Below are 226,726 nucleotides of genomic sequence, written 5' to 3'. Positions count from 1 at the left end.
CCGACCACACGTTCGGCGGCACGATCGGCGGCACCGGCGGCGTGGTCAAGCAGGGCAGCGGCACCGAAACGCTGACGGGTGCCAACACCTACACCGGCGGGACCACCATCAACGAGGGCACGCTCGCGATCGGCGGCAACGGCTCGCTGTCGGGCACCGGCACCGTCAACCTCGCGAACGCGGGCACCAGCCTGGACTTGAGCGGCGCGAATGCGCCGCAGACCATCGGCGGGCTGGCCGGCGCGGCCGGCTCGAGCGTCTCGCTCGGCTCGACCGGCCTCGCGTTCGGCGATGCCGGCAGCCACACGTTCGGCGGCACGATCGGTGGCACCGGCGGCGTGGTCAAGCAGGGCAGCGGCACCGAAACGCTGACGGGCACCAACACCTACACCGGTGGCACCACCATCGTCGGCGGCACGCTGGCGCTCGGCGCTGGCGGCTCGCTGGCCGCCGACGGCGCGCTGAACCTCGGCGCGCCGGGCTCGCGTTTCGACATCAGTGGCTCGGGCGCGAACCAGACGATCGGCGCGCTGTCGGGCGTGGCCGGCACCACGGTCGCGCTCGGCGGCAACGGCCTCACGTTCGGCGACGCGAGCGACCAGAGCTTCGGCGGCGTGATCTCCGGCACCGGCGGCATCACGAAGCAGGGCAACGGCACCGAAACGCTGACGGGCGTGAACACGTTCACGGGCGGCGCGACCGTCGACGCCGGCACGCTCGCGATCAGCGGCAACGGCTCGCTCGCGGCCGGTAACCACGTCGATCTCGCGAACGCGGGCGCGGGCTTCGACATCAGCGCCGCGAACGCGAACCAGACGATCGGCGCGCTGGCGGGCGCGGCCGGCACCACCGTCACGCTCGGCTCGAAGACGCTGACGCTCGGCGACTCGACCAGCCAGAGCTTCGGCGGCGCGATCGGCGGCACCGGCGCGATCGTCAAGCAGGGCAGCGGCACCGAGACGCTGACGGGCGCCAACACCTACACGGGCGGCACCACGATCGCCGCGGGCACGCTGGCGCTCGGCGCGGGCGGCTCGCTCGCGGCCACCGGCGACGTCGCGCTGACCAGCGCCGGCGCCGCGTTCGACATCAGCGGCGCGGGCGCGAACCAGACCATCGGCACGCTGTCGGGCGTGGCCGGCACGAGCGTCAACCTCGGCGGCAACGGCCTGACGTTCGGCGGCACCGGCTTCGAGACGTTCAGCGGCACGATCGCGGGCACCGGCGGCATCACGAAGCAGGGCAGCGGCACCGAGACGCTGACGGGCGCGAACACGTTCACGGGCGGCGCGACCATCAACGCCGGCACGCTGGCACTCGGCCCGGGCGGCTCGCTCGCGGCCGGCTCGAGCGTGAACCTCGCGAACGCGGGCACCGTGTTGGACATCACCAACGCGGGCGCGAACCAGACCATCGGCGGCCTGTCCGGCGCGGCCGATTCGACGGTGGCGCTCGGCGGCAACCACCTGACGTTCGGCGACGCCGGCGACGAGACGTTCGGCGGCACGCTCATCGGCACGGGCGGCATCACGAAACAGGGCGCCGGCACCGAAACGCTGACGGGCGCCAATACCTTCACGGGCGGCGTGAGCGTCGACGCGGGCACGCTCGCGCTGGCCGGGAGCGGTTCGCTGGCGGCCGGCACCGGCGTGGATCTCGCGAACGCGGGCGCCGGCTTCGACATCAGCGGCGCGAGCGCGCCGGTGGCGATCGGCGCGCTCGCCGGCGCGGCCGGTACCAGCGTCAACCTCGGCGGCAACGGTCTGACGTTCGGCGATGCGGGCAACGAGACGTTCGGCGGCGCGATCACGGGCACCGGCGGCATCACGAAAGAGGGAACGGGCACGGCGACGCTGACGGGCGCGAACACGTTCACGGGCGGCACCATGATCGACGCGGGCACGCTCGCGATCGGCGCGGGTGGCTCGCTCGCGGCCGGCTCGGTGCTGAACCTCGCGAACGCGGGCACGGCCTTCGACATCAGCGCCGCGACCACGCCGCAGGCGATCGGCGGCTTGACCGGCGTGGCCGGCACCACCGTGAATCTCGGCGGCAACGGCCTGGCGCTCGGCGATGCCGGCAACGAAACGTTCGGCGGCACGATCGCGGGCACCGGCGGCATCACGAAGACGGGCACCGGCACCGAAACGCTGACGGGCACCAATACGTTCACGGGCGGCGTGAGCGTCGACGCCGGCACGCTCGCGCTGGCCGGCAGCGGTTCGCTGGCGGCCGGCACCGGCGTGAACCTCGCGAACGCGGGCGCGGCCTTCGACATCAGCGGCGCGACCGCGCCGGTGACGCTCGGCGCGCTGAGCGGCGCGAGCGGCACGACGGTCAACCTCGGCGCCAACGGCCTGAGCTTCGGCGACGCCGGCAGCGAGACGTTCGGCGGCGCGATCACGGGCACGGCCGGCATCACGAAGACGGGCGCGGGCACCGAGACGCTGACGGGCGCCAACACGTTCACGGGCGGCACGACCGTCAACGCCGGCACGCTCGCGCTGGCCGGCAACGGCTCGCTCGCGGCCGGCTCGGCGCTGAATCTCGCGAACGCGGGCGCGGCCTTCGACATCAGTGGCGCAGGCTCACCGCAGACGCTCGGCGCGCTGAGCGGCACGGCCGGTTCCACGGTCAATCTGGGCGCCAACGGCCTGACGTTCGGCGATGCCGGCAACGAGACGTTCGGCGGCACGATCGCGGGCACGGCCGGCATCACGAAGCAAGGCACGGGCACGACCACGCTGACGGGCGCGAACACGTTCACCGGCGGCGCGACGATCGACGCCGGCACGCTCGCGATCGGCGCGGGCGGCTCGCTGGCGGCCGGCTCGGCGCTGAATCTCGCGAACGCGGGCACGGCCTTCGACATCAGCGGCGCAGGCGCGCCGCAGACGCTCGGCGCGCTGAGCGGCGCGGCCGGCACCAGCGTCAACCTCGGTGCCAACGGCCTGACGTTCGGCGATGCCGGCGACGAAACGTTCGGCGGCACGATCGCGGGCACGGCCGGCATCACGAAGCAGGGCACGGGCACGGCCACGCTGACGGGGGCGAACATGTTCACGGGCGGCGCGACCGTCAACGCCGGCACGCTGGCGCTCGGCGCGGGCGGCTCGCTGGCAAGCGGCTCGGCGCTGGACCTCGCGAACGCGGGCGCAGCCTTCGACATCAGCGACGCAGGCGCACCGCAGGCGCTCGGCGCGCTGAGCGGCGCGGCCGGCACCAGCGTCAACCTCGGTGCCAACGGCCTGATGTTCGGCGACGCCGGCAGCGAGACGTTCGGCGGCGCGATCGCGGGCACGGCCGGCATCACGAAGCAGGGCACCGGCACGGCCACGCTGACGGGCGCGAACACGTTCACCGGCGGCACGACGATCGACGCCGGCACGCTCGCGCTCGGCGCGGGCGGCTCGCTCGCCGCGACCGGCGACGTCACGCTCGCGGGCCTGGGCGCGGCCTTCGACATCAGCGGCGCGACCACGCCGCAGACGATCGGCGGCCTCGCGGGCGGGACCGGCTCGACCGTCAACCTCGGCGGCAACACGCTCACGCTCGGCGGCGCCGGCAACACGCGTTTCGACGGCACGCTGACGGGCGGCGGCGCGCTGGTGAAGGCGGGCACGGGCATCGAGACGCTCGGCGCCGACAACACCTACAGCGGCGGCACCACGCTGACGGGCGGCACGCTGGTGGTCGGCTCGAACGGCGCGCTCGGCAGCGGCGCGCTGAACGTGAACGGCCCGGCGACGCTCGACGCCGCGACCGCGGTCACGCTCGCCAACGGCGTGAACCTGAACACCACGGCCACCATCGGCGGCAGCCAGGATCTGACGCTGGCCGGCACCGTGTCCGGCACCGGCGGCCTCGTCAAGAACGGCGACGCGGCGCTGACGCTGAATGGCGGCAACACCTACAGCGGCGGCACCACGCTGAACGCCGGCTCGATCGCGCTCGGCAACGCGCAGGCGCTCGGCGACGGCGCGCTGACCGTCAACGGCGGCCGGCTGCTGCTCGGCGCCACGCGCATCACGCTGCGCGCGCTGAACGGCGCCGCGGCCGGCGTCATCGACACCGGCACCGGCAGCCTGGAGGTGGCGGGCGGCGGCAGCTACGCCGGCGTGATGACGGGCGCCGGCTCGCTGGCCAAGAGCGGCACCGGCACGCTGACGCTGACGGGCGAGAACACCTACAGCGGCGGCACCACGATCTCGGGCGGCACGCTGCAGGTCGGCGACGGCGGCAGCGCGGGCAGCCTGACCGGCGACGTCGCGAACAACGGCGCGCTGGTGTTCGCGCGCGCGGACAGCCTGCGCTTCGCCGGCCTGATCTCCGGCACCGGCTCGCTCACGCAGTCCGGCACCGGCGAACTGACACTGGCCGGCAACAACACGCTGAGCGGCCCGACCACGGTGGCCGCCGGCGCGCTGAACGTGACCGGCTCGCTCGCGCAGTCCATCGTCACGGTAAACAGCGGCGCGACCCTGACCGGCACCGGCACGATCGGCGGCCTGGTGGTGGGCAGCGGCGCGACGGCGGCCGCGAGCCAGCCCGGCGCGGCGCTGAACGTGGCCGGCAGCGTCACGTTCCAGCCGGGCTCGACGCTGCAGGTGGCGGCCACGCCGCAGCAGAGCGGCGCGCTCGCCGCGACCGGCAGCGCCCAGCTGCTGGGCGGCACGGTGCAGGTGCTGGCGAACGCGGGCATCTATTCGCCCGCCACCCGCTACACGATCGTCGACGCGGGCGGCGGCCTGAACGGCGTGTTCAGCGGCGTGACCAGCAACCTCGCGTTCCTCCGGCCGCTGCTCAGCTACGACGCGAACCGCGTGCTGCTGCAGTTGATCCCGAACGGCAGCTCGTTCACGGACGCGGCCGCCACCAGCAACCAGCGCAACGTGGCCGCCGCGATCGGCACGCTCGGCAACGGCAACCCGCTGTTCGACACGGTGCTGTCGAGCGACGCGGCCACCGCGCGGCGCGCCTACGATGCGCTCGACGGCGAGCTCTACGCCAGCATCAAAAGCATGCTGCTGACCGACAGCCGCTACGTGCGCGATGCGGTGACCAACCGCCTGCGCCAGGGCCTCGGGGCCGGCAGCGGGCCGCTCGCGGCGCTGGCCTCGGGCGGCGCCTCGCAGTGCGGCGACGCCACCACGGTGCTGTCCGGGCCGGCCGGCGCCGCGGCCGCGCAGCAGCGCTGCCAGGGCTCGCGCTACCAGCCGGTGGTGTGGGGCCAGGCATTTGGCGGCCGCAGCCGGCTGGCCGGCGACGGCAACGCCTCCGACATCTCGCGCAGCATGACGGGCTTCATCGCGGGCGCCGACGTCGGCCTCAACGAACACTGGCGCGCCGGCGTGGCGGGCGGCGTCACGCACAGCAGCTTCGACAACGACCTGCAGTCGTCGGCCAGCGCCGACAGCTATTCGGTGTCGGTGTACGGCGGCGGCCAGTACGGCCCGCTGGGCGTGCGCGGCGGCGCGGCCTACACGTGGCACCGCATCGACGGCGACCGCTATCCGGCCTTCGCCGGCTTCTCGGACCACACGCAAAGCGGCGTCAACGCGCAGACCGCGCAGGTGTTCGGCGAGGTCGGCTACGCGCTGCCGGCCGGCGCGCTCGCGTTCGAGCCGTTCGCCGGGCTGGCCTACGTGAACCTGCACACCGACGCGATGAGCGAGACGGGCGGCGCCGCGGCGCTGCAGAGTGCCGGCGAGTCGAACAGCATCGGCTTCTCGACCGCGGGCGTGCGCGCGGCCACCCAGCTCAACCTGCTGGCGAAGGGCAGCCTCACGGCGCGCGCGATGGCCGGCTGGCGCCACGCGTTCGGCGCCACCACGCCGGGCTCGACGTTCGCGTTCACGGGCGGCGGCGCGTCGTTCCAGGTGGCCGGCGTGCCGATCGCGCGCGACGCGGCGGTGATGGAGCTGGGCCTCGACGCGAGCCTGACGCAGCGGCTTTCGCTGGGCCTGACCTACAGCGGCCAGTACGGCGGCGGCGTGCGCGACAACGCGGTGCTCGGCAACCTGCTCTGGAAGTTCTGAGTGTCATCGCCCTCCGTCTTCACGCACCGCGCGTGGGGACGGAGGGCGCCTTGTCTGCAGCGCATCCCGGCAGCGCATCCCGGCAGCGCATTGCGCCTGCCTCCCATCCTGCGCCGGCCCCCTCCATCGTCTTCCCGAAAGCCTTCCGTTGCGCGCGTGTCGCGCGGGCCGCTGAACCGGTCATCCCGGACGCGCTCGCCGGCGTCATTAGCAGGTGAAATGGATTGCATAGAATGCAATTCAATTCGATATTCTTTATAGAATTTTTGGATAATTTACCGATTGTGAATATCAATCGGAAAATCGTGCCTTGCGTCCGGATTTAGCACCAGCTGCAACAAAACGTAAGCAAATGTGACGTAAGGGGAAGTCTTTTCCAGCAAGGGTTTTCGGAGATTCTGACAGATATTTCAAGGGCAGTTGGATTGATTGAAAGGGGCCGTGAGGATCTCTTGTTTCAGTGGGTAACAATGCGAGATTGTCATATTGAGATAAACCCTGATGGTGGTATGCTTCATGCACATTAAATTCCGCATCCCCTCTAAAAAGCGGTTTCGTGCATCGGCGTCGTGAATCGCGGCACTGCTTCAGTGCGCAATGCATCGACGCGGCACACCGGTAATCGTCCAATGTGCAACCCGGCCATGATCGTGCATCCCGCATGCCCCGATCATGTCGCCTCGATCGCAGCCCCGGCCTGGCTGCGTTGTGGAGATATCTATGTTCTTCGATGAGCTGAGCGATGAAGAATGGACACGCGTGTCGACACTGATCGCGGACGAGCCGATCCGGCTGAACCGTCGTGGCCGTCCGCGCGCGGAAACGCGCGTGGTGGCGAACGCGATCCTGTGGATCCTGACCACCGGCGAGCCGTGGTCGAAGCTGCCCGGCCGCTATCCGTCGGGTCCGACCTGCCGCCGCCGCTTCGAGGAGTGGCTCGCCTGCGGCACGCTCGGCGAGATGGTGGCGATGCTCGGCGAGATGAGCGGCCGCAGCTTCGCCTACGTGCCGCCGCCGCCCGAACTCGTCGCGCCGACCCCGCGCGCCGAGCCGGTGGCCAACCACGACCGCCTGCGCGGCGTGTTCTGGCAGAACCCCGAGTCATGGCGCCTGCCGGTGGCCGATGCCGCCGACTGGCACGACGAGGACGATGAAGAGGGCGGCGCCGTGCATCGCGTGGTCCACGACGCGCCGCCGGTGGCCGGGGTCATGCAGACCATGCAGACCGTCGCGCGCCAGGTCCACGCCGCCCACGCGCTGTCGTCCGCGCTGACGGCGCCGGCTGCCGCCGAAGCGACCCGGCCGGCCACCCGGGCCGCCGGCCTCGAGCCGGCTGCGAGCGAGGCCGGCACCGAAGCGCAGGCCGGTCAAGCCGACCCGACCGACCCGGCCGAGCATGGCGAGCACGCGCGGCCGATGTCGGTGCGCTTCGCCACCGTCGCGCCGCAATCGGAGTCGTATCGCGGCTATACGCTGTACGGTACCGCGCAGCCGGTGCAGAACATGATGTACCGCGCCTGGGCCGAGATCGCCTGCGACGGCCGCCGCATCGAGCGCTCGGGGCTGATCGGCCCGCGCTTCTCCGACCCCGAGGCGGCCGAGCGTCATGCGATCGCCTGGGGGCGCGAGTGGGTGGACCAGCACCTGGCCGCCGAGGCCACCACCGCTCCCGACGAGGCGCCGGCCCCCGCCGCGCAGGCGCTGCCGCCGCAGATGCGCGTGGTGCGCCCGGCCAGCGCCGTGCTCGCGACACTGCCGTCACTGGCGGCCGACCGCCAGGTGGCCCGGCACCTGATCGGCGAGCGCCGCCTCGAGCTGGCCGACGCCGCGGCGCGCGCGCACGAGCTTGCGTATCGCGAATTCGCTTACCAGGTCGGCTAGGGAGCCTGACGGGGGCCGTTCATGACGAACGGCCGGGTACTCGGTCACGGCGCCGGCGCCTTCGGGCGGCCGGCGCTTTTTTTTCGATTTTTTTTCGAGCGGAAAACGGGTAAGGGGAGCCGCCGCGCCGGGATCGTCCGGACGCCCGCGAAAACGGATTGTCCGGCCGCGCCATGACACACCGCCGCCCGCGTCGATGAGGGCGCGGGCGGCGGTGCGGGTGAAACGGAAGGAAAGGGAGACGTTCGGCGAGCGGGGCGCGATCAGCCGCGGCCGTAGGTATCGTCGAAGCGGACGATGTCGTCCTCGCCGAGATACGACCCCGACTGCACCTCGATCAGTTCGAGCGGCATCTTGCCGGGGTTCTCGAGCCGGTGCGTGACGCCGAGCGGGATGTAGGTCGATTCGTTCTCGGACAGCAGGAAGGTGTCCTCGCCGCGCGTGATGCGCGCTGTGCCGCACACCACGATCCAGTGCTCGGCACGGTGGTGGTGCATCTGCAGCGAGAGCTGCGCGCCCGGCTTCACGACGATCCGCTTGACCTGGAAGCGCTCGCCCATGTCGACCGAATCGTAGTGGCCCCACGGGCGATGCACCTTGCGGTGGTTCGACGCCTCCACGCGCGCATCGCCCTTCAGGCGGCCGACGATCTTCTTGACGTCCTGCACGTGCGCCTTGTCGGCCACCAGCACCGCGTCGGGCGTTTCCACCACGATCAGGTCGCGGGTGCCGACGCAGGCGATCAGCCGGCCCTCGGAGTGCGCGAAGGTGGACGCCGCGCCTTCGAGCATCACCGGCCCGCGCGCCACGTTGCCGCCTTCGTCCTTCTCGGAGATCTGCCAGAGCGCGTCCCACGAGCCGACGTCGGACCAGCCCGCGTCGAGCGGCACGACCACGCTGTCGCAGACGTCCGGCGCGTTGACGAGCGGCTCCATCACCGAATAGTCGATCGAGTTCGCCGGCGAGGCCGCGAAGCTCTCGCGGTGCAGGCGGAAGAACGTGCCGTCGTCGTCGCCGAGCGCGACCGCCTGCGTGCAGGCTTCGTGGATGGCGGGCTGGAAGTGGCGGATCGCCTTGAGCCAGACCGAGGCGCGCACGATGAAGATGCCGCTGTTCCACCAGTAGTCGCCGGCGCTCACGTATTGCTGCGCGAGCTCCAGATGCGGCTTCTCGACGAAGCGCGCGAGCTTGCGCACTTCCACCGCGCCTTCGCCGCCGGCGTCGATCACGCCGCCCACGCGGATGTAGCCGTAGCCGGTTTCGGCGTGCGTCGGCAGGATGCCCATGGTGGCGATCCGGCCTTGCATCGCGTGGCGGATGCCGGCGTCGAGCGAGGCCTGGAAGCGCGCGAGATCGGCCACCGCGTGGTCGGCCGGCATCACCGTCATCACCGCGTCGCCCTGCTCGGCGACCACGCGCAGCGCCGCGATGGTCAGCGCCGGCGCGGTGTCGCGGCCGAACGGCTCGAGCACGATCGACGCGTCCTTACCCACCAGGCGCAGTTGCTCGGCCGTGGTGAAGCGGTGATCGTCGCCGCACACCACCATCAGTCGTTCGGAGACCGGATGATCACCGTCATAGCCTTCGAGGCGGCGCGTGGTCGACTGCAGCAGCGATTCGTCGCCGAGCAGGCCGATCAGCTGTTTCGGGAACTGTTCACGCGACATCGGCCAGAGCCGCGTGCCGGAACCGCCCGCCAGCACCACCGGCTGCACGGCCACGCGGGCGGCCGTCGCGGCGCCCTGGGCCGCGACGCTCGCGGGCGCGGCGGTGGGGGCGGAGGCGGGAGCCGCGGACGACACGGCGGCGGCGTTCGGCGCGAGGCCGACGACGGAGGGAGGATTCATCGTGTACTCCTCGAAAACGTGGATCGGTCGTCCAGTTTTTAACACGTCATTAATGGCGATAAAAACCGGAATTCCGCACCGCAACATCAAACAATTTCTACGAAAAATAAAAAGTGACGCGGACCGAAACATCAAAATTCGATCGGTAAGAAAATGTAAAAAATAGGATCCGATGAATCGCCGGGCATTGATTAAAAAAGAATTTCAGTCAGGAGGCCGGCTTTGGCCGATACGCAACATGTTCAAATCCGGAAAATTGTGCCGAGAAAAATTCACGCCAAAAGCGTAATAAATTCCGAATATTTTTAGAAATACTTGCGCACTTGCAGCAACAATATTCTTGCCGCTTCAATAGGACCTGCAGCAGACGAGCCGGCTCCCGCCCGGCCTCGTCCCGCGCTGCGATCCGACCATCTGTCAGGCGAAGGAGCAACCCATGTTGAGCGTGTTGGCGAGAGTGATCGATATCGCGATGGCGGTGGCCGGCGCGCTCGTCGCGGCCGGGCTGCACCGCGGCGGCATCGTGGCGCTCGACGATCTGCAGCGGTCGATGGTGTTGTTCAACGGCATGCTGATCGTCGCGTTCTTCCCGGCCTTCGGCATCTACCAGTCGTGGCGCGGCAAGCCGGTGCGCTCGCTGCTGTGGCGCGTGGCGACGGCCTGGCTGGTGGTGGAGATGGCCGGGATCCTGATGAGCTTCAGCTTCCACCACTCCGGCGAGCTGTCGCGGCTCTGGCTCGGCTACTGGGCGGTGGTGACGGCCGCGCTGCTGGTGGCCTCGAAGGCGTCGGTCCACTGGGTGCTGCGGCGCCTGCGCCGCGAGGGCTACAACCACAAGGTGGTGGGGCTGGTCGGCGACACCGGCGACACGCGGCGCCTGATCGCGCAGATGCGCGCGCGCCCCGAGGCCGGCTTCACGCCGTCTTGCATCTTCGACGTGACGGGCAGGGTGGACACGCGCGAGTTCGACGGCGTGCCGGTGGAGCGGCGCTTCTCCGAGCTGGTGCGGCTGGTGCGCGGCCGCTACCTGCGCGAGCTGTGGCTGACGCTGCCGATCACCGAGGAGCAGCAGATCCACCGGATCGTGAAGGAGTTTCAGCATGACTTCGTCAATATCCGCCTGATTCCCGACGTGCGCAGCCTGTCGTTCTTCAACCAGGAGGTGGTCGAACTGCTCGGCGTGCCGGCCATCAACCTGGCCGCCTCGCCGATCACCGACGTGCGGATCCTGCCGAAATTCGTGTTCGACCGGATGTTCGCGCTGGCCGCGCTGGCCATGCTCTCGCCGCTGATGCTGCTGATCGCCGCGCTCGTCAAGCTGACTTCGCCGGGGCCGGTGTTCTTCCGCCAGACCCGCAAGGGCATCGACGGCCACGAGTTCCGGATCTACAAGTTCCGCTCGATGAAAGTCCACGCCGAGGCGAAGGGGCAGGTCACGCAGGCGCGCAAGAACGATTCCCGGATCACGCCGATCGGCCGCTTCCTGCGGCGCACCAGCCTCGACGAACTGCCGCAGTTCATCAACGTGCTGAAGGGCGAGATGTCGGTGGTCGGCCCGCGCCCGCACGCGCTCGAACACGACGACATCTACAAGGATCTGGTGCGCGGCTACATGTTCCGCTACCGGATCAAGCCCGGTATCACGGGCTGGGCGCAGATCAACGGCTTTCGCGGCGAGACCGACCGCGTCGAGAAGATGTCCGGCCGCGTCAAGCTCGATCTGTACTACATGCAGAACTGGTCGTTCTGGCTCGACATCAAGATCGTCGTGCTGACGCTCTGGAAGGGCTTCACCGGCAGCAACGCGTACTGAGCGCGGCGCTTCGCTTTCCCGTTTTCCGTTTTTCCCGATTGACCGATCAACGAGTGACGGCCGGCAACGGCCGCAAAGGCTGACAAATGAATCTGACCATCATCGGCAGCGGCTACGTGGGCCTCGTCACGGGCGCGTGCCTTGCCGACATCGGACACGACGTGTTCTGCCTCGACGTGGATCCCGTGAAGATCGGCATCCTCAACGACGGCGGCGTGCCGATCCACGAGCCGGGCCTGGCCGAGCTGATCGCGCGCAACCGCGCGGCGGGCCGGCTGCGCTTCTCGACCGACGTCGAGGCGGCCGTGGCGCATGGGGATGTGCAGTTCATCGCGGTGGGCACGCCGCCCGACGAGGACGGCTCGGCCGACCTGCAGTACGTGCTGGCCGCGGCGCGCAACATCGGCCGCCACATGACCGGCTTCAAGGTGATCGTCGACAAGTCGACGGTGCCGGTCGGCACCGCCGAGCGCGTGCGCGCGACGGTGGCCGCCGAGCTGGCCGCGCGCGGCGCCGACACGATGTTCTCGGTGGTCTCGAACCCGGAGTTCCTCAAGGAAGGCGCGGCGATCGACGATTTCGCGCGGCCCGACCGGATCGTGATCGGCTGCGACGACGACGTGCCGGGCGAGCGCGCGCGCGAGCTGATGAAGAAGCTCTACGCGCCGTTCAACCGCAACCACGAGCGCACGCTCTACATGGACGTGCGCTCGGCCGAATTCACCAAGTACGCGGCCAACGCGATGCTGGCCACGCGCATCTCGTTCATGAACGAGCTGGCCAACTTCGCCGACCGCGTGGGCGCCGACATCGAGGCGGTGCGGCGCGGCATCGGCTCCGACCCGCGCATCGGCTACCACTTCCTGTACGCGGGCGCCGGCTACGGCGGCTCGTGCTTCCCGAAGGACGTCGAGGCGCTGATCCGCACCGCCGACGCGAGCGGCCAGTCGCTGCGGATCCTGCGTGCGGTGTCGGACGTCAACGCCGCGCAGAAGCACGTGCTGGCCGCGAAGATCGTCGCGCGCTTCGGCGCGGACCTGAGCGGGCGCCGCTTCGGCGTGTGGGGCCTGGCGTTCAAGCCGAACACCGACGACATGCGCGAGGCGCCGAGCCGCGCGCTGATCGGCGAGCTGCTCGCGCGCGGCGCGCGGGTGACCGCCTATGACCCGGTGGCCACCGCCGAGGCGCGCCGCGTGTTCGCGCTCGACCTGGCCGGCGCGCCCGCGCAGCTCGCGCGCCTGAGCTTCGCCGAGGATGCCGGCGACGCGGCCGACGGCGCGGACGCGCTCGCGATCGTCACCGAGTGGACCGCGTTCAAGAGCCCCGATTTCGCGGCGCTGGCCGCGCGCTGGAAGACCCCCGTGATCTTCGACGGGCGCAACCTGTACGAGCCGCTCGCGATGCGCGAGCTCGGCATCGAATACCACGCGATCGGCCGCGCCGGCGCGCAGCGCGGCGCGCCGGCCGCGGCGGCCGGCATTGGCGGCAGCGGTCGCCCGGCCGCCGAGGTCCGCCTCTGAGCGGCGCCAACCGAGAGGAGGAGAACCGATGTTCCACAACGTGCTGATCGTCTGCCACGCCAACGTGTGCCGCAGCCCGACCGCCGAAATCCTGTTCCGCACGCACGGCCGCGACGCGCTCGGCGAGGGCTGCGCGTTCCATTCGGCCGGCATCGACGCCAACGACGGCGACGGCATCGATCCGGTGATGCAGGCGCTGCTGGCCGAGCGCGGCGTCGACGCCTCGACGCACCGCTCGCGCCGCTTGAGCAGCGCGCTGGTGCGCGACGCGGATCTGGTGCTCGCCACCGAGCGTCACCAGATCGACGCGATCGAATCGGTGGACCGGTTCGCGCGCGGCAAGGTATTCCTGCTCGGCAAATGGGAAGACGCGGAAATCTCCGATCCGCACGGCGGCAGCGAATCCGCGTACCGCGAAAGCTGCCGGTTGATCGAACGTCTGGTCCAAGGATGGCTGCACAAACTATGCTAAAACGCCCGTTTCCGCGCGATCCCGCGCGCCGCCTCGCTCATGGCACCACCCCCCGCGTCGCCTCCCGCGCCGCTCATTGGGCCACCCGCCGGGCCGCGCCCGCCATGCTGGCGCTGCTGCTGGCCGCCTGCTCGACGGCGCCCGGCAACTACATCAACACCGCGCGCCTCGACGATCACGATCCCACGCCCGACACGCACTACAACGTCAGGCTGATCACGCCGCAGCTGGTGGTGGCGCAGGCGCTCGCGCAGCACAAGGAGCGGCCGCTGCCGCCCGACATGTTCAGCGATCCGAACCAGTACGTGTACCGGATCGAGCCGCAGGACATCCTCGGCGTGACGGTCTGGGACCACCCCGAGCTGACCACGCCGCAGGGCCAGACGTTCTCGGCGGGCGGCAACACCACCCAGACCATCGCCGGCGCGCTGCAGCAGCCGTACACCAACGCGCTGCCGGGCCAGGCCGATCCCTACGGCCAGACGGTGGGCGCCGACGGCACCATCTATTTCCCGTTCGTCGGCCGCGTGCGCGCCGCGGGCCGCACCGCGCAGCAGCTGCGCGACGAGCTGTCCACGCGGCTCGCGAAGTACGTGCGCGATCCGCAGATCGACGTGCGCGTGCTGTCGTACCGCAGCCAGAAGGTGCAGGTCACGGGCGAGGTCAAGACCCCGGGGCCGCTCGCCATCACCGACGTGCCGCTGCGCCTGGTGGACGCCATCACGCGCTCGGGCGGCTCGACCACCGAGGCCGACCTGCAGCGCGTGCGGCTCACGCGCGACGGCAAGTTCTACGTGCTCGACGCGAACGCCATGCTCGATCGCGGCGACGCGGCGCAGAACGTGATGCTGCAGCCGGGCGACGTGGTCAACGTGCCGGACCGCAGCGACAGCCGCATCTTCGTGATGGGCGAGGTGAAGACGCCCGCCACGGTGCCGATGCTCAAGGGGCGCCTGACCATCGCCGACGCGCTGACCGCGGGCGGCGGGATTCTCGATACCGATGCCAACCCGCGCCAGATCCTGGTGCTGCGCGACATGCAGGACAAGCCGGACTCGCCCGACATCTACCGGCTCGACATGACGCAGCCCGACGCGCTGATGCTGTCGAGCCGCTTCCAGCTGAAGCCGCTCGACGTGGTCTACGTGGGCACGGCGGCGTCGGTCGAGTTCAACCGCCTGCTGCAGCAGATCTTCCCGACGATCCAGTCGGTCTACTACATGAAGCAGATCACGCGCTGATCTGGACCGTGCCGGCATCGCACCCGATGCCGGCGACCGAACCTGGAGCGGACAAGCCATCGTGAATACGCAAGTCAAACACCCCTACGCGGATCTCGCCGCGAAGCCCGACGACGAGGATGTCGTCCTCGGCCAGCTGATCCAGGTCGTGCTCGACGACATCTGGCTGCTGCTCGGTATCGCGGCGCTGATCGTCGCGCTCGCGGGCGTCTACTGCTACCTCGCGAAGCCGATCTATTCCGCCGACGCGCACGTGCGGGTCGAGGCCGCGGACAACACGTCCCAGGCGCTCACGCAGACCCAGACGGGCGCCATGATCAACAGCGGGCCGGCCACCCCGGCCACCGACGCCGAGATCGAGATCATCAAGAGCCGCGGTGTGGTCGGCCCGGTGGTCGAGCAGTGCAAGCTGAACTTCTCGGTCACGCCGAACACGTTCCCGCTGCTGGGTTCGATCGCCGCGCGCCTCGCCACGCCGGGCAAGCTCGCCGCGCCGTGGTTCGGCCTGACCTCGTATGCGTGGGGCGGCGAATCGGCGGTGGTCGATTCGATCGACGTGACGCAGGCGCTGGAAGGCAAGAAGCTCACGCTGACGGCCGGCGCGAACGGCACCTACACGCTCGCCAACGAGGACGGCGGCCTGCTGCTGCGCGGGCGCGTGGGCGAGCGCGACGAGGGCAACGGCGTGGCGCTGACGGTCAGCAAGCTGGTGGCGCGGCCCGGCACGCAGTTCATCGTGGTGCGCCAGAACGATCTCGACGCGATCACGGCGTTCCAGTCGGCGATCCAGGTGGCCGAGCAGGGCAAGCAGACCGGCGTGATCCAGATCTCGCTCGAAGGCAAGGATCCGGACCAGACCGCGATGATCGCCAACGCGCTCGCGCAGTCGTACCTGCATCAGCACGTGAACAGCAAGCAGGCCGAGGCGAACCGGATGCTCGACTTCCTGAAGAGCGAGGAGCCGCGCCTGAAGTCCGACCTTGAACGCGCCGAGGCCGCGCTGACCGACTACCAGAGCACCTCGGGCTCGATCAACGCGAGTGACGAGGCGAAGGTCTACCTCGAGGGCAGCATCCAGTACGAGCAGCAGATCGCCGCGCAGCGCCTGCAGCTGGCCTCGCTCGAGCAGCGCTTCACGCCCGAGCACCCGATGGTGGTGGCCGCCAACAAGCAGCTCGCCGAACTGCAGCACGAGCGCGACAAGTATTCGGACAAGTTCCGCAGCCTGCCCGCCACCGAGGTCAAGGCAGTGGCGCTGCAGCGCAACGCCAAGGTGGCCGAGGACATCTACGTGCTGCTGCTGAATCGCGTGCAGGAGCTGTCGGTGCAGCGCGCCGGCACCGGCGGCAACATCCGCCTGGTGGACGCGGCGCTGCGCCCCGGCGTGCCGGTCAAGCCGAAGAAGGTGCTGATCCTGTCGGCCGCGGTGATCCTCGGCCTGATCGTCGGCACCGGCGTGGTGTTCCTGCGTCGCAACATGTTCCATGGCCTCGAGGACGCCGAGCGCGTCGAGCGCATGTTCAACCTGCCGATGTACGGCCTGATCCCGAAGAGCGTCGAACTCGAACGGCTCGATGCCGAGGCGAAGAAGAGCGGCAGCGACATGCGGCCGATCCTGGCCGTCGCGCGGCCGAAGGACCTCAGCGTCGAGAGCCTGCGCAGCCTGCGCACCGCGATGCAGTTCGCGCTGATGGACGCCAGGAATCGCGTGATGGTGCTGACCGGCCCGACCCCGGGCATCGGCAAGAGCTTCCTGACCGTCAACCTCGCCGCGCTGCTCGCGCATTCGGGCAAGCGGGTGCTGCTGATCGACGCCGACATGCGCCGCGGCGGCCTCGACCGCTATTTCGGCGTGCCGCGCCGCAACGGCCTGTCCGAGCTGCTGAGCGGGCAGATCGCGCTGGAGGAGGCGATCCGCGAGACCCAGGTGCCGGGGCTGTCGTTCATCCCCACCGGCCAGCGTCCGCCGAATCCGTCCGAACTGCTGATGTCGCCGCGCCTCGCGCTCTATCTCGACGGGCTCGGCAAGCGCTACGACGCCGTGATCGTCGATTCGCCGCCGATCCTCGCCGTCACCGACGCGACCCTGTTCGGCGTGCTGGCCGGCTCCACCTTCCTGGTGCTGCGCTCGGGCATGCATACCGAGGGCGAGATCAGCGATTCGATCAAGCGCCTGCGCACGGCCGGCGTGCATGTGCAGGGCGGCATCTTCAACGGCGTGCCGGCGCGCGCGCGCGGCTATGGCCGCGGCTATGCGTCGGTCCACGAATACCTGAGCGCCTGATGCAAACCCAATCACGACCACGACGAGGATCCGATCCGATGAAACTCTCCGTACTCGTGCCGACCTACCGGCGTCCCACCGACCTCGCGCGCTGCCTGATCGCGCTGCAACGGCAGCGGCGCGCGCCCGACGAGGTGATCGTCGTGGCGCGCCCCGACGACGTCGCGACTCACGATTGCCTGGCCGACCCCGCGGTGCGCGGCGCGCTGCCGCTCACGGTGGCCCCGATCGAGGTGCCGGGCCAGGTGGCCGCGCTCAATCGCGGCCTGGAACGCTCCGGCGGCGACGTGCTGGCGATCACCGACGACGACGCCGCGCCGCGTCCCGACTGGCTCGAGCGGATCGCCGCCGCGTTCGACGCCGATTCGCGGCTCGGCGCGCTGGGCGGCCGCGACTGGGTTCACGAGCGCGGCCGCATGATCGACGACACGCGGCCGGTGGTCGGCCGCGTCACGCTGTCGGGCAAGCTGGTCGGCAACCATCATCTCGGCGTCGGCGGCGCGCGCGAGGTGGACATGCTGAAGGGCGCGAACATGATCTACCGGCGCGATGCGATCGACGGGCTGCGCTTCGACACGCGGCTGCGCGGCGCCGGCGCGCAGACCCACAACGACATGGCGTTCAGCATGGCCGTGAAGCGGCGTGGCTGGAAGCTCGTCTACGACCCGGCGGTGGCGGTCGACCACTACCCGGCCGAGCGCTTCGACGAGGACCGGCGCGACGCCGCCTCGCGCAACGCGATCGTCAACGCGGCCTACAACCTGCACCTGACGCTGCGCGACCACCTGCCCGAGCCGAAGCGCGAGATCGCCTGGTGGTGGTACCTGTTCGTCGGCACGCGCGTCTATCCGGGTCTCGCGCACGTGGTGCTGTCGCTCGGCTCGCGCAACGGCGCGCGCGTGCGCGAACGCTGGCGGGCGGTGCGGCAGGGCGCGAGCGCCGCGCGCCGCGATACGCCGGCGCGCAGCCAGCCGCTCGCGACTGCCTGAGCCCACGCCCGACCGGAGCCGCGCGTGAGCCGCCCGCCGTTGGTCCGCCCCGTTGCCCGCCTTGGGGTGTGCGATGCGGCGTGCCATGCCGCGTGCCCGTCGCCGCGGCTGCGTCGCGACGCGACGCACCCCGGCACGACGCGCCCCGGCCCGCTGCCGCGCGCCCCCCGACCATCCGAACCCGGAGCCCTCGCATGACCGCCACGAACGTCCACGTTCATCTGTTCTACGGCGCCGATCCGCGCACCTATCGCCCCGGCGACAACATCGGCTGCCTGTACGGCTATCACCATGCCGAATCGGCCGAGTTCGCGATGAGCTATTCGCGCGACGCGCGCGAGTCGCGCTTCGTCAGCCTCGCGCGGCGCGCGCTGAAGGCCGCGCTCGGCTTCGACGCGATCCACGCCTGGCGCAATCGCGAGGCGCTGCTGGCGGCCGACGTGATCTGGACGCATACCGAGCAGGAGCATCTGGCCGCCGCGCTGGTGCTGAAGCTGGCCGGCGCGCGCGGCACGCGTGCGCTGCTGCTCGCGCAGAGCGTCTGGCTGCTCGACCGCTGGCCGCGGTTCGGCGTGCTGCGCCGCTGGGTCTACCGCAAGCTGCTGGCGCGCGCCGACGTGCTGACCACGCTCGCGCGCGACAACGCGCTGCTGTGCCGCGAATACCTGCAGCGCGACGCGGTGCAGGTCTACTACGGGCTCAACACGCAGGATTTCCCGGTGCGCCGGCCCGAGGCCTGGACCCCGCACCGGCCGCTGCGGATCGCCGCGATCGGCAACGACCGCGACCGCGACTGGACCACGCTGATCGAGGCGTTCGGCGGCCTGCCGCGCTACGAGGTGAAGCTCGCCACGCGGCGCCGGATTCCGCGCGAGCTGCATCGCGACAACGTCGAGATCGCCTCGGTGTCGGGCATCGCGCGCCAGCGCGAGTTCTACGACTGGGCCGACGTGATCGTGGTGCCGCTGCGGCCGAACCATCACGCCTCGGGCATCACGGTGATGCTGGAGGCGGCGGCGGTGGGCAAGCCGATGATCGCGAGCGACGTGGGCGGCCTGCGCGACTATTTCCCGGGCGACTGCGCGGCCTACGTGCCGGCCTTCGACGCGAGCGCGATGCGCGGCGCGGCCGATCGCATGGTGGCGCAGCCCGAGCGCGCACTCGGCTTCGCGCGCGCGGCCTCGACGCGGCTGGTCGAACGCGATCTCACCACCGAGCAGTTCGCCGCCCAGCACGCGCGCATCACGCGCGAGCTGCTGCAGCGCCGCCGCGCGCCGGCCGGCGCCGCCGCGCCGCTGCCGCTGGCCGACTCGCGCACGCCGTCCAACTGAGCCCGCCGCCGCCATGAGTACGCCCGCCGTCCCCGCCGCCGCGCCCCTGCGGGCCCGCTCGCGCAAGCGCGCGCGCCGCTTCCTGAGCGAGCCGAAGCACTGGGCCGCGCAGACCGGCCTCTGGACCATCACCGCGCTGCTGATCCTGGCCCACCAGGGCTCGGTGCTCACGCTCGCGTTCCCGGCGCTGTCGATCGCCACCGGCCTGTGGCTGTACTTCCGCAGCCCGGCGCGCTACGTCGGCTTCCTCTGGTGGATGTGGTTCCTCGGCCCCGAGGTGCGCCGCCTCGCCGACTGGTCGCGCGGCGCCTACACGCCCACCAGCCTGATCCAGATCGCGCCGCTCGCCGTCACGATGATCGCGGGGCTCGGCCTGCTGCGCCACTATCGCGTGCTCGCGCAGCGGCGCGGGCTGCCGATGCTGATGATCCTGCTCGGGCTCGGCTACGCCTACCTGGTCGGCCTGGTGTCGGCCGGCGTGCTGGCTGCCACCTACGACCTGGCGAACTGGATCTACCCGGTGCTGATCGGCTTCCACATCGCCGTGAACGCGCGCGACTATCCGGAATACCGCGAGGTGATCATGTCCACCTTCATCTGGGGGATGCTGGTGATGGGCGCCTACGGGATGGTGCAGTTCTTCATCATGCCGAGCTGGGACGTGCTGTGGATGGTCGGCTCGCAGATGGCCTCGCAGGGCGAGCCGGTGGCCTACGGCGTGCGCGTGTTCAGCACCATGAATTCGTCGGGGCCGTTCGCGTTCGCGATGATGGGCGCACTGGTCTTCATGCTGGCCGCCACCCAGCGCGTGCGCTGGCTGGCCGGCGCGGCCGGCTTCATCGCGTTCATGCTGTGCCTGGTGCGCTCGACCTGGGGCGGCTGGGTGATCGCGCTCGCGGTGCAGCTCGCCAAGTCGTCGAATCGCGTGCGGGTGCGCATGGTGGTGGGCGCGATGGTGCTGGCCGGGCTGTCGGTGCCGCTGCTCACCGTCGGCCCGGTGGCCGACCGGCTCGGCCAGCGGCTCGAATCGATCACCAACCTCAAGGACGATCGCAGCTACGACGATCGCAACAAGTTCTACGCCACCTTCGCGCAGACCGCGTTCACCGACGTGGCCGGCGAGGGGCTTGGCGCGACCGGCTCGTCCACCAAGCTGTCGAGCGACAGCGGCGAGCTCGGCAAATACGGCAGCTTCGACAGCGGCGTGATGAACGTGCCGTTCGTGCTCGGCTGGCCCGGCACGCTGCTCTACCTGTCCGGCACGCTGTGGCTGCTCGCGCGCGCGCTGCGCGTGTCGTTCCGGCTCAAGGAGGACAAGTACGTGGCCGCCTGCGTGAGTCTCGCGATCTCGATCTTCGCGATGCTCGTCTTCACCAACTCCCTGATCGGTACGGGAGGGTCGTTGCTGTTCATGAGTTTGTTTTCGATCTTGTCCGCGTCGCACTGGCAGAAGATCCAGCGAGCCGCCGCCGGACGCATACGGGGAGTAGACCAATGAGAATCGCCATCGTCACCCACGTGGTACGCCACAACGACGGGCAGGGGCGTGTCAACTACGAGATCGCGCGCGCGGCGCTGGCCGAGCAGTGCGACGTCACGCTCGTCGCCTCGCACGTCGCGCCGGAGCTGCTCGAGCATCCGCGCTTGCGCTGGATTCCGGTCCAGCCGGGCCGCTTCTGGCCCACCAACCTGCTGCGCCAGCAGGTGTTCGCGCTGAAGAGCGCGCTGTGGCTGTCGCGCCACCGCGCCGAATACGACGTGCTGCACGTGAACGGCTTCATCTCGTGGGTGCGCGCCGACGTGAACACCGCGCACTTCGTGCACGGCGGCTGGTTCGCGAGCCGCTATTACCCGTTCGCGCTGACCAAGGGGCTGTGGTCGGCCTACCAGTACGTCTACACGCGTGCCAACACCGTGCTCGAACGCTGGGCCTACCGGCGCTCGCGCGCGATCGTGGCGGTCTCCGGGAAGGTGGCCGACGAGATTCGCCGGATCGGCATCGACGGCAGCCGCGTCGGCGTGATCTACAACGGCGTCGACACGCGCGCGTTCGCCGGCGCGCGGCCCGACCGCGCCGCCTACGGGCTGCCCGACGACGCGTTCCTGCTGCTGTTCGTGGGCGACCTGCGCACGCCGCGCAAGAACCTCGGCACGGTGCTGAAGGCGCTCACCAAGCTGCCCGAGCACGTCCACCTGGCGGTGGCCGGCTACCTGCCCGGCAGCCCGTATCCGGACGAGGCGCGCGCGCTCGGGCTGGAGCGGCGCGTGCATTTCCTCGGGCTGGTGAAGACCATGCCGACGCTGATGTCGTCGGTGGACGCCTACGTGTTCCCGTCGCGCTACGAGGCGATGAGCCTGTCGCTGCTCGAGGCGATGGCGGCCGGCCTGCCGGTGGTGACCGCGCGCACCGCGGGCGGTGCCGAGATCATCACGTCGGACTGCGGCGTGGTGCTCGACGATCCCGACGATCCGCACGCGCTGGCCGGCGCGATCGGCGAACTGGCGCGCTCGCGCGAGCGCTGCCGTGAAATGGGCGCCGCGGCCCGCGAACTGATGGACCAGTTCGGCTGGGCGCAGATGGGCGCCCAGTATCTCGCGCTGTACCGGCGGCTGATGCCGTCTTCCCAATCATCGGCGCACGGCGCGCCCGGCCCCGCCGCGGTGGCCGGACCCGCCCCCGTCGCCACGCAGGAGCCATTGTGATGAAAGACGTTTCCCCCTCGACGATCAAATCGCTGCAGATCGGCATGCACTGGTTCCCCGAACGCGCGGGCGGCCTCGACCGCATGTACTACTCGCTGGTCGGCGCGCTGCCCGGCGCCGGCGTGGCCGTGCGTGGCGTGGTGGCCGGCTCGGGGCGCGTGGCCGCCGACACCGGCGGCGCGATCCGCGGCTTCGGGCCGGCCTCGCAGTCGCTGCCGCGCCGCATGATGGCCGCGCGCAGCGCGCTGCGCGACGTGATCCGCAACGAGCGGCCCGACGTGGTGTCGTCGCACTTCGCGCTCTACACGTTCCCGGGCCTCGACGTCACGCGTGGCATCCCGCAGGTCTCGCACTTCCAGGGGCCGTGGGCCGACGAGAGCCAGGTGGAGGGCGCCGATTCGCTGGGCCAGCGCGCCAAGCGCTACCTGGAGCAGGCCGTCTACGCGCGGGCCTCGCGGCTGATCGTGCTGTCGAGCGCGTTCGGCGAGATCCTGACCTCGCGCTACGGCATCTCGCAGGAGAAGGTGCGGATCGTGCCCGGCTGCGTGGACACCGCGCAGTTCGACCTGCCAATCACGCAGGCCGAGGCGCGCCGCAAGCTGCAGCTGCCGGTGGGCCGGCCGATCGTGCTGGCGGTGCGGCGGCTCGTGCGGCGCATGGGGCTCGAGGACCTGATCGAGGCCGTGAACACGGTGCGGCGCCGCCATCCGGACGTGCTGCTGCTGATCGCCGGCAAGGGGCGGCTCGCCGAGGAGTTGCAGCAGCGCATCGACGCCGCTGGGCTCGGCGACCACGTCAAGCTGCTCGGCTTCGTGCCCGACGAGCATCTGGCCGCGCTGTACCGCGCGGCCACCGTCAGCGTGGTGCCGACCGTCGCGCTCGAGGGCTTCGGGCTGATCACGGTGGAGTCGCTGGCCTCGGGCACGCCGGTGCTGGTCACGCCGGTGGGCGGGCTGCCGGAGGCCGTCTCGGGGCTCTCGCCCGATCTCGTGCTGCGCGGCACCGGCGCCGAGGCGATCGCCGAGGGGCTCGAAGGCGCGCTGTCGGGCACGTTGAAGCTGCCCGACGCCGACGCGTGCCGGCGCTATGCGCGCGAGCACTTCGACAACGCCGTGATCGCGAAGCGCGTCGCGCAGGTGTACGACGAGGCGATTCGGGCGGGTTGAGGCGGGGCGCGAGGTTCGGCCGGCGGGCGGGTCGTCCGCCGGGCCGTCTTTCCGGGCCGTTTCTCCGGGCCGTTTCTCCGGGCCGTTTCTCCGGGCCGTTTCTCCGAGCCGTTTCTCCGGGCTGGACGAGGTTGCCCGATGCGCGGTGATGCCAAGGAGTGCGTTCTGATCGCGCGAGCCGGGCGGCGGGGCGCGTTGCGCTGCGTTGCGTCAGGAAAATTCCAGGCGTACGGAAGCGGACAGCCTGCCACGGCGGGACGACTTGGGAAGGCGAGGGGACGGCGAAAGGAGGAGGGCGAGGACGCGCCGCGTCGGCGGCCTCAATGCCGCCCGGCGCGCCATTGCCCCGGCGCGATGCCGAAGCGGCGCGTGAACGCGTGCGTGAACGCGCTCTGGTCGGCGAAGCCGACGTCGGCCGCGATCGCGGCCAGCGTGTGGGCCGGATTCGCGAGCCGCAGCACGGCCGCGTCGAGCCGCAGCTTCAGCAGGTAGCGATGCGGCGTCTCGCCGAACGCCTCGACGAACAGCTGATGGAAGCGGCGCGGGCCGAAGCCGCAATGCGCGGCCAGGTCGGCCACGCGCAGCGGCTCGGCGAGCCGCGCGCGCAGCCAGCGGTCGATCCGCGCGAAATCGAGGCCGGCGCCGCCGCGGCGTTCGGGCGGCGTGCCGAGCAGCGCCTCGCAGAGCCGCGTCGCGGCCTGCCAGTGGAGCCGGGGCGACGGCGCCGGCATGGCGGCGGCTCCGGCGCCGTGCGCGGCGCACTTGTCCGCCAGCGCGCCCGCCAGTTCATCCACCAGCGCGCCGAGCGCCGGCGCCAGCACGAACGGCCGCGCGCGTTCGAACAGCCGTTCCGGCACGGCCACCGAGGCCACCGGCAGATCCAGCACCAGTTGACGATTCGGGCCGAGGCCCGCGTAGTCGTGGCGCGCGCCGGCCGGAATCAGCCAGGCGCGCCGGCCGTCGATGCGCTCGGCCACGCCGTCGACGGCCATCACCATCGTGCCGTCCACGCCGAGCACGACCTGATGGAAGTCGTGGAGGTCCGACGCCTCGGCCACGCCATAGCGGCGCAGCGAGACGGACGGGCCGGCGGCGGGGCGCGGATGCATCGTGGGTGGCGTGGCGGCTACAAAGCGCGAGGAACGGACCGGTGCGCCGGCCTCAGACGGCCAGCAGCTCGACTTCGAACACCAGCGTGGCGTTCGGCGGAATCACGCCGCCCGCGCCGCGCACGCCGTAGCCGAGCTCGGCCGGGATCGTCAGGCGGCGCGTGCCGCCCACCTTCATGCCCTGGACGCCTTCGTCCCAGCCCTTGATGACCATGCCGCCGCCCAGCACGAACACGAACGGGTCGTTGCGGTCCTTGCTCGAATCGAACTTCTGGCCGTCGGTCAGCCAGCCCGTGTAGTGGACGGTGACGGACTGGCCGGCCTTGGCCTCGGCGCCCGTGCCTTCGGTCAGTTCTTCATACTTGAGGCCCGAATCGGTGGTGACGACGGTCATCTGCAACTCCTGAGTTGAACGGAAAACCGCCATTGTAGGGGAGCCGGGCGCGGGCGTCGCGGCTTCGGTTGGCGTGCCCGCCGACATGCGCGGGCGGGGCGTTCGAATGCGGCGCGTGCCGCGTCTGCGGTATTCTCTATGCCGCGTTCCAGAAGCGCTTCGTACCGACCACGGCGGCCGGCGTGGCGATGCCCGTGGAGATCCTCGGTCGGGTCGCCGGGACCGCCATGCGCGACGGCATCATGCTCGGCCTCGAAGTGGTCGCCGCTACGCGTCGAACGTGCCGAGCACCGCCTCGCAAGGCGTCGAGCTGCGCGAGCGGAGCGGCCGGCCGAACCGGAAAGTCCACCTGGCCCCCTGTCCCATGAACCTCGAGGAATCCGACGTGATGACGGCGATACGCGAAACCGGTGCGCATCCCGGCTATTTCCATGGCGGCGATTCGCATCGCGGCTACCTGGGCTCGGGCAGCACGGGGCCGATCACGTTCGAGCGCTTCTCGTCGCGCGTGGTCGGGCAGCCGCTCGAGGGGATCCTCGCGATCTGGCGCAATCTCCGGGAAGACGGGCGCGATCCGGCCTCGCACGCGCTGCTCTACACGCGCGCCCAGCTGAAGTCCGCGCAGGAGGCGCTGCGGCAGGCCGAGCGCAGCCGCCTGCCATGAGCGCGACGCGCGAGATCGGGTTCGAGGCGCTGCTCGCGCGGCTGCGCGACGCGGTGCCGGGCGGGCGCCGGCTGGTGGCCGTGGCGGGGCCGCCCGGCGCCGGCAAGAGCACGTTCGCCGCGCGGCTGGTGGCGGCGCTCAACGACGGCGCGCCCGGCCACGCGGCGCTGCTGGCGATGGACGGCTTCCACTACGACGATCGCGTGCTGAACGCGCGCGGCCAGCGCGCGCACAAGGGCGCGCCGCATACGTTCGACGTCGACGGCCTGGCCGCGATGCTCGCGCGGCTCTCCGCCGACGACGGCCACGAGATCGCCGTGCCGGTGTTCGACCGCGAGATCGAGATCGCGCGCGCGGGCGCGGCGATCGTGCCGGCCGCGGCGCGCGTGGTGGTGGTGGAGGGCAACTACCTGCTGCTCGACGATGCCGCCTGGGCGCCGCTGCGCGCCGCGTTCGACACCACCGTGATGCTCGCGGTGCCGCGCGCGGTGCTGGTCGAGCGGCTCGCCGCGCGCTGGCAGGGCTACGGGATGGACGAGGCGGCGATCCTCGCCAAGCTCGACGGCAACGATCTGCCGAACGTCGATCTCGTGCTCGGCGGCTCGGTGCCGGCCGATTTTCGCGTCGTCAACGGTTAGCGATGCGGCGCGGTTCCGGTTGCGGTTCCGCGTGAGGTTTCTCGCGCCGGGACGGCGCCGTCAGCGCCCCGGCGCGCGCCGCGCCGCCTCGTCCGTTTCCCCTTCCAGTTCGAACTGATAGCCGACGCCGTAGATCGAGCGGATGAAGTCGCGCTCGGGTCGCACCGCCTGCAGCTTGCGCCGCAGGTTCTTCACGTGGCTGTCCACGGTGCGGTCGGTCACCACGCGATGGTCGTCGTAGAGCCGCCGCAGCAGGAAGTCGCGCGAATAGATGCGCCCCGGGTTGTCCACCAGCAGCGCGAGCAGGCGCAGCTCCACCGGCGTCAGGTGCAGGTTGCGGCCGTCGAGCCGCGCGACGTGATGGTCCGGATCGATCTCGAACGGCGCCGCCGCCGGCTCGCCGGGCTTCGGCTTCGCCGCGTTGTCGATGCGGCGCAGGATCGCCTTCACGCGCGCCACCACCTCGCGCGGGCTGAACGGCTTGCAGACGTAGTCGTCGGCGCCGAGTTCGAGGCCGAGCAGCCGGTCGATCTCGTCCACGCGCGCGGTCAGGATGATCACCGGCGTGGTCGAGAAGGTGCACAGCTCGCGGCAGATGTCCAGGCCGCCGCGCCCGGGCAGCATCAGGTCGAGCAGCACCAGCGCCGGCGCGTGGGCGCGCACGTGCGGCACCACCTCGCGGCCGTCCGCGACGATCGCGGTGGCATAGCCTTCCGCATGCAGGTAGTCCGCGAGCAGCGCGGAGAGCTTCGGCTCGTCCTCGACGATCAGGATCGACGGGCCGTGATGATCAGTGTTCATGGTCCGGCTTCAGGGTGGGGAACCGCATCAGGATCCAGAGGCCGCCGAGCGGCGAACGGCGCGCGGCGATGCTGCCGCCGTGCGCTTCGACGATGTGCTTGCAGAGCGCGAGGCCCAGGCCCGAGCCGCCGCTCTGCCGGCTGCGCGAGACGTCCACGCGGAACAGCCGGTCGAACACGCGCGGCAGCATCGCGTCGGGCACGCCCGGATGCGAGTCGAGCACGCCGATACGGGTCTGCTCGCCGTCGGCCTCCACCGTGATCCGCACCTGGCCGCCCGGGTCGGTGTAGCGCAGCGCGTTTTCCAGCAGATTCTGCAGCAGCTGCGCGAGCCGGTGCGGGTCGCCCGAGATCGGCACCGGCTCGCGCGGGATCCGCGCGTCGAGCGCGATCCGCTTCGCGCCGAAGCGCTCGGCGAACGATTCGGCCGTGATCTCGGCCACCCGTGCGATGTCGACCGGAATCATCTCGAACGAGAGCGCGCCGATGTCGGCCAGCGACAGCTCGTGCAGGTCGTCGATCAGCTTGCTGAGCAGCGCGATCTCGGCCTGCAGCGAGGCGAAGGTGGCCGCGTCGGGGCGGCGCACGCCGTCCTCGAGCGCTTCCAGCTCGCCGCGCAGCACCGCCAGCGGCGTGCGCAGCTCGTGCGAGATGTCGGCGAAGAAGTCGCGGCGCGCGCGCTCGGCCGCCGCCAGCGCGGCCGCGAGCCGGTTGAAGTCGGCCGCGAGCCGGCTCAGCTCGTCGCCGCCGTGCTCGGGCACGCGCACCGCGTAGTGGCCGTCGGCCAGCTCGTGGGTGGCGTGGACGATGCGCCGGACCGGCGCGAGGATGCGCCGCGCCAGCACGATCGCGACCAGCGCCGAGAGCAGCACGGCCGCGATCGCGATCAGCCAGGTGGCGCGCAGCTGCTGGGTCTGGAAGCGCCGGTCGGCCTCGTAGAAGAAGCCGCCCGGCTTCGCGACGGCGAGCCAGCCGACCACCGCGCCGTTCGCGCGCAGCGCGTGCAGCGGCGTGTCGGGCGGCGGCGGATAGCCGGCGATGCGGTGCCGGGCGGCGTCGTAGAGCGCGATCGGCGGCGGATGCCGGAAGCCGGGCGGGCCGCCGTGCCAGCCGCGCGGGACGGCGCCGCTGGCGAAGGCGGGGGCGCCGGGCGGCCAGGGGGCGTCGTGCGGCTCGCGGGGCTCGCCGTCCATCCAGGCGGGGCGGGCGCCGGGTGGCCAGGGCGTGTTGTCCGTCGAGGCTGGGGCTTGGCGGGCGGCGCCTCGGGCGTTGTCGCCGGTGTCGGCATGGGGCGGCGTGCCGCGCTGGCCGCCGTCATTGCCGCTGCCGTTTTGCTTGCCGTTATTGCCGCCGCTCGGGTCGCCGCTTGCACCGCCGCGCGTGCCGCCGTTTCGATTGCCGTCTGGGTCGCCGAAACGCTCTCCGTTTCGGCTGGCAGCGCGAGGCGCTCCTTCCGGCGCGCCGGGCCAGCCCGCGCCGCCGCCGCTGTCCGGCGCGGCGAACCCGTCGCCGGGCCAGCGCGGGCCGTGGCGGCCGTCGGGCGCGAGGCCGCCCCAGCCCGCCGGATCCCATTCGTCGCCATGCTCGGCGCCGCTCGCCGCGCGCGGGAAGATCGGCGCGACCGAGCGCATGAAGGTCTGCCATGCGTCGGGCCGGTCGGTGACGAACGCCCAGTTGCCGTGTTCCGCGTAATCGTGTTCGAGCGCCTTCGTCACGCGATCCACCAGCTCGTCGTCGCGCCCCACGAGGTAGCGGCCGAAGCCGCTCTCGAAGCTGTAGCGCATCGCGGCGCTCATCGCCAGCGCGACGGCGATGCAGGTGACGAGGATCGCGAGGAACAGTTTCGACGTGAGTCCGACTTTCATGCTGGATGGGCGAGGCGAGCGATGGCGGGCGGTGGCGCGGCGGTGCGGCCGGCCCGGGCCGGCAGGCGAAAGCTGGCCGCGCGCCATCGTGGTCAGCCGCGGATTGTCCGTCTTTTGCGCGCGGCATGCGGCGGCGCGGCGGCCGATTCCATATTTTCTCCTCAATTCCCCCATTTTTGATGCGCATTCCGGATTTAGTCTCGAACCGCTCGCGCCACGTCCCGGACGGCGTCGCGCGGCAGCGGCGCCCCGGACGCCGTCTCGCCTTTGAAATCCGCCTCGACGCCATTGATAAAAACGGATCGTCCATGAGTATCAACGTTCTCGTCATCGAGTCGAACGAAGCCGTGCGCGACGCCATGCGCACGCATTTCAGCAAGCACCGGATGGAGATGTCCGTCTGGTATTCGGCGACCACCCTGGTCGAGCGCGTGCAGCGCGAGTGCCCGTCGGCGATCGTGATGCGCGCCGGGCCGGTGATCCCCGACGCCTACGCCGCGCTGCGCCAGCTGCGCGCGGCCGGCTACACGATGCCGGTGGTGATGATCGGCGACGAACCCGACGTCAGCGACAAGGTGGTCGCGCTCGAATTCGGCGCCGACGACTATCTGGCCGAACCCGTGAACCTGCTCGAACTGTCGACGCGGATCCGCACCATCCTGCACCGGCCGGTCGGCCCTTCGGCGGGCGTGATGGTGGTGCCGCCGCCGCGCACGATCGGGCCGATCGAGATCGATTTCGCCGGCCGGCGGGCCAGGAAGCACGGCCGCGACCTGGGGCTGCGGCCCAGCGAATTCGCGCTGCTGAAGGCGTTCGTGAGCCATCCGCTGCAGGTGCTGTCGCGCTCGACGCTGCTGGGCCTGCTGCAGGTCGGCGACGAATCGCGCTCCGAGCGCGGCCTCGACGTGCTGGTGTTCCGGCTGCGCGCGCTGATCGAGGACGATCGCGACCGGCCGCGCCATATCCAGACGATGCGCGGGCGCGGCTATATCTTCGTGCCGCCCGTCGAGGGCGAGGCCGCGGCGGCCTGAGCGGCGGCGCGCCGGCGCGGTACCGCGGCCGGGGCCGCGTCGGCAGACGCCGGGCGGCGGCCGCGCCGATGGCTGGGGCCGTGCGGACGGGGAGGCGGCCCGCCGCGCCGGTTTCGCGCGAGCGAGGCGAGCCGCGGCGTTCGGCGGCGGCCCTCGCGTGTCCGGCGCGCGTCGCGCGAGTTCGCGGCGGGCAAACCGGCCCGATCGCGCGCACGGCCAGGCTGTCCGGCGTTCGACCGCATAAGCCAGGCGTTGTATTTTTGCCGCCCCCACCGATTTTTTCACGGCACGCCACCCGGCCGACAACGATTCCTCGGACCTTGCCGGTTTCAAGCCGGACCTGCCGCTCAAGCCCGGCGGGCCGCCGCGCGGCACGCGCCGTTTGGAAGCCCGCCACTAAGCCGGGACTTGCACGTCTGCGACGAATCGCCGTATCTTTACATCGTTCAATGTAATCGATTTGGCGCGCGATCCGTCCCGCGACCCGGGCCACCCGCCCGGCCGGCGCGACGCGCCGCGTGCCGCAAGGAGCTTCGACGATGTCCGATTCGTCCGCCGCCGCCGTCGCGGCCGGCATCATGCCCGTGCGTCGCGACCTGCGTTTTCCGCTGCCGGTCGAGCGCGCCAAGGATTGGCACGGCCAGGGGCCGGCCGTCACGCACTTCTTCAATGCGCTGTCGCTGCTGTTTCCGGCCGGCGAGCGCTTCTTCATGGATTCGGTGCGCAATTACCGCGACCGCATCGACGATCCCGTGCTCAAACAGCAGGTGCTGGGCTTCATCGGCCAGGAGGCGATGCATACGCGCGAGCACGTGGAATACAACGAGATGCTGCAGGCCAACCGGCTGCCGGCGCGCAAGCTCGACCAGCGCGTCTGGAAGGTGCTCGGCTGGATGAAGCGGGTGATGCCGCATTCGATGCAGCTCGCCCACACGGTGGCCGCCGAGCATTACACGGCGATGCTGGCCGGGCTGCTGCTCGACGATCCGTCGCGGCTCGACGGCGCCGAGGACGGCTACCGGCAGATGTGGATCTGGCACGCGCTGGAGGAAACCGAGCACAAGGCGGTGTCGTTCGACGTCTGGAACACGGTGATGGCGCCGGGGCCGAAGCGCTACCTGATCCGCATCGGCACCTACCTGCTGACCACGCTGACGTTCTGGCCCACGGTGTTCCTGATCCACACGCGGCTGATCCGCTCGGACCGCACCGCCGACCAGCGCGTGCGCGGCATGGGGCGCGTGATTCGCTTCCTGTACGGCCCGCGCCACGGCGTGTTTCCGCGCATCGCGCGCGAGTGGTTGAGCTTTTTCCGGCCCGATTTCCATCCGTGGGATCACGACAATCGCCATCATCTGGCGAAGGTCGCGCAGCTGGTGGCCGAGAACGAGGCGCGGCAGGCCGCGTGGGCCGAGCCGTCGGTGCCGGCGGTGCGGCGGCGGTTCGGCACGGCTTGAGGCGGCCGAAGCGATCGCGGCGTGGTCTGAGCGGCTGAATCGGTTCGAGCCGGTGGCTTGCTACGGTTCGACGCCCTGGCGTGCCATGCCGCGTGGGCGGCCCGGCCGGTCGAGGTGCGACCGCGCCCGAGCCGGTCGATTACGGTTGAAAAAGCACCGGGCAGGCGAGGGCGACGCCGAACCGAACGGCGGCGACACGGCGAGTGTCGCCGCCGTTTTCGTTTTCCCGACCGCCGGGGCCCGACAAGCGGAATCGCGCCGCCGCGCGATCCGACCATATGCCCCGATTTGATCGGCGCGCGCACCGCCGTGTTTTGGTTGTGTGCACGAAACTGGCCCCATATCGTGCACCGACCGCCCCCACCTACGTGTGGCGCTCTTACACAGCCGCGCGCGTCAATTCACCGGCATCGGTCCCTTGCAATCATCCGAAAATGGACTAATCTTGTTAGTCAATTCACTTTGAGACTAACGGCCATGTCTCGACCCGCACCGACCCCGCTTCCGTCCGCGCCGCAGCCGGACGTCACGCCCGCGCAGATGTCCGCCGCCGGCCTGCGCGCGTTCTTCAACATCGCCCACGACTGGGATCTGTCGACCGAGGAGCAGATCGTGCTGCTCGGCTCGCCGGGCCGCTCGACCTTCTTCAAATGGAAGGCCTCGCCGCAGACGGCGCGGCTCGCGCGCGACACGCTGGAGCGCCTGTCGCTCGTGCTCGGCATCTACAAGGCGCTGCAGATCCTGCTGCCGCCCGAGGCCGCGGACGGCTGGCTCAAGCGGCCGAACCAGGCCGCGCCGTTCAACGGCGGCCGCGCGCTCGACCGCATGCTGGCCGGCAACGTCGGCGACCTGCTCGCGGTGCGGCAGTATCTGGACGCGGTGCGGGGGGGCTGGGCGTGACTTCAGCCGATTGCTCGACCCGCTGGCCCGTCTCGAGGCTCGACTGGGCGCCCGCCTATCGTGTGATTCCCACCCGTTTTCCCGCCATCAACCTGTTCGACCGCGTCGCGTCGGCTGACGATTTCGAGGCGCTCTACGCGCTCGAGGCGATGACCAACGACCGCGTGCGCGCCGAGGTCGGCCATCTCGACCTGGTACCCGCCGGCGAGCGCCGCTTCGGCCCCGGCTACGGCCCGATCATGGCCGCCTTCACGCATCTGAACCCGCAGGGCAGCCGCTTTTCCGACGGCAGCTACGGCGTGTTCTACTGCGCGCGCTCGCGCCAGACCGCGATCGCCGAGACGCGCCACCACACGGGCCTGTTCCTCGCCGCCACGCGCGAGGCGCCGATGCGCCAGCAGATGCGGCTCTACACCGTGCAGGCGCAGGGCGAGGCAGCCGACATCCGCGACTGGCCCGGCCGCGATCCGGCGCTGCTCGACCCGGTCGACTATTCGGCCGGGCAGGCGTTCGGCCGCATGGTGCGCGGCGCCGGCTTCGCCGGGCTCGCCTATCCGTCGGTGCGCGATCCGGGCGGCGACTGCCTCGCCGCGTTCCGCACCTCGATGCTGCGCGATTGTCATCACGCGGCTTATCTCGAATACAGCTGGAACGGCACGGCGATCGATGCCGTGTTCGAACTGAACCAGATCGGCTGACCGGGCCGGCCGCGGTCTTCTTACTTTCGGAGCGCTCGATGAAGAATCTCCCGATGTTGCTGCGCAATCGCCCGCGGATGTGGATCGCGCTCGTGATCGGCGTGGCGGTCGCCTGCGTCGTGCCGGGCCTGCATCATCCGTTCGCGCGCGCGCTGGTGGGCTGGGACATCGCGGTGTGGCTGTATCTGGCGATGATGTGGCTGCAGATGTCGCGCGCGCATTACGACACGGTGCGCGAGATCGCGGTGCGTGAGGACGAGAGCGCGACCACGGTGCTGACGGTCGTCTGCCTCGCGACGGTGGCGAGCGTGGCGGCGATCGCCGTCGAGCTGGCGAGCGCGAAGAGCCTCGCGCTGCGCGCCGGCCTCGAGCATTACGCGGTGACGGGCGCGACGCTGTTCGGCGCGTGGTTCCTGATCCCGACCATCTTCACGCTGCATTACGCGCGGCTCTACTACCAGTCGCCGAAGGAGGCGCGCGCGCTGCAGTTCCCCGATCGCGATCTCACGCCCGATTACTGGGATTTCCTCTATTTCTCGTTCACCATCGCGGTGGCCTCGCAGACCTCGGACGTGATGCTGAACAACCGCTCGATCCGGCGCGCGGGGCTCGCGCAGTCGATCCTGTCGTTCTACTTCAACATGGCCGTGCTCGGCCTGTCGATCAACGTCGCGGCGGGGCTGCTCGGCAGCTAGCGCTTCTTTTCCGCGCCGCCGCCGCGCCGCGCCTCCCGCCTCCCGCCTGCCGTGTTCGCCTCAGTGCCCCATGTCGTAGGGGCCGCCGCGCGCCAGCGCGCGATGGTAGGCCGGCCGCGCATGGATCCGCTCGAGGAACGCGCGGATCGCCGGCAGCTGCGCGACGGTGTCGGCGCGCGAGGCGGCCGCCTCCAGCGGGAAGCTCATCTGCACGTCGGCGGCGCTGAACGCGTCGCCGACGAACCAGCCCGTGGCGCGCAGCGATTCCTCGATATAGCCGAGATGCAGCCTCAGCTGCGGATCGACGAAGCTCGACTGCAGCGTCGCCGCGATCTTGCGCGCGATCGGCTTCGCGAAGAACGGCATCGGCGCCTGGGCGATCCGCATCGCCACCAGCTTGAGCAGCAGCGGCGGCATCGCCGAGCCTTCCGCGTAGTGCAGCCAGTAGCTGAAGCGCCGCCGCTCGGGCGTGCCGGGCGCGGGGGCGAAGCGCGAACCGGTGTCGTAGCGTTCGAGCAGGTATTCGATGATCGCGCCCGATTCGGCGAGGGTCTCGCCGTCGTCGGTCAGCACCGGCGACTTGCCGAGCGGATGCACGTCGCGCAGCGCGGGCGGCGCGAGCATCGTCTTCGGATCGCGTTCGTAGCGCTTCAGTTCGTAGGGCACGCCGAGTTCCTCGAGCAGCCACAGCACGCGCTGCGAGCGGGAATTGTTGAGATGGTGGACGGTCAGCATGGGCCTGTCGGTGAACGGGACGGTGGGGGGCGGGAGCGGCGTTCGCATCGGCGCTCGCCGCGGGCGGCAGTGATCGCGGCGAACGGCAGGCGGCGCGGCGCAGCGGGTATCCTGCCGGTGAACCGTTCACCGCGCGAGCTACCCAAGCCGTTGGCGCACCCACCACAGCGAGACCTGCCGATGCCGCTTCCGATGATCCGGGTGATTCTATACACGCACGACGTGACCCGGTTGAAGGTTTTCTACCAAACGCACTTTGGACTGCCGACGATCGAGGTCATCGACGACGAATGGGTCGTGCTCGATGCCGGCGGGATCGAACTCGCGCTGCATCGGGTCGGCGAGCCGTACCGGCATGCCGCCGGCGGCGCGGCCGGCGCCGGATCGAACGCGAAGTTCGTGTTCCGCGTCGACGACGGCATCGAGGCACGTCATGCCGCGCTGGTGCGGGCCGGCGTCCCGATGCGCGCGATCAGGCGCTACGACGGCTTCCGCTACCGGCTCTGCGACGGCACCGATCCCGAGGGCAACGTGTTCCAGCTGATGCAGGCGGACGACACCCGCGCCTGAGGATGCACGGGCGCCGTCGAACCCGTCGAACCCATCTAGCGCCCGGGCGGCGCGTCAGCGCGCCAGCGCGATGTCGAGGATCGCGTTCGCGAACTGGCGCGGATCCTCGAGCATCATCAGATGGCCGCGGCCCGCCAGCGTGCGATCGCTTTTCGCGCGCGGGCGCAGCCAGTCCGGCACGTGCCAGTCGCGCGCCGAGCGTTCGCCCGCGAGCAGATGCAGCGGCACCTTGTCGAGCCAGCCGGCGACGCGTTGCAGGTAGGCCGGCGCGCCGGTCGTCTCGACCACCGAGATGGCCACGCGCTGCAAGGTGCTGGCGGGCTGGAACGCGAGCTGGTCGGCCGCCGCGGCGATCAGCGCGGGGTCGGTGCGCAGCCCGGCGCGCGCGAGCCACCCGGCCGGATCGGCGAGGTCGCGCTGCAGCTGCGCCTCGATTTCCTTGAGCGGCATCGAGGCGAGGCGCTGCGACCAGAACGCGTCGTCGAGCGTGAAGTTGCCCTCGACGCTGACCACGGCCTCGACGCGGTCGGGATACTTCGCCGCGAACAGATGCGCGATCGCGCCGCCCACCGAATGCCCGACGACGAGCCAGCGATCGGCCGGCCCCGCGGCCTCGTCGATCGCCTCGCGCAGCACGTCGACCTGCGCGGCGAGCGTGATCGAGACGGGATCGACATCGGTGCAGGCGCCGTAGCCGAGCAGATCGGGCGCGACGACGGTGGCGGGCTGCAGCGCCTCGAGCAGCGCGGGCGCGTGCAGATGGCCGGTCAAGCCGTGGACGAGCAGGATGCGGGGGGAGTCGGACATGGACGCGCACCGAAAGGACGGGCAGCCATCGTAGCGAAAACCATGCCTCGCGGATAGCACGATCCGGCGTGATGTGTGATCGCACGCAGCGCCGATCGCGGTGGCGGCGGCGCGATGCAAGGCGCGGGTTTCACGAGCGCCGAAGCGTGGCGCGCCATCGAGCAAAGCCGTTGTTGGCGCCCGTGGTGTGCTTTGCGTGGTGCTCGCAGGCCGGGGTCGAGACGTATTTAAAAGCGGTGTCCGACACTCGCACCGCCAGATGATTCGGCGCATACTGGTTATCCCTAGCGCCCGGCACGACGTTTGCGAGTGCCGGCCATGCCTCCGACCCGAGACCCGACAAGGAGCGCACCGATGTCCGATTGCCCGCTCGATCCTTACTCACATCGCTACACGCACTGCCTCGCGTTCGGCGCGCAGCCGTGCAGCGCCGCCGCGGCCACGCTGCGCACCCATTTCCGTCTGTGGGCACCGGCCAGCGCCGAAGTACGGCTCGAGTTCGGCGTGGACGGCGCGGCCGAGCCGGCCATCGAGATGGCGCATGCCGGCGCCGGCTGGTTCGAGACCTTCGTCGAGTGCGGGCCGGGCACGCGCTACCGCTACCGGCTCGACGCGGCGCTCGTGATTCCCGATCCCGCCTCGCGCTCGCAGCCCGACGGCATCGAGGCGGCGAGCGAGGTGATCGACCCGCGCGCGTTCGTGTGGCGCAACACATCGTGGTGCGGGCGGCCCTGGGAGGAGATCGCGCTCTATGCGATCCGGCCCGACGCGATCGGCGGCTACGAGCAGGTGCGCCGCCGCCTGCCGCAGCTCGCGCGGCTCGGCGTGACCGCGCTGGAACTGCTGGCCTCGACGGACCCCGCGCAGGACAGCCTGCCGTTCGCGCCGATCGCCGCCTACGGCGGCCCGAACGCGCTGAAGGCGCTGATCGACGACGCGCACGGACTCGGCCTCGCGGTGCTGCTCGATCTCGATTACGCGCGCTTCGGCGGCGGCAGCGAGGCGCTGCGCCGCTACGCTGCGCCGTTCTTCCAGATGCGCGACGACCCGCATCACGCGCCGCTCGCGCTCGACCATCCCGAGGTCTGCGACTTCTTCTGCGACAACGCGTTGTACTGGATCGAGGAATATCGCTGCGACGGCCTGCGGCTGCGCGCGGCCGAGCGGATCGGCAACGCGGGCCTGCGCGAGATCGCCGACCGCGTGCGCGCGGCGGTGCCGAGCGAACGGCTCGTGCATCTGGTGCTCGGCAGCGAGCGCAATCCCTCGCATCTCGCCGACACGCACTTCGACGCGCAGTGGAACGAATGCGGCGAGCGCGCGCTGCACCGGCTGACGGGCCGCGCCGCCTATCCGTATCGCGAGGCGATCTCGACGCGCCAGACCATCCATACGCTGGCCCGCGCGCTGACGGCCGACGGCTCGGCCTATCAGCGCCCGGGCGGCGGCGAGGCCGGCGGCGGCTGGGACGGCGGCCTGCCGATGACTTCGCTGGTGCTGTCCGACGGTGCCAGCCGGCCTACCGCGGCGACGCGCGAGGCCGGGCTCGCGGCGCTTGCGCTGTCGCTGCTCACGCCGCAGATTCCGCTCGTGTTCGACGAGGCGGCGCCCGACGCGGCCAGCCGGCGCTTCGTGCAGTCGGCGCTGGCCGTGCGCGCGAAGCTGATCGCGCCGCGCCTGATCGATTCGCGGCCGCAATCGGCGGATCTGCTGCGCGTGGCCGACGGCGGCGAGGCCGATGCGCTGGTGGCCGTCTGGCGGCTCGGCGACGGCGAGGTGCTGAGCCTCGCGCTGAACCTGTCACCGGAGCCGCTGGCGTTCGACCGGCTGCCGGGCGGGACGATCGTGTTCGAGACGCCGCCGCGCGCGCGCGATCGCGTGCTGTTCGGCGAGCTGCCGCCGTTCTCGCTCGTCGCCTGGGTCACGGGCGACGTCAATCGCTATGCGCTGTCGCACGGCGCGCGATACCGGCCGCAAGCCGGCGCCAGCGCCGGTACCGGCGCGGCGGCGTTCGATGCCTGAGCGATAGTCCGCCGTCGCGCTCGACGGGCGCGGCGACGGTGCTTCAGTTCGAAGGCTGGCGGTTTGTGCGCCGGGATGTGATCGGGTCAGCTTCAATCAGCATGACGAATGATCCACTCCGCCCCGCTGCCGCGCCTTATCCCTCCACCATTCCCCGGATGCCCGCGATGCCGTGCGCGCCATGCATGCGCGCGATCGGCAGGTCGTCGCGCGTCATGCCGCCGAGCGCATAGACGGCCAGCCGCGTGCCGGCCACGCACTCGGCGAAGCGCGCCCAGCCCAGCACCGGCGCGCCCGGATGCGACAGCGTCGGTTTCACCGGCGACAGCGTGGCGAGATCGGCGCCGATCCGGTCCGCATGCCGCAGCGATTCGCGATCGTGGCAGGCGGCCGACAGCAGCAGGCCGGCTGCCGCCGGCCGCGCCGCGGCGGCGACGAGCGCCGCGTGGCCGAGATGGATGCCGGCGGCGCCGAGCGCGCGCGCCGCCTCCGGCGCGACCGGACCATTGCAGATCACGCGCGCGCCGGCTGCCCGAGCGCGGCCGATCACGCGCGCCGCGAGCGCCGCATAACGGTCGGCATCGAACGTCTTCACGCGCAGCTGCACGAGCGCGATGCCGGTCGCGAACGCCGCATCGAGCCGCGCGACGAACGCGTCGAGATCGGCGCGCGCGTCCGAGGCCGGCTCGGGCGTGATCAGGTAGAACGGCGGCAGCGCGGGCATGATCGGCAGAGGTTCAGAGCCGCACATGCTGGCTCAGGAAATCGAGGAAACCCTGCACGCGGCCCGTCAGCGCTGCGTGCCGGTAGTAGACGGCGTTGACGGGCTGCCGGTAGTCCGTCATCAGCTCGGCGAGCAGCGGCACGAGCCGCCCCTCGGCGATGTCGGCCGCCGTCATGAAATCGGACAGGCAGACGATGCCGACCCCCGCAAGCCCGAGATGCCGCAGCGTCTCGCCGCTGGAGGCCGTATGCGCGGGATCGATCGTCAGGCCCGCGCCGTCGTCGTCTCGCTTGCCGCCGTCGCCCGCGTGCCGGCGCAGCGGCCAGCGGTTCAGCGCCTCGATATCGCTGAAGCCGAGCAGCCGGTGCGCGGCCAGGTCGGCCACGCTGCGCGGCGTGCCGTGGGCGGCCAGATAGGCGGGGCTCGCCAGCACGTGCAGCGGGCTCGAACCGAGCGGGCGCGCATGCAGCGTCGAATCGGGCAGCGCGCCGATCCGGATCGCGATGTCGATGCGCTGCTCGATCAGGTCGACGAACCGCTCGTTGTTGGTCAGTTCGAGTTCGATGTCGGGGTAGCGCGCCGTGAACACCGGCAGATGCGGGACGATCGCATGCAGCATGAACGGCGTGGCCGCGTCCACGCGCAGCTTGCCGGCCGGCTTGACGCGGCCGAGCGAGACCGCCGTTTCCGCTTCCTCCACCGATTGCAGGATGTCGCGCGCACGGGCCAGCAGCAGTTCGCCCTCGTCGGTCAGCTGCGAGCTGCGCGTCGTGCGGCGCAGCAGCGTCACGCCGAGCTTGCGCTCGAGGCGGTTCAGCGCGCGGCTCACGCCCGACACGGTCTGCCCGAGCTGCTCGGCGGCGGCCGTGATCGAGCCGCTGTCGATGATCGCGACGAAGGTCTGCAACTCTTCGGTCGACGTCTTCATTATTGACCCGGATTCAAGAATGACTTGAGCCTAACACGGTTTTTGCGCGCCCCGTCCGCCCTCACACTGGCCGTCACGCAACGAATCGGACAAGGAGTCCAGCATGAAGATCTTCATCACGGGAGCGGGCGGTTTCATCGGCGGATCGATCGCGGCGGGGCTCGCCGCCGACGGGCATCGCGTGGTCGGGCTGGTGCGGCGCGAGCAGCAGGCCGCGGAACTGCGCGCGATCGGCGTCGAGCCGTGCGTCGGCTCGCTCGACGACCGCGCGCTGCTGGTGCGCGAGGCGCAGGCGGCCGACGCCGTGATCAACGCGGCCGACAGCGACCATCGCGGCGCGGTCGAGGCGCTGATCGAGGGCCTGCGCGATTCCGGCAAGGTGCTGCTGCATACGAGCGGATCGAGCATCGTCGGCGACGCGTCGGGCGGCGAAGCCGGCGAGCAGGTCTACCACGAGGACGCGTTGCCCGAGCCGACCGCCGACAAGGCGCCGCGCGTGGCGATCGACCGGCTCGTGCTGGGCGCCGCGCAGGCGGGGATTCGCCCGGCCGTGCTTTGCAACACGCTGATCTACGGCCATGGTCGCGGGCTGCCGCGCGAGAGCGTGCAGCTGCCGCGGCTGGTGCGGCAGGCGCAAAAGAGCGGCGTGGTGCGCCACGTCGGCCCGGGCCGCAACATCTGGTCGAACGTCCATATCGACGACGTGGTCGAGGTCTACCGGCTCGCGCTCGAACGCACGCCGGCCGAAGGCACGTTCTACTTCATCGAGAACGGCGAGGCCGCGTTTCGCGACATGTCGGCCGCGATCGCGACCGCGATGGGGCTCGGCGCGGCCGAGGACTGGCCGCTCGCCGAGGCCGAGGCGGAATGGGGCTACGAGATGGCGAACTACGGGCTCGGTTCGAACAGCCGCGTGCGCGGCGAGCGCGCCCGGCGCCTGCTCGGCTGGCAGCCGAAGCACGCGTCGGTGATCGACTGGATCACGGGCGAGATGGTGCGCGGCGCCTGAGGGAAACAACGCCCGTACGCGATGGCCTTGCCGCCGCGCGCGGGCATCAGGGGACCAGCAGGCGTGAATGCCGCGCCGCGCCTACTCGTCGGCTTCCTTGAACGCCTTCGGATAGACGCGCACCAGCACGATGCGCGGCCCGTTCATCTTCTTGACTACCACGTCGAAGCGCTCGAACGACACGCGCTGGCCCTCGGCGGGCAGGTCGCTGAGCGCCTGGATCACGAGGCCGCCCACCGATTCGGCGCGGCCTTCGTCGATGTCGATGCCGAGCGCCTGTTCGAGCGACACCACGGGCAGGCTGCCCTTTCCCATCAGCGTGCCGTCGTCGAGGCGCGCCCAGTCGGCGTCGCCCTGGCGGAATTCGTCGTGGATCTGGCCCACCAGCGCGCCGAGCAGGTTGTCGAGCGTGAGGAAGCCGATCGGCTTCTCGTGCTTGTTGCCGACCAGCGCGAAATGCGGCGCGCCCTTGCGAAAGCGCCGGAACAGTTCGAGCGCGGGCATGTCGGGCTTCACGTACTGCACCGGGCGCACGTAGTCGGACAGGTCCTCGAGCGCGGCGCCCGCGTGGCGCGCGAGCAGCAGGTCCTTCAGGTGGATCAGGCCGGACACGTGCTCGCGCGAGGCGTCGGTGAACAGCGGATAGCGGCTGAAGCGGTGGCGCGCGACCACCTCCATGTTGTCGACGAGCGGCAGGTCGCGGCGCAGGCCGACCATCTCGTTGGCCGGGCGCATCAGGTCCGAGACCGTCATCGAGGTGAAATCGAGCGAATGCGCGAGCGTGTTCCACTCGTCGCGGCTGTAGGCGGCGATCGGCGCCTTCGAGGTGCTCGCCGCATTGCGGCGGCTGCGCAGGATCAGCTTCAGCTCGTCGGTGGAGTAGTGCGAATCGCCGCCGTGGTCGGCCGTCAGGCCGACGATGCGCAGCACCGCGTTGGCGCTCGTGTTGAGCACCCAGATCGCCGGATACATCACCCAGTAGAACGCATAGAGCGGCAGCGCGAGCCACAGGCCGACCTGCTCGGGCTGGCGGATCGCCATCGATTTCGGCGCGAGTTCGCCCACCACGATGTGCAGGAACGAGATCACCGAGAACGCGAACACCAGCGAAATGCCGTGGACCAGCTCGGCGGAGCGGATGCCGAGCGCGTCGAGCAGCGGCGAGAGGATCTCGGCGAAGGCCGGCTCGCCGATCCAGCCGAGGCCGAGCGAGGCGAGCGTGATGCCGAGCTGGCAGGCCGACAGGTAGGCGTCGAGCCGTGCATGCACGATGCGCAGGATGCGGCCGCGCACGCCGTGCTGACGGGCCAGCGTCTTCACGCGCGTCGCGCGCAGCTTGACCAGACCGAACTCGGCGGCGACGAAAAATCCGTTCAGGGCTACCAGCAGCAACGCGCCGATCAGCGCGATGATCTGTATCAACGCAACAACTCCGGAAATAAGGGAAGCGTCAGTATAGAGGCGGAAAGGCGAACGTAAAGTTCGCCGTTCGGAAAAATCCTCATGCGGAGGCCGTGCGCGGCAGCGTCAGCACGATGCGCGCGGCGCTGCCGGCTTCGAGCACGGGCGGCGTGAAGCTGCCGCCGTGCGCGAGCGCGACGCGATGGCAGAGCGCGAGCGCCCAGGGCGGGCGGCGCGCGTCGCGTTCGAGCAGCGCCTCGCGCCGCGCGCCGCTGTCGAGCGCGTGCGGCAGCGAGGGCTCGACCAGCGCGGCCGGCTCCGGCGTGAAGCTGGCCTCGAAACTGACCGTGTCGGCCGCGCGCCGCGCATCGCAGGCGAGCGTGACGGCCGCGCCGGGCGCGCCGGCCTCGATCGCGAACACCGTCATCGACCACAGCGTCTGCGCGAGCCGCTCGCGATCGGCGTTCAGCGACGCGTCGGGCGCCGCTTCCAGCGCGGTCACGACGTCGATGCCGCGCGCCTCGCCGAGCGCCACGCGCGCGAGCGCCGCGACCTCGTCGACGAGCGGCGCCAGCGCGCAGCCTTGATGGGCGAGCGCGAGCGTGCGCGTATCGGCGCGCGGTGCGTCGAGCGCCGCGCCGATCAGCTTCGTCTGCTGTTCGATGCCGATCCGGATGCCGTCGAGCGCGCGTTGCAGCGCCGCGTCGCCGGGCGGCAGCTGGCGTTCGAGCACGTAGGCCCAGCTGTGCATCGCGTTGAGCGGGCTGCGCAGATCGTGCGAGGCGACCGACAGCGCCTGCTCGCGCGCGAACAGCGCGTTTTCCGTGACGTAGCGGGCGGCGCGCTCGCGCAGCAGGGCGGCGGCGGGATCGTCGTGGGACAGGGTCACGAGGCGGACGTGAGGAGGGTGGTGGAACCGCCATTATAGGGACCGGATGGCGAGCCGTCGCGCGGTCCGACGCGAGCCGCCGTCAGGCCGGCAGTTGCGGGCCTTCGCGCGCGGCGGCGCGGTCTGCGCGGTTCGGCAGCAACTGGCAGGCGAGCAGGCCGGCCAGCATCAGCGCGCAGCCGGCCAGCGCGCGCGGCGCCAGCGTCTCGCCGAGCGCGGCCCAGCCGGCGATCGCCGCGAACACGCCTTCCATGCTGAAGATCACGGCCGCATGCGCGGGCGCCGCGTTGCGCTGCGCGACCACCTGCAGCGTATAGCCGACGCCCACCGACAGCAGGCCGCCATAGAGCAGCGTGGGCAGCGCGTGCCGCAGCGTGGCCGCGTCGAGCGTCTCGATGCCGAGGCCGAGCGCGCCGCACAGCAGGCCGCAGACCGCGAACTGCTGGAACGCCAGCACGAGCGGGTCGTGGCGCCGCGCGAAATGGCCCACCGCAATCACGTGGACCGCGATCAGCGCCGCGCAGGCGAGCTGGAAGCCGTCGCCGACCATCACCGTGACATGCTCGTCGACGCTGAGGAAATAGAGGCCGACGGCCGCCAGCGTCGCGCCGGACCAGGTGCCGAAGCCGGCCCGGTGCCGCAGCAGCACGCCGATCAGCGGCACCAGCACGACGTAGAGCGAACTGATGAAGCCGGCATTGGCGATCTTCGTGTATTGCAGGCCGATCTGCTGCAGCGAGATCGACACGGCCAGCAGCGTGCCGAGCAGCAGCCCCGGAGCAAGCCCGGCCGGACGCCGCACGAGCGCGACGAGCGCCGCGCGTGCCGGCGCCCTCGCGAGCAGCAGCGGCACCAGCACCAGCGCGCCGAGCAGGAAGCGCAGGCCGGTGTAGAGGAACGGGCCGATCACGGCCAGGCTGAGCCGCTGCGCGACGAAGGCCGAGCCCCAGATCGCGGCGGCGCCGAGCATCAGCAGGTTCGCGCGGAGGTGTTGGCGGGCGGCAGGCGTCATCGGAAAACCCGGAATGGAAAGGGAAAGGACAGCGCGACAGTGTATGCCCGCGCGGCGAGCGCCGCCGTGAACCGGCGCAAGGGTATCGGCCGCAGCGGTTCGGGCGAGCGGGCGCGGCTGGCCGGGCGACGCGATCGCCGTGTCCCGCGGCGGCTTTCCGAGGCGCCCGGCGCCGGGCCGCGCGTCGGCTGACCGGGCCCGCGCCGGCTTCCCCGGGGTCGCGTCCGGCGTCGCGCCACCGGGCCCGCGCTTCGTGCCCGCCGCGGCTTGACGGGCCCACATGGCACGCGGCGCGCGGGCGGGCGCGCCGGCGCATGCCGTGTACCATGGATGGCATCGATGGCCGCCGGCGGTTGCACGGGTGTGACGGGCGGGCTGGCGAATGGAGGTGACATGACGCGTGTCCTCGAAATCGTGCTCGGGCTGCCGCTGCCGGGCGGCGGCGTGCCGGCTTCCCGGAGGCGCGGCGCGGCTCGCGCGGTGCGCGACTTCGGCGCGGAGCTGGTGCGCGCTTGGCGGATCTGTCCGCCGGTGCGGATGAAGCGCGGGCACGAACGCCTGACGATCCGCCCGCTCGCGCTGGCCGACGCGGTGCCGGCCGCGGCCGGCTGGCTCGCGTGGCACGAAGCGGGTGCCTCGGGGGAGGCGACGATGGTCGTGCGCGCGACGGCGTTCGCGCCGGGCGTGGCGGTGCGCGATCGGCTCGACCTGCCGTCGAGCGGCACCGCCGAGGCTCGAGCCGGCGGCGATGGCGCGGACGATCACAAGGAAGATGAACTGGCGAGCCGGATACGTCGTGCGCTGGCGCAAGGTGCGGTCCACGGTTACGAGATCGAGGCACCGGGCGCGCCGGCCGACGAAGCCGGCCGCACGCCCGTAGCGGCGGCTGTGATGGCCGGGCGCGCCGAAGCCGAGGCGGCGCAGGCCGTTCCCGCCGCGATCGAAGCCGGCGACGCGCCGGCCGAATTTTCACCCACGCCATCCGCCGGACCTGCCGCCGCTCCCGCGCGCGCGTCCTTCAGCTTCGAATGCGAACGCCGCCGCGGCCGCTGGCAGCGCGAGGATCGCGCGCCCGTCGAACTGACGCTCGACGACCTGACCTGGCGCACCGCCGCCGGCGCCGGCCGCCACTGCGAGCTGCGTCTCGCGGTGGCCGATCCCGGCGATGCCGCCGGCCGCATCGCCGCGCTGCACGCGCTGTTCGACGCAGCGCGCGAGCTGAGCGGGGCGGGGCCGGCGTTCCTGAAGCCGGCTTCGCTCGTCGATCTGGCCTGCGCCGGCCGCCTGCCCGATCACGACGACGGCCCGAGCTACGCGGCCTCGATCGAACTCGGCAGGCTGCATACGCAGCGCGAGGCGCTGTTCGTGCTCGGCACGAACGTGGCCGCGCAATGGCTCGGCAACGATGCCGGCGTGCGCGACAGCAACGATCCCGAATACGTCCATCAGATGCGCGTCGCGCTGCGCCGCCTGCGCACGCTGATGCGGCTGTTCAAGGATTTCACCGACGAGACCTATCGCGACGCGTTCGCGGCCGACATGAAGTGGCTCGGCACGCAGCTGGGCGTGGTGCGCGACTGGGATGTCTGCGTCAGCGAAACGCTGCCCGGGCTGGCCGAGGCCGATACCGACATCGCCGGGGCGCCGGGCTGGGCCGCGACGCTCGATGCCGCGGCGCGGCAGCGCGACGTCGCGCGCGGCGAGCTGCGGCAGGCGGTGGCGTCGTCGCGCTACGCGCGGCTCGTGCTCGGCTGGATCGAATGGCTCTGCGTGCTGTCGCTGGGCTCCGACGACGACGCCACGCGCAAGCAGCGCCGTTCGCTGAGGCGGCACGCGGCGAAGCGCGTCGACCGCTTGTTCGCGCGGCTCTACGGCGCGCCGAAGCTGACCAGCATCGATCCGGCCGAGCGCCATCACGTGCGCATCGACGCGAAGCGGTTGCGCTACGCACTCGAGTTCTTCGCCTCGATCACCTCGCGCAGCACGCGCGAGAAGCTCGTCAAGCGCGTATCGCGCGTGCAGGGCACGCTTGGCGACGCGAACGACGCGCAGGTCGCGCTGCATCATCTCGAACGCTTGTCCGCGCCGCCCGAGCAGCTCGGTTTCGCGCGCGGCTACGGCGCGGCGGCGCAGCGCTACGCGGCAGTCGCGGCCGAAGCGCAACTGCGCCGTCTGTGGCGGCCGAAGATTCGCGGCGCGAGGGGTGGGCGGCGTTGAAGGAAGGGGCGTTGGACCGTTGGCCGAGGCCGCCGCTCAGATGCGATGCAGCGGCGCGTTCGGGTCGAGCGTGGCGGAGGTCGGCCGCGACATCGGCCGGTAGTTCGGGTTCGCCTTCCAGCGTGCCCGCACGTAGGGGCGCTCGTGGCCCGACACCTTCAGCGCCACCTGGGTGACCCAGCGCTGCGACGGCACCGGAATGCCGTGCAGCGTGATGGTGACGATCGCAAGGCTGGCCACCACGGCCGGCACCGACCAGCGATGCGGCTGCGCGCGCCAGGCGATCAGCACGAACGACAGCGCCGCGAACGCGCCCACCACGCAGCCGGTGATCGCCTCGGACGGCGAATGCGCCGACAGCACCACGCGCGACAGCGAAACGGCCACGCCGAGCGCGAGTCCGAACGCGACGCCGGTGGCACGCAGCGCGGGATGGGCGCGCGTGAGCGCGATCAGCATCGCGACCGGATAGACCGAGGTGGACAACATCGAATGGCCGCTGAAGCCGGTGAAATCCCAGGCGCGGATGCCGATGCCCCAGCCGAGGAACGCGATCTTGGTCAGCGCGACCGCCGAGACCGCCGCGCCGAGCACGCCGAGCCAGGTCAGCGCGAGGCGCGCCGAATAGCCGAGCGCGAGCCAGACGGCCAGCGTCGCGGCGAGCGGCAGCGTAATGCCGGCGCTGCCGAAGTAGGTGATCCAGTTCCAGAGGCGAAGCGGCAGGTCGTACATCGGGAATCGGCGGCCAGGTCGGGCGGGAAACGGAGCCGGCGCGTGTCGCCCGGGGCGGGGCGACGGCGCACGGCAGGCGGCTGTCACCCGCGCAGTATACCGGGCTCGCCGCGCGGGCTGTCATGATCGCGCCCCCGGTAAAGCTTCGAAAATGATGTTATTGTGCAATGCACAAAATCATCCCGGCGGCATATTGTTCATGCCCCGATTCGACTGCGAGCCCCACTGATGACCAAGAGTCTGACCAAACTGTGGCTGGGCGGTATGAAGAAAATGCTGCGCACGCCAGCGCCGCGACTGCCGGCCGGCATCGCCGACGCGATCTTTTCCGCTCCTCCCGCCACCGAGGTCCGTCCGCCCCGCGCGGCCGATGCCGAGACCCGGCCCCAGCCGCCGCGCGAGTCGCGCGTGCGGCCGCGCGCGGCCGCCTGGGCGGGGGGCGAGTGGTCGCGAGGCGATCACCCGCTGCCGTTCGTGGTCGGGCGCTTCGTCAGCCATCTCGGCTACGCGCTCTACGTACCGGACGGGCTGCCCGAGGGCGCGCCGCTCGTCGTGATGCTGCATGGCTGCAAGCAGGATGCCGCGCAGTTCGCGCAGGGCACGCGGATGAACCTGCTGGCCGATCGCCATGGGTTCGCGGTGCTCTATCCCGAGCAGTCGATCCAGGCGCATTCGCATGGCTGCTGGCACTGGTACGACGATACCGAGCGCGGCGGACGCGGCGAGGCGCGTGCTGTGGTCGACCTGGTCGATACGCTGGTGGCGGCGCGCCGTCTCGACGCCTCGCGCGTCTACGTGGCCGGCCTGTCCGCCGGCGCCGGCCTCGCGACGCTGCTGGCGCTGCATTTCCCCGAGCACTTCGCGGCGATCGCGCTGCATTCCGGGCCGGCCTTCGGCGACGCGCATTCGGGCATCACCGCGATGGACGTGATGCGCCGCGGCCTGCATCGCGCGCCGGCGGCGCTTGCCGACAGCTATGCCGCGCCCGGCACCTACCCGGGGATGCCGGCGCTGATCGTGCATGGCGACGACGATCCGGTGGTGTCGCCGGCCAACGCCGACCATCTCGCGATCGAATTCCTGCGCCTGAACGGCCTGGCCGACGCCGACGGCGAGCCGTGCGGCGTCGAGCGGATCGACACGCTAGCGGACGACACGCAACTGGTCGATTACCGACGCGGCGGCACGCCGGTGGTGCGGGTCTGCCGCGTCGCCGGCCTCGACCACGCCTGGGCCGGCGGCGACGACACGGTGCCGTTCCACGCCTCGACCGGCCCCGACGCGAGCGCGATGATCTGGGGCTTTTTCGCGGACAAACAACGGCAAGCTGCGACAATCTGACCAGTATTTTTGAAACGCTGGCGGCTTCTACGGGTTTTCCCTATAATCCGGGTTAATACCTAAGCGATAACCCTTGGATTGGAGAGTTCGTATGATGTACCTGCTGAGCCGCCTGTTCCTGTTCCTGACGAAATCCTCCGAGCAGATCGCGAAAGAGCGCGCCGACGCCTATCTGGCCGACGCGACCGATCTCTACGATCTCGAATTTCGCATCCGCAAGCTCGATCACGATGCCGCGCGTCGCGCGCCGTCGTGGATGGCAGCGCGCTGAGTCCCGCGCGGCCGGATTCGCCCGGCAAGTCTGATTCCGGCGGTATTGTCCGCCGACAAAAAAGGCGTGGTGACCTTCCGGTCGCCACGCCTTTCCTTTTCCTCCTGCGCATCCCGCGCGTCTCTCGCGGTGGCGGCTGCGTCGCGGCACCGGGGTCGACCCGGAGGCCGCGCCCGCCGGCCGGTCTTACGCGATCACGAGCCGCACTGGCACGTTGTTGCGCGTTGCGTTCGAGTACGGACACACCTCGTGCGCCTTGTCGACGAGCGCCTTCGCCGCTTCCGGCTCGAGGCCCGGCAGCGAGATGCGCAGCTCGACGTCGAGCCCGAAGCCGCCCTGGTCGTTCGGGCCGATCCCCACTTGTCCCGTCACCGTCGCATCAGCCGGCAGCGTCTGCTTCGTCTGGCCGGCGACGAATTTCATCGCGCTGAGGAAACAGGCCGAATAGCCGGCGGCGAACAACTGCTCCGGGTTCGTGCCGTCCGCGCCCGTGCCGCCGAGTTCGCGCGGCGCCGCCAGCTTCACGTCCAGCTTGTTGTCTGCCGAAACCGCCCGGCCGTCGCGGCCGCCCGTGCTCGTTGCGCTCGTCTGGTAAAGGATGTTCATGGTGCACTCCTGTTCATGTCGATGAGGGGGAACTGGCGCGGCGAATCGGCTGCCTTCCCTGAATTCGTCTGCCACGACGAAAATATATTGAACAAATGATTAGTGCGCAAATGAAATTGCGATGACGCACGGCGAAGCGTTGGCCGGGCCCGTTTCGGAGCCCGCCCGGTTCGCCGTTCAGTCGCCGTTGTGATCCTTCAGCGCGTCGCGCAGTTGCCGCAGTTCCTCGCGCAGGCGGATCAGGAAGTCCGGTGTTTGCTGCATCGCACAGAAGAGTTCGGTCGGCACCGAGCGCGCCGCCTGGCGCAGCGCGGTACCCGCCGGCGTCAGCCGCGCGTGGACCAGGCGTTCGTCGGCCGTGCCGCGCACCCGTTCGAGATAGCCGAGCGCCTCGAGCCGCTTCAGCAGCGGCGTGACGGTGGCCGAATCGAGGTTCAGGCGCGCGGCGATGTCCTTGACCGCGATGTCGTCGGTTTCCCAGAGCACGAGCATCGTCAGGTATTGCGGATAGGTCAGCGAGAGCCGCTCGAGCAGCGGCTTGTACGCCTTCGTCATCGCGAGCGAGGTCGAATAGAGCGCGAAGCAGAGCTGCTCGTCGAGCGTAGTGGGGACGGTAGGGAGATCGTTCATGAGCGGAGACCCGTCGTTCGGGCGCAAAAAACTTGCACGCTAATGATTCTGCACCGAACCGTCGCGGCTGGCGAGCGCGGCGCCGGGAAACCCGGGCGCCGGCGCGTGGATCGGGATCGTGAGGCGCGCTCAGCGCGCGGGCGGCACGGCCGGGCCACCCGGTTCCTGCACGCCGAAGCAGCCGCGATAGGTCGCGTAGAACGAGCAGTAGAGCGCCGCCGTGACCACCACCGAGGCCGGCATCATGACTGTCATCGCATAGGGGCCGGCGCCGATCGCGTGCATCAGCCAGGCCAGCGCGAACGACACGCCGATCGCGACCGCGAACCACAGCAGCCCGTACAGCGTGAACGCCCAGCGGTTGCGCCAGCAGCTGACGACGCTGAAGAACAGCGCCTTGGCGGGCGGGATCTCGTGCCAGGCGGTCAGCACCGGCGCGAACCAGAACATCATCGACACCGGCACGTAGAGCAGCGCCGAGATCAGCAGCGCGACCAGCGTGTTGGTGGTGAGGATCGTGGCCGGGTCGAGGCCCTCGACGCCGAGGCCGAACATGATCCGCAGCAGCGTGCCGCCGTCGCCGAGCGCCGAGCAGGCGAACACGATCGCGATCGACACGACGTAGAGGCCGCCGAGCGTGAACAGGCGCTGCATCGTCAGGCTGCCGTAGGAGCGGAAGCCGTCGAGCAGGATCGTCGGCAGCACCGGCTTGCCGGCCACGGCGTCGCGGCAGGCGGCCATGAAGCCGACCGAGATGCCGGGGATGAACAGCAGCGGCAGCGCCGCGCCGATCACCGGCACCAGCGACACTATCATCATCGCCAGCAGGTAGCTGAAGAACAGCGTGATGAACGCGAGCGGATTGCGGCGGAACAGCCAGATGCCCTGGCGGAACCAGACGTAGCCGGTCTTGGCGGGGACTTCGATCAGTTGCATGGGGTGTGTCGCTCGGGGAGGGGCCGCGCGTGGGCGATGCGCTCGCGCAGGATCCGCTCGAAATGGCCCGGGTCGTGCGGCTTGAGCATCTCCGCGGCACGGGGCAGGTGGAAATCATACAGGCGCGAGACCCAGAAGCGGTACGCGCCCGCGCGCAGCATGTCGGGCCAGTGGCGGCGTTCGTCATCGGTGAACGGTCGCACGGTCTGGTAGGCGCGCAGCAGCGCGTCGGCGCGGTCGGCGTCGAGCGCGCCCGTGGCGAGGTCCGAGCACCAGTCGTTGACGGTCACGGCCACGTCGAACAGCCACTTGTCGCAGCCGGCGAAATAGAAATCGAAGAAGCCGCCGAGGCGCACCGCCTGGCCGGTGTCCGGCGCCGCGCCGGCGAACAGCACGTTGTCGCGGAACAGGTCGCAGTGGCACGGGCCGTCGGGCAGCGCCGCGTAGCCGCCGGAGCCGAAGAAGCGCTGCTGGTGCGCGAGTTCGCCCTCCAGCAGCGAGCGCTGGCCGGCGTCGATGAACGGCGCGATTGCCGGCACGTTCTCGCGCCACCACGGCAGGCTGCGCAGGTTCGGCTGGCGGTTCGCGTAGTCGCGGCCCGCCAGGTGCATGCGCGCGAGCATCTGGCCGACCTCGATGCAGTGGGCCTCGCCGGGCGCGAGCTCGGCCGAACCGTCGAGCTTCGTGACGATCGCGGCCGGCTTGCCGTGCAGCTCGCCGAACAGCGTGCCGTCGGCGCGCTCGACGGGGTCGGGCACCGGCACGCCGTGCCGCGCCAGATGGCGCATCAGTTCGAGGTAGAACGGCAGTTGGGTGGCCGTCAGCTTCTCGAACAGGGTGAGGACGTATTCGCCGCGCGTCGTCGTCAGGAAAAAATTGCTGTTCTCGATGCCGGACGGAATGCCGCGAAACGCGACGACTTCGCCGAGATCGTAGTGGCGCATCCATTGCGCGAGATCGGAGTCGGAGACTGCGGTGAAAACGGCCATGCGGGGGGACTTCGAAACGGGTTGGCAGGCCGGCGCGTGCGCACCGGCGGCTGCGGAGGGGGCGGGTTCGCCGCCCCGTCGGACCGGCGATGCCGGGCGAGGCGGATCAGTAGTTCAGGTTGATCGACGGCACGCGCGTGACCGGCACGTTGCCGTTGTGCGGACGCGGCGAGATGTCGGGCGTCGAGCTCATCTGGTAACGGGTGCCGAAGTTCGAGCGCACGTCGATCTCGACGGGCTTGCCGCGGTCGCGGAACTCGGTCACCTCGGTGCCGCTCACGCTCTTTTCGTGAAAGCTCGGCGTGCGCTGGATATCGGCGAAATCGATCTTCGACGTCACTTCCGCGCCGGGCCGGTTGATCTTGGTCAGATCGGGCAGGCCGGCGGCTTCGTCCTGCGCGGCCCGGGCCTTGGCCTCGTCGCTCGGCGGCGGGCCGTCGGCATGCGCGGGGCCGACGAGGGCGACGGCCGTCGCGAGCGCGGCGGCGAAAATGAGCGGCTTCATGGGTTTCTCCAATTTAACCTCAGGATTCTAGCAAAACCGGACCGTGTGCCGGGCTTGCCGTAGCGCCGGTGTGGCGGCTCCGCGTCGCCGGAATCGCGGGGTTCCTGTGATAATGTCGCAAGCAACTGAAGAGGCAATGACAATGCACAACGACATCAATCGCCAACCTCCGCTCTCGCCTGAAAATCCGCCCGTCGAAGCGTTCGACGATCCCGTTGCCGCGGTCGCACGGCTGTCCTCGATCTACGAAACCCATACCGCGTTCCTGCGCGACGCGTTCGCGCGCTACCGGCGCAGCGAGCCGCTCGGCGGCCATGTGCGCGCCTGCTATCCGTTCGTGCGGGTGCGCACCGACGTCAATACCCGCATCGATTCGCGCCGCTCGTATGGTTTCGTGGCCGGCCCGGGCGTGTTCGAGACCACCGTCACGCGCCCCGATCTGTTCGCGAGCTACTACCGCGAGCAGCTGCGCCTGCTCGCGCGCAACCACAACGTGAAGATCGAGGTGGGCGTGTCCGAGCAGCCGATTCCGATCCATTTCGCGTTTTCCGAGGGCATCCACCTCGAAGGCGATCTCGACCGCGATCGCCTGCTGGCGATGCGCGACGTGTTCGACGTGCCGAACCTCGCGAACCTCGACGACCGGATCGTCAACGGCACCTACGAGCCGGAGCCGGACGGGCCGTTTCCGCTCGCGCTGTTCACCGGCGCGCGCGTCGATTTCTCGCTGCACCGGCTGCGCCACTACACGGCCACGGCGCCGATGCATTTCCAGAACTACGTGCTGTATACGAACTACCAGTTCTACATCGACGAATTCGTCAAGCTCGGCCGCACCATGATGTCGGCGAGCGACGATCCGGCCGTGCGCGAGTACCGCAGCCAGTACACCTCGTTCGTCGAGCCGGGCGACGTGGTCACTTATAACGCGAATCTTGGCAACGAGCCCGTGGAGGGCGCGCCAGCCCCGCGACTGCCGCAAATGCCGGCCTACCACCTGAAGCGCGCGGACGGCAGCGGCATCACGATGGTCAACATCGGCGTCGGCCCGTCGAACGCGAAGACGATCACCGATCACATCGCCGTGCTGCGCCCGCACGCGTGGGTCATGCTCGGCCACTGCGCGGGGCTGCGCAACACGCAGCGGCTCGGCGACTACGTGCTGGCGCACGGCTACGTGCGCGAGGACCACGTGCTCGACGACGACCTGCCGCTCTGGGTGCCGATCCCGGCGCTGGCCGAGGTGCAGGTCGCGCTGGAGCGGGCGGTCGCGCAGGTCACGAAGCTTGACGGCAGCGAACTGAAGCGCGTGATGCGCACGGGCACCGTGGCGAGCGTCGACAACCGCAACTGGGAGCTGCGCGACCACCGCGAACCGGTGCAGCGGCTCTCGCAGAGCCGCGCGATCGCGCTGGACATGGAGAGCGCGACGATCGCCGCGAATGGGTTCCGCTTCCGCGTGCCTTACGGCACCTTGCTGTGCGTGTCGGACAAGCCGCTGCACGGCGAGCTGAAGCTGCCTGGGATGGCGGATCAGTTCTATCGCGCGCAGGTGGACCAGCATCTGCAGATCGGCGTGATGGCGATGGAGATCCTGCGCACCAACGGGCTGGCGAAGCTGCATAGCCGCAAATTGCGGAGCTTCGCGGAAGTGGCGTTTCAGTAAGTTGAACCTGAAAGGCGGCGCGGGCCTTGCGGTCCGCGCCGCCTTTTGGCGTGCCCGATTGGCGCGCGATTGCCCGCGCCGAAACTCGCCGCTTTCCGGTTACGGCAGATTCCTGATGAGGGTATCGAGCATTGCGTAGTCGTTCTGCGCGTCGACATTGATGTCGAATTCCATTCGCGTCAATCACAAGCCACAAAAACAAAGCCGCCCGAATTACTCCAGGCGGCTTTATCAAGCGTGAGAGTCGCTTCGCTTATCGCGTGGCGGCCGTGGCGCAGTTAGCGGCACTCATTGTGGCCCCAGTGTCCCGGCGGGCAATGCGGGCGGTCGTGGCGGTGATGATCCATCCACTCCTGGCGTTGCCAGTAGCGGTGGCCGTCCCAGTAACGGTCGCCGTGCCAGCCGATCACGACGGCCGGGCCGCCCGGCGTGACGACGACTTCCGCGTGCGCGGCGGCGCTGGAGAGCGCGATACCCATGGCGACGAGCGTCGTGGCGATCAGATTGCGTTGTTTCATGGTCTTCTTCTCCTCGAAACGTGGATCAAAGGTGGCCGCCGCGTCGAATGCCAAGCTTGCCTCGGCTTCGGCTGCGCTGTCCTGCTGCGGTCACGGCACGGAATCCAGTCTGGCGATCGGGCGGATTAATTGGCGTGTGGATTTGTAACCTTGGATTTTTTGAGACGGTCAGTCATCGGGCCCCGTTTGATGGCCGCATGGCCCTCGCCAAGGCGGCCGGTCCCCGCGACAGGCCCGGCGCGGGCCGCGCCGACCGACGCCCGGCCGTCGACAGCGAACGGACGTGTCTCCGGATACGCCTCGTTACGAATCCGGGCAAGTGTTTCGGCCGGCGATCCATGAAAACGTCGCGCAGGTCCGCTACGATGGCGCTGCCTGACGGGTTGCCGCAGGGGTTGCCGAGGCTGCCTGGGTTGCCGGTCATGCACCTCGTCGACGAAGATTGACGAAAATCAAGGGTTTTCCCTTATCATCAATTTCGGGCGTCGGCCGTTGTGTAAGAACACGCACCGCGCCTCCACCGGTTTTCATCCGCGCCACCACCCGTTTCCTCATCGAATTCGCAATGCTTCGCCATCTACACCATCGCATCAGGCACGTCGCCACGACCCGCCTGAGGACGCTTAATGTGCTCGCGGGCGCCTGGTCGCGCCGCCGGCCGTTATGGATGGTGTCGTTCGCGGTCAACGACGCGAGCCTGGCGGAAGGGCTGCGCGCCGCCTGCGCGTCGACGGCGATGCTGGTGGCCGGCAACCTGCTGCACGAGCCTGAGTTCGCGTGGGCCGCGATCGGCGCGTTCTGGACCTGCCTGGCCGACGCGGCGGGCTCGAACCGCACGCGTTTCGCGTCGATGGCGAGCTTCGCGGTGCTGTCCACGCTCTGCGGCGGCATCACCGCGTTCGCCTCCGGCGTCGGCACCGTCGCCGCGCTGCTCGCGGTGCTGGTGTTCACCTCGCTCGGCGCGCTGGGCCGGATCTGGGGCGCCGCCACCGCGCAGGTGACGATCCTGGCCGCCACCGCCTGCGTGGTGATGGCCGACCGGCCAATGCATGACTGGCATAACGGTCTCGCCTTCCTCGGCGTCTATTTCGTCGGCTGCGTGCTGGCGATCGTGCTGAGCCTGACGATCTGGCGCATCCATCCGTTCGCGCAGAGCCGTGCCGCGGTGCGCGGCATCTACGTGCGGCTCGCCGACATCGCGCTCGACGCGTCGCGCCTGCTGACGGACGCGGAACAGACGCAGCGCGCCTGGGAAATGCATGCCGCGAAATACCGTTCCGACGCGCGCTCGGCGCTCGAAGCGGCGCGCCGCACGCTCGCGCGCATGCCGGTGGCGAAGACGGACCGGCGCGAGTCGTATGCGAACCTGCTGATCGCGGTGGCCGACGGCGAGCGCTGGTTCGCGCACCTGATCGCGGTGGCGGGCGTCTGCCAGCGCGGCCGGCAGACGCTGCGCGATCCGCGCCGCGCCTCGCGCGTGCTGGCCGGCATCGCCGAACTGCTGCACCGTACCGGCGACGCGATCGACGAGGCGCCGTGGGAGCGGCCCGACGCGCTGCAGCGCCGGCTGCGCCGCTTCGCGCGCGGGCTCGACACGGCACTCGGTGAGTCGATGACGATGGCCCTGCAGCTGGAACCCGATCCGTCCGATCTCGCGCACCTGCCGCGCCGGCAGATGTCGTGGACGCGCAGCCTGCGCATGGTGCTCGCGCGCGCCTGGGTGACGCTGCGCGCAAACCTGTCGTGGAAGTCGATCGGGCTGCGGCACGCGGCACGCGTCTCGGTGGCCACCACGCTCGGCTTTCTGGTGGTGCGGCTGCTCGGCGTGCCGTTCGGCTACTGGACGACGATGGCGACGCTGCTGATCCTGCAGCCGTCGATCGCCGGCACCTGGCCGCGCAGCGTCGAGCGCGCCGCGGGCAGCATCGTCGGCGGCCTGCTGGCGGCCGCGATCGGGCTCGCCGTGCATTCGCCGATCGGCATCTCGCTGGTGGTGTTCCCGCTGGTCTGCGCGACCATGGCGCTGCGGCCCGTCAGCTACAGCCTGTTCGTGCTGTTCCTCACGCCCACCTTCGTGCTGGTGGCCGACTTCGCGATGCCGGCCGCGAACGAGCTGTCCTATGCGCTGACGCGGCTCGGCAACAACGTGCTCGGCTGCGTGATCGCGCTCGTCGCGACCTTCGTGCTGTGGCCCACGCGCGAGCAGATCGACATTCGCGGCCAGCTGGCCGCCGCGATCGCGGCGAACCTGCGCTATCTGGTCGACGCGATCGAGGCGCCGGGCCGCGCGAACCGCGAGGCCGAGCGCCTGCGCCGCGAGGCGGGGCTCGCCAGCAACAACGCGGAAGAGGCGTTCAACCGGATTCGTCTCGAACGGCTCGACGACACGCGCTTCGACACGGCCGCCTCCACGGTGCTGGGGCTGCTGCGCCGGATGGCCGGCACCGCCGCGCACCTGCGCGCCAGCGTGCATGGGCCGCGCATGGAGATCGACCTGGTCGAATGGGTGGCCGCCGCGAGCGACGACATCGACGCGATGCTCGCGACCGGCCGCGTGCCGCCGCGCCGTCCGCTGCCGCCGCGCGAGAAGCTCGCGCAGCTCGAGATGGACGCGGTCGGGCAGATCGCGCTGCTGCAGCGCCTGATCGGCGACCTGCAACTCGACGACGGGCCGCTCGCGCGGCGCAACACGGTGCCGGCGCGGCGCGCGGGCTGAGACGGCGCGCGGCGAGCCGGACGCCGCGCCACTTCCTGTGGCAATTCGGACCGCCGAGAACATATCGCAGTGCGAAGCATCAAGCCTGCTACATTGCCCGCCATTGCCCACCGTCGCGCGGCCCGAAAAGCAAAACGGGCGACGCATTGCGCGTCGCCCGTCCGGACGGATCAAGCCGCTCGACGATTACAGATAGAACATCCGGTCGTCGTCGCCGCGCTCGTCGCGTTCCTGCTCCGGTGCTTCCGGCGCGCTGCCGTCGTCGCCGGTGTCCTCGTAGAACGCGAGCACGGCTTCCAGCACCTGGTCCGGATCGTCGATCACCTGCATCAGGTTCATGTCGTCCGGGTTGATCAGCCCCATCGGAATCAGCTGGTCGCGGAACCATTGCAGCAGGCCCTGCCAGAACTCGCTGCCCACCAGGATGATCGGCACGAGGCGCGATTTCTTGGTCTGGATCAGCGTGAGCACTTCGGACAGCTCGTCGAGCGTGCCGAAGCCGCCCGGCATCACGACCACCGCGTCGGAATTCTTCACGAACGTGACCTTGCGCGTGAAGAAATGGCGGAAGCGCAGCGAGATGTCCTGGTAGTTGTTGCCCGACTGCTCGTGCGGCAACTCGATGTTGAGGCCGACCGACGGCGCCTTGCCCGCATGGGCGCCCTGGTTCGCCGCTTCCATGATGCCGGGGCCGCCGCCGGAGATCACCGCGAAGCCCGCGTCGGAGAGCTTGCGCGCGATCTGCGCGGTCAATTGATAGTGCGGGGAATCGGCCTTCAGGCGTGCTGAACCGTAGATGCTGACGGCAGGGCGGATCTCGGACAGGTACTCGGTCGCCTCAATAAACTCTGCCATAATCGTGAACATCTGCCACGATGCGCGGGCCTTCTTGGCCGTCGCGCGTTCTTGATCTGCGAGCGAACGCAAGCTCGGAATCACTTTTCTCTTATTCATAATGCCTGAAGAACGGAACCTGGAAGGTAAGACCCTGCTATTGGTGGATGGTTCGAGCTATCTCTATCGGGCTTACCACGCGATGCCTGATCTGCGCGGGCCGGGCGGGGAGCCGACTGGCGCGCTCTACGGGATCATCAACATGCTGCGCCGCATGCGCAAGGAAGTCCGTGCAGAGTATAGCGCGTGCGTGTTCGATGCCAAGGGCAAAACGTTCCGCGACGATCTCTATGCCGACTACAAGGCGAACCGCCCGTCGATGCCGCCCGATCTCGCACTGCAGATCGAGCCGATCCACGAGGCCGTGCGCGCGCTCGGCTGGCCGCTCTTGATGATCGAGGGCGTGGAGGCCGACGACGTGATCGGCACGCTCGCGCACGCGGCCGAGGCGCACGGCATGAAGGTCGTGATCTCGACCGGCGACAAGGATCTCGCGCAGCTCGTCACGGGCCACGTCACGCTCGTCAACACGATGACGAACGAACTGCTCGATCGCGACGGCGTGGTCGCGAAGTTCGGCGTGCCGCCCGAACGCATCGTCGATTATCTTTCGCTGATCGGCGATACCGTCGACAACGTGCCCGGCGTCGAGAAGTGCGGCCCGAAGACGGCCGTCAAATGGCTCACGCAGTACGAGACGCTCGACGGCGTCGTCGAGCATGCGGCCGAGATCAAGGGCGTGGTCGGCGACAACCTACGCCGCGCGCTCGATTTCCTGCCGCTCGCGCGCAAGCTCGTGACGGTCGAGACGGCCTGCGAGCTGAAACCGCAGGTCGAGTCGATCGAGGCGTCGCTCGCCACCGGCGCCGAGTCGCGCGCCGCGCTGCTGCCGATCTTCGAGGCCTACGGCTTCAAGACCTGGCGCCGCGAACTCGAGGCGATGCCCGAGGACGGCGTCGAGCCGACGCCCGAAGGCATCGATCCGGTGCCGGCCGCCGCCGAGATCGAGCGCAACTACGAAACCGTGCAGACCTGGGCGCAGTTCGACGCGTGGCTCGCGAAGATCGACGCGGCCGCGCTGACCTCGTTCGACACCGAGACGACCTCGCTCGACCCGATGGTCGCGCAGGTCGTCGGCCTGTCGCTGTCGACCGAGCCCGGCAGCGCCGCCTACGTACCGGTCGCGCATCGCGGCCCCGACGCGCCCGAGCAGTTGCCGCGCGACGCGGTGCTCGCCAGGCTCAAGCCGTGGCTCGAAAATCCGGCGCGCAAGAAGGTCGGCCAGCATCTGAAGTACGACGCGCAGGTGCTCGCCAACTACGACATCGCGCTGAACGGCATCGAGCACGACACGCTGCTCGAATCCTACGTGCTCGAATCGCATCGCACGCACGACATGGACAGCCTCGCGCTGCGCCATCTCGGCGTCAAGACCATCAAGTACGAGGAAGTGGCGGGCAAGGGCGCGCAGCAGATCGGCTTCGACGAAGTGGCGCTCGATGTGGCCGCCGCCTACGCGGCCGAGGATGCCGACATCACGCTGCAGCTGCATCGCGCGATGTATCCGCAGGTCGAGCGCGAAGCGGGCCTGAAGCGCGTCTATGCCGAGATCGAGCTGCCGGTGTCGTTCGTGCTGCGCAAGATGGAGCGCACCGGCGTGCTGATCGACAGCGGCCGGCTCGAAGTGCAGAGCCGCGAGATCGCGGCGCGGCTCATCGAGCTCGAAGGCGAGGCCTACACGCTCGCGGGCGGCGAGTTCAACCTCGGCTCGCCGAAGCAGATCGGCCAGATCTTCTTCGAGAAGCTGCAGCTGCCGGTGGTGAAGAAGACGCCGAGCGGCGCGCCGTCCACCGACGAGGAAGTGCTGCAGAAGCTCGCCGAGGATTACCCGCTGCCGAAGCTGCTGCTCGAACATCGCGGCCTGTCGAAGCTGAAGTCCACCTATACCGACAAGCTGCCGCGCATGATCAACGCCAGCACGGGCCGCGTCCACACCAACTACGCGCAGGCCGTGGCCGTGACGGGGCGGCTCGCCTCGAACGATCCGAACCTGCAGAACATCCCCGTGCGTACGGCCGAGGGCCGGCGCATCCGCGAGGCGTTCATCGCCGCGCCGGGCTGCAAGATCGTGTCGGCCGACTATTCGCAGATCGAGCTGCGCATCATGGCGCACATCTCCGGCGACGAATCGCTGCTGCGCGCGTTCTCGCAGGGCGAGGACATCCACCGCGCGACGGCTGCCGAGGTGTTCGGCGTGACGCCGCTCGAGGTCAGCACCGACCAGCGCCGCATCGCCAAGGTGATCAACTTCGGGCTGATCTACGGCATGAGCGCGTTCGGCCTCGCCTCGAACCTCAGCATCACGCGCGACGCGGCCAAGCTCTATATCGACCGCTATTTCGCACGTTATCCGGGCGTCGCGAACTACATGGAAACCACACGCGCGTCGGCCAAGGAGCAGGGCTACGTCGAAACCGTGTTCGGCCGCCGCCTGTGGCTGCCCGAGATCAACGGCGGCAACGGCCCGCGCCGCCAAGCGGCCGAGCGCGCCGCGATCAACGCGCCGATGCAGGGCACGGCCGCCGACCTGATCAAGCTGTCGATGATCGCCGTGGACGGCTGGCTCGAACGCGACGGCCTGCGCTCGCGCATGATCATGCAGGTCCACGATGAACTCGTGCTCGAGGTGCCCGAGGCCGAGCTGGCGCTGGTGCGCGAGAAGCTGCCCGAGATGATGAGCGGCGTCGCGAAGCTGAAGGTGCCGCTGGTGGCCGAGGTCGGCGCCGGCGACAACTGGGAAGAGGCCCACTGACCGGTATCGCACGGGCCGGCGGCGCACGCCGCCGTCATCGTGCGAGGCGCGAACCGGGGCACGATTCCTGCGGCGGCCATCCGACGCGTGCCGCGCCATCGCCATCCGGCGAAGCGGGCGCGCGGGCTGTCGGCCGGCCGCGATGCCTCGTCACCGCCCGGCCGCATGCATTCCCGAACCGCGAAAGGGGGATTGATGCATCGTTTCATCATCGTAGGCGGCGGCGCCGGCGGGCTCGAACTCGCGACCCGGCTTGGCGACCGCTACGGCGCGCGCGGCAGGCGCGAGGCCCGCGCGCTGGTCACGCTGGTCGACCGTTATCCGACCCACATCTGGAAACCGCTGCTGCACGAGGTGGCCGCGGGCAGCATGGATCCTTTTACACAGGAGCTTGAATATGCCGCCCAGGCGCGCTGGCATGGCTTCGAGTTCCAGCAGGGCGAGCTGACCTCGATCGATCGCGGCGCGCGGCGCGTCGTGGTGGCCGCGGTACATGACAGCGACGGCCTCGAACTGATGCCCGAGCGCGTGCTCGAATACGACACGCTGGTCATCGCGATAGGTAGTACCACTCACTTTTTCGGCGTCGACGGCGCGCAGCAGCACGCGATCGCGCTCGATACGGTGGGCGAGGCCGAGCGCTTCCGCAAGCGCCTGATCGCGGCCTGCATCCGCGCCGAGTACCGCGTACCTGAGCCGGAGCCGGGGCAGACGGCCGTCGTGCCGGACCTGCCCGAGGCGCTCCAGCTGGCGGCACCGGCCGAACCGCGCGTGCAGGTCGCGATCGTCGGCGCCGGCGCGACCGGCGTGGAGCTGTCCGCCGAGTTGCGCAACACCGCCCAGGTCCTGGCCGCCTACGGCCTGCACAAACTCGATCCGAAGCACGACGTCGGCATCGTGCTGATCGAATCGGGGCCGCGCATCCTGCCCGCGCTGCCCGAGCGCGTGTCGAATGCGACCGCCGAACTGCTCGGCAAGCTCGGCGTGCGGCTGATGATGGGCGAGCGCGTGACCGAGGTCGCGCCGGGGCGCGTGCGGACCGCGAGCGGCCAGACGGTGCGCGCCGACCTGACGGTCTGGGCGGCCGGCATCAAGGCGCCGGCCCTGCTGTCGCGCCTCGACGGCCTCGAGGTGAACCGGCTCGGCCAGCTCGTCGTGCGTCAGACGCTGCAGACCACGCTCGACGACGACGTGTTCGCGCTCGGCGACTGCGCGGCCTGCGCGTGGGTCGGCTCCGATCGAGGCGTGCCGCCGCGCGCGCAGGCCGCGCACCAGCAGGCCAGCTTCCTGCTGCGCGCGCTGGCCTGCCGGCTCGACCGGCGGCCGCTGCCGTCGTTCACCTATCGCGACTTCGGCTCGCTGGTCTCGCTCGGCCACTTCAGCGCGGTCGGCAGCCTGATGGGCGGGCTGATCGGCGGCAACATGCTGATCGAGGGACTGTTCGCGCGCTTCATGTACATGTCGCTGTATCGGCTCCATATTGCAGCGCTGCACGGCTATCCACGCATGATGCTCGACACCGTCGCGCACTGGCTGCGCCGCTCGACGCTGCCGCGCGTGAAGCTGCACTGACCGGCCGCGAGGCGCCGGCTGCCGGCTGGCGCGACGCTGACGCCGGGCTGGCGGCGCGCTGACAGGCGGCACGGCGTGCGCGAAACAGTTGACGGCGCCGGCCATGTTTCGGCATCGTGTGCGGGTTCCGGGCGAACGGGGACGGATGGATGACCGCCGTTCCCGTCCGCGCCCGTTCGAATCCCCGGTGTCGCCGCCGTGCCCCGGCGCCACCGCCGCGCTGAATAACCAGGAGCCCTCCATGCTGAAACCCGAAGTGGACAGTCTCGTTCCGCACGTCCCGTTCAGTCGCCGCCGCTTCGTGCAGGCGGCGCTCGGCGGCTCGTTCGCCGCCGCGGTGCTGCCGGTGTCCGCACAAACGATCACGACCGACAGCAACGGCCTCGACTGCGACACGGTCGAGATCCGCTCGGGTGACGCGAGCGTGCCCGCCTATCGCGCACAGCCGGACGGCAAGAGCAACCTGCCGGTGATCGTCGTGATCCACGAGGTGTTCGGCGTTCACGCGCACATCGCCGACGTCTGTCGCCGCTTCGCGAAGCTCGGCTATCTCGCGATCGCGCCGGACCTGTACGCGCGGCAGGGCGATCCGTCGAAATATCCGACCATCCAGGGCCTCTACGAGGCGATCGTCAGCAAGGTGCCCGATCGTCAGGTCAGCGAGGATCTCGACGCGACGGTTGCGTGGGCCGGCAAGAACGGCGGGGATCTGACGCGGCTCGGCGTCAACGGCTTCTGCTGGGGCGGCCGGCAGGCCTGGCTGTTCGCCGAGCACAATCCGCACGTGCGCGCGGCGGTGGCCTGGTACGGCAAGGTGGTAGGCGATCGCAACGAAATGACGCCGTTCAATCCGATCGATCACGCGGCCGACCTGAAGGGGCCGGTGCTCGGCCTGTACGGCGCGAAGGACGACAGCATTCCGCAGGACACGCTGGCCCAGATGCGCGGCAAGCTGCTCGCGAGCGGCACGCAGGCCGGCCGCGAGTCGGAGATCCTCGCCTATCCGGACGCGGCGCACGCGTTCTTCGCCGACTACCGGCCGAGCTACGTGAAGGCCGATGCCGAGGACGGCTGGAAGCGCGCGCTCGCGTGGTTCCACCGGTACGGCGTCATGTGACGCCGCCGACGCGGATCAGGGATTCGGGCCGGTCGCGACCGGCCGCGACGGGTCCGCGCTCCATTCGCTCCACGAGCCCGCGTACAGCAGCGGGTTGTGGAGCCCGGCGATCTCCATGGCCAGCGCGTTATGGCAGGCCGTCACGCCCGAGCCGCACTGCAGGATCACGTTGTTGGCCGGCTGGTCGCCGATCACGCGCACCCATTCGTCGCGCAGCTCGTGGCCGCTCTTGAAGCGGCCTTCCAGGTTCAGGTTGTCCTTGAAGAAGCGGTTCACGGCGCCGGGGATATGGCCGCCGACGCGGTCGAGCGTCTCGTTCTCGCCGCGATAGCGGTCCGCGGCGCGCGCATCCACCACCAGCCGCGCTTTCGACGCGAGGTTGGCGACCACGGCCGCCGCGTCGATCACGGTCGCGAGCGGCGGCTGCGCGCGAAAATCGCCGGCGCGTTCGGCCGGCACGTCGCGCGTGAGCGCGCCGCCCGCCGCCTGCCACGCCGGCAGGCCGCCGTCGAGCACCGCCACCGAATCATGGCCGAGCCAGCGCAGCAGCCACCACAGCCGCGCCGCGTACATGCCGCCATGCGCGTCGTAGGCGACCACCTGCTGGTTCGCGCGCAGGCCCTGCGCGGCGAGCGTCGCGACCAGCGTCTCGCGCGCGGGCAGCGGATGGCGGCCGTTGCTGCCCGTCTTCGGGCCGGACAGGTCGCGGTCGATGTTCAGGTAGCGCGCGCCGGGCAGATGGCCGGCCGCGTAGGCCTGCGCGCCGGCGTCGGGATCGGTCAGATCGAAGCGGCAATCGAACACGAGGACGCTGTCCGGCGCGGCGGCGAGACGTTCCGCCAGATTGTCGGCGGAGATGAGCGTCGTGTAATGAGTGTGGGACATGGTAGCTCCTGCGGGGGAAACGGGCCGGAACCAACAAGTCTAAACAAAAAAAGACAGGCCGAAGCCTGTCTTTTGCGGGTCCCGCCGATGCGATGCCGGGCGCGTCAGATCGTGCCCAGCTTGCGGCGCAGGAACTCGTGGAAGTGCTGCATGCCGTCTTCCATCGGGCTCTGGTAGGGCCCGACCTGCGACTCGCCGCGTTCCATCAGCGCGCGGCGGCCCGCATCCATGCGCAGCGCGATCTCGTCGTCCTCGACCGCCGTTTCCATGTAGGCCGCGCGTTCCGCCTCGACGAATTCGCGCTCGAACAGCGCGATCTCCTCGGGGTAATAGAACTCGACGATGTTGGTCGTCTTCTGCGGGCCGCGCGGGATCAGCCACGACACCACGAGCACGTGCGGATACCACTCGATCATCAGGCCCGGGTAATAGACCATCCAGATCGCGCCGAACTCGGGCGGCACGCCGTCGCGGAAGCGCAGCACCTGCTCGTGCCACTTCTGGTACGTCGGGCTGCCCGGCTTGGCGAGCGCGTTGTGTACGCCGACCGTCTGCACGCTGTACCAGTCGCCGAACTCCCATTTGAGATCGTCGCAGGACACGAAGCTGCCGAGGCCCGGGTGGAACGGGACGACGTGGTAATCCTCGAGGTAGACCTCGATGAACGTCTTCCAGTTGTAGTCGCATTCATGCACTTCGACGTGATCGAACAGGTAGTCCGAGAAGTTGAAGTGATGGCGCGTGCCAAGGTTCGCGAGATCCTTGGCAACGTTGCGGCCTTCCGCCTCGAACAGCAGGCCCTGCCAGTTCTGCAGCGGCGTGCTGTTCAGGTTCAGGCAGGGTTTGTCGGGGAAGTGCGGCGCCCCGAGCAGCTGGCCATCGAGATCGTAAGTCCAGCGGTGCAGCGGACACACGATGTTGTTCGTGTGGCCGCGGCCGTTCAGCATGATCGCCTGCCGGTGACGGCAGACATTGGAAAGCAACTCGATGCGGGATTCCTGGTTGCGCACTAGCACGCGGCCTTCCTTTTCGGAGGGCAGCGCAAAATAATCTCCCGCCTCGGGCACCATCAGCTCGTGCCCGATGTAACGAGGTCCTTGCCTGAAGAGAGTTTCGACTTCGCGCGCCAGAAGCGCCTCGTCGAAATAAGCCGTGACTGGCAGTTGGCTCGATGCCGACTTCAACTGCAGCGCGTCGCTCAGATTGGACATTCCCACTCCCGGTGAAAGCGTGAAAGCAGTGAACAACCCAACCATCGAAGAATCGATTTAGGGGAACCGATGATTGTACCTGGAAATGCATCCGTCGGGTAGGTTAAGTGCCTGATTTGTGTCAAAATTTCGACCATCGGATGCGACATTTGGCCTCGCGTCTGTGGGGCGGGTCACGTTGACGGGGGCGGATCGGTTACGCGGACGGGGCCTCGATTCCGCTTTTGCCGTAGAATGTCCGACTTGTTTTTAAATTTGACACCTCGTCCCATGGCGAAAAACGCAACTCCGGGCGCTGCGGCGTCGGGTGCCGGCTCCGATTCGGCGCCGGCTTCCTACGAAACGGCGCTCGAGGAGCTCGAGACGCTGGTCGCACGGATGGAGGGCGGGACCCTGAGCCTCGAGGATTCGCTGGGCGCGTATCGCCGCGGCGCAGTCCTTGTTGCGTTTTGCCAACAGCAGCTCGACAAGGTGGAGCAGCAGGTGCGCGTGCTCGACGGGGCCGCGCTGAAGCCGCACTCCACCGGCGTGGCCGCTACGGACGGCGAAGACGACGATCTATGACATTCGAACAATGGATGCGCGCGGTGCTGGCGCGCGTCGAAGATGCGCTTGGCCACTATCTGCCGGCCGAGACGGTGGTTCCCGGCACGCTTCACGAAGCGATGCGCTATGCGGTGATGGGTGGGGGCAAACGCGTGCGGCCGCTGCTGTGCCATGCGGCCGGTGAGTTGACGGGCGCGAGCGAGGCGGCCAGCAATGCCGCGTCGGCCGCGCTGGAGATGATCCACGTCTACTCGCTCGTCCACGACGACATGCCGTGCATGGATGACGACGCGCTGCGCCGCGGCAAGCCGACCGTCCATGTGCAGTACGACGAGCCGACGGCGCTGCTGGTCGGCGACGCGCTGCAATCGCAGGCGTTCGTCGCATTGACCGATGCCGCCGCGCTCTCGCCGCAGCAGCAGGCCGCGCTGGTGCGCGAGCTGGCGCTCGCGAGCGGCTCGATCGGCATGGCCGGCGGGCAGGCGATCGACCTCGCCAGCGTCGGCCAGACGCTGACGCGCGAACAGCTCGAAACGATGCACCGGATGAAGACGGGCGCGCTGCTGCGCGCCTCGGTGCGCATGGGTGCGCTGGCCGGCGAAACGCCGGGCGAAGACACGATGCGCGCGCTCGACGCCTATGCGGCCGCGGTCGGCCTCGCGTTCCAGGTGGTCGACGACATTCTCGACGTCACGACCGATTCCGCCACGCTCGGCAAGACGGCGGGCAAGGACGCGGCGGCCAACAAGCCCACCTACGTGTCGATCATCGGTCTCGATGCGTCGCGCGAGCTGGCCGCGCAGCTGCGTGCCGATGCGCACGCGGCGCTGCAACCGTTCGGCGCGCGCGCGCAACGCCTTGCCGAACTTGCCGACCTGGTAGTGAACCGGGTCAGCTGACGCGAAAGCCCGCCGCCGCGCCTGGCCTTGCAAGAAAGGCGCGCGAAGGAGTGCGGGCGCGTTTGATTTCCTACAATGGAACGACGATGTACGACCTGCTGAAAACCATCGACGATCCGGCGGACCTGCGCCGCCTCGATCGCCGCCAACTGCAACCGCTCGCCGACGAGCTGCGCGCGTTCGTGCTCGACAGCGTGTCGAAGACGGGCGGCCATTTGTCGTCCAACCTCGGCACCGTCGAACTGACGCTGGCGTTGCATTACGTGTTCAACACGCCGAACGATCGCATCGTGTGGGATGTCGGTCACCAGACCTATCCGCACAAGATCCTGACCGGCCGCCGCGACCAGATGGACACGCTGCGCCAGTTCGACGGCATCTCGGGCTTCCCGCGCCGCTCGGAGTCGGTCTACGACACGTTCGGCACCGCGCACTCGAGCACCTCGATCTCGGCCGCGCTCGGCATGGCGATCGGCAGCCAGCTGAACGGCGACGACCGCTTCTCGATCGCCGTGATCGGCGACGGCGCGATGACGGCCGGCATGGCGTTCGAGGCGATGAACAACGCCGGCGTGTCCGAGGACGCGAAGCTGCTCGTGATCCTCAACGACAACGACATGTCGATCTCGCCGCCGGTCGGCGCGCTGAACCGCCATCTCGCGCGCCTGATGTCGGGCCGTTTCTACGCGGCCGCGCGCGCCGGCGTGGAAAAGGTGCTGAGCGTCGCGCCGCCCGTGCTCGAACTCGCGCGCAAGCTCGAGGAGCACGCCAAGGGCATGGTCGTGCCGGCCACGCTGTTCGAGGAATTCGGCTTCAACTACATCGGCCCGATCGACGGTCACGACCTCGATTCGCTGATCCCGACGCTGCAGAACATCAAGGAGCTGCGCGGCCCGCAGTTCCTGCACGTGGTCACCAAGAAAGGCCAGGGCTACAAGCTCGCCGAGGCCGATCCGGTGCTCTACCACGGCCCGGGCAAGTTCAATCCGGCCGAAGGCATCAAGCCGTCGACGACGCCCGCCAAGAAGACCTACACGCAGGTGTTCGGCGAGTGGCTCTGCGACATGGCCGAGTTCGACGCGCGCGTGGTCGGCATCACGCCGGCAATGCGCGAGGGTTCGGGCATGGTCGAGTTCGAGAAGCGCTTCCCCGACCGCTACTACGACGTCGGCATCGCCGAGCAGCACGCCGTGACGTTCGCGGGCGGCCTCGCGACCGAAGGGCTCAAGCCGGTGGTGGCGATCTACTCGACGTTCCTGCAGCGCGCCTACGACCAGCTGATCCACGACGTTGCGCTGCAGAACCTGCCGGTGGTGTTCGCGATCGACCGCGCCGGCCTGGTCGGCGCCGACGGTGCGACGCACGCGGGCGCCTACGATCTCGCGTTCCTGCGCTGCATCCCGAACATGACGGTGATGGCCGCGTCCGACGAGGACGAGTGCCGCCAGATGCTCTACACGGCGGTGCAGCAGCCGAACCCGACGGCCGTGCGCTACCCGCGTGGCGCTGGCACCGGCGTGGCCACCGTGAAGGCGATGACGGCGCTGCCGGTCGGCAAGGGCGAAGTGCGCCGCCGCTCGGCGCAGCCCGAGGGCAAGCGCGTCGCGATCCTCGCGTTCGGCACGATGGTCGCGCCGTCGCTCGCGGCGGCCGAGGAACTCGACGCCACCGTGGCCAACATGCGCTTCGTGAAGCCGGTGGACGCGGAGCTGATCCGCGAACTCGCCGAGACGCACGACTACCTCGTGACGGTCGAGGAAGGCTGCGTGCAGGGCGGGGCCGGTTCGGCCTGCGTGGAAGCCCTGATGGAAAGTGGGGTTATCCGGCCCGTACTACAATTGGGCCTGCCCGATCGCTTCATCGATCACGGCGACCCGGCGAAGCTGCTGTCGCTGTGCGGCCTCGATGCGGCGGGCATCGCGAAGTCGATTCGCGAGCGCTTCCTGAGCCAGTCCGCCGAGCTCGCCAAGCAGGCGAAGCGGGTGGCCTGACGCAACAGATGGCAGGGCCGCTCGGCGGCCCCTCCGTCGCATCCGGAACGGAAAACATGGGCCTGCGGGCCCATGTTGCATTTCCGGCGTACCGCTTTCATGCGATGGCGCGCGCCGGCTCCGGCGCGCGACGCAATAACAAGGATCGAATCCAATGAACCAGATGAACCCCGGCTTCGCGATGCCCGACGTGCAGAGCACCGTCGATACGCGGCAGATCCCGATTCAGCGCGTCGGCGTGAAGGCGGTGCGGCATCCGCTGACCGTGCGCGGCGCCGCCGGCGAGATTCAGCCGAGCGTCGGGACGTGGAACCTCGACGTGCATCTGCCGGCCGACCAGAAGGGCACGCACATGTCGCGCTTCGTGGCGCTGCTCGAGGAAAACGACCAGCCGCTGACGGCCGGGGTGTTTCGCGGCCTGCTCGCGTCGATGCTCGTCAGGCTCGAGGCGCAGGCCGGCCGCATCGAGGTGTCGTTTCCGTATTTCGTGCGCAAGACGGCGCCCGTGTCGGGCGTGAAGAGCCTGCTCGACTATCAGGTGACGCTGGCCGGCGACGTCCGCGACGGCGTCACGCGGCTGTTCCTGAAGGTGCTCGTGCCGGTCACGAGCCTGTGCCCGTGTTCGAAGAAGATCTCGCAGTACGGCGCGCACAACCAGCGCTCGCACGTGACGATCGACGCCGAGTTGAACGCCGACGTGCCGGCCGAGGATCTGATCCGGATCGCCGAGGAAGAGGCATCGTGCGAGCTGTGGGGGCTGCTCAAGCGCCCCGACGAGAAGTTCGTCACCGAGCGCGCCTACGAGAACCCGAAGTTCGTCGAGGATCTGGTGCGCGACGTCGCGCAGCGGCTCGACGCGGACGAGCGGATCACCGCCTACGTGCTGGAGGCCGAGAACTTCGAGTCGATCCACAATCACAGCGCCTACGCGCTGATCGAGCGCGACAAGCGGATTGCCTGACGCGATGCGTGCCGCCGCCGCCGCGGTGTACCGAAACGAAAAACCCCTCGTCGTGACGAGGGGTTTTGTTTTTTGGGGCGCTGGCGTTCGCGCCGTTCAGCGCGCGAGCGAGGTCAGGTCCCAGCGCGGCTTCACCGTGAACGCATAGTCGCGATTCGCCTGCCCGGGCCAGCGCGCGAGGCGCAGCGCGCCGGCCAGCGCGATCATCGCGCCGTTGTCGGTGCAGAGCGCGAGATCGGGGTAGTGGACCTCGAAGCCGCGTTTCTTCGCGGCGGCCGACAGCGCCGCGCGCAGCTGCCGGTTCGCGCCGACGCCGCCCGCCACCACCAGGCGCTTCAGCTTCGTCTGCTTCAGCGCCGCGAGCGACTTGGCGACCAGCACGTCGACGGCCGCGTCGACGAAGCCGCGCGCCAGGTCGGCCTTCGCCGCGTCGAACGCCTGGCCCGTCGCGCCGCTCGCCTCGATCTTCTTCATCTGCGTGAGCACGGCCGTCTTCAGGCCGCTGAAGCTGAAATCGAGATCGCCCGAATGCAGCATCGGCCGCGGCAGCGCGACCGCGCCCGGGGTGCCGCGTTCGGCCAGCTTCGAGACTTCCGGGCCGCCCGGATAGCCGAGGCCGATCAGCTTGGCGGTCTTGTCGAACGCCTCGCCGGCCGCGTCGTCGAGCGTCTCGCCGAGCGTCTCGTAGACGCCCACGTCGGTCACGCACATCAGCTGCGTATGGCCGCCCGAGACCAGCAGCGCGACGAACGGGAACGGCGGCGGCGCCGCCACCAGCAGCGGCGAGAGCAGATGCCCCTCGAGATGGTGGATGCCGATGGTGGGCTTGTCCCAGGCCATCGCCAGCGCGTTCGCGATGCTCGCGCCGACCAGCAGCGCGCCCGCGAGGCCCGGGCCCTGCGTGAACGCGATCGCGTCGATGTCCTCGCGCCGCGCGCCGCCTTCGGCGAACACCTGCTCGAGCAGCGGCAGTGCGCGGCGGATGTGGTCGCGCGAGGCGAGTTCGGGCACGACGCCGCCGTATTCGCGGTGCATCGCGATCTGCGAGTGGAGCGCGTGCGAGACGAGGCCGCGCTCGGTGTCATAGAGCGCGAGGCCGGTTTCGTCGCACGAGCTTTCGATGCCGAGGACAAGCATGGTTCGGTGGAGCGGCCGGATGGCCGGATAGGCAATGGCAACCGGGCAGTATACCAGCGCGTCCCGGTTCGGCGCCCGGGCTCGCGTGGCCGGCGGGCTGGCCGGGGCGGCGATGCCGGGCCGAAACGTGGTCGTCGGCCGCGAGTACCGTTCCCGATCGGCCTCGGCTGGCCGATGCCGGCCGCGGACCCGAGGCGCCGCCCGCCCGCGGCCGGCCGGCGATGGCGGTGAGGGCGGTTACAATCCGCGCCATGGAAAATTTCGATATCGCCGTGATCGGCGCGGGCGCGGCCGGCATGATGAGCGCGGCCGTGGCCGGGCAACTCGGGCGCCGCGTCGTGCTGATCGATCATTCGCCGCGCCTGGCGGAAAAGATCCGGATCTCGGGCGGCGGCCGCTGCAACTTCACGAACCTGAACGCCGGCCCCGACAACTATCTCTCGCAGAATCCGCGCTTCTGCCGCTCGGCGCTGGCGCGCTACACGCCGCGCGACTTCCTCGCGCTGCTGACGCGGCATCGCATCACCTGGCACGAGAAGCACAAGGGCCAGCTGTTCTGCGACCAGCTCAGCGACGGCATCATCGACGCGCTGAAGTCCGAGTGCGACGCCGGCCGCATCACCTGGCGGCGGCCGGTGGCCGTGGAGGCGGTGCGCCACGCCGAGGGCGCCGGCTTCACGCTCGACACGAACGCCGGCGCGATCGGCGCGAAGGCGCTGATCGTCGCCACCGGCGGCCTCTCGATCCCGAAGATCGGCGCGACCGATTTCGCCTACCGGCTCGCCAAGCAGTTCGGCCACAAGCTGATCGACACGCGCCCGGCGCTGGTGCCGCTGACCTTCGCGGCGGCCGACTGGGCGCCGTTTGCGGCGCTGTCGGGCGTGTCGCTGGAGGTGCGCGTGGCGACCGGCGGCAAGAAGGAGGGCGGTGAGTTCGTCGAGGACCTGCTGCTCACGCACCGCGGCCTGTCCGGCCCCGGCATCCTGCAGATCTCGAGCTACTGGCGCCCCGGCGAGCCGATCCACATCGACCTGCTGCCGCGCGAGGACGCCGCCGCCGCGCTGCTCGAGGCCAAGTCGGGCTCGAAGCGGCAGATCGGCGCGCTGCTGTCCGAATGGGTGCCGGCGCGGCTCGCCCAGGTCTGGCTCGAAACCCAGCGGATCGCTCCCGACGCGCGGCTCGCCGACCTGTCGGACAAGGCGTTGCGTCAGGTCGGCGCCGCGCTGTCGCGCTGGACGCTGGTGCCCGACGGCACCGAGGGCTACCGCAAGGCCGAGGTGACGAAGGGCGGCGTCGACACGCGCGAGCTGTCGTCGACGACGATGATGAGCGCGCGGGTGCCCGGCCTGTTCTTCATCGGCGAATCGGTCGACGTGACCGGCTGGCTCGGCGGCTACAACTTCCAGTGGGCCTGGGCCTCGGGCGTGGCCGCCGGGCAGGCCGCGGCGGAGCTGGCGAGAAGTGCTTGACGCGATAGTGCATTTGTGCAACCTGTCTGCTATACTCCGAAGCCTTTCTCCGTAAACTCCTTTTTCTGTGACGGGTCATGACGATCATTCGCGTTAAAGAAAACGAGCCTTTTGAAGTCGCGATGCGCCGCTTCAAGCGCACGATCGAGAAAAACGGCTTGTTGACCGAGCTTCGTGCTCGCGAGTTTTACGAGAAACCCACGGCCGAGCGCAAGCGCAAGAAAGCGGCCGCCGTGAAGCGTCACTACAAGCGCATTCGCAGCCAGACGCTGCCGAAGAAGCTCTACTGAGAGCGGCGCGAGTCACCGTATATCGAAGCGTCGCCGGGCTGGCCGGGCGGCGCGCCGGTGGTCCCATCCTGCGGGCTGTCGATGCCGGATTCGAGCAAACCCGCTTGAGACACTCTCAAGCGGGTTTTTGTGTTGAGGTCCGGCATTCCGACGTCCGATGTTTTTTCCTCACCCGGGTGAATCCATGAGTTTGAAAGACCAGATCAGCGAAGACATGAAGACCGCGATGCGCGCGAAGGACAGCCTGCGACTCGGCGCGATCCGTCTGCTGCTGTCCGCGATCAAGCAGCGCGAGGTCGACGAGCGCATCACGCTCGACGATGCCGGTGTCACGTCGATCGTCGACAAGATGCTGAAGCAGCGCAAGGATTCGATCTCGCAGTTCCAGGCCGCCGGCCGCGACGACCTGGCCGCGCAGGAGCAGGCCGAGATGGCGGTGCTGATCGCCTACATGCCGGCGCAGCTGTCCGACGCCGAAGTGGCGGACGCCGTGCAGGAAGTGGTGGTGGAGCTCGGCGCCTCCGGCCCGCAGGACCTGGGCCGCGTGATGGCCGCGCTGAAGACCCGGCTGGCCGGCAAGGCCGACATGACGGCCGTGGCCGGGCTCGCCAAGGCGGCGCTCGCCAGGTGAGCGAGGCCGGGCACGCGCCGTGCCCGATGCGCCCAGCCGATGTCGTCATCATGATCCCGCATTCGTTCCTTCAGGACCTGCTCAACCGCGTCGATATCGTCGACGTGGTGGGCCGTTACGTCCAGCTGAAGAAGGGCGGTGCCAACTTCATGGGGCTGTGCCCGTTCCACAACGAGAAGAGCCCGTCGTTCACGGTCAGCCCGACCAAGCAGTTCTATCACTGCTTCGGCTGCGGCGCGCACGGCACCGCGATCGGCTTTCTGATGGAGCACGCCGGGCTCACGTTCCCCGAGGCCGTCGAGCAGCTCGCGCAATCGGTCGGGCTGAGCGTGCCGCGCGAGCCGTCGCCGATGCGCGGCGGCGGTGGCTACGGCGGCGAGGGTGCGCCGCTGCCGGCCGTGTCGAAAACGGTGACCACGGCGCTGACCGACGTGATGCAGACCGCCTGCGACTACTATCGCAAGCAACTGCGCGGCGCGCCGAACGCGATCCAATACCTGAAGAAGCGCGGCCTCACGGGCGAGATCGCGCTGCGCTTCGGGCTCGGCTACGCGCCCGACGGCTGGCAGAACCTGGAAAGCGCGTTCGACGACTACCGGCGCGAGGAGCTGGTCGACGCCGGGCTCGTGATCGTCAGCGAAAAGACCGACGCGCAGGGCACCGCGCGCCGCTACGACCGGTTCCGCGAGCGGATCATGTTCCCGATCCGCAACGTGAAGGGTGCCGTGATCGGCTTCGGCGGCCGCGTGCTCGATTCCGGCGAGCCGAAGTACCTCAATTCGCCGGAAACGCCGCTCTTCAACAAGGGCAGCGAGCTGTACGGGCTGTTCGAGGCGCGCCTCGCGATCCGCGAGCATAAGTACGCGCTGGTGGTGGAAGGCTACATGGACGTGGTCGCGCTCGCGCAGCTCGGCTTCCCGAACGCGGTGGCCACGCTCGGCACGGCCTGCACGCCGATCCACGTGCAGAAACTGCTGCGGCAGACCGATACCGTGGTGTTCAGCTTCGACGGCGATTCGGCCGGCCGCCGCGCCGCGCGCCGCGCACTCGAGGCCTGCCTGCCGCACGCGGCCGACAACCGGACGATCCGCTTCCTGTTCCTGCCGCCCGAGCACGACCCGGACAGCTACGTGCGCGAATTCGGCGCCGACGCGTTTTCCGAGCAGGTGCGCCGCGCCATGCCGCTGTCGCAATTCCTGCTCAACGAGGCGATCCACGACAAGGAACTCGACCAGCCGGAAGGGCGCGCCAAGGCGCTGTTCGACGCGAAGCCGCTGCTGCAGGCGCTGCCCGCCAACGCGCTGCGCGCGCAGATCATGCACATGTTCGCCGACCGGCTCGACATCCCGTTCGAGGAAGTGGCGTCCCTGAGCGACGTCGATTCGCGGATTCCCGCGCCGGTGCGCCAGGCGCCCGCGCGCAACGACCGCCGGCGCGTGACCGATCACGAGAAGCGCGCACTGCGTAACCTGATCATGCATCCGCGCATCGCGATGCTGCTCGACGACGACGAGGTCGGCACGCTGCGCGGCCTGCCGAGAAATGGGGAACTGTTCGATGAGGTGCTCGGCCACGCACGCGAGCTGGGCGATGCGGCGGAATTCCGGCTGTTGCCCGACGTTCTGCGCAGTTCGGCGAACGCGGAAACCTACGACGAAATCATTCGCGAAATTCTCGACTATGATGAAAACGTCCGTGACCTGATGTCGGAGGCCCCCGAGGGCGGCGACGCGCAGGAAATCGTGCGGGAACGGGAGCGGATCGCGGGCGAGGAACTGAAGGCGGCCGTGCTGAAGATGCGCTACGACGCCTGCAACGACCGCTGCAACGAGCTGGCGAGGATCTCGAAGCCGTCCCCGGAGGAACTGGCCGAGCTCGTCGGATTGAACCGCGCGCGCACCGAAATGAAGGCGCGGCTCGGACTGTAAACGCGTCACTAACGGAAACGGAGAGGGGAAGGGAGAGGCTTACCCCAACGTGCTATAATACAAGGTTTTCAGCGGTTTGTTTTCTAAGCACAGAGGCGAGATTCGCAATGGCAAAGACGACAAGCGGGAAAAGAGCAGTGGGCAAGGGCTCCGACGAGCCGACCGGCAAGGTCACGAAGGCCAGATCTGCTTCTTCCGCCAAGTCGGTGTCCGGCGCGTCGCCCGCTGGCAGGAAACGCACCGTGGCCGGCACCGCGAAGGCTGCGCCGGCGCCGACGGCTCGCGCATCACGAGCCGTCGCGAAATCCGAATCGCGTGCGGCGGCAAGGCCGCCGGCGAGACGGATCAGTGCGAATAGCGCAAGGGCAGCGGCTGCCGCCGCGGACGAAACGGCAGTACGCACTACTCAAGCATCCACGGTTCAACAGGCTGTTGTCCAGCAGCCGCGAGTCGAATTAGCCGGTACGGCGAACTCCATGACGAAAAAGCTGAACGAAGTACCCGTCGATGACGACGCAACCCAGAGCGAAGAGCAGCCGACGGCCGCTGCAGCGGGCAAGGAAAAGACGACCAAGGCGCGCGACCGCCGCGCGAAGGAAAAGCTGCTGCTGAAGGAAGCGTTCGCGACGAGCCAGCCCGGCACGGCCGAGGAGCTCGAGGAGCGGCGCGTGAAGCTGCGCGCGCTCATCAAGCTGGGCAAGGAGCGCGGCTTCCTGACCTATGCCGAAATCAACGACCATCTGCCCGACAACTTCACGGAAACGGAAGCGCTGGAAGGCATCATCGGTACGTTCAACGACATGGGCGTGGCGGTGTACGAGCAGGCGCCCGATGCGGAGACGCTGCTGCTGAACGACAACGCGCCCGCCGCGTCGTCGGACGACGAGGTCGAGGAAGAAGCGGAAGTCGCGCTGTCGACCGTTGACTCCGAGTTCGGCCGCACGACCGATCCGGTGCGGATGTACATGCGCGAGATGGGCACGGTCGAGCTGCTCACGCGCGAGGGCGAAATCGAGATCGCGAAGCGTATCGAGGACGGCCTGCGCCACATGGTGATGGCGATTTCCGCGTGCCCGACCACGATCGCCGACATCCTCGCGATGGCCGAGCGCGTCGCCAACGACGAGATCCGTGTCGACGAACTCGTCGACGGCCTGCTCGATCCGAACGCCGAGGACACCGACGGTTTCAACGCGAAGGAAGCGGAAGAGGCCGAGGAAGCCGACGAGGACGCAGAGGAAGCGAGCGAGGACGAGGAAGCGGAAGACGATGACGGCGCCGCCCAGGCGACCGCCAACGCCGCCCAGCTCGAAGCGCTCAAGCGTGCCTCGCTCGAGAAGTTCGCGATGATCAGCGAGTGGTTCGACAAGATGCGCCGCGCGTTCGAGAAGGAGGGCTACAAGTCGAAGTCCTACCTGAAGGCGCAGGAGACGATCCAGAACGAACTGATGTCGATCCGCTTCACCGCGCGTACCGTCGAGCGCCTGTGCGACACGCTGCGTGCGCAGGTGGACGAGGTGCGTCAGGTCGAGCGTCAGATCCTGCACATCGTCGTCGACAAGTGCGGCATGCCGCGCTCGGAATTCATCGCGCGTTTCCCGGGCAGCGAGACCGATCTCACGTGGGCCGAGAAGGTCGCGTCGGAAAGCCATTCGTACAGCGCGATCCTGGTGCGCAACATCCCGGCGATCCACGAACAGCAGCAACGCCTGCTCGACCTGCAGGCGCGCGTGGTGCTGCCGCTGAAGGACCTGAAGGAAACCAACCGCCAGATGGCGGCCGGCGAACTGAAGGCGCGTCAGGCCAAGCGCGAGATGACCGAGGCGAACCTGCGTCTCGTGATCTCGATCGCGAAGAAGTACACGAACCGCGGCCTGCAGTTCCTCGACCTGATTCAGGAAGGCAACATCGGCCTGATGAAGGCGGTGGACAAGTTCGAATACCGCCGCGGCTACAAGTTCTCGACCTACGCGACGTGGTGGATCCGCCAGGCCATCACGCGCTCGATCGCGGACCAGGCGCGCACGATCCGGATCCCGGTTCACATGATCGAGACGATCAACAAGATGAACCGGATCTCGCGTCAGATCCTGCAGGAGACCGGCCTCGAACCCGATCCGGCGACGCTCGCCGAGAAGATGGAGATGCCCGAGGACAAGATCCGCAAGATCATGAAGATCGCGAAGGAACCGATCTCGATGGAAACGCCGATCGGCGACGACGACGATTCGCATCTCGGCGACTTCATCGAGGATTCGAACACGGTTGCTCCGGCCGATGCCGCGCTGCACGCGAGCATGCGCGACGTCGTGAAGGATGTGCTCGATTCGCTGACGCCGCGCGAGGCGAAGGTGCTGCGGATGCGTTTCGGCATCGAGATGAGCACCGATCACACGCTCGAGGAAGTCGGCAAGCAGTTCGACGTCACGCGTGAGCGGATCCGCCAGATCGAGGCGAAGGCGCTGCGCAAGCTGCGCCACCCGAGCCGTTCGGACAAGCTGAAGTCGTTCCTCGAAGGGAACTGATCGGCATCAGCGTCCCGTGCCGCCGCCGGCTGAAGTCGCCGGCGGCGGTGCTTCTCTCCCCCATTGTTCGGTACAATGCCGTCCCCGGCAGCAGCGGCGGACGCGCGTCAATGCGATACGCCATCGCGTCGTAGTCAGGGCCTGTAGCTCAGCGGTTAGAGCAGTCGACTCATAATCGATTGGTCGCGGGTTCGAACCCCGCCGGGCCCACCAAAAATCTTCCTGTCGCGTCAAAGGCTTAGCCCGAACCACCTTCTCTCCGGGGAGGAATCGGGGAAGAAATGGCCGCTTCGAGGCGATTCATCTCGATATCGTTCTGGCATAAACGCCCTGAGCTACAAAGCTGAGCTCATCAGTATCGTGTTGCCTGGACGGTCGTGAACAGCAAGACGATGCCCTCGACGCGCTGGATAAGCGCCCATCCCGTACAGCCGGCTGAGGCCCACCCGCCACGTTGCGCGTCGCATCTGATGCAACGAATCGACGAGGGCATTCCATCGGTCAATGTTGTGCGGGTCCGGTGCGGTCCGAGGCAGGTTCCTGGTTCGATTGACCCAGCTGTTAGCCGGGGCAGTCTGGCGTTTCGGCAGCAGCGAGCGCATGACGAACCTCCCATGAGGTCTCGACGGCTCGTTTGCCGTACAGCACGGCGATTTCGTGGCCAGCGCCGCACAAAGAGATCAAATCGCTGGGATCTGGCGTGCCCGCCGTCAAATGATGCGAGATCGCGTCGAAGATCGCGCTGACGTAGCGAAAAGCGCGGATGCCCGCATCCAGTTCATCCGCAGCCCGGAGGACGCCCCTGGTGTTCTCGCTCATGTGGACACCTTTTCGTTCGCCAGTTCGGCAAGCCTGCGGAGTGCCTCGCCGACAACATCGAGAGCGTCGCGATCGGTGGGGGCGAGCACCGCAGCTCTCAGGGCGTCGCGAGCAATCGAGACGAGATGCCCAGTGGATGGGATCAAGCGGTCAGCAGATGCGCTTACTCGTCGGTAATCTCGATCGACGCACCGACTTTGCGGCACTTCTCGAGAACCTGTTCCACCGTGGCAGCACGGTCCTGCAGCGCCAGGGCGAGAAACAGCATTGGGAGCGCCATCGGCCGCGGATCGGCGCCTCCCGTGTACTTCCGCCACTGATTGTTGCCGGCCAACCCGAACATTTGGGCCATCTGCTCGCCGGTGAAGCCGAGCTCCGTCTTCAGCGCGCGCAGATCCTCCGGCGTCGGAGGAAAATATTTGAGAACCATAGGTATGGTCGCGCCGATTCCGCGCGAATACGAACATATTCGTCATGTCGTTCCTTTTCGGAGGTAGCGGGCTACGCGACGCGTTACCCAATGCGATTCAATCTAGCCCCTAAAGGGCTTCGCGTCAATGAACGAGCAGCGTGCCCAGAGAGCTACTTCGTCGCAGGAGCGTCCTCGCGTTGGGACATGCCGGTCAAAAATTTTTGTCTATGTGGCGGGCGTCGAATTTGAATTTGCTAGCGGCTGCTGACATAGTCCGGCGTGAGGGGAGGAGGGGGGGCTAGTGTGCTCTGGGTAGTCCAAACCTGAACTCGACGTTGACCCGCCCGATCGGCTGCCCTCGCACGCGGTGCGCGTCGAGCTAACGCTACGGATCCGGCCCAGGCTGTCGAGCGGCGCGGCGCCAACCGCGTACTCGAGCACATCGAATGCGAAGTGTTCGTGCTGTACTGACCTTGGCCCACCATATTCCCATCCGGCATAGTCTGATAGCACCTCGCCAATCCTTTATCTAAAAGGGTTTGCGGGGCTTTTATGTCTGTGGTGATGCACCGATGGATACCGACATCTGCGCGGGCAACGCGGCTCCACGATTGCCGTCGCTTGGGAATAGAACCCGAAGCCCGGGTGTTGTGAAGCACGTTGCAACATCCCATTTGAGCTACGGAGCGATTCGATGGCTACCAGTGACAACACCGGCGCGTCCGCCGATCCCTACAATCCGGCGGACAAGCCGGAGACCTCAGCGATGACGTTCGAGCGCCAGAGCGGCAACGGGGATCGCTACTACACGCGGCCGGTCGAGATCGACAGCGTCGTCGATGCCGACCGCATCATCGGCACCGATCAGAACCATATCCGCCTGGTGGACAAGCAGGACCATTTTTATCGCGCCATGCATCGCGACGAATACGATGCATGGCAGACCGTCTTCAAACAAGGCACACCGGAGTTGCACGCAAAGAAGTACACGGAACTCAAGGCACTGCAGATCGAGGGCCATCAGGGCTGGGCCAGCTATCGGGCGTATTCGGAGGAATATCTGAGCGAAAAGAACGGATACACGCATCGAGGTGCATGCGCCGAATTTCGTCCCGGATATGCGCAGCGTCGGCTTCAAGAGCGGCAAGGGCGAATCCAAGGACAGTTCGTGGGGGCTGGGTCTGAACTCGAGCAATTCCTTCGGCCCCGACGGGAAATCCAACAAGGCACTGAGCAAGGCCTACGAGGAGGCGAAGAAGACGGGTCAGCTGCTCTCGCCGGGCGGCAAGAAAGAGCAGCAGCTCAAAGAGAAGGCCAAGTCGCTGGCGCCGTATTTCTTCTGCAAGAACATGCAGAGCATGAGGACGGTCAACATCCGCTCGACGCAGGACAAGCCGACTGCCGCCACGTTGAAAGAGCCGGCGGCGGGCGGCCGTGGCAACAAGAAAAGGAAATGAGCCGCGGCGAGCAATATCAGCCTTGATGCTGCGCTGCTTTCGGATAAAGCCGGCAGCGTGCGAAGGCATAGCCGTGGTCGGCATGCGGCTTGACCGGACGTTTGGGGAACTGCGCGGATGACATTGAGCGTGGCATCAATTTCCGAATCATCGATATGACGGGGCCGCTCCGCCGAACGTGCCCGACTCGCCTTGGTGAGGTCGGGACCATCCCGCGCCGGCCACGTCTACTGGATCGCACCTCCGGGCTATCCGGCTCGATCTGCGGTCGCCTCCAGCCACCGGCACGGCCTGCCCGACACTCAGCCATTGCATCGTCCGGTCGATTAATTCGCCGGACCATTCCTGTTGGAATTGCCGGGTAAATTCTCTCGCGTTTCCGGGATTTTTCATTTTAAAATCGTAAGCCAACTTCCGCTGGATGCCCCGAATCTCCCAATCATAAGTAATCGGCGTCCAGCTTTCCCGGGGCAGTCCATGTCACTTAACCCGATAATTATCTCGGATAGCGACGCCTATGACGCGTTGTCACAAGTGTTGTTCCGGGCTGCGTGCGAATAAATTATTTGGGTTTGGTAGGATGAAGTTGTGCGTTGCAATAAACACAACCCGGCACAAAGCGGGTTGAGTGGATTTCATGTAAATAACGAAATCAATTTGTTTTTGCCGCAGTGAAAAAGACGCACAAAGTCATTTGCATGATTGGAAATTCCGGCAATGTCATGGAAACGGTTTTCTCTCCTTTCCTGGTGCCTGGCCTTGAAACGTCGCGCCGTGGCCGGTGCGATGACGGCTTCGCGAAGTAGCGCATCAATGCTTTGAAAAATTGAAGGAAATCGGGCACGAGCTATGCCTTTCTAGCGCAGCGGGATTGCGGCCGCGTGGCATGGCGGGTCGGTATTTTCGCGCCTGCGTCTTTCTCCTTCAAGCACTTCTGCAAGTGAATCTCGGACCTACTGGAAAATCCCGGCCAGGGATATTCCAGGGCGGCGTGCTGCACGGTACTAATTCTTCGATACGAACGATGGTTAATTGCCGTAACAACCTAGGGGTGAGGTCATGTTAAAAGTTGGGTACGTCATCGGTACTCGGCCCGAAGCGGTTAAATGTGCGATCCCGTTTATGGCCATGGAAAGCGATGCTCGATTCGAACCGTTTCTGATTTCCACCGGTCAGCACGCGGAAATGCTGTATTCCGCACTGGATGTTTTCGGAATAACGCCAGTCGCCGACCTGAAGGTGATGCAGCCGGAACAGACGATTACCGGTATTACCGAGCGCATTTTGTCCGGACTTTCGAAATTGCCGCTGATGCGCGAACTCGACGCGATCGTGGTGCATGGCGATACCGCGAGCACGGTCGCCGGGGCGATTTTCGGGTTTCAGAACAAAATTCCGGTCATTCATCTGGAGGCAGGGCTGCGCAGTACGCGGCTCGATTCGCCGTTCCCGGAAGAGGGCAATCGCCGGCTCGTCGCGCAGATCAGCTCATACCACCTGGCGCCGACCACCGGGAACTACCTCAACCTGCTGCGCGAGGGGATTGCTCACGATCGCATCGCGATCACGGGCAATACCGTCGTCGATGCCCTGTTCTGGAGCATCCAGAAGGCGCGCGGCTACCTTGATCCGGTGCTCGACGAGATCGACCAGGACCCGCGCCGGATCGTGCTGGCATCCACGCATCGCCGCGAGTCGTGGCCCAAATTGCCGATGCTGGCGGATGCGCTGGCGGAGGTCGCGCAGCTGTCGAACGTGCGGCTGGTGATTCCCATGCACAAGAATCCGGTGGTGCGCAACGCGCTGCTGCCGAGGCTCGAGGGCCATCCGAACGTCACCGTGCTCGAACCGCTTCCGTATCTGGGCTTCGTGCGGCTCATGATGCGCGCCGACCTGATCCTCTCGGACAGCAGCGGCGCCGAGGAGGAAGGGCCGGCGATGGGCAAGCCGACCTTGATACTGCGCGAGATCAGCGAGCGCCGGGAAGCGATCGATCTCGGATCGGCCAAGCTGGTGGGACGCAGCAAGGAGGAGATCGTCCGGGAGGTGAGCGCGGTGCTGTCCGACGGCAACGTCTATCAGCAGTTCGTGTCGGGCGGGTGCCCATACGGGGACGGGGCTGCCTCCGCGCGCGTGCTCAACGCGATCGCGCATTTCTTCGGCGACGAACCCGCGGTGGAGCCTTATACCGGCCGCGGCCACCCGGTTCCCCGCGTGCTCGAAAGCGCCGACATCGGGGACAAGGAAATCGCCGGGGCCACGCTGTGATCATCGAGCGCGCCTGCCAATGGCGGCCGCTCGCGTTCTCCGGCGATCTCCTGACCGCGCGCGTGACGCTCAACGATGGCCAGCTCTATCTCGAGGATCGGGCCATCGTCGTCAACACGAACACGGCCGTGGCGAACGTTCATGGATGGCGTCGGGAACGCATTGCCCCGATGTCGTCCGTATGGCTGCGGGACGTCGCGATCGATGCGCCGGCGAACCTGCTGCTGCTGACGCCCTCCGCCGGCCTGCGGCCCGAGGATATGGCGCGGGAGCCCGGCTGGACGCGGTTTCATCACGAGGGCCGGCCGATCGATCTCTGGCGTTCGCCCTCGGACGTGATCGGCGAGGTGTGGCTCGACGTCGGCGCGCTGCACGAGACGCCGGATGGCGACGCGCCGGCGAGCGCGCGCTGGAAGCGTTTTCGCGTGGCGGTCAATCTCTGGTTCGCGCCGGCGCGAACGCATTGCCTGATCCATCGCGAGCACGCGTTCATCGAAATCCATTCGCAGATTGCCGGCGTCGGTCACATGCAGAAATTCCGCTCGCAGGACTACGCGAGCCTGTACGAAGACATCGCCCTCGCACCGGGGGCCACGACGGAGCGTCCGTTCTGCGTCGTGAATGACGAGGATGTTCCGGTCTATCCATGGCATCAATATTTCGCGGAGTCGGACTGCATCTGGCTCGCGATCGAATATCACGCACTCGTGGAGCGAAACGAACATGCATGACAACACCAACAAACTCCTGGTCCCGACGTTCGACAAGGTCGTCGTGGCCGACCAGCTTCGTGACGGCTACTGGCTGGAGGCACCCGACATCGATCAGGACGGCAAGCCGGACCTGTTCGGCTACGGGCTGTCGCTGGGAGAAATCTACTGGTACGAGAACGAGAGCTGGACGCGGCATCTGGCGGTCGACGGCATCCACATGCCGGTGGGCGGCGACTACGCGGACGTGAACGGCAACGGCTACCCCGACATCATCGTCTGCTACGAGCTGTACGGGCCGGGCGGCACGCTGTACGACGCCAATCCGACCGGCGGCAAGATCGACTGGATCGAGAACCCGGGGCCGAAGCTGTCGTCGGGCGCGCGCTGGATCCGGCACTACGTCGGCCGGACGACCGGCATGCACCGGCTTCGCGCGGGCCATTTCACACGCGACGATCGTCTCGAGATCGCGGGCCTGCCGATCGTGCCGAAGGGGAACATCCATTCCGTGCTGCCGGTCGTCCTGTTCGCCGCGCCGGAGGACGTGGGGAGCGCGCCGGAATGGGTCATGTCGACGATCGACGACAGCTTCTTCCGCCTCGTGCATGGCGCGGAAAAGAAGCGCGGCCTGATTCCCGGCTCCAATCGCGATTCGCTGATGCTGGCCTCGGACGAGGGCGTCACCTGGCTGTACTACGACGAGCATGCCGAGCGCTGGCAGAAGGTCCTGATCGGCGAGGGCGAGCGGACCCAGTTCGAGCTCACGGGATTTCGCGGCAGCGGCGATGTCGACGTCGGCCGGATCGGCAGCGATCCGTTTGCCTATGTGGCCGCGGTGGAGCCGTTTCACGGCAACACGGTCGCCGTCTACGTGAAGGACTCGATCGGCGAGTCGCCGGAGAAGACGACGTGGAAGCGCATCATCCTCGACGTCTTCGGGGATACCAACGAAAACGGCGAAGGCCCGGGACACCAGATCGTCTGCGCCGATTTCGACGGCGATGGCGAGGACGAGTTTCTGGTGGCGCTGCGCGGGCCGTGGCCGTGGCAAGGCGTGTTCTATTACAAGGCGGTCGATATCGCCAACGGCGTCTTCTCCCGGTGGCGCGTGTCCGACGAATCGGTGGCGCGAATCGCGGTGGCCGATTTCAACGGGGATGGCCGTCTGGATTTCGCGACGATTGCCTATTCGGTTCCCAAGTACTTCGTCGCCAAGCAGGCCCGGATCGCCGTCCATCGCAATACCTTCGCGCCGGTGAAGCCCGGGCTCCGTTCCTGATCAGCCGTGTCGGATCGGGCGACGCGCAGGGGCGCCGCCCGGATCCGGCACCCGGGCGCGAGCGGGGCCGCTTCGTTCAATGCGGCGGCTGACCGGGCGGCCGGTGTCATCGCGGTCGCCGGCTCGTCGGCCGGAAGCCGGCATTGGAGTCGAGTCACCGATAAGCAGTACTGAAAAAATATCCGGTTCGTGGCTGCCCGGCGATTCCGCGCTTGCCGGGCCGACGAATTTTTTTGCGGAAAACAACGACAAGTCAATTTTATTTCGATTCCGAATCATCGTCGAAGGGAATAAAAATGAACACCTCATCCGTTGCGCCAAAAGTGACCGCCAAAGGTGACAGGTTGCCGGCGCTGCCGAGCCTGACCGGGTTCCGGTTCATCGTTTCGCTGCTCGTGTTCCTGTTCCATGTGTCGGTGGCGAACTCTCCGATCCCGCCTTACAAGCCCGTCAATCCGTTCGGAGATCCGCAGATCGCGACGCATTTTTCCTACGCGCTCGCACAGATGGGGTACATCGGGGTTTCGTACTTCTTCGTCCTGACCGGCTTCATCATCACCTGGTCGTCGTTTCCGTTCGGCGAGTCGAAGCTGTCGTTCTGGCGGCGGCGCATCGTGAAGATCTATCCGAATCACGTCGTGATCTTCATCCTGGCGCTGGGCCTGTTCTCGTGGAATTACACGTCGTTCGACATCGCGATCAAGAACCTGCTGCTGGTACATGCGTTCTTTCCGCAACCGAACGTGTCAGTGAGCGTCAACCCGCCATCGTGGTCGCTGTGCGCCGACATACTGTTCTATCTGGCGTTCCCGTTCCTGATCAAGCTGGTGGCGCCGCTACGGGCGCGAGGGCTGTGGCTGGCGGTGGCCGCGACGGCGCTGGTGATCCTGCTGATCCCGGTGGTGAACGACGAGTACGTCGTGAACTATCCGAAATCGCCGATCACGCCGATCTCCGCCACGCAGTTCTGGTTCGGATACCTCTTCCCGTTGTCCCGGATGTTCGATTTCGTGCTGGGCGTCGTGCTGGCACGTATCGTCATGCTCGGAATCTGGCCGCGGATCGGATTCTGGCGCGCCGTGCTGCTGGTGGTCGTCAGCGTGGTGGTCGCCAAGTTCCTGCCGTTCATTTACAGCCTGGACGCGGTTTCAATCATTCCGATCGCCGTGCTGATCTGCGAAATATCGGCGGACGACCTCAAGGGCGACGGCATCGCGTTCATCAAGAGCAAGTTCATGCAGCGGCTCGGGGACATGTCGTTCGGGTTCTACATCTGCCAGGGCATCACGGTGTTCTATCTGAGGACGCTGGTGACCGGCACCTATGGCGTGACGGAATCGATTCTGCTGATTGCCGCCAGCTTCGTGGCGACGCTGTTCGGCGGATGGGTGCTTTACGCGGGAGTCGAGCGTCCCGCCATGCGCCACTGGGGCCGCAGCCGGAAGCGCGGCCGGGCCGAAATCAAGACCGAGATAACGCAATCACAGAGCTCCTGATCGCCGCGCGGTGCGGCGGTCGCGGCGGGCCGGATCAGCGAGCCGGATCAACGGGCAGGGAGGAGGCGCAGGGCGGTTTGGCGGGATTCGTGAAATTCAGGGCGGCGGGTATTTTCAACGAGGAACCTATGTCATTGACTAGAAGACGGTTTATTGGCAGCAGCCTGGCGGCGGTCGGTTCGGAGACGCTGATTTCCAGGGCCTTGGGGGCAAAGGAGACAACACCGCTTCGCTTTCAGAAGGGGCCGCGGATCACGTCGAGCGATCCGCGCTACCCGGAGCTGCGAAGCGGCAACAACCAGCGATTCGTCGCGACGCCAGAGTACGTGCGCATGATCCGCTCGCCGGAGGATGCGCTGCTGGCGGTGCAGGAGGCCGTCGCCACCAGCAAGCGCGTGTCGGTGCGCAGCGGCGGACACTGCTTTGCGGATTTCGTCTGCAATCCGTCCGTGCAGGTGATTCTGGACCTGTCGGAGATGAAGGGCGTCTACCTCGACGAGAAGGAGAACGCGTTCGTGGTCGAGGCGGGAGCCCGCCTGATCGACGTCTACGAGCAGCTCTACAAGGGCTGGGGCGTCAGCCTGCCGGGCGGCATCTGCTACAGCGTCGGTGCGGGCGGCCATGTGGCGGGAGGCGGCTATGGGCTGTTGTCCCGGGCGCACGGGCTGGTGGTCGATCACCTCTGGATGGTGGAACTGGTGGTGGTGGACCGCTCGGGAAAGGCGCGTCTCGTGCGTGCGTCGCGCGACCCGAACGATCCGAACCACGACCTCTGGTGGGGCCATACGGGCGGCGGCGGCGGCAATTTCGGCGTGGTGACGAAGTACTGGTTCCGTTCGCCGACGGACGAGGCGGCGGCGCGGAAGACGATCCTGATGGCCCCGCCGTCGACGGTGCTGGTCAGCGCGGTGTCGTTCGACTGGAGCCAACTGGACGAGGCGGCGTTTTCCCGGATCCTGTTGAACTTCGGGAGCTGGCACGAGAAGAACAGTGCGCCCGACTCGCCCTATACGCGTCTTTCCAGCCTCTTCAACGTGAGCCCGAAAGCCACCGGGTCGATGGGGATGTTCACGCAGGTGGACGCGACGGTCGGCAATCCCGAGAAGCTGCTGGATGACTACATGAGCGCCATTCTCGACGGCACCAACGTGACGCCGAGGCCGGCCGTCAGGCCGATCGGCGAACTTCGCGCGATGCCCGAGCACTTCGAGCCGACGCGGCTGCCGTGGCTCCAGGCGACGCGCCTCGTCGGCACCAATAATCCGACCATCACCAACCCGACCTCGCGGGGCGGCCACAAGTCCGCCTACATGAAGAAGAACTTCACGCCGCGCCAGATCAGTACGTTGTATCAGGCGATGACGCAGGAAGGTTTTTCCAATCCCGACACGATGCTCGTGCTGTTCTCGTTCGGCGGCCAGGTCAACGCGCGCGCGACGGGAGACACCGCGAACGTGCAGCGCTCGTCCGTCTTCAAGATGTGCTTCCAGACGTTCTGGCAGTCGGAGAGCGAGGACGCGTACTACCTGGGCTGGTTGAGAAACCTGTACTCGAAGTTCTTTGCCGGGACGGGCGGTGTGCCGGTCCCGAACGAGCAGGCCGACGGCTGCTACATCAACTACCCGGATGTCGACATGCGCAATCCGGAGTTCAACACCTCGGGCGTTCGCTGGTCGGAGCTCTATTTTCAGGGCAATTACCCGCGTCTTCAGGCCGTCAAGAGCCGGTGGGATCCGGGTAACTTCTTCCGGCATTCGCTGTCGATCGAGCCCGTCGGCGCGTAGGCGTGTAGGCGCGGCGGGTTTCCCGATGTCGCGAGGCATCTTGCGGGGGCCGCCCGTCGATCGATGAACGTCTCGTCGGCGACGGGCGGCAGGCGTTTCGGGAGGGGAGAGCCTCTGTGACGCGGATCGATTCGTCAACCAACAAACCGCAGTCCATATTCTATTGAGACAAAAGCCATGAAGAAGGGACTCATCCTGGCGCTCACGGGCTTCCTGGTGGTGGGGGGAAGCTGGAGTCTGTTGCATGGCCGCGGTGGCCAGACCAGCGCCCGCACCGTCACCGACCTGCCGCGAGAGGTCAGCGTGGCCCCCGGGCTGCTTCGGAAAGTCGGTTATACGAGCAGTTTCATCGGCCATCTGCAGGCGGTCGACAACGTGCAGCTGCGCCCGAGAGTGAACGGCTACATCGAGGCCGTCCACTTTCAGGAGGGGGCGCTGGTCAAGAAAAATCAACTGCTGTTCCAGATCGATCCGCGGCCGTACCAGGCCGAAGTCGACCGCCTCGGGGCGAATCTCGCTCAGGCGCGCGCCGAGTTGGTGCTGGCCAGCGCCAATGCGGCCCGGGCGGCTCGCCTGCTGGAGCAGCACGCGGTGTCGCGCGAGGAGGCCGATCGGCAGGCGACCGCCGAACGCAGCGCGCGCGCTCAGGTGACTGCGGCAATGGCCGCGCTCGACGTCGCCAAGCTCAATCTCGGCTACACGCAGGTGCGTTCGCCGATCGACGGCCGGGTCAGCAATGCGCTGATCACGCAAGGCAATCTGGTCACCAGCAACGACGTGCTGACCAGCGTGGTCAGCGTCAGCCCGATCTATGCCTATTTCGACGTGGACGAGCAGTCCTATCTGAATCTGTTGCGCACGCTCGATCCCGAGGCCGCCAAAACGAAGCGCATCCAGGTGGCGATGGCGCTGGCTGACGAAGACGGCTATCCGCATCCGGGCCGCATCGACTTCGTCGACAACCAGCTTCGCGAGAGCTCCGGCACGATCCGGCTGCGCGCGGTGTTCGACAACGGCGACGGTGCCTACACGCCGGGCCAGTACGTGCGGATGCGCGTGGACGGCGGCAAGCCGGCGTTGCGCGTGCTGGTGGACGATCGCGCGGTGGGCACGGATCTCGGCAACAAGTTCGTCTACGTGGTCGGTGCGGATCACAAGGTGGCCTACCGCCGGGTCGATACCGGCCCGCTGTTCGCCGGCTTGCGGGTGATCAATCACGGCCTCAAGGCCGACGACCGGATCGTGGTGAACGGCATGCAGCGCATTCGCGCCGGCGTCGAGGTGCGATCGGTGCCGGTGTCGATGACCGCCAACCTGAACCAAGCCGACCGCGTGCGGATCGACGCCGGCGTGCCGTCCGACGCCGCGTCCGCCACGCTGGCGAGTGAGAAGACCCCGGCCGAGGTGCGCAAGCCATGAAGCACATCGCCCGCTTCTTCATCGACCGCCCGATCTTTGCCGGCATCCTGTCCGTGCTGCTCGTGATCGCCGGCTCCATCGCCGTGTTCAAGCTGCCGATCAGCGAGTATCCGGACATCGTGCCGCCGACGGTGATCGTGACGGCGCACTATCCCGGCGCGAACCCCGCGACGATCGCCCAGATCGTGGCCACGCCGATCGAGGAGCAGATCAACGGCGTCGAGGGCATGCTCTACACGTCCTCGCAGGCGACCAGCGACGGCCAGATGACGTTGATCGTGACATTCGCGCTGGGCACCGATCTGGACACGGCGCAGGTGCAGGTGCAGAACCGCGTGGCCCGGGCACTGCCCAAGCTACCGGAAGAAGTACAGCGGCTCGGCGTGACGACCGAGAAGAGCTCGCCCGACCTGACGCTGGTCGTCCATCTGATTTCGCCCGACGGCCGCTACAACCAGCTTTATCTGGCCAACTACGCGCGCCTGCACGTGAGGGACGAGCTGGCGCGGCTCGAGGGCGTGGGGCAGGTGATCTTCTTCGGGGCCGGCGAATACTCGATGCGCGTCTGGCTGAATCCCGAGCGGATGGCCGCCTTGAATCTCACCACGGGCGACGTGGTCCGCGCGATACGCGAGCAGAACGTGGAGGTGGCCGCCGGCTCGCTGAACATGCCGCCCAATCCCGGCAATTCGGCGTTCCAGCTCAGCGTCAATACGCAGGGGCGGCTGATCGACGAGGAGCAATTCCGCAACGTCATATTGCGCAACGATCGCGACGGGGGCGTCATTCATCTGCGCGACGTGGCGCGCGTGGAGCTGGGCGCCGATACCTACGCGCTGCGCGCCACGCTCAACGGATTGCCGGCCATCGCCATGCCGGTGAACCAGCGCCCCGGTGCCAACACGATTCGCGTCGCCGACGAAGTGCGCGCCACCATGGAGCGATTGAAGAAGGATTTCCCCGAAGGCCTGGAATATCGGATGGACTACGATACGACGATCTTCGTGCGTGCCTCGATCGCGGCCGTTATCCAGACGCTATTCGAGGCGATCCTGCTGGTCGCGCTGGTGGTGATCCTGTTCCTGCAGACCTGGCGCGCGTCGGTGATCCCGTTGATCGCGGTGCCGGTTTCGCTGATCGGCACGTTCGCGGTGATGTACGTGGCCGGCTTCTCGTTGAATGCCTTGTCGCTGTTCGGCCTGGTGCTGGCGATCGGCATCGTGGTGGACGATGCCATCGTGGTGGTGGAGAACGTCGAGCGCCACATCGCGTTGGGCCAGAGCCCGAGGCAGGCCAGCCACAAGGCCATGCTGGAAGTGACGAGCCCCATCGTCGCGACCGCCGTGGTGCTGTGCGCGGTATTCATCCCGGCGGCGTTCGTCAGCGGCCTTACGGGCCAGTTGTATCGCCAGTTTGCCTTGACGATCGCCATCTCGACGGTGATCTCCGCGTTCAACTCGCTGACCTTGAGCCCGGCGCTCGCCGCACTTCTGCTGCGGCCGCACGATGCGCCCAAGGACGCTGTGAGCGTGTGGATGGACCGCCTGTTCGGCTGGCTGTTCCGGCCGTTCAACCGCCTGTTCACGAACGGCACCCGCCGCTACGTCGACGGCGTCCGCTACCTCCTCGGCAAGCGGACGATCGCGCTGGTGGTGTACGCGGGCCTTGTCGGGCTGGCCGCGCTGGGCTTCATGAAGGTGCCGACCGGCTTCATCCCGATCCAGGACAAGCTGTTCGTCCTGACCGTGATCTCGCTGCCGAACGGCGCCTCGCAGGACCGCACGGAGGAGGTGACCCGACGCGTCTCCGAGATCGCGGCGAAGCAGCCCGGCATCAAGGAGGTGTTCTCGTTCTCGGGGCTGTCGCCGAGCAATTTCACCAACAGTACCAACTCCTCCATCGTGTCATTGATCCTGACGCCGTTCGAGGATCGGCGTGACCCGTCGCTATCGGCCGCCGCGATCATCGATTCGCTGAACCGGAAGTTCGCCTCGATCCAGGATGCAAGCATCGTGGTGGTCCCGCCGCCCTCGGTGCAAGGGCTCGGAACCCTGGGCGGTTTCCGCCTGCAGATCGAGGATCGTGCGGGGCTGGGCTACGCGGAGATGCAGAAGCAGGTCGACAGCGTGATCCAGCGGGCGGCCAGGCTGCCGGAGTTGACGCCGCTGTTCAGCAGCTATCAGGTCAACGTGCCGCAAATCGACGTGGACGTGGACCGCGAGAAGGCGAAGGCCGAAGGCGTGAACCTGACCGACGTGGCCGAAACCATGCAGGCGTATCTCGGCTCGCTCTACGTCAACGACTTCAACCGCTTCGGCCGGACTTATCAGGTCAACGTCTCCGCCGACTCGCGCTTTCGCCACGAACCCGAGGATATCGCCAGCCTGAAGACGCGCAATGCGCAGGGCGAGATGGTGCCGCTGGGCTCGTTCGTCAGCGTTCACCGGACCGCCGGCCTCGAACGCGCGATGCGCTACAACAGCTTCCCGACGGCCGAGATCAACGGCGGCCCCGCGCAGGGCTACAGCAGCGGGCAGGCGCAGGCGGCGATGGAGAAACTGCTGAACGAGAGCCTGCCGAACGGCATGCGCTTCGAATGGAGCGATCTGACCTATCAGCAGATCCTGGCCGGCAACACGGCGGTGCTGGTGTTCCCGCTGTGCGTGCTGCTGGTGTTCCTGGCACTGTCCGCGCTCTACGAGAGCCTGTCGCTGCCGCTGGCGGTGATCCTGATCGTGCCGATGGTGTTGCTGTCGGCGATCGTCGGGGTGTGGCTCACGGGCGGCGACAACAACGTCTTCACGCAGATCGGATTGATCGTGCTGGTGGGCCTCGCCTGCAAGAACGCGATCCTGATCGTCGAGTTTGCCCGCGAGGCGCAAATCGACGGCATGAGCCGCCAGCAGGCGGTGCTCGAAGCCGCCAGCCTGCGCCTGCGCCCGATCCTGATGACCTCGATCGCCTTCATCATGGGCGTGCTGCCGCTCGTCACCTCGCGCGGCGCAGGGGCGGAAATGCGTCATGCGATGGGCGTTGCGGTGTTCGCCGGCATGCTCGGCGTGACGTTGTTCGGCCTGCTCTACACGCCGCTCTTCTACGTGATCCTGCGTGGCTGGGTCGAGCGCGGCGAGGCACGCCGGCGTGATCGAGTCCTGCCCGTGCAGGCCGCCCTGAGGGAACACGAATGAAGATCCTGTCCTCGTTGCCGTTGTTGCCGGTGATCCTGCTGCTCGCCGGATGCGTCACGGTGGGGCCGGACTATCATCCGCCCGTCGAGCGGGATGTGACGGCGCTGCCCGGCGCCGACGCCGCGCAGCAAAGCAGCCTTCCGTTCCAGGTCGAGTGGTGGAAGCAGTTCGGCGATCCGACGCTGGACGAGATCGTCCGCCGCGCGGTGGCCGGCAATCTCGATCTGCAGATCGCCGTGGCCCGGGTACGCGAGGCGCGCTGGCTGCTGAGCGGCACCGAGGCCGGCAGCCTGCCCGTGGTCGATGCCGTGGGTAGCGCCCGCTGGAGCCGCGAGCAGATGGCCGGTTTCGGCACGGATCCCGTCCGGGTCGACAATTACCAACTGGGCTTCGACGCGATCTGGGAACTGGACCTGTTCGGCGGCATTCGTCGCTCGGTGGAAGCCTCCCGTGCCAGCTTGCAGGCCAGCGAGGCTTCGCTGCAGAACGTGCAGGTCACCGTCATCGCGGAGGCGGCGCGCAATTACTTCCAGCTGCGCAGCATCCAGGCGCGACTGGATATCGCGCGGCGCGACATCGACAACCAGCGCGACACTCAGCAGCTGATCCGCTCGCGCAACGAGATCGGCAGCGGCTCCGACCAGGAAGTCGCGAGCGCGGCAGCCCGCCTGAGCGCCGTGGAGGCGCAGTTGCCCCTCCTGGAAATCCAGAGCCGGGCCGTGCAGTATCGGCTCGCGGTATTGCTTGGAGTTCGGCCCGGCGAACTCGATATCGATCTCTCGCCGAAAAGCTTCACGCCGATCGCGGCCAGCCTGCCGATCGGCGGCGCCGGGCAGGTCCTGGCTCGCCGGCCCGACATTCGCGCGGCCGAGCGCGAACTGGCGGCCTCCCATGCCGCGATCGGCGTGGCCAAGGCCGACTACTTTCCGCACATCTCGCTGGGGGGCTTCGTGGGTTTCCTCACGGCGATCGGCGCGGGCACGCACGGCAGCCGCTTCGGCGGGGCGAATTCGTTCGCCTGGTCGCTGGGGCCGAGCATCAGCTGGTCGGGCCTGAACGTGCAGCGGGTCCGGTCGAACCTGCACGCCAGCGCGGCACGCGCCGAGGCGGCGCTGGCGAACTATCAGCAGACCGTGCTGCGTGCGCTGGAGGAGGTGAGCAACAGCCTGGTCGCCTACAACGAGCAGCGCGTCCGCGTCGGCAAGCTGATCGAGCAGAGCCGCCAGAGCAGGCAGGCGGCAGACCTGGCGCGCGTGCGCTATCGGGAAGGGGCCACCGGTTTTCTCGAACTGCTCGATGCCGAGCGCACCCAGCTTGCCGCCGAGGATGATCTGGCGCAGGCCGAGGCCGCGATCAACATCGAAACGGTGGCGATCTACAAGGCCATCGGCAGCGGTTGGGAAGCCTGTGGCGACGAGCGCTGCTCGAACCTCGCATCGGTTGCGGACGCATCGAAATGACGGGCGGCGCGGCACGCCATCGGGATCCCGTGGCCGGCGCCGATGAAGGCGGCATGCGAGCCTCCGGGTGCCGCGCCCGCCGTCATTCCACCCGCCCCTCGGTCGTCAGGTAATCGAGGAGTACCCTGACGCGGGCTGGAAGCTGACCGGACTTGCCGACGTACACCACGTGAAAGGGCTCGCGCTTCACCGGCAACGAGTCCGGCAGCAACGGGACCAGGCGGCCGCACGCCAGGTCGTTTCGAATCGTAAACTCCGCGATCCGGGCCAGCGCGACGCCCGCCAGCGCCAGGCGCCGGATCCCTTCCCCATCGCTCACCCTGACGCGCGCGGGCGCGGCTTCGTCGGGCCGCAGCCAGTCGCCGGCGGTCCGCGAATAATCGAACCCCAGCCGGTCGTAATTGAGCAGGTCGTCCGCGCTGGCCGGCATGCCGTGCCGCTCGATCCAGGACGGCGACGCCACCACGATCAACCGCGTATCGCCGAGCGAGCGGGCGATCAGGTTCGACGCGGGAAGTTCGCCCGCGCGGATCGCGAGATCGCTGCCTTCCTTGAGCAGATCGGCCACGGCGTCGCTCTGGGTGATGTCGACGCTGATCTCCTGATAGCGGCTCAGGAAGGCCGGAAGAATGTCGGCCAGTACATGGGCGACGTAGCTCGCCGAACTGTTGATGCGAATGCGGCCGGCCGGCCGCGTCGTTCCGCTCACCTCCCGTTCCGCGGTATCGATGTCGTCGAGGATGCGCAGCACGCGCGCGTGATAGAGCTCGCCCTCGGCGGTGAGCGCCACGTGCCGCGTCGAGCGGCGCAGCAGCGTGACGCCGAGCCGCCGTTCGAGCCGGGTGACGAGTTTGCTGACCCCCGACGGCGACAGGCCGAGCACGCGCCCCGCATGCGAGAAGCTGCCGTGGGCCACGACCTGGACGAACACCACCATTTCGTCGGTTCGATTCGCTTCGGGCCGTATTCCGGGCGTTCGGTTCACAACTGTTGTGATCATGCGCTGCCTAATCCTCTAGAAGGTGCATCGATATAATGACCGCAATGCCCAGGCGATTACGAGCGGGATTGGTGGCATTCGCAAAAAATCGAAGATATTCTATTCGGTCAGCATGAGTTTATTTTTATCAAGTCGTCTGTTATTGCGTTTTTTGTGAAACCGGATATCGCTTTCAAAATACGATTCGACTGATCAGATTTGCGATTCATGGAAAAACCTCGCGCCATGAACCGGTCGCTCTTTTGTCTCGCGAGGCCGGCTTTCCCAGCGCGGAAGACCGCCGTAATGGTAGCGATAAACGAAAAAATCCGGTCATTTGTTAATGGATCGGTGGCCAATCCATGGCCACGATCCATTGCCCGATCGCACGTCCCTGTTTCGCACGGGCCAGTCTCGCCAACCTTCGGCGGCCCGGCAACGGCGTGTGTGCTTCTATACATATCGAAACCTCGGTGTATAGGTTGCCGGATCGGGATGCCGAATGCCCGTCATGGAATTGATCCGCTCGACAAATTAGATCATGTCAAAAATCCCTATATCGCTGCTCTCCTTGACAATCGGCGCATTCGGTATCGGCGTCACGGAATTCGTCATCATGGGGCTATTGGTGGAGGTCGGAACCAGCCTCCACGTCTCGACCAGCATGGCCGGCCTGCTGATATCCGGCTATGCGCTCGGGGTGGTGGTAGGCGCGCCGCTGATTACGATCGCCACGGCGCGCTGGCCCCACAAGCACACGCTGATGGCGATGATGGTGGTCTTCATCATCGGCAACGTCGCCTGTGCGCTGGCCTCGAATTACGAGCTGATGATGGTGGCGCGCGTCGTCACCGCGTTCGCGCACGGCACCTTCTTCGGCGTCGGCTCGGTGGTGGCGACGCGGCTGGTCCCCGCCGAGCGCCGCGCCTCGGCGATCTCCATCATGTTCACGGGCCTGACGGTCGCCAATATCCTCGGCGTGCCGCTCGGCACCTTCATCGGCCAGCATGCCGGGTGGCGGATGACGTTCTGGATGGTGGCGGCGATCGGCGTGGCGGCACTCGCCATCATCGCCAGGATGGTCCCGCGCGATCCGCGCCATGCCGCGCCCGCCAGCCTTGCCAAGGATCTGCGCGTACTGGCGCGGCCGGCGGTGCTGCTGGGCCTCGCCACCACGGTGCTGGGTTACGCCGGCGTGTTTGCCGTGTTCACCTACATCGCGCCGCTGCTGGTGCAGATCAGCGGCTTCAGCAAGGAGGCGATCTCCCCGATCCTGCTGCTGTTCGGCGCGGGGCTGGTGGTGGGCAACCTCGCGGGCGGCTGGCTGGCGGATCGCGCATTGATCCCGGCCATCTTCAGCACGCTGGCGCTGCTGTTCGTCGTATTGCTGGCCGGCGGCCCACTGCTCGGCATGAAGGCGGGCGCGCTGTTGATGGTCGTGGCGCTTGGATTCGCGGCGTTTTCGACCGTGGCGCCGCTGCAGATGTGGGTGCTTCGAAACACGCAAGGCGTCGGGGAAAGCCTGGCGTCGAGTCTCAACATCGCGGCCTTCAATCTCGGCAATGCGATCGGCGCGTGGTGCGGCGGCATCGCGCTCGACCGGATGGGGCTGTCGTCCGTTCCCTGGGTGGCGGCGGTGTTCCCCGTTGGTGCGCTTGCCGTGGCGGCGATTGCCGTGAACCTTCCTTCGTCCCGTGTCGAAAAACAATTCGTATGAGTGGCATCGATACTATTTCATCCGCGAACGCGCCGGCCCGGGCGACCCAATGGATCCCCGCCTGGACCGCGAGCCCGCAACCCGTGTGGGGCGACGGCTACCCGCTGGCCGCCGACGTGCCGACCGACCTGCACGACGTGACGATCCGCCAGGTCGTGCGGGTGGGTTACGGCGGCAGCCGCATCCGCGTGCTGGTCAACAACCGCTACGGGCAACACCCCGTGCGGCTGGATGCGGTGCGTATCGCGCCGTCGATTCGCGATGCGCGCATCGACGCGACGCGCGACCAGACCGTGACATTCGGCGGCGCGCAATCGATCGTGATTCCGCCGGAGGCGAGCCTCACCAGCGATCCGGTCGCGCTGGCGGTCAAGCAGGGCGATCATCTGGCCATTTCGATCCGGCTCGTGGAAGCGCCGGCGATCCACTGCTTTCATTGGGATGGCCGCCGCACCGGCTACATCCTGCCGGGTGACCAGCTTTCCGCGGCGTCGCCGACGGTCGGCGCCACCACGGAGCGCAGGCTGTTTCTGGGCAGCGTACTCGTCGAGGCCGTCAGCCCGCGCGGCGTGGTGGTCGCGTTCGGCGACTCGATCACCGACGGCGCGAGCGCCACACTCGATCTGGAAATGCGCTGGCCGGATTTCCTGGCCGACCGGGCGGCGCGCGAGGGCATCGCGGTGGTGAACGCCGGCATTTCGGGCGCACGGCTGCTCAGCGACGGCATGGGCGCGAATGCGCTGGCCAGACTGGATCAGGACGTGCTGAGGCAGCCCGGCGTTCGCACCATCATCCTGCTGCTGGGCATCAACGACATCGCCTGGCCGGGTACGCCGTTCTCCCCGGACGATCCGCCGATGACGTTCGAGCGCATGGTCGCCGGTTATCGCACCCTGATCGCGCATGCGCACGCGGCGAACCTGCGCGTGATCGGCGGCACGCTGCCGCCGTTCGCCGGCGCGCTGCCCGACACGCCGATGGCCGACACGTATTACACGGTCGAGAAAGACCAACTGCGCATGCGCGTCAATGAATGGATCCGCCATGGCGGCGCGTTCGACGCGACGATCGATTTCGACCACCTGCTCGAGGATCCGCGGCGCCCCGGCCATCTCCTGCCGCGTTACGACGGAGGCGACCACCTGCATCCGGGCGACGAAGGCAATCGTGCCATGGCCGATGCGATCGATCTGAAGCGGCTGTTCGATCGCTGACGTCTCAATCAACCGTTTTTCTATCGCGAGGCATCTATGGAATATCGTTACCTTGGCGCATCGGGCCTGAAAGTGCCTGTCCTCAGCTTTGGCGCGGGGACGTTCGGGGGAAGCGGGCCGCTGTTCGGCGCCTGGGGGACCACGGAAGGCGCCGAAGCGCGCCGGATCGTGGATATCTGCCTGGAAGCGGGCGTGAACCTGTTCGATACCGCTGACGTCTACTCGGGCGGCGCGTCGGAAACGGTGCTCGGCGAAGCCATCAAGGGGCGCCGTCAAGCCGTGTTGATCTCGACGAAAATGAGCCTGCCGATGGGCGATGGCCCGAACGACGCGGGATCGTCGCGCGCGCGCCTCATCCAGTCGGTCGACGATGCGCTCAGGCGTCTGCAGACGGACTATATCGACCTGCTGCAACTGCACGCGTTCGATGCCTACACGCCGGTGGAGGAGACCGTGGCCACGCTGGACCAACTGGTGCGGGAAGGAAAAATCCGCTATACGGGCGTGTCGAACTTCTCGGGATGGCAGGTGATGAAATCGCTTGGCATTGCCGACCATAACGGCTGGAATCGCTACGTCGCGCATCAGGTCTATTACTCGCTGCTCGGGCGCGACTACGAGTGGGAACTGATGCCGTTGGCCGCCGATCAGGGCGTCGGCGCGCTGGTCTGGAGCCCGCTCGGGTGGGGGCGCCTGACCGGCAAGATCCGGCGCGGGCAATCGCTGCCCGAATCCAGCCGCCTGCATGCCACCGCATCGTTCGGCCCGCCTGTCGAGGATGAGCTGCTCTATCGCGTCATCGATGCGCTGGAGGCCGTGGCCGAAGAAACCGGCAAGTCGGTGCCGCAGATCGCGCTCAACTGGCTGATTCAGCGGCCGACCGTCAGCTCCGTCATCATCGGCGCCCGGAACGAGGCGCAGCTTCGCCAGAACCTCGGCGCGGTGGGCTGGACCCTGACGCCCGCGCAACTGGCGGCGCTCGATGCCGCCAGCAGCACGGTGGCGCCGTATCCGTATTTCCCGTACCGCCGGCAGGAAGGTTTCGCGCGCCTCAACCCGCCGTTGTGCTGACGGCGCACCGCGCCGTAGCCAGCCTCGCGATTGCCTCGCGAGGCTGGCGCTATCGATCGCGTCGAGGCGCGTGATGCGCCAGGCGAAGCCACCACCTACCGGCGCCCCGGAAGACGCCGCTCAGCCGTGCCCGCCTGCTTTGGCCAGGCCGAAGTATGGATTGACACCGATGAAGCGCTACCGAAATCGGGCGATCTGTCGAACGCGATGCATGAAGGCGTGTCGGCGCGCGCGTCGTTGCGCGGCGACCCCACGCAGCTGTACCGCGAGTCCGTCGACGGCCGTACCGATGACCGGCAGCGCACCGTATTCAGGCGGTCGGTACCGCGCTTAAGGATCAGGCCGCCGCGAAGCTGGCCTGCCGCTCGGCCGGAAGCGCCGGCGTTGCCCGAGTAGCGCCGGCGGCGCGTCACCGGCTTCCCGGGCTTCGAGGGCCGCGACCGGCACGCGCTCAGAACCGGTACGAGACGGTGACCTGCGCCTCCAGCGGCGGGCTCGGCAGCAGCGTGTAGTTGAAGGTGCCGGCCGAGCCGCCCGTGTAGTACTTGCGGTTGAACAGGTTGTAGATGTTCAGCTGCGTCTTCCATGGCCCGCGCTCGTAGGAGGCCATCGCATCGGTGCGCAGATAGCTGCCGAGCCGGAACGTGTTCGGCAGCGTCGCTTCGCGCGATCCCATGTAGTAGAGGCCGGCGCCGAGCCGCAGGCCGGGGATCGACTCGAGGCGATAGACGGTCCACAGGCTCGCGCTGTGCCGCGGCACGTTGCTGAGCAGGTCGCCCGCCGGATAGTTGGTGTCGCTCGTCACCTTCGCGAGCGTGTAGGCGTAGGTGAAGATCGCCTTCCACCGCGAGGTGAGGTTGCCGGCGATGTCGAGTTCGACGCCCTGGCTGCGCTGCTTGCCGGTCAGCACTTCCAGCACCGGGTTGGTCGGATCGGTGGTGAGGATGTGGTTGCGGTTCAGGTTGAACAGCGCGAGGTTGGCGCTGAGCCGATGGCGGATCAGATCCTGCTTCACGCCGATCTCGAACTGCTCCGCGATCTCGGCGGGATAGGTCACGTCGCTGCCGCTGTGGCCGACGTTCGGCGCATAGCTGCGGCTCCAGTCGGCGAACAGCGAGGTGCCGTCGACCGGCTCGTACACGAGGCCCAGGCGCGGCGAGAAGGCCGTCTGCTGGCCGCGGCCGGTCGGTTCGCCGGCCGCGTCGGCGCGATTGATGAAACGGTCCAGGCGCAGCCCGGTCTGCAGCTTCAGCTGTCGCGTCAGGTCGATCATGTCCTGCACGTAGACGCCGTAATCGGCGCCGCGCGCCTGGTGGCCGGGCAGCGGGTCCGCAGCGGTCAGCCCGGACAGGTAGTCTGGATTGAACAGGTCCAGTGTCATGTCGGTGGTTGGCGAGCCGGCGCTGCTGACTTCCAGATAGCTGTAGTCCACGCCGGCCAGCAGCGCGTGCCTGACGCTGCCGGTGAAGAAGTTGCCGGCCAGCTCGGCGCGCGCCGCGTACTGGCGCGAGACCTCGTTCGCGTTGCTGTAGACCGAATAGTCGAGCAGGTTGCCGGCCGCCGTGGTGCTGTCGGGGAACGACTGGGTGGAAAGCTGGCGCGCGTAGGTGTACTGGCCGGACAGCCGAAGCTTCCAGTTCTCCGACAGCGCGTGCTCGAACAGCAGCGTTTCGGCGATGGTGTCGTTGCGGCCGTAGTCGCCGGCCACGCCCGGATATACGCCGCTCTGGAGCCCGTAATAGCGCGTACGCGACAGCGCCTGGTAGTTCGGCACGGCCGGCACGCCGAAGTCGAAGCCGTCGCGGTTCAGGTGATTGAATTCGCTGAGCAGCGTGACCGAGGTGCCGTGATGGTCGTCCCAGGTGATCGCCGGCGCGATCGAGAACGAGCGTGAGCCGGCGTTGTCGCGGAACGTCGCGTCGGTTTCGGCCGAGGCGTTGAGCCGGACGCTGACGTCGCTGTTGAGCACGCGGTTCAGGTCGAGCGTGGTGCGCGCGAGGCCGTCGGTGCCGGCCGTCACGCCTATCTCGCCGAAGTTGTCGCGCTCGGGGTGCTTCGAGACGGTATCGAGGTAGCCGCCCACGGCGCCGATGCCGCCGTACAGCGCGCCGGCCGGCCCCTTGAACACCTCGACGCGGTCGATGCTCTGCACGTCGCGGAACGCGTAATAGCCGTAGTTGCGGAAGCCGTCGCGCAGGCCGTTGCTCTCGCTGAAGCCGCGGATGTTGAAGAAGGTGGCGCCGTTGCCGCCGTAGCTGACCTCGGCGTGGACGCCGCTGACGTTGTCGGCGATCTGGTCGATGCGCGTCACGCCGCGATCCCGCAGGACTTCGCCCGGCACGACCTGGACCGATGCGGCGTAGTCCTTGAGCGGCGTGGCGGTGCGGGTGGTGGTGGCCGACGACGCGGCGTCGTAGGACGCGCCGGACGTGGCCTGCACGGTGATGGCGGGCAGCGCGGTCGGCGTGGCGGCCTGCCCGGTGGCGGCTGAGGCATTGCTCGCCGCGTCGGCGGCGTGGGCGAACTGCGTCGCGGCGAGCGACAGCGCCGCGAGAGCGAGGCGCGCGCCGCGCCGGGTGGGGCGGGTGGTGCTGCCTGCCGCGGCGCGATTCGGCGTCCTGCCGTGCGTGGCGTCGCGGAAGGCGGCCACGGCGGCGGTGGCGATCGAGGTCTTGGTATACATGCTGGCCAGTGATGAGGGAAGGTGTCGGGATGGACGGCTCATGCGATCGAGGCACGATGCGCCGGCTTCGTTGCGGGCGGGTGAGCAGGGCAAGCGCTGGCGTGCGTTCATGCGCCGATGCCCAGGCGCTTCGCGGCGGCTTCGGCGGCCAGCCGGGCCTGCCCGTCCATCCATCGCCGGCTGTCGCGCATGGCGAGCGTGCGCTGCGGGCCGGCCTGTTCCGGCGTGCCGCTATGGAACGGCGGCTCGGGCGCGTATTCGATCGTCAGCTCGACACGGCGCGCGAGTTCCTCGCCCTTGAGTCGTGCGACCAGCGCAAGCGCGAAATCGATGCCGGCCGTCACGCCGCCGGCGGTCATGCGGTTGCGGTCCGTTACCACGCGCTGGTCCAGATGGCGCGCTCCCATGATCGGCAGCAGGTCGGCGACGGCCCAGTGCGCGGTGGCGTCATAGCCTTGCAGCAGCCCGGCCGCGCCGAGCAGCAGGCCGCCGGTACAGACGCTCGTGATCCACTTCGCGGTCCGTGCCCGCGAGGCGAGGAAATCGAGGATCGCCGGATCGCTCATCGCGGCGATGGTGCCCATGATGCCGCCGGGCACGAACAGCACGTCGAGGTCCATCGGGCAATCGGCGGCGGTATGGGTCGGCGCGATCGGCAGGCCTTCGACGGTTTGCACCGGATCGCGTGTCTTGCCCACCAGCAGCGTGTCGAACCGCGCCACCTTGAAGACGGTGAGCGGTCCCACCAGATCGAGCGAGACCATCTCGGGATGGACCAGCATCGCGACCTTCGGTGCATCGGGCGGCAGCGTGTTCATCATGCGGAGATGGTCGCGCGCGGCCCAGTCCGGCGCGTTGGGTTGGGCCGCGAGCGCGGGGCCAGCCGCCGCCGTGGCCAGGCAGAAAGTGCTCCACGTCAGGAACTGGCGACGCGAGCCCGGTTGATGGTTCATGAGGAGTCCGGTGAAAAGTCATGGCGACGAAGCCGCGAGGTACGCGACGGCGAGCGTCGGGCCTGGCTGGCTCGGTCGCGCGGTTCGGCACGACGGGGTGTCCGGTGGCGGGCGATGCCGTCGTTCGCGACGTGCTCACGCGTCGGGCGCGAGCGGACGCCAGGCGCCCGCCGTGCAGGCAACGCCAGGCAACCAACGAGGGGATCACGTGCCGGTCCGGTCCGCGTGCCGCTGCGGGCGAGGAACAGACGGATGCGAAGTGTCGCGACGCTGCGCGAGCACAGGCGCGCGCGACGCTACGAACGCTTCGCGGTCCGGCTGATCGGGTTAGGCGAGGGGGATGACGGGCGGCGCGCGGGCGCCGAGCGGCCCGTGTGCGGGGCCGCTCGCGGGGAGGCTGTCGTCAGCCGGAGAGGGCTGGCCGCGCATGATGGCGCGCAGCGCGTGAACCAGCGGCGGCAGGGCCGTGGCGAGGCCGATGGCCAGCGCCGCGCTGAACGGGCAGAGGTCGCCGGCGTGCGAATGGTCGTCGGTGGATGGCGCGGAGCCGGCCAGCGCGTTGGCCAGATCGGTTGCCGCGGCTTGCGCGGCAGGCGCGAGGCTGAGTGTCGACACGTCGTCGAACAGCGCACCGTGACCGCTGCAGATCGCGAGGCCGACGCCGTCCGTGCCGGTGCTCGGTGCGAGCATCAGGCCGGGAGGGAGCAGCAGGCGGAACGCGACGGCCAGCAGTAGCAACGATGCCACCAAGGGGTTCGTCAGACGCCGCGCCAGCAGATGGCGGATTCGGGTCATGGCGCGCGTATTGTAGACGCATCGCAAACAATTCGATATACGGCGGTCGGGTGCCGTGGCTTCCATCCGAAGCACGGTTGTTGCGCGGCTCGCGCTGCCGTGACGACATGATGTTCGCGATATCATATTGAGCTGGATTCGGTCACGCTCGAACCCGATGTCCCCGATTCACTCCGCATGCCGTGCATGCCTTCCCAAGCCCCGGTCCCGACCGGGCTTTTTGTTGTCGGCGGGCATGGGCATGGGCGGCCAGCCGATAGCGACGCGATTCCCCACGATACCCAACCCATTCATGTCGACGAAACTCTGTCATCGATGCAACGACGCCGCCGGCGAGGGCAAGAACTGCCGCAGTTGCGGGGCGCCATTGACCGGGCTGTTTCCCACCTATTACGGCGACACGCCCGCGCAGCGCGCGGCGAAAGCGGCCGAGACGATGGCGGCGACGAACAGCGCGCGCGTGCATGCCGTCGATCAGCGCAACCAGGAACTGGAAGCGCGCATGAGCGAGGGCGCCGGCGCCCTGAATCAGGCGCGCGCCGTGATCAATCAGGCGCACGCGATGATCAGCCAGTTGGGCACGCAGATTCAGGAGCGCGACGCGACCATCGCTGCCCAGCAGCAGGAGATTGCCGAGCTGGACGCGGAGCGGCGCCGCCAGCGCAAGCTGGTCTGGGCCGCCGAACGGGCGGGCGACGAGGCGACCGCATCCGGACAGCAACGCAGCCTGTTCGTGACCAACTTCGCCCGCTTCGCCACGAACCCCGAGGACCTCTGGATCACGAAGGATCAGTTCGATTTCTGGGCGGGGCCGATCAGCTCGGTCGGCGTGCTGGCATGCAAGTACGCGGGGGCGCTCGGCCATCACGACACGATCTTCAAGCTGAACCGCGACGGCTCGCTCGCCGAGGGCCGCACACTGGACTCGGACATGCTGGAGCGGGTCGCGGCGGCTGTCTGCCGGCATGAGCCGGCGGGCCCCGAGTCGGGGCCCGCGCTGGCCCTGTCGGCCGAGGAGCAGGACGATTTTTTCGATTTGCTCCGGTGCGTGCTGGCGGCCGCGTATCCCGAGGCCGAACCGGCCCGGATCGCGGATATCGCGCAATCGGTCACGCGCGGCGATTTCATCGATGCCTTCGGAGCGCTGGCGCATGACATGGCGTTCGGCCGCTTTGCGTCGATCGACGACGCCCACGCGCGGCTGCTCGATTCGCTGGCGTTCTGCGCGAGCCTGCGGTTCGAGCGATTCGAGCTGCGCTTCGCGGGCAGGCCGAGCGGATTGCGGGAAGCCGCCGAAGCGGGCGCGCTGCTGTCGTTCATCGTGGCCCTGATCGTGAACACGGCCGCCGAGGGGGCCGCGAGGTTTCCCTGGCTGTTCGTCCGCCAGACCATGGCGGCGACGTTCGAGAGTTTTCGCGAAATGAATGCCGCGGGCGTGTCGAGCAGCGCCGCGCATGCCGCGCGGCTCGTGCTCGATTTTCTCAACGCCGACGAAGCGGAAAGTTGGGCGCACGCGATCGCGACGATCGCGGTGGCCGGGGGAGACGAACCGTTCAGCGGGCAGGCCGCCGTCGAGAGCGACGGGGCGATCTTCATCGGCGAGGCGTGGGCGGCGACGCATGGCATCAAGCAGGCGGCCCTGGTGGACACCCTGTTCCAGGCCTGGGGCGCGGACCCGCGGAATGCGGCGCTTCACCGTGCCATTGACCTCAAGATCCAGGCGCTGGCCGAGCGGTTCGCTTGTTCGCTGGCGTTTCGGCTCGGTGACGACGCGGGTTGATGCCGTTCGCGGTGCTTGAACGCCTGCTTAGGCCCGCCGCCGTGGCGGCTCGCGAAATGGTCGCCGTTCGGGCCGCTGCGCGTTCGCGGGCCCCGGTACGACGGACGCCGTCGTCCGCCGCCTAACCGATCGCCCGCCGCGCGACCCGGCAGGCCGCCAGGTCCCACGCGGCGCAGCCGACGCTCTTGAAGAACACCGGCGCGTGCGGATCGAGCTTGCCGTCGAGCGCATCCGCGAGCGAGTGGACCTTACCCCAATCGACGCCGGCCTGGATGAAGTCGCCGGCCTCGTGTTTCGCGCCGAGCGGATCGTCCACCACGAGGTAGCTGCCGTCCACCGTGGTCTTGCCGATTTCCGCCGCGTCGGGCGTGAACGCGCCGACCCCGACCACGAGGCGCCCCTCGCGGGCGGGCGCGTCGTACACCGGCGTCTTGCTCGTGGTCGCCGCGATCACGACGTCAGTGCCGGCCGGCACCTCGCCGTCGAGCGCGACGAGGTTCGGCGCCACGCCGCGCTGCTGCGCCACGAAGCGCTCGGTGCTTTCGCGCGAGCGGCCCCGGCACAGGATGCGCGCCTGCGGGAACAGCACGGCGAGCGCTTCGACGTGGTTGGCGGCCTGCTTGCCGGTGCCGATCACGAGGCATTGGTTCGGCGCCGCGCCGTGCAGCGCCATGATGCCGAGCGCCGTCACGGCCGCCGTGCGGCGCCCGGTGAGCGTCGGGCCGTCGAGGACGAACAGCATCTGGCCGGTATGCGCATCGCAGGCGATCACCTGGCCGTGGATGGTGGGCAACTGGCGCTGCGCGTTGGTGGGGCAGACGTTGACGAGCTTGTGGATGGCGATGTCCGCGGCGCTCGACGGCATCGACAGCATCAGGCCGCCCGCCTGCAGCGGGACGACGAGACGCTCCGGGCTGACGATCCCGCCGGCACCGTATTCCATCACGGTCTCGCGCAAGATCTGGATCAGCGTGGGGTAGTCGAGCAGCTGCGCGGTCGATTGCGCGTCGAAGATCTTCAGCTCCGCAGTGTGCATGGGCGATGTCCTGGTTGGAGGAAAGCGTGCATCGGGCGATCTTGGTCGCCACGAATATTGGCTTGAATTTAAACCACGCTTGGTACTATAACAAGCCAAAACGGTCCGTGTTTTCGCGCTGCCGGAGCGGAATCCGGACCGCGCAGCGTTGCCCGACCGACGAGACGACGGCCGCTTCGTGGCTCCTCGAACCACCTCGGCCGAGTGGTATATTCGGAACCACACTGAAACATGGACATCGTTATGGCATCTGCCCGACTGGAGCTTCCCGGCACCTTCCGCCCGCTGCAGATCTATGAGCAGGTCTCGGAGAAGATCCGTGCGGAGATCCGGGCGGGCCGCTATGCGCCCGATGCCCGCCTGCCGTCGGAGCGCGAACTCGCGGCGCTGTTCGGCGTGGGGCGGCCGGCGGTGCGCGAGGCGATCGGCGCGCTGCAGAACGAGGGGCTGGTCGTCACGCGCCGCAATTCCGGCACCTATGTGTCGGCCAACGCGCCGGAGCTGCTGGCGCGCGCGGTGCTGCCCGAGAGCGACGCCGAGTTCCATGCCGCCGACTACAGCCCGTCCGCGACGCTCGACGTGCGCCTGATTCTCGAGCCGGCGATCGCGCGGCGCGCGGCGGCCCACCGGAAGCGCGATCCGCTGGCGGAGCACTATCTGGCGCAGATGGAAACGCTCACCGACGTCACCGACAAGGAGCAGCAGGCGCTCTGGAACAACAGCGACCGGCTGTTCCACCGGCAGCTCGCGATCATGACGGGGGACGCGCTGCTGGTGAAGCTGGCGCAGGAGATCGCCGACACCATGGACCAGTCGCTCTGGAAGCGCGTCAAGGACGACGGGATCTACGATCCGCCGCGCATCCGGCTGTACGTCGCGGAACACCGGCTGATCTACGAGGCGATCGTGCATGGCGACGCGGACGCGGCGGCGTTCTACGTCGAGCAGCACATCCACCGCGTGCAGCGCGACATCGCTCCGCTCTGATCGGAAAAAAAGCGCGCGCCACCACGGCACGCGCCGAACAACCCCTGGTATGGGAAAAAGATCCAGCGAGCAGCCTCAGCGGACCAGAAAGCCGTAGGTGAGCGGATCGCGTTCGTCGACGATCCATTGCGCGAAGCCGCAGATGTAGGCTTCGCCCTCGACCTCGGGGATCACGGCAGGCATGCCCTGCACGGTCGTCTCCCGCAACACCCTGGCCTTGAACACGGTGCCGACGATCGACTCGTTGACGAGCGTCTCGCCGGCCGCGAGTTCGCCGCGCTGATACAGCTGGGCGACGCGGCCCCCGGTGCCCGAGCCGGTCGGCGAGCGATCGACCTCGCGGTCGGCGAACACGCAGCAGTTCGCCTGCGTCGAGCCCGCGTGGCGCGGCCGGTTCGCGATGATGGTGCCGTAGATGTGGTTGATCTCCGGGATCTCGGGATGCTGCACCGGGAACGCCAGATTCGCGGCGGCCTTCACTTCCGCGCCGAAGCGGATCAGCTTCTCGACCTCCGACTCGCGGACCTGCAGGTCGAACGGCTCGCCGTCCACGTAGAAATAGAACGCGCCGCCATAGGCGATGTCGCCCGTCACCGTGCCGAAGCTCGGCGTCTCGACGCTCACGTCCCGCTTCCAGAGGAACGACGGCACGTTCACGAAGCGCACGGTGCCGGCGTGCTCGCCGTCCCATTTCACGAACGCCTCGATGAAGCCGCACGGCGCGTCGATGCCGACCCGCGTTTCCGGCACGGTCCGCTGTACCCAGCCCAGCTCCACCGCCGCCGTGGACAGCGCGATCACGCCATGGCCGCAGTGGTCGCTATACCCTTCGTTGTGCAGGAAGATCACGCCGAAATCGGCATCGGGCGAGACCGGGTCGGTCAGGTAGCCGCCATACATGTCGGCGTGCCCGCGCGGCTCGAACATCAGGGCCTTGCGGATCTCGTCGGCGTTGTCCTTGAGCCAGGCGCGGCGCTGGACGATGGTGTCGCCCGGCAGCCGCGGCAGCCCGCTCGTGACGATGCGGAACGCCTCGCCGCCGGTGTGGACTTCGACTGTCGAGAGGGTACGGGTCGGTTTCATCGCGTGGTGTCGCTCGTGGAGGAATGGCTTACTTCGCGTAGGGAACGGGCAGGCCGTCCTTGATCACGTAGACCGTGGTCGGGGCGCCCTGCAGGTCGCCCCTGGCGTCGAACGAGTAGGTGCCCGCCACGCCTTGGTAGTGCTCGCGGGCCAGTTGCGCGGTGAGCCTGGCCTTGTCGGTGGTGGTGCCGGCCTTGACCATCGCGTCGGCCAGCATCTTGACGCCGTCGTAGTAGTTCACGCCGTACACCTGGGTGGGCGTGTGATAGGCGTCCTGGTACTTCTTGAGGAAGTCGCGGCCCCGAGCGGTCTTTTCCAGCGCCACGCCGCCTTGCGCGCAATAGACGATGGAGGCCGCGTCGCCGGCCACCTTGCCCATGTCCGCCGAGCAGATGCCGTCGCCGCCGAGCAGCTTCGCGCGCAGGCCGCGCTGGCGCATCTGTTTGGCCATCGGCGCGCCCTGCGCCGCGTAGCCGCCGAAGAAGATCACGTCCGGATTCTCGGCCTTGATCGCGGTGAGGATGCCGAGGAAATCGGTGGCCTGCGAGTTCGTGAACTGATGGTCGACCACGGTCAGGCCGCTGGCCTTCGCCACCTTCTCGAACTGCTGCGCCACGCCCTGTCCGTAGGCCGTGCGGTCGTCGATGATGGCCGCCGTCTTCGCCTTCAGCGTCTTGACCGCGAACTCGGTCATGGTGCCGCCGAGCTGCTCGTCGCTGGCGCCGATCCGGAAGATGTTCGAGAAGCCCTGCTGCGTGAGCGCGGGATTCGACGCCACCGGCAGCAGCGGCACGCCCGCGCTGCTGTAGACGCGCGAGGCGGGGATCGCGACGCCGGAGTTGTAGGGGCCGAGCACCGCGACCACGCCGTGATCGACGAGATTCTGCGCCACCTGCACGCCGACCTTGGGGTCCGCCTGGTCGTCCTGCGAGTCCAGTTTGAACGTCACCGCCTTGCCGGCCACCATCACGTGCTGCTGGTTCAACTCGTCGACGGCCAGGCGCGCGCCGTTTTCGTTGTCCTTGCCGTTGGCGGCCTGCGGGCCCGTCAGCGGAGCGGAATGCCCGATGACGACGACTTCTTGCGCATGGGCGGCAACGGCGCCGAACGCCGCGGCGACAGCCAGTGCGATGGAAAGGTGACGCATGATCGGCCTCGCGAATTGGTTTTAGGGAAACCAATGTATTGCATGGGTGGTACCGGTGCAAGCAGATTTCAAAAAAAGCCGGCTTGGTGGTATCCCCGGATACCACTCGGGGCAGCGGGGGCGGTAACGACGCGGACGTCGTGCGCGCGAGACGTTTCCGGCGGAGAGGGCGGGCGGCGCCCATGCCCATCGCATGAAAGGCCATCTGCAACCTAATTTGCAATCCGATTTGTAATCCGATATGTAATCCGACACGCAGCCATGAGGCGTGACCCCGGCCGTTGCGAACACACCGATCGGGCTGCGCGGGGCATCCGTCTTCGGACGATCACGAGCGGGCGCGTGACCGGCCGCCGGTGGACGGAACTGTCACGACTCGCGGCTGGCGGGGTGGCCGCCTTGCATGATGGCGGCTGCGCGTGACGGTGAACGATGGTGCGATTTCGGTAACAGCGCCGACATATTCGTTGCTGAACGTGAACGGCCGGCAGCTTGCGCATCGGCAGCCGGCCGTGCGATCGCGGCTTCCCCGGTTCTCATGCGACGCGGCCGGGCAATCGACGCGGCAACGTCCAGGCGGCAGTGCGGGCTGGCATGCATCGTCATGCCGGAAGCGTTGCACCGGCCGATCCGGCCGGAACGCCGGTTGATTCGCGAGCGGCCGCGCCGTGAAGCCCGGCCGTTCGCGGCACGGCCGCGGCATGGCAAAACCGGCAACGTTTCGTAACATGTTCCACCTTCCTCGCGGCGGAGCAAACGTACCATCATCGGGTCCGCATTCAACCCGTCGCACCGGCGCATCGACCCGCCGGTGCAGGCGCCATCCCACCGGAGACATCATGAACATCACCACGCACGCCGGCCCCATGGTTTCGCTGATCGCGGGCATCCTGATCCTGGCCGCGCCGCGCCTGCTCAACTACATCGTCGCGATCTACCTGATCGTCATCGGCCTGCTCGGCTTGTTCGGCGGTCACCTCCACTGACGCGGGTACCGCGGCTCGACGAAGCGCCCCGGAGCAGGCCCGAATGTTGCGCACGCAAGGAGCACGACGTCGGTCATGCCCCGGGTTTATCGGGACGGCGTCAACCTCGTTCAAAGGAGAAACGACATGTCATTGGGACTGCTGCTATTGATCGTGCTTGTGCTCGTGCTGGTCGGCGTGTTTCCGGCCTGGCCTCACAGCCGCAGCTGGGGTTACCGGCCGAGCGGCGCGCTGGGCGTGGTATTGATCGTCGTGCTGGTGCTGTTCGTGCTGGGAATGATATAGACGCAACGGGCAGACCGCCGGCTTGCCGGCGGTCTGCCCGTGTGAGATCGATTCACCGAATCGACATGGGCGGCGGTGCCGGGCGCGATGCGCCCGGCACCGCCGCGCCGCATTACATCGGCGGCGCCACGCCGTCCTTTTCGACCACGACGAACTGGGCGCCATAGCTGCCCTTCGCCGGCACCGCCACCACGAACACCTTCTTGCCGGCCGTCAGGTCGGCGCGCGTGGCCGGAATCAGCGTGACGACGGGCGCGCCCGGCGGCACGGTGACGACGTTGCTGCCGCCCTTGTACGAGAGCTTCAGGTCGCGCCCGTTGGTGCTGTCCACCACCGTGTCCACGTTGGCGTTGGTCATCGAGCTGTTCGCGCCGAGGTCGTAGGCGTAGTGGCCTTCGCCCATGCCGCGCGCGGCTTCGGGGAACACCAGCACTTCGCGGGCGGTCAGCTTGCCGTCGGGGCCGGGCATGGCGGCCGCGCCGACGTAGGAGCCCGGCTTGATGTCGGACAGCTGGATCGCCTTCACCGCGTTGATGTGCGCGGCATCACTCATCTCGATGGTCACGTTGTCGCCGCTGCGGCGGTGGACCGTCAGCGTGCTGCCCGCGAGCGACACGACCTCGCCGCGAATCCGCTCGGGCTTGGCCGCCGGAGATTGAGCGAACGCGGCGCCGGCCAGCGTGAGCGCGACGAGCGATGCCGCGAGCTTGAAACGAGTGGACATGATGACTCCGTTGATCTGTTGCGTTTAGAGAATGCGGCGGGCGGATCACGATCCGCCGAACCAGTTGTAGCCCTGGTTTTCCCAGTAGCCGCCGGGAAATTCGTTGGTCACCGTGATGGCGACGATGTGTTTCGGGTTCTTGTAGCCGAGCTTGGTCGGCAGCCGCAGCTTCATCGGGAAGCCGTACCTGGGCGGCAGGGTCTGGCCGTCGTAGCTGAGCGCCAGCAGCGTCTGCGGATGCAGCGCGCTGGGCATGTCGATGCTGGTCCAGTAGTTGTCGGCGCAGTGCAGCGCGACGTATTTCGCCGTGGTGTCGGCGCCGGCCAGCAGCAGGAAATCGGAGAAGCGCACGCCGCCCCACTTGCCGATCGCGCTCCAGCCCTCGATGCAGATGTGCCGCGTGACCTGGCTGCGCTGCGGCAGCGCGCCGAGTTCGCCGAGCGTCCAGCTGCGCTTGCCGTTCACGCGTCCCGACAGTTCGAGCCGATAGGTCCGCGCGTCGACGTCCGGCACCTGGTCGATGTCGTAGAACGCGTTGAACGGGAACGGCCGCGTGATCATCGATTCCGGATAGGTGGGCGCCAGCTTGCCCGGATCGAACAGCCGCGCCTGCACGCCGTCGTTGAACGACGACAGGGTGCGCAGCAGCCGGTTGACGCCGCCGTCGCTGCCCGGCTCGCAGCCGCTCAGCAGCGCGAGGCCGCCCAGCGTCAGCAGGCGCTTGCCGAACCGGCGGCGCGTGGATGAGTCGAGTTCCTGGTGCGCGTCCTTGATGATCGAGGCGGCGTCGGGCGTATAGGGCGGTTTGCGTGAGTCCATGGTCAGCGTCCCCGGATCATGGTGAGCAAGGTGCGCGGCACCAGCGCGACCATCGCGACGTGGATCGCGAAGAAGCCGACCAGCACGCCCATCGCGACGAAGTGGACGAGCCGGGCGTTGTCGTAGCCGCCCATCAGCATCCGCAGCGCAGGCAGCTGCACCGACTTCCAGACCGCCAGCCCGGACACGATCACGAGCACGAGGTCGGCGATCACCACCAGGTAAGCCAGCTTCTGCACCGCGTTGTATTGCCCCGGCACGGCATGGCCGAGCCGGCCGCGCAGCGCCGCGCCGAAATCGGCGGCGAGCGCGCGCGGGCGCAGCGGCAGCAGGGTCCGGCGCAGCCGCCCGGTGAACGCGCCGAGCGCCAGATAGGCGGCGAAGTTGGCCACCAGCACCCACATCATCGCGAAGTGCCAGAGCAGCGCGCCGCCGAGCCAGCCGCCGAGCGTGACGGCGGGCGGGAAGTGGAGCGCGCCGAACAGGGGGGACGCCTCGTAGACCTGCCAGCCGCTCATGCACATGACGATCACCGCGCAGGCGTTGATCCAGTGGAAAACGCGGACCCAGACGGGATGGATGGGGATGGACTTCAAGGAAACCTCGTTGGCGTGGCGGATGGCCTGATGACAAGAATCGCAGCCGGCCGGGCGCGACGGTATCGGTCGAATGACCGATCCATGTCGCGCGCCGCCTGCCCGTGTCGTGTGACGGCCTGATGTCATGGCCGCTCGTGGGCATCGGTTGCCGCGCATCGACGGGCCTTTCGACAGGCAACCCGGCAGGCCATCCGGCAACCCGCGCACACGGCGCGGCGGGGCGGTGAGCCGCCGGCAAGACCGCGGCAAGGTGATGCCGCCGGCGCCCCTTAAGTCCGGCCGGCGCGGTCCGTTAATGCATGGGCGGAGATTGTCGCGAGGGGCGGCAGGAGGCTCGCGGCGCCAGCGGGCCCGCGAAGGGGAACCTCGAAAGGGAAACGGATGAAACTGAAGAACCTGCCCGTGCGAACGGGTTTTGTTGCGGTGCTGGGGCTGTTCGGAACACTGGTGCTGGTCATGGCGCTGCTCGGCATCGTCTCGCTCAATGAAAACAACGCGCTGTCCGCGAAGATCGCCACGCTGAACGCCCAGGTGGTCGACCTCAAGGACGTCTACATCAACAACCTGAAGGCCCGCAGCGCGCTGTCGCGCGCCTTCATCGCGATCAGCTCGAACTCGTCGGCCAGGGACGGCGCGCTGGCCGACGCGCGCCGCTTCCTCGATCTGGCGAAGGCCGCCGACGCCGCGTTCGAGAAGATCCCGAAGGACAACGACGACCTGCGCGGCGCGGCCGGCACCGTGGTCGACGCGTTCCGCGCGCATTCGGGCGCCATCGACGGCCTGTTCGCGGCGATCTCGAGCGGCGACCTGAAGGCCTACGCCGACGCCAACGAAGGCCCGATGACGCAGACCAGCATGGTGTTCGGCCAGAGCAGCGAGGCGTTCTTCACGGTCGCCGCGAGCCAGACCAAGGCGCTGCAGGAGCGCAAGACCAACGCGCGCACGCTGCTGATCGGCGTGGCGATCGGCCTCCTCGCGCTGTCGTGCGTGCTGATCGTGCTGGTCTACGTGGGGCTCGAGCGCGCGATCGTGAAGCCGCTCAAGGAAGCCGTGGTGGTGGTCGAGCACGTCGCGCGCGGCGACCTGACGATCGCGATCGCGCCCGGGCGCGAGTCGTCGAACGAGATCGGCCAGCTGTTCGCGGCGATGCAGGAGATGAAGGGCAGCCTGTCCGGCATCGTTCGCGCGGTGCAGGGCGGCAGCGACGTGATCGTGACGGCGGTGCAGGAGATGGCGAGCGGCAACACCGATCTCTCGCAGCGCACCGAGCAGCAGGCGGCGGCGCTGCAGCAGACGGCGTCGTCGATGGAGCAGCTGACCAGCACGGTCCGCCACAACGCCGACAACGCGAAGCAGGCCACCCAGCTCGTGAACGGCACCGCGGCGCTGACCGAGCAGGGCAGCCGGGCCTCGAAGGAGATGGTCGCGACCATGCGCGGGCTCTCGGAGCTGTCGGGCAAGATCTCGGACATCACCAACGTGATCGAGAGCATCGCGTTCCAGACCAACATCCTGTCGCTGAACGCGGCCGTGGAAGCGGCGCGGGCCGGCGAGGAAGGGCGCGGCTTCGCGGTGGTGGCGAGCGAGGTGCGTTCGCTCGCGCAGCGCAGCGCGAACGCGGCCCGGGAGATCAAGGAGCGCATCACCGATTCGCTCGCGCGCGTGGATGCCGGTGCGCGCCAGGTCGAGCAGGCCAGCAGCGTGATGGGCGAGATCCTCGTGTCGGTCAACAAGGTCAACGACCTGATGGGCGAGATCGCGGCCGCCTCGGTCGAGCAGTCGAGCGGGATCGAGCAGGTCAACCGCGCGGTCGCGCAGATGGACCAGGTCACGCAGCAGAACGCGGCGCTGGTGGAGGAAGCCTCGGCCGCCGCGCTGTCGCTGGAGGACCAGACGCGCGTGCTCAAGGACGCGGTGGCCGTGTTCCGCACCGATACGGGCGGCATGCGCTTCGCGTAAGCGGCGGGCCGGCGCTCCGCTCCCCGGGCAGCGCGCCCGGGCAGGCGCCGGGCCGACCCGCAACGGGCCGGCAAGGCTGGACCGGCGCGGCGCGATGCCGTGAGCCGGCAAGCGCGGCTGCCTCGCCCGGCGCCGCGTCGCGTCCGGCGCGCGGTCGTCCGTCCGGCGCATCCGCCACGCGCGGCAGCATGCGCCGCAATCCGCCGGGCCGGCCGCCCGGTTCGGCGTCGCACGGCCGCCATTCACGCCATTCCCGCCATCCGGGCGATCGGGCCCGAGTGTGCGGTACCCATCGCCATCACGCCGCCGCGCCGGTCCATGCCGGGCGCCCCGGCGCCCCGGCCGATGCGATCCGGGCGCGAGCCCGTTCCCCGACGACGAGCGGCATCCGGGCCTGACCGGGCCGCCGCTCCGCCGCGCCCGCCGCCGGCCGCTTCGGCGAGGGCCGCGCCGGCAGGCCGGCCACGGCGCCGCTTCCGCAGCGAAAAGTCCCGGTGAATGTGCCTTTTGTTCAGGGACGCGCATGTTTCGCTTCGTTACGCTTGCCTCGCGGTCGATCGGCGTATCGGCGCCGCGTCTCGCTCCCCAGGCATCCGCCACCATCAGAACGAGACGCGGAAACGATTGACGCGAAGCAGGCAATCAACGGACGAACCCGCGGACCTTCCATTCCGGCATGGCGCCGCGCTCCGCACAAAATCAGGAGGCATTGGCTGTGCAATCCCAACCCACTCTCAGGCACATCGCGCTCGCCGCGGCGCTCGCATGCGGCGCGCTGCTCCCGGCCGGCGCGCGCGCGGCGACCGACGGCACGCTGCTGCTCAACTATCTCGGCCCCGTCAGCTCGGAGCTCTACGTCGCCAACGCGGACGGCTCGGGCGAGCACAAGCTGCTCGCCACGCCGGGCTTCGACTATCACGCGTCGTTCTCGAAGGACGGACAGTGGATCGTCTTCACGTCCGAGCGCGACGGCCTCGGCGAATCGAACCTCTACCGCGTGCGGGTCGACGGCAGCGGCCTGCAGCGGATCGCCGACCACCTTGCCGTGGACGACGCGGCGGTGGTCTCGCCGGTCGACCCGAACCTCATCGCGTTCGTCTCCTCGCGTCACGGTGGGAACGGGTTCGGCACCACCCACATCTGGACGCTCGACCTCGCCAGCGGCGCGCTCAAAAACGTCACGGAAAACGTCAAGTTCGATCCCGCCAGGCCGCACAGCTTCTTCCGCCCGTCCTGGTCGCCGGACGGCAAGTGGCTCGCGCTGTCCTCCGACATCGGCAGCGACTGGCGCGGCCACAACCTGCCCACGGGCTGGGAGCGAACCCAGGAGGGCAGCATCTACATCGTGCATCCGGACGGCACGGGCTGGCAGCAGCTGGCGACGCGGGCCGGCTACGACGAGGGTTCGCCGTCGTGGTCGCCCGACGGCAAGCACGTGGTGTTCTACGAGACGCCGGTCGAATCCACCTGGGGAGCCCATCGCCCGGAAAGCATCAACTCGGTCAGCTCGCAGATCGTGGCGGTGGACCTCGCCACGCACGCGCGCAGCGAACTCACGGCCACGCCGGGCTTCAAGGTGTTCCCGCAATACCTCGACAACACGGTGGTCGCCTACCACGTGAAGGGCGGCGACACCGAGGGCTTCTACACCACGGCCGGCGCGTTCCGTTCGACGCGCGATTCGGGGATCCGCTCGCCCCGTTATTCGCCGGACGGCAAGAAGATGGTCTACGAACGCGTCGCGTTCCTGCCGGCGCGCGCGAACGGCACGCCGCTGTTCAACTTCGACCCGCACTGGAAGTACACCTATCTCGACGTGTTCCCGCAACTGTCGGCCGACCGCCGGCAGCTGGTCTACACCGAGAAGGCGATCAATTCGTCGATCGCGGTCGTGAACGCCGACCTGAGCGGCTACCACCGCATCTACGACGCCTCGCTGAGCGGGCTCGACCCGACGCTGATCGCGCAAGGGCTGGCCGGCGCGTTCCAGCCGACCTGGTCGCCCGACCGCAAGTGGGTCGCGTTCGGCGTGGGCAGCTGGTTCTTCACGCGCGACGGCGGCCCGGGCCGGATCATGCGCATCAAGACCGACGGCAGCATGAACAACCAGGCCGAAGCCCTGACCGACGGCACCATCAACGCCGGCTTCCCGAGCTACTCGCCGGACGGCTCGCGGCTCGTCTATCGCGTCTGGAGCACGAGCGAAAAGGGGCTGCGCATTCTCGACCTCGCCACGCGCAAGACCACCGTGCTGACCACCGAGGCGGACAACCTGCCGGGCTGGTCGGCCGACGGCACGCGGATCGTGTTTACGCGCAAGCAGACCGATCTGGCCGATCCGAACAAGTTCAACTACGACGTGTTCACGATCCGGCCCGACGGCAGCGACCTGCGGCGCCTCACCTCGGACGGCGCGAACCAGGGCCACGCGGTCTGGACCTACGACGGCCGCATCGCCTACAGCTCGGGGAGCTACGGGTTCCGCGACGAGCTCCCGCTCTACGACAACAGCTTCCAGCCCGACGGCCAGAACTGGGTGATGAACGCGGACGGCGGCGACGCGCATCCGCTCACCGACACGCTGTGGGAGGAAGCCATGCCGATGTACGTGCCGGACCGCTGATCGCGACGCCGGTGTCCGCCGGTTCGACGCCGTGCTCAGGCACGGCGTTTTTTCGTGCGCGGCGGGGGCTCGTGCGGTCGATGACCGGGGCCGCGGCGCGCACGCGCGGCTCGCCGGTTCGTCAGCGAACGAACGCCACGCTGGTGGGATCCTTCACGTCGACCGACGCGCCGCTGTCGGCCAGCAGGCCGGTGGCGGGATCGATGCGAAACAGCCGCAGGTTGCCGCTGAGCCGGTTGGCGACGAGCATCCAGCGTCCCGCCGCGTCGATCCCGAAGCCCCATGGCTTGCGCCCGCCCGACGCCACGCGCTGCAGCAGCGTGAGCCGCCCCGAGCCGGCATCCACGCCGTACACCAGCAGCGCGTCCTCGGCACGGTTCTCCACGTAGAGGAACCGGCCGTCGCGGCCGAGCGCCATTTCCGCGCCGCTCTTCGTGCCGTCGAACGACGCCGTCGTGATCGATTCGGTCTGGATCGGCGTCAGCGTGGCGCGCACGGCGTCCCAGCGCAACACCATGACCTGTGCGCCGAGTTCGGTGAGCAGGTAGGCGTGGCGGCCGTCCGGGCCGAACACGAGGCGCCGCGGGCCGCTGCCGGGCGGCGTCGCGAACGCGGGCGGGGCGCCGGCGGCGCAGGGCGAGAGCCGGTGCGTCGCGCGATCGAAGCAATCGATGAAGACGCGATCGGCGCCCAGGTCGGGCACGAGCGCGTAGCGGCCGGACGGATCGAGCGTGATGCCGTGCGCGTGCGCGCTCTTCTGGCGAGGGCCCGGCCCGGCGCCGGTTTCCGCGAGCGTCGACACCAGCGGGCCGATGCCGCCGTCGCGCTTCACCGCGAGGCTCGAGACCGAGCCGCTGTCGTAGTTCGCGCCGAGCAGCGTCAGCGAGGGCAGGTCGAAGCGCAGGAAGGTGGTGCCGCGCCCGCCCGTTTGCACCGTGTCGAGCGGCGCGATCGCGCCGCTCGCGCGGTTCACGGCATAGGCGGTCACGCTGCCTTCCCGGTCGCGATCGTCGTCCACCGCATAGAGCACGGGCAGGGCGGGATGCGCCTCCACCCAGGTCGAGCGCGGCCCGCGCGCGACCGTGCCGAGCGCGACGAGCCGACCGGTGTCGAGGTCGAGCCGTACCGCGTCGATTCGTGCGTCCAGCGTGCCGACGTAGGCGAATTCGCTGGCCGCGGCGCCGGGCGCCTGGCCGGCGGGCGGCAGCGTGCATGAGGCCGCCGCGATCGATGCCCAGGCAGCGGCGGCGCAGCGCGCGAGGCGGGAAAAAGGAGCAGGCTTCAGGGCAGGCGCCATGATCGTCACGGATGAAGTTGGCATGAACGGGCGGCGGGGGGCCGCCGAATCGCGGGAATCCTCGCGGCGGCGGGGCGCCGCCGCGGCACGGCCGCTAGCGGCGCGCCTCGAGGCGAAACTGGCTCGGCGCCTGGCCCACCTCGCGGCGGAAGAAGCGCGTGAAATAGGCGGCGTCGGCGAAGCCGAGCCAGAACGCGATCTGCTCGACCGACATGTCGCCGAAAATGAGTTCGCGCTTCGCCTCGGTGACGATGCGCGCATGGATCAGCTTGGTCGGGCTCAGGCCGGCGGCCGACGCGCAGGCCGCGCGCAGCTGCACCGGAGACACCGCGAGCATCGACGCGTACTGCTGCAAGGGCAGGTTGCGGCGATAGTGCGCCTCGATCGACTGGCGGAAGCGTTCGACGAGGCGCACGTCGTGGCGCACCGGGCCGTCGTGCTCATGCCGGTCGAGGCGCCCCTCGCGCACCAGCGTGAGCAGCAGCATGGTGAGCAGCGCCTCGGTGGCGCACACGTGGCCCACCGCGTTCGATTCCACTTCCTGCTTGAGCTGCCGGAGCAGTTCGTGGAGCGCGCTGCCCGCCTGCCCGCCATGCGCGAGCGGAATCATGCGCGGCGCGGACCAGAGCGCGATGAGTTCGGGCAGCTTCGCGTTGACCTGGGTGAGATACGAGACCTCGACGGTCACGACCCAGCGATCCACGTCGAGTTCGTAGTCGAGGCCGTGCACGCACTCGGTGGGCAGCAGCAGCGCGCACGGTCCCTCGAACGGAATGCTGCGGCCTTCGAGATTCATCAGGCCGCGCCCGTTGCGCACGAAGATCACCTGGCCGTAGGCGGGATGCGCATGCGGGGCCGTGCGCCAGCGTCCGCGTTCGGTCACGTGGCCGACGTGGACGAACCAGTCCCGCTCTTCCCGCTGCTCGACATACAGGCGCACCTTCGGCACCGCCGTGAGCCGCACCTTGTCGCCCGCCTTGCGCGGGACCGGGACGCCGATCGCCATTCGTTCCATGAAGCCTCCTCGATGCCCGGTCTCGTGCCGGGTGCCGTTTCGATGGGAAATGCTCGCGGGCGCCGCGCGCGGTGCCGCTTTCCGCCGCCGCATGCGTCCGGCTCCGGCAGGACGGCGCGGAGCGTCTGTCAGTCTTTCATATCGCTTCGCGCGGCGCGAGCTGCGGCTTACCCGGACCTCGCGCCGCCCCGCCTGCCATGTCAGAACGTATGCACCATGCCGAGGATCACGCCGCGCGTGTTCGAGCCGGGGGCCACCGCGATGCCGCCGTAGGCCGTGCCGTTGAGCGTGAACTGCGCGAGATGGCGGTTCTGGATGAAGGCCGCGGACGCGTACAGCGTGGTGCGTTTCGACAGATAGTGTTCGTAGGTGACCCCCACCTGCTGCGCGTTGTTGGCATGCCCGGTGCGATCGTGCGCGTAGCCGTACAGCAGGGCCAGTTGATCGGCGGGAGTGAACAGGTACGAGCCGGAACCCTCGAACACGTCGCGCCTGACGCTGTCGTCGGTCTGATGCTCGGTGTGGTAGGCGAGATAGAAGCGCGCGTCGCCCACCCCCATCGAGGCGCCCGCGTTGAACACCTTCAGCGTCGAGGTGCCCGCCGCGTTGGCCGCCTGCTCGTAGCCGGCCGCCACCCGGAACGGGCCGTTCTCGTAGCGCGCCGCCGCGTTGTAGAACTGCAGGCCGTTGCTGGGCCGGGTGGTGGCGTCGCGCATCGCCACCATGAACTGCGCGGAGAGGCCGTGGAAGGTCGGCGTGAAATACGAAATCGCGTTGTTCACGCGGATCGTGAGCGAGTTGAAATTGTTCATCGGCGAGCCCATGCTCATCACGGCGAGCGGATCGAGTTCGCGGTTCAGGAAAATATACTGCGGCGTGTTCTGCAGGCCGAAGCGCACTTCGCCGAAGCCGCCGGACAGGCCGACCCAGGCCTGCCGGTTGAACGCCGCCGCCGCGTTCGAGGCGGCACCGGTGGCGCCCGAGAAGCCCTGTTCGAGCTGGAAGTTCACGTGCAGGCCGCCGCCGATGTCCTCGCTGCCCTTGAGCCCGTAGCGGCTCGCGAACAGCCCGCCCGAGGTGGCGCGCACGACCTTGCCGGCGCCGCCGTTCTGGAATTCGATGCCGTTGTCGACGACGCCGTACAGCGTCACGGACGATTGGGCATGGGCCCACGGGAAAATGCAGGCCGACGCGAGGCCGGCCGCGACTACGAGCATGCTTTTCATTTTGTCTCCGGATTTGTTCTGGTTATGTCGCCTCGCGAGGCCGGCCGGCCTGCGGGAATGGATTCGAATGGCATCGTGCGCCGCGATGCGCTTCGACCCGGCGCCGCCCGGCGCGCTGTGATGTATGGCCGTCAGTACCCCGCCAGCTCGCGTGCCGCGCCCACCACGCCGTAGCCGCGTGTCGGTGCCGACATCAGGAAGCGATAGCCTTCCCCGACCAGCCGCGCGTGATTGTTCGCGGTGACGTGGGGATGGCCGACCACCACGCCGTGCCTGCGGCAGATCGAGACGATGCGGCGCATCGCGTCAAGCACTTCGGGGTGCTCGTACTGGCGAGGCAACCCGAGTTCCTGGCTCAGGTCGCCCTCGCCGATCAGGATGAAGCCGATGCCGGGCACGTTCGCCAGTATCTCGTCGAGGTTCCCGATCGCCTCGGTGCTCTCGCACATCAGCCCGACCAGCAACTCTCCCTCGGGCGCGAGCGGCCAGACATCGGCCTTGCGGTAGTAGTCGGCGGTGCTCAAGCCCCAGTAGCGCGCGGCGGCGGCGGGGCCGTCGCCGCGCACGCCCCGGGGCTCGTAGAGCGGCGCGTGCCGCGGGCGGGCGTAGCGGCAGGCCGCGACGGCGTTGCAGGCCTGCCCGACCGTCGCCACATGTGGCCAGACCACGCCGTAGGCGCCGCGATCGAGCACCTGCTTGGCGAACGACTGGTTCATCTCCGCGCCGTTGGCGGGAATCCGCGCGATCGGCGTGACGCGCGGCGCGACCGAAGCCGATTCCGCGATTTCCCTGCGGTTCAGCATGTATTGCAGCGCGTCGCCGAACGCGGAGATGTCGTAGGGGTTGTGTTCCATCTCGAACACGACGCCGTCGTAGGGCGCGTCGCTCATCTCGATCGCGTTCTGACGGTCGAGCCTGGCGAAGGCCGCGTAGGCGGGCCGGCCCGCTTCGAAGGCGCGAATCAGGCTGTTGAGGCGATGGGGAGTCATGGCGTATCCGCGGGTTGGAAAGGGGTGGCACCGGCCGCTTGCCCGGCCGCCTGCCAGTACATGAAGCCCATGCCTTCGCCGGTGCCGGCGGGCGTGCGCCAGCACGGCACGTAGTCGACCAGCGTCATGGCGGCGCCGCTCGCCTGGAGCGACTTCATCACGCTCACGTAGAGCTTGATCTCCGAGGTACCCGACTGGTACGAGCGGTCGTCCACGGCGGCGAGGCCGTCGTAGTCGTAGTTCGCGAGCATCTCCAGGATGCGGTGGTCGAATTCCTCGTCGTTGACGAAGTGCGACAGCCCGCCGGACGCGAAGATGCCCACCCGCACGTCCTCGGGCCAGGACTCGACGGCGTCGCGCAGCACGCGGCCGAACTCGATGCAGCGCGCCATCGACGGCTGGGTCGGCGGATAGAAGCAGTTCATGATGATCGGCACGTGCGGCGGCGGCGCGTCGTCCATGATCTGGTGATAGACGAAGCTGTAGGCATGCGGCACGACCGGATAGGCCGGGCGCGGCGTCATCCAGACGTTGTCGGGCCATGCGAACAGGTCGGTCAGGTCGAAGCGTTCGGCCTGGAAATGCGCGATCAGGTGCGCGGCCAGCCGCGGATGGCAGGCATGCGTCACATGACGGTCGGGTGCGTAGACGGCGCGCTGCGGCGGGCCGTTGTGGACGTCCGGGCCGCTGTAGATCGCGATCGACGGCGAGACGTGCGTGAAGATTTCCTTCTGGTCCTTGCCGAGGATGATCGCGACGTCGATGTTCGCCGCGCGATACGCGGCGGCCATCCTGTCGAGCGCGGCACGGCAGCGCGCGGCGCGGGCCTGGCGCTGCTCGAGCGTGAGGAACGGCGCGAACGCGGCTTTGCGGTGCGCCTCCAGTTCGGGATAGGTCCAGGTCCGGTTGCGGAACCAGAGTTCGGGGTTCCTGCGGTCGCGCTCGCCGTTGTTCAGCCAGTCCTCCGGCGCCTGACCCAGCATGCCGCTGTGCGGCACCGCCATCCCGAATACGATTTTCGCCATATCTGTGTTTTCCGTTTTCAGCCAGTGGCCGCGGCCGGAGCCGGCGGCCCGAAACAGGTGCGGCCCGCGCGGGCGCCGCGAAGAGGTGATGCCGGAGCGCGCGCGCCGCGTCATGCGCGATGCAGCTCGCCCGGCGCGGCGCTCACCTTCGGCGCCCACTGCGGGCGAAACAAAATGGCCGTGGCGGCCGCGCCCACCAGCAGCAGCACCAGGATCACCCGCATCGGCAGCGCATAGCCGTGGCCCACATGCAGCAGCCAGCCCGACAGGCTCGCGGCCACGCCGCCCGCCAGACTGGTCGCCACCTGCTGCACGCCGGTCACGAGCCCGATCGCCTGCCTGGGGATCAGCGTGAGCCGCGAGAGCACCAGGTTGTTCGCGGTGGTCAGGCCCAGCAGCGAGAGCGACAGCACGTTCCAGAACAGCGCCATCGACAGCGAGCGCGCGTGAGCGCCCAGCAGCACGGTGCAGCCGCCCACGAAGCCCGCGATGATGAAGGCCTTGCGCACGCGCACCGCATCGTGGCCGCGCGCGATGAGCCGATCGGCGGCCCAGCCCGCGAGCGCCGCGACGATCGCGATGCCGGCGAAGCTGAAGAACGTGAAGATGCCCGAGCGGCCGATCGACAGGCCGCGCTGCTCGACCAGGTAGGCGGGCATCCACGTCATGCAGAAGAACGTGAAATAGCCGTAGCAGAAGTTGGTGATCATGCCGCCCCACACGACCGGGCTGGCCAGGATCTCGCCGAGGCCCACGGTGCGCGCGCGGCGGTCGGCCGCCGCGAGTTCGGCCCGGCCCGGCAGGTCGTTGCGCACCATCAGCAGCCACGGCACGAGCCAGAGCAGGCCGACGAGGCCGGTCGCCACGAACATCGCGCGCCACGAATGGTGGACGATGAACCACGCGCCCACCGGGGCGCCCAGCGCCGGGCCGAACTTGTTGCCCATCGCGAGGATGCCGACGGCGAGGCCGTTGTTGCGCTCGTCGAAGTGATTGCGGATCCAGCGATAGCTGGCCGGGATCACGATGGCCTCGGCGATGCCGACCAGCAGGCGCATCACGACCAGGCCCGCGAGCGTCGTGACGGCACCCATCAGCGCGGTGGCGAGGCACCAGAGCGCGAAGCAGGCGGCGTAGGGCCACTTCACGCCGTAGCGGTCGGCCACCCATCCCATCGGCACCTGGCAGAGGCCGTAGGACCAGAAGAACGCGGAGTTGATCCAGCCGCGATCGACGTCGCTCAGCGCGAAGTGGCGAATGAAGGCGCCGTCCGCCAGCACGCTCGAGATACTGGTGCGATCGATGAACGAAGTCAGCACGCCGATCGCGAGCAGGGCCAGGATGCCCCAGCGGTTGACGGCGCCGTGGGGTTCGTGATGGTTCGTCTCCATGGATTCTTTTCCCGACGCTGCCTGGTTGGGTTGCGGGCCGGCCGTCATTTGCCGAGCGCCGCGAGGCGCGCGTCGAGGCGCGGATAGACGCGCCGCGCGTTGCCTTCGAAGATCTTGCGGCGGTCTTCGTCGTCGAGCGCGGGGCAGGCGTCGAGGTAGCGCCGGGTGTCGTCGAAATACTCGCCGGTGTCGGGATCGCGGCCGCGCACCGCGCCGATCATCTCGGAGCCGAACAGCACGTTGTCGGCCGGGATCACCCGGGTGAGCAGCTCGACGCCGGGCTGGTGATAGACGCACGAGTCGAAGAACACGTTGTCCAGCAGCCCTTCGAGCGGTCGCTCGCGCAGTTCCAGCGACAGGCCGCGATAACGGCCCCAGTGATAGGGCACCGCGCCGCCGCCGTGCGGGATCACGAGGCGCAGGCCCGGGAAATCGCGGAACAGGTCCGATTGCAGCAGCTGCATGAACACGGTGGTGTCGGCGTTCAGGTAATGCGCGCCGGTGCCGTGGAAACACGGGTTGCACGAGGCGGCGACGTGGATCATCGCCGGCACGTCGAGGTCGACCAGCGCCTCGTAGAGCGGATACCACTCGCGATCGGTCATCGGCTTGCCGGTCCAGTAGCCGCCGCTCGGGTCCGGATTCAGGTTGCAGCCGACGAAGCCGAGCTGCTCCACGCAGCGGCGCAGCTCGGCGACGCTGTTGGCCGGCGCGACGCCGGGCGACTGCGGCAGCTGGCAGACCGGCGCGAAATTGTCGGGATAGAGTGCCGTGACGCGATGGACCAGGTCGTTGGAGACGCGGGCCCATTCGAGGCTGGTGCGCTCGTTGCCGAGGTGGTGGCTCATCAGGCCGGCGATCGGCGAGAACAGCGTGAGGTCGCAGCCGCGTTCGCGCTGCAGCTTCAACTGGCCGTTTTCGATCGCGTCGCGGATCTGGTCGTCGCCGACCCGCGCGCCGTCGAGCGCGGGCGCGCGGCGCGGATCGTCGGCGAATTCCACCTGCCTGGCGCGCCAGTTGCGGAACGAGGCGGGGACGGTGGTGAAGTGCCCGTGGCAATCGATGATCATGCGTGCAGCTCCCGGGCGAGCGGATCGACGAACAGCTCGCCCACCGCCAGGCGGCGCGGCGTGAGTCCCTGGCGGAACGCGGTGGCCTCCAGCGCCTCGATGGTCCTGAGGTTTGCCGCGAGGCCGTAGGGCAGCGGGTCGTGGCCGACGATGCGGCGCAGCGCGAGATACTTGCGGTCGCTGGCGGTGTCCGCCTCGCCGGCGTCGAGTCGGGCCAGCCACGCCTGCTTGGCCTCCTCGAACGCGTCGTGCAGCGAGCGCGCCACCCACGGGTGCGCTGCCAGCACCGCGTCCTTCACGACGATGGTGCCGTGCATCGGATAGATGCCGGTGCGCGCGTAATAGTCGGCCTCGAGCGCCTCGGCGTCCGGCAGCAGGTCGGGGTAGTCCGCCGCCACTTCCTGCCAGCCGCCGGTGGGCGCGCCGGTGCGGCCGATGCCGGCGGCGCCCGCGAAACCCGCGGCCAGTTCGCCGCGCGCCATCATGTCGGCGAGCGAGCGGCCGGCCGGGGCACGCACGACGTTGGGCGGCAGCCGCAGCTGCGTGACGTGCTCCTCGTCGTCGACGACCCAGGTGACGCGCGAGACGTCCAGGCCGAACTCGTCGATCAGGACCTGGCGCGTCCACACGCCGGTCGTGACGGAATAGGCGCGCACGCCCACCTTCCTGCCTTCGAGGTCGCGCGGCGCGGCGATGCCCGCGTCGGCGCGCACCAGCAGGCCGCCGTGATGGAAGCGGCGCACCACGAACACCGGCAGCGCGACGAACGGCGCGCCGTAAGCGCGGGCGATGAGGTAGGTGGTGGGCGCCAGTTCGCAGACGTCGAACTCGAGGTCGCGCACCATGCGCCGGAACGCGCCGATCTGCGGCTGCACCGTGACGAATTCCGCATCCACGCCCTCGATGGGAATCGAACCGTCGCGGATCGCGCGCGTGTGCGGATGGTCGGCGATGGCAATTTTGAGCCGGACTTGCTGGGTCAACATCGTCTCCTTGCTTTGCGCGCCGTGGCGGCCGCGGGCCGGATGGCCGGGGCCGACTGGCGGCGCGATGCAAGGAGAATAGGGGGCGACCGATGCCGGCGTCCCTATACAAAAGCGAGATTCGATGGCACTTTTCGTCGCCGCGGCAGCGCCGGTGCCGCGACGCGGCGGGCCGGCGCGCGGCGGCGCCGGTACTTATCGCGCGAAGGGGGGCGGCGCGAGGCCGTCGACCTGGCGGCCGGCGCCGCCGCGGGCGGGCCGGCGAGCCGCGGCGAGCGCGGCGCGCATGGCCGCCTCGCGCCGGTGCGCTCAGGCGCCGGTCACGGCGCTGCCGAGGGCGATCGTGCCGAACTGCGCGGGAAGATCGATGGCGTAGATGGCGAACGGCGGGGCGTCGGGATGGGCGGCATCCTCGACCGGCTGCTTGATCGGGATGTAGAGCCGCCGGTCGCGGCTGATGAACGCGCCGTCCGGGCGGATCAGCGTGGGGTCCGAGGCGAGCACCGCGGTCCGGCCGTCGGGTGCGAGCAGCGTGATGTGCCGCGTGATCGTCTCGCACAAATAGAGGTTGCCGGCGGAATCCATCGCGCAGCCGCCCGCGAAGCGATTGTCATGGACATGCTCGACCCGCCGCACCAGGTCGGCATCGGTGAGGGACGGGTCGTCCAGCCAGCGCGTCTCGATGCGGCGCACCGGGCCGGTGGGCGAGGCCCAGTAGAGCCAGCGGCCGTCGGCCGTGATCTCGATCAGGTCGCTGTCGGGCGGATGGAAGGTCTGGCTGCCCTTCACGTGCGCGAGGATCGCCGGAACGGCGGCGGGCGACGCCTGCGTCACCGGCAGCGCGGACAGCCGCCGCATCGTGCGTCCCGTCGCGCGGTCATGCACGATCAGGCCGCCGAGTCCGGAGTCGCTGATGTACAGCATCGAGCGGTGAAAGCGCAGGTCGTTCATCTGCGCGCCGGGCGGCAGGATCGTCGCGTCGAAGCGCAGCACCTCGATCACGCGGCCCGAGCGCGCGTCGAGCCGCACCAGCTTCTGCGCGGCGGGATCGAGCGTCGCGTCGATGCCGGGAAAGATGCCGGGGGCGAGCGAGCCCTGGTCCACGCACCAGACGGTGTCGTCGGCGAACACATGCACGGCGTTCAGGTAGACGAACGCGTTGCGTCCGTCGTCGCCGGGCTGCCACGCGTTCCACGCATTGCCCGGGAACGGCGCGAGCGTGCCGTCCGCGGCGCGCCGTGCCAGCGACGGCGTGGGCCGATCACGCGCGTAGCGCGGCAGGCCGAGAAACAGCAGATCGTCATGGGTCAACGCGACCTGGTTGGCCATCCAGGGTGAGCGCACGGCGATCCGAAGCGGCAGCGGCGCGGGTGCCGCTGCGGCCGGGCCGGCCCCGAGCGAACTGGCGGCCGCGCCGGCGGCGGCCAGGAACTGACGTCGATTGATCGGCATAGCGGGATCGATGGAGGCGCAAACAGGCATAGATCGGCCCGGCGCGCCGCAGTTCCGCGGCAGGCCGGCCCGCGGCCGTCGCGCCGGCCGGTACGGGTCAAGCAGGGGCGGGCGGCGTGCTCGTCTCAGAACAGATCCTCGTGCCGGCAATTCACCAGCAGCTCGGCGATGCTGGCCGAATCGGGCATCTCGATCGTGTTCGCGACCAGCCGGGCGATATCGTCCGGCTGCGTCATCGCCTCGGCGGGCAGGTCGGCGAGGCCGGCCGCCATCTCGGTGTTGACGAAGCCGGGGCACACCGCCACCGCGCGCAGGCCGTCGTCCCAGCCGGCGCGGCGCACGGCGTGCGTCAGCGCGACGGCCGCGTGCTTCGACATCTGGTAGCCGACGTTGGCGTTGCGCACGCGCTTGCCCGACAGCGATGCGATCTGCACGAAGCGCGCGCCGCCCGCGCGGCGCAGATGCGGCAGCGCCGCCTGCACGAGCCGGAACGGCGCCTTGACGTTGATGTCGAGCGTCTCCTCGAGCAGCGCGTCGGTGCCGTCCTCGAACGAGATGTGGCGGCAGATCCCGGCGTTGCTGACCAGCACGTCGATCCGGCCGAAGCGCGCGAGGGTCTCGGCCACCCAGGCGCGCGCGGCCTCGGGGTCGCGCGCCTCGTAGCGCGACGCGAGTACTGCCGGAGCGGGGGCGCCGCCGAACGTATCGGCGAACGTATCGGCAAACCTATCGCCCAGGCCGCCCGGATCGCGCACGCCGAGTGACAGCCGATAGCCGCGCCGCCGCAGTTCATGGGCGATCGCGAGCCCGATGCCGCGATTCGCGCCGGAAATCATCGCCACCTTGTCCGTCATGGGAGCGCCTCGTGAAGTGGGTGAGGGGCAGGGGCGGACACGCGCCGCCGCTGCCCGGGTCAGAAGCCGGCGTCGATCACGATCTTCGTGCCGTCGTAGAAGCGGTTCAGCCGGAACGCGCGCGGATCGACGAGCGGCGTGTCGTTGGCGACGAGGTCGGCCATCAGCCGGCCCGCGCCGGGGCCGATGCCGAAGCCGTGCCCCGAGAAGCCGGTGCCGATGAAGAGCCCCGGGATCCGTTCGACGCCGCAGATCACCGGAATCGCGTCGGGCGTCACGTCCATGTAGCCGGCCCAGCGCTGCGCGACGCGTGCCGCGCCCAGATGCGGAAACACGCGCAGGAATTCCGCGAGCCCCGGGTCCACGTAGCGCGCGATCGGCTCGGGGTCGAGCGTGCGCACGCGTTCGAACTCGGTCGGCCGGTCGAGCGCCCAGCGGCGCGGGCGGCGCAGTTCGTCGACGAAGCGCCGGCCGATGCCGATCCGCATCGCGCCGCCCTGGCTCTTCAGCGCTTCCAGATAGAGGAAGAACAGCCGGAACGCGTCGGGCGTGAGATCGGTCCAGGTGCGAAAGCCGGCCGCGATCGTATAGCCGCCGTCGGCGCGCTTGCGAAACGCGAAGTGCTTGTTGCTCGCGCTGATCTCCGGGCCGCCCGCGAGCGGCGCGGTGCGCATCACCGAGGCGCGCACCAGCAGCTGCGGCAGCTCCACGTCGAGGCTTCGGCAGAAATAGCGCGTCCACGCGCCGCCCGCCACCACCACGGCCGAGCAGCGGATCGTGCCGTGCTCGGTCACCACCGCGCTCGCGCGCCCGCCGCTCGTCTCGATGCCGCGCGCCGCGCACGGCGTGAGGATCGACACGCCGCGCCGGCGCAGCGCGTTGGCGATCGCGGGCGCGGCCTTCTGCGGCTCGGCGCGCGCGTCGCCAGGCGTGTACAGGCCGCCGCGGTACCGCACGGTGGCGCCGGGCAGCAGCGCGGCGATCTCGCGCTCGCCCACCTCGCGCGTGTCGAACGTGTCGCCGGCCTCGTCGCGCGCGCGGCGCAACCAGTCGCGATGGTCGTCGATCGCGGCCTCGTCCTCGGACATATAGAGGATCCCGCACTGGCGAAAGCCGGTGTCGATGCCGAGCGCGGCATCGAGCGTGCGCCAGATCCGCAGGCTCTCGATCGCGAGGCGCAGCTCGCGCGGGTCGCGGCGCGTCACGCGCACCCAGCCCCAGTTGCGGCTCGACTGCTCGCCGGCGATGTGGCCTTTCTCGCAGAGCGCCACGGACAGGCCCTTGTCGGCCAGCGCGAGCGCGGTGCTGATGCCGATGATGCCGCCGCCGATCACCACGACGTCCGCTTGCGCGGGCGGCCGGGTGTCGTCGGCTACGGTGTCGACTGTCGGTCCCATGTCGAATCGGGTTTCCTGGTCAGAAGTAACGGGAGGCGGCGCTCAGTGGCGCGGCGCGACGCGCGCGACGGCCGCGCGCATCACGCGCCGCATCGCGGCGGCGCGGGGCGGCCGCTGCGCGCCGGGATTGGCGTGGCGGTTGGTCCAGCGGTCCAGATGGTTGATCGCGTGCGTGAGCGGCACGGTGATCAGCAGGTAGACGGCGCCGGCCGCCACCAGCGGCGACAGGTTCGCGGTGTTCACGGCGCTGTTCTGGCCGATCGTGAACAGGTCGCGCTGCGAGGTCAGCAGTCCAAGGAAATAGACGAGGCTCGAATCCTTGACGATCGAGATGAACTGGTTCGCGAGCGCGGGCAGGATGCGCCGGATGCCCTGCGGCACGATCACGTAGCGCATCGCGGCCCAGTAGGTCATGCCGAGCGCCTGGCACGCATAGAGCTGGCCGCGCCCGACGCTCTGGATGCCGGAGCGGAAGATCTCCGCGATGTAGGCCGACGAGATCAGCGCGAGCGCGACGATCGCGAGCGGGTACGGGTTCGGCCCGAACAGCGCGAGCCCGACCGGCGCGAGCCCCTGGCCGACCACCAGGATCACGAGCGCGGCCGGCAGCCCGCGGAACACGTCCACGTAGATGCGCGCCGGCACCGTCAGCCAGCGCGTCGGCGACACCGCCATCAGCGCGAGCACGAGGCCCGCGGCGATGCCGAGCAGCGTGGCGAACACCGACAGCACGAGCGTGTTGACGAGACCGGTGTAGAGCAGCGTCGGCAGCGACGACGTCAGCAACTGCCAGTCGAGGAAATTCTCGATGAAGGCCTGCATGATGGACTCCTCGTGAAAGTGGCCGGGCGGGGCGGGCAGGCAGCGCGGTTCAGCCGCCCGTCTTCATGGCGTAGGGCGGCAGGCTGGCCGGCGTCGGGTAGGTCGGGTTGAACTGCTTGTAGAGCTTGAGCCAGGTGCCGTCGGCCACCAGCGCGTCGATCGACTGGTTCAGCGCCGCCGCGAGCTTCGTGTTGCCCTTGCGCAGCGGGAAGCCGGCCGGCAGGTTGACGGCCGAGATGTCGAGCTTGTCCTGCAGGTTCAGCTGCGGGTACTTGGCCTGCAGGCCGACCGCGAGCGTCTTGTCGATGAAGTAGCCGTCGATGTATCTGGACCGCAGTTGCAGGAAGCCGGCGTTCAGGTTCGGGAAGCGCACCACCTGCGCGCCGGGGATGTAGGTGGCGGCGTAGGTGTCCTCGATGGTGCCCTGCACCACGCCGATCCGCTTGCCCTTGACGGTCGCGAGGTCGGCCGTGATCGGGCTGTCCGGCAGCGTCGCCACGCTGAGCAGGCCGGTCAGGTAGCCTTCGGAGAAGTCGACCATCTTGAGCCGGTCGGTGGTGATCGAGATCGAGCCGGCGGCCACGTCGAGCTGGCGGTTCGCCACGCCGGGCAGCATGCTGGCGAAGTCCTGCGCGCGGAACTCGACCTGCAGGCCGAGCTTCGCGCCGATCGCGCGCAGCAGCTCGACGTCGAAGCCCGTCATCTTGCCGTTGTCGACGTAGGAATACGGCTTGTTGTTGGCGTCCACGCCCGCGATCAGCTTGCCCGGGGCCAGCGTGCCGAGATCGTCGGCGAACGCGGGCGCGGCGGAAAACACGGTGAGGGCAGCCGCGACGGACAGCGGCACGGCAACGGCGACGGCACGGAGGAACTGGCGGAAACGCATGGCGGAACTCCTTCGGATCGGGTGAGACGCGGGTGAAGCGCGGGTCGGGCACGGGTGCAGCGGGCAGGCAACGGCGCGGGCGAGGCCCGCTTCAATGCAGGATGCGCGACAGGAATTCCTGTGCGCGTGCGGAACGCGGGCGTTCGAAGAAGCGCTCGCTGGTCTCGTCCTCGACGATCGCGCCGCGATCCATGAACAGGACGCGGTCGGCCACGCGTCGCGCGAAACCCATCTCGTGGGTCACGCACAGCATCGTCATGCCGTCGCGCGCGAGTTCCGTCATCACGTCGAGCACCTCGTGGACCATCTCGGGGTCGAGCGCCGAGGTGGGTTCGTCGAACAGCATCGCGACCGGGTCCATCGACAGCGCACGCGCGATCGCCACGCGCTGCTGCTGGCCGCCGGACAGCTGGGCCGGATAGCGGTCCTCGTGGGCGTGCAGGCCAACCCGGCGCAGCAGCGTGCGCGCGCGTTCGGCGGCCTCGTCGCGGCGCCGCCGCAGCACCTTCACCTGGGCCAGCACGAGGTTCTCGCGCACCGTCAGGTGCGGAAACAGTTCGAAGTGCTGAAACACCATGCCGACCGTCGCGCGCAGCGCCGACAGCTGCGCGGGGCTGCCGCCCACGCGGCGCCCGTCGATCACGATCTCGCCCTGCTGGATCGATTCGAGCCCGTTGACCGACTTGATCAGCGTGGACTTGCCGGAGCCGGACGGCCCGCAGATCACCACCACCTCGCCGCGCCCGACCTCGGCCGAGCAGTCGTCGAGCACGCGGTGCTCGCCATACCATTTCGAAACCTTGCGCACTGCGATCATCGCGGACTCCTGCGAACGGAAACGGGAAATCAGGCCAGCGCGGCGCGATGCCGGCCGCTCCAGTAGTCGTCGAGCTGGTACAGCGCCGCGCCGACCGGCACCGCGAGCGGGCGCGCCAGCGAGGCGGCGCCGAGCGGGAACGCGCCCTCGCCGAACGGGCCGGCCTCGGCGGCCGCGCCGGCGAGGCGCCGCGCGATGCGCTGGCCGAGCCAGGTCATCAGCGCGACGCCGTTGCCGTTGCAGCCGAGCGCGTAGTGGATGCCGTCCGCTTCGCCGAGATGGGCGAGGCGGTCGTTGGTCATCGCCACGAAACCCTTCCAGGCATGCGTGAGCCGCACGTCGCGCAGGGCCGGCCACAGCGACACGAGCTTCGCGTAGAGCCGGCGCGCCGCGTCGCGCTCGTCGAGATCGCGGATCGCCGGGCGCGAGCCGAACAGGATGCGCGTGCCGTCCGGCGACGGGCGCGTATAGAACAGGTTGCGGCGCGAATCGCTGACCATCCGGCGGCCCGGGTTCAGCGCGTCCATCAGGCCCGGCGGCAGCGGCTCGGTGGCGATCTGGTAGCTCGCCACCGGCAGCACGCGGCGCGCGAGGAACGGAAGAAGATCGCCGGTGTAGCCGTTGGTGGCCACCAGCACGTGGGCCGCCTCGATCGTGCCGCGCGCCGTATGCACGCGGAACCGCGCGCCGCCGGCAGCCGTGCCGAGCCGCTCGATGCGCCGCGCGCCGGCATGCGAATGCAGCGTCGCGCCGCGCCGGCGCGCGAGCGCGCGCAGCGCGCGGTGATATTTCGCGGTGTGGAGGCCGCCGTAGTCGTCGATCAGGATGCCGCCGTAGTAGTAGTCGGTGCCGATCAGCGCGCGCTGCGCCTCGCGCGGGATCAGGTGGACCGTCACGCCGGTCTTCTCGCGCAGCAGTTCGCCCTGCGCGCGCAGCGTGTCGAAGTGGCGGGGCGTGTAGGCGCCGAAGAAGCGGCCGCTGATCTGCAGGTCGGCGTCGAGCCGTTCGTCGGCCACCAGCTGCTTGAGGAAGTCGAAGCTCGCGATCGACTCGCGCATCAGCCGCTGCAGGCGCTCGGCCGACACGCCGCGAATCGCGTTGGTCAGCGCGAGCTTCTGGCCGCTCGACACCATCCCGCCGCTGCGCGTGCTGCCGCCCGCGCCGAGTTCGGCCGCATCGATCACCGCCGTCGCGAGCCCGAGGCGCGCGGCCTCGGCCGCCGCGGACAGCCCGCAGTAGCCGCTGCCGACGATCACCACGTCGGCCGCGGCGGGCAGCGGCGCGTGATCGGTTTCCGGCGGCGCGGCATCCCACCAGTACGGCGCGAGGCGGAACGCGTCATGGAACAGCAAGGCGTCGGGTCGCATCGGGATTCCCCGTGGCTTGAGCTGGGAACCAGTCTAGGTTTGTGGACGAGATCCGGTCAAATAGCGACAAAAACAGCTTCCATTCAATTTTGATATGGCAAGCTGCGATGGAATCCTGACAAATCCGGCGTGCCGGGCGAGGGGGGAACGGATGAACCAACGGCAGATCGAGGCCTTCCGGCTGGTGATGCTGCGCGGCTCGATGACGGCCGCCGCGGAGGAAATGAACACCTCGCAGCCGAGCGTGAGCCGGCTGATCGCCGAGCTGGAGGCGGCCACCGGGCTCGCGCTGTTCGTGCGTCACGGCGGGCGGATTCGCGCCACCGACGCCGGCACCGCGTTCTATCGCGAGGTCGATCGCAGTTTCGTGGGGCTCGAGAAGCTCGGGCAGGCCGCGCGCGAGATCCGCCAGTTCGGCAGCGGGCGGCTGCGGCTCGTGGCGGCGCCGATCATGGCGCTGTCGTTCCTGCCCGCGGTGATCGACGATTTCCTCGCCGAGCATCCGCGCGTGGCCGTCTCGCTCGAAATGCGCAGCGAGGGCACCATCCAGCGCTGGGCCTCGTCGTCGAATTGCGACATCGGCTTCACCACCACCACGCCCGACGTGGTCGGCGTGACGAGCGCCGCGCTGTACCGGCTGCCGGGCGTGTGCGCGCTGCCGGCCGGGCATGCGCTGGCCTCACGCAAGCGGATCGTGGCGGCCGACCTGCGCGGCGAGCGGCTGATCCTGCCGTCCTATGCCGACGACACGCGCGCGAGCGTCGATCGCGTGTTGCGCCAGGCCCACGCGGATCAGGTGCCGACCATCGAGACGCCGTATGGCGCCACCATCTGCGCGCTGGTCGCGCGCGGGCTCGGCGTGGGCATCGTGAATCCGCTCGCGATCGAGGAGACCAATCCGCAGCGCATCGTGTTCCGGCCGTTCGCGCCGGAGATCGTGTTTCGCGGCTTCATCGTGTGCCCGCAGTGGCAGCAGGAGAAGCCGATCGTGCAGGTGTTCCTCGCGATGGCACGGGCGCGGATGGCACGCGTGGCCGCCGCGGCGTGAGGGATCGCGTGTGATGGGCGGCGTCATCGCCATCGTTCGTACAACACGGCGCCCGTGACGAAGAACAGCGTGTGGATGGCCGCGAAGCTCGCGAGACCGAGCGGCGTGAGCAGGCGCGCGCCCGCGAAGCCCTGGCCCAGCAGCGGCAGGATCACGGCGGCATTGAGCAGCCACACGAGCGCGGCGGCCAGCAGCCCCTTCAGCACGGCCGGCGCGCGCCACGCACCGAGCGTGAACGCGTAGGCGGCCATCATCAGCAGGCCGACGGCGATGTGGAACAGCTGCCGGAACGCCCAGCTGCCGGCCAGCATGGGCGGATGGGCGGGGCCGGCCAGTTTGACGAGCAGGCCGAGCAGCCCGCCGCGCGCGGTGACGATGCCGGCGTGGTCGGCCGCGATCAGCAGCGCGGTATTGAGCAGGATGGCCGGCAGGCCGGCGCATAGCGCGGCGCGCAGCGTGGCCGCGAACGGACGCGGCGTGAACGGGGTAGGGGGCATCGGAGCGGGGCGTTAGCCGGCGGGTTGAGCTATGGATCAGGACGCCGGCCGCGCGGATTTATTCCGTTCGGGCGTTGGCCTATGGCGTGCACCGCGCTCACACCGGCATCACGTCGGCATCACGTAGATGCGGTCCGTCACGGGCGTCCGGCCGATCTGGCTCGACGCCGATCCCGCCTGGGTCCAGCCGCTGCGTTCGTAGAAGCGGATCGCGCGCGCGTTGCCTTCGAGCACGAACAGGTGGACGCGCGCCGCGCCGAGTTCGCGGGCCCAGTCGCGCACCGCGTCGATCAGGCGGGTGCCGGCGCCGCGCCCGTGATGGGCCGGATGCACGTGCAATGAATCGAGCAGCACGCCGAGCGCCGCATCGGTCGGTCGCTCGGCGCTGACGAAGCCGACCGGCACGCCGTCGTGCTCGGCGAGCATCACGAGCCCCTGGTCGCGCGCATCGCGGCCCAGATAGGTTTGCCAGTGCCGCGCCTGCAGCGCCGGCAGTTCGCCGAGCAGATAGTCCACGGGAAGAAGGTGGGCATAGGCGGCCTGCCAGCTCGCGGTATGCAGCGCGGCGATCGCGCCGGCGTCGGCGGCGCCGGCGCGGCGCAGATGAGGAACGGGATCGGACACGGGTGGGCAGCTCTCGGGTGGCAACCGGCCGATTCTACCGAGGCCCGGCTTCGCGCGGGAGCGCCGGGTGTCGGTGAAATCACCGGAGGCGATGGACCGTCCGCCCCGTGTTGCGACGGCGGTCGGCCGGCCTCAATAGCCGAGTTCGCGCTGGACCGTGGCCGGGATCTCGCCGGTTTGCCGATAGCGGCGCAGGTTGGCGGCCACGATCGCCGACGCGGTGTCGCGATCGGTCGGCGCGGAGATATGCGGCAGCACCGTCACGCGCGAATGGGCCCATTGCCAGGCATCCTCGGGCAGCGGCTCGCGGTCGAACACGTCGAGCACCGCATGCGCGAGCCGCCCGCTGTCGAGCGCCGCGCGCAGCGCGTCGTCGTCCACGATCGGGCCGCGCGCGAAGTTGATCAGCGCGGCGCCCTCGGGCAGCGCGGCCAGCGCGTCGGCGCCGACGATGCCGTGCGTCTGCGGCGTGAGCGGCAGCAGGCACACGAGGATGTCCGCGCCGGCCAGCATCGCCGGCAGTTCGGCCTCGCCGGCATAGCAGGCGACGCCCGGCAGCGTCTTGCGCGTGCGGCTCCAGCCGCGCACGCGAAAGCCCGCCGCCACGAGGCGCCGCGCGGCCGCCTCGCCGAGCGCGCCGATGCCGAGCAGCGCGACGGTCTTGTCGGCCGGGCGCCGGTAGTCGTGCGGGCGCCACTGCCGCGCGGCCTGCTGCGCCGCGTAGCGCGGCATGTCGCGATGCAGGTAGAGGGTCCAGGCCAGCACCGCCTCGGCCATGTTCTCGGCCAGCTGCGGATCGACCAGCCGCACGATGCGCAGCTCCATGTCGGCCAGGTCGGCGAGCAGGCGCTCGACGCCGGCCCACACGCTGTGGACCCACGTCAGGTTCGGCAGCTCGCGCAAGTCCTCGGGCCGCGCGTTCGCGACGATCGCCACGTCGCAGGCCGCGCGCGCGGCGGCATCGAGCGACGCGAACGGCACGATGGTCTCCTCGGGCATCGCGGCCCGCAGCGCGGCGAGCCACGGCTCGGCGAACGGGTAGGACGGCGCGCAGAGGAACGGCAGCACCCGGCTCATTTCGCGTACACCTTGTCGAGGTCGGCGAAGCCCTTGATCTCGATCGGGTTGCCGCTCGGGTCGCGGAAGAACATCGTGGCCTGTTCGCCGGGCTCGCCCTCGAAGCGCAGGCTCGGCGCGATCACGAAATCGACGGTGCCGCCCGCGAGCCGCGCGGCCAGCGCCTTCCAGTCGGGCATCGCCATCACCAGCCCGAGATGCGGCATCGGCACCCTGTGCTCGCCGACGTGGCCGGTGTGGGTGACCGGGAACGGCTCGCCCAGATGCAGCGAGATCTGGTGGCCGAAGAAATCGAAATCGACCCAGGTGTCGGTGCTGCGGCCTTCGCGGCAGCCGAGCAGGGTGCCGTAGAACGCGCGCGATTCGTCGAGATTGCGCACGTGGTACGCGAGGTGGAAGCGGGTCTGCATGGCGGAACTCCGGTATCGAGTGGGGCGGGCGGGACTGGCCCGACGAGCATGGACGGAAGCGTAGCAACCGAATTTCGAAAGCGATAGCATGGAATTATTTCTTAACCAAAAGGATTGCTTTTGGAAACGCGATACCTGAAAAGCCTGCTGGCGGTGGTGGACAGCGGCTCGATCGCCGACGCGGCACGCATCGAACACCTGACCGCCGCCGCGATCGGCCAGCGCGTGCAGGCGCTCGAACGCGAACTCGGCTTCGCGCTGCTGTCGCGCAGCGGCCACACGGCGCGGCCGACTCAGGCCTGCCTGGCGCTGCTGCCGCGCGCGCGGCGCCTGGTGCGCGAGGCGGCGCTGCTCAAGGGCGACGCGAGCGCGGACGGCCTGGCCGGCACGCTGCGGATCGGCGCGATCTCCACCGCGCTGACGGGCATGCTGCCCGCCGCGCTGCGCGCGCTGACCCAGGCGGCGCCGGCCGGCCGCCCGGCGATCGTGCCCGGCACCTCGCGCGCGCTGTTCCAGATGCTGCAGGCCGGCGAACTCGACGCGGCCGTGGTGGTCGACCCGCCGTTCGTGCTGCCGAAGATGCTGCGCGCGGTCACGCTGCGGCGCGAGCCGCTCGTGATGCTGGCGCCGAAGCAGCGTGCGTCCGGGGCGCCGGGCGCGGCAGGAGCGTCCATGATGCCGGGCGCGGTCGCGCCGTCGGCGCGCGCGCGGCCGGCGGCGCTGCTGCGCGCGCTGCCGTACATCCGCTATGACCCCGACGCATGGGGCGGGCGCCATGCCTCGCAGTGGCTCGCCGATCAGGCGATCGAGCCGTCGGTGCTCTGCGATCTCGACGCGCTCGAGGCGATCGCGATGCTGGTCGCCGACGGCATGGGCGTGGCGCTGGTGCCACGCTGGTCCGGCATCGAGCGCTTCACCGGCGAGTGCCGGCTGGTGCCGATCGACGGCGCCGCCTACGAACGATCGATCGTCCTGCTGACGAATCAGGAGCCCGACCTGCCGGCCATGCTGGCGATCCTCGAACGCGCGCTCGCGGCGCCGCCGGCCCGCGCGAAGGGCTGAGCGCGGGCCGGCACGCGGGCCGGCGCGGATTGTTCGGCGGCGCGCGTCGAGCCTGTACACAGTGGATGAAAAATACAAAACATCCCGTACCAGGGCACCACGCCCGAGCCAGAAAATGACGGATGTTCGCCACAACGAATTAAATTCCCGCTTGACTGAGAATTTTCACGTTTGTATAAATTTGTACAACTCAAGCAAAACTCTCAACCCCAAGCCTGGAGCCGTCATGAAATTCCCGTTTGTCCTGCGCGCCCTGCTCGCGTCCGCGTTCGTCTCCTGTGTCGCCGCCGCCCCCGCCCAGGCGGCCTCGCCGTTGAAAACCGTCGAGGCGGGCAAGCTGACCTACGGCGTCGCGGCTACCTTCGCGCCGTTCGAATTCACCAAGGGCGGCCAGCTGACCGGCTTCGACATCGACCTCGTCGCGGCCGTCGCGAAGCAGATGGGCGTGGCGCCGGCGCCGCAGAACATGCAGTTCAGCGGGCTGATTCCGGCGCTGCAGGGCGGCCGGCTCGACATGATCAACTCGGCGATGTACATCACGCCGGCGCGCAGCGCGCAGGTGGACTTCGTGCCGTATCTGCGGATCGGCGACCGCGTGATCGTGCAGGCGTCGAACCCGGCGAAGATCACCGGCCGTGACGATTCGATCTGCGGCAAGAATCTCGCGGTCACGCTCGGCGGCATCGAGGAAACCTACGCGCGCGCCGACGTCGAGCGCTGCAAGGCGGCCGGCAAGCCGGCGCCGACCGTCATGACGCTGCCCACCGCGCAGGATTCCGCGCTGAGCCTGCGCCAGGGCCGTGCCGACGCGATCTACAACTCCACGCCCGGCACGGTGCAGCTGATGACCGAGGTGCCGGGCGTGTACCAGGCCGTCGGCGGCGAGTTCGAGCAGACCACCACGATCGGTTTCGCGGTGCGCAAGGGCGACGCGGCGACGGCCGCCGCGCTGAAGGACGCGCTCGCGAAGGTGGTGGCACAGGGCACCTACCAGCAGCTGATCGACAAGTGGAAGCTGCCGGCTTCCGTGTCGATCTTCGGCGCCGCGAAATAACGCGCGCCTCCGGCTGACGCCGCGCGCGTCCGGCCCGACGACACCCGCGCGACCGCCCCCGGCGGCGCGCCGTTCCCATCGAAATACCGGATCGAGGCGGTGACGCCGCCTCGACGGCGCGCTGCATCCTGTCGATTCATTAGTCATGCGAATCGATGGAGTGGCAGCGCGCCCGATCCGGATTGTTTTTGCCGAACCCTCCCACTCGCTACGAGATCCACCATGAAAAAGAACCTTGCAACCCTCGGGCTCGCGACGCTCGCGCTCGGCAGCCTCTCGCCGGCCGCGCGCGCGCAGAGCAGCGTCACGCTGTACGGCATCGTCGATGCCGGCATCAGCTACCTGTCCACCTCGAGCGGCAACCGCTTCAGCATGCTGAGCGGCGGCCTGTCCGGCAACCGCTGGGGGCTGAAGGGCAGCGAGGATCTCGGCGGCGGCCTGCGCGCGGTGTTCCAGCTCGAATCGGGCTTCGCGATCGGCACCGGCAAGTCGCTGCAGGGCAGCCGCGAATTCGGCCGGCAGGCATTCTTCGGGCTCGCCAGCGACCGCTGGGGCACGCTCGTGATGGGTCGCATGTACGACCCGATCGTCGATCTCGTGCAGCCGCTGACGGCCGACGGCGCCGGCGGCAGCGTGCCGTTCGCGACACCGGGCGACGTCGACAACAACGACTTCAGCGCGCGCGTGTCGAACGCGGTGAAGTTCATCAGCCGCGACTATTCCGGCCTGCAGTTCGAGACGCTGTACGCGTTCGGCGGCGTGGCCGGCTCGACCGGGCAGGGCTACACGTTCAGCGGCGCGGTGTCGTACACGCAGGGGCCGTTCCGGCTCGCCGCCGGCTATTTCCAGGCCGCCAACGCGAACGCGGCATCGGGCAAGCGCAGCGGCTGGACCAGCGGCACCACCGACGCGCTGTTCGAGGGCGGCTCGATCAACGCCGCCTACCAGAGCGCGCACACGCTCGACATCGCGCAGATCGCCGGCCAGTACCAGAGCGGCCCGTGGACGCTCGGCGTCGGCTACAGCAACGCGCGCTACACGGCCGACGGCGCGTCCACCTTCACGTCCACCGAGCGCTACGACACCGGCCGCGTGTACGGCTTCTATCGCTGGACCCCGGCGCTGCGCTTCGGCCTCGGCTACATCTACACGGCCGCGCGCGGCGACGCCGCCGCGCACTACCACGTGCTCAGCGCGGGCACCTTCTACAACCTGTCGAAGCTGACCGACGTCTACGCCACCGCCGCGTTCCAGCGCGCGAGCGGCGTGCAGCGCACCACCTCGGGCGGCACCCAGGCCGCGCTGGCGACGATCTCGTCGTATGGCGTGGACGGCCACCGCACCCAGGAAATCGTCACGGTCGGCCTGCGCCACCGGTTCTGATCATCGCGCAGGCGGCGCCGCTCTTCGGGTGGCGCCGCCTGCGTGGCAGGCACATCATCTTTCGAACATCGAGGCAGGAACCATGTTGTCATTCCAGATGCCCGTCGCGCAGGACGTGCGCGACGCGGCCGAGCGGCTCTCCGGCGTCGCGGTGCGAACCCCCGTGGTGCGCGCGGACCGGCTCGACGCGCTGACCGGCGCGCAGGTCTTCGTCAAGCTGGAGAGCCTCCAGCACACCGGCGCGTTCAAGTTTCGCGGCGCCTACAACTGCCTGTCGCGGCTCGACCGCGCGACCTGCCCGGACGGCGTGGTCGCGTACTCGACCGGCAACCACGGTCAGGCGATCGCCACGGTCGGGCGCATGCTCGGCATTCCGACCATCGTCGTGATGCCGTCGAACGCGCCGGAGAACAAGGTCGAGAAGGCGCGCCTGGCCGGCGCGACCATCATCCGCTACGACCGCGAGCGGCAGAGCCGCGAGGCGGTGGCCGCCGAGCTGGCCGAGCGCGGCCGCTACGCGGTGGTGCCGCCCGGCGACCATCACCACGTGATCGCCGGGCAGGGCACGGTGGCCTGGGAAGCGCTGGAGCAGCTGGGCGGCGAGGTGGATGCGATCGTCGCGCCGTGCGGCGGCGGCGGCATGTCGGCCGGCATCTGCCTGGCCGTCGAGGCGGCCGGCTCGCGGGCGCGGGTCTGGGCCGCCGAGCCGGCCGCGTTCGACGACACGCGCCGCTCGCTTGCCTCGGGCGCGCGCGAGACGAACCCGCCCGGCCGCGTGTCGATCTGCGATGCGCTGCTCGCGCCGCTGCCGGCCGAGCTGCCGTTCGCGATCAACGGCCGGCGGCTGGCCGGCGTGCTGGCCGCCGATGACGCGGCCGTGAAGCGCGCCATGGCGCTGTGCTTCGAGCTGTTCCGCGTGGTGGTCGAGCCGGGCGGCGCGGTCGCGCTGGCCGCGATGCTGGCCGATCCGGCCGCGCATGCGCTGCGCGGCAAGCGCGTGGTGGTGGTGGCCTCGGGCGGCAACGTCGACGCGGCGCTGTTCGCCGAGGCGATCACGGGCGGGCACGACTGAGGATTCGGTTCATACCGGTTGCCGGTAGTCACGAGATGGTCGGCGTGCCCCCGCAAGCGGGGGGCATGCCGGCCATTGCGTCTGGCGCGGGGCGCAGCGGGCGATGAAAAGTTGGACTCAGCCGACGCGCCCGAGCACGGTGTCGAGGAACGCGCACAGCAGCGGATGCGCGGCGCCGTCGGTCGAATCGAGTTCGGGATGCCCCTGCATGCCGATGAAGAACGGATGATCGCGGGCCTCGATCGCGTCGGCGACGCGGCCCGTGTCGTCGCGCGCGACGATCGCGACGCCGGCGGCCGCGAGCGGCGCGTCGAGCGCGGGGTTCAGCTGATAGCGATGATTGCAGCGGATCGCATGCTCGGGGCCGAGCAGCGCGTGCAGGCGCGAGCCCGGCGCGAGCACGGTGGTCTGCCGGCCGAGCCGGTGAACCAGCGCCTCGCCGGCGGGGCCGGACTCGATCGGCATGAAGCTCGGCAGGCGGATGCCCGGCTCGGCCTCCAGCATGCCGATGTCGCGGCGCGCGAGCGCGTGCCGCGCGACGGCGGTGGCCATCGACTGCATGCCGAGGCACAGGCCGACCACCGGCGTGCCGCTGCGCCACGCATGGCCGGCCGCCGCGATCTGGCCGGCCACGCGCGCCATGTCGGCGCCGCCGGGCAGCACGACGCCGTCGCAGCCGGCCAGCGCCGCGGCGACGTTGCCGTCGTCGAGCGTCTGCGCCGCCACGAACCTCACGCGCAGCGCGACGCCCACGGCATCGGCCGCGTCGGCCAGCGCCGCGAGCGTGGCCGGGTAGCCCTCGCGCTGCTCGTCCTCGCGGCCGACCAGCACGATGTGCAGCGGGGTGGAAGCTGCCGTGCCGACGGCGGACCTATCTTCGTCATCTGTGTCGCCGCTCGCGTCGTCGTCCCAGTCGCCGTCCGCATCGCGCCAGCGCCCGAAGCGGTCCTGGCGCGCCGCGCACAGCCCATGCACGGTCTCGCGGGCGCCGGGTACGGCCGCGACCACGCGCGCGATGCCGCTGCCGGCCTCGCGCGCGACGCGGTAGCGGATCACCGGCACGCGCGCCTGTTCGGCCTGCGCGACGAGCTGATCGAGCGGCCCGAGCGCGCGCGCGTTGGCCGGATGGAACGGCACCACCACGTCCTGCTCCGCGGCCAGCGCGAGCAGCGCGGCCGGGTCGAGCGGCGCGCCCACCGGCGGCCCGCCGAGCCGGTCGGCCCACAGCAGGCCGCTCGGCACCAGCGCGCCGTCCACGCTCACGTGCTGGAGCGCGTCGGCGTGCCGGGCGATGTCGAAGCTCGCGCTCAGGTGGCGCAGCGGCAGGCCGAGCGCCTGCGCGAGCCGCGCGGCCAGCACGCCGTACTGCGCGGGCGCGTCGGCGTCGTCGGCGACCAGATCGAGCATGGCGGCCTCAGTGCTGGCCGGCTTCGACGGTCGGCAGCACCAGCGCCGCGCAGGCCGCCTCGATGCGCCGGCACGCCTCGTCGAGCGTCGGCATCGGCACCGCGTAGGCGATCCGGACGTGATGCTCGACGCCGAACGCGCCGCCATGCACCACGCCCACGTGCGCCGTCTCCAGCAGGTAGGTCGCGAAGTCGAAATCGGAGCGCAGCACGGTGCCGGCCGGCGTGGTCGCGCCGATCAGCGCGCGGCAGTCGACGAACGCGTAGAACGCGCCCTCGGCCACGTCGCAACGCAGCCCGTCGCAGCGCGCGATGGTGGCCAGCACGCGGTCGCGGCTCTCGCGCAGCGTGTCGAGCCAGTCGCGCATGAAGCCGGTGCCGCCGCGCAGCGCGGCGATGGTGGCCGCCTGCGAGATGGTGCTCGGATTCGAGGTGCTCTGCGACTGCAGCGTCGTCATCGCGCGGATCAGCCAGGCCGGGCCGCCCGCATAGCCGATCCGCCAGCCCGTCATCGAATAGCCCTTCGAGACGCCGTTGACGGTCAGCGTGCGCTCGCGCAGCCGCGGCTCGATCTGCGCCGGCGTGGCGAACGCCTCGGTGTAGCGCGTGTGCTCGTAGATGTCGTCGGCCATCAGCAGCACGTGCTCGTGTTCGAGCAGCACGTCGGTCAGCGCCTTCAGCTCGTCGCGCGTGTAGACGGCGCCGGTCGGGTTGTTCGGCGAATTGAGGATCAGCCAGCGCGTGCGCGGGCCGATCGCGGCGCGCAGCACCTCGGGCGCGAGCTTCCAGCCGTTTTCGGCGCTCGACGGCAGCACCCGCACGCGGCCGTCGGCCAGCGCGACCATGTCCGGGTACGACACCCAGTACGGCGCGCAGATCAGCACCTCGTCGTCGGGCGCGATGGTGGCGAGCAGCGCGTTGAAGATCAGCTGCTTCGCGCCGGTGCCGGCGATCACCTCGGCGCGCGCGTAGCGGATGCCGTTCTCGGTGGCGAACTTGTCGGCGATCGCGTCGAGCAGCTCGGCGGTGCCGGCCACCGCGGTGTACTTGGTGTCGCCGCGCTCGATCGCGGCGATGCCGGCGCGCTTGATGTGCTCGGGCGTGTCGAAGTGCAGCTCGCCCTCGCCGAGATTGATGACGGGCTTGCCGTCGGCGAGCAGCGCGCGCACCTTGTCGGAAATCGCCGCGGTCGGCGACGGCCGCACCCGCGTCATGCGCGGCGCCAGTTGGTTCGATGTCATGGGGGCCTCGTGGGGATCGGAATCGGGCGCGCTTACGCGGGGACGCGCAGCAGCGGGCGTTCGATCGTGCCGAGCGCGCGGCAGCCGCTGTCGGTCACGACCACCGTCTCGCTGACGCCGACCGTGAACTCGCCGTAGATGCGCAGCGCCGGCGGGATGTGGAACGTCATGCCGGCCTGCAGCGGCGTGGTCACGCCGGTGTACAGGCTGAGGATCGCGCCTTCGCCCCAGTCCGGCGCGAACGAGATGCCGATCGAGTAGCCGGTGCGCTTCTTGAAGTTGTCGGTGTAGCCGGCGCGGTCGATCACGCGCTGGCAGGCCAGATGCGGCGCCTCGCACGGCTCGCCGGGGCGGATCGCGTCGAGCGCGGCGGCCAGCGCTTCCTGGCAGACCTTCTCCATCTCCAGCGCCTGGGCGGGCGCCTCGCCGATCCAGGCCGAGCGCATCAGCGCGGCGTGGTAGCGGTCATGGCAGGCGGCCATCTCGAGGAACGCGGGCGCGTGGCGCTCCAGCGCGCGGCGGCGCCAGGTGCCGTGCGGCACCCCTGTGCGCGGGCCGGCCGACACCAGCGGCTCCATGCCGACATATTCCGAGCCGGCCGCGATCGCGGCGCCCATCATCGCGGCCACCAGCGTGTTCTCGGTGTTGCCCTCGCGCACCGCGGCGAGCCCGGCGCGCATGCCGGCGTCGACGTAGCCGGCCGCGGTCGCGATCTTGTCGATCTCGGCGGCCGACTTCACCGCGCGCAGCGCCTCGACGATGCCGCTCGCGTCGGCGATCGGCCCGAGCCGTTCGGCGAGCGTCTCGTAGACGGCGATCGGCAGGAACCAGCCGCGCTTCTCCAGCGCGATCCGCTTGCCGGTCAAGCCCTTCTGCGCGAGCACGCGGGCCAGCACGTCGATCGGGTTGTCGCCGTCGCCGTACACCTGCGCGTCGCTGATGTAGGTGTTGGCGATGAAGTTGAAATATTCGAGCTGGCGGATCACGAACACCGGATCGCCCGCCACCGGCAGCACCAGCGCCTGGAACGTGTAGTAGCCGGGCGTCTGCTGGCCGGTCAGGTAGAAGATGTTTTCCGGGCCGGTGACGATCATGGCGTCGATGCCGGCGGCGGCGAGCGAGGCGCGGGCGCGTTCGACGCGGCGCGCGTATTCGTCGGCCGCGAACGCCGATTCGCAACCTTGGGCGGGGCCTTGCGAGGTCTGCATGGTCAGGTTTCCTGAATGAGTCAAAGTGAATGCGTGGCGGCGGCGTCGAAGCCGACGCCGAGCCCGATCGGGCCGGCGGCGCGCACCGTGCCGTCGGAGTAGGTGAGGCCGTGGGCGGGATCGTCGACGAGCCCGTCCGCGCCGTACAGTTCGGCCCAGCGCGGCGCGACCGCCACGCAGGCCTGCAGCGCCGCGGCCGTGGCGGCGGCGCCTTCGTTCATCTGGCCGATCATCAGCGCGATGCCGGCCTGCTGCAGCTGCCGCGCGGCGGCGACGGTGGCCGCGATGCCGCCGAGCTTGACGAGCTTCAGGTGCGCGGCGAGCGGGTAGCCGGCCAGCGCGCACAGCGCGTCGACGTCGGCCGGCGACTGCAGGCTCTCGTCGAGCATCAGCGTGAGCGGGCTCGTCTCGGCCACGCGCCGCAGTGCGTCCCAGTCGCCGGCGGCGAGCGGCTGCTCCAGGTAGTCGAGGCCGCGCGCGGCCAGCGCCGCGAAGCGCGCCGCGCAGTCGGCCGGTTGCCACTGGCCGTTGGCGTCGGCCGACAGCGCGATGGTGGCGCCGAAGCGCTCGCGCAAAAGATCGATGCGGCGCAGGTCGTCGTCGAACGCGCCGATGCCGATGCGCAGCTTCAGGTCGCGAAAGCCGCGCGCGACGTAGCGTTCGGCGCGTTCGAGCAGCACCGCGTCGCTCGACCAGAACAGCGTCTGGTTGGTCGGCCAGGCCGGCGCCGAGGTGGTGGCATCGGCATCGGCAGCGGCGCCGAACTGCGCGGCCACGCTGGTGCCCCGCTCGCGCGCGAGCCGGTCGCGCAGCGCGCTGTCGATCAGCATCCGCACCGGCGCGAGCCGGCCCGGCAGCCAGGCCGCCGCGCCGGCCAGCAGCGTGCCGGCATCCTGCCGCCAGTCGATCGCGGCCAGCGCCGCGCGCGCGTCGACGATCACCGTGTCGGCGTCGAGGCCGTTCAGGTAGGCGATGTTCAGGCGCGTCTCGCCGATCCCGACGGTGGCGCCGGCCGGATCGGTCGCGTCGTCCGCGTCGTCGGCGAGCCGCAGGTACAGCGCGTCGAGCGCGCCGACGCTGCCGGAGGCGGCCGTGTGCAGCACGAGGCCGTCGCCGTAGTGCAGCGCGGCGCGATGCAGGGTGGCTTTCACGATTGCGCGCCGCCCGGCTTCAGCATCTCGAGCGCGACGTCGCGATAGATCAGGCTCGAGGCCAGGAACTCCTCGATCGGCACGAACTCGTCGGGCTTGTGCGCGACCTCGAGCGTGCCCGGGCCGATCACCACGCCGGCCGCGCCGACGCTGCGGAAATGCACCAGATCGCAGCCGCCCTGGAAGCCGAACGGGCCGGGTTCCGGGTTGCCGTGGCGGCGGCAGGCTTCGAGGCTGGCCTGCACGATCTTCGAATCGAGTGCGGTCTCGGTCGCGCCGCCCGTGGTGGGCCGGTATTCGAGGATCTCGGCGCGCACCCCGAAGCGTTCGTGGGCCAGCGCGAGCAGCGCCTCGATCTCGCGCTTGACGTCGTCTTCCGATTCGCCCGGCACCATGCGGCGGTCGAGCAGCAGGTCGCAGGCGCCCGGCACGACGTTGTCGGCATGGCCGCCGAGCGCGCGCGTGACGGTCAGGCTGGCCGGCCCGACGAGCGGGTGGCAGCGGCAGCGCACCTCGTTCTCGTGGTGGCCCTCGATCAGCTTCAGCAGCTGGGCGGCGCGATAGATCGCGTTGTCGCCGAGATGCGGCGTGCCGGAGTGCGCGGTCACGCCGTGGACGCGCACCAGCGGGCGCAGGCTGCCCTTGTGGGCCGAGAACGTGGCGTTCGAGGTGGGCTCGCCCACCACCACGAAATCGACCTGCGGCTTGCCGGCGGCATACACCTTGGCGCCTTCGCTGGCCGCTTCCTCGTCGGCCGTGAACACGCCGAGCAGCGTGCCCGACCAGCTCGCGCGGTCGGCCGCCAGCATCCGCATCGCCTCCAGCATCGCGGCGAGCGGGCCCTTCGCATCGCAGGCGCCGCGCCCGTAGAGCCGGCCGTCGGCCTCGCGCAGCGTGAACGGCCCGGACTGCCAGCCTTCGCCGGCCGGCACCACGTCGAGGTGGGTGTTAAACGCGAACACCGGGCCGGGGCCGTTCTCGAGGCGCGCCATCACGTTGGCGCGGCCGGGCTTGTATTCCGACAGCGACAGGTCGAAGCCCTCGGCCTCGAGCGCGCGATGCACCCACTGCGCGGCTTCGATCTCGCGGCCGGGCGGGTTTTCGGTATTGATGCCGACGAGGGCGGCGAGATCCCGCTTCATGCGGGACAGGTCGGGTTGCTGCATGGCCATGCGTGGGCTCCGGTCAATGGAGAATCTGGTCGAGGAAGCGGCGCGCGCGCTCGTGCGTCGTGCCGCCGAAGAAGCGGTCGCTGGTGTCGGTCAACACGACCTCGCCGGCTTCCATGAAGACGATCTTGTCGGCCGCGCGCTTGGCGAAGCCCATTTCGTGCGTGACCACCAGGCTCGTCATGCCCTCGGCGCTCAGTTCGGCCATCACGTCGAGCACCTCGCTGACCATCTCGGGGTCGAGCGCGGAGGTGGGTTCGTCGTACAGCATCACCTTCGGCTTCATCGCCAGCGCGCGCGCGATCGCCACGCGCTGCTGCTGGCCGCCCGAGAGCTGGTCGGGGAAATGGTCGGCGCGCTCGCGCAGGCGCACCTTCGAGAGCAGCGTGAGCGCGAGGTCGTGCGCGTCGTGGCGCGACATGCCGGCCACCGTGACCGGCGCGAGCATGATGTTCTCCACCGCGGACAGGTGCGAGAACAGCTCGAAGTTCTGGAACACCATGCCGATCTGCTGGCGCACCAGGTGCTCGTGCTTGCGTTCGCGCGTCACGTCGCGGCCCTCGAACAGGATGTTGCCGGCATCGACGCTCTCCAGCAGGTTCACGCAGCGCAGCAGCGTGGATTTACCCGAGCCGGACGGCCCGACGATCACGATGGTCTCCTTCGGCAGCACCTCGATCGAGCAGCCCTTCAGGACCGGTGTGTCGCCGTAGCGCTTGTCGATGCGGTGGATTTTCAGCAGCGGTGGGGTCGGCATGGCGGTCCTTCAGCGGGGCAGCGGTTGCGAGGTGCCGAGCAGGCGCTCGGCGAGCGACGTGCGGCGCGTGGCGGCGTGGCGCTTGCGGTCGAGCGCGCGCTCCATCCAGCCCTGCAGCAGCATGAAGAGGGTGGTGAGGGCGAGGTAATAGATGCCGGCCGCCGTCAGTGCCTCCAGGTAGCGGAAGTTCGCGCTGGCGGCCTGGTTCGCCACCAGCAGCAGTTCCTGCACGGCGATCACCGAGACCAGCGCGCTCAGCTTCAGCATGCCGATCATCTGGTTGCCGATCGGCGGCAGCACCACGCGCAGCGCCTGCGGCAGCACGATGTGGCGGAACACCTTGGCGCGCGTCATGCCGAGCGCGAGGCCGGCGGTGCGCTGGCCCTGCTTCACGGCGTGCAGGCCGGAGCGGAAGATCTCCGACATGAACGCACCCTCGTTCAGCGACAGCGCCAGCACCGCGCAGACGAACGCGCTGAAGCGGATCCCGAACGACGGCAGCACGTTGTAGATGAAGATGATCTGGAATAGCACCGGCGTGCCGCGGAACAGCCACAGGTAGCCGAACGTGAAGGTCTTCGCGATGCGGCTGCGGGTGCCTTGCAGCAGCGCGAGCAGCAGGCCGATCAACATGCCGAAGACGAGCGAGACGATGGTCAGCAGCAGCGTCAGCGCGGCGCCGTGGATGAATTCGCCCGACGTCAGATAGTCGAGCAGTAGTGACAGTGACATGCGCAGCTCCCGTGGCTCATGATTTGTGCGATATGTGCCAATTTATACAAATGCAAAAAAACACGGTCAAGCAGGAATTTCGACCGATGTGATGTAAACGCGCTGAAATCCCCGTGACGACTGGCTCCAGGGAATATTTCAACTTTGTATTTTTTGCTATGCTTGCGCCATTCGAGGGAGGAGGGCGCGATGACGAAGCGGGCGGGCAAGGGGGCGCAGGGGTTGGCCAAGCAGATCCTCGATCTGATCGAGGAGGCGCGGTTCGAGGTCGGCTACCATCTGCGCGAACAGCAGCTGGCGGACCTGCTCGGCGTGTCGCGCACGCCGGTGCGGGCCGCGATGGGCGTGCTCGAATCGTTCGGCGTGGTCGAGGCGCGCAAGAACCAGGGCTACTTCCTCGCGCAGCCGCCGGACGGCCTGCACCGGATCGAACTCGACCTGCCGCCGTCGGCCGACGAGGATCTCTACAACCGGCTCGTCACCGACCGCCTGGCCGGCACGATCCCGGCCTCGCTCACGCAGACCGACATCGCGCAGCGCTACGCGGTGGATCGCGTGACCATGACGCGCGCGCTCTCGCGGCTGTCCGAGGACGGCCTGATCATCCGCAACAAGGGGCACGGCTGGAGCTTCCAGCCCTCGCTCGATTCGGCGCTGACGCTGAAGAACAGCTACGACTTCCGGCTCACGCTGGAGCCCGCCGGCCTGCTGCTGCCCACCTTCTCGCCCGACCGCTCGGTGCTCGAACGCTGCCGCCGCGAGCACATCTTCCTGGTGTCGCAACTGGGCGGCAACAGCGTGACGCCGAAGCAGGTGTTCGAGACCGACGCGAATTTCCACGAGATGCTGGCCGAGTACAGCGGCAACGTGTTCATGTACCAGTCGATGCAGCAGCAGAACCGCCTGCGCCGGCTGCTGGAGTTCCAGGGCTACGTGAACCGCAAGCGGATTCGCGAGTGGTGCGGCGAGCACGTCGAGATCCTCGAGGCGATCCTCGACGGCGACATGCCGACGGCCGCCGTGCGGATGCACCAGCATCTGTCGCACGCCTATCACACCACGGGCGCCGCCGAGGCGCCGGTGCGCGTCAAGCGGCCGGCCGCCGTGCAGCCATGAACGCGGCGGGCCCGACGTTGCCCGTGAAGCCGGCCGCGCCCGCGATCCGAGGATGAACGGCGCGAACCGGACGCGCACGCGGCGGCCGCGGCGCGGGTAGGACGCGTCTTCCCGCTTCAGCACGTCCTCCTCGAGGACGATCCGCGGGATCGGCATGACGAACGGCCCGGCGCGGAGGAAGCCGCTCCGCCAGCCGGGTTGACGGGCAGGACACCGGGGTAGCGCCGGAAGTCGCCGAGGTGGATCGGGTGGCGGACATGGCGGCAGGCGCCGTGGGCCACCACCGCGCGATGCGCCGGCAGCCTGCCGGACGAGCGCCCCGGCGACAGCTTCGAGTCGATCTCGCGGCAGATGCCGGCGGTTCGGATCGCCGCGCCCGCGAGTTGCGGGATCAGGCGTTCGCCCGGCGCGAGCACGCGCGCCGGGTGGTCGTAGATGGCGCCGCCCGCAACGTTCCGGACGGTCCTGCATTTCGCGTCACGGCGCGCGTCCCGCTTTCCCCCTTGCTTTCCTTCTTCCCGCCGCCGCGCGTCGTTGCCCCGGGCGGGGAAACCGCGCGTATCGGTTCCATTGCTCCGGCCGCCCGTGGCGACTCCTCCTGAGGCGCGAACGGCCGCCGCGCCGCGCTTGCGACCTGTTATCGGCTCCATCTGATTTGCTTATCGGCCCGGCCGCGCGCCGCCGCCGCGAAGTCGCCGTGGCGCGCCGTTTGGTATCCCAAACCGCATGGCTGGACAAGGGTTTGCGGCCGTGGTCGGAATCCTGAAAGCACCTGACGGAAAGGCGATCACGTGATCGTTAAGGTGAAACCCGAAGTTTCGGACAGGCCGCCGTTTATCTATTTTGGTATCCCAAGTCGCGGCAGCCCCGAATCCTCGTCATGCGCCGCGACACGACATCAACAGAGGCGGGGACCGCGGCACCCGCTCACCGGAGACGAACATGATTTCTGCTCAACCCGTCGACATCAAGGCGTTCATCGATGCGCGCCGGATGTCGGCCTTTCAATGGCTGGTGCTGGCGCTGTGCTTCTGGATCGTCGCGATGGACGGCCTCGACGTGGCGATCATGGGCTTCGTCGCGCCGGTCGTGATGCACGACTGGAGCGTGAGCCGCGCGGCGTTCGGCCCGGTGATGAGCGCCGCGATGATCGGGCTGGCGGTGGGCGCCCTGGTGGCCGGCCCGGCCGCCGATCGCGTCGGCCGCAAGCGCGTGCTGATCGGCTCGGTGCTCTGCTTCGGCCTGTTCAGCCTGCTCTGCGCGTTCGCGCAGTCGCCGTGGCAGCTGATCGTGCTGCGCTTCCTGACCGGGCTCGGGCTCGGCGCCGCGATGCCGAACTCCACGACGCTGCTGTCCGAGTACGTGCCGTCGAAAAGCCGCTCGCTGCTGCTGACGATCATGTTCACCGGCTTCAACTTCGGCTCGGGCCTCGGCGGCTTCGTGGCGGCCTCGCTGATCCCGCATTTCGGCTGGCGCGCCGTGTTCGTGTTCGGCGGCGTGCTGCCGCTCGCCAGCGTGCCGCTGCTGCTGTGGCTGCTGCCCGAATCGGCGCGCCTGATGCTGGTGCGCGGCCGGCCGGCGCGCGCGATCGCCGCCACGCTCGGCCGCGTCTGCGGCCAGCGTTTCGACGATGGCGTGGCCTTCACCGCGCCCGAGCCGGTGGTGGCCGCCAAGGCGCCGGTGCGCATGCTGTTCGCCGACGGCTACGGGTTCAGCACGCTGATGCTGTGGCTCACGTATTTCATGGGACTGCTGATCATCTACCTGCTCACGGGCTGGCTGCCGACGCTGATCAAGGACGCGGGCCTGCCGGTCGAACGCGCCGCCGCGATCACCGGCCTGTTCCAGCTGGGCGGCACGGTCGGCGCGATCGCGGTGGGCTTCGCGATGGACCGGCTCGACCGCAACGGCGTGATCGGCGTGGCCTACCTGCTGGGCGGCTGCTTCATCTTCGCGCTCGGCATGGGCTCGCTGAAATCGGCGCTGCTGCCGGTGCTGGTGAGCTGCGCCGGGTTCTTCATGAGCGGCGCGCAGACCGGCCTGAACGCGCTGGCCCCGACCTGCTACCCGACCCGCGCGCGCGCCACCGGCGTGAGCTGGATGCTCGGCATCGGGCGGCTCGGCGGCATCCTCGGCTCGCTGGTCGGCGGCGCGCTGCTGTCGCTCGGCTTCAGCTTCTCGGCCGTGTTCTCGGTGCTCGCCGTGCCGGCCGTCGTGGCCGCCGTGGCGATCGTCCTGAACCGCATCGCGGCCCGCTCCATCACGGCGCCCGTCGCCGACGCCTGAGCGGGCGGGACGCTTCCGCATCCAATATCAACGCTTACCACCACCACCACGGAGACACACCATGAGCGACCACTACGGCGCGAGCAGCGCCAGCCTCGGCACCGAATCCCATCCCGGCCGCGACGCCGCCGCGCGCCCCGACGCGAGGACGATCCTGCGGGTCGGCGCGATCGCGGGCCTGACCGGCGCCGTCGCGATCTGGATCTACGAAGCGCTGATCTGGGTGGGCGTGCAGCACCTGATGCCGCTCGGCGGCATCCCGCGCAACGCGACCGGCCTCGTGTTCGGCCGCGCGTTCCAGGAGTCGATCGGGATCTGGGCCTACGTGCTCGGCACGGTGATCCACTTCGCGTTCGCGATCGCCTGGGGCGTGGCGTTCGCGGCGGTCTGGCCGGCGCTGCGCAGGCGCGGCTTCGAGGCGACCTTCGTGGCGCTGTTCTACGCGATCCTCGCGTGGATCGCGATGCACGTGGCGATCTCGATCGCCTCGGACAATCATCCGAACTACCTCGACCCCAACGTGATCATCGGCGGATTCATGTCGCACTTCTGTTTCACCGTGCCGCTCGCGCTGGTCGTCAAGCGCAGGCTCGCGGGCTACGGCGCGCGCTGAGCTGCGCCGGCGCGGCCACGGCGGCCGCAGCCATTACACAAGCACGAAAGTAAAAAACACGACAGGCAGGACAACAGGGAGGAGACGACATCATGGGCATCATGCCGAACCGGAAATCAGTACTGCGAATCGCCGTGCTGGCGAGCCTCGCCATATCGATGCGGGCGCAGGCGCAGTCGTCGATCACGCTCTACGGCGTGCTCGACAGCTTCGTCGGCTATCAATCGGCGCAAAGCGGCGGCGCGCACCAGTCGCTGGCCGTGCTCGGCAACAACGGCGAGCTGACGAGCCGCTGGGGCCTGAAGGGCATCGAGGAGATCGGCGGCGGCTATCGCGTGACGTTCGATCTCGAGAATGGCTTCGACCCGGGCAGCGGCAGCGTGCAGAACGCCTATCGCCTGTTCGACCGGCAGGCCTGGGTCGGCCTCGCCGGCCGCTTCGGCGAAGTGCGGCTCGGGCGCCAGAACACGCCGATGTTCGCGTGGAGCGGCAACCTCGACGCGTTCTCGGCGGCCACCTACGCCTCCGGCTACAACAACTTCGCGAACTGGCTGGCGCGCGTCGACAACGACATCGCCTACTTCTCGCCGAAGTTCTTCGGCACCAGCGTGGAGGCGCATTACTCGGTGGGCGGCCGGGCCGGCACGCTGGCCGGCAACGCCGTGTACCAGATCGGCGTGCAGAGCTACCAGGGGCCGGTGTATCTGGCGCTCGCCTACCTGAACGCGGCGAACGCGACCGGCGCCGTGCGCGTGCAGCAGATCATGGCGGGCGGCAACCTCGACTATGGCCACGGCAGGCTCTATCTCGGCTACTTCCGCTCGAACGACGTGATCTCGGCCACCACCGGCAACGCGCTCAGCAACCCGGCCGGCAAGTACGATCCCGCCGTCGGGCCGGTGGGCACGACGCCGGGGCAGTGGCACAGCACCTGGTCGCTGTCGGCCGACTACCGCTTCAGCCCGTTTTTGAGCGCCGGCGCCGGCTACGCCTACATGCACGACGACTCCGGCCTCGGCAACAACGCGCAGCAGTTCGGCGCGATCGTCAACTACGACCTGTCGAAGGCCACGCGCCTCTACGGCACGGTGTCCCGCCTCTACAACGCGCGCACGGCGCAGTACAAGATGGCGGGCGCGAGCATCACGACCGGCTCGTTCCTGACGCCGGACAAGGGCGCCAGCGAGACCGGCGTGCAGGTGGGGATTCGCCACCTGTTCTGACCGACGCGCCCGGCCACCCGGCGGCTACGGCCGGGCCGGCGCGCTCGGCATGGCGCGCAGCGCCTCGCGGATGCAGTCGATCAGCGCGCGCGCGGCCGGCGACGGCGTGCCGCCCGCGCGCATGATCAGGCCGATGTCGCGCCGCGTGTCCTTCAGCGCGATGTCGAGGATCTTCAGCTCGCCGGAGCGGCATTCGTAATGCAGCTGCTGGGCCGACTGCACCGCGAGCATGTCGGTGGCCAGCAGCAGCCCGCGAATCACGGCGAGATCGGCCGTCTCCACGGTGGGCTGCGGCGGCTTCAGGCGCTGGCGCGTGAAGATGCCGTCGATGGTGGCGCGCGCCGGCGCGTTCGAGCGCGGCAGGATCCATTGCGCGCCCACCAGCTGCGCGAGCGTCAGGTCTTGCAGGCTCGCGAGCGGATGGCCGGCGCGCGCGATCACGACGAGTTCCTCCGACATCAGCTTTTCGTTGACGAGGCCGCTGGCCGGATCGTCCTGCCGCAGCGCGCCGAGCACGAAGTCGATGTCGCCGGCGCGCAGGTTGGCGACCAGCGTCTCGTAGGCGCTTTCGTCGGTGGAGATCCGCACCTGCGGGCAGGCCGCGGAGATCCGCGCGATCGCCGCGGGCAGGATCAGCGTGCGCCCGAGCGGCAGCGCGCCGATCGTCACGCTGCCCTGGATCACGCCGCGCGCGGCGGCCAGGTCGTCCTCGATATGGCGCAGCTCGTTGAGCGCGCGGCGGACGTGCAGCACGAAGGTCTCGCCCTCGGTGGTCAGCACCAGCCCGCGCGCGTGGCGGTGGAACAGCCGGATGCCGGCGCCCGTCTCGAGAATCCGGATCGCGCTGCTCACGGCCGGCTGGCTGATGCCGAGCGCATGCGCGGCGCTCGGCATGTGGCGATGGCGCGCCAGCGACACCGTCAGCTGCAGCCGGCGCGTGTTGAGCAGATAGGCCGGCAGCGGGCGCTCGGTGGTGGGGCGGCGGCCGTTCTGCAGCGCGAGGCACCAGGCCGCCACTTCCTCGAGTTCATGGAACACGCGGTCGGCGCGCTTGAGCACCACGCGCGCGGCGGGCGTCATCATCATGCCGGCCGCGCGCCGCTCGAACAGCTTCTCGCCGACCCAGTGCTCCAGCTCCTGCAGCGAGCGCGTGATGGCCGACTGCGCGCGATGCAGCCGGGCGGCCGCGCCGGACGCGCTGCCGACCTCGGCGATGGTCCGGAAGACGCGCAGTTGGGCGAGATTGGGCGGTTCGCGGCGTGGTTCCATGGGTGGGGGCGAAGTCGGTGGCATGAGCGGCGCGGGCGGGCTACGACGGCCGGCCGTCGAGGCGCGGGTGGCTCGGCGCCAGGTTGAGGCTGTCCTTCGAGATCTGCGTGTGCTCCTTCATCAGCGCCTCCACGCGCGCGCCCTCGCCGCGCAGCAGCGCCGAGGCGATCGCATGGTGCTGGCGCTGCGCGTACAGCAGCATGGCGCGCTGCTGCTCCTTGGCGGCCTCGTCGAACACCACGGTGGCGGCCGAGACGAACGGGATCCGGTCGTTCAGCGCGAGTGCCGAGTTCAGCGCCGCGTTGCCGGCCGCCTCGGTGATCAGCGTGTGGAATTGCCCGTTCAGGCGCGCATACTCGCGCACGTCGTCGTCGGACAGGCTGCCGGGCACGAACAGCGCATCGAGCCGCTGCAGGCAGTCGGCCAGCGCCTGCGCGAGTTCGGGAGCCACGCCGCGCTCGGCCACCGCGCGCGCGGCGAGCCCTTCGAGCACGCCGCGCACGTCGATCGCGTCGAGTACGTCGTCCACGCCGAAGCGGCGCACCACGTAGCCGCGCGCGCCCGAGCGTTCGAGCAGCCCTTCGCCGGCGAGGATGCTGAGCGCGTAGCGCAGCGGCGTGCGCGACACGCCGAGCCGCTCGGCGACCTGCGCCTCCACGAGCCGCTGGCCCGGCGAGAGCTCCCCGTTCAGGATCTTCTCGCGCAACTGATGGACGATGGCTTGCTGCGTGGTGTTGTTCATGCGGCCGGTGGGAAAGTCTCCGATCCCGCATGTTCCCTGTGTGCGCGTGCGGCGTCAAATGCCGCGACACGGCGGGGCTGCCGTTGCAGGCCGCGAACGGGCGTCGATGGCGTTTCGCGGCGGCTTGTTTGTCATAGGCGGGAAAGGGCGACGGCGCCGGGGCAGGGGAGGATTTCGGAGGCGACGGCCGCGCCGCCGGGCGGGCGAGGCCGGATGCGGGCCTCGTTCGACCCACCCGGCGCGCCGCGCCTACATCGCCGCTTCGAAGATGCCGATCACCTGCTGCAGCGCGGCCGTGCGCGGGTTGGTCAGCATGCAGGCGTCCTTCTGCGCGTTGCGTGCCATCACCTCGTGGTCGTCGGCCTGCACGCCGAGGCCGGCGAGGCCCGCGGGAATGTCGATCGAGGCCGACAGCGCGCGGATCGCGGCGATCGCCGCGGCGCCCGCGTCGGTCACCGGCAGCCCCGCGGTGTTCGCGCCGAGCAGCGCGGCGATGCGCGCGAAGCGCTCGGGCGCCGCGATCAGGTTGAACTCGCAGACGTGCGGCAGCAGGATCGCGTTGCAGACGCCGTGCGGCAGGTTGTAGAAGCCGCCGAGCTGGTGCGCCATGGCGTGGACGTAGCCGAGCGAGGCGTTGTTGAAGGCCATGCCGGCCAGGTACTGCGCGTAGCACATGGCCGCGCGCGCCTCCATCGATTCGCCGTTGGCCACCGCCTTCGGCAGCCACTCGCCGATCAGCGCGATCGCCTTTTCCGCGCAGGCGTCGGTGATCGGCGTGGCGGCGGTGGAGACGTAGGCCTCCACCGCGTGGGTGAGCGCGTCCATGCCGGTGGCGGCCGTCAGCGCGGGCGGCATGGCCACCATCAGGCGCGGGTCGTCGATCGCGACGAGCGGCGTGCAGCGCCAGTCGACGATCGCCATCTTCACGTGGTTGCTGGAGTTGGTGACGATGCAAAAGCGTGTCATCTCGGCCGCCGTGCCGGCCGTGGTGTTGATCGAGATCAGCGGCGTCATCGGCACGCTCGATTTGTCCACGCCCTCGTAGTCGCTGATGTGGCCGCCGCCCGCCGTGACGAGCCCGATGCCCTTCGCGCAGTCGTGCGAGGAGCCGCCGCCCAGCGACACGATGAAGTCGCAGCCGCTTCGCTGGTAGAGCGCCACGCCGTCGTGGACGTTGACGTCGGTCGGATTCGGCTCGGCGCCGGGGAAGATCACGGCGTCGAGGCCGGCTTCGCGCAGGTAGCCGGCGATCGTCGCGGACAGTCCCATCTCGTGCAGGCCCGCGTCGGTGACGATCAGCGCCTTCTTCGCGCCCAGCGACTTCGCTCGCGTGCCGGTCTCGCGCGCGCAGCCGGCGCCGATCAGCGTGACGCAGGGGATGAAGAAGCGGTCGGTGCGGTCGGCGAGGTTCAGGTAGCTCATGGTGGCTCCGGATGGCAGGTGGGGATCGTGTTGCTGCCACCGGTTCTTTGCAGGAACCGTACCATCGGCCGGAGGCCTTGATTTCATGGGGCTGGGCGGCTTTCGCACCGGGCGGCGGTGCTCGCAGGCGGCGCAGCTGTGCCGTTTTTGAGCAGCCGCGACAGCCCGGCCGGCTCCGAAGCCGGGCACCTCGCGCGAGGTATCGCCGGCTTCGCGACCCGCTTCGTTACTTCGTCAGATACCAGAGCGCGCTGGTGCTGTTGCGGGCATCGGCGGCCGGCTTCGCGGCGGGCGCGGGGGCGGCGGGCGTGATGGCCGGTGCCGGTGCGGTCTGCGCCGTGGCATAGGTATTGGCGGCTGCGTTGGCGACCGTATTGGCCGATGTCTCGACGTTGGGCAGCTTCGTCGGCCCCGCCACCGTCGACGGCGTCGACACGTACCACAGCGCGTCGGTGCTCGCCGGGCCGGCGGCGCGCGGCTTCGGTGCCGACGCCCCCGACGCGCCGGCCGCGGCGGCCGCCGCCCGCATGCCGGGCGGCAGCGGTGCGGTGTCGGGCCGGCGCTGGGCCTTCGCCTCGGCGCCGCCGAGCTGGAACACCAGCGAGGGTTCGAGCGACGCGATCACCGCGTAGGGCGGCTGCGATTCCCAGCGCAGCACCGCGCGGCCATGCGGCGTGTCGGCGAAGATCGCCGGCACGCGCTTCATGTCGCTGAACTGCGCGTAGATCTTCTTGCCGTCGTCGAACACCTGCACCGGCTTGACGTCGGGCGCGCCGCTGATGTCCCAGCCGAAGTTGTACTGGCCGGGCGCCGCCGCGGAAATCATCGGCGACGGCGGCGCGCCGGCGGGCACCGCGGCCGGCAGGCCGCCCGGTGCGTTCGCGGCGCGCGGCGCGGCCAGCTTGACCTGGTTGACCTCCAGGCTCGCGAACGGGTTGTAGGTCTGCGGCGGCGTGAAGGAGGGCGGGAGAATGGGCATCGGGGAGTCCGCGGTGCTGACGATCGACCGGGCCGCGTCGACGACCTTGCGCGCATAGGCGAGCCGCTTGTCGGGCGCGCTCGCGTTGTACGCGCCGATCGCGTTCCAGGTCGGTCCGAATTGGCGAATGTTTTCCGAGAGGATCCAGGCGCCGACATAGGCGTTGGTGCAGGGGTCGAACAGGCTCTGTTCGGTGATGCCTTCGCGTGCGAGGCGCGGCAGCCACGAACTGTTTATCTGCATCAGGCCGATGTCGAACGTGCCGTTGCTGTTCGGGTTGATCAGGTTGGTACGGGTGCCCGATTCGACCTGCGCGATCGCCCGCATCAGGCCCACATTCACATGCTGGAACGCGGCGGCCTCGTCGATGCAGTCGGCTCGCGCGACGCCGGGGCGGCCCAGCACGATCGCGGCCAGCGCGCCGAGACAGAGCGGCGCGACCCCGCGGAGCGCAATCTTCCGGTATCGCATGGCCATGATTTTTCTGGGTGGGACGGCACGAAGTAGCGGCATTTTACCCGGCCTGGAAAAAATCCCAAGCCCGCCGCGGGCGTGCCGGCGCCGCGCGCCCCGCCGGGACGGGGCGCGCGCCGTGTGGTCACCCTGGCCCGGAAATTGCAAGCAGGCATGTCGCCCGCGCGCCACGCGCGCCCATCTGGAGGAACCCATGCAATCCGTCGAACCGAAATCGTCCCAGGCACGGTGCCCGCAAACCGGCGAGGCGGCGCCGCCGCCGTCGGGCGATGCGGGCGCCACCCCCGGTTCGCCGCGCGGGCTGCGGGTACGCTATACCGGTACGGTGAAGGTGGAGGGCGGGCGTATCGCCCGCAGCGACCATCTGATCAGTTTCGACCGCGACGAATAACCGGCGCGCTCACGGCTTCATCACCACCTTGATGCAGCCGTCGCGCTTGTCGCGGAACGTCTCGTACATCCGCGGGCCGTCCTCGAGCGGGACGGAATGCGTGATGACGAACGACGGATCGATCTGCCCGCGCTCGATGCGCGCGAGCAGGTCGCCGGTCCAGCGGTTCACGTGCGTCTGCCCCATGCGAAACGTCAGCCCCTTGTTCATCGCGGCCCCGAACGGCAGCTTGTCGAGCACGCCGCCGTACACGCCCGGTATCGACAGGATGCCGGCCGGCCGGCACACGTAGATCATCTCGCGCAGCACGTGCGGGCGATCCGTTTCGAGCATCACGGCCTGCTTCACGCGGTCGTACATCGCGTCCAGCGAGCGGGCCGCGTGCGATTCCATCCCCACCGCGTCGATGCATTTTTCCGGGCCGCGGCCGGCCGTCAGTTCGCTCAGCCGCTCCACCACGCTGTCGTGATCGAAGTCGATCGTGATCGCGCCGCCCTGGCGCGCCATCTCGAGCCGCTCCGGCACGTGGTCGATCGCCACCACCTGCCGCGCCCCGAGCAGCACGGCGCTGCGGATCGCCATCTGCCCGACCGGGCCGGCACCCCAGACCGCCACCGTGTCGGTGGGCTCGATTTCGCAATTGACGGCAGCCTGCCAGCCGGTCGGCAGGATGTCACCGAGAAACAGCGCCTGCTCGTCGTCGAGGCTGTCGGGGACGGGAATGTGGGTGGTGTCCGCGAACGGCACGCGCACGTATTCGGCCTGTCCGCCGGGATAGCCGCCCGTCAGGTGCGAGTAGCCGAACAGGCCGGCCGTGGTGTGCCCGAACACCTTGCTTGCCTTGTCGCGGTTGCGGTTGCTGCGCTCGCAGACCGAGAAATTGCCGCGCCGGCACTGATCGCATTCGCCGCAGAAGATCGTAAACGGCACGACCACGCGCTGGCCGATTCGCAGGCTCCGGTTTTCCTTGCCCAGCTCGACGACTTCACCCATGAATTCGTGGCCCATGATGTCGCCGTGCTTCATGCCCGGCATCAGGCCGTCGAACAGGTGAAGGTCCGAGCCGCAGATCGCGCAGCTGGAGACGCGCACGATCGCGTCCCGCCCGTCCTCGATGACCGGGTCCGGTACCGTGTCGCAACGAATGTCGTGCTTGCCATGCCATCGTAGTGCTCTCATCGTGGTTTCTCCGGAAGGGGGCGGGCAGATCGGCGATCGCCGCCCACCGTGCCGCATCGCAAGCCGCGTTCCGCCCGCCGGCCCGGTCGTCCATGAAGGCGGCGCAACCGCCACGCCGCACGTCGCGCGATCGCGGGCGGGATGCCATGCCGGTGATGCCATGCCAATTTGCCAGGCGCGAAAAAAACACCTGCCCCGCGTGCCCGTGCCCGGCCAACCGCGCGGCGCGAAGCCCTGGCATGGCGGTTGCAACACGGGAGGCTCCATCCACCCCGAAACAGGAGTCAGTCATGGCACAACGAAAGACCGTCGACGATTTGTTCGTCCACATGCTGTCGGATATCTACAGCGCGGAGAAACAGCTGACGCGGGCCCTCGGCAAGCTGGCCCGCTCCGCCTCCGATCCGACGCTCGGCGAGGCGTTCAGCGCCCACCTCGAGGAAACGCGCGGCCAGGTCGAGCGGATCGACCAGGTGGTGGAAACCTGCGGGCTGCGGCTCAAGCGCATCAAGTGCGTGGCCATGGAGGGGTTGATCGAGGAGGGCGAGGAACTGATCGACGAGATCGAGAAGGGGCCGGTGCTGGACGCCGGGCTGGTGGCGGCCGCCCAGAAGGTCGAGCACTACGAGATCGCCGCCTACGGCAGCCTTTGCGCGATCGGCAAGCAGCTGGGGCTGGAGCCGGCCGTCAAGCTGCTGGCGCAGACGCTCGAGGAGGAAAAGGCCACCGACCTGAAGCTGACGGAGTTCGCCAAGCGCGCCGGCAACGCCAAGGCGGTCGGCAAGTGAAGCGCGGCGCGCCCGCGCGCGAAGCGGCCTCGTCGCCATGAAGCGCGGGAAGCAGCGCGCCACGGTGATTTGCCGGCGCGGCGCGCGGATCCTGCTCGTGACGCGGGCCGGGCGGCGCTGGGCGCTGCCCGGCGGCGCGCTCAAGCGCGGCGAATCGCCGGCCGAGGCGGCGCTGCGTGAACTGCGCGAGGAAACGGCGCTTGCCGGACTGACGTTGGTCTACGTGTTGCAGTTCGCCGGCTTGCAGAAGCTGCACCATGTGTTCCTTGCCGAGGTTCCCTGTGGCATGGACGCGCGGCCCTGCTCGGAAATCAGCCGTTGCCGCTGGGTCGATCCCCGCCGCGCGCGTGCGCTGCCGGCGAGCGTGCCCACGCGCGAGATCGTGGCGCTGCTCGGCGCGCGCTCGCCGCGCTGAAGCCGCCGGCCGCGCGCCGCGGCGCCGCTCATGGCGGGCTGCGGGCATGGCGCCGGCGCCTGTTCACATGCATCGCGCCGGTTCACCTGCTCCGATGCCTGCCCGCAGGCCGGGACGATGCAACGCGCGCGCCGCGGGGCACCCCGCGGCGCGCGTGTTCGACGCGGTTAGTCGCCGCGCGGAACCGGTGCGTTGCGGCCCAGTTCGGCGCCGGTGGTGGGGTCGACGTTCGGATCCGATTCGAGCCGGCTGGACATCGCCTCGATCGCCGCGGCCTGCGCGTCGTCGAGGTCGCCGCTCGCGGAGCCGTCGCCGCCGTCGACGGCCGGCTGCGCCTCGCGCGCCTCCAGCCCGTCGCCGCGGTTCCACGGTCCCGGCACGGGCGGCGCGTCGGGCGACATGTCGAAATACACGTGGTCGAACGGCGGGTTCGGCGGCAGCTTGCCCGGCGGGAAGTTCGCCGAAATCGCGTAGAGCGCCTTCTCGAACGAGATCTGGTGCGCGACCTCGCGCGTCATCAGGAAGCCGAGCGCGTCGCGCACGCCGGGGTCGTCGCTGACGTTGATGAGGCGCTCGTAGATGATCTTGGCGCGCGCCTCGGCGGCGATGTTCGAGCGCAGATCGGCGGTGGGTTCGCCGATCGTGTCGATGTAGGCCGCGGACCACGGCACGCCGCCCGAGTTGGTCAGCGGGGTGCCGGCGCCATAGAGCACCTGCGTCAGGTGGCTGTCGTTGCCGGCGTCGTACAGCTTGCGATACAGGTCGGCCTGGCTGTCCACGGCTTCCGCGAGTTCGCCCTTGGCACCGCGATTGAGCATGGCCACCAGCGAGCCGATCACCTCCAGATGGCTCAGTTCCTCGGTGGCGATGTCGAGCAGCATGTCCTTGCGGCCCGGATCTTCCTCGGTCACGGCTTGCGTGAAGTAGCGCATGGCGGCGGCGAGCTCGCCCTGCGGGCCGCCGAACTGTTCGAGCAGCAGGTTGGCGAGGCCGGGATTCGGCGTCGCGACGCGAACGGTGTACTGCAGTCGGGAATTGTGGGTGAACATGAGAACTCCTCAATGACAGACGACGTCGGTTTTTACAACGATTGTGGGGAAGTGCCGCTGCACTCCCAATGGCCGCTCTCGACGGCAGCCCGATCCAGGCTCGTGTCGCGGCCTGGGGCGTGACGGTGCCGGCAGGCGCCGGGCGCGGGTCCGATCGCACGCGGGGCCGCAGGGTCGGCGACAGGGCGCACGCGGGCTCTCCTGTCGAGCACGGTCTGTTCCATCGATGACGGGCATGACCGGCGGCTGCGCCGGCGTGACGGGAACGCGCGATGCATGATGGCTCGATGCAGCCTCGGCAGGCCGCAGACGCTATCGGCGTTTGCGCAAATGCGAGGCGGATCAGCAGGGTCGATGGTGAACTTCGAACAGGAGAAAGACGATGCGAATTCGAGACTGCACGAGAGCGGTGGTGGCGGTGGGACTGCTGGCCGGCGTGGTGCTGCTGCCGGCCTGCTCGAAGCCTGACGATTCGACCAATGGGCCGAACGGTGCGAGCGCTCCTGGCAATGGCATCTCGCCCGCGCCTAGTGCCACCTCTCCACGCGCGAATTCGGCTGCTGCCGCGTCTGGCGCGGGGACCTGAGATACGAAACGGTCGGCCGGTACGACGGCGAGGTAGCTGCCGTCGTTGCGAGCGGCGCGACAGGATGGGCGACGGCGGCAGGCGGCGTCGGCAGGGGCGAGGTGTCCAGTACGATTCGTGCGCTGTTCAAAGGCGTCGGGCCGCCGGTCGAATCGTTCGTCGCGATTTATCGGGGTACCGCTACGAAGCGGCGGGACCCCGGTGCAGCGGCGCGCGGCGCACTTGCCTCAGGCGCCGCCCCATTGCATCGACAAGCCGCCGTCGATGGTCCAGGTCTGCCCTGTCACGTAGTCGCCTTCGTCGCTGGCCAGCAGCAGCGCTACGGCCGCGATTTCCTCGGGGCGGCCCGGACGATGCCAGGGAATGACCGACATCGAGTGTTCGCGCGCCTGCGGGTCGTCCAGCCGGGCCTGGGTCATCGGCGTGGCGATCAGGCCAGGCGCGAGGCTGTTGACGTTGATGCGTTCGGGCGCCAGCTCGCGCGACAGGCTGCGCGTGAGCGAACCCAAGCCGGCCTTTGCCATGCCGTAGGGCGCACTCTCCGGGGTTGGCAGGTGCTGGGCCACCGAGGAGATATTGATGATGCGCCCGCCGCCGCCCGCAGCGCGGCGCAGCCGCACGAACTCGCGGCAGCAGTAGAGCGGACCCAGCAGGTCGGTGCGCAGCACGTCGGCGATCTGCTCGTCCTCGAGTTCGGCCACCGCAGCGCCACCTGCCCCGATGCCGGCACTGTTGACCAGCAGGTCGAGCGTGCCAAGCGCGCGAGTGGCCTCCGCGAAGCAGGCCCGCACCGAAGCCGGGTGCCCGACGTCGCCCTGGATCACGCAGGCGTGCCGTCCGGCCAGCTCGATGCGCCGCGCGGTCTCCCGCGCACCTTCGTGATCGGAGTGATAGATCACCGCCACGTCCGCGCCCTCGGCGGCGAAGCAGGTTGCGATGGCTTGCCCGATACCCGAGTCGGCGCCGGTGATGAGGGCGTGTTTTCCCTGCAGCTTCATTGCGATCTCCTGTTCGATAGGTTGCGCGTCGTCGCGCACGCCATCGTCGCCGCGCATTTCGCGTTCCAGCCGTGTGTGCCGTCCCGCTCCGCGCGGCTGGCCGGCGGAGTGAACGCTGAGGAGGAAAGCCGCGAGATTTTTTCAAGCCTTGCAATCCCGCTTCGCCCAGGTCGACGGTCCGGCGCAATGCCACCACCGCCATGAGATTGGCCGCGCCCGAACAGGACGCGCAACGCTGTCGGCGCGATGGCCCACGCGGCACGGCGCTTGCATGAATCGGCCAATCAGGTGCCTCGACGTTGCGAAGACGACGCGGCGCTCATCGATCGATATCGACTTTCGGTCGCTCATCCCACGGAGGCATGCCATGAAATCACAACCGGGTTCCTTCTCGTCGGCGGGGACGCTGAACCGACGGGGGCGGGGCGTGACGTCCCTCACCGAAGAGCCGGCCGCCGACGCGGCCTGGGGGGGCGGCGCGAGCATGATGGCCTCGGCGGGGACCAACGGGGACGAGAGCCCTGACCCGCCGCGGCCTGATACGCCCGATCAACATCACCCGCGTGATCCGGATCGTGCAGCCCCGCCGATCACTGACGCCGCGCCATATTCGCGTCCCCACGACGAGGACGCGGCGATCGACAGAGCGGTGCGAGAGGTGATCGCCCCGGTGCTCGACGGTCGTTCGGGCCGCGTCTCGATTCTGGTGTGGCAGGCTCGGGTGAGCTTGGAGGGCTGCGTGCCCTCGGCGGATCTGCGCGAAGCGGTCGGTCGCGTGGCCGGGCAGTGTCCCGGCGTGGTCGGCGTCGACAACCGGATCGAGATCGAGCCCGGCACCCACGCGCCTCTGGTGCTGACCCCTGAGCGCCGTATCGTCACGCATTCGCCCAAGTCGGATGGCAAGCCGATGCCGCGCAAGCCCCCGGGCGACTCACGCTGATGGGCGGCACCGCTCGGGCGCGAGCCGGCCGGCCACGACAGCGGCAGCGTCATCCAGGCCGGGTCGGCGGCACGCCGGCCCGCGCCGCCTCGACCGCGCCTTGCTCGCGGGTTGCTGACGCCGCGAGGTAAGCGGCGCGATCGAGGGCTGACGCGCGCTCTCCGGGTGCGATCTTGCTCCAGGTCGTGAATCCCCGTTGCGCGGCATCTAGCGCACGGTCGGGGTCTTCGGTCGACGCGACTGGTACGTGCCGATCAACTGTCCGGTCGCGGGATCCAGCCCGTCCCGGGCGCGACGGTGCCGGGACCGAGCCACTGCCCGGCGATGTAGAGCGCCGTCGAAAGCTCGTGGAGATGCTTCATGAAAAGGACGCCTGACTGTATCGAGCGCGACCGAGCGCACGGTCGCTGCGGCATCCGTCAGTTATGTTGCGTGGCTTCCGAGAGCAGCGAGAGCGCCCCCTCGATGGCTTGCCGGGCCAGCGATTCATCCTGGTAGGACCGGGCGAGAATTGCTCCACCCTGGATCAGCGCGAGGAGCGTAACGGCAAACTTTGCTGGATCGACGCTTTGCGGCAATGTTCCTTCAACCTTTGCCTGAGACAGCTTGTCGGTCAAATTCCGCCGGATGGCGTCGAAAAACGCCGTGACGGGCCGGCGCAGTTCGTCATGTTCGATGGAGGCCTCGTTGACGAGACGCCCGAATCTGCACCCGCGAACGCTGTCCCGGTCTAGACGAAGATAGCGTTCGACCGTGTCGAGAGGCGGTGCATCGCCAGCGAAGAACGCGTCAAGCCTGCCGATGTCATTCTGCGCAAGCTCGCTCATCGCTTCACCGGCGAGCGCGAGCTTCGACGGAAAGTGGTGGTAGAGGCTGCCCGGTCGGGCAGCGCTCCGCTCCTGGATGTCGCGTGGCGACATGGCCTCGAATCCGACTTCCCACAGAAGCTCCTTGGTGGCTTCGAGCAGTTGCTCACGCTTCGACGGCTTTGACATCGCGACTATTCCTTGAGAGCGGCGTCGATCAGCCTTTTTCGATGGCTTGATAGACGCCTTGCTCGAATCTGTTGAATAAACCGACGACCAGGTCGTCGTAAAACGGCCACACCTGGGTGAACAACGCGCCGGTGACCTTTTTCACGGGGTCGATCCAGTAGTGCGTATTCAGCGCGCCGGCCCATGCGGCACTGCCTGCGCTTCGCCCGTAGGGGCCTGGCTGCTCGTTAATGTCGAACGAGAAGCCCCATTTGTGCGCCGTGCCCGGAAAGAGATCGAAGTCGCGCGAGCGCTCGGGACGGGGGCTGACCATCTTCTGGACGTTGAGGTCCCCGATCTGGTTGCGCATCATCGCGGCGACAGTCTCAGGCTCCAGGATTCTAACGCCGTCGAAGCTGCCGCCCTGGAGCAGCGTGCGAAGGAAAACCAGATAGTCACGCGGGGTACTGAACAGACCCGTGCCGCCCATGAAGAATTCGGGCCGCTGAGGTGGCTCGTACGGCTCCGACACCAGGGAACCGTCCGGCCGCCGCTGTGCAGCCGTCGCAAGCCTGCGCCGCTGCTCGCTGCCGATCAGGAACCCGGTGTCGTTCATCCCCAGCGGGTAGAAGATGTTCTCGCGGAAATACACGTCCAGTGATTGGCCGCTAACCGCTTCCACCAGCTTGCCGACCCAGTCCAGTGAGATCCCGTAGTGCCATCGCTCGCCCGGATCGAATTCCAGCGGCACGTCGAAGGCCGCATTCCTGCCCGAGAAGATGATCGGTGTGCCGGTCGCTTCCTCATAGCGCGCGAGCGCCTTGCTCCACAGCGAATAGGTATGGCCGGACGTGTGCGTGAGGAGGTGGCGGACAGTGATCGGGCGTTTCGCCGGACGCAGGACTGGCGTGTTGTCGGGTGCGAAACCTTCCAGCACCTGGGGCGATGCGAGCGCCGGCAGTATTCCGGCCGCGGGCTGATCGACCTGCAGACGGCCCTGTTCGATGAGCTGCATGCAGGCTGCGGCCGTCACTGCTTTCGTCATCGAGAGGATCCAGAACACCGTGTCCGCCGACATCGGCGCGTCGTCGGCCAGACCGGCGTTGCCGGAGGCGCCTTCATAGACGATGCCATCCGGTGTTGCCGCGATTGCAACGACCCCCGGCGCGACGCCGTTGCGGATTGCGTCGCCCAACTGCCTGTCGAGCGACTCGAAGTCGAGTTCGGTCGCGGTTGAACGGTCGTTTGTCACGTTGTCACCTCAAGGAAAGTCAGGGGACGAGCGCCCTGTTCGACGGCACCTTAGCATTTGAGCTACTAGTTGGTCAATTGATGGTCGAATTTATTGACCAACTAGTAGCTCAAATTTATGATGGCGACTTTCCAGCGGCGTCAAGGCGTCGTGGAGCTTCAGGAGAACGGATGAAAACGAGTACGCCCGGATCGGGTCGTCGCGCAGAAGGCGGTGTCGGCGGTGCCGTTTCCGATCGGCACGCGGTGCGTCGAGCACTGCTTCTCGACGGGCCGATTCTTCCGACCGTGGTCCGCCTCTCATGGCCGAACGTGATCATCATGGTCGCGCAGGCAGCGACCGGGCTCATCGAAACCTGGTATCTCTCACGGCTCGGCACCGAAGTCCTGGCTGCGATGGCCATCGTGTTCCCCGTGCTGATGTTGATGCAGACGGTGTCCGGCGGCGCATTCGGCGGCGGCATCTCGTCGGCCATCGCAAGAGCGATCGGCGGCAATCGGCGCGACGAGGCGGATGCGCTCGTGCTTCACTCGATCGTGCTGACAGGCATCCTCGGCCTCGTCTGCTCGGTTGTCATCCTCGGGTTCGGGCCATCCATCTATCGAGCGCTCGGGGGCGAGGGCGCATCGCTTCGCGCGGCGCTCACCTATTCGAACATCGTGTTCGTCGGCATGCCGGTACTGTGGATCATGAACTGCCTGGCCGCGGTGATTCGAGGCACGGGCAATCTGACCATTCCCGCAATCGGCATCTGCGGCGGTGTGTTGATCCTGGTGCCGCTGTCGCCGTTGCTGATCTTCGGTATCGGGCCATTTCCGCGCATCGGCGTAGCAGGCGGCGGAGTCGCACTGCTGGTCTACTACCTCTGCGGTGCGCTTTTCTTTGGCTGGTACATCCTGAGCGGCCGCAATGCCGCGCGCTTCAGGTGGGTGCGTCTACGCGCTCGGGTGTTCTCGGAGATTCTTCGCGTGGGCGCGTTCGCTGCCCTGTCTTCCATCGTCACCAACGCGACGATCGCTTCCGCCACTGCGTTGATCGGTCATCGATTCGGCGCGGCCGAGGTCGCCGGTTTCGGCACGGGCGCTCGTCTCGAGTATCTGCTGGTCCCGCTGGTTTTTGGCGTCGGCGGCACCTTGGTCGCAATGGTCGGCATGAACGTGGGGGCCCGGCGTGGTCCCAGGGCACGGCTCATCGCACTGATTGGCGGGGCGCTCTGTTTCGTCATGACCGAGGCCCTTGGCCTGGCAGCCGCATTCGTGCCCGCGCTATGGCTGCGCCTGTTCGGTTCCGACCCGGCGATGATCGCTGCAGGATCGACCTATCTGCGTGTCGTCGGGCCTTTCTACGGACTGTACGGTTTCGGCTTTGCGCTGTACTTCGCCAATCAGGGAGCCGGGACGTTGCTATGGCCCGTACTTGGCGGCCTGGCGCGGCTGCTCCTCGTGGCCGGAGGCGGATGGCTTGCGCTGGCATTGACCGGATCAGTGGTGTGGCTGTTTGCTGCAATTGCCGCTGGACTCGTGACGTACGCGCTCATCCTGACCGCATGGACGATGTGCGCGCGGTGGGGGCAGCGCGAGCGGACCTGACTTGCTCGGCGTCGGCTTCGTAGATCAAGCACCACTCACCAAAAGGAGCATCGAATTGCCGTTCATCGAAGTTACGACCCGAGGGCCGATTGCGGCCGGGACGAAAGCAGCCCTCGCACGGGTATTGTCAGACACGATGCTCGACATCGAAATTGGCGGTCCGACCGAAGCAGCCTGTCTACGCGACTGGATCTGGTTTCGCGTCTTGCCGGCCGGAGACTGGGCGGTTGGCGGCCGGTTCGACGACACATACGTGCGTGGCCGCACGATGTGTTTTGCCCGCATCATTGCGCCCGAGGGGTTCCTCAACACCGGGCTCAAGCTTCGTGCGATTGCGGAGATCACGGCGCATCTTCGCGACGCGCTCGTCACCGATCCGTCGGATGACGGCACTGGAATCTGGGTGCATGTCGTGGAGGTGCCGGAAGGGCAATGGGGCGCGGCGGGATCGCCCGATCCGCTTCTCAAGCTCATCGCAGGAATGGATGGCACGGTCTCGGCGGAGCGTGTCGCGGAGATTCAAGCCCGTTTCGCTGGAATCGACCGCCTCAAGGCCCGCTTTGGCATACCGAAGTAAGGGCGCTTTGCCAGCTGACGTCAGGTTTCGGTCGGCAACCTGTCGGGCGTCGCGCGGAGGCACCTCGGCGGCTGAATCGGCAGGACCGGTGCAGCGGTTCGGTCCGCCCTGGCAGCCGTTTTCGGGACGCTTCCCGAGCGCTGCCGCGACACCGCCGGGCGTCGCGCGGTCGGCCCGGGCGCGGCGCGGGTCCGGACGCGACCGGCGCACTGTCCGATCCGGTCCCCATCCGTCGGGCCGGCCACGCTGAGTCGGGACGCGCGAGCCTTGCGGCTGGTTTTCTGCGGATGGTCGCACCGGCTGCGCGACACGCGGCGTTATCGAAACGTCTACAGACCGAGTCGAAACCGCCCGTTTTCGTTTTTTCGTTACTTGCCAGACCCGGATCGGCGTGGGGCCTTGTCGGCCCGCTCTGGGTCCACCGGGCCTTCGGCCGGGTTTCGGGCGCTACGCGGAGGCGGGACGTCAGTGCCGCTGCGTTTGCCTTCCGGCCCTGGCGTGCTGTTGCCGCGATCCTCGCGCTCGTCGGGTTGGCCCTGGTTGGTCCCGGGTTTGGTCGATGTCATGGTACGTCTCCCTTGCGGTGATGAGTGGCTGTTACCGAGCGCATGCCGCGTGCCAGGGCCGGGCGAGAAAGCGCTGGTTGTTGCGCCTGCCGGGGGCGCCCGCCGGCAGACCGGAAACAGACGCCGGATGGAGCGGTCGCGCGTTGCAGCGCGGAAGGGGGACGACGGGCGTGCGCCGGCGCCTCCCCTCCGACAGCTGGAACGGAGGGGGGCTGGCTTCAGCGCTTGGCCTCCACGTCCGCGCGTGAGCGCGCGAGATAGGCGTCAGTCACGGCGGGCAGATGCGCCTCCAGCCATTGCGCCATCGCGATCTCCTCCGGGAGGATGCGTTCGCACACGGCGGCGGTCTGTGCGTCGCCCGCGTCGCGCGCCGCCGCTATCAGGGCGCGGTAGGAGGCTATCTCGAAGTGTTCGAACACATAACCCGCGATGCCGCCCTTGACCACCTCGTCCGGCGAAAACATGCCAAAGAAGCCTTGCATCGCGGCCGCGCTTTTTGCGGTCAGGTCTTTCATCGACGAGGTGTCGCTGCCGCGCCGTTCGAGGCACTCGCGCACGAGGCGTGACTGCTCCTGCGTCTCCAGGATGTGCTGCTCGATGCGCTGCTTCAGATCGGGATAGTGTTCGAGCCGCTTCGCCATCGCGTTGAGCATCGTTTCAGCCTGCTGCTCCATCGCATGGGCGTCGCGCAGCCAGTCGTCGAGATGTTTGTCGGTGCTGTTTTCATTGCCTGCCATGTGAGTCTCCATTCGGAAGAGGTAAGAGAGGCGCGCTGTAGCGCATGGGCTCAGCGTGGGTCTTCACCGCGCGGAATCGGTGCGTTGCGGCCCAACTCGGCGCCGGTCGTCGGATCGACGCCGGGGTCCGAGCGGAGCCGTGTGGCCATGGCCTCGACGGAAGCGGCCTGCTCACCCTCGAGGTTGACACTCGCGGAGCCGTCGCCGCCGTCGACGGCCGGCTGCGCCTCGCGCGCCTCCAGCCCGTCGCCGCGGTTCCACGGTCCCGGCACCGGCGGCGCGTCGGGCGACATGTCGAAATACACGTGGTCGAACGGCGGGTTCGGCGGCAGCTTGCCCGGCGGGAAGTTCGCCGAAATCGCGTAGAGCGCCTTCTCGAACGAGATCTGGTGCGCGACCTCGCGCGTCATCAGGAAGCCGAGCGCGTCGCGCACGCCGGGGTCGTCGCTGACGTTGATGAGGCGCTCGTAGATGATCTTGGCGCGCGCCTCGGCGGCGATGTTCGAGCGCAGATCGGCGGTGGGTTCGCCGATCGTGTCGATGTAGGCCGCGGACCACGGCACGCCGCCCGAGTTGGTCAGCGGGGTGCCGGCGCCATAGAGCACCTGCGTCAGGTGGCTGTCGTTGCCGGCGCCATACAGCTTGCGATACAGGTCGGCCTGGCTGTCCACGGCTTCCGCGAGTTCGCCCTTGGCGCCGCGATTGAGCATGGCGACTAGCGAGCCGATCACCTCGAGATGGCTCAGCTCCTCGGTGGCGATGTCGAGCAGCATGTCCTTGCGGCCCGGATCCTCCTCGGTCACGGCCTGCGTGAAGTAGCGCATGGCGGCGGCGAGCTCGCCCTGCGGGCCGCCGAACTGTTCGAGCAGCAGGTTGGCGAGGCCGGGATTCGGCGTCGCGACGCGAACGGTGTACTGCAGTCGGGAATTGTGGGTGAACATGAGAACTCCTCAATGACAGACGACGTCGGTTTTTACAACGATTGTGGGGAAGTGCTGCTTCGCCCTCGTGGCCGCTGCCGGCGGCGCCGTCGCATCGCGGGACGCCGCCGCGACGCGTGCGGGCTCCCTTGTCGAGCACGGTTCGTTCCATCGGTGCGGGGGCCGGCGAGCCGCGTCGGCGCGAGGGACGCGCGCGATGCGCGAGGCTGCCGGCGGGCCGTCCTTCATCGTTGGGCGTGGCGACTGCTTGCGCGTGATGCGCCGGCATGACGAGTCCTTGCCATGGATCGACGACCCCCGCAGTGGGCTTCGCGATGCGGCCGGCGGCCCGGGCCGCATCGCGAATGGCGTGGCGTGCTGCTGACGACGATGATGGCGGCCGCGTGGCTCGCCGGTACCGTGCCGGCGCGCGTCGCCGGCACGCTCGTCGCGGCACCGGCGACGAGCGCGGCACCGCTGGTGCGTGGCAGGCGGGCACGCGCGATGCGGCGCATCGTGGCGTCGTCCGCATCGGAGCACGCGGTGGCCGGCGCCGGTGGTTGCCTGCCGGGAGGATCGCGCAAGCCGGTGGCATGAACGCCGGCGGCATCCAGGCGGCTTGCCGCGGGCAGGTCCGGCATCTGCACCACGCCCCCGGCTTTGCGGCCACGCGTTGCGGCGCGTCCGTCGCAATGAATCTTCACAAGGAGAAAAAAGCTCATGAAACTCGTCCGTTTCGCCCTGACCGCCGCCATGCTGGCGGCCTGCGCCGCGCCGGTCCTGCCGGCCCGCGCCCAGACCGAGGCCGCCTCGATCACCGCCGCGAACCCGCTGCCCGATACCGACCGGCAGTTCGTACAGGCCGCGAGCATGTCGTCCTCGACCGAGATCGACGCGGGCAAGCTCGCGGTGACGCATACGCACGACAAGGACGTGAGGTCGTTCGCGCACCGGATGCGGGCCGACCACACGAAGCTGACCGTGCAGTTGAAGGCGGCCGCGCCGCAGGGCGTGCAGGTGCCGAGGAACAACGCCGATACCGCGCTGCTCGATTCGCTCAAGCCGCTGCGTGGCGCGGAATTCGACCGTGCCTATATCGAGAAGGTCGGGCTCGCGGGCCACCGCAGCGCGGTGGAGGCGTTCCGGAAGGAAGCCTCCGACGGCCAGGTGCCGCAACTGAAGCAGGCCGCGCAGCAGGCGCTGCCGATCATCGAGCATCACTACCAGATGGCGCAGGCGCTGGCGGCCAAAAAGGGCGTGGCGCAGTGAGGCCGGCCTCGCGGCGCGTGGCTGCCTGCGCGCCGCAACGCGTGCCGTGCGTGCTGCGCCGGCATGCCGGCGCGGCCGGAAAGCGGTCGGGCAAGACCGCTTCGAAGCCGGCCGCCGGCCGCGCGGCGAAGCGCCGGCACGCCGGTTGCGCACGCCACGGATTCTTTCTTTGCGTGCCCGACGGCACCCCTCACCACGGAGAAGCACCATGACGACCCGACACGACAGCGCAGAACAGGCCGACCCCGCCAAGCGTCCCCGCGACGATGGCGACGAGGTGGAGATCGACGATAACGGCACGGTCCGCCAGAAAAGTCACGGCAGCATGGACGCCACCATGATCCCGCAGAAGCCGGAGCCGGACCGCGGGCCCTACCAGCCGGCACCGGGCCATCTCGACGATCCGAAGACGATCGAGCCGCGCGGCGGTGCCGATCCGGCGGCCTGAGCCGCCAAAGGGGCCACCGCGCCGGCGGCGCGTCCGCCTCAGCGCGACGCCGGCGCATTCGCGCCGGGCGGCGCGCGGCCGTCCAGCAGCGCCCGGTAGCGCTCGGCCGAACGCGCCACGGCGAGCCGCGCGCCGCTCGTGATCTCGGCATTCGCGAAGCTGCCGTAGACACTGTCGTAGTCGAACGGATCGAGCGTGGCGACGATGCGTTCCACGGCCGAGGCGGGTAGCGGGAGATAGTTCGGATAGCTATACATGAAGGAAACATGCGCCCGATCCGGCACCACCTGCAACACGTCGCCCGACAGCAGCGTGCCGCTGCCGGCCGCCGAGTGCAGCACGGTTCCGCCGGGGAAATGGCCCCCCACCCGCAACAACGTGATGCCGGGAAGCGGCTCGCAGGCCGCGCCGCGCCAATAGCGCAGGGCGCCGCCATCGTGCGCCACCCAGGCGCGGTCGGCCTCGTGCAGCCAGACCGGGCAGCCGAACGCGCGCGCCCACTCGTTCATGGCCGTGTAGTAATGCGGGTGCGAGATCGCGATCGCGGCGAGCCCGCCCAGCGCCGCGACGAGATCGACGGTAGCCGCGTCGAGCAACGCCAGGCAATCCCAGAGCAGGTTGCCGTGCGGCGTGCGCAGCAGCAGCGCGCGCTGTCCGATCGCGAACGCCGGTTCGGTGCGCAGCGCGAACAGGTCGGGCCGCAGCCGGCGCCAGCCGTTGACGTGCGTGGCCGCCAGCGCCTCGGGCGTGGTCCAGGCCTGTCCGGTGGGCGGCACGAATTGCCGTGCGTCCTCGCAGATCAGGCAGCGCGCGGGCCGTTCCCGGTACTGCGTCCCGCAGGCCGTGCAGAGGCCGGGCGCCATCGCGGTCGCGCGGCTGCGCTCAACGGCCCGGCGCGGGCGGGCGCGGGACTTCGGCAAGGTCGCCCTCGCGCACCTCGGCCTGGCGCACGGTGGTGCCGTCCGGTCCCGTTTCCGAAACGTCGGTTTCGAAGGTGCGCTGCGGCTGCCCGGCGCGATCGGCGCGTTCGCGGCCGGTCGCGCTGCCGGTGTTTCCGGCGTCGCCGGTGTCATCGGTGGTGGTGGTGTCGGTCTGACGTGTCATCTTCGCTCTCCTTGTCACAACGAGTGGCTGGGTTGCCTGTCGGCCTGTCACGCTGCATGAGCAACGTGCGGTCCTCGCGCCGCGCGTCGCAGTGCCACGACCGGCACGCGCGGGCCGGTCGGCGAACCGGCGGATTCTGCAACGCGTGTCAAACCTGCCCGTGCCGGCGCGGTCGCGCGCGTCAGCGCTGCGGCGTGGACGGCGACGAGATCGCGCCGAGCGCCGACGACACGCCGCCGTCTGCGGACGTCGCGATGTCGCCGAGCGCGACGATGCCGACGAGGCGTTTCCCGGCGTCCACCACCGGCACGCGACGGATCTGCCGGTCTGCCATCCGGCTGCGCACCGCGTCGAGGTCGTCGGCTTCGTGGCACCAGAGGGCCGGGCCGCTCGCCACGCCCTCGATCGGCTCGTCGGGACCGACGCCGGCCGATACCGCCCGCACCACGATGTCGCGATCGGTCAGCATGCCGATCAGGCGGGTGCCGTCGCAAACGGGCAGCGCGCCTACGTTCAGTTCGTCCATCAGCCTCGCGGCGTGGCGCAGTGTCTGGTCGGGTGCAACGGTGGCGGGGTCGCGCGTCATCACGTCGGCTACGGTAGTCATGGTCAGCTCCTGATCAAAAGTAGGGAACGGAACGGTGCGGCCCGGGCAGGCTGCGCTGGCAGCCGCGCGCGGGACGGCACCGCGGGTGACACCGTGGGCGATGGCGCATCGGCCGTTCCACGGCCGCGGACGCCCCGCCGTGCCACGGCACGAGGCGGCGGCACGGGGTGGGGCGGCGCGGGCCGACCTCCGCGCCGGTGCCGATTTTCAATCGTTGCAGCGCGGGCATGCCGCGAGCCGCGTCGCGGGTTGCCGCATGAGGGAGCGTGGCCGGGCATGGTCGATGCATGACGTGGCGGTCGCCGGCGCGCTGGCGCCCGCGGCATTCAACCTGTTTCCGACCATTCCCCGACACGAGGAGGCAACGTGCAACATCCGGCCCATCCCCCGACCATCGATCTCTATCGTGGCCACGAAATCCAGGTCGGCGCGAGACGCAACGCGCGCGGCGCCTGGGTGCCCGAAATCGCGATGTATCGCGACGGCCGCCCGGTCGACTGCCCGATGCCGGAGCCGGTCGGCCCCGAATGGCTGACGGCGGCCGAGGCGGTGCGCGACGGCGTCGAACGCGGGCGCTATTTCGTCGACCACGGCGAGGCATTCGAATGAGCGGCCCGTGCCCACGCCAGTGCGGGCCTCACGACCGGGAGGCACGGCAATGAGCGACCACCGTGTACTGCACGTGTACCGCTACGATCCCGACCGCGACGCGCGGCCGAGGCTGCAGACCTACGAGATCGACCTGGACGCCGGCGACCGCATGCTGCTCGACGTGCTCGGCAGGCTGAAGGCGCTCGACGAGACGCTGGCGTACCGGCGTTCATGCCGCGAGGGCATCTGCGGGTCGGACGCGATGAACATCAACGGCCGCAACGGTCTTGCGTGCCTGACCAACATGCGCGAGATGCCGGCCGAGATCACGCTGCGGCCGCTGCCGGGGTTGCCGGTGGTGCGCGACCTGATCGTCGACATGACCGACTTCTTCAATCAGTACCACTCGATCCGTCCGTATCTGATCAACGACACGCCACCGCCCGAGCGCGAACGTGCGCAGTCTCCCGAGGAGCGCGACCAGCTCGACGGGCTCTACGAATGCATCCTCTGCGCCTGCTGCTCGACGCAGTGCCCGTCGTACTGGTGGAATCCCGACAAGTTCGTCGGGCCGGCCGGGTTGCTGCAGGCGTACCGCTTCATCGTCGATTCGCGCGACCAGGCCACCGCGTCGCGGCTCGACGACCTCGAGGACCCCTACCGGCTGTTCCGCTGCCGCACCATCATGAATTGCGCGAACGTGTGCCCGAAGGGATTGAATCCGGCGCAGGCGATCGGAAACATTCGCTCCATGCTGGCGCGCCGCACCGTCTGAGCGGCGCATTTTTCCGGTGGTGCCGCGCCGCGCCCTGCGCGGCACCGCAGTCCCGGTGGCGTCCGTTGCGGGCGGCCACCCGTCATCGAAGGAGAGCTCACCATGACATCATCCCGTTCCGAACCGCGTCAGGCCGGCCACGCCGAATCGAACGACGGCCACGCGAGCCCGATCGACATCCAGAAGGCGCTCAAGGGCGTCGACTATCCCGCCGTCAAGGCCGACCTCGTCAAGCACGCGCGCGCCGGCAGCGCCGACGACGCGGTGGTCGACCTGCTGCTGAAGATTCCCGACGGCGAGTACGACACCCCGGCGGCCGTGTCGAAGGCGGTCGGCAGGCTGCACTAGCCGCGCGAGCGCCGGCGGCGTGCGCGGCGCCGGCGCCCGCTATCGATAGACTTCCCTGATCAGCGCCTGGACTAGCGCGATGTACGGCGAGCGGTCGTTGAGCCGGTAATTGAGGATCACCGGGGAGCTCACGCGCTCGCTGTCGACCAGCCGGTAGACGAGATCGTGGCGCATCTGGCAGGCCGAGGCCGGGATCAGGCAGACCCCGAACTCGGCCGCCACCAGCCCGAGCGCGGTCTGGATCTCGCGCACTTCATGGACTTCGGCCGGCTCCACGCCGTGCCCGTGCAGCGCGTCGAGCACCTGGTCGGCGAAGCCGGGGCGCGGCTCCTTCGGATAGACGATCAGCGGTTGGCCGGCCAGCAGGCCGATCGGCAGCGGCTCAGCCGTGCCGGCCAGCGGCGAGGATTTCGGCACCGCCACCGCGAGCCGTTCCTCGTGGACCACGATGCCGGCCACGCCCGGATCGCTGTGGCGCACGCGCCCGAAGCCGAGATCGATGCGGCCCGCCTTCAGCGCGTCGAGCTGCTCGATCGACATCAGTTCCACCATCCGGATCTCGAGTTCCGGCGCCCGCGCGCGCAGCATCTTCAGCACCGCCGGCAGGCCGCCATAGAGCGTCGAGGCCACGAAGCCGATCGACAGCACGGCGCGCTGGTGCAGGCCCACGCGGCGCGTGGCTTCGCGCGTCTGCTCGACGCGTCCGAGGATCTGGATCGCCTGCTCGTGCAGCAGCCGGCCCGCGTCGGTCAGCTGCACCGGCCGGCTGTCGCGAATCACCAGCTGCACGCCGAGCTCCTCCTCCAGCAGCTGGATCTGGCGGCTCAGCGGCGGCTGCGCGATGTGCAGCTGCGCGGCGGCGCGCGTGAAGTTGCGTTCGCGCGCGACGGCGACGAAATAACGGAGTTGGCGAAGATCCATGGCGGCCGGGGCGGCGTGCGCGGCGGAGGGTTGGGGAGGGTGGGAGGAGGCGGTGCACGATATCTTAAAGGTATCGTGCGGGATAAAAAAGGTGTTGGACGGGCCGCCGCCGCGCGCCGTATAAATCGATGCCATGAACTCCGCTCCCGCCGTTTCCGCCGCTCCCACCACTTTCGCCCCGTCCCGCGCCACCGTCGAACGCGTCGAAACCTCGCTCGTCGATCTGCCCACGATCCGGCCGCACAAGCTGTCGGTGGCCACCATGCACGGGCAAACCCTGATGCTGGTGAAGGTATTCTGCAGCGACGGCGTGGTCGGCATCGGCGAGGGCACCACCATCGCCGGCATGGCCTACGGGCCGGAAAGCCCGGAGGCGATGAAGCTCGCGATCGACGCCTATTTCGCGCCGGCCATGATCGGCCGCGACGCCACGCGCGTGCAGGCGCTGATGGCGCATCTCGGCAAGCTGGTGCGCGTCAGCCACTTCGCCAAGAGCGCGCTGGAGACGGCGCTGCTCGACGCGCACGGCAAGCGGCTCGGCGTGCCGGTGAGCGAGCTGCTCGGCGGGCGCCGGCGCGAACGGCTGCCGGTGGCCTGGACGCTCGCCTCGGGCGACACCGCGCGCGACATCGACGAGGCCGAGCGGATGATCGAGGCGCGCCGCCACCGCGTCTTCAAGCTGAAGATCGGCGCGAGGCCGGTCGAGGCCGACGTGCGTCACGTGGCCGAGATCAGCCGCGCGCTGGCCGGGCGCGGCACGGTGCGGGTGGACGTCAACATGGCCTGGAGCGAGACCCAGGCGGCCCGCGCGATTCCCGCGCTGGCCGAGGCGGGCTGCGAGCTGGTCGAGCAGCCGGTGGCCTCGCCCGCCGCGCTGGCGCGCCTGATGCGCCGCTATCCGGTCGCGCTGATGGCCGACGAGATCCTGCAAGGTCCGGAGAGCGCGTTCGAGATCGCCCGGCAGCGCGGCGCCGACGTGTTCGCCGTGAAGATCGAGCAGAGCGGCGGCCTGTTCGCGGCGCAGCGCGTGGCGGCGGTGGCCGACGCGGTTGGCATCGAGCTCTACGGCGGCACCATGCTGGAGGGCGCGGTCGGCACGATCGCCTCGGCGCATCTGTTCGCGAGCTTCGCGAACCTGCAATGGGGCACCGAGCTGTTCGGGCCGCTGCTGATCACCGAAGAGATCCTCACCACGCCGCTCGACTATCGCGACTTCGAACTGACGGTGCCCGACGGGCCCGGCCTCGGCATCGCGCTCGACGAGGCGAAGCTGCGCCGCTTCACGCGCGACGGGCTGATTCGCGTGACCCGCTGATTTCCACCGATCGAAAGGAACCCCACGATGCTTTTCCACGTGCGCATGGACGTCAAGCTGCCGCCCGAGTTGCCGGCCGACGTCGCCGACGCGATCAAGCTGCGCGAGAAGGCCTATTCGCAGGAACTGCAGCGCAGCGGCAAGTGGCGCCACCTCTGGCGCATCGTCGGCGAGTACGCGAACGTCAGCGTGTTCGACGTCGAGAGCAACGCCGAGCTGCACGAGATCCTGACCGCGCTGCCGCTGTTCCCCTACCTGACGATCTCGGTCACGCCGCTGTGCCGGCACCCGTCGTCGGTCCGCGACGGCGACATCTGAGGCCGCCGGCGCGCCACCCCCATACCAACACGGAGACAATCCCATGAACGTTCAGGTATTCCAGACGCAGGAAGCGCAGGACCTGCTCAGGGCCGCGGCGAACCTCGACGACGACGGCGGCGACGCGCGCTTCAAGCGCATCGTCCACCGCCTGCTCGGCGACCTGTTCCGCGCCATCGACGAACTCGACATCACGCCCGACGAAGTCTGGGCCGGCATCAACTACCTCAACAAGCTCGGCCAGGACGGCGAGGCGCCGCTGCTGGCCGCGGGCCTCGGCCTCGAGAAGTACCTGGACATCCGCATGGACGCCGAGGACCGCGAGGCCGGCATCGCGGGCGGCACGCCGCGCACCATCGAGGGGCCGCTCTACGTGGCGGGCACGCCGGTGCGGGACGGTGTCGCGAAGATGGACCTCGACGCCGACGAGGACGCCGGCCCGCTCGTGATCCACGGCACCATCAAGGGACTGGACGGGCGGCCGGTGGCGGGCGCGGTGATCGAGTGCTGGCATGCCAACTCGAAGGGCTTCTATTCGCATTTCGATCCGACCGGCACGCAGACCGCGTTCAACCTTCGCGGCGCCGTGCGCACCGACGCGGACGGCCGCTACGAATTCCGCACGCTGATGCCGGTCGGCTACGGCTGCCCGCCGCACGGCGCGACCCAGCAGCTGTTGAACGGGCTCGGCCGCCACGGCAACCGGCCCGCGCACATCCACTTCTTCGTGACCAGCGACGCGCACCGCAAGCTGACCACGCAGTTCAACATCGAAGGCGATCCGCTGATCTGGGATGATTTCGCCTATGCCACGCGCGAGTCGCTGATCCCGCCGGTGGTCGAGAAGACCGGCGGCGCGGCGCTCGGCCTGAAGGACGACGCCTACCGGGCGATCGAGTTCGACATCGTGCTGACCGCGCGGGTGGCCGGCCGCGACAACCAGATCGTGCAGCGCCGGCGCGCCTCGGCCGTGGCCTGATTCCATGGCTTGATTTCGCTGCCCGAGTCCGGGCCGTGCCCAGCCGGGCGGCGCATCCTGCCGCCGCCCGCCGACCGATCGTTGTCCGCCGGGGAGGAAGCTGCGTGTCCACTGAAATCCACGACGCCGCGCTGCGCGACGTGCTGGCCGTGCTGCCCGCGCGTGCCGACGACCTGGCGCGGCTCGCGCGGCTGGCCGAGGGCGGCGAGCCGGTGGTGACGGTCGTCGGCAAATACAACCACGGCAAGAGCAGCCTGCTCAACGAGCTGGCCGGCAAGCCGCTGTTCGCCGTCTCCGACCGGCGCGAGACCGTGGCGCTGGCGGACGGCCGGCATCTCGGCGTGCGCTGGCTCGATGCGCCGGGGCTCGACGCCGACGTGGCCGGCGCCGACGATCGCCACGCGCTGCGCGCGGTCCGGCTGCATGCTGACCTCCGCCTGTTCGTCCACGCCGCGAAGGAGGGCGAGCTCGACGCGCGCGAGCGGCAGTGGCTCGCGGCCCTGCTCGACGACGACGCGCGCACCGCGCGCCGGACCTTCTTCGTGCTGTCGCAGATCGACCAGCTGGCCGACGACGACACGCTCGCCCAGGTGACCGCCGCGATCGCCGTGCAGGTGCCGGCGGCCGAGCCGTGGTGGGTGTCGTCGGCGCGGCATCGCAAGGGGCAGGAGGGCGGCAAGCGCCTGATGATCGAGCGCAGCGGGATTCCCGCGCTGCAGGCGGCGCTGCGCGCCGCGCTCGAATGCGTGCCGGCCGCGCGGATCCACGAGGCCACGCGGTTGCGTGCCGAGATCGCCGCGCAGCTCGACGCGCTGCGCGCCGAACAGGACGCGGCGCTGGCGCGGCTGCGCGAGCAGCAACGGCAGCAGCGCGACAGCTTCGACCGCGGCCTGCGCGCCGTGATCGACAAGGTCGGCGCGCAGCTTTGCGCGATGCTCGACACGCTCGGCACCGATCACGCGAGCGTGCCCGACACGGCGCGCGATGCCTATGCCAGCACCGCCGGCAAGCGCGAGCGCGGGCAGATCCAGATCGCCTATTCGCGTGCCTGCATCGAGATCGACGGCTTCCTCGCCGGGCACGGCGTGGCCGAGCTGCCGCCCGGGCGCGCGCAGGCGGCGAGCAGCATCCATTCGGTGATGATCGCCGTGATGGGGATCTCCGTGAAATTCCGCAAGGACCTGCGCCGGATGTTCGGCGAGGCGGCCGGACGTGATCGATTGCAGCGCGACTTCACGCACTACTACGAACTGTCGGCGGAGCGCGTGGCGCTCGCGAGCGAACTGGCCGGGCGCGAGCAGGCCCGTGCCGCGACGGCGCGGGCGGCGGCCGCGCTCGACGCATGGCGGGCCGGCGCATGACGGCCCGCGCGAACGAGGAACGGCGCTTCATCGACGCGGCCGACGGGCTCGAGTTCGGCGCGCGCGACCTGTCCGGCCAGTTCGACGCGTTCGAGGCGTTCGACGCCTGGCTGGCCGACCGCGAGACGAGCCTGCGCGAGGCGCGGCTCGGCGCCGACGGGTTGCATGAGGGCAGCGCGCTCGCCATGCAGGGCGCGGCGATCGACGCGGCGCTGCAAGCCGCCGTGCCGGCCTGCGCGCAGCCGTGGATGCAGATCGAGGCGGCCCGCTCGCTGGCCGGGCAGTTCGAGGATCGCGCGATGCTGCTCGTGTTCGGCAAGTTCAACGCCGGCAAGAGTTCGTTCTGCAATTTCCTGGCCGATCGCTTCGCCGCGCACGGCAGGGCGGTGCGGTATTTCCGCGTCGAGGCGGGCCGGCTCGTGGCGGGCGCCGGACGCTTTCGCGAGGGCGAGACCGAAACCACCGCGCAGCTGCAGGGCGTGTATCTGGGCGCGCGGCTGGTGCTGCTCGACACGCCCGGCCTGCACTCCGTGACGCCCGACAACGCGGCGCTGACGCGGCGCTTCATCGAGAGCGCGGACGGCGTGATCTGGCTGACCAGCTCGGCCTCGCCGGGGCAGGTGCAGGAACTCGACGATCTCGGCCTCGAACTGCATCGCGGCAAGCCGCTGCTGCCCGTGCTCACGCGCAGCGACGAATACGAGGAAGACGAACGGGGCGGCCGGCTCGTCAGGCAGCTCGCCAACAAGAGCGCGGCGCGGCGCGCGCTGCAGGAGGCCGACGTAACGGCGCGCGCGGCCGACAAGCTCGCCGCGCTGGGCGTGGACGCGGCGCGGCTGGCCGCGCCCGTGTCGGTGTCGGTGCGGATGGCGCGCGAGCCGTCGGCACCGGAGGCGACGGACGGGGCCGGGAGTGAAGTCGGCAGCGAAGCCGATGGCGAAGCGCTGGCCGCGGCGGGATTCGAACGGCTCTACGCGGCGCTGCATGCGATGAGCGGGCCGGCGCTGGCCTACAAGCGCCGCAAGCACGCCGAGGTGGCGCTGCATCATCTGGACGAGAACCTGTCGCGCGCGTTGCGCGACGAACTGCGGCCGATGCTGGCGCGGCTCGCGACGCTCGCGCACGAGGCGGCCGGGCGGCTCGACGCGCAGCAGGCGCAATTGCGGCGCGAGATCGTGCGGCGCGTGCTGCCGGCGCTGCCGCGCGCGCTCGACGCCCATGCCGCGGCGCGCGACGTGCCGGCGCTGTGCCGCTCGGTGGCGGCGGCGCTCGAGGCCGCGCTGCTCGACGCGATCCCGGCGCAGTTCGGCGATTACGCGATCGTGCCCGGCACGGCGGACGCGCCGGACGCGTCCGGCGCGCGGATCGAACTGCGCGACGGCACCGGTTACGAGGAGCGCGTGGTGGACGGCGCGGGGGAACGGGTCGAGGTCGATTACCAGCGCCTCTACACGGTGCTGCGCGAGGCCGTGCTCGAACGCGCGACGCTCGCGGCCGACCGCGCGGCCGGGCAGGCGCGCGAGGCGCTCGAGCGCCTGCTGGAACGGGCGCGGCGGCTGGAGCAGGTGCTCGAGCAGGGCGCGCGGCGGCTCGATGCGCTCGGGCGCGAGTTGCGCGCGGCGCCGGCGCGGCCGGCGGCCGGCTTATCGGCGGCGCACGCGGCCGGGCGATAGGGCGATAGCGATGGGCTAACCGGCGGCGCGTCGGATCCGCCCGCCGCCGCGCCGGCTCACGCCACCGTCGCCAGATCGCGTCCGCGCGTCTCGGGCAGCAGCAGCGCCGCCACCACCACGATCACATAGGCGCTGCCGGCGCACAGCCCCATCGCGGCGCCGAGCCCGGTGCGCGTGCTGACGAGCCCGACCAGCGTCGGCATCACCGCGCCGATCGCGCGCCCGGCGTTGCCGCACAGCCCCTGCGCCGCGCCGCGGATGCGGGTGGGGAACAGCTCGGCCAGGTAGGCGCCGGTGCCGGCCGCGGTGCCCGACTGCAGCGTGCCGAGCACGAAGCCGAGCACCAGCGTGGCGGCCAGGTTGATCGGCGCCATCGTGTAGATGCTGACGGCCACCGCCTGCAGGCACGCGATGATCACGAAGGTCTTGCGCCGGCCGAACGCGTCGGCCATCCAGCCGTTCAGGAACGCGCCCGCGAACGAGCCGAGGATGTTGATCGCCAGATAGCCGCCGACGTTGGTGATCGACAGGTTCAGCACCAGCTTCAGGTAGGCGGGCAGCCAGGTGATCATCACGTAGTTGCCGCCGTAGATGCCGAGCGTCAGCAGGATCGCCTTGACGGTGGTGGCCCGGCTCGGCCCGTTGAACACTTCCCAGATGCCGACCGGCGCGGCCGCTTCCGGCGCGCCGCGCTCGCGCACGAACACCGGCGCCTCCTCGATGTTGCGCCGGATCCAGAGCACCAGCACGGCCGGCACCACGCCGAGCGCGAACAGCACGCGCCAGGCGAGGTTCGGCTCCAGCGTGCTGAGCAGCAGCGTGGTGAGCAGCACGGCGATGCCATAGCCGATCGCCCAGCCCGCCTGCAGCGCGCCCACCACGCGGCCGCGCAGCTGCGGGTTGATGGTCTCGCTGATCAGTACGGCGCCCACCGCCCATTCGCCGCCGAAGCCGATGCCCTGCAGGCTGCGCGTGACGAGCAGCTGCCAGAACGAATCGGTGAAGGCCGACAGGAACGTGAACAGCGAGAACCACGCGATCGTCAGCTGCAGGATGCGCACGCGGCCGTAGCGGTCCGACAGGATGCCGGCGATCCAGCCGCCGATCGACGCCATGATCAGCACCGTGGTGCCGAGGATGCCGGCCTGGCCGCGCGTCATGCCCCACAGCGCGATCAGGGTCGGGATCGTCAGCGCATACATCTGCGTGTCCATCGCGTCGAGCCCCCAGCCGCTGAAGCAGGCCCAGAACGTGCGCTTTTCCGATGTCGTCAGTTGTTTCAACCATGAAGCCATGAAACGGGTCTCCTCGTGATTCATGTGGGGTTGCGTCGTCGCGCGCCGCGGCGCACGCCGTGGCCCCGCGAGGGGCCGATTGGTGCCGGATGCCGCCCGCTACCGACGGCTGCCGGCGGCGCGCGCGATCACTCGCGGCGCAGCAGGTCGCGCCAGTCCGGCAGCGCGCCGCGTTCGTCGAGCGCGGCGCGCAGCGCCGGCGCCCGCGCGGCCTGCTCGCGCTGGACCGCGGCGACTTCCCGCGCGAGCGCGCCCGACATGCCGAGGCTGTCGAGCATGGCGGCCGCCTCGTCCATCTCCTCCGAGCGGCGCTGCCCGTGCTCCACCACGCGGCCGATCAGGTAGGCCTCGTAGCCGCTGTCCCAGCCGGTGCCGGGAAAGCTCGCGGCGAGCGAGGCCAGCACGCGCGCATCGACGCCGAACGCGTTGGCCGCGAGCATCGACTGCACGCACAGCGCCTCCATGCCCTTGATCATGATGCTGCGGCAGAGCTTGATGGCCGAGGCCAGCCCGACCGCGTCGGCCACCGCCTCGGTGCGCATCCCGAGCCCGTTCAGGCGCCCGGCCAGTTCGGCGGCCCGGGCGCCGCCGAGCAGCATCGGCACGCGGATGCCGTGCGGCGGCACGGGCGCCATCACGGCCGCTTCGACGTAGTCGGCGCGGCCGCCCTCGACCCGTTCGGCGTTGCGCTGCTTGACGGCCGGCGACACCGAGTTCAGATCGATGAACACCTGGCCCGCGCCGAGCAGCGGCGCGCAGGCGGCGGCCACCGCGCCGGCCTGGCTCGCCGTGACGGCGGAGAACACCAGCTGCGCGCCGTCGAGCGCCGCCGCGAGGCTGTCGGCCGCCTGCGCGCCGCTGGCCCGCGCGCGCTGCAGGATCGACTCGCGCGTCTCGGGGTGATCGAGCTTGAGGTCGTAGGCGGCGACGGCGAGGCCCTGGTCCGCGAACGCGCGGGCGAGGATCGGGCCGACTTCGCCGAACCCGACGATGGCGACCGGCTGCGGGGACGGGGCGGCGTGGTTCATGGCGGGGCTCGGTGGCCGGGCGGCGCGGCGGCGATCGCCCGCGCGGCACCGGCGATATCGGAAAAGCCAATGCTATCGCGGCACCGCCGCGCCGAAGCTTGCCTTTTGCATGCGGACCCTTCGGAAATAGTTATCGCCCCCGGTTTGGCCGATCCACCCGAACGCCGCGCGGGCGAGGCGTGGCGGCGCTTCGTGGCGGTTTTCGGGGGTTCTTTTTTCACGATCCGGTGTGTTGACGCTGGGCGGCGCGTCATATCTCATACGCTTATCTGTTGCCCGCCGGCGGTCGCGTCGGGCTCCCCCCAACCAGGACGCGAGTATGGCCCGGATCATTGGCGGCATCGCCGCATCGCACACCCCGACGATCGGTTTCGCCTTCGACAAGAACAAGCGCGACGACGCCGTCTGGGCGCCGATCTTCGAGAACTTCGCCCCGCTGGCCGACTGGCTCGCGGACAAGCAGCCCGACGTGCTGCTGCTGATCTACAACGATCACGTCACGTCGTTCTTCTTCGATCACTACTCGGCGTTCGCGCTCGGCGTCGGGCCGCAGTGGGAAGTGGCCGACGAGGGCGGCGGCGCGCGCGACCTGCCGCCGATCCAGGGCGATCCCGCGTTCGCGGCGCACGTCGGCCGGTCGCTGATGGCCGACGAGTTCGACATGTCGTTCTTCCAGAACCGCAAGCTCGATCACGGCTGCTTCTCGCCGCTGTCGATGCTGTGTCCGCACGATCCCGCCTGGCCGGTGCGGCTGGTCCCGCTGCAGATGGGCGTGCTGCAGCTGCCGGTGCCGAGCGCGCGGCGCTTCTACAAGCTCGGCCAGGCGCTGCGGCGCGCGGTGGAGAGCTATCCGGAGGATCTGCGCGTGGCGATCGTGGCCACCGGCGGGCTGTCCCACCAGGTTCACGGCGAGCGCGCCGGCTTCAACAACACCGACTGGGATCACCGCTTCCTCGACCTGTTCCAGCACGACCCCGAGCAGCTCGCCGACATGACGATCGCCGAATACGCGACGCTCGGCGGCTTCGAGGGCGCCGAGGTGATCATGTGGCTGACCATGCGCGGCGCGCTGTCGGCGAGCGTCGAGTGCAAGCATCGCAGCTACTACCTGCCGTCGATGGCGGGCATCGCCACGGCCGTGTTCGAGAGCGTCGAGCAGGCGCCGGCGCCGGCCGCCGTCGAGCGGCATCGCCGCCACATGGCCGCGCAGCTCGACGGCATCGAGCAGCTGGAGGGCACCTATCCGTTCTCGATCGAGACCGCGGTGAAGGCCTACCGCATCAACGAGTACCTGCACCGCATGGTGGAGCCCGCGCATCGCGCGGCGTTCACGGCCGACCCCGAGGCCAGCTTCGAGGCGGCCGGGCTCTCGGAGCCGGAACGCGACCTGATCCGCCGGCGCGACTGGCGCGGCCTGCTGCACTACGGCGTGATCTTCTTCATGCTGGAGAAGCTCGGCGCCGTGACGGGCGTATCGAACCTGCACATCTACGCGGCGATGCGCGGCGAAACGCTCGAGGCGTTCCAGCGCACGCGCAACGCGCCGGGCGCGCTGTATTCGGTGGCCGGCAAGACGGCCGGCAAGCTGGCCTGGGACCAGGGCCAGGAAGATGAAGCAGGCGAAGCGGGCGGCACCGACGCCAAGCCCTGACCGGCGCGGGCGGCCCGCGCGGCCTGGCCTGACGGCTCGACCCGATGGCCCGGCTCGCGCGTCCCGTTCGTCCGGTTCGACGTATCCACGATAAGGAATACAAATGATCATCGATATTCACGGCCACTACACGACCGCGCCGAAGGCGCTGGAGGCGTGGCGCAACCGGCAGATCGCCGGCATCGCCGATCCGGCCCAGAAGCCGGCCGTGTCGGAGCTGAAGATCAGCGACGACGAGCTGCGCGAGTCGATCGAGACCAACCAGCTGCGCCTGATGAAGGAGCGCGGCCTGGACCTGACCGTGTTCAGCCCGCGCGCGAGCTTCATGGCGCACCACATCGGCGACTTCGAGGTGTCGAGCACCTGGGCCGCGATCTGCAACGAGCTTTGCTACCGCGTGAGCCAGCTGTTCCCCGATCACTTCACGCCGGCCGCGATGCTGCCGCAGAGCCCCGGCGTCGATCCGAAGACCTGCATTCCCGAGCTCGTGAAGTGCGTCGAGCAGTACGGCAACGTGGCGATCAACCTGAATCCCGATCCGTCGGGCGGCCACTGGACCAGCCCGCCGCTGTCGGACCGCTCGTGGTATCCGATCTACGAGAAGATGGTCGAGTACGGGATCCCGGCGATGATCCACGTCAGCACCAGCTGCAACCACTGCTTCCATACCACCGGCGCCCACTACCTGAACGCGGACACCACCGCGTTCATGCAGTGCCTGACCTCGGACCTGTTCAAGGACTTCCCGACGCTGAAGTTCGTGATCCCGCACGGCGGCGGCGCGGTGCCCTACCACTGGGGACGCTTCCGCGGCCTCGCGCAGGAGATGAAGAAGCCGCTCCTGAAGGACCACCTGCTCAACAACGTGTTCTTCGACACCTGCGTCTATCACCAGCCCGGCATCGACCTGCTGACCGGCGTGATCCCGGTCGACAACATCCTGTTCGCGAGCGAGATGATCGGCGCGGTGCGCGGCATCGATCCCGAGACCGGGCACTACTACGACGACACCAAACGCTATATCGAGGCGCTCGACATCGACGCGGCGACTCGCCAGCAGATCTACGAAGGCAACGCGCGGCGCGTCTATCCGCGGCTCGACGCGGCGCTCAAACGCAAGGGAATCTGACCATGTACGAAATCGGTGTGGTGTATCGCAATATCGAACGCGCGGACGGCGACGTCGCGACCAAGCTGGGCGCGCTCGGCAGCGCGACCGTCCATGAGGCAATGGGCCGGGTCGGCCTGATGAAGCCGGTCATGCGGCCGATCTATCCCGGCGCACAGGCCGGCGGCACGGCCGTCACGGTGCTGCTGCAGCCCGGCGACAACTGGATGCTGCACGTGGCCGCCGAGCAGATCCGCCCCGGCGACCTGGTGATCGCGGCCTGCACCGCCGATACCACCGACGGCTTCTTCGGCGACCTGCTGGCCACCAGCTTCCAGGCGCGCGGCGCGCGCGGCCTCGTGATCGACGGCGGCGTGCGCGACGTGGCCGTGCTCAAGCAGATGGATTTCCCGGTCTGGAGCAAGGCGATCTCGTCGAAGGGCACCGTGAAGGCGACGCTCGGCTCGGTCAACGTGCCGGTGGTCTGCGCGGGCGCGCTCGTCACGCCCGGCGACGTGGTGGTGGCCGACGACGACGGCGTGGTGGTGGTGCCGCGCGCGCGTGCCGCCGAGGTGCTGGAAAAGGCCGCGGCGCGCGAGGCCAACGAGGCCGACAAGCGCGCGAAGCTCGCCTCGGGCGTGCTCGGGCTCGACATGTACAAGATGCGCGAGACGCTCGCGCAGGCCGGCCTGCGCTACATCGACTAGGGAGCGCCGGCACCGATGACCTCCCACGAAGGCGGCGCACCGCCGCTCACGCTGATCTCGTCGATGGCCACGCGGCAGATCCTGCAGCGGCTGGCGGACGAGCATGCCGCGCTCACCGGGCAGCGCGTCGCCGTCGAATCGGTGGGCGGCGTGGAAGCCGCGCGCCGCGTCGCGCAGGCCGAGTCGTTCGATCTCGTCGCGCTGGCCGGCGACGCGCTGGCGAGCCTCGCGCAAGCTGGGCACATCGACGCCGCGAGCCGGGTGGCGGTGGCCCGCTCGGGGATCGCGGTGGCGGTGCGCGAGGGCGCGCCGCGTCCCGCGATCGACACCGAGCCGGCCGTGCGGCAGGCCGTGGCCGACAGCCGCGCGATCGGCTATTCGACCGGGCCGAGCGGGCGCCATCTCGAAGCGCTGTTCGCGCGCTGGGGGCTCGCCGACGCGATCGCCGCGCGTCTCGTGCAGGCGCGCCCCGGCGTGCCGGTGGCGAGCCTGGTGGCGAGCGGGGAGGTCGAACTCGGCTTCCAGCAGGGCAGCGAACTGCTCGGCCAGCCCGGCATCGTCGTGCTCGGGCCGCTGCCCGACGCGGTGCAGGCCGTGACGGTGTTCGGCGCGGCGCTTTGCACGACGGCGGCGCCGGCGCGCGTGGACGCGGCCCGCCGGTTCCTGGCCTTCCTCGCCTCGCCGCGGGCCGAGGCCGCGAAGCGCGCGTTCGGCATGGAGCCGGCCTAAGGCGCGCGCGGCCGGCGCGGCGTGTGCCCGACCTGCCGGCCGTGTCGATCCGGACGAACCGGGCGCGCGGCCGGTCCTGATGCCGGCCGCGACCGGCCTCGATACCGGCCGCAATGCCGGCCTCAATGCCGCCGGCGGTTCGTGCGGCCCGGCGGCTCGTTCTCCTTCCCCCGTTTCATCCCCGCTTCCCCCGATGCGATGCCGTCGCCGATCCTCGCCGGATCGCCCGGCGCCGCGTTCCTCCCCCCGCATTCCCGGTGCATCGGGCCGGCGCGTTCGCCCTCGGAAAATGGCGCGCCCGCACCCGCTGGTCGGCGTCGCGTCCAAAAAATGACACAATGCGGGAAATTTTCGGTGCGCCGTCTCGGGTAACGACCCTCGACACGGCGGCCGTCCGCCCGCTGCGGGCGGCGGCATCCGGAAATCGCGAATGCGGAGGAAGGACGAACCGCGGCGCCCTCGACGCGAGGCGCCGCCCCGTCCCGGGGAGCGCAGCTTGCGCAACGAAATGGCAATGCGCCGGTAACGCCGTCGAGCGGGGCAGACGCCGGTCTGCCGCCGCCACCGTTGCCGACGTGTCTGGGGTTGTCGGAATCATGACGAATCGAATCGAAGACGGATCGGGTCTGGCCGCGCATTGGCCGGCCATCTGGATGGAGACTACCGAGGATTACTCGATCTGCGCGCTGGCGCCGGACGGCCGCATCCTGAGCTGGAATCGCGGCGGCCAGCTGATCCACGGCTATCGGCGCGAGGACATCGTCGGGCAGCACGTGAGCGTGCTGTATCGCGACGCGGAGCGCGTGGCCGGGGCGCCCGAGGCGGCGCTGGCCGCCGCCGCCGCCGACGGCCGGTACGCGAAGGAAGGCTGGCGGCTGCGCCGCGACGGCGAGCCGTTCTGGGCCAACATCGTGATCACGGCGCTGTCCGACGGCAACGGCGGCCTGCCCGGTTTCGTCGAGGTGGTGCGCGACATCACCGACAAGAAGGCCGACCACGACGCCGTGCTCGAGAGCGAACGGCGCTTTCGCCTGCTCGTGCAGGGCGTGGTGGACTACGCGATCTTCATGCTCTCGCCCGACGGCTACGTGGCGAACTGGAACGCCGGCGCCGAGCGCATCAAGGGCTATACCGACGAGCAGATCATCGGCTCGCATTTCTCGCGCTTCTACACCACCGAGGATGCCGCCGCCGGCGTGCCGATGCGCGGGCTCGAGACGGCCCGCCGCGAGGGCCGCTTCGAGGCCGAGGGCTGGCGCGTGCGGCGCGACGGCAGCCGCTTCTGGGCGCACGTCGTGATCGACGCGATCCGCCATGAGGGCGAGCTGATCGGTTTCGCCAAGGTCACGCGCGACATCACCGAGCGCCGCAACGCGGCCGAGCTGCTGGAGCAGACGCGCACCGCGCTGTTCCAGGCGCAGAAGATGGAGGCGATCGGCAAGCTGACGGGCGGCGTCGCGCACGATTTCAACAACGTGCTGCAGGTGATGCGCGGCAACCTCGAACTGCTGCTGAGCCGCCACGAACCGGACCCGTGGTCGCGCGAGCGGCTCGGCAAGGCGATCGGCGCGGTCGATCGCGGCGCGCGGCTGGCGTCCCACCTGCTCGCGTTCGGGCGCCGCCAGCCGCTGCAGCCCGTCGTCATCAGCCCGGCGCGGCTGCTGCGCAACATCGACGACCTGCTGCGCCAGGCGCTCGGCGAGCCGGTGGAGATCGAGACGGTGGTGGCGGGCGGCCTCTGGAACACCCAGGTCGATCCGCACCAGCTCGAGAACGTGGTGCTGAACCTTGCCATCAACGCGCGCGATGCGATGCCCGACGGCGGCAAGCTCACGCTCGAACTGGCCAACGCGATGCTCGACGACGGCTACGTGGCGAGCGTGCCCGACGTGCCGGCCGGCCAGTACGTGATGCTGGCCGTGACCGACACCGGCGCCGGCATGACACGCGAGGTGCTCGACCGCGCGTTCGAACCGTTCTTCACCACCAAGCCGGAGGGGCACGGCACCGGGCTCGGCCTCAGCATGGCCTATGGCTTCGTCAAGCAGAGCGGCGGCCACATCCGAATCTACAGCGAGCCGGGCCACGGCACCACCGTGAAGATCTACCTGCCGCGCTCCACCGAGGCGCTCGCCGACCCGCGCCCGACGCGCTTCGGCGCGCCGCGGCGCGGCAGCGAGACGATCCTGGTGGTGGAGGACGACCTGTCGGTGCAGTCCACGGTGATCGACATGCTGGCGGGGCTCGGCTACGCCGTGCTCAAGGCCAACGACGCGCAGCAGGCGCTGGCCGTGATCGGCAGCGGCGTCCACGTCGATCTGGTGTTCACCGACGTGGTGATGCCGGGGCCGGTGCGCAGCCCCGACATGGCGCGCCGCGCCATGCAGATGCTGCCCGCGCTCAAGGTGCTGTTCACCTCGGGCTACACCCAGAACGCGATCGTCCATGGCGGGCGGCTGGACCCCGGCGTGGAACTGCTCAGCAAGCCCTACAGCCGCGAGCAGCTCGCCTACAAGCTGCGGCTGATGCTCGGCCCGGGCGTGAGCGAGGACACGACCGAGGCGGCGGGGGAGGAGGCCGCGCGCGCGGATGCGGCCGGGCCGGGCCAGGAAGGCCAGGATCAAAGTCAAAACCAGCCGGCGGCCACGCGCGTGCTGGTGGTGGACGACGACGTCGATTCGCTGGAGGCGGTCGGCCTGCTGCTGACCATGTGCGGCCACGAGCCGGTGAAGGTGGCCGATCCGGGCGCGGCGCTGGAGGCGCTGCGCACGCAGCCGTTCGACGTGCTGCTGACCGACCTGACGCTGCCGCAGATGTACGGCATGGACCTGGCGCGCGAGGCCGTGCGGCTGTGCCCCGGCATCGGCGTGATCTTCGCCTCGGGCCACGCCGTCTCGAAGGACGAGGACCCCGGTTTCCCGTGGACGGCGCTGCGCAAGCCGTTCGACGCCGACCAGCTGTTCAGCGCGGTGCAGAAGGCCGCGCAGCGCTAGCCGCGCGGTTCAGCGCGCGGGCGCGAAACGCAGCTGCGCCTTCAGGTAGTTCAGGAATGCCTGCCGTTTCGGCGACGCCACGCGTTCGCGCGGAAACAGCGCGTTGAGATCCTGCGGCGGCCCGCTCCAGTCGGGCAGCACGCGGCGCAGGCGGCCCGCCTCGACCTCGGGCGCCATGCTCGCGTCCATCGCCAGCAGCATGCCCTGGCCCGCGCGCGCGGCGTCCAGCAGCAGCACGGGATCGCTCGCGACGATCACCGGCTCGATGGCATAGCGCACCGCCTTGCGGCCCGCCCGGCGCAGCGGCCAGTCGTAGCCGCGTTCGCTGCGCGCCTGATGCAGCGCGAGCGCCGGCAGCCGCCGCAGCGCGTCGGGATGCTCGGGCGCGCCGTGGTGTTCGAACCAGGCGGGACTCGCGTAGATCGAGGTCGGGAAGCTGCCGAGCCGCCGCGCCACGAGGCTCGAATCGGGCGGCACGCCCAGGCGCAGCGCCACGTCCACGTCCGCCTCGAACAGGTCGAGCGGCACGTGCGTGGCGAGGATCTCGAGCCGCATCTCGGGGTAGCGCGTGCGGAAGCCGGCGATCAGCGGCGCGATCCAGGTGGCGCCGAACGAGTAGGGCAGCGTCACGCGCAGCCAGCCCGCCGGCCTGCCGCGAATGCGCTGCACCGCGTGCTCGGCCTCGTCGAGCTGCGCGGCGATCGGGCCGCAGCGCTCGAAATAGGCGGTGCCGGCCTCGGTGAGGCGCAGCTTGCGCGTGGTCCGGTGCAGCAGCTGCGCGCCGAGGTGGGCCTCGAGTTCGCGCACGCGCCGGCTCACGGTGGTCTTCGGCATCTGCAGCGCCAGCGCCGCGGCCGTGAAGCTGCCGGCCTGCACCACGCGCACGAAGACGAGCGTGTCGTTGAGATCCCTGGCCATGAATGCGTGCCTCCGGTCGATGCCGGCGGGCGCCGTGCCGGCTCGCCGATTGTGCCATGGGTGGTGTAATCCTTGCCGCTTGGTGCGGCTAATCGGCGGCGCGCGCCGCGCTTATCGTCTCGCTGTTCCAACGGAGGCGAACATGAATCTCGACGAATACACGAGCCACGACGCGGTCGGGCTATCGAAGCGGGTGGCCGACGGCGACGTCACGGCGGCCGAACTGGCGGCACTCGCGGGCGCGGCGATCGAGGCCGTGAATCCCTCGCTCAACGCGGTCATCGAGCACTGGCCCGCGAGCGGGAGCGGCGGGCGCGGCGAACACGATGAGCCTGCCCACGGCGCCGGGCCGCTGGCCGGCGTGCCGTTCCTGATCAAGGATCTCGCGGTGGCGATGCGCGGCAGGCGGCTGGAACTCGGCAGCCGGCTCGCCGCCGGCATGGTGGCACCCGACGATTCGTGGCTGATGTCGCGCTTTCGCGCGGCGGGGCTGGTCACGATCGGCCGCACCACCACGCCCGAAATGGCGTTCAGCACCACCACCGAATCCGTGCTGCAGGGCGCCACGCGCAACCCGTGGCAGACGGCGCTGGGCGCGGGCGGTTCCAGCGGCGGCGCTGCGGCGGCGGTGGCGGCCGGCATCGTGCCGCTCGCGCATGCCACCGACGCGGCCGGCTCGATTCGCGTGCCGGCCGCCTGCAACGGCCTGTTCGGGCTCAAGCCCACGCGCGGACGCAGCTCGAACGGCCCGGCGCTCGACGAGGTGTTCGCGGGCTTCGGCGTGCAGCTGGGCGTGAGCCGCAGCGTGCGCGACAGCGCGGCCCTGCTCGACGCGATACAGGGCCACGCGCCGGGCGACCCTTACATGACCGCCGCGCCCGAGCGCAGCTTCCTGTCCGAGGTGGGCCGCGAGCCGGGCCGGCTGCGGATCGGCATGATGATCGACCCATGGAGCGGCGAGCGCACCGACCCCGCCATCGCGGCGCAGGTCGAGGCGAGCGCGGCGCTGCTCGAGGAGCTGGGCCATGCCGTGTTCGAGGTGCGTCCCGCGCTCGGCGTGTCGTGGGACGCGTTCGTGCAGATGAACGCGACGATCTGGTGCGCCACGCTGGTGGGCTGGATCGAGGGGCTGGCCGCCGCCACCGGCCGGCCGATCGACGCCACGACGCTGGAGCCGGCCACGCTGGCCTGCTTCCACTATGGCACCAGCGGCACGGCCGCCGCGTTTGCCGCCGCGCTGGCGCAGCGCAACACCGTGACGCGCGCCGTGGCCGGCTGGTTCGAGGCGTTCGACGTGCTGCTCACGCCGACGCTGCCGCGCATGCCGCCGCCGATCGGCGCCTACGGCGAGGGCGCCGAGGCGATGAGCGGGCTCGAATGGACCGGGCATGTGTTCCGGCAGGCGCCGTTCGCGCCGCCGTTCAACGTGGCCGGCGTTCCCGCCATGTCGGTGCCGCTCGCGAGCCATCCGCAGACGGGCCTGCCGGTCGGCATGCAGTTCGCGGCCGGATTCGCGCGCGAGGACGTGTTGTTGCGGCTGGCCGGGCAGCTCGAACGGGCGCGGCCGTGGGCGGGGCGGCGGCCGGCCGTGTGGGCGGGGCGGACCGCGGCGTGACGGCCGGCGGGCTGGCGGCGGGGAGCCTGGTGCGTTCGGTGTGAAGCGTCGAGCCGTTGTTTCTCGTCGTCAGGCGCCGGCAGCCGGTCTCGACGGTTAATCCGCGGCGGACCGCGAGACGGGACGTCGCCGGACATTCCGCCGTCCGGAAGCCTTGCCGGACGCTCAACCCCTGGCAGGGGCCGGCTCGGCGTCGGCTCGATCCAGGGCCCCGGCATTTTTCACGCCAGGTGTGTACGGAGGGAACCCAGCCGCGTCGCGTTCTTGTATTTCCTACAAGCAGACGTCGCTCCCGTCGAGGCACCGCGCCGCCCGGCGCGGCGCCCGCGCCGATCCGGCGCATGGCCCGGATTTTGCTCACATCCCTGACCTTCCAGGAGCCTCGAAATGTCCACCACGTCTACTTTCCCGCAGCCCGGCCTCCACGACCCGGGCGCGACGGTCGCCGATTCCGAACGCCGGTTCGGCCGCTTCATACAGGAAGGGCAGCCATTTCCGCTGGGCGCGACATGGACCGGGCAGGGCGTCAACTTCGCGCTGTTCTCCGCCCATGCGACCAAGGTCGAGCTCTGCCTGTTCGACGCGGACGGCAAGACCGAGCGGGAGCGCATCGAACTGCCCGAATACACGGACGAGGTGTTCCATGTGTTCGTGCCGGGCCTGGAGCCGGGCGCCGTGTACGGCTACCGCGTGCATGGCCCCTACGAGCCCGAACGCGGCCATCGCTTCAATCCGAACAAGCTGCTGCTCGACCCGTATGCGAAAGCCCACGTCGGCGAACTCGTCTGGGCGCCGGAAATCTTCGGCTACACGCTCGACTCGCCCGACGGCGACCTGTCGTTCGACGAGCGCGACAGCGCGCCGTTCGTGCCGAAATGCAAGGTGGTCGACTCGACGTTTTCCTGGACCCATCCGGACCGCAACGTCGTGGCGCCGGATCACGTGATCGTCTACGAAGCCCACGTGCGCGGCTTCACGAAAATGCATCCGGAGGTCCCCGAAGCGATCCGCGGCACCTTCGCCGGCTTCGCCCACGAACGCGTGATCGATTACATCCGCGGGCTCGGCGTCACCTCGGTCGAGCTGCTGCCGGTCCACACCTTCGTCAACGACAGCTACCTGCTCGACAAGGGATTGACGAACTACTGGGGCTACAACACGATCGGCTTCTTTGCCGCCGACCCGCGTTATTTCGCGGACAAGACGGCGTCCCTCGGCGAATTCAAGGCCATGGTGGACCGCTACCACCAGGCCGGGCTCGAGGTGATCCTCGACGTCGTGTACAACCACACGGCCGAGGGCAACGAGCTGGGCCCGACGCTGTCGTTCAAGGGCATCGACAACGCCTCGTACTACCGGCTGATGCCCGACCAGCCGCGCTACTACATCAACGATACCGGCACCGGGAACACCTTCAACCTGTCGTGCCCGCGCGTGCTGCAGATGGTTACCGACAGCCTGCGCTACTGGGTGGCGGAGATGAAGGTGGACGGCTTCCGGTTCGACCTCGCCACCATCCTCGGCCGCGAGCCGCACGGCTTCGACGAGGGCGGCGGCTTCCTCGATGCCTGCCGCCAGGATCCCCTGCTCGCCAGCGTGCGGCTCATCGCCGAGCCGTGGGACTGCGGGCCCGGCGGCTATCAGGTCGGCGGCTTCCCGCCGGGCTGGTCGGAATGGAACGACACGTTCCGCGACACGGTGCGCGCGTACTGGAAGGGCGACGACGCCATGGCGGCCGAACTGGCCACGCGGATCACCGCGTCGGGCGACAAGTTCAACCGTCGCGGGCGGCGCCCGTGGGCCAGCGTGAATTTCATCACGGCCCACGACGGCTTCACGCTGAACGACCTGGTGTCGTACAACGACAAGCACAACGACGCGAACGGCGAGGACAACCGCGACGGTCACTCGGACAACCGCTCCTGGAACATGGGCGTGGAAGGCCCGACCGACGATCCGGAGATCCGCGCGCAGCGTGAACGCCAGAAACGCAACCTGCTGGCGACGCTGCTGCTGTCGCAGGGCACGCCGATGATCCTCGGCGGCGACGAGTTCGGCCGCACCCAGCGCGGCAACAACAACGCCTATTGCCAGGACAACGAAATCAGCTGGATCGACTGGAGCGGGATCGACGAGGACGGCCTCGCGCTCGCCGAATTCGTGCGCAAGCTGACCACCCTGCGGCGGCGCCTGCCGGTGCTGCGGCGCGGACGATTCCTGACCGGCGAACACAACGAGGCGCTCGGCGTGACCGACGCGCGCTGGATCTCGCCGGCGGGCGAGGACCTCGTCCAGGCGCAATGGGACGATGCCTCGATGCGCTGCTTCGGGCTCGTCATCGACGGGCGCGCGCAGGCCAGCGGGATCGTCAGGGCGGCCTCGGACGCCACCCTGCTGCTGGTGTTCAACGCGCATTTCGACGTGGTGGACTTCACGCTGCCGGCGGTGCCGGACGGCGGGCACTGGACCTGCCTGCTCGATACCAACATGCCGGTGCGCCAGACGCTGCCCGAATTCCCGAGCGGCGACGTCTATCAGGTGACGGGCCGTTCGCTGCTGCTGTTCGCGCTCGAGGCGCCCAGCGCCGCCACGCAGCGCGTGTTCGACCGTCTCGAGACGGTATTGGTCGACAGCGCCGACTGAACGCGGCCGGCGCCGGCCCCGGCCCGGTCCGCGACGCGTTCACCGGTCGCGGACACTCGACGGCCGACTCGCCCGCCGGCCGGACCGCATCCGGCTGGCGGCGTGAGCGGATCGGCACGCAATTCGAGCGTTGACGGACCACAGCGTCGCGTATTCAAAAGCAGACTGGCTGCCTGCTTCATCACGCGACCCTCGACGATGACCTCCGGCACGGCCTCTCCCTCACGCGCCATTCACGGCAAGCACGGTATCGGCCTGATGTACCGGCCCGATTCGGAAGCGGCCCGCCGGCGTGCCAGAGGACGACACGCGCCGGCGATTCCCGTCACGCGGATCGGCGCGGACGCCGAGTGCTATCATTGATAGCATCTGACGAGCGTGGAGCAAACCATGGCAAATCTTTTGGTTAGAAACGTGGATGACGGCCTTGTCCAGCGTCTGCGCGAGCGCGCAGCAGCGCATGGGCGCAGCGCGGAAGCCGAGCATCGCGAGATCCTGGCAAAGGCACTATGCGCACCCCGGCGCAGGACTTTCGCCGAAGTGTTGACGGGCATCCCGAACGTCGGCACCGATGCCGATTTTGCGCGCGTGGATGATGGGGCGGCGGCGAATGTATTTGGTTGACACTAACGTCATCAGCGAAATCCGGAAGCGGGATCGAGCGGATACGGGCGTGATGGCATTCTTCCGCAAGGCGGTACAGGATGATATCGATCTGTACCTTTCGGTGGTGACGATTGGTGAACTGCGGCGAGGGGTCGAGATCATCCGCTACCGTGGCGACGAGGCGCAGGCGACGCGGCTCGAAAACTGGCTCGTCGGCGTAGTTCAGGAGTTTGGCCGGAACATCCTCGCCGTGGACGTGGAAGTCGGGCAATTGTGGGGGCACTTGCGCGTCCCTCATCCGGAACATGCGTTGGACAAGTTGATCGCTGCGACCGCGTTGATTCACGATCTGACCGTGGTGACGCGGAATGTCGATGATTTCACCGGCACCGGCGCACGCGTGTTGAACCCCTTCGAAGGGTAGTGCCGGGTTAATGTCGCGCTGATTCGCCGAGGCGGCCGGCACGAGCGAATGCATGCGATGGAACGGGCGGACCGGCAATTGCGCAAGTCCTTGTCAAGCCGCCGTACAGCCCGCCAGAACCGAATTCGATGATCTCCCTCATCCTCTCAAGTCGACCGAAGCACGTGATTCAGGCGTTCTTCCGGTGGTTCATCCGGCCGGACTGCGCCCGGATGAACCACGGCCATCCATTGAAGCATCACGCCTAACGCACGTCGGTGATCGTCGTGTTGTACAGCTGCCCCGCGATCGTGACGTTCTGCAGCGCGATGCCGTTGACGTTCCAGGCGTAGATCGGCCCGGGCGTGGTGGCGCTGGCCGGGCCGGCCGCGGTCGGCGTGCCGAAGTCGCAGTTCGAGATCGTCACGCCCGTGATGGCGGGAACCGCCGGCGTCGGCGCCGGGCCGTTGTAGTCGAACGCCACCGGGCCCTGCGCGACGATCGCCTGGAAGCACGAGCCGGTTGCCGCGCCGAGCGTGACGTTGCTGGCCGTCACGTTGGTGATGTTGACGTTCTGTACCAGCGCCGGCCGCGTGCGGATCGCGTCGCCGGCCGGCTGGTAGTCGCAGTCGAACGTGATCAGGCCGCCCTGCGAGGCCGACGGGTTGCCGGCCGTCGCGCTGGCCACGCCGAGCGGCACGGTGGCGTTGATCGGGCTGCCGGCGAGCAGCTTGCTGCCGTAGCCGGCGCCCGTCAGGCTCACGCCGTTCGGCAGCGTGACGCCGTTCACGTAGAAGTTGCGCACGAAGCCGCCGCGATTCATGTTGGTCTTGATGCGGATCGCGATGTTCAGCGAGTTGGTGGCCCAGAACTGGTTCAGCATCGTCAGGTTGCGCGCGTAGATGTTCTCCACGCCGCCGCCCATCTCGCTGCCGAGCGTGATGCCGCCGTGGCCGCTGTTCATCGTGCAGTTCTGCACCACGTGGTTCTGCGCCGCGCCATATTCGGTATCGAGGTCCTTGCCCGACTTGATGGCGATGCAGTCGTCGCCGGTGTTGAACACCATGCCGTCGCAGAGCACGTTGTTGCAGGCGTCGGGATCGAAGCCGTCGTTGTTCGGGCCGATGCTGTCGACCATCACGCCGCGGATCACGACGTTGGTGCAGTCGGTGGGGTGGTGCTGCCAGAACGGCGTGTTCTGCGTGTGGTAGTCCTCCATCAGCACGTTGGTGCAGCCGATGAATTCCACCATGCAGGGCCGCAGGAAGTGGCCGAGCCCGAAGATCCGCTGCGCCACCGGCACGCCCGCCTCCGACAGCGCGGGCAGGTAGTTCTGGTCCTGCTGCCACGGCGTGACGGGGTTGGTCAGCAGCGTGTAGAGCGCGTCGGAGATGCCGGGCGCGACGGTCTTCAGGTCGACGTTGTTCGGGTTCGTGTAGGCCTGCGAGGGCGTGCTCGAACTCGCGCAGCCGTAGGCGCCGGTGGTGCCCTTGTAGGTCCACCAGCAGGTGGCCGTGTTGCCCGAGCCGGCGAACGGCGTCATCGCCTGGCCGTTGAGCGTCGAGGTCGGGCCTTCGCCGGTCAGCGCGATGTTGCTGGCGTTGCGCGCGTACACGGGCGCGCCGAAGTTCAGGCAGTCGTTGGCCTGCCAGCGGCTGTAGTAGAGGTTGCCGTTCGCGCCGCAGTTGACCGGGCCGTCCTTGGCGTAGTCGGCCGGGTTCGGGCTGAAGAAGATCGTGCAGTTGGCGCTCAGGTGGAAGTTGACGTTGCTCTGCAGCACGATCGGCCCGGCGCAATACCAGGTGCCGGCCGGCACCACCACGCGCCCGCCGCCCGCCGCCGCGCAGGCGGCGATCGCGGCGAGGAAGGCCGGCCGCGAGTCGAACGCGCCGGCGCCCTGCGTGGCGCCGGCGCCGGGGCTCACCGGCGACTTGGTGGCGTCGGTATAGGGGCTCGTCTGCGCGATCACCGGGCACGGCTGCGCGCCATACGCCTCCACCGCGTAGTCGACGGCGCGGAACGCCGACTGCGTGATGCCGTTCAGCGACGCGATGATGTTGGTCGCGGCGCCGTTCGCCCCCCAGATCGGATCGACCGGCGTGGCGGGCGTGGTCGGCGTGGTGGCGCCGGTCGTCGCGGCCGGCGCGTCGTCGCCGCCGCCGCAGCCGCCAAGCAGCGCGCTGCCCATCAGCGCACCGCTGAAGCCGATGAAATTCCGCCTGCTCATCCTGAGCGTTTCCTGCTGCGCCGGATCGCTCGCCTTCGTCTCGAGTTCGCGTTTGCTCACTGCTGTCTCCGTCCTGTCTTGTGATCTTTGTCGATGGAATGTGCGGCTGGACAATGTACTTATGTCATACGATGACACGACGATAATACGCTGGCGTCGATTGGCGCGTCGTCCGTGTCTTCCCTAGGGAAACGCGGCGCACCGGCGGGCATTTTTCGCTTGTTTTCTCGCTTTGCCGGAGGATTCGAATCCTTCTTCCAGCCAGGGCAGGGTATTCGACAATACGAAAAAAGCGGGTCGATTGGCCACAAAGAAGTATGATGTCCGATATCAAAAACGACATCGGTCTGCGGATTTCACCGTTGCCGGCAAGGGCCGGACGCAGTGGTCGGACGACGGTCGCGGCAGCGGCGGACAGCAGACAACGCCGGGTCGGCTCGCGGGCCGGCGGGTCGGGAAGCAACGCGCGGCGGGCCGGCCTGGGAGGGGCAGGCCCGCCGCGCGCGGGGAGCAATCGTGGCGTTCAGGAAATTCACAACATGAGAAATATCAGCATACGAATGGGGTTGTTGTTCGTCCTCGCGATCTTCGGCGTGATGATCGTGCTCGGCGGCGCGATGGGGATCGCGTCGCTGCATGCGGCGAACGGCTCGACGAGCCGCGTCCATGCGATCTCGGCGCGCGTGATCCGGCTCAACGACGCCTACAAGGACATGACGCGCGCGCGCAGCGCGCTGGTGCGTGCCTACAGCACCGCTCGCGAGCAGGCCTCGGTCGATACCGGCGCGATCGGCAGCGCGCAGGGCAGCCTCGACAAGTCGGCGGCGGAACTGCAGGCGTTCGCCGACGCGCCGGCCATCGAAGGGCAGGACGAGGCGCTGCGGCAGGACATCGTGCGGCTCGCGCGAACCCATGCGGAGGTGGTGCAGCGCGGTCTCGATGCGCTGCGCAACAACGATCCCGCGCGTTACGCGGCGATCAACACCACCGACATCACGGCCTCGGGCGCGGCTTATTCGGCCGCGCTCGAACGCTTCCAGCAGCAGGCCGGCCAGCTCGCGCAGGCCGAGGCCGATCTCGGCGCGGCGCGCTACGCGATGGTGGTCCGGCTGGTCGGGTTCGGCGTGGTGGCGGCGCTCGGCCTGGTGGTGGGCATGCACTTCGCGCTGCGCGGGCTGGTGGTGCGGCCGCTGAACGAGGTGGTGCGGCTGCTCGACCGGGTGGCCGACGGCGACCTCGGCATCGCGATCCCGCGCGCCGGCGACAACGAGGTGGGCCGGCTGTTCGGCGCCATCGAGCGGATGAAGGGCGGCCTCACGCGCACCGTGCGGCAGGTGCTGAGCAGCTCCGATTCGGTGAACGTGGGCGCGCGGCAGATCGCGGCCGGCAACCTCGACCTGTCGTCGCGCACCGAGCAGCAGTCGGCCGCGCTCGAGCAGACGGCCGCGAGCATGCAGGAGCTGAGCGCCACCGTCACGCGCAACGCCGAGAACGCCCGCACCGCGAGTTCGCTGGCCGGCGAGGCGGCGCAGCTGGCGACGCGCGGCGGCGAGATGGTGCGCGGCGTGGTATCGACCATGAACGACATCGACGGCAGCGCCGCGCGGATGGCCGAGATGATCGGCACGATCGACGGCATCGCGTTCCAGACCAACATCCTCGCGCTGAACGCGGCGGTGGAGGCGGCGCGCGCCGGCGAGCAGGGCCGCGGCTTCGCGGTGGTGGCCAGCGAGGTGCGCACGCTCGCGCAGCGCAGCGCGGGCGCCGCGCGCGAGATCCGCACGCTGATCGACGATTCGCTCGGCAAGGTGCGCGCCGGCAACACGCAGGTCGCCCAGGCCGGTGCCGCGATCGACGAGACGGTGCGGGCCGTGCAGCGCGTGGCGGGCATCGTGCAGGAGATCTCGACGGAGTCGGGCGAGCAGGCGAGCGGCATCGTGCAGATCGGCCAGGCCGTCGCGCAGATGGAGCAGGTGACGCAGCAGAACGCGGCGCTGGTCGAGGAGGCCGCGGCGGCGGCCGGCTCGCTCGAAACGCAGGCGCGCCAGCTGGAGGTCGCGGCGGCGTCGTTCCGGCTGGCCTGATCGACCTGATCGATCGATGCGAGGGCGCGCGCAACGTAGCGGGCGCCGCCCGCCTCACTCGCCGTACAGTTCGACGCGGTTGCGCCCGCGCGCCTTGGCGAGATAGAGCGCCTTGTCGCAGCGCGTGAGCACTTGATCGACGCCGGGGTCGGTCGACATCATCCGGTCGATGCCGATGCTGACCGTCAGCACCACCCGCCGATCGTCGACGGCGAGCGGCGACGCGCTCACGCGCCGCTGCAGCCGCATCCCGAACGCGATCGCGGCGTCGATGCCGAGGCCCGGCAGTACCACGGCGAATTCCTCGCCGCCGATGCGTCCGACGATATCGCTGCTGCGCGCCTCCTGCCTCAGCAGCTGCGCGAAGTGGCGCAGCGCGCGATCGCCGAGCGCATGGCCCCAGCGGTCGTTGAGCGCCTTGAAGTGATCGAGGTCGAGCATCAGCACGGCGGCCACGCCGTTGCCGGCGCGCCGCAGCCGCGCGAATTCCGCCTCGCTCTGCGCGAGGAAGTCGCGCCGGTTCGCGAGTCCGGTCAGATGGTCGATGGTGGCGAGCTCGTGCAGCTCGGCCTCGATCCGCTTGCGCTCGGTCGCGTCGGTGATGAAGCCGTGCCAGAGCGTGCCGCCCTCGGGCAGCCGCTGCGGGCGCGCCTCGCCCTGCCGCCAGCGCAGGCCCTGGCGCGGCAGCCACACGCGGTATTCGAGGCGCCACGGCGTGAGGTTCGCGGCCGACTCGCGCAGCGAGCGCCGGTAGGCCGCCAGATCGCGCGGATCGATGCGCGCGTCGACCGCGTCCGCGCTGCTTGCCACGTCCCGCGCCTCGAGTTCGTAGATCTGCCCGATGCCGCGGCTCGCGTAGCTGAAGAAGCGCTGGCCGTCGGCCGTCTCGCGATACTGGAACACGAGCCCGTCCACCTCGTCGGTCAGGTTCGTGATCAGGTCGATGGTCTGCTGATGGCGCGTGGCCGCCTCGCGCAGCGCGGTGATGTCGGTGGTCGCGCCGACCATCCGCAGCGCGCGGCCCGCGATGTCGCGGCTCACCACCTTGCCGCGGCTGCAGATCCACTTGTAGCTGCCGTCCTTGCAGCGAATCCGGTGCTCCACCTCGTAGCGGTCCGAGCCGCCCTCGAAATGCATGCGCATCTCGGCCTGCACGTAGGCGCGATCGTCGGGGTGGACGCGGTCCACCGCGTCCTCGATGCGGTTGCCGAGTTCGTGCGGCTCGTAGCCGAGCATCGCCTTCCATTCCGGCGAGTAATGGATCTCGCCTTCGGCGACGTTGCGGTCCCAGATGCCGGTGCCGCTGCCTTTCAGCGCCAGCGCGACCAGATCGTGCGCGATCGGCGCCCCGGCCCCGGCGCTGCTGGCCAGCGCGCGTTCCAGCGCCGGGCCGGCCACCGCGGCCAGATGCACGAGGAACGCGTATTGGGCGGCGTCGAGCGTGCACGGCGCCAGATCGAGCAGCAGCAGCGCGCCGAGGTGGCCGCCGTCGCGGCTGCGCAATGCGCAGGCGGCATAGCAGCCGGGAGCTTCGGTGGTGGTGGCAACGGTGGGTAGCGGCGGCCAGGCTTCGCCCTCAGGAGGCAGCACGGCCGGCGCGTCGCCGCAAGGTGCACGGCCGGCGTCATGCGTGAACGGATCGGCCGGTATCGGCATCGGCCACGCGCCGACGCAGGCCAGCGGATGCGGACCGCCGGCGGTCGGGACCACGATCAGCGCCGCGGCGCTACCGAAATGCGCGCGGGCCAGATGCAGCAGCGCGATGCATTCGGCATCCGCCTGCGGGCTGCCGGCTGGAGCGACCAGGGTCCCGCCGGTGTCGGTTGTCAGCATACGAAAGGAGATGGGAAGCGACCGCGGCGCGGGGGCGGCAAGGGCCGCTCGCGCGCCGCGGCGGACGAGCAATGATAAATCGGTTTGGTAACGATATGGAAATGCCGAATCCGGACGGCCCGGCCGCGCCGGCATGATCGCAGGCGATAGCGCAAAGCGCGGACGTGCAATTCTCCGGCGATTGCGTGAGCGCTGCTCGTGGAGGGATGACGAGGGCGGATCGATGGCCCGCTGTCTGGCGAAATCGGGAGACGGCTTTTCGGAATCCTATCGATTGCGGGCCGAGTCTATTTTCTTATTCCGGAGCCGGCCGGCCGTCATCACGGGATGCGCGATGCATGGGGACGCGCTTGATCCGGGCGGGATCGGCCGACCGATCCATGCCGCGTCTCGACCGCATGCCGGCGGAAGGCCGCCGGCATGCGTCGACGGCGGCGTTACTGCCCGATACCGACCAGCTCGACCTCGAAGATCAGGTCGCTGTTCGGCGGGATCGTGCCGACGGCGCGGCTGCCGTAAGCGGTCGCGGCCGGGCAGGTCAGCTTCGCCTTGCCGCCCACCTTCATCTTCTGCACGCCCTGCGTCCAGCACGGGATCACCTGGCCGAGCGGGAACGTGGCCGGGCCGCCGTGCTGGGCCGAGCTGTCGAACTCGGTGCCGTTCGTGAGCGTGCCGCGATAGTTCACGCGCACCACGTCGCTGGCGGTCGGTTGCGGGCCGGTGCCGGCCTTCAGCTGTTCGACGATCACGCCCGACGGCAGCTTCTCGATCGGGTTGGCGGCGAACGCGGTGGAAGCGAAGGCGGAAGCGGCGAGTAAAGCGATCACTGATTTCATGCGATGTCCTCGTTGGATGGCGCAGCGATTATAGCCGCAGCGCCAGCCGGCTTCGTGTCGGCGCGCGGGACCATGCGCATGGTTCGTGACGAGCGGCTCACGACACTCCGGGCAGGAACGCGCCAAGCTGGGCCAGCACCTCGTTCGGCGCATCCTCGGGCAGCAGGTGGCCGCCGGGCAGGGCCGCGCCCGTCACGCGGTCGGCCCAACGCGACCAGATCTCGACCGGCGAGGTCACGGCCGCCTTTCGCTCCGCCGCGCTCCACAGCACATGTACCGGGCAGGCCAGCCGGCGCCCCGCCGCGAGATCGTGCGCGTCGTGCTCGCGATCCTCCGCGGCGGCGGCGCGATAGTCCTCGCAGATCGCGTGGCGCACGACCGGATCGCGAAACGCCCGGCGATAGGCGTCGAGCGCGGCCGGCTCGACGCGTTCGAGGCCGCCCGCCATCCGCGCCAGCGCGGCGTCGAGGAAGCCGTCGGGGTCGGCCGCCAGCAGCCGCTCCGGCAGGCCGTCCGGCTGCGCGAGGAAGAACCAGTGCCACGCGTGCAGCGCGAACGCGGGATCGACGGCCGCGAACGCGTCGAGCGTCGGGATCACGGCGAGCGACGCGAATGCGCTCACGCGCGCGCGATGATCGAGCGCGAGCCGGTAGCCGGCGCGCGCGCCGCGATCGTGGCCGACCACGGCGAAGCGCTCGTGGCCGAGCCCGCTCATCAGCGCGACGAGCGCCTCGGCCACGCGCCGCTTGGTCCAGCGCGGCGCGTCATGCTGGGTCCGGCTCGCGCCGTAGCCGGGCAGGTCCGGCACGATCACGCGGTGCGAGCGCGCCAGCGCCGGCGCGATCCGGCGCCACGCGAAGTGGGTCTGCGGATAACCGTGCAGCAGCAGCACGGGCGCGCCGGCGCCGCCGATCCGGCCACGGAATGCGACGCCGCCGGCTTCCACCTCGAGCGCGGCGAAGCCGGGGAACGCATCCCGCGGGGCGGCCGGCGCGGTGTCGTGGGGCATGGTGCTCTCCTTTGCTCGAGGCGGATGATGCCTCATTGCCCGGCGGCCGGGGCGGTCGCCGTCTTCACGAACGCGGCCAGGTCGCGGTTGAAGCGCGCCGGTTCCTCGAGAAACGGCGCGTGGCCCGATTCGGCATACACCTTGCTGTCGATGTGCGGGTTCAGCTCGCGGGCGCGCGCCAGCGTGGCCGGCGTGTTGACCAGCGCGTCGCGGCCGCCGTAGAGGAACAGCAGCGGCACGTGTGCCCGGCCCAGCCCCTCGGCCGCGAACGCGGTCATGGTCGGGATCTCGCGCTGCATGTCCCACGACGCCAGCGCGGCGTTGGCGAGCAGCCGCTCGAACGCGTCGGCGGCGGGGCGGTGCTGGAAGCAGAGCGCGAGGAACGTGCGTTCGCCGTCCAGATGCGTGCTCAGGTCCGGCGAATTCATGTCGCGATAGACGTCCGGATGCGCGACCAGCAGTTGCGACGTCAGTTCCACCACGCCGTCCACGTAGACGGCGCCGGCGATCTCGGCGTCGCCGTGCGCGGCGAGGTAGTTCGAGATCACCACGCCGCCGAGCGACCAGCCCACCACCACCGGTTTGTGCGCGTGCGAGCCGGCGATCACGGCCGCCAGGTCGTCGCCCCAGCGGCGCCCGTCGTGATACGGCTCGGCGCCGGACGGCTTGTCGGACAGGCCGTGGCCGCGCAGGTCGTAGGTGATGATCCGGTACGGGCGCAGCGCCGGGCTTTGCCGCTGCGCGTCCCAGTCCAGGCGGCTGCCGAGCAGGCCGTGGACGAGGATGATCGGCGCGCCGTCCGGGTTGCCGCTTTCCTGCACGGCGAGCTTCACGCCGTCGGTCGAAGTGACGGTGTAGCTGGTGGGAGCGGGCGCGGCGCTTGCGGCGGCATGCAGCGAGATGGCGGCCACGCCGGCAATCAACAGACGGGAGAGCATGCGGGACAACATGGGCATTCCTTGGGAATCGAGGGAACAGCCAGTCTGAACCCTCACACCGATGTGAGAGTCAAGCGAATCGTGCTAGCCTGCGCGGCATGAACACGATGCCTTCCCCCGAGCTGCTGACGATCGGCGAACTCGCGCGCCGCACCGGCGCGAGCGTGCGCTCGATCCGGCATTACGACGGGCACGGCCTGCTCGCCTCGGTGCGCGCCGACAACGGCTATCGCATGTTTCCCGGCAAGGCCGTCACGCAGGTCGGGCAGATCCAGCGCATGATCGCGACCGGCTTCACGATCGAGGACATTCGCGGCTTTCCCGACTGCATGCTGCTGCTCGAGGGCGCGCGCTCGTGCGAGCAGACGAGCGAGGTGCAGCGCCGGCGCCTCGCGGCCATCGAGCGCCAGATCGCCGACCTCGAACGGCGCCGGGCGCGCCTGATCAAGACGCTGTCGGAAGGCGCGGTGCCGCCCGTCGATTGAGGGTGCCGGGCCGCCGCCGCCCCGGCCGGCGCCGTTTCCACGCGGGCGCGCAGCCCCGCCAGCAAGCTGTATGAATATACAGTATAGTAGCCGTCGAATCTCGCGTCGTTCCCGCCTAGGCCAGCCGCGCCCGCCCCGCGCCCGTGGCTCTTTCGTGGCCGCGCGGCCTCGTGAACACCGGTCAACCCATTCATACGGACAGGCCAATTGTCATCCAGCCATCTGATCCGCATTCGCGGAGCACGCCAGCACAATCTTAAAAACGTCGATCTCGACCTGCGTCCGGGCGAGATGACCGTCGTGACCGGTCCGTCCGGGTCCGGCAAGTCGAGCCTGGTGTTCGACACGCTCTATGCCGAGGGCCAGCGGCGCTATGTCGAGACCTTCAGCGCCTACGCGCGGCAGTTCCTCGACCGCATGGACCGGCCGCAGGTGGACCGCGTGGACGGCGTGCCGCCCGCGATCGCGATCGACCAGACCAATCCGGTGCGCAGTTCGCGCTCGACGGTCGGCACCATGACCGAGCTGAACGATCACCTGAAGCTGCTGTACGCGCGCGCCGCCGAGCTGTTCGACCGCAAGACCGCGCAGCCGGTGCGGCACGACACGCCGGAGACGATCTACGCGGAGCTGGCCGCGCGCACGGAAGCAGACGACCCGCGGCTGGTGGTGACGTTCCCGGTCGAGCTGCCCGAGAGCGTGACGCCCGAGGAAGTCGAGCAGTGGCTGTCGGCGAGCGGCTACACGCGCGTGCAGGCGCAGCGCGAGGTGGCGGCGGCCGACGGCACGCGCAAGGTGCTCGACGTGGTGGCCGACCGCTTCCGCCTGCACCGCACCGACAAGGTGCGCGTGGTCGAGGCGATCGAAGCGTCGCTCAAGCGCGGCGGCGGGCGCGTGGACGTGTACGTGCTGCCGGCGGCGCCCGACGCGGCGGACGCGGCGGCCGGGGCGGACGCGCCGGCGAGCGCCGAGCCCGCGATCTGGCGTTTCTCCACCGGCCTGCATTGCCCCGACAGCGACCTGCGCTACGCGGAGCCGCAAGCCGCGCTGTTCTCGTTCAACTCGGCCTACGGCGCCTGCGAGACCTGCCGCGGCTTCGGCCGCGTGATCGGCGTCGATCTCGGGCTGGTGATCCCCGACGAGCGCAAGACGCTGCGCGGCGGCGCGATCAAGCCGATGCAGACGCCCGCCTGGAAGGAATGCCAGGACGACCTGATGCGCTACGCCGAGCGCGCCGGGATCCGGCGCGGCACGCCGTGGTCGGAGATGACCGAGGCCGAGTGCGACTGGGTCATCAACGGGTCGCCCGACTGGGACGGCGAGTGGCAGCGCCAGTGGTACGGCGTGAAGCGCTTCTTCGCCTACCTCGAATCGAAGGCGTACAAGATGCACATCCGCGTGCTGCTGTCGAAGTACCGCAGCTACACGCCGTGCGAGGTCTGCGGCGGCGCGCGCCTGAAGACCGAATCGCTGCTGTGGCGGCTCGGCAGCCGGGCCAACGCCGACGCCGTGCTCGCGCCGGCCGCGCGGTTCCTGCCGCGCGGCGTCGACTGGAACCGCGCGCAGCTCGAGGCACTGCCGGGCCTGACCGTCCACGACCTGATGCTGCTGCCGATCGAGCGCATCCGCCGCTTCTTCGACGAGATCACGCTGCCGAGCGCGCTGCTCGACGACGCGCTGAAGCTGCTGCTCGCCGAGGTGCGCACGCGCCTGAAGTATCTGTGCGACGTGGGCCTCGGCTACCTGACGCTCGACCGCCAGAGCCGCACGCTGTCGGGCGGCGAGGTGCAGCGCATCAACCTGACCACGGCGCTCGGCACCTCGCTGACCAAGACGCTGTTCGTGCTCGACGAGCCCAGCATCGGGCTGCATCCGCGCGACCTGAACCGCATCGTCGAGGCGATGCAGCGCCTGCGCGACGCCGGCAACACGCTGGTGGTGGTCGAGCACGATCCGTCCGTGATGCTCGCGGCCGACCGGCTGATCGACATGGGGCCGGGGCCGGGCGAGCGCGGCGGCGCAATCGTCTACGACGGCACGCCGGCCGAGATCCGCGCGGCCGATACGCTGACGGGCGAATACCTGGGTGGCCGCAAACAGGTTGCGCACGCATCGAACTGGGCGCGCCGCCCGGTGGACGCGGCGACGCCGCGCATCGTGCTGGAAGGCGCGAGCGAGCACAACCTGCGCGACGTCACGGTGGAGATCCCGCTGCAGCGGCTGGTGTGCCTGACCGGCGTGTCCGGCTCCGGCAAGTCGACGCTGCTGCAGGAGGTGCTGTATCCGGCCATGGCGCGCCAGCTCGGCAAGGCCACCGAGTCGCCGGGCGCGTTCCGGCGCCTGACCGGCGCCGAGCAGGTCAGCGACGTGGTGTTCGTCGACCAGTCGCCGATCGGCAAGACCACGCGCTCGAACCCGGCCAGCTACGTGGGCGCGTTCGACGAGATCCGCAAGCTGTTCGCGAAGGCGCCGCTCGCGCTGCAGCGCGGCTACGGCGCCGGCATGTTCAGCTTCAACACCGGCGAGGGCCGCTGCCCCACCTGCGGCGGCTCCGGCTTCGAGCACATCGAGATGCAGTTCCTGAGCGACGTCTACCTGCGCTGCCCGGACTGCGACGGCCGGCGCTATCGCGACGAGATCCTGGAAGTGCGGATCGAGCGCGCGGGCCGCGCGCTGAGCGTGGCCGACGTGCTCGACCTGACCGTCAGCGAGGCCGCGTCGTTCTTCGCCGCCGACGAGGAGGTGCTGCGCGTGCTGCAGCCGATCGCCGACGTCGGGCTCGAATACGTGAAGCTGGGCCAGCCGGTGCCGACGCTGTCGGGCGGCGAGGCGCAGCGCCTGAAGCTGGCCGGGTTCCTGGCCGAATCGGCGGCGGCGTTCCGCAGCGGCGGGCGCAACGCCGCCGCGAAGGCGGCCCGCAACGCGCGCCTGTTCATGTTCGACGAGCCCACCACCGGGCTGCACTTCGACGACATCGCCAAGCTGATGCAGGCGTTCGGCAAGCTGCTCGCGAGCGGCCATTCGCTGGTCGTGATCGAGCACAACCTCGACGTGATCCGCGCCGCCGACTGGCTGATCGACCTCGGCCCCGAGGGCGGCGACGGCGGCGGCCTGGTGCTGTGCGCCGGCACGCCCGAGGACGTGAAGGGCTGCGCCGGCTCGCATACGGGCGAGGCGCTGCTGCAGTACGACCGCGCGATGGACCTGCAGGCGGCCGAGGACACCGCCGACTACGGCGTGCCGCTGCAGGCCAGGCTCAGCGCGATGCGCGCGCGGCGCGAGGTGGAGGGCGAGGACGTGGTGCGCATCGTCAACGCACGCGAGCACAACCTGAAGGCGCTCGACGTCGACATCCCGCACGGCCGCTTCAACGTGATCACCGGCGTGTCGGGTTCCGGCAAGTCCACGCTCGCGTTCGACATCCTGTTCCATGAAGGCCAGCGCCGCTACCTCGAATCGCTGAACGCCTACGCGCGCTCGATCGTGCAGCCGGCCGGGCGCCCCGAGGTGGACGCCGTGTACGGCATCCCGCCCACGGTGGCGATCGAGCAGCGCCTGTCGCGCGGCGGACGCAAGAGCACGGTGGCGACCACCTCCGAGGTCTGGCACTTCCTGCGGCTGCTGTACGTGAAGCTCGGCCTGCAGCACTGCATCCACGACGGCACGCCGGTCACCTCGCAGTCGGTCGAATCGATCGCCGCGCAGCTGCTGCGCGACCATCGCGGCCAGCACGTCGGGCTGCTCGCGCCGCTGGTCGTCAACCGCAAGGGCGTCTACACCGATCTCGCGAAATGGGCCAAGGCGCGCGGCAGCACGCATCTGCGCGTGGACGGTGCGTTCGTGCCGGTGGACCCGTGGCCGAAGCTCGACCGCTTCCGCGAGCACACCATCGAGCTGCCGGTGGCCGACCTCGTGGTGTCGCCCGACAACGAGGCCGAGCTGCGGCAGCGCCTGGACGAAACACTGGAGATCGGCAAGGGCGTGATGCATCTGCTCGCGCCGCTCGACGGCCTGCAGCGCGCGCTCGCCGAGGGCCTGCCCACCGGCGCGATCGGCACGGTCAAGGTGCTGTCGGTCAAGCGCGCCTGCCCGGTGTGCGGCACCAGCTATCCCGAGCTGGACCCGCGCATGTTCTCGTACAACAGCAAGCACGGCTGGTGTACCACCTGCGTGGGCACCGGCCTCGCGCTCACGCGCGAACAGCGCGCGGCCTACGACGACACCGTGCTCGGCGCCGACGATCGCGGCCGCGAGCAGACGCTGCCGTCCGACGAGCAGGAACCGGAGGGCGTGGGCAGCGAGCCGTGTCCGGACTGCCACGGCACGCGCCTGAACCCGTCGGCGCGCGCCGTGACGTTCGACGCGCATCCGATCGTCGAGGTCGCGCAGTGGACCGTGTCGGACACGCGCCGCTGGATCGACGGCCTGCAGCTCGACGGGCGCGACGCGCAGATCGCGCGCGACATCGTCAGCGAGATCGGCAGCCGGCTCGCGTTCCTCGAGGAGGTCGGGCTCGGCTACCTGAGCCTCGACCGTGCCGCGCCGAGCCTGTCGGGCGGCGAGGCGCAGCGGATTCGCCTGGCCGCGCAGCTCGGCAGCAACCTGCAGGGCGTCTGCTACGTGCTCGACGAGCCGACCATCGGCCTGCATCCGCGCGACAACCGGATCCTGCTCGACGCGCTGCGCAAGCTCGGCGACAAGGGCAACACGCTGGTGGTGGTCGAGCACGACGAGGACACCATCCGCCGCGCCGATCACGTGATCGACATCGGGCCCGGCGCCGGCAAGCGCGGCGGCACGCTGGTGGCGCAGGGCGGCGTGGCCGAGCTGGCCGCCCAGCCGGCGTCGCTGACCGGCCGCTTCCTCGCGCAGCCGATCACGCACCCGCTGCAGCCGCGGCGCCCCGTGAACCCGCCCGACGCGAAGCGCGGCGAGCCCACGCCGGAACACTGGCTGACCGTGCATGGCGGCCGGCTGCACAACCTGCGCGACGTCACGGTCGGGATTCCGCTCGCGCGGCTGGTGGCGGTGACGGGCGTGAGCGGCTCGGGCAAGTCGACGCTCGCGCGCGACGTGCTGATGGCCAACCTGCTCGACGCGGTGGGTCGCTCGGTGCTGTCGTCGCCGGCCACGCGCCGCGCGCGCAAGTCCGCCGAGCAGAGCGCGCCGGCCGCCAACCGCCGCGCCAGCGTGCTGGCGCGCAGCGCGCCGCGGCCCGCGCTCGACGTCACGCACGCGTGGCAGGGCTGCGAGTCGATCAGCGGCTGGGAGTCGATCGACCGCGTGCTCGAAGTGGACCAGACGCCGATCGGCAAGACGCCGCGCTCGTGCCCGGCCACCTACATCGGCGTGTGGGACACCATCCGCAAGCTGTTCGCCGACACGCTGGAAGCGCGCGCGCGCGGCTATACCGCCTCGCGCTTCTCGTTCAATACCGGCGACGGGCGCTGCCCGGCCTGCGAAGGGCAGGGCGTGCGCACCATCGGCATGAGCTTCCTGCCCGACGTGAAGGTGCCGTGCGACGTCTGCCACGGCCAGCGCTTCGATCCCGAGACGCTCGCCGTGACCTGGCGCGGCCGCAACATCGGCGAGGTGCTGACGATGGAGATCGACGAGGCCGTGGCGTTCTTCTCGGCGCTGTCGAACATCGCGCATCCGCTGCAGCTGATGAAGGACGTCGGGCTCGGCTACCTGACGCTCGGCCAGCCCTCGCCGACGCTGTCGGGCGGCGAGGCGCAGCGCATCAAGCTCGTGACCGAGCTGAGCAAGGTGCGCGACGACATCACGCGGCGCGGCCAGAAGGCGCCGCACACGCTCTACGTGCTCGACGAGCCGACCGTCGGGCTGCACATGGCCGACGTCGCGAAGCTGATCCGCGTGCTGCACCGGCTGGTGGACGGCGGCCACAGCGTGGTGGTGATCGAGCACGACCTCGACGTGATCGCCGAGGCCGACTGGATCATCGACCTGGGTCCGGAAGGCGGCGTGGGCGGCGGCACGATCGTGGCGGCGGCGCCGCCGGAGGCGCTGGTGCGCGTGCGCGCGAGCCATACCGGGCAGGCGCTCGCGCCGGTGCTGGCGCGCGGCGGCGCGGAGGTGGATGCGGGTTGAGGCTGGTGGCCTTGATTCGGCGCGCATGACGTCGGCTTCCAGGCCGGCGCCCGCGTGGCGGAGCGAGGCGGCACCGCCGGCCGGGCGATGCCGCGGCGGCGGTGTGCCCGGCCGGCGTTACTTGTTGACGTTCTCGCAGCTGGTCGGGCCGTCGCCCCAGCTCTTGCCGCCGCCGTTCTTGCATTGCTGCTTCGTGTATTGGCCCGGCGTCTGGTTTTTCGGCAGCTTGCCGTCGGCGGGGCAATTGTGATGGAAATAACAGAAGGTTTTTTCGGCGGCCTGCGCCGTTCCGCTGAAAGCGAAGCAGGCGATCAGGGCGGGCAGGCAATATTTGATCACGGGCGACATACGGGTCTCCAAGGGTTGGGAGCAACACGCTGCCTGTCGGTCGAGGATATTCGAATCGGATTGGCGAGTGCGGTGACAGGCGAAATCGAGATTATTCGGATCGTGATCGAGGGTCAATGCCTTTCCCGGGGAAACATGCGGGGAAAGGCATGGTATAAGCGCGAGGCCGTGGTTTTCGGGTAATCCGTCTTGATTGGAAACGCCGCGTGATTCGTGAATCCGGTGGAATCGGATAATCGAATCGAATCCAATCGTGTCGATATTGCGGTGATTCGTTGATATTGCCGAAAATATGCTGGCACGATCGATTGACGATTCGGATCGCATCAATGCGAACCGCCGTTTTCCGAATGCATGTGAATCGCACCAATCATCCCGGCTTCACGGAATACGAGTTCGACGCCGCCGCGCAACCGCCTTCCGGGGCTCCACTCAAGTGCGCGTGGCGGCGCGTTCGAGGCGGATGTCGATGTCGCGGTCGACATAGCGCCACTCCTCGGACGCGCGCAGCGCGGCCACCAGATCGTCGAAGCGATCGCGGTCGGCCGGGGCGTATTCGAACCAGGTGAGGAAATCGAACGGCTCCGACTCCGACAGGTCGCGGCAGTGATAGAGCCTGCGCGCGATCGCGGGCAGATAGCGCAGCCCGATCCGGATGTGGTCGGAGCGATCCTCGAGGATCTCGCGGCGCGCGTCCTGCGGCAGCGCCCACCAGGCCGCGTTCTTGCGCAGCGGAATCAGCGCCGCGCAGGTGGACGCGGCGCGGCCGAGTCCCTGCTGCGAGGCCGTCAAGCGCGTCTTCTCGTCGCCCGACGTATACCGCTCGTGACTCGTGATGCCGCGCAGCAGCCAGGCTGGCTCGGCGCCGGCCGTCGCGCCGCTGCCGGCCGGCGAGACGGCCAGCGCCGCCACCGGCGGCAGGCTCTCGCCGGCCAGCGTGCGGGCCGACGTGACATGCCAGATGCCGGCGCTGCCGCCGGCAAAAGAAAACAGACGGTCCATGGCGTTCTCCTTTCAGGACGGTGGCGGCGCGCCATCCGCGATGCCTCGCGCCGCGAATCGCGCCACCGGCATGGATTCGCTTCGCGCGCATCGGCGGTTACAGGCGAATGCGAAGAACGAAGCGGGAGCGGCGAACGCGGCGCCGATTGTCGCGGCGAATCGCGGCGGGTTTTGTCGCCGATCATGGACTGGCGAGATGTGCCGCGCCGGGCAGCCGCCGGGCCGCGCCTGCGCGGGGCGAGCGGCGCTATGCTGGCCGGCGCGTTCATCGATCCCGGAGGCCAGCGTGAAGATCAGCGAACCGATGCGGGCCGCGCCGCATTCCCCGGTGCCGCCGCTGCTGCAACTCGGCATGCGGCCGTTCTATCCCGGCGGCGCCGCGTTCGGCGCGCTGGCGATGCTGATGTGGCTGGCCGCGCTGCACGGCGTGCCGGCGGCGGGGCGCATGGCGTCGATGTCGGGCCTGCTGTGGCATGTCCACGAGATGATCTTCGGTTTCGCGGCGGCCATCGTGGTGGGCTTCCTGCTCACGGCCGTGCGCGCCTGGACCTCGCGCGACACGCTGCGCGGCGGCGCGCTGGCGGCGCTGTGGCTATGGTGGGCGGCGGGCCGCGTGCTGGTCTGGACCGGGCCGTGGGCGGTGGCGGCGGTGGTCGATTCGCTGTTCCTGCCGATCACGGCGCTGGTGCTGCTGCGCGTGCTGGTGGCCGCGGGCAACCGCCGCAACATGTTCCTGTCGGCGGTGCTGGCGCTGTTCGGCGTGCTCGACGCGCTGTTCCTCTGGTATGCCGCGGCGGGCCGCGCCGATCTCGCGCTGCGCACCGCCTATGCGGCGACCGGGCTGGTCGTGTTGTTCGTGGTGGTGATCAGCGGGCGCATCGTGCCGATGTTCACGATGAACGCGATCCCCGGCTTCACGCTGCGCCGCTTTCGCGTGGTGGAGAGGCTGGCCGCGCCGGCCGCCGTGCTGACGCTCGGCGCCGATGCGGCCGGCGCGCCGCCCGCGCTGCTGGCCGCGGCGGCGGCGGTCACCGCGCTGCTGCATGCGGCCCGGATCGTCGGCTGGCGGTCCTGGCGCGTGGGCAACCGGCCCATCCTCTGGATCCTCCATGTGTCCTGCCTGTGGATTCCCGCCGGCTTCGCGATGCTGGTGCTGGCCGCGGCCGGCGTCGTGCCGCATTCGCTGGCGCTGCATGCGCTGACGGTCGGCGCGATCGGCGGGGCGATCATCGCGATGGTCACGCGGACCGCGCTCGGCCACACCGGCCGCAAGCTCGTGGCGGGCCGCTGGGAGCAGTCGTGCTACTGGCTGATGATCGCGGCCGCGCTGCTGCGCGTGTTCGGGCCGCTGGTGCCGGTGGTGCCGTATATGGCGTGGATCGATGCGTCGGGCGGCTGCTGGATCGTCGCGTTTCTGGTCTACACGATCCGCTATACGCCGTTCCTGACGGCACCGCGCGTCGATGGTCGCGTGGATTGATGCCGGACGCATGCGTCCGGGCGGTTTGAGGCCGGCTCGAAGGACGCTGAGGCAGCCGGCGGGCGACGGGCGTGCGTGGTGGTGATGGGGATCGCGCCCGGAGGCGTTCGTTGCGGGTCCGCCGCGGGCGGTACGGCGGCACGCCCGATGTAGCTGACGCGCTCAATGCACCCCAAGCACCAACCCGCCCGACCCCGGCAGGCCGCCAAACCCGAACGGCCGCCACCCATCGCCTCAAGCCGTGCGCCGCAGCGCCAGCCGCTCCCACAGCAGGCCCGCGCGGCGCCCGCTGCCGCAATACGCGAGCACCGGCTTCGGCAGCGCGTCGAGCATCGCGCCGAACGCGTCCACCTGTGCCTCGCCGATCCGGTCGGCCGCCTCGACCGGCAGATAGCGCGCGTCGAGGCCCAGCTCGCGCGCGGCCGCGGCGATCTCCGCGAACGCGGGCTGATCGGCGCTCTCCCCGTCAGGGCGGTTGCAGATCACGGCGCGAAAGCCCGCGCCGCGGATCGCCTTCAGGTCGTCCGGCTGGATCTGGTGCGAGGCGGCGAAGCCGCTCTCGGCCGTGGCGCGGCATTGCTCGATGGCGCGCCGGAAGCTCGCGACGGCGAACGCGATGTCGTCCTCGCCGGTGAAGCGGCCCACGCTGAGGCGCACGGTACGGCCGGCCGCGGCGGCGTCGAGGCCGAGCGCCGTCAGCACGTGCGAAGGCTTGCCGGCCGCCGAATTGCAGGCCGAGGTGGACGACACGGCGAGCGCCTCGTCGAGCATGAACGGATGGAAGCCGGGCGCGGTCACGGTCAGGCTCAGCGTATGCGGAATGCGGCGCGCCGCGCGCGCGTTCTGCTCGACGCCGCCGATCGCGAGCACCGCGTCGCGCAGGCGCGTGGCGAGCGCGGCGATCCGTGCCGTGTCGGCGTCGAGTTCGCGGGCCGCCAGCTCGCAGGCGCGGCCCATGCCGACGATCTGGTGCGTGGCGAGCGTGCCCGAGCGCAGCCCCGATTCGTGGCCGCCGCCGTGCATCTGCGGCGCGATCCGGCCGGCCAGGCCGCGCCGCACGTACAGCGCGCCGATCCCCTTCGGCCCGTACACCTTGTGCGCCGACATCGACAGCAGGTCGATGCCGAGCGCCTGCACGTCGATCGGCGTCTTGCCGAGCGCCTGCGCCGCGTCCACGTGGAGCAGGGCGCCCGCTGCGTGGACGAGCCGCGCGATCGCGCCGACGTCGGTGAGCGTGCCGATCTCGTTGTTCACGAGCATCAGCGAGACGAGCCCCGTGTCGGGGCGCAGCGCGGCCGCCACGTCCTCGGGGCGGATCTCGCCGTCGCGCGCCGGCGCGACGTAGCTGACCGACAGGCCGCGCGCGGCGAGGCTCGCCATCGTGTCGAGCACGGCCTTGTGCTCGATGCGGCTCGTCACCAGGTGGCGCCGCTCGGCGGCGTGGTCCGCGTAGCCCTTCAGCGCGAGGTTGTTCGACTCGGTGGCGCCCGAGGTCCAGACGATCTCGTCGGCGGCGGCGCCGATCAGCGCGGCCACCTGGGCGCGCGCGTGCTCGACCTTGTCGCGTGCGAGCCGGCCGGCGCGATGCGAGTTCGAGGCGGGGTTGCCGAAGATGCCGTCGGCGCCGAGGCAGGCGGCCATCGATTCGATCACGCGCGGGTCCACCGGCGTGGTGGCGGCGTAATCGAGGTAGTGCAATGCGTTGTTCTCGGTCATGTCCATGGCGTGCCATTACTCATCTGAAGCAGGGGAAATGATACGAGCGCGGGCTGGGAAAAAAACTCCAAAGTTGCGATGAATTCGTGCAAAGCATAGAAGAATTTTCTATGCGGCCGCGATGCCGGGGGAGCCGGCGGCCAATGCCGCGGACACGCTGCCGGCATGGCGGCAGCGCGCGCCGCCGGATCGCCGCTTTCGCCGCCCACGAGGCCGCACGCGGCTGCCGGCGCGGCCCGGCGGTGTGGATCCGCGTGCGCGGGCATGGGCGAACATGCGGCCGGTGCCGCGCCGCGCAGCGCTCAGCCGATCGGGAACGATTTTCGCTTCCGCCCTCGTCAAGCCACGCTGCCGGCCCCGGCCCGCGCCGGCCCGCCCGTCTCGCGCGGGCCGCATCGGCTAGACTCGACAGGCCGGGTTTCGACCGCATCGACGACTGGAGACTGGACACGCGTGGACACTGCCGCCGACCTGATCATCGCCCGCCCCGAAGGGCTCTACTGCCCGGCGGGCGGCTTCCACATCGATCCGTGGCGGCCGGTCGAGCGCGCCGTGATCACGCATGCGCATGCCGACCACGCGCGCGCCGGGCACGCGCGCTACCTGGCCGCGCAGCCGGGGCTTGGCGTGCTGCGCGCGCGGCTGCCCGGCATCGAGGTGCAGGGCCTTGCCTACGGCGAGCGGATCGAGATCAACGGCGTGCGCGTGTCGCTGCATCCGGCCGGGCACGTACTGGGCTCGGCGCAGGTGCGCGTCGAGCACGGCGGGCGCGTCTGGGTGGCCTCGGGCGACTACAAGGTCGAGCCCGATCCGACCTGCGCGCCGTTCGAGCCGGTGCGCTGCGACACCTTCATCACCGAATCGACGTTCGGCCTGCCGATCTACCGCTGGGAGCCGGCGCCGGCCATCTTCGCCGGCATCGACGCCTGGTGGCGGCACAACGCGGCGCAGGCGCGCGCCTCGGTGCTGTTCTGCTACGCGTTCGGCAAGGCGCAGCGCGTGCTGGCCGGAATCGACCGCGGTATCGGCCCGATCTTCTGCCACGGCGCCGTCGAGCCGCTGAACCGCGCCTATCGCGAGGCCGGCGTCGATCTGCCCGCCACGCGCCTCGTCAGCGAAATCGAAGCGCGCGACAAGGCCGCGTTCCGCGGCGCGCTGGTCATCGCGCCGCCGTCCGCGCAGGGCAGCGCGTGGCTGCGCCGCTTCGGCGACTACAGCGACGCGTTCGCCTCGGGCTGGATGCGCCTGCGCGGCACGCGGCGCCGGCGCGGCGTCGATCGCGGCTTCGTGCTGTCGGACCACGCCGACTGGCCGGGCCTGCAGCAGGCGATCGGCGCGAGCGGCGCCGAGCGTGTGATCGTCACGCACGGCCAGATCGAGCCGATGGTGCGCTGGCTCACCGAGCAGGGGCTCGACGCCGGCGCGTTCGCGACCGAGTACGGCGACGAGGCGCTCGATGCGGGCGATGCGCTCGATTCGGGCGATTCGGTTGGCGCGGGCGAGGCAGCGGCCGGGCCGGACCCGCAAGGTGGGCCTGACGCGGCGGATGCGCCGGACCCGGTCGCGAGCGCGCCGCGATGAAACGCTTCGCGACGCTCTATGCCGCGCTCGACGCGACCACTTCCACCAACGTCAAGCTCGAGGCGCTGATCACTTATTTCGCGAGCGCCGCACCCGAGGACGCGGCCTGGGCCTCGTATTTCCTCGCGGGCGGCAAGCCGCGCCAGACGGTGCCCACGCGCGTGCTGGCCGACGCCGCGCGCGAGCGCGCCGGCCTGCCGGAGTGGCTGTTCGAGGAGTCGTATCAGGCCGTGGGCGACCTGGCCGAGACGATCGCCCACGTGCTGCCGCCGCCCGCGCGCGAATCGGCGCTGGGGCTCGCGCAATGGATCGAGCAGCGCGTGCTGGGCCTGCGCGGCCTCGATCCGCCGGCGCTGCGCGAGCGCCTGACCGGCTACTGGGACGAACTGGACTGGAGCGAGCGCTTCCTGCTCACCAAGCTGATCGGCGGTGGCTTCCGGGTGGGCGTGTCGCGGCAGCTGGTGGTGCGCGCGCTCGCGCAGGTGGCGGGCGTGGACCACAAGCGCATCGCGCAGCGCATGGTCGGCTGGACCGACTCGCGGCAGGCGCCGAGCGCCGCGCGCTATCTGCGGCTGGTCGCGCCCGAGGCCGACGGCGACGATCCGGCGGCGCCGCATGAAAGCGACCTCGGCCTGCCCTATCCGTTCTTCCTCGCGCATCCGCTGCAGGCCGATCCGGCCACGCTCGGGCCGCCGGCCGACTGGATCGTCGAATGGAAGTGGGACGGCATCCGCGCCCAGCTCGTCAAGCGCGCGGGCCGCGTCTGGCTCTGGTCGCGCGGCGAGGATCTCGTCACCGAGCGCTTCCCGGAACTGGCCGCGCTCGGCGAGGCGCTGCCCGACGGCACCGTGATCGACGGCGAGATCCTCGCCTGGGAGCCGGGCGCCGACGCGCCGCTGCCGTTCGCGCGCCTGCAGCCGCGCATCACGCGCAAGTCGCTGACGAAGAAGGTGCTGGCCGATTCGCCGGCGGCGCTGCTCGCCTACGACCTGCTCGAAGCCGACGGCCGCGACCTGCGCGGCGAGCCGCTCACGGCGCGGCGCGCACGGCTCGAGGCGCTGGCCGGGGCGCTGTCGCGCACGCTCGCGGTCGATCTGCTGCGCGTCTCGCCGCGCGTGACGGCGGATGGCTGGCCGGCGCTCGCCGCGCGGCGCGCCGAGAGCCGCGCGCGCGGCGTGGAGGGGCTGATGCTGAAGGCGGCGGCGTCGGAGTACGGCGTCGGGCGCACCAAGGCGTCGGGCGTCTGGTGGAAGTGGAAGATCGAGCCGTATGCGATCGACGCGGTGCTGCTCTACGCGCAGCGCGGCCACGGCCGGCGCGCGAGCCTCTATACCGACTTCACGTTCGCGGTGTGGGACGAGGCCGACGGCGTGCGCACGCTGGTGCCGTTCGCCAAGGCCTATTCGGGGCTGACCGACGAGGAGATGCGCCAGGTGGATGCCGTGGTGCGCAAGACGACGATCGAGAAGTTCGGCCCGGTGCGCAGCGTCACGCCGACGCTCGTGTTCGAGATCGGTTTCGAAGGAATCCAGGCGAGCCCGCGCCACAAGTCGGGCATCGCCGTGCGGTTCCCGCGCATGCTGCGCTGGCGCACCGACAAGTCGATCGAGGAGGCGGATACGCTCGACATGCTGAAGGGCTTCTTGAACGGGGCGCCGGGATGAGCGGGGCGCGCGGGTTCGACGAGCCGGACGAGTCAGCCGGTGGCGACGGCGGTGACGATCGTGCCGCGTCGCGCGACGCGCCCGATGCGGAGCGGCATCGGGCGCGCGCGCCGCGCGGGCGCCGCATCCCGCGCACGCGCGCGGCGCAGGCGAAGCGCGACGCGGTTGCCGAGGCGTTTCGGCCCGCGCCGTTCGCGTTCGACGCGGCCGCGGCGCGCCGGCCGATCGGCGAGCGCATCGCCGCGTGGCTCGCGGCGCAGGACCGGCAGCCGTTCGCGTTCCAGCAGGAGGTCTGGCGCGAGATCGCGCGCGGCGCGAGCGGGCTGCTGCATGCCACGACGGGGGCCGGCAAGACCTGGGCGGTCTGGCTCGGCGCGCTGGCTGCCTATGCGGGGGAGGAGGGGCGTGGGGCGGCGGCCGACGGCGCGGATGTCGAGGACTCGCAGGCCGAACCGCCGGATCAGGACGCGTCGGATTCGCAAGCCTGGAACATGTGGGACCCAGATGTACGAGCTTCGGACACGCATGATTCGGATGCGCGGGCATCGGATCTGCGAGACCAGGAAGTGCGAGACCTGAAAGCCCGAGGTTCAAACCGGCAAGCCAAGACGGCAAAACCCGCCGCGCAAGCCGTGCTGGCCGCCGTGCGCCGCGCCGGCCTGCCGGCTCCGCTGACGGTGCTCTGGATCACGCCGATGCGCGCGCTCGCGGCCGACAGCGCGCGCGCCCTGCAGGCAGCGGTGTCGGGTCTCGGCGTGGCGTGGACGGTGGGGCTGCGCACGGGCGACACGCCGTCCGCCGAGCGCAGCCGGCAGAACCGCCGCATGCCGTCGGCGCTCGTCACCACGCCCGAGAGCCTGTCGCTGCTGCTGACGCGTGCCGATGCGCGCGAGACGCTCGCGCGGCTGCGGCTGGTGGTGGTCGACGAATGGCACGAGCTGCTCGGCAACAAGCGCGGCACGCAAACCCAGCTCGCCATCGCGCGCCTCGCGCACTGGCGCCCGGCATTGCAGGTCTGGGGGCTGTCGGCCACGCTCGGCAACCTCGCGCTCGCGCACGACGCGCTGCTGCACGCGGTGCGCACGCCGCGCGTGGTCGTGCGCGGCGCGCAGCCGAAGCCGCTGGTGGTCGATACGCTGATCCCCGAGACCATCGAGCGCTTCCCGTGGGGCGGCCATCTCGGCACGCGGCAGGTGGGCGCCGTGGCCGACGGGATCGACGCCGCGCGCAGCTCGCTGGTGTTCACCAACACGCGCTCGCAGGCGGAAAGCTGGTATCAGGCGCTGCTCGAACGGCGGCCCGACTGGGCCGGCCTGATCGCGCTGCATCACGGCTCGCTCGACCAGTCGGTGCGCGACTGGGTCGAACTCGGCCTCAAGAACGGCAAGCTCAAGGCCGTGGTCTGCACCTCGAGCCTCGATCTCGGCGTCGATTTCCTGCCGGTCGAGCGCGTGTTCCAGATCGGCTCGCCGAAGGGCGTCGCGCGCCTGATGCAGCGCGCCGGCCGCTCGGGCCACGCGCCGGGCCGCACCTCGCGCGTGACCCTCGTGCCGACCCACGCGCTGGAGCTGGTGGAGGCCGCCGCCGCGCGCTGGGCCATCGGCGCGGGCCGCATCGAGGGGCGCGAGATGCCGCTCAAGCCGCTCGACGTGCTGGTGCAGCATCTGGTGACGGTGGCGATCGGCGGCGGCTTCACGCCGCGCGCGCTCTACGACGAGGTGCGCACGGCCTATGCCTATCGCGATCTCACGCAGGCCGAGTTCGACTGGGCGCTGGCCTTCGTCGAGCGCGGCGGCGCCTCGCTGTCGGCCTATCCCGACTATCACCGCGTGGCGGCCGATGCCGACGGCATCTATCGCGTGCCGCGCGAGGACCTGGCGCGGCGCCACCGCAACAACGTCGGCACCATCGTGGCCAACGCCAGCATCCACGTGGCCTGGCTGGCGGGCGGGCGCATCGGCACCCTGGAGGAGTCGTTCATCTCGCGCCTGAAGCCCGGCGACGTCTTCATGTTCGCCGGCCGCGCGCTCGAACTGGTGCGCGTGCGCGACATGACGGCCTACGTGCGGCGCGCGGCCCGCTCGCGCGGCGCGCTTCCGCAATGGGCGGGCAGCCGGATGCCGCTGTCGTCGGAGCTGGCCGACGCGGTGCTGGTGATGCTCGCGCGCGCGCGCGACGGCGAGGCCGGCGGCGAACCGGAGATGCGCGCGGTGGCGCCGCTGCTGGAACTGCAGGCGCGCTGGTCCGCGCTGCCCGGCCCCGGCGTGCTGGTGGTCGAGCGCGTGCGCACGCGCGAGGGCCATCACCTGTTCTGCTATCCGTTCGCCGGCCGCATGGCGCACGTCGGGCTCGGCGCGCTGATCGCGTGGCGCGTCGCGCGCGACCGGCCCAGCACGTTCTCGATCTCGATGAACGACTACGGCTTCGAGCTGCTGTCGGCGCAGCCGTTCGACTGGCCGGCGCTGATCGACGGCGGCCTGTTTTCGCCGGACGGGCTGGAGCACGACATCCTCGCGAGCCTCAACGCCTCCGAGCTGGCCGCGCGCCGTTTCCGGGAGATCGCGCGCGTCTCGGGGCTGGTGTTCCAGGGCCATCCGGGGCAGCAGAAAAGCGCGCGGCAGCTGCAGGCCTCGAGCAGCCTGTTCTACGAGGTGTTCCGCCAGCACGACGGCGCGAACCTGCTGCTCGCACAGGCCGATCGCGAGGTGATGCTCGAGGAACTCGAGCTGCGGCGCATCCGGGACGCGCTGGAACGCATGCGCGAGAGCCGGCTGGTGCTGACGCAGCCGGCGAAGCCGACGCCGTTCGCGTTCCCGCTGATCGTCGCGCGCCTGCGCGAGAAGGTCAGCACCGAGCAGCTGGCCGACCGCGTCGAGCGCATGCTCGCCGCGCTCGAGAATACGGCCCGACGCGAGGCGGCGCATGACCGGGACTGACGGGACGCTGACGATCGAACTGGGCGGGCACGCGCTGCGGTTGTCGGCCGGGCGCGCGGCGTTCGATCCGGTGCGGCGCAGCCTGTTCGTGGCGGACGTGCATCTGGGCAAGGACGCCGTGTTCCGCGCGCGCGGCATTCC

Annotated in this window: 189 protein-coding genes, 1 tRNA gene and 1 pseudogene (1 of these 191 running past the window's edge); 101 read left to right on the top strand and 90 right to left on the bottom strand. The window is 69.5% G+C overall.

The genetic code is table 11. The features are described from left to right. Together BpN12_RS10670 and BpN12_RS10665 are read left to right on the top strand one after the other, a co-directional pair. Positions 1-6,038, top strand: a 6,038-nt coding sequence (locus tag BpN12_RS10670) for an autotransporter-associated beta strand repeat-containing protein (protein ID WP_246792529.1), incomplete at its 5' end; no start/stop codon positions are given. 720 nt (positions 6,039-6,758) lie between these two features. Then, positions 6,759-7,919: a transposase gene (locus tag BpN12_RS10665; RefSeq protein WP_246792528.1), complete on the top strand. Its 1,161-nt coding sequence runs from the start codon at positions 6,759-6,761 to the stop codon at positions 7,917-7,919. 263 nt (positions 7,920-8,182) lie between these two features. On the opposite strand, the gene BpN12_RS10660 is transcribed toward BpN12_RS10665, so the two are convergent. Next, positions 8,183-9,766 carry a mannose-1-phosphate guanylyltransferase/mannose-6-phosphate isomerase gene (locus BpN12_RS10660; RefSeq protein WP_246792527.1) on the bottom strand — a complete coding sequence of 528 codons (1,584 nt, stop codon included), beginning with the start codon at positions 9,764-9,766 and terminating at the stop codon, positions 8,183-8,185. Between the two features lie 436 nt (positions 9,767-10,202). Between BpN12_RS10660 and BpN12_RS10655 the strand changes: the two genes are divergently transcribed. The 10 genes from BpN12_RS10655 (at position 10,203) to BpN12_RS10610 (ending at position 23,285) form a co-directional block, all read left to right on the top strand. Further along, a complete protein-coding gene (locus BpN12_RS10655; RefSeq protein ID WP_246792526.1) occupies positions 10,203-11,579 on the top strand; it encodes an undecaprenyl-phosphate glucose phosphotransferase in 1,377 nt (458 codons plus the stop codon). A gap of 86 nt (positions 11,580-11,665) precedes the next feature. After that, complete coding sequence (locus BpN12_RS10650; RefSeq protein ID WP_246792525.1) at positions 11,666-13,099, top strand: UDP-glucose dehydrogenase family protein; 1,434 nt, start codon at positions 11,666-11,668, stop codon at positions 13,097-13,099. 28 nt (positions 13,100-13,127) lie between these two features. Next, a complete protein-coding gene (locus BpN12_RS10645) occupies positions 13,128-13,571 on the top strand; it encodes a low molecular weight protein-tyrosine-phosphatase (protein WP_246792524.1) in 444 nt (147 codons plus the stop codon). A 104-nt stretch (positions 13,572-13,675) separates the two neighbouring features. Then, positions 13,676-14,812: a polysaccharide biosynthesis/export family protein gene (locus BpN12_RS10640; RefSeq protein ID WP_246792522.1), complete on the top strand. Its 1,137-nt coding sequence runs from the start codon at positions 13,676-13,678 to the stop codon at positions 14,810-14,812. A gap of 58 nt (positions 14,813-14,870) precedes the next feature. Next, positions 14,871-17,096: a polysaccharide biosynthesis tyrosine autokinase gene (locus BpN12_RS10635; protein WP_246794686.1), complete on the top strand. Its 2,226-nt coding sequence runs from the start codon at positions 14,871-14,873 to the stop codon at positions 17,094-17,096. 38 nt (positions 17,097-17,134) lie between these two features. Beyond that, complete coding sequence (locus BpN12_RS10630; RefSeq protein WP_246792520.1) at positions 17,135-18,085, top strand: glycosyltransferase family 2 protein; 951 nt, start codon at positions 17,135-17,137, stop codon at positions 18,083-18,085. 194 nt (positions 18,086-18,279) lie between these two features. Then, the gene (locus BpN12_RS10625) at positions 18,280-19,416 is read left to right on the top strand and encodes a glycosyltransferase family 4 protein (protein ID WP_246792519.1); all 1,137 of its coding nucleotides are present in this window, start codon (positions 18,280-18,282) and stop codon (positions 19,414-19,416) included. A gap of 13 nt (positions 19,417-19,429) precedes the next feature. Then, positions 19,430-20,914 carry a glucose-6-phosphate isomerase gene (locus BpN12_RS10620; protein ID WP_246792517.1) on the top strand — a complete coding sequence of 495 codons (1,485 nt, stop codon included), beginning with the start codon at positions 19,430-19,432 and terminating at the stop codon, positions 20,912-20,914. Continuing rightward, positions 20,911-22,119 (top strand): glycosyltransferase family 4 protein, encoded by a 1,209-nt coding sequence (locus BpN12_RS10615; protein ID WP_246792515.1) that lies wholly within the window; start codon positions 20,911-20,913, stop codon positions 22,117-22,119. Before BpN12_RS10620 ends, BpN12_RS10615 begins: the two co-directional genes overlap by 4 nt. Beyond that, on the top strand, positions 22,119-23,285 hold the full coding sequence (locus BpN12_RS10610) for a glycosyltransferase family 4 protein (protein WP_246792512.1): 1,167 nt from the start codon (positions 22,119-22,121) through the stop codon (positions 23,283-23,285). Before BpN12_RS10615 ends, BpN12_RS10610 begins: the two co-directional genes overlap by 1 nt. 320 nt (positions 23,286-23,605) lie before the next feature. On the opposite strand, the gene BpN12_RS10605 is transcribed toward BpN12_RS10610, so the two are convergent. Then, a complete protein-coding gene (locus BpN12_RS10605) occupies positions 23,606-24,394 on the bottom strand; it encodes an AraC family transcriptional regulator (RefSeq protein ID WP_246792510.1) in 789 nt (262 codons plus the stop codon). 52 nt (positions 24,395-24,446) lie between these two features. Continuing rightward, entirely contained in the window at positions 24,447-24,788 is a 342-nt protein-coding gene (locus BpN12_RS10600; RefSeq protein ID WP_246792509.1) for an FKBP-type peptidyl-prolyl cis-trans isomerase, read from the bottom strand. Positions 24,789-25,068: 280 nt separating this feature from the next. On the opposite strand from BpN12_RS10600, the gene BpN12_RS10595 reads away from it, so the two are divergent. Further along, positions 25,069-25,452, top strand: a complete 384-nt coding sequence (locus BpN12_RS10595; protein ID WP_246792506.1) for a hypothetical protein — start codon at positions 25,069-25,071, stop codon at positions 25,450-25,452. Next, a complete protein-coding gene (locus BpN12_RS10590) occupies positions 25,449-26,090 on the top strand; it encodes a nucleoside/nucleotide kinase family protein (RefSeq protein ID WP_246792504.1) in 642 nt (213 codons plus the stop codon). Before BpN12_RS10595 ends, BpN12_RS10590 begins: the two co-directional genes overlap by 4 nt. Before the next feature lie 60 nt (positions 26,091-26,150). Here the strand turns inward: BpN12_RS10590 and BpN12_RS10585 are convergent, their stop codons facing one another. After that, positions 26,151-26,891: a response regulator gene (locus tag BpN12_RS10585; RefSeq protein WP_246792503.1), complete on the bottom strand. Its 741-nt coding sequence runs from the start codon at positions 26,889-26,891 to the stop codon at positions 26,151-26,153. Then, entirely contained in the window at positions 26,881-28,755 is a 1,875-nt protein-coding gene (locus BpN12_RS10580; protein ID WP_246792501.1) for an ATP-binding protein, read from the bottom strand. Before BpN12_RS10580 ends, BpN12_RS10585 begins: the two co-directional genes overlap by 11 nt. A 308-nt stretch (positions 28,756-29,063) precedes the next feature. On the opposite strand from BpN12_RS10580, the gene BpN12_RS10575 reads away from it, so the two are divergent. The 5 genes from BpN12_RS10575 to BpN12_RS10555 all read left to right on the top strand — a co-directional run bounded on the left by BpN12_RS10575 (position 29,064) and on the right by BpN12_RS10555 (position 33,536). Then, a complete protein-coding gene (locus BpN12_RS10575) occupies positions 29,064-29,786 on the top strand; it encodes a response regulator transcription factor (RefSeq protein ID WP_246792499.1) in 723 nt (240 codons plus the stop codon). A 539-nt stretch (positions 29,787-30,325) separates the two neighbouring features. Next, a complete protein-coding gene (locus BpN12_RS10570; protein ID WP_246792498.1) occupies positions 30,326-31,243 on the top strand; it encodes a metal-dependent hydrolase in 918 nt (305 codons plus the stop codon). Between the two features lie 477 nt (positions 31,244-31,720). Then, on the top strand, positions 31,721-32,143 hold the full coding sequence (locus tag BpN12_RS10565; RefSeq protein ID WP_246792496.1) for an MbcA/ParS/Xre antitoxin family protein: 423 nt from the start codon (positions 31,721-31,723) through the stop codon (positions 32,141-32,143). Further along, positions 32,140-32,841 (top strand): RES family NAD+ phosphorylase, encoded by a 702-nt coding sequence (locus tag BpN12_RS10560; protein ID WP_425306257.1) that lies wholly within the window; start codon positions 32,140-32,142, stop codon positions 32,839-32,841. The genes BpN12_RS10565 and BpN12_RS10560 overlap by 4 nt, the downstream gene beginning before the upstream one ends. 38 nt (positions 32,842-32,879) lie before the next feature. Continuing rightward, on the top strand, positions 32,880-33,536 hold the full coding sequence (locus tag BpN12_RS10555) for a DUF1345 domain-containing protein (protein ID WP_246792495.1): 657 nt from the start codon (positions 32,880-32,882) through the stop codon (positions 33,534-33,536). 60 nt (positions 33,537-33,596) lie between these two features. Here the strand turns inward: BpN12_RS10555 and BpN12_RS10550 are convergent, their stop codons facing one another. Further along, entirely contained in the window at positions 33,597-34,271 is a 675-nt protein-coding gene (locus BpN12_RS10550; protein WP_246792493.1) for a glutathione S-transferase family protein, read from the bottom strand. Between BpN12_RS10550 and BpN12_RS10545 the strand changes: the two genes are divergently transcribed. Next, positions 34,254-34,841, top strand: coding sequence for a VOC family protein (locus BpN12_RS10545; protein WP_425306256.1), 588 nt, complete (start codon positions 34,254-34,256; stop codon positions 34,839-34,841). The genes BpN12_RS10550 and BpN12_RS10545 overlap by 18 nt on opposite strands. 54 nt (positions 34,842-34,895) lie before the next feature. Here BpN12_RS10545 and BpN12_RS10540 read toward each other — a convergent pair whose 3' ends face one another. Then, complete coding sequence (locus BpN12_RS10540; RefSeq protein WP_246792491.1) at positions 34,896-35,648, bottom strand: alpha/beta fold hydrolase; 753 nt, start codon at positions 35,646-35,648, stop codon at positions 34,896-34,898. Positions 35,649-36,002: 354 nt separating this feature from the next. On the opposite strand from BpN12_RS10540, the gene BpN12_RS10535 reads away from it, so the two are divergent. Continuing rightward, complete coding sequence (locus BpN12_RS10535) at positions 36,003-37,670, top strand: DUF3459 domain-containing protein (protein WP_246792489.1); 1,668 nt, start codon at positions 36,003-36,005, stop codon at positions 37,668-37,670. Between the two features lie 136 nt (positions 37,671-37,806). Here BpN12_RS10535 and BpN12_RS10530 read toward each other — a convergent pair whose 3' ends face one another. Together BpN12_RS10530 and BpN12_RS10525 are read right to left on the bottom strand one after the other, a co-directional pair. Further along, complete coding sequence (locus BpN12_RS10530) at positions 37,807-38,421, bottom strand: thiamine phosphate synthase (protein ID WP_246792487.1); 615 nt, start codon at positions 38,419-38,421, stop codon at positions 37,807-37,809. Then, on the bottom strand, positions 38,408-39,322 hold the full coding sequence (locus BpN12_RS10525) for a LysR family transcriptional regulator (RefSeq protein ID WP_246792485.1): 915 nt from the start codon (positions 39,320-39,322) through the stop codon (positions 38,408-38,410). Before BpN12_RS10525 ends, BpN12_RS10530 begins: the two co-directional genes overlap by 14 nt. 103 nt (positions 39,323-39,425) lie before the next feature. Here BpN12_RS10525 and BpN12_RS10520 point away from each other — a divergent pair, with 103 nt between their 5' ends. Continuing rightward, entirely contained in the window at positions 39,426-40,331 is a 906-nt protein-coding gene (locus BpN12_RS10520; protein WP_246792483.1) for an NAD-dependent epimerase/dehydratase family protein, read from the top strand. Between the two features lie 81 nt (positions 40,332-40,412). Here BpN12_RS10520 and BpN12_RS10515 read toward each other — a convergent pair whose 3' ends face one another. The 3 genes from BpN12_RS10515 to BpN12_RS10505 form a co-directional block, all read right to left on the bottom strand. Then, on the bottom strand, positions 40,413-41,753 hold the full coding sequence (locus BpN12_RS10515) for a hemolysin family protein (protein ID WP_246792482.1): 1,341 nt from the start codon (positions 41,751-41,753) through the stop codon (positions 40,413-40,415). 79 nt (positions 41,754-41,832) lie between these two features. Then, positions 41,833-42,621, bottom strand: coding sequence for a sensor histidine kinase (locus BpN12_RS10510; RefSeq protein WP_246792481.1), 789 nt, complete (start codon positions 42,619-42,621; stop codon positions 41,833-41,835). Between the two features lie 82 nt (positions 42,622-42,703). After that, the gene (locus BpN12_RS10505) at positions 42,704-43,633 is read right to left on the bottom strand and encodes a DMT family transporter (protein ID WP_246792480.1); all 930 of its coding nucleotides are present in this window, start codon (positions 43,631-43,633) and stop codon (positions 42,704-42,706) included. Positions 43,634-44,026: 393 nt separating this feature from the next. On the opposite strand from BpN12_RS10505, the gene BpN12_RS10500 reads away from it, so the two are divergent. Beyond that, the gene (locus BpN12_RS10500) at positions 44,027-45,850 is read left to right on the top strand and encodes a CHAD domain-containing protein (RefSeq protein WP_246792478.1); all 1,824 of its coding nucleotides are present in this window, start codon (positions 44,027-44,029) and stop codon (positions 45,848-45,850) included. Between the two features lie 36 nt (positions 45,851-45,886). On the opposite strand, the gene BpN12_RS10495 is transcribed toward BpN12_RS10500, so the two are convergent. Next, on the bottom strand, positions 45,887-46,582 hold the full coding sequence (locus BpN12_RS10495; protein WP_246792476.1) for a phosphatase PAP2 family protein: 696 nt from the start codon (positions 46,580-46,582) through the stop codon (positions 45,887-45,889). A gap of 228 nt (positions 46,583-46,810) precedes the next feature. Here BpN12_RS10495 and BpN12_RS10490 point away from each other — a divergent pair, with 228 nt between their 5' ends. Next, a complete protein-coding gene (locus tag BpN12_RS10490; RefSeq protein ID WP_246792475.1) occupies positions 46,811-47,923 on the top strand; it encodes an extracellular catalytic domain type 1 short-chain-length polyhydroxyalkanoate depolymerase in 1,113 nt (370 codons plus the stop codon). 94 nt (positions 47,924-48,017) lie between these two features. Beyond that, complete coding sequence (locus tag BpN12_RS10485) at positions 48,018-48,194, top strand: DUF3563 family protein (protein WP_070107630.1); 177 nt, start codon at positions 48,018-48,020, stop codon at positions 48,192-48,194. 186 nt (positions 48,195-48,380) lie between these two features. Here the strand turns inward: BpN12_RS10485 and BpN12_RS10480 are convergent, their stop codons facing one another. The 5 genes from BpN12_RS10480 to BpN12_RS10460 form a co-directional block, all read right to left on the bottom strand. Next, positions 48,381-48,800, bottom strand: a complete 420-nt coding sequence (locus BpN12_RS10480; RefSeq protein WP_246792473.1) for an organic hydroperoxide resistance protein — start codon at positions 48,798-48,800, stop codon at positions 48,381-48,383. A 177-nt stretch (positions 48,801-48,977) separates the two neighbouring features. Next, positions 48,978-49,430, bottom strand: coding sequence for a MarR family winged helix-turn-helix transcriptional regulator (locus BpN12_RS10475; protein ID WP_198257015.1), 453 nt, complete (start codon positions 49,428-49,430; stop codon positions 48,978-48,980). Positions 49,431-49,559: 129 nt separating this feature from the next. Then, positions 49,560-50,366, bottom strand: coding sequence for a BPSS1780 family membrane protein (locus BpN12_RS10470; RefSeq protein ID WP_246792472.1), 807 nt, complete (start codon positions 50,364-50,366; stop codon positions 49,560-49,562). Beyond that, positions 50,357-51,355, bottom strand: a complete 999-nt coding sequence (locus BpN12_RS10465) for a homoserine kinase (RefSeq protein WP_246792470.1) — start codon at positions 51,353-51,355, stop codon at positions 50,357-50,359. The genes BpN12_RS10470 and BpN12_RS10465 overlap by 10 nt, the downstream gene beginning before the upstream one ends. A 106-nt stretch (positions 51,356-51,461) precedes the next feature. After that, positions 51,462-51,860 (bottom strand): hypothetical protein, encoded by a 399-nt coding sequence (locus tag BpN12_RS10460; protein WP_042628522.1) that lies wholly within the window; start codon positions 51,858-51,860, stop codon positions 51,462-51,464. Positions 51,861-52,002: 142 nt separating this feature from the next. Here BpN12_RS10460 and BpN12_RS10455 point away from each other — a divergent pair, with 142 nt between their 5' ends. Further along, the gene (locus tag BpN12_RS10455) at positions 52,003-53,526 is read left to right on the top strand and encodes an AMP nucleosidase (protein ID WP_246794683.1); all 1,524 of its coding nucleotides are present in this window, start codon (positions 52,003-52,005) and stop codon (positions 53,524-53,526) included. A 278-nt stretch (positions 53,527-53,804) separates the two neighbouring features. On the opposite strand, the gene BpN12_RS10450 is transcribed toward BpN12_RS10455, so the two are convergent. Next, positions 53,805-54,044: a hypothetical protein gene (locus BpN12_RS10450; protein ID WP_246794682.1), complete on the bottom strand. Its 240-nt coding sequence runs from the start codon at positions 54,042-54,044 to the stop codon at positions 53,805-53,807. Between the two features lie 565 nt (positions 54,045-54,609). On the opposite strand from BpN12_RS10450, the gene BpN12_RS10445 reads away from it, so the two are divergent. Then, entirely contained in the window at positions 54,610-56,760 is a 2,151-nt protein-coding gene (locus tag BpN12_RS10445; RefSeq protein WP_246792469.1) for an FUSC family protein, read from the top strand. Between the two features lie 186 nt (positions 56,761-56,946). On the opposite strand, the gene BpN12_RS10440 is transcribed toward BpN12_RS10445, so the two are convergent. Further along, on the bottom strand, positions 56,947-57,714 hold the full coding sequence (locus tag BpN12_RS10440; RefSeq protein ID WP_246792468.1) for an LOG family protein: 768 nt from the start codon (positions 57,712-57,714) through the stop codon (positions 56,947-56,949). A gap of 1 nt (position 57,715) precedes the next feature. Between BpN12_RS10440 and polA the strand changes: the two genes are divergently transcribed. The 3 genes from polA to BpN12_RS10425 all read left to right on the top strand — a co-directional run bounded on the left by polA (position 57,716) and on the right by BpN12_RS10425 (position 63,155). Next, complete coding sequence (gene polA, locus BpN12_RS10435; RefSeq protein WP_246792467.1) at positions 57,716-60,466, top strand: DNA polymerase I; 2,751 nt, start codon at positions 57,716-57,718, stop codon at positions 60,464-60,466. Between the two features lie 195 nt (positions 60,467-60,661). After that, positions 60,662-62,038, top strand: a complete 1,377-nt coding sequence (locus tag BpN12_RS10430; RefSeq protein WP_246792465.1) for an NAD(P)/FAD-dependent oxidoreductase — start codon at positions 60,662-60,664, stop codon at positions 62,036-62,038. Between the two features lie 241 nt (positions 62,039-62,279). Then, on the top strand, positions 62,280-63,155 hold the full coding sequence (locus BpN12_RS10425) for a dienelactone hydrolase family protein (protein ID WP_246792463.1): 876 nt from the start codon (positions 62,280-62,282) through the stop codon (positions 63,153-63,155). Positions 63,156-63,170: 15 nt separating this feature from the next. On the opposite strand, the gene BpN12_RS10420 is transcribed toward BpN12_RS10425, so the two are convergent. Continuing rightward, positions 63,171-64,040 carry a sulfurtransferase gene (locus BpN12_RS10420; RefSeq protein WP_246792462.1) on the bottom strand — a complete coding sequence of 290 codons (870 nt, stop codon included), beginning with the start codon at positions 64,038-64,040 and terminating at the stop codon, positions 63,171-63,173. A 104-nt stretch (positions 64,041-64,144) separates the two neighbouring features. Continuing rightward, positions 64,145-65,251, bottom strand: coding sequence for an aromatic ring-hydroxylating oxygenase subunit alpha (locus tag BpN12_RS10415; protein WP_246792461.1), 1,107 nt, complete (start codon positions 65,249-65,251; stop codon positions 64,145-64,147). 270 nt (positions 65,252-65,521) lie between these two features. On the opposite strand from BpN12_RS10415, the gene BpN12_RS10410 reads away from it, so the two are divergent. The 4 genes from BpN12_RS10410 (at position 65,522) to folE2 (ending at position 69,648) form a co-directional block, all read left to right on the top strand. Continuing rightward, positions 65,522-65,815, top strand: a complete 294-nt coding sequence (locus BpN12_RS10410; protein WP_246792460.1) for an exodeoxyribonuclease VII small subunit — start codon at positions 65,522-65,524, stop codon at positions 65,813-65,815. Beyond that, entirely contained in the window at positions 65,812-66,696 is an 885-nt protein-coding gene (locus tag BpN12_RS10405) for a polyprenyl synthetase family protein (protein ID WP_246792459.1), read from the top strand. Before BpN12_RS10410 ends, BpN12_RS10405 begins: the two co-directional genes overlap by 4 nt. A gap of 86 nt (positions 66,697-66,782) precedes the next feature. Further along, positions 66,783-68,687 carry a 1-deoxy-D-xylulose-5-phosphate synthase gene (gene dxs / locus BpN12_RS10400; RefSeq protein ID WP_246792458.1) on the top strand — a complete coding sequence of 635 codons (1,905 nt, stop codon included), beginning with the start codon at positions 66,783-66,785 and terminating at the stop codon, positions 68,685-68,687. A gap of 154 nt (positions 68,688-68,841) precedes the next feature. Then, positions 68,842-69,648, top strand: a complete 807-nt coding sequence (gene folE2, locus BpN12_RS10395) for a GTP cyclohydrolase FolE2 (RefSeq protein ID WP_246792457.1) — start codon at positions 68,842-68,844, stop codon at positions 69,646-69,648. A 96-nt stretch (positions 69,649-69,744) separates the two neighbouring features. Here the strand turns inward: folE2 and tsaD are convergent, their stop codons facing one another. Then, entirely contained in the window at positions 69,745-70,785 is a 1,041-nt protein-coding gene (gene tsaD, locus BpN12_RS10390) for a tRNA (adenosine(37)-N6)-threonylcarbamoyltransferase complex transferase subunit TsaD (RefSeq protein WP_246792455.1), read from the bottom strand. A 221-nt stretch (positions 70,786-71,006) separates the two neighbouring features. Here tsaD and BpN12_RS10385 point away from each other — a divergent pair, with 221 nt between their 5' ends. The 4 genes from BpN12_RS10385 to dnaG all read left to right on the top strand — a co-directional run bounded on the left by BpN12_RS10385 (position 71,007) and on the right by dnaG (position 75,103). Continuing rightward, a complete protein-coding gene (locus tag BpN12_RS10385) occupies positions 71,007-72,254 on the top strand; it encodes a BaiN/RdsA family NAD(P)/FAD-dependent oxidoreductase (RefSeq protein WP_280529113.1) in 1,248 nt (415 codons plus the stop codon). A gap of 77 nt (positions 72,255-72,331) precedes the next feature. Further along, complete coding sequence (gene rpsU / locus BpN12_RS10380; protein WP_006479415.1) at positions 72,332-72,544, top strand: 30S ribosomal protein S21; 213 nt, start codon at positions 72,332-72,334, stop codon at positions 72,542-72,544. A gap of 184 nt (positions 72,545-72,728) precedes the next feature. Beyond that, on the top strand, positions 72,729-73,175 hold the full coding sequence (locus BpN12_RS10375; RefSeq protein WP_246792450.1) for a GatB/YqeY domain-containing protein: 447 nt from the start codon (positions 72,729-72,731) through the stop codon (positions 73,173-73,175). A gap of 50 nt (positions 73,176-73,225) precedes the next feature. Then, positions 73,226-75,103, top strand: coding sequence for a DNA primase (gene dnaG, locus BpN12_RS10370; protein WP_246792448.1), 1,878 nt, complete (start codon positions 73,226-73,228; stop codon positions 75,101-75,103). A gap of 52 nt (positions 75,104-75,155) precedes the next feature. Here the strand turns inward: dnaG and BpN12_RS10365 are convergent, their stop codons facing one another. Beyond that, the gene (locus BpN12_RS10365) at positions 75,156-75,506 is read right to left on the bottom strand and encodes an RNA polymerase subunit sigma (RefSeq protein ID WP_226993840.1); all 351 of its coding nucleotides are present in this window, start codon (positions 75,504-75,506) and stop codon (positions 75,156-75,158) included. Between BpN12_RS10365 and rpoD the strand changes: the two genes are divergently transcribed. Beyond that, entirely contained in the window at positions 75,448-77,628 is a 2,181-nt protein-coding gene (gene rpoD, locus BpN12_RS10360) for an RNA polymerase sigma factor RpoD (protein WP_246794681.1), read from the top strand. The two genes, BpN12_RS10365 and rpoD, sit on opposite strands and share 59 nt — an antisense overlap. Positions 77,629-77,765: 137 nt before the next feature. Then, positions 77,766-77,841 (top strand) — tRNA-Ile (locus tag BpN12_RS10355). A 348-nt stretch (positions 77,842-78,189) separates the two neighbouring features. Here BpN12_RS10355 and BpN12_RS10350 read toward each other — a convergent pair. Both BpN12_RS10350 and BpN12_RS10345 read right to left on the bottom strand, forming a co-directional pair. Beyond that, positions 78,190-78,447, bottom strand: coding sequence for a hypothetical protein (locus tag BpN12_RS10350; RefSeq protein ID WP_246792447.1), 258 nt, complete (start codon positions 78,445-78,447; stop codon positions 78,190-78,192). 163 nt (positions 78,448-78,610) lie between these two features. After that, entirely contained in the window at positions 78,611-78,877 is a 267-nt protein-coding gene (locus tag BpN12_RS10345; protein WP_063891214.1) for a hypothetical protein, read from the bottom strand. A 676-nt stretch (positions 78,878-79,553) separates the two neighbouring features. On the opposite strand from BpN12_RS10345, the gene BpN12_RS10340 reads away from it, so the two are divergent. The 9 genes from BpN12_RS10340 (at position 79,554) to BpN12_RS10300 (ending at position 93,923) form a co-directional block, all read left to right on the top strand. Then, positions 79,554-80,342 carry a hypothetical protein gene (locus BpN12_RS10340; RefSeq protein WP_246792446.1) on the top strand — a complete coding sequence of 263 codons (789 nt, stop codon included), beginning with the start codon at positions 79,554-79,556 and terminating at the stop codon, positions 80,340-80,342. Positions 80,343-81,375: 1,033 nt separating this feature from the next. Next, positions 81,376-82,584, top strand: a complete 1,209-nt coding sequence (gene wecB, locus BpN12_RS10335) for a non-hydrolyzing UDP-N-acetylglucosamine 2-epimerase (protein WP_280529112.1) — start codon at positions 81,376-81,378, stop codon at positions 82,582-82,584. Beyond that, positions 82,581-83,315, top strand: coding sequence for a hypothetical protein (locus BpN12_RS10330; RefSeq protein WP_246792444.1), 735 nt, complete (start codon positions 82,581-82,583; stop codon positions 83,313-83,315). Before wecB ends, BpN12_RS10330 begins: the two co-directional genes overlap by 4 nt. Further along, a complete protein-coding gene (locus tag BpN12_RS10325) occupies positions 83,206-84,576 on the top strand; it encodes an FG-GAP repeat domain-containing protein (RefSeq protein WP_246792443.1) in 1,371 nt (456 codons plus the stop codon). Before BpN12_RS10330 ends, BpN12_RS10325 begins: the two co-directional genes overlap by 110 nt. Before the next feature lie 296 nt (positions 84,577-84,872). Beyond that, positions 84,873-86,072, top strand: a complete 1,200-nt coding sequence (locus tag BpN12_RS10320) for an acyltransferase family protein (protein WP_246792442.1) — start codon at positions 84,873-84,875, stop codon at positions 86,070-86,072. 128 nt (positions 86,073-86,200) lie between these two features. Further along, positions 86,201-87,856 (top strand): FAD-binding oxidoreductase, encoded by a 1,656-nt coding sequence (locus BpN12_RS10315; protein ID WP_246792441.1) that lies wholly within the window; start codon positions 86,201-86,203, stop codon positions 87,854-87,856. A gap of 177 nt (positions 87,857-88,033) precedes the next feature. After that, complete coding sequence (locus BpN12_RS10310; protein ID WP_246792440.1) at positions 88,034-89,275, top strand: efflux RND transporter periplasmic adaptor subunit; 1,242 nt, start codon at positions 88,034-88,036, stop codon at positions 89,273-89,275. After that, positions 89,272-92,463 (top strand): efflux RND transporter permease subunit, encoded by a 3,192-nt coding sequence (locus BpN12_RS10305; protein ID WP_246792438.1) that lies wholly within the window; start codon positions 89,272-89,274, stop codon positions 92,461-92,463. Before BpN12_RS10310 ends, BpN12_RS10305 begins: the two co-directional genes overlap by 4 nt. Beyond that, the gene (locus tag BpN12_RS10300) at positions 92,460-93,923 is read left to right on the top strand and encodes an efflux transporter outer membrane subunit (RefSeq protein ID WP_246792436.1); all 1,464 of its coding nucleotides are present in this window, start codon (positions 92,460-92,462) and stop codon (positions 93,921-93,923) included. Before BpN12_RS10305 ends, BpN12_RS10300 begins: the two co-directional genes overlap by 4 nt. A gap of 82 nt (positions 93,924-94,005) precedes the next feature. Here BpN12_RS10300 and BpN12_RS10295 read toward each other — a convergent pair whose 3' ends face one another. Next, positions 94,006-94,860 (bottom strand): LysR family transcriptional regulator, encoded by an 855-nt coding sequence (locus tag BpN12_RS10295; RefSeq protein WP_246792435.1) that lies wholly within the window; start codon positions 94,858-94,860, stop codon positions 94,006-94,008. Positions 94,861-95,452: 592 nt separating this feature from the next. On the opposite strand from BpN12_RS10295, the gene BpN12_RS10290 reads away from it, so the two are divergent. Genes BpN12_RS10290 through BpN12_RS10280 form a run of 3 tightly spaced genes read left to right on the top strand, consistent with a single transcriptional unit; the run spans position 95,453 to position 98,904 of the window. Then, the gene (locus BpN12_RS10290; protein ID WP_246794680.1) at positions 95,453-96,619 is read left to right on the top strand and encodes an MFS transporter; all 1,167 of its coding nucleotides are present in this window, start codon (positions 95,453-95,455) and stop codon (positions 96,617-96,619) included. Further along, positions 96,616-97,833, top strand: a complete 1,218-nt coding sequence (locus tag BpN12_RS10285; RefSeq protein ID WP_246794679.1) for an SGNH/GDSL hydrolase family protein — start codon at positions 96,616-96,618, stop codon at positions 97,831-97,833. Before BpN12_RS10290 ends, BpN12_RS10285 begins: the two co-directional genes overlap by 4 nt. A 36-nt stretch (positions 97,834-97,869) precedes the next feature. After that, positions 97,870-98,904, top strand: a complete 1,035-nt coding sequence (locus BpN12_RS10280; RefSeq protein WP_246792432.1) for an aldo/keto reductase — start codon at positions 97,870-97,872, stop codon at positions 98,902-98,904. Between the two features lie 451 nt (positions 98,905-99,355). On the opposite strand, the gene BpN12_RS10275 is transcribed toward BpN12_RS10280, so the two are convergent. The 3 genes from BpN12_RS10275 to BpN12_RS10265 form a co-directional block, all read right to left on the bottom strand. After that, the gene (locus BpN12_RS10275; protein ID WP_246792430.1) at positions 99,356-101,587 is read right to left on the bottom strand and encodes a TonB-dependent receptor; all 2,232 of its coding nucleotides are present in this window, start codon (positions 101,585-101,587) and stop codon (positions 99,356-99,358) included. 107 nt (positions 101,588-101,694) lie between these two features. After that, positions 101,695-102,540 carry a DJ-1/PfpI family protein gene (locus BpN12_RS10270; protein WP_246792429.1) on the bottom strand — a complete coding sequence of 282 codons (846 nt, stop codon included), beginning with the start codon at positions 102,538-102,540 and terminating at the stop codon, positions 101,695-101,697. A gap of 327 nt (positions 102,541-102,867) precedes the next feature. Continuing rightward, positions 102,868-103,335, bottom strand: coding sequence for a hypothetical protein (locus BpN12_RS10265; protein WP_246792428.1), 468 nt, complete (start codon positions 103,333-103,335; stop codon positions 102,868-102,870). Between the two features lie 292 nt (positions 103,336-103,627). Between BpN12_RS10265 and BpN12_RS10260 the strand changes: the two genes are divergently transcribed. Next, on the top strand, positions 103,628-105,115 hold the full coding sequence (locus tag BpN12_RS10260; RefSeq protein ID WP_246792427.1) for a hypothetical protein: 1,488 nt from the start codon (positions 103,628-103,630) through the stop codon (positions 105,113-105,115). A gap of 121 nt (positions 105,116-105,236) precedes the next feature. Here the strand turns inward: BpN12_RS10260 and lhpI are convergent, their stop codons facing one another. After that, positions 105,237-106,151 (bottom strand): bifunctional Delta(1)-pyrroline-2-carboxylate/Delta(1)-piperideine-2-carboxylate reductase, encoded by a 915-nt coding sequence (lhpI, locus tag BpN12_RS10255; protein WP_246792426.1) that lies wholly within the window; start codon positions 106,149-106,151, stop codon positions 105,237-105,239. A 243-nt stretch (positions 106,152-106,394) separates the two neighbouring features. On the opposite strand from lhpI, the gene BpN12_RS10250 reads away from it, so the two are divergent. Further along, positions 106,395-107,138, top strand: coding sequence for a FadR/GntR family transcriptional regulator (locus BpN12_RS10250; protein WP_246792425.1), 744 nt, complete (start codon positions 106,395-106,397; stop codon positions 107,136-107,138). A gap of 75 nt (positions 107,139-107,213) precedes the next feature. Here BpN12_RS10250 and lhpH read toward each other — a convergent pair whose 3' ends face one another. Next, entirely contained in the window at positions 107,214-108,221 is a 1,008-nt protein-coding gene (gene lhpH / locus BpN12_RS10245) for a trans-3-hydroxy-L-proline dehydratase (protein WP_246792424.1), read from the bottom strand. Between the two features lie 28 nt (positions 108,222-108,249). Beyond that, positions 108,250-109,368 (bottom strand): branched-chain amino acid ABC transporter substrate-binding protein, encoded by a 1,119-nt coding sequence (locus tag BpN12_RS10240; protein WP_246792421.1) that lies wholly within the window; start codon positions 109,366-109,368, stop codon positions 108,250-108,252. Positions 109,369-110,207: 839 nt separating this feature from the next. On the opposite strand from BpN12_RS10240, the gene BpN12_RS10235 reads away from it, so the two are divergent. Continuing rightward, a complete protein-coding gene (locus BpN12_RS10235; protein WP_198257062.1) occupies positions 110,208-110,354 on the top strand; it encodes a DUF3096 domain-containing protein in 147 nt (48 codons plus the stop codon). Between the two features lie 126 nt (positions 110,355-110,480). Beyond that, positions 110,481-110,639, top strand: a complete 159-nt coding sequence (locus BpN12_RS10230) for a DUF3309 family protein (protein WP_246792418.1) — start codon at positions 110,481-110,483, stop codon at positions 110,637-110,639. A 112-nt stretch (positions 110,640-110,751) separates the two neighbouring features. On the opposite strand, the gene BpN12_RS10225 is transcribed toward BpN12_RS10230, so the two are convergent. The 3 genes from BpN12_RS10225 to BpN12_RS10215 are packed head-to-tail and all read right to left on the bottom strand — an operon-like array spanning position 110,752 to position 112,778. Continuing rightward, positions 110,752-111,363 carry a hypothetical protein gene (locus tag BpN12_RS10225; protein ID WP_246792416.1) on the bottom strand — a complete coding sequence of 204 codons (612 nt, stop codon included), beginning with the start codon at positions 111,361-111,363 and terminating at the stop codon, positions 110,752-110,754. A gap of 45 nt (positions 111,364-111,408) precedes the next feature. After that, positions 111,409-112,182: a molybdopterin-dependent oxidoreductase gene (locus BpN12_RS10220; protein WP_246792413.1), complete on the bottom strand. Its 774-nt coding sequence runs from the start codon at positions 112,180-112,182 to the stop codon at positions 111,409-111,411. A 2-nt stretch (positions 112,183-112,184) separates the two neighbouring features. Further along, positions 112,185-112,778 carry a cytochrome b/b6 domain-containing protein gene (locus tag BpN12_RS10215; RefSeq protein WP_280529111.1) on the bottom strand — a complete coding sequence of 198 codons (594 nt, stop codon included), beginning with the start codon at positions 112,776-112,778 and terminating at the stop codon, positions 112,185-112,187. 384 nt (positions 112,779-113,162) lie between these two features. Here BpN12_RS10215 and BpN12_RS10210 point away from each other — a divergent pair, with 384 nt between their 5' ends. Next, on the top strand, positions 113,163-114,740 hold the full coding sequence (locus BpN12_RS10210) for a methyl-accepting chemotaxis protein (protein WP_246792412.1): 1,578 nt from the start codon (positions 113,163-113,165) through the stop codon (positions 114,738-114,740). 715 nt (positions 114,741-115,455) lie between these two features. Continuing rightward, complete coding sequence (locus tag BpN12_RS10205; protein ID WP_246792411.1) at positions 115,456-117,363, top strand: hypothetical protein; 1,908 nt, start codon at positions 115,456-115,458, stop codon at positions 117,361-117,363. Between the two features lie 121 nt (positions 117,364-117,484). On the opposite strand, the gene BpN12_RS10200 is transcribed toward BpN12_RS10205, so the two are convergent. From BpN12_RS10200 to BpN12_RS10130, 15 genes are all read right to left on the bottom strand, one after another. Continuing rightward, positions 117,485-118,660, bottom strand: a complete 1,176-nt coding sequence (locus BpN12_RS10200; RefSeq protein WP_246792410.1) for a lactonase family protein — start codon at positions 118,658-118,660, stop codon at positions 117,485-117,487. 94 nt (positions 118,661-118,754) lie between these two features. Beyond that, entirely contained in the window at positions 118,755-119,675 is a 921-nt protein-coding gene (locus tag BpN12_RS10195; protein WP_246792408.1) for a helix-turn-helix domain-containing protein, read from the bottom strand. A 200-nt stretch (positions 119,676-119,875) separates the two neighbouring features. After that, positions 119,876-120,901 (bottom strand): porin, encoded by a 1,026-nt coding sequence (locus tag BpN12_RS10190; RefSeq protein WP_246792406.1) that lies wholly within the window; start codon positions 120,899-120,901, stop codon positions 119,876-119,878. Positions 120,902-121,032: 131 nt separating this feature from the next. Further along, a complete protein-coding gene (locus tag BpN12_RS10185; protein ID WP_246792405.1) occupies positions 121,033-121,890 on the bottom strand; it encodes an HpcH/HpaI aldolase family protein in 858 nt (285 codons plus the stop codon). Then, on the bottom strand, positions 121,887-122,915 hold the full coding sequence (locus BpN12_RS10180; protein WP_246792403.1) for a DODA-type extradiol aromatic ring-opening family dioxygenase: 1,029 nt from the start codon (positions 122,913-122,915) through the stop codon (positions 121,887-121,889). Before BpN12_RS10180 ends, BpN12_RS10185 begins: the two co-directional genes overlap by 4 nt. A 110-nt stretch (positions 122,916-123,025) precedes the next feature. Further along, on the bottom strand, positions 123,026-124,306 hold the full coding sequence (locus BpN12_RS10175; protein WP_246792402.1) for an MFS transporter: 1,281 nt from the start codon (positions 124,304-124,306) through the stop codon (positions 123,026-123,028). Positions 124,307-124,350: 44 nt separating this feature from the next. After that, positions 124,351-125,376, bottom strand: coding sequence for an amidohydrolase family protein (locus BpN12_RS10170; RefSeq protein WP_246792401.1), 1,026 nt, complete (start codon positions 125,374-125,376; stop codon positions 124,351-124,353). Continuing rightward, a complete protein-coding gene (locus BpN12_RS10165) occupies positions 125,373-126,362 on the bottom strand; it encodes a PhnD/SsuA/transferrin family substrate-binding protein (protein WP_246792398.1) in 990 nt (329 codons plus the stop codon). Before BpN12_RS10165 ends, BpN12_RS10170 begins: the two co-directional genes overlap by 4 nt. A gap of 306 nt (positions 126,363-126,668) precedes the next feature. Continuing rightward, a complete protein-coding gene (locus BpN12_RS10160) occupies positions 126,669-127,811 on the bottom strand; it encodes an SMP-30/gluconolactonase/LRE family protein (RefSeq protein WP_246792395.1) in 1,143 nt (380 codons plus the stop codon). A gap of 125 nt (positions 127,812-127,936) precedes the next feature. Further along, complete coding sequence (locus tag BpN12_RS10155) at positions 127,937-128,665, bottom strand: SDR family NAD(P)-dependent oxidoreductase (RefSeq protein WP_246792393.1); 729 nt, start codon at positions 128,663-128,665, stop codon at positions 127,937-127,939. A 59-nt stretch (positions 128,666-128,724) separates the two neighbouring features. After that, complete coding sequence (locus BpN12_RS10150; protein WP_246792391.1) at positions 128,725-130,062, bottom strand: NAD(P)/FAD-dependent oxidoreductase; 1,338 nt, start codon at positions 130,060-130,062, stop codon at positions 128,725-128,727. A 42-nt stretch (positions 130,063-130,104) separates the two neighbouring features. After that, positions 130,105-130,884 carry an amino acid ABC transporter permease gene (locus BpN12_RS10145; RefSeq protein ID WP_246792389.1) on the bottom strand — a complete coding sequence of 260 codons (780 nt, stop codon included), beginning with the start codon at positions 130,882-130,884 and terminating at the stop codon, positions 130,105-130,107. A gap of 49 nt (positions 130,885-130,933) precedes the next feature. Then, entirely contained in the window at positions 130,934-131,770 is an 837-nt protein-coding gene (locus tag BpN12_RS10140) for an ABC transporter substrate-binding protein (RefSeq protein ID WP_246792387.1), read from the bottom strand. 91 nt (positions 131,771-131,861) lie between these two features. After that, on the bottom strand, positions 131,862-132,587 hold the full coding sequence (locus BpN12_RS10135) for an amino acid ABC transporter ATP-binding protein (protein WP_246792386.1): 726 nt from the start codon (positions 132,585-132,587) through the stop codon (positions 131,862-131,864). A gap of 29 nt (positions 132,588-132,616) precedes the next feature. Then, positions 132,617-133,954: an NAD(P)/FAD-dependent oxidoreductase gene (locus tag BpN12_RS10130; RefSeq protein WP_246792384.1), complete on the bottom strand. Its 1,338-nt coding sequence runs from the start codon at positions 133,952-133,954 to the stop codon at positions 132,617-132,619. A 151-nt stretch (positions 133,955-134,105) separates the two neighbouring features. Between BpN12_RS10130 and BpN12_RS10125 the strand changes: the two genes are divergently transcribed. Beyond that, positions 134,106-135,002, top strand: coding sequence for a LysR substrate-binding domain-containing protein (locus tag BpN12_RS10125; protein WP_042628484.1), 897 nt, complete (start codon positions 134,106-134,108; stop codon positions 135,000-135,002). A 23-nt stretch (positions 135,003-135,025) separates the two neighbouring features. Here BpN12_RS10125 and BpN12_RS10120 read toward each other — a convergent pair whose 3' ends face one another. From BpN12_RS10120 to BpN12_RS10105, 4 genes are all read right to left on the bottom strand, one after another. Continuing rightward, positions 135,026-135,499 carry a hypothetical protein gene (locus tag BpN12_RS10120; RefSeq protein ID WP_246792382.1) on the bottom strand — a complete coding sequence of 158 codons (474 nt, stop codon included), beginning with the start codon at positions 135,497-135,499 and terminating at the stop codon, positions 135,026-135,028. Positions 135,500-135,607: 108 nt separating this feature from the next. Beyond that, positions 135,608-136,123, bottom strand: coding sequence for a GNAT family N-acetyltransferase (locus tag BpN12_RS10115; protein WP_246792380.1), 516 nt, complete (start codon positions 136,121-136,123; stop codon positions 135,608-135,610). Between the two features lie 132 nt (positions 136,124-136,255). Next, positions 136,256-137,200 (bottom strand): 2-hydroxyacid dehydrogenase, encoded by a 945-nt coding sequence (locus BpN12_RS10110; RefSeq protein ID WP_246792379.1) that lies wholly within the window; start codon positions 137,198-137,200, stop codon positions 136,256-136,258. After that, complete coding sequence (locus tag BpN12_RS10105) at positions 137,197-137,610, bottom strand: VOC family protein (protein WP_246792378.1); 414 nt, start codon at positions 137,608-137,610, stop codon at positions 137,197-137,199. The genes BpN12_RS10110 and BpN12_RS10105 overlap by 4 nt, the downstream gene beginning before the upstream one ends. A 120-nt stretch (positions 137,611-137,730) precedes the next feature. Here BpN12_RS10105 and BpN12_RS10100 point away from each other — a divergent pair, with 120 nt between their 5' ends. The 4 genes from BpN12_RS10100 (at position 137,731) to BpN12_RS10085 (ending at position 142,181) form a co-directional block, all read left to right on the top strand. Then, the gene (locus BpN12_RS10100; protein ID WP_246792376.1) at positions 137,731-138,672 is read left to right on the top strand and encodes a LysR substrate-binding domain-containing protein; all 942 of its coding nucleotides are present in this window, start codon (positions 137,731-137,733) and stop codon (positions 138,670-138,672) included. A 226-nt stretch (positions 138,673-138,898) separates the two neighbouring features. Next, positions 138,899-139,726 (top strand): ABC transporter substrate-binding protein, encoded by an 828-nt coding sequence (locus BpN12_RS10095; protein WP_246792375.1) that lies wholly within the window; start codon positions 138,899-138,901, stop codon positions 139,724-139,726. 222 nt (positions 139,727-139,948) lie between these two features. Continuing rightward, positions 139,949-141,109 carry a porin gene (locus BpN12_RS10090; protein ID WP_246792373.1) on the top strand — a complete coding sequence of 387 codons (1,161 nt, stop codon included), beginning with the start codon at positions 139,949-139,951 and terminating at the stop codon, positions 141,107-141,109. Between the two features lie 82 nt (positions 141,110-141,191). Next, the gene (locus tag BpN12_RS10085; protein ID WP_246792372.1) at positions 141,192-142,181 is read left to right on the top strand and encodes a threonine ammonia-lyase; all 990 of its coding nucleotides are present in this window, start codon (positions 141,192-141,194) and stop codon (positions 142,179-142,181) included. Positions 142,182-142,298: 117 nt separating this feature from the next. Here the strand turns inward: BpN12_RS10085 and BpN12_RS10080 are convergent, their stop codons facing one another. From BpN12_RS10080 to BpN12_RS10050, 7 genes are read right to left on the bottom strand one after another with little or no spacing between them, the layout of a single operon-like run. After that, entirely contained in the window at positions 142,299-143,588 is a 1,290-nt protein-coding gene (locus BpN12_RS10080) for a glutamine amidotransferase-related protein (RefSeq protein ID WP_246792371.1), read from the bottom strand. Between the two features lie 7 nt (positions 143,589-143,595). Next, complete coding sequence (locus tag BpN12_RS10075; RefSeq protein ID WP_246792370.1) at positions 143,596-144,828, bottom strand: pyridoxal phosphate-dependent aminotransferase; 1,233 nt, start codon at positions 144,826-144,828, stop codon at positions 143,596-143,598. A gap of 32 nt (positions 144,829-144,860) precedes the next feature. Continuing rightward, positions 144,861-146,036, bottom strand: a complete 1,176-nt coding sequence (locus BpN12_RS10070) for a M24 family metallopeptidase (RefSeq protein ID WP_246792369.1) — start codon at positions 146,034-146,036, stop codon at positions 144,861-144,863. A gap of 20 nt (positions 146,037-146,056) precedes the next feature. Continuing rightward, on the bottom strand, positions 146,057-147,187 hold the full coding sequence (locus BpN12_RS10065) for a mandelate racemase/muconate lactonizing enzyme family protein (protein WP_246792367.1): 1,131 nt from the start codon (positions 147,185-147,187) through the stop codon (positions 146,057-146,059). After that, positions 147,184-148,359 (bottom strand): M20 family metallopeptidase, encoded by a 1,176-nt coding sequence (locus BpN12_RS10060; protein ID WP_246792366.1) that lies wholly within the window; start codon positions 148,357-148,359, stop codon positions 147,184-147,186. Before BpN12_RS10060 ends, BpN12_RS10065 begins: the two co-directional genes overlap by 4 nt. 13 nt (positions 148,360-148,372) lie before the next feature. Then, the gene (locus BpN12_RS10055) at positions 148,373-149,113 is read right to left on the bottom strand and encodes an amino acid ABC transporter ATP-binding protein (RefSeq protein ID WP_246792365.1); all 741 of its coding nucleotides are present in this window, start codon (positions 149,111-149,113) and stop codon (positions 148,373-148,375) included. A 9-nt stretch (positions 149,114-149,122) separates the two neighbouring features. After that, on the bottom strand, positions 149,123-149,845 hold the full coding sequence (locus BpN12_RS10050; protein WP_246792364.1) for an amino acid ABC transporter permease: 723 nt from the start codon (positions 149,843-149,845) through the stop codon (positions 149,123-149,125). Positions 149,846-150,034: 189 nt separating this feature from the next. Between BpN12_RS10050 and BpN12_RS10045 the strand changes: the two genes are divergently transcribed. Next, entirely contained in the window at positions 150,035-150,961 is a 927-nt protein-coding gene (locus tag BpN12_RS10045) for a GntR family transcriptional regulator (RefSeq protein ID WP_246792363.1), read from the top strand. Between the two features lie 116 nt (positions 150,962-151,077). Here the strand turns inward: BpN12_RS10045 and BpN12_RS10040 are convergent, their stop codons facing one another. Beyond that, positions 151,078-151,611, bottom strand: coding sequence for a hypothetical protein (locus tag BpN12_RS10040; protein ID WP_246792361.1), 534 nt, complete (start codon positions 151,609-151,611; stop codon positions 151,078-151,080). A gap of 292 nt (positions 151,612-151,903) precedes the next feature. Here BpN12_RS10040 and BpN12_RS10035 point away from each other — a divergent pair, with 292 nt between their 5' ends. The 3 genes from BpN12_RS10035 (at position 151,904) to BpN12_RS10025 (ending at position 155,083) form a co-directional block, all read left to right on the top strand. Then, positions 151,904-153,247, top strand: a complete 1,344-nt coding sequence (locus BpN12_RS10035) for an MFS transporter (RefSeq protein ID WP_246792360.1) — start codon at positions 151,904-151,906, stop codon at positions 153,245-153,247. A gap of 61 nt (positions 153,248-153,308) precedes the next feature. Then, complete coding sequence (locus BpN12_RS10030; RefSeq protein WP_246792359.1) at positions 153,309-153,860, top strand: hypothetical protein; 552 nt, start codon at positions 153,309-153,311, stop codon at positions 153,858-153,860. A gap of 92 nt (positions 153,861-153,952) precedes the next feature. Beyond that, positions 153,953-155,083, top strand: a complete 1,131-nt coding sequence (locus BpN12_RS10025; RefSeq protein WP_246792358.1) for a porin — start codon at positions 153,953-153,955, stop codon at positions 155,081-155,083. 24 nt (positions 155,084-155,107) lie between these two features. Here BpN12_RS10025 and BpN12_RS10020 read toward each other — a convergent pair whose 3' ends face one another. From BpN12_RS10020 to BpN12_RS10005, 4 genes are all read right to left on the bottom strand, one after another. After that, a complete protein-coding gene (locus BpN12_RS10020; RefSeq protein WP_246792357.1) occupies positions 155,108-156,352 on the bottom strand; it encodes a LysR family transcriptional regulator in 1,245 nt (414 codons plus the stop codon). A gap of 40 nt (positions 156,353-156,392) precedes the next feature. After that, complete coding sequence (locus BpN12_RS10015) at positions 156,393-157,094, bottom strand: GntR family transcriptional regulator (RefSeq protein WP_246792356.1); 702 nt, start codon at positions 157,092-157,094, stop codon at positions 156,393-156,395. Positions 157,095-157,343: 249 nt separating this feature from the next. After that, positions 157,344-158,516: an iron-dependent methanol dehydrogenase gene (mdh, locus tag BpN12_RS10010; RefSeq protein ID WP_246792355.1), complete on the bottom strand. Its 1,173-nt coding sequence runs from the start codon at positions 158,514-158,516 to the stop codon at positions 157,344-157,346. Positions 158,517-158,742: 226 nt separating this feature from the next. Then, complete coding sequence (locus tag BpN12_RS10005; RefSeq protein WP_246792354.1) at positions 158,743-159,972, bottom strand: lytic transglycosylase domain-containing protein; 1,230 nt, start codon at positions 159,970-159,972, stop codon at positions 158,743-158,745. 190 nt (positions 159,973-160,162) lie between these two features. Here BpN12_RS10005 and BpN12_RS10000 point away from each other — a divergent pair, with 190 nt between their 5' ends. Further along, positions 160,163-160,360, top strand: coding sequence for a hypothetical protein (locus tag BpN12_RS10000; RefSeq protein WP_246792352.1), 198 nt, complete (start codon positions 160,163-160,165; stop codon positions 160,358-160,360). Positions 160,361-160,369: 9 nt separating this feature from the next. Here BpN12_RS10000 and BpN12_RS09995 read toward each other — a convergent pair whose 3' ends face one another. After that, on the bottom strand, positions 160,370-161,539 hold the full coding sequence (locus tag BpN12_RS09995) for a zinc-dependent alcohol dehydrogenase (protein WP_246792351.1): 1,170 nt from the start codon (positions 161,537-161,539) through the stop codon (positions 160,370-160,372). Positions 161,540-161,829: 290 nt separating this feature from the next. Here BpN12_RS09995 and BpN12_RS09990 point away from each other — a divergent pair, with 290 nt between their 5' ends. Further along, entirely contained in the window at positions 161,830-162,327 is a 498-nt protein-coding gene (locus tag BpN12_RS09990) for a YciE/YciF ferroxidase family protein (RefSeq protein ID WP_246792350.1), read from the top strand. A gap of 37 nt (positions 162,328-162,364) precedes the next feature. Next, entirely contained in the window at positions 162,365-162,742 is a 378-nt protein-coding gene (locus tag BpN12_RS09985) for an NUDIX hydrolase (protein ID WP_246792349.1), read from the top strand. A 167-nt stretch (positions 162,743-162,909) separates the two neighbouring features. On the opposite strand, the gene BpN12_RS09980 is transcribed toward BpN12_RS09985, so the two are convergent. Both BpN12_RS09980 and BpN12_RS09975 read right to left on the bottom strand, forming a co-directional pair. Further along, the gene (locus BpN12_RS09980; RefSeq protein WP_246792348.1) at positions 162,910-163,791 is read right to left on the bottom strand and encodes a manganese catalase family protein; all 882 of its coding nucleotides are present in this window, start codon (positions 163,789-163,791) and stop codon (positions 162,910-162,912) included. Between the two features lie 813 nt (positions 163,792-164,604). After that, entirely contained in the window at positions 164,605-165,375 is a 771-nt protein-coding gene (locus BpN12_RS09975; protein WP_342346205.1) for an SDR family NAD(P)-dependent oxidoreductase, read from the bottom strand. 367 nt (positions 165,376-165,742) lie between these two features. Between BpN12_RS09975 and BpN12_RS09970 the strand changes: the two genes are divergently transcribed. Continuing rightward, positions 165,743-166,315 (top strand): BON domain-containing protein, encoded by a 573-nt coding sequence (locus BpN12_RS09970; RefSeq protein ID WP_246792346.1) that lies wholly within the window; start codon positions 165,743-165,745, stop codon positions 166,313-166,315. Between the two features lie 49 nt (positions 166,316-166,364). On the opposite strand, the pseudogene BpN12_RS09965 reads toward BpN12_RS09970, so the two are convergent. From BpN12_RS09965 to BpN12_RS09955, 3 genes and pseudogenes are all read right to left on the bottom strand, one after another. Then, positions 166,365-166,556, bottom strand: a pseudogene (locus tag BpN12_RS09965) (aldehyde dehydrogenase family protein); the annotation flags it as partial. Between the two features lie 178 nt (positions 166,557-166,734). After that, on the bottom strand, positions 166,735-167,310 hold the full coding sequence (locus BpN12_RS09960; protein WP_246792345.1) for a TetR/AcrR family transcriptional regulator: 576 nt from the start codon (positions 167,308-167,310) through the stop codon (positions 166,735-166,737). Between the two features lie 28 nt (positions 167,311-167,338). Beyond that, entirely contained in the window at positions 167,339-168,541 is a 1,203-nt protein-coding gene (locus tag BpN12_RS09955; RefSeq protein ID WP_246792344.1) for a serine hydrolase domain-containing protein, read from the bottom strand. 170 nt (positions 168,542-168,711) lie between these two features. On the opposite strand from BpN12_RS09955, the gene BpN12_RS09950 reads away from it, so the two are divergent. Together BpN12_RS09950 and BpN12_RS09945 are read left to right on the top strand one after the other, a co-directional pair. Beyond that, on the top strand, positions 168,712-170,130 hold the full coding sequence (locus BpN12_RS09950) for an MATE family efflux transporter (RefSeq protein ID WP_246792342.1): 1,419 nt from the start codon (positions 168,712-168,714) through the stop codon (positions 170,128-170,130). Between the two features lies 1 nt (position 170,131). Continuing rightward, positions 170,132-170,707, top strand: a complete 576-nt coding sequence (locus tag BpN12_RS09945) for a tautomerase family protein (RefSeq protein WP_246792340.1) — start codon at positions 170,132-170,134, stop codon at positions 170,705-170,707. A gap of 784 nt (positions 170,708-171,491) precedes the next feature. Here BpN12_RS09945 and BpN12_RS09940 read toward each other — a convergent pair. Both BpN12_RS09940 and BpN12_RS09935 read right to left on the bottom strand, forming a co-directional pair. Then, positions 171,492-172,010, bottom strand: a complete 519-nt coding sequence (locus tag BpN12_RS09940; RefSeq protein WP_246792338.1) for a ferritin-like domain-containing protein — start codon at positions 172,008-172,010, stop codon at positions 171,492-171,494. A 50-nt stretch (positions 172,011-172,060) separates the two neighbouring features. Beyond that, positions 172,061-172,951: a manganese catalase family protein gene (locus BpN12_RS09935; RefSeq protein WP_246792337.1), complete on the bottom strand. Its 891-nt coding sequence runs from the start codon at positions 172,949-172,951 to the stop codon at positions 172,061-172,063. Between the two features lie 282 nt (positions 172,952-173,233). Here BpN12_RS09935 and BpN12_RS09930 point away from each other — a divergent pair, with 282 nt between their 5' ends. The 3 genes from BpN12_RS09930 (at position 173,234) to BpN12_RS09920 (ending at position 174,647) form a co-directional block, all read left to right on the top strand. Beyond that, on the top strand, positions 173,234-173,527 hold the full coding sequence (locus tag BpN12_RS09930) for a hypothetical protein (protein WP_246792335.1): 294 nt from the start codon (positions 173,234-173,236) through the stop codon (positions 173,525-173,527). Between the two features lie 123 nt (positions 173,528-173,650). Continuing rightward, a complete protein-coding gene (locus BpN12_RS09925; protein ID WP_246792334.1) occupies positions 173,651-174,199 on the top strand; it encodes a DUF4142 domain-containing protein in 549 nt (182 codons plus the stop codon). Positions 174,200-174,407: 208 nt separating this feature from the next. Next, positions 174,408-174,647, top strand: a complete 240-nt coding sequence (locus BpN12_RS09920; RefSeq protein WP_246792333.1) for a hypothetical protein — start codon at positions 174,408-174,410, stop codon at positions 174,645-174,647. Positions 174,648-174,685: 38 nt separating this feature from the next. Here the strand turns inward: BpN12_RS09920 and BpN12_RS09915 are convergent, their stop codons facing one another. From BpN12_RS09915 to BpN12_RS09905, 3 genes are all read right to left on the bottom strand, one after another. Further along, positions 174,686-175,510 (bottom strand): MBL fold metallo-hydrolase, encoded by an 825-nt coding sequence (locus BpN12_RS09915; RefSeq protein ID WP_246792332.1) that lies wholly within the window; start codon positions 175,508-175,510, stop codon positions 174,686-174,688. 19 nt (positions 175,511-175,529) lie between these two features. Continuing rightward, positions 175,530-175,751 carry a hypothetical protein gene (locus BpN12_RS09910; protein WP_246792331.1) on the bottom strand — a complete coding sequence of 74 codons (222 nt, stop codon included), beginning with the start codon at positions 175,749-175,751 and terminating at the stop codon, positions 175,530-175,532. A 181-nt stretch (positions 175,752-175,932) separates the two neighbouring features. After that, a complete protein-coding gene (locus BpN12_RS09905; RefSeq protein ID WP_246792328.1) occupies positions 175,933-176,358 on the bottom strand; it encodes a CBS domain-containing protein in 426 nt (141 codons plus the stop codon). A 366-nt stretch (positions 176,359-176,724) separates the two neighbouring features. Between BpN12_RS09905 and BpN12_RS09900 the strand changes: the two genes are divergently transcribed. The 3 genes from BpN12_RS09900 (at position 176,725) to BpN12_RS09890 (ending at position 178,072) form a co-directional block, all read left to right on the top strand. Continuing rightward, on the top strand, positions 176,725-176,967 hold the full coding sequence (locus tag BpN12_RS09900; protein WP_246792326.1) for a DUF6566 family protein: 243 nt from the start codon (positions 176,725-176,727) through the stop codon (positions 176,965-176,967). 49 nt (positions 176,968-177,016) lie between these two features. After that, positions 177,017-177,724 (top strand): succinate dehydrogenase/fumarate reductase iron-sulfur subunit, encoded by a 708-nt coding sequence (locus BpN12_RS09895; protein ID WP_198257093.1) that lies wholly within the window; start codon positions 177,017-177,019, stop codon positions 177,722-177,724. Positions 177,725-177,826: 102 nt separating this feature from the next. Then, positions 177,827-178,072 carry a DUF2795 domain-containing protein gene (locus BpN12_RS09890; protein WP_246792324.1) on the top strand — a complete coding sequence of 82 codons (246 nt, stop codon included), beginning with the start codon at positions 177,827-177,829 and terminating at the stop codon, positions 178,070-178,072. Between the two features lie 39 nt (positions 178,073-178,111). Here BpN12_RS09890 and BpN12_RS09885 read toward each other — a convergent pair whose 3' ends face one another. Then, positions 178,112-178,993, bottom strand: coding sequence for a LysR family transcriptional regulator (locus tag BpN12_RS09885; protein ID WP_246792322.1), 882 nt, complete (start codon positions 178,991-178,993; stop codon positions 178,112-178,114). A gap of 133 nt (positions 178,994-179,126) precedes the next feature. Between BpN12_RS09885 and BpN12_RS09880 the strand changes: the two genes are divergently transcribed. The 5 genes from BpN12_RS09880 to BpN12_RS09860 all read left to right on the top strand — a co-directional run bounded on the left by BpN12_RS09880 (position 179,127) and on the right by BpN12_RS09860 (position 184,639). Next, positions 179,127-180,308, top strand: coding sequence for a muconate/chloromuconate family cycloisomerase (locus tag BpN12_RS09880; RefSeq protein WP_246792321.1), 1,182 nt, complete (start codon positions 179,127-179,129; stop codon positions 180,306-180,308). A gap of 27 nt (positions 180,309-180,335) precedes the next feature. Beyond that, positions 180,336-180,626, top strand: coding sequence for a muconolactone Delta-isomerase (gene catC, locus BpN12_RS09875; protein ID WP_246792319.1), 291 nt, complete (start codon positions 180,336-180,338; stop codon positions 180,624-180,626). 43 nt (positions 180,627-180,669) lie between these two features. Then, complete coding sequence (gene catA / locus BpN12_RS09870) at positions 180,670-181,605, top strand: catechol 1,2-dioxygenase (RefSeq protein WP_246792317.1); 936 nt, start codon at positions 180,670-180,672, stop codon at positions 181,603-181,605. A 104-nt stretch (positions 181,606-181,709) separates the two neighbouring features. Then, complete coding sequence (locus tag BpN12_RS09865) at positions 181,710-182,966, top strand: GTPase (protein ID WP_246792316.1); 1,257 nt, start codon at positions 181,710-181,712, stop codon at positions 182,964-182,966. Further along, complete coding sequence (locus BpN12_RS09860) at positions 182,963-184,639, top strand: GTPase (protein ID WP_246792315.1); 1,677 nt, start codon at positions 182,963-182,965, stop codon at positions 184,637-184,639. The genes BpN12_RS09865 and BpN12_RS09860 overlap by 4 nt, the downstream gene beginning before the upstream one ends. A gap of 56 nt (positions 184,640-184,695) precedes the next feature. Here BpN12_RS09860 and BpN12_RS09855 read toward each other — a convergent pair whose 3' ends face one another. Continuing rightward, positions 184,696-185,934: an MFS transporter gene (locus tag BpN12_RS09855; protein WP_246792314.1), complete on the bottom strand. Its 1,239-nt coding sequence runs from the start codon at positions 185,932-185,934 to the stop codon at positions 184,696-184,698. 128 nt (positions 185,935-186,062) lie between these two features. Beyond that, on the bottom strand, positions 186,063-186,962 hold the full coding sequence (locus BpN12_RS09850) for an NAD(P)-dependent oxidoreductase (protein ID WP_246792313.1): 900 nt from the start codon (positions 186,960-186,962) through the stop codon (positions 186,063-186,065). Positions 186,963-187,281: 319 nt separating this feature from the next. Between BpN12_RS09850 and BpN12_RS09845 the strand changes: the two genes are divergently transcribed. From BpN12_RS09845 to BpN12_RS09825, 5 genes are all read left to right on the top strand, one after another. Further along, a complete protein-coding gene (locus BpN12_RS09845; protein ID WP_246792311.1) occupies positions 187,282-188,613 on the top strand; it encodes a gallate dioxygenase in 1,332 nt (443 codons plus the stop codon). Positions 188,614-188,716: 103 nt separating this feature from the next. Beyond that, positions 188,717-189,742, top strand: a complete 1,026-nt coding sequence (locus tag BpN12_RS09840) for an amidohydrolase family protein (RefSeq protein ID WP_246792310.1) — start codon at positions 188,717-188,719, stop codon at positions 189,740-189,742. 2 nt (positions 189,743-189,744) lie between these two features. Continuing rightward, a complete protein-coding gene (ligK, locus tag BpN12_RS09835; protein WP_246792308.1) occupies positions 189,745-190,428 on the top strand; it encodes a 4-carboxy-4-hydroxy-2-oxoadipate aldolase/oxaloacetate decarboxylase in 684 nt (227 codons plus the stop codon). A 15-nt stretch (positions 190,429-190,443) separates the two neighbouring features. Next, entirely contained in the window at positions 190,444-191,157 is a 714-nt protein-coding gene (locus BpN12_RS09830; RefSeq protein WP_246792307.1) for a substrate-binding domain-containing protein, read from the top strand. A 596-nt stretch (positions 191,158-191,753) separates the two neighbouring features. Continuing rightward, positions 191,754-194,150, top strand: a complete 2,397-nt coding sequence (locus BpN12_RS09825) for a PAS domain S-box protein (RefSeq protein ID WP_246792306.1) — start codon at positions 191,754-191,756, stop codon at positions 194,148-194,150. Positions 194,151-194,159: 9 nt separating this feature from the next. On the opposite strand, the gene BpN12_RS09820 is transcribed toward BpN12_RS09825, so the two are convergent. Then, on the bottom strand, positions 194,160-195,068 hold the full coding sequence (locus BpN12_RS09820) for a LysR family transcriptional regulator (protein WP_246792305.1): 909 nt from the start codon (positions 195,066-195,068) through the stop codon (positions 194,160-194,162). 142 nt (positions 195,069-195,210) lie between these two features. On the opposite strand from BpN12_RS09820, the gene BpN12_RS09815 reads away from it, so the two are divergent. The 4 genes from BpN12_RS09815 (at position 195,211) to BpN12_RS09800 (ending at position 200,356) form a co-directional block, all read left to right on the top strand. Continuing rightward, entirely contained in the window at positions 195,211-196,683 is a 1,473-nt protein-coding gene (locus BpN12_RS09815; RefSeq protein ID WP_246792304.1) for an amidase, read from the top strand. Between the two features lie 387 nt (positions 196,684-197,070). Beyond that, a complete protein-coding gene (glgX, locus tag BpN12_RS09810; protein ID WP_246792302.1) occupies positions 197,071-199,326 on the top strand; it encodes a glycogen debranching protein GlgX in 2,256 nt (751 codons plus the stop codon). A 390-nt stretch (positions 199,327-199,716) separates the two neighbouring features. Further along, positions 199,717-199,950 carry a FitA-like ribbon-helix-helix domain-containing protein gene (locus tag BpN12_RS09805; protein WP_246792300.1) on the top strand — a complete coding sequence of 78 codons (234 nt, stop codon included), beginning with the start codon at positions 199,717-199,719 and terminating at the stop codon, positions 199,948-199,950. After that, the gene (locus BpN12_RS09800) at positions 199,937-200,356 is read left to right on the top strand and encodes a type II toxin-antitoxin system VapC family toxin (protein WP_246792299.1); all 420 of its coding nucleotides are present in this window, start codon (positions 199,937-199,939) and stop codon (positions 200,354-200,356) included. Before BpN12_RS09805 ends, BpN12_RS09800 begins: the two co-directional genes overlap by 14 nt. 244 nt (positions 200,357-200,600) lie before the next feature. On the opposite strand, the gene BpN12_RS09795 is transcribed toward BpN12_RS09800, so the two are convergent. After that, positions 200,601-202,562, bottom strand: coding sequence for a glycoside hydrolase family 28 protein (locus BpN12_RS09795; RefSeq protein ID WP_246794677.1), 1,962 nt, complete (start codon positions 202,560-202,562; stop codon positions 200,601-200,603). A gap of 539 nt (positions 202,563-203,101) precedes the next feature. Here BpN12_RS09795 and BpN12_RS09790 point away from each other — a divergent pair. Continuing rightward, positions 203,102-204,646, top strand: coding sequence for a methyl-accepting chemotaxis protein (locus tag BpN12_RS09790; protein ID WP_246792297.1), 1,545 nt, complete (start codon positions 203,102-203,104; stop codon positions 204,644-204,646). 54 nt (positions 204,647-204,700) lie between these two features. On the opposite strand, the gene BpN12_RS09785 is transcribed toward BpN12_RS09790, so the two are convergent. The 4 genes from BpN12_RS09785 to BpN12_RS09770 form a co-directional block, all read right to left on the bottom strand. Then, entirely contained in the window at positions 204,701-206,479 is a 1,779-nt protein-coding gene (locus BpN12_RS09785; protein ID WP_246792295.1) for a sensor domain-containing diguanylate cyclase, read from the bottom strand. 437 nt (positions 206,480-206,916) lie between these two features. After that, entirely contained in the window at positions 206,917-207,315 is a 399-nt protein-coding gene (locus BpN12_RS09780) for an FKBP-type peptidyl-prolyl cis-trans isomerase (RefSeq protein ID WP_246792293.1), read from the bottom strand. 97 nt (positions 207,316-207,412) lie between these two features. Continuing rightward, complete coding sequence (locus BpN12_RS09775; protein ID WP_246792292.1) at positions 207,413-208,324, bottom strand: alpha/beta fold hydrolase; 912 nt, start codon at positions 208,322-208,324, stop codon at positions 207,413-207,415. Between the two features lie 32 nt (positions 208,325-208,356). Further along, positions 208,357-209,274, bottom strand: a complete 918-nt coding sequence (locus BpN12_RS09770; RefSeq protein ID WP_246792291.1) for an alpha/beta fold hydrolase — start codon at positions 209,272-209,274, stop codon at positions 208,357-208,359. 86 nt (positions 209,275-209,360) lie between these two features. Between BpN12_RS09770 and BpN12_RS09765 the strand changes: the two genes are divergently transcribed. Then, positions 209,361-209,747 carry a MerR family transcriptional regulator gene (locus BpN12_RS09765; protein ID WP_042628460.1) on the top strand — a complete coding sequence of 129 codons (387 nt, stop codon included), beginning with the start codon at positions 209,361-209,363 and terminating at the stop codon, positions 209,745-209,747. A gap of 207 nt (positions 209,748-209,954) precedes the next feature. Then, on the top strand, positions 209,955-215,858 hold the full coding sequence (gene uvrA, locus BpN12_RS09760) for an excinuclease ABC subunit UvrA (protein ID WP_246792290.1): 5,904 nt from the start codon (positions 209,955-209,957) through the stop codon (positions 215,856-215,858). Positions 215,859-215,975: 117 nt separating this feature from the next. Here uvrA and BpN12_RS09755 read toward each other — a convergent pair whose 3' ends face one another. Then, a complete protein-coding gene (locus tag BpN12_RS09755) occupies positions 215,976-216,206 on the bottom strand; it encodes a hypothetical protein (protein WP_246792289.1) in 231 nt (76 codons plus the stop codon). A 432-nt stretch (positions 216,207-216,638) separates the two neighbouring features. After that, positions 216,639-217,208: a chlorite dismutase family protein gene (locus tag BpN12_RS09750; RefSeq protein WP_246792288.1), complete on the bottom strand. Its 570-nt coding sequence runs from the start codon at positions 217,206-217,208 to the stop codon at positions 216,639-216,641. Between the two features lie 304 nt (positions 217,209-217,512). Here BpN12_RS09750 and BpN12_RS09745 point away from each other — a divergent pair, with 304 nt between their 5' ends. Beyond that, positions 217,513-218,688 carry an NnrS family protein gene (locus tag BpN12_RS09745; protein ID WP_246794676.1) on the top strand — a complete coding sequence of 392 codons (1,176 nt, stop codon included), beginning with the start codon at positions 217,513-217,515 and terminating at the stop codon, positions 218,686-218,688. Between the two features lie 234 nt (positions 218,689-218,922). Here the strand turns inward: BpN12_RS09745 and BpN12_RS09740 are convergent, their stop codons facing one another. Beyond that, complete coding sequence (locus BpN12_RS09740) at positions 218,923-220,404, bottom strand: aminotransferase class V-fold PLP-dependent enzyme (RefSeq protein ID WP_246792286.1); 1,482 nt, start codon at positions 220,402-220,404, stop codon at positions 218,923-218,925. Between the two features lie 453 nt (positions 220,405-220,857). Between BpN12_RS09740 and BpN12_RS09735 the strand changes: the two genes are divergently transcribed. The 4 genes in view from BpN12_RS09735 to pdeM are tightly spaced (each overlapping or abutting the next) and all read left to right on the top strand, a layout consistent with a single transcriptional unit that may run on beyond the window. Further along, positions 220,858-221,985 (top strand): ligase-associated DNA damage response exonuclease, encoded by a 1,128-nt coding sequence (locus tag BpN12_RS09735; protein WP_246792285.1) that lies wholly within the window; start codon positions 220,858-220,860, stop codon positions 221,983-221,985. Continuing rightward, positions 221,982-223,649, top strand: coding sequence for an ATP-dependent DNA ligase (locus BpN12_RS09730; RefSeq protein ID WP_246792283.1), 1,668 nt, complete (start codon positions 221,982-221,984; stop codon positions 223,647-223,649). Before BpN12_RS09735 ends, BpN12_RS09730 begins: the two co-directional genes overlap by 4 nt. Beyond that, positions 223,646-226,585 carry a ligase-associated DNA damage response DEXH box helicase gene (locus tag BpN12_RS09725; RefSeq protein WP_246792282.1) on the top strand — a complete coding sequence of 980 codons (2,940 nt, stop codon included), beginning with the start codon at positions 223,646-223,648 and terminating at the stop codon, positions 226,583-226,585. Before BpN12_RS09730 ends, BpN12_RS09725 begins: the two co-directional genes overlap by 4 nt. Continuing rightward, positions 226,572-226,726, top strand: the 5' portion of a protein-coding gene (gene pdeM / locus BpN12_RS09720; RefSeq protein ID WP_246792281.1) for a ligase-associated DNA damage response endonuclease PdeM. Its footprint extends 520 nt past the window's final position; 155 of the gene's 675 nt are visible here — the first part of the coding sequence; its start codon is at positions 226,572-226,574; the stop codon falls past the right edge of the window. Before BpN12_RS09725 ends, pdeM begins: the two co-directional genes overlap by 14 nt.

Source organism: Burkholderia perseverans (genome assembly GCF_022870505.1).
In the GTDB taxonomy this organism is placed as follows: domain Bacteria; phylum Pseudomonadota; class Gammaproteobacteria; order Burkholderiales; family Burkholderiaceae; genus Burkholderia; species Burkholderia plantarii.
This window is presented reverse-complemented; position numbering and strand designations above follow the sequence as displayed.

Bases quoted from the DNA above. Each gene is read 5' to 3' on its own strand.
- BpN12_RS10665 (WP_246792528.1), top strand. From the start codon at position 6,759: ATGTTCTTCGATGAGCTGAGCGATGAAGAATGGACACGCGTGTCGACA.
- BpN12_RS10660 (WP_246792527.1), bottom strand. From the start codon at position 9,766: ATGAATCCTCCCTCCGTCGTCGGCCTCGCGCCGAACGCCGCCGCCGTG.
- BpN12_RS10655 (WP_246792526.1), top strand. From the start codon at position 10,203: ATGTTGAGCGTGTTGGCGAGAGTGATCGATATCGCGATGGCGGTGGCC.
- BpN12_RS10650 (WP_246792525.1), top strand. From the start codon at position 11,666: ATGAATCTGACCATCATCGGCAGCGGCTACGTGGGCCTCGTCACGGGC.
- BpN12_RS10645 (WP_246792524.1), top strand. From the start codon at position 13,128: ATGTTCCACAACGTGCTGATCGTCTGCCACGCCAACGTGTGCCGCAGC.
- BpN12_RS10640 (WP_246792522.1), top strand. From the start codon at position 13,676: ATGCTGGCGCTGCTGCTGGCCGCCTGCTCGACGGCGCCCGGCAACTAC.
- BpN12_RS10630 (WP_246792520.1), top strand. From the start codon at position 17,135: ATGAAACTCTCCGTACTCGTGCCGACCTACCGGCGTCCCACCGACCTC.
- BpN12_RS10625 (WP_246792519.1), top strand. From the start codon at position 18,280: ATGACCGCCACGAACGTCCACGTTCATCTGTTCTACGGCGCCGATCCG.
- BpN12_RS10620 (WP_246792517.1), top strand. From the start codon at position 19,430: ATGAGTACGCCCGCCGTCCCCGCCGCCGCGCCCCTGCGGGCCCGCTCG.
- BpN12_RS10615 (WP_246792515.1), top strand. From the start codon at position 20,911: ATGAGAATCGCCATCGTCACCCACGTGGTACGCCACAACGACGGGCAG.
- BpN12_RS10610 (WP_246792512.1), top strand. From the start codon at position 22,119: ATGAAAGACGTTTCCCCCTCGACGATCAAATCGCTGCAGATCGGCATG.
- BpN12_RS10605 (WP_246792510.1), bottom strand. From the start codon at position 24,394: ATGCATCCGCGCCCCGCCGCCGGCCCGTCCGTCTCGCTGCGCCGCTAT.
- BpN12_RS10600 (WP_246792509.1), bottom strand. From the start codon at position 24,788: ATGACCGTCGTCACCACCGATTCGGGCCTCAAGTATGAAGAACTGACC.
- BpN12_RS10590 (WP_246792504.1), top strand. From the start codon at position 25,449: ATGAGCGCGACGCGCGAGATCGGGTTCGAGGCGCTGCTCGCGCGGCTG.
- BpN12_RS10585 (WP_246792503.1), bottom strand. From the start codon at position 26,891: ATGAACACTGATCATCACGGCCCGTCGATCCTGATCGTCGAGGACGAG.
- BpN12_RS10580 (WP_246792501.1), bottom strand. From the start codon at position 28,755: ATGAAAGTCGGACTCACGTCGAAACTGTTCCTCGCGATCCTCGTCACC.
- BpN12_RS10575 (WP_246792499.1), top strand. From the start codon at position 29,064: ATGAGTATCAACGTTCTCGTCATCGAGTCGAACGAAGCCGTGCGCGAC.
- BpN12_RS10570 (WP_246792498.1), top strand. From the start codon at position 30,326: ATGTCCGATTCGTCCGCCGCCGCCGTCGCGGCCGGCATCATGCCCGTG.
- BpN12_RS10565 (WP_246792496.1), top strand. From the start codon at position 31,721: ATGTCTCGACCCGCACCGACCCCGCTTCCGTCCGCGCCGCAGCCGGAC.
- BpN12_RS10555 (WP_246792495.1), top strand. From the start codon at position 32,880: ATGAAGAATCTCCCGATGTTGCTGCGCAATCGCCCGCGGATGTGGATC.
- BpN12_RS10545 (WP_425306256.1), top strand. From the start codon at position 34,254: ATGGTGGACGGTCAGCATGGGCCTGTCGGTGAACGGGACGGTGGGGGG.
- BpN12_RS10550 (WP_246792493.1), bottom strand. From the start codon at position 34,271: ATGCTGACCGTCCACCATCTCAACAATTCCCGCTCGCAGCGCGTGCTG.
- BpN12_RS10540 (WP_246792491.1), bottom strand. From the start codon at position 35,648: ATGTCCGACTCCCCCCGCATCCTGCTCGTCCACGGCTTGACCGGCCAT.
- BpN12_RS10535 (WP_246792489.1), top strand. From the start codon at position 36,003: ATGTCCGATTGCCCGCTCGATCCTTACTCACATCGCTACACGCACTGC.
- BpN12_RS10530 (WP_246792487.1), bottom strand. From the start codon at position 38,421: ATGTGCGGCTCTGAACCTCTGCCGATCATGCCCGCGCTGCCGCCGTTC.
- BpN12_RS10525 (WP_246792485.1), bottom strand. From the start codon at position 39,322: ATGAAGACGTCGACCGAAGAGTTGCAGACCTTCGTCGCGATCATCGAC.
- BpN12_RS10520 (WP_246792483.1), top strand. From the start codon at position 39,426: ATGAAGATCTTCATCACGGGAGCGGGCGGTTTCATCGGCGGATCGATC.
- BpN12_RS10505 (WP_246792480.1), bottom strand. From the start codon at position 43,633: ATGACGCCTGCCGCCCGCCAACACCTCCGCGCGAACCTGCTGATGCTC.
- BpN12_RS10500 (WP_246792478.1), top strand. From the start codon at position 44,027: ATGACGCGTGTCCTCGAAATCGTGCTCGGGCTGCCGCTGCCGGGCGGC.
- BpN12_RS10495 (WP_246792476.1), bottom strand. From the start codon at position 46,582: ATGTACGACCTGCCGCTTCGCCTCTGGAACTGGATCACCTACTTCGGC.
- BpN12_RS10490 (WP_246792475.1), top strand. From the start codon at position 46,811: ATGACCAAGAGTCTGACCAAACTGTGGCTGGGCGGTATGAAGAAAATG.
- BpN12_RS10485 (WP_070107630.1), top strand. From the start codon at position 48,018: ATGTACCTGCTGAGCCGCCTGTTCCTGTTCCTGACGAAATCCTCCGAG.
- BpN12_RS10480 (WP_246792473.1), bottom strand. From the start codon at position 48,800: ATGAACATCCTTTACCAGACGAGCGCAACGAGCACGGGCGGCCGCGAC.
- BpN12_RS10475 (WP_198257015.1), bottom strand. From the start codon at position 49,430: ATGAACGATCTCCCTACCGTCCCCACTACGCTCGACGAGCAGCTCTGC.
- BpN12_RS10470 (WP_246792472.1), bottom strand. From the start codon at position 50,366: ATGCAACTGATCGAAGTCCCCGCCAAGACCGGCTACGTCTGGTTCCGC.
- BpN12_RS10465 (WP_246792470.1), bottom strand. From the start codon at position 51,355: ATGGCCGTTTTCACCGCAGTCTCCGACTCCGATCTCGCGCAATGGATG.
- BpN12_RS10460 (WP_042628522.1), bottom strand. From the start codon at position 51,860: ATGAAGCCGCTCATTTTCGCCGCCGCGCTCGCGACGGCCGTCGCCCTC.
- BpN12_RS10455 (WP_246794683.1), top strand. From the start codon at position 52,003: ATGCACAACGACATCAATCGCCAACCTCCGCTCTCGCCTGAAAATCCG.
- BpN12_RS10450 (WP_246794682.1), bottom strand. From the start codon at position 54,044: ATGAAACAACGCAATCTGATCGCCACGACGCTCGTCGCCATGGGTATC.
- BpN12_RS10445 (WP_246792469.1), top strand. From the start codon at position 54,610: ATGCTTCGCCATCTACACCATCGCATCAGGCACGTCGCCACGACCCGC.
- BpN12_RS10440 (WP_246792468.1), bottom strand. From the start codon at position 57,714: ATGAATAAGAGAAAAGTGATTCCGAGCTTGCGTTCGCTCGCAGATCAA.
- polA (WP_246792467.1), top strand. From the start codon at position 57,716: ATGCCTGAAGAACGGAACCTGGAAGGTAAGACCCTGCTATTGGTGGAT.
- BpN12_RS10430 (WP_246792465.1), top strand. From the start codon at position 60,662: ATGCATCGTTTCATCATCGTAGGCGGCGGCGCCGGCGGGCTCGAACTC.
- BpN12_RS10425 (WP_246792463.1), top strand. From the start codon at position 62,280: ATGCTGAAACCCGAAGTGGACAGTCTCGTTCCGCACGTCCCGTTCAGT.
- BpN12_RS10420 (WP_246792462.1), bottom strand. From the start codon at position 64,040: ATGTCCCACACTCATTACACGACGCTCATCTCCGCCGACAATCTGGCG.
- BpN12_RS10415 (WP_246792461.1), bottom strand. From the start codon at position 65,251: ATGTCCAATCTGAGCGACGCGCTGCAGTTGAAGTCGGCATCGAGCCAA.
- BpN12_RS10410 (WP_246792460.1), top strand. From the start codon at position 65,522: ATGGCGAAAAACGCAACTCCGGGCGCTGCGGCGTCGGGTGCCGGCTCC.
- BpN12_RS10405 (WP_246792459.1), top strand. From the start codon at position 65,812: ATGACATTCGAACAATGGATGCGCGCGGTGCTGGCGCGCGTCGAAGAT.
- dxs (WP_246792458.1), top strand. From the start codon at position 66,783: ATGTACGACCTGCTGAAAACCATCGACGATCCGGCGGACCTGCGCCGC.
- folE2 (WP_246792457.1), top strand. From the start codon at position 68,842: ATGAACCAGATGAACCCCGGCTTCGCGATGCCCGACGTGCAGAGCACC.
- tsaD (WP_246792455.1), bottom strand. From the start codon at position 70,785: ATGCTTGTCCTCGGCATCGAAAGCTCGTGCGACGAAACCGGCCTCGCG.
- BpN12_RS10385 (WP_280529113.1), top strand. From the start codon at position 71,007: ATGGCGGTGAGGGCGGTTACAATCCGCGCCATGGAAAATTTCGATATC.
- rpsU (WP_006479415.1), top strand. From the start codon at position 72,332: ATGACGATCATTCGCGTTAAAGAAAACGAGCCTTTTGAAGTCGCGATG.
- BpN12_RS10375 (WP_246792450.1), top strand. From the start codon at position 72,729: ATGAGTTTGAAAGACCAGATCAGCGAAGACATGAAGACCGCGATGCGC.
- dnaG (WP_246792448.1), top strand. From the start codon at position 73,226: ATGATCCCGCATTCGTTCCTTCAGGACCTGCTCAACCGCGTCGATATC.
- BpN12_RS10350 (WP_246792447.1), bottom strand. From the start codon at position 78,447: ATGAGCGAGAACACCAGGGGCGTCCTCCGGGCTGCGGATGAACTGGAT.
- BpN12_RS10345 (WP_063891214.1), bottom strand. From the start codon at position 78,877: ATGGTTCTCAAATATTTTCCTCCGACGCCGGAGGATCTGCGCGCGCTG.
- BpN12_RS10340 (WP_246792446.1), top strand. From the start codon at position 79,554: ATGGCTACCAGTGACAACACCGGCGCGTCCGCCGATCCCTACAATCCG.
- wecB (WP_280529112.1), top strand. From the start codon at position 81,376: ATGTTAAAAGTTGGGTACGTCATCGGTACTCGGCCCGAAGCGGTTAAA.
- BpN12_RS10325 (WP_246792443.1), top strand. From the start codon at position 83,206: ATGACGAGGATGTTCCGGTCTATCCATGGCATCAATATTTCGCGGAGT.
- BpN12_RS10320 (WP_246792442.1), top strand. From the start codon at position 84,873: ATGAACACCTCATCCGTTGCGCCAAAAGTGACCGCCAAAGGTGACAGG.
- BpN12_RS10315 (WP_246792441.1), top strand. From the start codon at position 86,201: ATGTCATTGACTAGAAGACGGTTTATTGGCAGCAGCCTGGCGGCGGTC.
- BpN12_RS10310 (WP_246792440.1), top strand. From the start codon at position 88,034: ATGAAGAAGGGACTCATCCTGGCGCTCACGGGCTTCCTGGTGGTGGGG.
- BpN12_RS10305 (WP_246792438.1), top strand. From the start codon at position 89,272: ATGAAGCACATCGCCCGCTTCTTCATCGACCGCCCGATCTTTGCCGGC.
- BpN12_RS10300 (WP_246792436.1), top strand. From the start codon at position 92,460: ATGAAGATCCTGTCCTCGTTGCCGTTGTTGCCGGTGATCCTGCTGCTC.
- BpN12_RS10295 (WP_246792435.1), bottom strand. From the start codon at position 94,860: ATGGTGGTGTTCGTCCAGGTCGTGGCCCACGGCAGCTTCTCGCATGCG.
- BpN12_RS10285 (WP_246794679.1), top strand. From the start codon at position 96,616: ATGAGTGGCATCGATACTATTTCATCCGCGAACGCGCCGGCCCGGGCG.
- BpN12_RS10280 (WP_246792432.1), top strand. From the start codon at position 97,870: ATGGAATATCGTTACCTTGGCGCATCGGGCCTGAAAGTGCCTGTCCTC.
- BpN12_RS10275 (WP_246792430.1), bottom strand. From the start codon at position 101,587: ATGTATACCAAGACCTCGATCGCCACCGCCGCCGTGGCCGCCTTCCGC.
- BpN12_RS10270 (WP_246792429.1), bottom strand. From the start codon at position 102,540: ATGAACCATCAACCGGGCTCGCGTCGCCAGTTCCTGACGTGGAGCACT.
- BpN12_RS10265 (WP_246792428.1), bottom strand. From the start codon at position 103,335: ATGACCCGAATCCGCCATCTGCTGGCGCGGCGTCTGACGAACCCCTTG.
- BpN12_RS10260 (WP_246792427.1), top strand. From the start codon at position 103,628: ATGTCGACGAAACTCTGTCATCGATGCAACGACGCCGCCGGCGAGGGC.
- lhpI (WP_246792426.1), bottom strand. From the start codon at position 106,151: ATGCACACTGCGGAGCTGAAGATCTTCGACGCGCAATCGACCGCGCAG.
- BpN12_RS10250 (WP_246792425.1), top strand. From the start codon at position 106,395: ATGGCATCTGCCCGACTGGAGCTTCCCGGCACCTTCCGCCCGCTGCAG.
- lhpH (WP_246792424.1), bottom strand. From the start codon at position 108,221: ATGAAACCGACCCGTACCCTCTCGACAGTCGAAGTCCACACCGGCGGC.
- BpN12_RS10240 (WP_246792421.1), bottom strand. From the start codon at position 109,368: ATGCGTCACCTTTCCATCGCACTGGCTGTCGCCGCGGCGTTCGGCGCC.
- BpN12_RS10235 (WP_198257062.1), top strand. From the start codon at position 110,208: ATGAACATCACCACGCACGCCGGCCCCATGGTTTCGCTGATCGCGGGC.
- BpN12_RS10230 (WP_246792418.1), top strand. From the start codon at position 110,481: ATGTCATTGGGACTGCTGCTATTGATCGTGCTTGTGCTCGTGCTGGTC.
- BpN12_RS10225 (WP_246792416.1), bottom strand. From the start codon at position 111,363: ATGTCCACTCGTTTCAAGCTCGCGGCATCGCTCGTCGCGCTCACGCTG.
- BpN12_RS10220 (WP_246792413.1), bottom strand. From the start codon at position 112,182: ATGGACTCACGCAAACCGCCCTATACGCCCGACGCCGCCTCGATCATC.
- BpN12_RS10210 (WP_246792412.1), top strand. From the start codon at position 113,163: ATGAAACTGAAGAACCTGCCCGTGCGAACGGGTTTTGTTGCGGTGCTG.
- BpN12_RS10200 (WP_246792410.1), bottom strand. From the start codon at position 118,660: ATGGCGCCTGCCCTGAAGCCTGCTCCTTTTTCCCGCCTCGCGCGCTGC.
- BpN12_RS10195 (WP_246792408.1), bottom strand. From the start codon at position 119,675: ATGGAACGAATGGCGATCGGCGTCCCGGTCCCGCGCAAGGCGGGCGAC.
- BpN12_RS10190 (WP_246792406.1), bottom strand. From the start codon at position 120,901: ATGAAAAGCATGCTCGTAGTCGCGGCCGGCCTCGCGTCGGCCTGCATT.
- BpN12_RS10185 (WP_246792405.1), bottom strand. From the start codon at position 121,890: ATGACTCCCCATCGCCTCAACAGCCTGATTCGCGCCTTCGAAGCGGGC.
- BpN12_RS10180 (WP_246792403.1), bottom strand. From the start codon at position 122,915: ATGGCGAAAATCGTATTCGGGATGGCGGTGCCGCACAGCGGCATGCTG.
- BpN12_RS10175 (WP_246792402.1), bottom strand. From the start codon at position 124,306: ATGGAGACGAACCATCACGAACCCCACGGCGCCGTCAACCGCTGGGGC.
- BpN12_RS10170 (WP_246792401.1), bottom strand. From the start codon at position 125,376: ATGATCATCGATTGCCACGGGCACTTCACCACCGTCCCCGCCTCGTTC.
- BpN12_RS10165 (WP_246792398.1), bottom strand. From the start codon at position 126,362: ATGTTGACCCAGCAAGTCCGGCTCAAAATTGCCATCGCCGACCATCCG.
- BpN12_RS10160 (WP_246792395.1), bottom strand. From the start codon at position 127,811: ATGCCGATCAATCGACGTCAGTTCCTGGCCGCCGCCGGCGCGGCCGCC.
- BpN12_RS10155 (WP_246792393.1), bottom strand. From the start codon at position 128,665: ATGACGGACAAGGTGGCGATGATTTCCGGCGCGAATCGCGGCATCGGG.
- BpN12_RS10150 (WP_246792391.1), bottom strand. From the start codon at position 130,062: ATGGGACCGACAGTCGACACCGTAGCCGACGACACCCGGCCGCCCGCG.
- BpN12_RS10145 (WP_246792389.1), bottom strand. From the start codon at position 130,884: ATGCAGGCCTTCATCGAGAATTTCCTCGACTGGCAGTTGCTGACGTCG.
- BpN12_RS10140 (WP_246792387.1), bottom strand. From the start codon at position 131,770: ATGCGTTTCCGCCAGTTCCTCCGTGCCGTCGCCGTTGCCGTGCCGCTG.
- BpN12_RS10135 (WP_246792386.1), bottom strand. From the start codon at position 132,587: ATGATCGCAGTGCGCAAGGTTTCGAAATGGTATGGCGAGCACCGCGTG.
- BpN12_RS10130 (WP_246792384.1), bottom strand. From the start codon at position 133,954: ATGCGACCCGACGCCTTGCTGTTCCATGACGCGTTCCGCCTCGCGCCG.
- BpN12_RS10125 (WP_042628484.1), top strand. From the start codon at position 134,106: ATGAACCAACGGCAGATCGAGGCCTTCCGGCTGGTGATGCTGCGCGGC.
- BpN12_RS10120 (WP_246792382.1), bottom strand. From the start codon at position 135,499: ATGCCCCCTACCCCGTTCACGCCGCGTCCGTTCGCGGCCACGCTGCGC.
- BpN12_RS10110 (WP_246792379.1), bottom strand. From the start codon at position 137,200: ATGAGCCGGGTGCTGCCGTTCCTCTGCGCGCCGTCCTACCCGTTCGCC.
- BpN12_RS10105 (WP_246792378.1), bottom strand. From the start codon at position 137,610: ATGCAGACCCGCTTCCACCTCGCGTACCACGTGCGCAATCTCGACGAA.
- BpN12_RS10095 (WP_246792375.1), top strand. From the start codon at position 138,899: ATGAAATTCCCGTTTGTCCTGCGCGCCCTGCTCGCGTCCGCGTTCGTC.
- BpN12_RS10090 (WP_246792373.1), top strand. From the start codon at position 139,949: ATGAAAAAGAACCTTGCAACCCTCGGGCTCGCGACGCTCGCGCTCGGC.
- BpN12_RS10085 (WP_246792372.1), top strand. From the start codon at position 141,192: ATGTTGTCATTCCAGATGCCCGTCGCGCAGGACGTGCGCGACGCGGCC.
- BpN12_RS10080 (WP_246792371.1), bottom strand. From the start codon at position 143,588: ATGCTCGATCTGGTCGCCGACGACGCCGACGCGCCCGCGCAGTACGGC.
- BpN12_RS10075 (WP_246792370.1), bottom strand. From the start codon at position 144,828: ATGACATCGAACCAACTGGCGCCGCGCATGACGCGGGTGCGGCCGTCG.
- BpN12_RS10070 (WP_246792369.1), bottom strand. From the start codon at position 146,036: ATGCAGACCTCGCAAGGCCCCGCCCAAGGTTGCGAATCGGCGTTCGCG.
- BpN12_RS10060 (WP_246792366.1), bottom strand. From the start codon at position 148,359: ATGGCCATGCAGCAACCCGACCTGTCCCGCATGAAGCGGGATCTCGCC.
- BpN12_RS10055 (WP_246792365.1), bottom strand. From the start codon at position 149,113: ATGCCGACCCCACCGCTGCTGAAAATCCACCGCATCGACAAGCGCTAC.
- BpN12_RS10050 (WP_246792364.1), bottom strand. From the start codon at position 149,845: ATGTCACTGTCACTACTGCTCGACTATCTGACGTCGGGCGAATTCATC.
- BpN12_RS10045 (WP_246792363.1), top strand. From the start codon at position 150,035: ATGACGAAGCGGGCGGGCAAGGGGGCGCAGGGGTTGGCCAAGCAGATC.
- BpN12_RS10040 (WP_246792361.1), bottom strand. From the start codon at position 151,611: ATGGAGCCGATAACAGGTCGCAAGCGCGGCGCGGCGGCCGTTCGCGCC.
- BpN12_RS10035 (WP_246792360.1), top strand. From the start codon at position 151,904: ATGATTTCTGCTCAACCCGTCGACATCAAGGCGTTCATCGATGCGCGC.
- BpN12_RS10030 (WP_246792359.1), top strand. From the start codon at position 153,309: ATGAGCGACCACTACGGCGCGAGCAGCGCCAGCCTCGGCACCGAATCC.
- BpN12_RS10025 (WP_246792358.1), top strand. From the start codon at position 153,953: ATGGGCATCATGCCGAACCGGAAATCAGTACTGCGAATCGCCGTGCTG.
- BpN12_RS10020 (WP_246792357.1), bottom strand. From the start codon at position 156,352: ATGGAACCACGCCGCGAACCGCCCAATCTCGCCCAACTGCGCGTCTTC.
- BpN12_RS10015 (WP_246792356.1), bottom strand. From the start codon at position 157,094: ATGAACAACACCACGCAGCAAGCCATCGTCCATCAGTTGCGCGAGAAG.
- mdh (WP_246792355.1), bottom strand. From the start codon at position 158,516: ATGAGCTACCTGAACCTCGCCGACCGCACCGACCGCTTCTTCATCCCC.
- BpN12_RS10005 (WP_246792354.1), bottom strand. From the start codon at position 159,972: ATGGCCATGCGATACCGGAAGATTGCGCTCCGCGGGGTCGCGCCGCTC.
- BpN12_RS10000 (WP_246792352.1), top strand. From the start codon at position 160,163: ATGCAATCCGTCGAACCGAAATCGTCCCAGGCACGGTGCCCGCAAACC.
- BpN12_RS09995 (WP_246792351.1), bottom strand. From the start codon at position 161,539: ATGAGAGCACTACGATGGCATGGCAAGCACGACATTCGTTGCGACACG.
- BpN12_RS09990 (WP_246792350.1), top strand. From the start codon at position 161,830: ATGGCACAACGAAAGACCGTCGACGATTTGTTCGTCCACATGCTGTCG.
- BpN12_RS09985 (WP_246792349.1), top strand. From the start codon at position 162,365: ATGAAGCGCGGGAAGCAGCGCGCCACGGTGATTTGCCGGCGCGGCGCG.
- BpN12_RS09980 (WP_246792348.1), bottom strand. From the start codon at position 163,791: ATGTTCACCCACAATTCCCGACTGCAGTACACCGTTCGCGTCGCGACG.
- BpN12_RS09975 (WP_342346205.1), bottom strand. From the start codon at position 165,375: ATGAAGCTGCAGGGAAAACACGCCCTCATCACCGGCGCCGACTCGGGT.
- BpN12_RS09970 (WP_246792346.1), top strand. From the start codon at position 165,743: ATGAAATCACAACCGGGTTCCTTCTCGTCGGCGGGGACGCTGAACCGA.
- BpN12_RS09960 (WP_246792345.1), bottom strand. From the start codon at position 167,310: ATGTCAAAGCCGTCGAAGCGTGAGCAACTGCTCGAAGCCACCAAGGAG.
- BpN12_RS09950 (WP_246792342.1), top strand. From the start codon at position 168,712: ATGAAAACGAGTACGCCCGGATCGGGTCGTCGCGCAGAAGGCGGTGTC.
- BpN12_RS09940 (WP_246792338.1), bottom strand. From the start codon at position 172,010: ATGGCAGGCAATGAAAACAGCACCGACAAACATCTCGACGACTGGCTG.
- BpN12_RS09935 (WP_246792337.1), bottom strand. From the start codon at position 172,951: ATGTTCACCCACAATTCCCGACTGCAGTACACCGTTCGCGTCGCGACG.
- BpN12_RS09930 (WP_246792335.1), top strand. From the start codon at position 173,234: ATGGATCGACGACCCCCGCAGTGGGCTTCGCGATGCGGCCGGCGGCCC.
- BpN12_RS09925 (WP_246792334.1), top strand. From the start codon at position 173,651: ATGAAACTCGTCCGTTTCGCCCTGACCGCCGCCATGCTGGCGGCCTGC.
- BpN12_RS09920 (WP_246792333.1), top strand. From the start codon at position 174,408: ATGACGACCCGACACGACAGCGCAGAACAGGCCGACCCCGCCAAGCGT.
- BpN12_RS09915 (WP_246792332.1), bottom strand. From the start codon at position 175,510: ATGGCGCCCGGCCTCTGCACGGCCTGCGGGACGCAGTACCGGGAACGG.
- BpN12_RS09910 (WP_246792331.1), bottom strand. From the start codon at position 175,751: ATGACACGTCAGACCGACACCACCACCACCGATGACACCGGCGACGCC.
- BpN12_RS09905 (WP_246792328.1), bottom strand. From the start codon at position 176,358: ATGACTACCGTAGCCGACGTGATGACGCGCGACCCCGCCACCGTTGCA.
- BpN12_RS09895 (WP_198257093.1), top strand. From the start codon at position 177,017: ATGAGCGACCACCGTGTACTGCACGTGTACCGCTACGATCCCGACCGC.
- BpN12_RS09890 (WP_246792324.1), top strand. From the start codon at position 177,827: ATGACATCATCCCGTTCCGAACCGCGTCAGGCCGGCCACGCCGAATCG.
- BpN12_RS09885 (WP_246792322.1), bottom strand. From the start codon at position 178,993: ATGGATCTTCGCCAACTCCGTTATTTCGTCGCCGTCGCGCGCGAACGC.
- BpN12_RS09880 (WP_246792321.1), top strand. From the start codon at position 179,127: ATGAACTCCGCTCCCGCCGTTTCCGCCGCTCCCACCACTTTCGCCCCG.
- catC (WP_246792319.1), top strand. From the start codon at position 180,336: ATGCTTTTCCACGTGCGCATGGACGTCAAGCTGCCGCCCGAGTTGCCG.
- catA (WP_246792317.1), top strand. From the start codon at position 180,670: ATGAACGTTCAGGTATTCCAGACGCAGGAAGCGCAGGACCTGCTCAGG.
- BpN12_RS09860 (WP_246792315.1), top strand. From the start codon at position 182,963: ATGACGGCCCGCGCGAACGAGGAACGGCGCTTCATCGACGCGGCCGAC.
- BpN12_RS09855 (WP_246792314.1), bottom strand. From the start codon at position 185,934: ATGGCTTCATGGTTGAAACAACTGACGACATCGGAAAAGCGCACGTTC.
- BpN12_RS09850 (WP_246792313.1), bottom strand. From the start codon at position 186,962: ATGAACCACGCCGCCCCGTCCCCGCAGCCGGTCGCCATCGTCGGGTTC.
- BpN12_RS09845 (WP_246792311.1), top strand. From the start codon at position 187,282: ATGGCCCGGATCATTGGCGGCATCGCCGCATCGCACACCCCGACGATC.
- BpN12_RS09840 (WP_246792310.1), top strand. From the start codon at position 188,717: ATGATCATCGATATTCACGGCCACTACACGACCGCGCCGAAGGCGCTG.
- ligK (WP_246792308.1), top strand. From the start codon at position 189,745: ATGTACGAAATCGGTGTGGTGTATCGCAATATCGAACGCGCGGACGGC.
- BpN12_RS09830 (WP_246792307.1), top strand. From the start codon at position 190,444: ATGACCTCCCACGAAGGCGGCGCACCGCCGCTCACGCTGATCTCGTCG.
- BpN12_RS09825 (WP_246792306.1), top strand. From the start codon at position 191,754: ATGACGAATCGAATCGAAGACGGATCGGGTCTGGCCGCGCATTGGCCG.
- BpN12_RS09820 (WP_246792305.1), bottom strand. From the start codon at position 195,068: ATGGCCAGGGATCTCAACGACACGCTCGTCTTCGTGCGCGTGGTGCAG.
- BpN12_RS09815 (WP_246792304.1), top strand. From the start codon at position 195,211: ATGAATCTCGACGAATACACGAGCCACGACGCGGTCGGGCTATCGAAG.
- glgX (WP_246792302.1), top strand. From the start codon at position 197,071: ATGTCCACCACGTCTACTTTCCCGCAGCCCGGCCTCCACGACCCGGGC.
- BpN12_RS09805 (WP_246792300.1), top strand. From the start codon at position 199,717: ATGGCAAATCTTTTGGTTAGAAACGTGGATGACGGCCTTGTCCAGCGT.
- BpN12_RS09800 (WP_246792299.1), top strand. From the start codon at position 199,937: ATGTATTTGGTTGACACTAACGTCATCAGCGAAATCCGGAAGCGGGAT.
- BpN12_RS09795 (WP_246794677.1), bottom strand. From the start codon at position 202,562: ATGAGCAGGCGGAATTTCATCGGCTTCAGCGGTGCGCTGATGGGCAGC.
- BpN12_RS09790 (WP_246792297.1), top strand. From the start codon at position 203,102: ATGAGAAATATCAGCATACGAATGGGGTTGTTGTTCGTCCTCGCGATC.
- BpN12_RS09785 (WP_246792295.1), bottom strand. From the start codon at position 206,479: ATGCTGACAACCGACACCGGCGGGACCCTGGTCGCTCCAGCCGGCAGC.
- BpN12_RS09780 (WP_246792293.1), bottom strand. From the start codon at position 207,315: ATGAAATCAGTGATCGCTTTACTCGCCGCTTCCGCCTTCGCTTCCACC.
- BpN12_RS09775 (WP_246792292.1), bottom strand. From the start codon at position 208,324: ATGCCCCACGACACCGCGCCGGCCGCCCCGCGGGATGCGTTCCCCGGC.
- BpN12_RS09770 (WP_246792291.1), bottom strand. From the start codon at position 209,274: ATGTTGTCCCGCATGCTCTCCCGTCTGTTGATTGCCGGCGTGGCCGCC.
- BpN12_RS09765 (WP_042628460.1), top strand. From the start codon at position 209,361: ATGAACACGATGCCTTCCCCCGAGCTGCTGACGATCGGCGAACTCGCG.
- BpN12_RS09755 (WP_246792289.1), bottom strand. From the start codon at position 216,206: ATGTCGCCCGTGATCAAATATTGCCTGCCCGCCCTGATCGCCTGCTTC.
- BpN12_RS09750 (WP_246792288.1), bottom strand. From the start codon at position 217,208: ATGGACCGTCTGTTTTCTTTTGCCGGCGGCAGCGCCGGCATCTGGCAT.
- BpN12_RS09745 (WP_246794676.1), top strand. From the start codon at position 217,513: ATGCGGGCCGCGCCGCATTCCCCGGTGCCGCCGCTGCTGCAACTCGGC.
- BpN12_RS09740 (WP_246792286.1), bottom strand. From the start codon at position 220,404: ATGACCGAGAACAACGCATTGCACTACCTCGATTACGCCGCCACCACG.
- BpN12_RS09730 (WP_246792283.1), top strand. From the start codon at position 221,982: ATGAAACGCTTCGCGACGCTCTATGCCGCGCTCGACGCGACCACTTCC.
- BpN12_RS09725 (WP_246792282.1), top strand. From the start codon at position 223,646: ATGAGCGGGGCGCGCGGGTTCGACGAGCCGGACGAGTCAGCCGGTGGC.